Consider the following 230,686-nt stretch of genomic DNA (forward strand, 5'->3'; position numbering starts at 1 on the left):
AAGACCCCTTGAAGACGACGAGGTTGATAGGCCTGAGGTGGAAGTGCAGCAATGTATGGAGCTGACAGGTACTAATCGGTCGAGGGCTTATCCAAAACAACTCCAGAAAGTGGCGTCAGGCTGAACAAGCCGAAATGAGCACTTCAGGAGACTAACACGCAAATTCACGTTTCGTATCCAGTTTTCAGGTGATCAAAACATCTGAAAATGAATATTCCCTGATAGCTCAGTTGGTAGAGCACTCGACTGTTAATCGAGTTGTCACAGGTTCGAGTCCTGTTCGGGGAGCCATTATGGAGAGGTGTCCGAGTTGGCCGAAGGAGCACGATTGGAAATCGTGTAGGCGTCACAAGCGTCTCGAGGGTTCGAATCCCTCTCTCTCCGCCATAATTTTTCTTTAAAATTGTGTTTCATTGAGGCCCGTTGGTCAAGGGGTTAAGACACCTCCCTTTCACGGAGGTAACAGGGGTTCGAATCCCCTACGGGTCACCATTTAACTTGCACTTGATTTTGGGCTGAAGTTTCTGTTACAATTAAATTTATCTTTCCCATGGAGGCTTAGCTCAGCTGGGAGAGCATCTGCCTTACAAGCAGAGGGTCGGGGGTTCGATCCCCTCAGCCTCCACCATTTAGTTGAATATCTTTTTACTGACGCGGGGTGGAGCAGCCCGGTAGCTCGTCGGGCTCATAACCCGAAGGCCGCAGGTTCAAATCCTGCCCCCGCAATTATCCCTTAAAGGGATGAAGATTTATCAGTGTGGAGCCGTGGTGTAGAGGCCTAACATGCCTGCCTGTCACGCAGGAGACCGCGGGTTCGAATCCCGTCGGCTCCGCCATTTATTTTCACGAAGGAAACTGTCACTGTGACCATTGCTGATTACAGCACCGGGGTAGGTAGAAGGTTCCGAAACTTTTCAATACGGCTCGGTAGCTCAGTCGGTAGAGCAGAGGACTGAAAATCCTCGTGTCGGCGGTTCGATTCCGTCCCGAGCCACCATTTTTTGAAAATGTAACATGCCGTTGTAGCTCAATTGGTAGAGCAACTGACTTGTAATCAGTAGGTTGGGGGTTCAAGTCCTCTCGACGGCACCATGCATGGAGGCTTAGTGAAGTGGCTAAACACGGCAGACTGTAAATCTGCTCTCTACGAGTTCGGTGGTTCGAATCCATCAGCCTCCACCATTATATAGGGGCATAGTTTAAAGGTAGAACAAAGGTCTCCAAAACCTTTGGTGTGGGTTCAATTCCTGCTGCCCCTGCCAGATTTTAAGAATTGAATATTTTATTATGGCGGTCGTGGCGAAGGGGTTAACGCACCGGATTGTGGCTCCGGCATTCGTGGGTTCAAGTCCCATCGATCGCCCCATTTTTAACTAAAAAAACATTGTTGGGGATTAGCCAAGCGGTAAGGCAACGGACTTTGACTCCGTCATCCATAGGTTCGAATCCTATATCCCCAGCCATTTTAAGCGGACGTGGCTCAGCGGTAGAGCATCGCCTTGCCAAGGCGAGGGTCGCGGGTTCGATTCCCGTCGTCCGCTCCATTTTTTTTATAAGGCGCCATAGCCAAGTGGTAAGGCACAGCTCTGCAAAAGCTTTATCCCCAGTTCGAGTCTGGGTGGCGCCTCCATTTTCTTTTTGCGGGAGTGGCGGAATCGGCAGACGCACAGGACTTAAAATCCTGCGGTAGGTGACTATCGTACCAGTTCAAGTCTGGTCTTCCGCACTTTTGATTATGTGCCCTTAGCTCAGCTGGATAGAGCGTTTGACTACGAATCAAAAGGCCAGGAGTTCGAATCTCTTAGGGCACGCCATTATAGCTCGCTTAAAGAAATGCATTATTCATATGCCGATGTGGTGGAATTGGCAGACACGCCGCACTCAAAATGCGGTGCCGAGAGGCTTGCCGGTTCGAGTCCGGCCATCGGTATACTAAAAGGGTTTATAAGATTGCTTATCTAAGCGATTTTATAAGCCTTTTTTCCTTGCCGAGATGGTATTTTTTAATCGACTTATTCATGGTTTCTGCTGAGTTAATTTTCGAACTGAACTCAAGGTGTGAGTAAATACTTGCGGTTGTTGCATAATCGCTGTGGCCCAACCATTCTTGAACTTCTTTCATACTGACGCCATTGGAAAGAAGCAGAGTGGTACAACTGTGACGAAGATCATGATAGCGGATATGCCGCATACCGTATTTTTTTCAGGACAAGGGCGAAGTGCTGAGTTATATAGTTAGGCTTGATTCGATTCCCCATTACATCCAAGGTTAGTTGTTAAAGCTATTGTATTTAGGACAATAAAAATAAGGCGGGTTAGACAAATGACCAATCAATATGATTGATGATTGATGGGCCCGGCCAAGGTGAAACAAGATTATTCAATAAACTGTATATGGAATTGAACAATGAAGAAGCTCTAAATGAAATAATTGAGTATGTATCCAAAGACCAACGTACTAATTGCAGCCGTTCTGGCAACCAAGTATCCTCCAAAACTATAGCCAATCATCCCGATACTGTCCTTCTTGCCACACTTTGCAAATGTATTTTCTGCTTTGACTAATAAAAAGGATCAGGACTTGGAACGGTTTATTAATGGCATGGCCATGGAAGGATCCGCTAATCGGATCAAATGTCCGCTTTTTTTGAATCATGGAAAACTTGATCCCTTATTTTCAGCAACCGGTATTCAAAGAATTTATGATGCGTCTCTTTCTGTGAATAAAACTATTAAACTATGGGATAATGGAAACCACTGCGTAACTAATCATGCAACTGAAGTTATTACAACGGTAACGGACTGGTTTACAGAAGTGTTGTGTTGAAATCGAATAATAATTATTTATTCGTGATAAGTTAGTCATTGGATTTGTCATATAAGAAGAAAATGGAAAATATGAAAAGCCTGTATGACGAAATCTCCACAGGCTTTGCTATAATAGAATTCATAGAATTAATAAAAATACGAAAATTAAGAAATCAAGAAATGGAGGAAACGATAATGGCTGAATCCTGGAACAAATCCTACACACTCATGCATAAAAATGTACCTGTGGCTGAGATTGAGCTGGATGAAGCGACAGTCTCCATTTCAGCGATTGGACAAGTCTACAGTGAAAAGCACGTACCAGTGGGGATACCTGTTAAAAAGGGGGAAATAGACCGCGCGGCACTCAATGAATGGTGGAGAGGTCGTGCGATTCCGGCCAGCCGGGACGGGATTCAAGAAGCATTACTTGAACTGAACTTGTCTGAAACACAAAAACTGCTGGATAAAAGCTACGGACTCAGTTTGTCCGATCAATATTGGATTTCTCCGTCTGCATCAAATTTGGGATGGAGCACCATTAACTTTTTCGACAATCCCTTTTCGGAGGATGTAGGGAATGTATTGTTCGGGAAAAGCTCATTGGATGCCATGAGTCTGATGTCGCCGGACAACACATCCGATGGCTGGCTGAAAAAGAAATGGGCGATTATGGACGGCAAACGCTGTCTGGTGAAAGGCGGAAGCGGGGCTACCCAGCAGGAGCCCTACAATGAAGTGATTGCCAGCAAAATCATGGAGCGGCTGGGTATTCCTCGTGTTCCGTATACATTGATGGAGCAAGAAGATTACCCGTACAGTGTGTGTGAAAACTTCATTACCCCACAGACGGAACTTATTACGGCTTGGTATGTGATGCATACCCAGCAAAAGCCGAATCATGTATCGGTGTATCAGCATTACGTGAACTGCTGTGAGGCGCTGGGTATTCCTGGCATGACCGAGGCGCTTGACCAGATGATAGTAGTGGACTACTTGATTGCCAATGAAGACCGGCATCAAAACAATTTCGGCGTGATCCGCCATGCGGAGACCTTGGAGTGGATCGGGCCCGCGCAAATCTACGATAGTGGGTCGTCGCTCTGGTTTTCCAAGCCGCTCGGTTGGATTCGTGCAGATGGCAAGCTCACCTGTAAGCCGTTCAAGCCGGATCACAATGAACAGATCAAGCTGGTGACTTCTTTTGAATGGCTGGATTTGTCTCTGCTAGATGGGATTGAAGATGAGGTGCGGAATATTTTCCGCGGCTCGCTTTTTGTGGACGAAGCCCGCAGTCATGCAATTTGTCAGGCTTTGCGTGGACGCATTGAACGTTTGCAGGAAATCATTCATACTCGTGAGCCGCAGGTGTGGGTGGACGATCACAGCTCCGATGTGAAAGAGAACATTGCGTACAGTGGTCTGCAGGAAGAAGACGAGTGGGGAAGATAGATACACGGTTTGATGTTCAATCTTGGCTATAACGCCTCTACGAAGATGGAAATCGTAGAGGCGTTTTTCGCTGTGATAGACGTTATTCACCACACCTTCGCCGCGGCGGTTGCGATGCACCGGTTTTGAGCCAAGCTCCTTTCCTGTTCCATAATTTTTACGTAGCGGGTAATGTCGGTGAGCAAGACACGGTCATGAGTGTTCACTTGATACCCCAAGCGTGATGCAAGCGGTAAGGTATCAAAATGGGTGATCGTCGAAAAGTCGGTATGATTCGGTTCAGGCAACTGACAGCGGCGATGGATAAGGTATAGAGGGGCTTGGGAGTTTCCATCTCTATGGAATGTTTTGCAGCATCCTTATGCCTAACGGATAGAAACAGCAATGTTCGATGCTTGGGAAATTACGGGAAAATTTATGTTGACTCACAGAAACTATTGCAGTAGTATGTGAATTAGAAGCAAACTATTGTGATAGTTTGAAGGAAGGAGGATTTCAATGTCGATCAAGTTGTTTGATTCCGAATTGAAGGTCATGGATGTGTTATGGAAAGCAGGTGATCTGACTGCAAAACAGGTTTCCGATATCCTGAAGGATGAGATTGGCTGGAACATGAACACGACTTATACGATTATCAAGAAATGCATAAATAAGGGTGCTATTGAACGCAGAGAACCTCATTTTTTGTGCCATGCCCTGATCCGGAAAGAGCATGTTCAAGAGTTGGAAACCGATGAGCTTGTTGACAAAGTGTTCGACGGTTCGGTCGATAAGCTGTTTGCCTCTTTGCTCGGCAGAAAAAATTTGTCAACTCAACAGATTAAGAAGCTAAAACAAATCGTAGATAACCTTGATGAATGAGGTGAATTTCATTGGACGATTTGTTGCATATGAGTTTGTCTGCCGCGTTAATGATTGCAGTTGTCGTTATCATTCGAGCACTGAGTATCCATCGGTTGCCGAAGAAGACATTTCTGGTACTGTGGGGAATAGTGATCTATCAATTGTTGATTCCGTATTCCCCGTCCTCAAGGTTTAGCATCTATTCATGGATGGATCATTTTATTTCTGATGGAAAAACTGACACAAGTCAGTTTGTTCCCCCTCCAATGGTATTCCCTGAGATCACATTGGAACATGGAACCCTGATTTCGGAAGCTGAACCATTCATTACTTTGTCGCCTATGCTCATTGTTTGGCTGACGGGGGTCGCGCTTGGTGCATTGTTCTTCTCCATCGCTTATTTTAAATGTCGAAGGGAGTTTCAGTCCTCTTTACCGGTGGAAAACGAATTTGTATTGCGCTGGTTAAGTAAACATCGGCTGATGCGATCAATCCGGATTCGACAATCTGATAAGATCAAATCTCCCCTGACTTTTGGCATTTTTCGCCCAGTGATTTTAATGCCCAAGTCAACCGACTGGAATAACGATCAGCAGCTTCCCTATGTTTTGATGCATGAGTTCGTACATATTCGGCGCTTGGATGCCATAACCAAGCTGTTGTTGAACACGGTTCTCTGCATCCATTGGTTCAATCCGCTTGTGTGGGTGATGTACATGCTGGCTAATCGGGACATCGAGCTTTCTTGCGATGAGACGGTTGTGAGATCGTTTGGTCAGACGTCGAAAAGAGCATATGCGATGGCATTGATCCGTATGGAAGAGCGGAAAAGCAAGCTAAACCCTTTAGGGAATCATTTCTCAAAACATGCGATTGAAGAAAGGATTGTCGCCATTATGAAAATGAAGAAATTTTCAACAGCCGCTGCTTTGCTGGCCACTTCATTAATTATCTGCACAGCAACCGTGTTTGCAACTGCCGCAGAGAAACCAGCAAATCCGCAGATGGATCAAATTTCCGGTGTAAATGCAAATGCAATTGAGGGTAACGGTGCATATACTCCCGTTTATAATGAAGAGGAACAATGGGCAGAAATGAAAAAGGTACTGACTCCATATGAGAGATTCGGGCTGATTTACGATGATAAAACAGGCATAGCCACTTTTCACGGTAAAAAAGTCAGAGATTTCTTTGACAAACAGGCAGGGGTCGGTTTTTCGCGGGTAAACGGTGAGGTAGATTTATCGGCGACATATGCGAAGGGCAAACTAAGCGGATTACGGCAGGCTACTCCATCGGAATTTGATGCCAGGACCAAGGAAAAGAAAGATATTCAAAGCACCGTTATGGAGCTTGCCGAGGGAGGAGCGGTTGAAAATAATCAGATCCAGGGGGCAGATCAGGGACAGGCCGAGAGTATGGCAATTGCATCATCTTTAACTACTCAAGTCATCATAACCAGCGGCGGTGACAAAGAGGAGGGCAAGATTTCCCTGGATGGAGGCCTAACCTGGCTGACGCAGACTGAATACGAAGCTAAATATCCTGCATCAAAAGTGGAATGGTGGACTTATGATGATTACAAGGCTTGGCTGGAACGGGAAAAGAAAGAATTATCCACGATTATCGGAAGCAGAGGTTGGAATCCAACGGATGGCTGGTACACTTGGACGCAAGAGAAAGTGGATGAAGCCGTCGTCATGTATGAAGGAATTCTGGAGGATATTAAAAATGGTGTAAAGGTGTCAAAATCGATAGATGGAGATCCGACTATAATGTTGTATCAAGGTAGTACTAACCTGGAATAGATATCCGAACAGGCTGCCGGTAAAACGGCAGCCTGTCCTTTATCTCCGGAGCTCGAAAGTTCTATTTTTACCTTCGTCAGTGTTCAGAATCACCGTAAGAATGATTTTAATTATGGTATACTCTCTGGACAAGCCGGGCTAAGCTTGGACTTCCCCATAGTTGATGCCTGATTTCAAAATTAACTACGAAGGATGAACTTAATGATAGTTATTAAGCGAGACGGCTCAGAAGTAGCTTTCAATCAAAAGAAAATCATCGATGCGATTTGTGCGGCGATGAATAGTACCAAGAAAAAAAACGATTCTGAGCTGGCACAAAAAATAGCGGACAAGGTGACACTGAAAATTTCCAAGCTCGAAAAAGTGGATATCGAACATATTCAGGATGAAGTTCAATCGGCACTAATGAATAGCAGAAGGAAAGACGCCGCCGAGGCCTACATCGGATACCGCGAAATAAGAACTTTGAAACGGCGCGAACGCAGCAGCCTGGATAAGAAGGTACTCGGGCTCCTGGAGCTTACGAACGAAGAAGTATTGAAAGAGAATTCCAATAAGGACGGGGCGACCATTCCGACGCAGCGCGATTTGCTGGCAGGCATCATGGCCAAAGACTTCGCTCAAACTTACATGATCCCTAAACGGGTCGTTGAAGCCCACAACAGCGGCGATCTTCATTTTCATGACCAGGATTACAGCCCTTATTTTCCGATTTATAATTGCATGCTGATCGACCTGAAGGGAATGCTCGAGAACGGGTTCAAGCTAGGCAATGCCCAAATCGAAACTCCAAAATCTATTACAACCGCCACAGCCATCACTGCCCAGATTATCGCGCAAGTGGCGAGCCATATCTACGGTGGAAATACGATTAATGAAATTGATAGAATTTTAGCCCCGTATGTCTTTGAATCTTTCAAAAAGCACTATCGAAAAGGCCTGGAATGGCTGTACATGCTGGAAAATGACGAAATCGAAGCCCTGGATGTTTCCTGGGAGAATGAAGATTTACATAAGAAGTACCCACGTTGTCTTGAATATGCCAAAAGCCTGACCGAAAAGGAAACCTATGATGCTTTTCAATCCCTCGAATATGAAATCAATACACTGGTAAGCGCCAACGGACAAACGCCATTCAGCACGTTCGGCTTCGGGCGGGGTTTGTCTTGGGCGGAGCGGCAAATCCAGATCGCCATTTTGCAAAACCGAATCCGCGGACTCGGAAGAGACGGGAAAACCGCTATTTTTCCAAAACTGATCTTCGGCCTGGAAGAGGGCGTCAATTTGAAACCCGGGGATCCCAATTACGATATCAAACAGCTTGCCTTAAAATGCAGTACATTACGGATGTATCCCGACATTATTTCCGTGCCGAAGGTAAAGGAAATTACCGGCTCTTTCAAGTTTCCGATGGGCTGCCGTTCTTTTTTGGGCAGATATGAAGAGAATGGGGAGGAACTGCACGACGGCCGGTTTAACATGGGGGTAGTCACCGCCAATTTGCCGCGCGTCGCGGTCAAAGCGAACGGCTCGGAAACGACCTTCTACCGCCTTTTGGACGAGCTCCTGGAAGTGTGCAAGGAAGGATTGATGTATCGCATCGAGCGCTTGAAAGGCGTCAAAGCGAAGGTGGCTCCGATTTTGTACATGGAAGGGGCAGCTGGCAGCCGCCTTCAACAGGAGGATACGATAGATCACCTGCTTAAGAACGGCAGAGCCAGCATTTCTTTAGGCTATATCGGGATCCATGAAACGATGATGGCTCTGTATGGCACCTGCATATTTGACGATCAGGAATTGCGTAATAAAGGGCTGCAGATCGTACAGCACATGAGCAAAAAAGCCGAGCAATGGAAACAGGAGACCGGCTACGGCTTCAGCTTGTATTCCACACCGGCGGAATCTTTGTGCTACCGGTTCTGCAAATTGGATGAAGAGAAGTACGGCCGGGTTGACGGTGTGACGGACAAAGGTTACTATACGAACTCCTTCCATCTCGATGTGAATAAGAAAGTAACTCCCTTTGAAAAAATACAGTTCGAGAAAGATTACCCTCAGTATGCAAATGGCGGATTTATTACGTACTGCGAATTCGACTCGCTGGTCAACAATCCGGAGGCGCTGGAAGCGGTATGGGATTATGCTTATGAACGGGTGCCTTACTTTGGAACGAACACGCCGACGGACAAATGTCTGGAGTGCGGGTTCGAAGGAGAGTTTGAAGCTACGAATACCGGCTTTGAATGTCCGAATTGCGGCAATGCCAATCCGAAAACCTCTTCCGTCATCCGGCGTTGCTGCGGGTATTTGTCGGAGCCGAGCCAACGGCCGTTTAATGCGGGTAAGCAAAAAGAAGTACTCTCCCGCGTGAAGCATATGTGAGACCCATGTATATTGCGGATTATAAAAGATTTGACGTCATCAATGGAAGAGGACTTAGGCATTCTATATTTACTTCAGGTTGTACGCATCACTGCAAAGGCTGCTTTAATGCGGCTACCTGGAACTTTAATTACGGAAAGCCTTATACGGGGGAACTGGAAGAACAAATCATCGGCGATTTGAATATGCCGGAAGTCAACATAGCTGGCTTGTCAATTTTAGGCGGAGAACCGTTTCAGAATGTGGAAGGGCTGCTGGGGCTTGCAACCAGGGTGCGGCGCGAATGTCGCGGCAAGGATATCTGGATCTGGTCCGGCTATACGTTTGAGGAAATCGTGGCGGACGCAAGCAGACGGGAGCTGCTGACCTATTGCGACGTTCTTATCGACGGGAAGTTCATCCTGGAACGGCGGAATTTGAAGTTAAAGTGGAGGGGCTCCGACAATCAGCGCGTCATCGACGTGAGAGAAAGTTTGTGGACAAAGCAGGCTGTACTAATGCCCTGATAAATGGAAATGTAAATAGCCCTCGTCTTGAAGTTCAAGGCGGGGGCTGCTTGATTTGGGTTCCGAGGATAGAAATGGTTAGGAAAAAGGAATATAATAACTTAAATTTAAAAATTCCTTTAGCATCCTGTCCGCATAAGACGGAACCCCAAATTAAAGGAGACATCATTATGACAGAAAAAGATCATAAACATTGGATGGAGATAGCGATTTCCGAAGCAACAGAGAATGTCGTTCAAGCCGAAGGCGGGCCCTTCGGGGCGATTGTAGTAAAAGACGGGAAAGTGATCGGGAGGGGGAGGAATTCGGTTACCTCGTTGAACGATCCTACGGCTCATGCCGAAGTCCAGGCGATCCGTGAGGCGTGCCGCCATTTGAATGATTTCGAGTTAAAAGGCTGCACCATCTATACCAGCTGCGAGCCTTGTCCGATGTGTTTAGGAGCTATTTACTGGTCACGTCCGGACGCCGTTTATTATGCAAGCACGAAGGAAGACGCCGCCGACATCGGATTTGATGATCACTTCATCTACGAACAGATTGTCACGCCCATGGAAGATCGTTTCATACCGATGAAACAGATTCAAACCCCGGACAATTTGCTGCCGTTTAACACCTGGAGAACATCAAGCGATAAAATAGAATATTGACGGTTTGTTATAAATCTATAAAACGGCAAACGTCCCTGGGCCATACCGGAGGTCATCCGGCAGGCTTCAGGGACGTTTTGCATTTTAGGCATTGGGGCAATGATCGAAAACTCAAGGACGAATGGAAATTTCGCTGTCCGGATCGCAATTTTTAACGATCGCCTTAAGTCGGGGCGTTTCCCACCGATGGCATTGGTATCTTAGCACCTGATGAAAGTCGCCATCGCGGGCGTCCATGATATGCGCGGCGCGGCGGTTCAAATAAAGAGCCAGCGCTTTTTGAATCTCGGCGCATTCCCGGCTTTCAATTTGCACCATGACGTTAATTTTCAAGCCGAATAGAGGAATTTTTACCGATTCATAAGCAAGGATATAGGCGGTTACCGAATACACGGCCTGCTCAAAGCCGAAATGAAATCCGGCGGCAAGCAGGATGAAGCAGTTCAGCAGTAACATCATTCCTTCCGGCGAGAGCCCTTTCCGCGTCCGGGAGCGAAACCCTTCAACGGCCTTTTCCGCCGTATCCAATGCGCCTCCAAAGCGCAAGGCGAGCCCTAGGCCGAGCCCGAGTGAAAGACCGCCGGTCAAAGCGGCAAGCAGGGGATCGCCCATGAGCGCCGGATAAGGGTGAAGCACTATCGTTCCCAGAGAGAATACAAGCAAGCCGCACACGGTAAACAGCGCGAAGGAGGCATCGATGTTTTTACGCGCCAGCAGCAGCAGCGGCAGGTTCAGCAGAAATAAAAACAGTCCAAGTCTCATTTCCGTAGATAGGGCAAAGAGTGCGGATAAACCGGTTACTCCACCTACCACGATGCCATGCGGCATGAGAAAAAGTTCCAATCCTGCGGCGGCAAGCATGGCTCCGGCGATGATGCCGGCAAGTCTGAGTAAAGCGGGATAAATCCGCCAGGGATATCGGCGGTCGTTCATTGGAGATTCGGCGGTGAGTTTGTTTTTCAAGCTCACTCCCCCTTTCCAAGGGTAACGGCAGCCCGGCTATAACAAAACAATATTCTTAATTCAGTTTATCAATCAGGAACTGGTTGCTTTTTGAAGCGGTTTATTTTGGGCCAACCGCTACCGGTAGCGTTCTTTTGAAATTAATTACTTTATTCCAGTGTTTCAACACCCATTTGCATTCTTTGGCCATTAGCGCCCGAGAATGGATGGAATTAATACATATATTAGTTCCGCCCATCACGATGGACTTGCCCGATTTGATCTGGCGGCTGACGAAAATTACAGTCGATCTTAGGTACGATCCACTCAAACACTTCCATTCAGTAGGATGTGTCTAATTTGTTGTTGGTGTAGGCGTTCCCCCATTACTACGACGAGAGCGTCGGCGGTAAGCATCAAATCCGCGCCGGGATTGACGTGTTTTTTCTGATTTTTTTCAATAACAGCGATAATGGTAGCTCCTGAGCGTTGGCGAACCCGCAGTTCACCGATCGTTTTGCCGATTGCTTTATGATTCGGTTCAAGTCGGTACCACTCGATAATGAGATCGCCAAGCGCGACTTCGATATTCTCGAGAGCCGTCGGTTGATAGGTAACGCCGCCAATAATCGCTGATACGTATCTCGCTTCATCATCGTCCAAAGTAACCTTCGAGATACTGTCATCCGGGTTCTCTTCATCAAAATGGTAAAGCTCGCGCCGGCCATCATCATGGATCATGATAGTCAGTTTTTCCCCGCTCCGCGTTTGAACGAGAAATTTTTTACCTATGCCAGGTAATTCCGTTTCTTTGAGATTCATTAGCTTCAAGCCTCCAAAGTTCATAGTAACCAATCCTAATCAGGACTGAAAAAAAGCCGAGAAATCGCCAGCACAGGCTTAACAGGACTGCGGTATGCAGTCTAGATCAAGCCACAAACATGCTCGTAAATTTGATCGGCATGAGTAGAATACGCTTTATAAACAGGTAAAAGAACGGGCGGAAAGAAATCCGCGGAGTGGCAAGCAATAAGATGGCGGACATAGTGGCTGCCAAAATAGGAAGCGGATCTCTGTCAATAAATAGCTTGCCCTGATGCGAAGAATTGAGACGCAAAGTTACATTTTGCTTGCGGGTTGTTTCCTCGATTTTGTAAGCTTCTCTTTCCATGTTCTCGGGCGTTTCCGGGAGAGAGGAAAGAATAGGGAGGGACAAAACCATGAAAAAAGCCAAAAATACAGCAACCAATGAAGCGGTAATGGTTCGTACGCTAATTTTCACGAACATCCCTCCCTTTGGTTTATAGTTACTTACCTAAAAGGATAGCATACAATGCTTTTTATCTCAAAAGGTTTAGGGCCTCAAAAATAACGAATGAGGATGTACGCGCTGCATATCACAATAGATAGCAACATTAGAGGAAAACCAAACTTCAGGAATTTGAGAAATGGAATCGACTCGCCTTCCTTGGCGGCCATTCCGGCAGCGATCAGATTGGCGCTTGCACCGATCAGGGAGCCATTGCCGCCCAGGCAAGCGCCGAGCGCCAAACTCCACCATAGCGGCTCCAGGTTGGTAATCCCCATATTGCCCATGTCCTGAATCATCGGAATCATGGTTGCCACGAACGGGATATTATCAAGAAAAGCCGAGGCGATCGCGCTTAACCAAAGAATGAGCATTGAAGTAAACAGCGGATCGCCTCCGGTTAAATCGATAGCCCGCTCGGCCAACTGTTTAATCGTGCCGGTTTCGATCAATCCGCCTACCAGTACGAACAGTCCCACAAAGAAAAAGATCGTCGGCCATTCAACGGAACGGAAAGCTTTTTCCATGACATGCTCCCCGGTAAGAAGCAGTAGCAGAAAGGCGCCTGCCAACGCTATGGTCGCCGATTCCAGATGCAAGGTTTGATGCAGGAAGAAGCCTAGCAAGGTAAGGCCGAGTATCACCAGGCATTGAATCAGCAGTTTGCGGTTCGAGATGAGTCCTTCGAGGCTCATTCCCATCATACTTTCACGGTTTTCCTTCGAGGCCGTCAATCCTCTGCGGAAAATAAGCAGAAGAAGCGGCAGCGTTCCCGCGAGAATCAGGATCGTGACCGGCGCCAGATTTTGCAAAAACGCCATAAACGTCAATTCCTGGACTGCGCTTCCGATCATAATATTCGGCGGATCGCCGATCAGCGTTGCCGTTCCGCCGATGTTCGATGCGATAATTAGCGAGAACACATACGGGAACGGCTTTACTTTCAGGTGGCGAGTAATACTGAAGGCTACCGGTACCATTAATATGATGGTGGTGACGTTGTCCAGAAAGGCTGAGCCCACCGCCGTGATCAGGGCGAGCAGCCACAGAATCGTTAACGGATTACCCTTGGCCCTTTTTGCCGTCCAGATCCCGATATAGTTGAAGACACCCGTTTCCGCCGTCGTATTGACGATGATCATCATCCCGATCAGCAGACCGAGCGTATTGAAATCGATGTGATGGATGGCCGATTCCTGATCGATGATGCCGAGCATAATCATCAGAACGGCGCCCGCCATGGCGAGCAGTGTACGGTGAATTTTTTCCGAGATGATAAGTGCGTAGGTCAACAAAAAAATGCCGATAGCCAAAATGGCTTGTTGTTCCATAATACCCCTCCTTGCAGTTATGCCGAGTCGCCAAATAGAGAGAGTATTCAATGTGCCGCCTGATATATTGAATATCATCCTATAGAAAGCCATGAAGGGGCAGAGATATGCTGTATTGGCCTAAAAATAGGCAAAAAGAGCCCGCAACATGGCAGGCTCCTCCGATAACTGCAGTTTTCTATTGTTTTCTTTTGCTTTTACATTATATTATTAGTTTTTGAAATTGTAAAGGCTGGTGGCTGACTAAGAGTCTTACAGCCTGTCTATCCAAGGGCGGAACCTTACCTCGACTAAGGTCTAGGTTCAAAAACCGTCCCCGGTCCGTTTTGAAGAACAAGGTTTCGACCTAGAATAGAGTCATAAGGTTGAACAAATGAGAGGCGGTGATAAACAATGAAAACAAATCGGCCCAATGCTTTTGCGATTGTACTTATCGGCCTTGGCGTTCTGATTTTGCTGGGCAAACTGACCCCGTTCCTGGGTAGCCTTTTCGGACTGGTATTCGCAATTGCGATGATCGCTCTTGGCTACTACGGGATAAAGCGCGGGAATGCGTTCTTCGGGTGGATCGTTCTGTTCCTGGGGATTATATCCTTGATCTCTAAGCTGGCTTGGCTGATCGTTCCGGTGCTCGGAATCGGATTGATCGTATACGGAATTTCTTCCCTTAAAGGCAAGCGGGGTTACTGATCATATAAACGCAAAGCATTTGAATGAATAGCCGAAAGGTTAGGAGGGAAAGAGAGTCATGAGTGTATTTCGCCGAGTACGGGATATTACAGTAGCAAACTTGAATGAACGGCTGGAACAGTCGCAGGATCCGGTACGCTTGATCGACCAATTCCTGATCGAGACCCGCCAGGAGATTGCGGAAGCCGAGAAGCTTCATCATCAATATTCGGGTCACACCAAACAATTGAAACACCAGGTAGATCAGGCGTCAATCATGCGGAACAAACGTGAGGAACAGGCGCTGCTCGCTTTAAAAGCAGGAGAGGAGCACCTCGCCAAACTGGCGCTGCAAGAGAAAATGTTGTATGACGAAAAAATCGAACAGTATTCGGACTTGTACGCACAGAGCCTGGAGTCGCTTCAGGAGCTGGAAAATCAGCTTCATGAGTTGAAGACCGAGTATCAGGTGGTCTACAGCAAACGGCAGTACTACTACGCTAGAATGGAAACTCTTCGTTTGCAGCAGCGGATGAACCAGCGGATGAACGGTTACGGGGCGCAGGATGTACCTAAAATGTTCAACCGTTTGGAGGACCGGGTATCCGATATGGAATGGGAAGCGCGAAGCCTGCGCGAACTGCGGAAGACAGGCCAAGATTTCGTAAACCAGGCCGGATCCGTCATCCAATCGACTCTGGAACAGGAGCTCTCCCGTTTGAAGCAGAAGCTGAATAACAAAGGAGAGGAGTAATACAATGGGTAGATTATACCGCTCAAGACGGGATAGATGGTTTAGCGGTTTGCTCGGCGGACTGGGCGAATATTTTGGAATCAGCTCTACGGCGCTACGGATTTTGACGATCATCAGCGTACCGTTCACGGGCGGGACGACGATTTTAATATATTTGATCGCTTCGCTGGTCGTTTCCAAGGAACCTTATGAACCGTTCGATCCATACTTCAACGATGGTTGGCATGGGAACGGCGGGGCAGGCGGTTATGGAGGATACGGCGGCGGAAATCCGGGTAATCCGGGGCAACCGGGATTTGGATGTGGACCTCGTCCGCAGCAACCTCCGTATGGAGGAAATCCATACCAAGCAAACAATCAGTTTTCCGGCAACCCCGGTAACCCCGGCGCCGCCGGCAACTCCGCATTTGGCGGAGAGACTGCCTCTAATCTGGATTCCATGATGCAAGATATCGAGAAGAAAGCTATGAAAAAAGAACTGGAAGAGCTTCGTAAAAAGCTGTCCGACTATGAGAAGGGAGAAGTGTAAACAATGGGAGTATTTAAAAGAATTAAAGATATTACGAAGGCGTCGTTTAATGACATGCTTGATAAGGTAGAGGATCCAATCGTAATGCTCAATCAATACCTGCGCGATATGGAGGCTGAAATCCGTGATGCCGAGGTAACGGTGGCGAAGCAAATGGCCAACGAACGCAGAATGAAACAGCGTTTGGATGAGGCGTTACGCATTTCCTCGCAAAGAGAAGCGCAAGCCGAAATCGCTTTGAGAAACGGTCAAGAAGAAGTGGCACGCAAGCTGCTGGAAGAAAAAATCCACTATGACCAAAAGCAAACCGAATTCAGCGATCTGCACGCCCAATCCGAGGCGCAAGCCAACGAACTGAAGCAACAGCTTCATGAAATGAAAGATGAGTTCTACAAACTGCGCAACAAGCGCAACGAACTGGTGAGCCGTGCACAAATGGCTAAAGCCAGAAAACAAATGTCTCAGATCAGCAGCCTGCATACGATCGAAAGCGGCAACGCTTCGCTCGGATTCCACCGCATGGAAGAAAAAATCATGCAACTGGAAGCCGAAGCGGAAGTATCCGGCGTAGTATATCGGGGAGCTTCATCTTCTTCGTACATCAGCCCTGCGGATGCCGAAAAGCAACTGAAAGTGGACGCGCAGCTTGAAGCTTTGAAATCCAAGTTGAATCCTTCCGAAAAACGCGAAGAAAGCGTAGAATAACAGCTACACAGCCCGAGGTACAATGTGTTATGCTAAACCATGGTGAAGCCATGCGGTATGGAGTCCATACCGTTATGGCTTTTCCAACTTAAGAACCGGCAGGAGGTGCGGCATGGAAAAGCGGAAAAGGTTCTTGGCCATCGGATTAATCGGACTTGGCGTTTTGATGATTTTCGGCAAGTGGCTAAGTTTTATCACCATCGTCGCTCTCTTTATTTTAGGTTACGGAATCTATAAGATCCGCCAAGGGGAAGAGGTCAAAACGGGATATATTTTATTGGCCGTCGGAGGCGGACTGATTCTGTTGGATCATTTTATGCTCGTGGTGGCGATTCTTATGGTATCGCTAGGTTTTTATTACGCAAAAATCCGCAAAACGCAACCGCAAGGCAATTACGTGCAAAAACAGAGCATTACTTCGAGCATTCACTGGGACCGGGACCCTTGGACGTTACGCAATACGAGCATGTGGCATGTGCTTGGAGAAATCGATATCGACATGTCGCTGGCGATTACGGAAGGCGTAAACCATATCCTGATGTTTCAGGGGGTGGTGGGCGACATCGATCTTGCCGTTTCCGAGGATTATGGGGTGGAGATCGAGGCGTTTGTCTTGTTTGGACAAATCGAATTCAGCCAGGACCGGGAAACTGGGATGCTGAACAGGCTGTACTGGAAATCACCGAACTTTGACGAGCGCGAACAAAAAGTGAAAATTATCATTTCCTATCTTGTGGGAGATGTGGATATACGTTTAATTTGAGACAGGAGGACCGTTCCGCATGAAAAATAAAAAGCCAGGGAATCTCGTTTCCCGCAGTATGCGGGAGGGGATTCTCCTGTGTTTTATCTTATTGGCCGTCATAGTATATATTTTATATACATATGGTTACTTCGAACCCTCAACCAATTGGAAGACGGGGATTCAGGCCGGATTGACGCTGCTGACCCTGTTGCTCAGCATTGGGGCAGCCTTTGGTTTTTTTCAGGGCTATCGCCAGAAAAGAAGGCTTGACCTGCTGCGCGATTCGCTGCTTCAATGGGAGAAGGGAAATCAGACCGGAACGGTGCCGCAGCTTGGTGACGATGAGATCGGAGGACTCGGCGAACAGCTGGAGCGCATCGGCAAGCGCTGGGAAGAGCAGGTGAGTTCGCTGCAGCGGCTCTCAACGCATAACGCCCAGCTCGCCGAGCAGGCCCGGGTGTCAGCTATTGTGGAGGAGCGGCAGCGCTTGGCCCGCGAGCTTCACGATGCGGTGTCCCAGCAACTGTTCGCGATCTCTATGACGGCTACCGCCGTAGGCCGGACGCTGGATAAAGATTTTGACAAGGCGCAGCGGCAGGTGGAGCTGATTGAGGAGATGGCCTCGGTAGCCCAATCGGAAATGAGAGCGCTGCTGCTCCATTTGCGGCCTGTCTATTTGGAGGGCAAGGAATTGTCCCAAGGGTTGCACGAGCTTGTCAAAGAGCTCAAAACCAAAGTGCCGATGGACCTCACGCTGGAAATGGGCGAGAACTTGAATCTTGGGAAAGGCATCGAGAACCATCTGTTCCGCATCATCCAGGAGGCCATGTCCAACACGCTTCGGCACGCGAAGGCCGACAAGATGGAAATCCGGATCCACCGGAAAGCGGATACGGTGAAAGTCACGCTTCGCGACAACGGGATCGGTTTTCAACTCGACGACAAGAAGCAGGCTTCTTACGGTTTATCGACGATGCAGGAGCGGGTGCGTGAAATTGGCGGTTCCATTCAGTTCCTTACCGCCCCTGGCAAGGGGACGCGCATAGAAATTACAGTACCGCTATTGAATGAGGAGATCGGAGGAGACGATCATCATGGAGATGGAAATGGACAAGATGATTAAGGTGCTGCTGGTTGACGATCATGAAATGGTGCGAATCGGCCTGGCGGCCGTATTAGGTACCGAAGATGGCATCGAGGTCGTCGGCGAAGCCAGCAGTGGGGAAGAAGGAATCAGGCTGGCCCAGGAATATAAGCCCGACGTTGTTCTGATGGACCTGGTGATGGAAGGGATGGACGGCATCGAGACGACGCGTCAACTGCTTGCGCTCTATCCGGAATGCAAAGTAATCGTGTTGACCAGTTATTTGGATGACGAGAAAATGTATCCGGTCATAGAAGCCGGAGCGTTCAGTTACCTCCTGAAAACATCACGGGCTTCTGAAATCGCCGAAGCGATCAGGGCGGCAGTCAGAGGGCAATCGGTTCTGGAGTCCCAGGTTGCCTCCAAAATGATGAACCGCTTCCGCCAACCCAAGCCGGAAACACCGTTGCACGAAGATCTTACCGAGCGGGAAATGGATGTTCTTCGCCTGTTGGCGCAGGGCAAGTCGAATCAGGATATCGCCGATGACCTGATTATCGGAATCAAGACGGTAAAATTCCACGTCACGAACATTCTCGCCAAGCTTGGCGTGGAGGATCGTACGCAGGCTGCGATCTACGCTTATAAAAATGGTTTGGCGGAATAATTGCGTACAAGACCCGGTGCGGGACGACCGGGTCTTTCTTATCCTTTGGGCAGTTTGTACAAAGCGGAGCTTTCTTAATCATGGTTTTGGCCAATGACGGAGACAAGGAAGTTCTGCTTAGTATTTCCCCGGCAAGTAAAGATATGCGGGTATAAATGTTTGCCTATCAGGACATGCTGATCTCATAGATTAGTAGAGTTGCGGAGGATAACAAGATGAAAAACCCGGGAAGCAAAACCAAAGTAAGAAGCGGCGCGATGATGATGGCGGGGGGCCTTTTATTGCTTGCCTTGCTCTTGGGCAATATAGCTAAGGGGCAAGCCGTTGCCGTAACGACCGGCGATTCCGTAGAAGCCGCGGCCGTGCAGTGGGATAAGCTGTTTGCTGTGGGAACCGGGGCGATTCAAGAAGAAATACAAGGTACGGTGAAATGGCAAGGGTCGTGGTACACGCTCTTGGCTCTGGAAGAAGCGGCGAATGCACTCTCTTCCCGGCTTGGCCTCTCCGTCGTGCATGGGGAACTTATGCAAGATCATACGGTTTATTATGCTGAAGGCAACGCTCGCGGAATCCATACCAGACTTTCGGTCACTTGGATCGAAGAAGGGGAATATTATGTCGTGCTCCGGCTGGAAGGGCAAGGTCTGGAGGCTCTGGCGGAGATGAAAGCGAGCCAGTCGGCGTACGGCGAGTCCCTTGCGGATGAAGGAGTGGCCATACACTGGAACGCGGCCCTCCAGGGAACCGTGAAGTCGATGGACACGGGGTCTGCTGAATTATCGGACGGCAAGGGAAACGCGAATGAGTTGCTTCAGGATAGAATGCAACAGCTGGAAAATGTCGCTTCCCATGCATTGAACCTGGAAATTGTGGAAGATTATAAGGATACGGATACCATCAGCCGGACTTATGCCATCCCGGAGCTGCCGATCTCGGTATTCAGCGGCGATCGTAAAGTATCGTTGCAGATGGCGGTTCACAGCGGTTTCGAATCGGGGAATATGGAGGTTTCGTTAGGATCTCCGTTGTTAACCGTAGAATACTAAGATGAATTCAATCTAAATATTAGATAAATATTAGATGAATTTTCTTAAATACTAACATATTTTGATATGAATATGATGGCATCATTTCAGTGAATATGCTAAAATTACATCACATCCAGTGATGCCGTGTAAATTCATATCATTGGTGGGGTATTGAATAAATATACACTATATTACATAGAAAGAAATGAGGAGCCATGGCTGATAATCAAAATCTTGAATCACTGCAGACACCAGGAGCGGTATTTTTTATTTTTGGGGCAACCGGAGATTTGGCACGCCGTAAGCTCTTTCCGGCTATATATTCATTATATCGCGAAGGAAAGCTGGCCGAGGATTTTGCTGTAATCGGCGTGGCACGCCGTCCGCGCACGCAAGAAGAATTCCGGGATGACGTCCATCGCTCCATTCAGGAATTTTGCCGGTACAAAGTGGAGGATACCGCGAATTGGACGCGGTTTGCCGAGCACTTTTCCTATAAATCCCTGGACATCAACAATATTGACGGATATCATGAGCTTCGAGAACTGACCGAATCCGTAGAATCCCGCTTCGGCATTCCGGGTAACCGGCTGTTCTATCTGGCGCTGGCGCCGGAACTGTTCGGCAGCGTGTCCTTCAACCTTCAGAAGGGCGGCATGCTCAGCAGCGGCGGTTGGCACCGTCTGGTCATCGAAAAGCCGTTCGGTTACGATTTGCTCTCCGCACAAAAGCTGAATGAGGAACTTAATCAGGTATTTAAAGAAGAAGAAATTTATCGCATTGACCACTATCTCGGTAAAGAGATGGTTCAAAATATCGAAGTCATCCGTTTCGCCAACGCGTTCTTTGAACCGTTGTGGAACAACAAGCATATCGCGAATATTCAAATTACGCTTAGCGAGACCGTCGGTGTGGAAGAACGCGGCGGTTATTATGACCATTCCGGAGCCTTGCGCGACATGGGCCAGAACCATATGCTGCAAATGCTGACGATGATCGCTATGGAGCCGCCTAGCCGGTTGTTCCCGGAAGATATCCGGGACGAGAAGGTGAAGGTTCTCCGCTCCTTGCGTCCTTTTGCGACTCCGCTGGAAGTGAAGGAGAACGTCGTTCGCGGGCAATATACGGAGGGCGAAAGCAGAGGCAAGCAGCTTCCGGGTTACCGTCAAGAAGACAAAGTGGACCCGAATTCCAATACCGAAACTTATTTCGCGGCAAAAGTATTCGTCGATAATTTCCGCTGGGCCGGCGTACCGTTCTATATCCGTACAGGCAAACGCCTGCCGGTCAAAACGACGGAGGTCGTCGTAGAGTTCAAGCAAATGCCGACGAACGTATATCTTGGACAGAAGCATACGCTGGAGCCGAATCTGCTCGTAATCCGCGTTAATCCGATGGAAGGGATCTACATTAAGATCAATGCGAAGAAGCCGGGCTCCGATTCCAAGATCGAACCGCTAGCCATGGAATTCTGCCAAAGCTGCCAGGTGGGAATTAACTCTCCGGAGGCCTATGAACGCCTGATTCTGGATGCGGCTCATGGCGATTCCACGTACTTTACCCGCTGGGACGAAGTAGCGACCGCTTGGGCATTTATTGACCGGATCGCGGCTGCCTGGGCACAAAATCCGGGAGACATCAGCGCATATCCGGCAGGTTCGTGGGGACCTCAGGAAGCCCATGATCTGTTGGCCAAGGATGGCTTCCATTGGTGGCCGGTTAACGGACAAGAAGAGGATAACGTGATTTGGATCAGCAAGTAAGCGGGATCGGAATCATGGAGTACATTTCAAATAAGTCAAAGCCGCCGCCTTCGAGTTACTCAACTCGAAGGCGGTTTTTTTTATAGTAAAATGAACACCGGGGAATGAACAACTCTTATATATTGTTATAAAAGGAGCTATAGCGCCAAAATGAACATGTCGAACATGAACATTAAGGAGATAGCATCTTTGACCTCCAGGGGCATCACCCCCTCTCGGGGGGGTTAGCCGACCGCCCTTACAGCCAAACTTGCGCTAGAAATTATAACATATATATGAGAATGATAGATATCACAGGCACTGCGTAAGACACGGCAAAATATGTTACAATAAAAGACATGACTTTGTAGAAGCGAGAGGAAAGTGAGAATGAGCAAAGCATTGGAACAACTGCTGCAGCAGGAAGTGGATAAACGGAGAACATTTGCCATCATCTCCCACCCGGATGCCGGGAAAACGACATTAACGGAAAAACTGCTTCTGTTCGGGGGGGCCATCCGCTTGGCGGGTTCGGTGAAGGCCCGTAAAGCCAGTAAGCACGCTACGAGCGACTGGATGGAAATCGAGAAGCAGCGGGGGATTTCCGTAACTTCTTCCGTCATGCAGTTTGATTATAACGGCCACCGCATCAATATTCTGGATACGCCGGGCCACCAGGATTTCAGTGAGGATACGTATCGTACTTTGACCGCCGCGGATAGCGCCGTGATGCTGATCGATGTCGCCAAAGGCGTCGAAGCACAGACGATTAAGCTATTCCAGGTGTGTGCCAAGCGGGGAATCCCGATTTTTACGTTCATTAATAAATTGGACCGCGAAGGCCGCAGTCCGTTCGAATTGATGGAAGAAATCGAGCAGGTGCTCGGTATCCGCTCGGTGCCGATGAACTGGCCAATCGGCATGGGCCGGGAGTTGTGCGGAGTTTATGACCGGATGAAGAACCAGGTGGAGCTGTTCCAAGGGGACGATCACTCGAACATTCAGGTTAAGAAGGTGGATGGATACGAGGACGCGGTCATCCGCGAAATGGCGGGCGACTATCTGCATGACCAGTTGTGCCAGGATCTGGAGCTGCTGGATGTGGCGGGAGATCCTTTCGATCTGGATAAGGTGAAGCGCGGTGAATTGACTCCGGTTTTCTTCGGCAGTGCGGTCAACAATTTCGGCGTGCAGACGTTCCTGGAGAACTTTCTGCAACTGGCCCCGAAACCGGAGCCGCGCCGGAGCACTACGGGGGACGTTGAGCCGACGAACGAAAAATTCTCCGGCTACGTGTTCAAGATCCAGGCCAATATGAACCCGGCTCACCGTGACCGGATCGCTTTCCTGCGGATCGTGTCCGGCAAATTCGAGCGCGGGATGTCCGTCAAGCATGTCCGGGCCGGCAAAGAGATCAAGCTGTCCCAGCCTCAGCAATTTCTGGCCCAGGACCGGGATATTGTGAGCGAGGCATATCCGGGCGACATTATCGGGTTGTTCGATCCCGGTATTTTTCGGATCGGGGATTCGCTTAGCCAGGGAAGCGAGATTGTATTTGATGAGTTGCCGGTATTTTCGCCGGAAATATTCGCGAAGGTTACGGTTAAAAATGCGCTCAAACATAAGCAGTATCAAAAAGGGATTGACCAGTTGACGGAAGAAGGGACCATCCAGGTGTTCACGACCGTGGGCTTTGAAGATACCCTGCTTGGCGTTGTCGGGCAACTGCAGTTTGAGGTATTCGAATACCGGATGAAGGGCGAATACGGAGTGGATGTTGTACTTCAGCGGATGCCGTTCCAGTTTGCCCGTTGGATCGTTGCGGACAAAATCGACCCTTCCAAATTCCGGATTAATTCCACGCTCGTGAAAGACAAGAAGGGGAATTATGTGGCTTTGTTCGAGAACGAATATGCCATGCGTACGGCGATGGAGAAAAATCCGGATGCGAAATTTTTGGAAATGGCGCCTTGAGGCGGACTGTGCCTTACCATTTTCCGGAGATACAAAACAAGCCTCTCAGCGGTCTGAAGACAGTCTGCTGAAGGCTTGTTTTTTTGAAACAGGGCTTATTACTTATTTCAACGGTGTAAGATTGGTTTGTTCCAACTCGCCTTGCAGCACGGAGAGCAACTCATCCTGCTTGGCATTATCGATGTTTTTCCAAATAACCTCAAATACTACACCTAGACCCGGCAAGGCGGCTTCCTGAGCGTCGATCGAGCCCTCGATCATGTCGCGCATTCCGCTCTTACTCTTGCCGTGAACTTTGTGCAGGACGGCTTCGCGCAAACTCATGGTGATTGGCATCGGTAACCCTCCTTGAAATAGTGATTGCCCAAAGTTTAACCTTCCCGGCCGGGCGGGCAAAAATTCAAGTTTGAATGACATTGTGATATACTATAGCAATCCATAATGTTCGGGATGGTGAAAACATGGCTCACACAGAGAAAAAGCAATTTGCCGTAATCGGTATGGGGCGGTTTGGTTTAAGCGTGGCTAAAGCGCTCAGCGGCATGGGATTTGACGTACTCGCGATTGATTCCGACGAACTGCAGACACAAGCCGTATCCACTATCGTGACGCATGCGGTATCGGCCGATTCCACCGATGAGGAAGCGCTTCGGGCGCTGGGCATTCGCAATTTTGACGTTGTCGTCGTGGCCATCGGGGAAGATATACAGGCCAGCATCCTTACGACCCTCATTCTGAAAGATATGGGCGGGCCGTTAATCGTAGTCAAAGCTCAGAACGAGCTGCACGGGAAAGTGCTGCACAAAATCGGCGCGGATAAAGTGATTTATCCGGAGCGGGATATGGGTCTCCGCGTGGCGCATCATCTGACTTCTCCGAATATCCTCGATTACATTGAGTTGTCGGATGAATACAGCATCGTAGAATTGCGCGCTACGAAGGCGATGATCGGGCAAAACTTGAAGGAGTTGAACGTCCGGGCCAAGTTCGGCTGCAATGTTATGGCGATCAAGCGCGGAACGAAGATGAATATTTCGCCTTCCTCCAGCGATCGTCTCTCCGAAGGCGATGTGTTGGTCATTGTCGGTGAGAAGAACGACTTGACGAAAATGGAGCTGGCATACTCGGAAGGTTAAGCCGAGCCGGAACCAGGGCTGGATTAGTCAATTTCGGATAAAGGAATGAAGCATGGATGCAAATACAGTCTCCGCAAAATTCCCGGGTGAAGGAATGGGCCGGACTGCTTGAAAAGAAGCAGCGGGACAAGCAGGGCAAATACCTGATCGAAGGCATTCATTTGGTCAAGGAAGCGCTGGAGGCGCAGGCTGATATGGAATGCGTCTGCTATGAGGCGGAGGCGGGGATTCCCCATGAACTGGCCGAGGCCGCATCGGCCGGCCTGGATGTGGAATGGATCGGCGTATCCGCCGCGGTCATCGCCAAATGCAGCGATACGAAGACGCCGCAGCCGGTATTTGCCGTCGTCCGCAAAGACGGCGGGGCCTTACAGCCGCTGCTGGATACGGCAGGCGGGCTGGTGGTGGTGCTGGACGGCGTGCAGGATCCCGGCAACGTCGGCACCATTATCCGCACCGCCGACGCGGTCGGCGCGGACGGGGTCATCGTCGGCGCCGGATGCGCCGACATTTACGGGCCCAAGGTGCTGCGCGCCACCATGGGCTCGCTCTTTCACTTGCCGGTGGTACACGGCAAGCTGGACGAGTTGCTGCCGCAGGCCAAGGCTCGCGGCATCCGGCTGGCCGGCACCAGCCTGCAGGCGGCGGTGAACTGCTACGCGTACGACTTCACCGGGCCGGTATGGCTGCTGTTCGGCAACGAAGGAAGCGGCCTCAGTCCGGAAGTCCGCGGCCTCATGGACGACGGCCTCATCATCCCGATGCTCGGCCGCGCGGAATCGCTCAACGTAGCGATGGCCGCCTCGGTGCTGCTGTACGAAGCGCTGCGGCAGCGGCATTTTTCGCCGGGGACTGTGAGTTATAACGTAAATTGAGAATGATTATAAGATGGTTTGAGACTATTTATAACATCAGAGTGAGACAACCAAATGGCATCAAAGTCCTTCGTATTCAAGGGCTTGCTGCCATTTGTTTTATATTGATCTTGAAATTTTGAAGAAGAATGATAAAAGAATTGAGTTTAAAGGATGTGGGTATCATTAGCAAAAAATTTACATCGATTATTCTTTGGGCTAGTTTCCTCATTCTGTTGTCGGTAAGTACGACTTACTTCATTGCAAAGATATTTCCTAATGACGAAATAGATTCTGTCATAGAACAATCGGAAACTCATTCGTCCGGAATACTGACTACGGAAGCGGTGGGTGAAGCACAGGTAAGGGATTATTATGTCTCACCGCAAGGCAAAGACACAAATCCGGGGACTTTGAATGCGCCGCTCGCCAGCATCCAGAAAGCAATCGAATTAGTCAAGCCGGGCGGTTCCGTAATCCTTCTTGAAGGAGTATATCACCAAACTGTAAGCATCGAAAAATCAGGATTCGTCGGACCATGGCTACATATCTTTGCGCAATGCAAAGGGACAAACGGCAATAATGGAAGGTAAAGGCGTACAGCAAGTTGATAATGGCGTTATCAGTATTGACAATGCCAGCTATGTACGCGTGACAGGCCTAGAAATACGTCATTACAATACAAGTTCCGCTGATGTTACTCCCATCGGCATTCATGTGAGCGGTAGCGGCAGAAATATTGAAATTATAGGGAATCGCATTCACGATATGGGGACAAACGCGGGTCAGAAGGCAGGCGGCGGTAATGCACATGGCATTGCAGTTTACGGTAACTCGGCAGCTTCAATAAACAAGATTGATATTATCCAAAATGAGTTATACAACCTGAAGCTGGGAGCCAGCGAAGCAATGGCAATTAATGGAAATGTTGACGGTTTTCGTGTTATGCAGAACATTGTGCACGATAACAACAACATCGGCATCGACATCATTGGGTTTGAAGGTATCGCACCGAACCCTGTTCAGGATCAGGCACGAAACGGTGTTATTCAAGAAAATCAGGTTTACAATAATTCCTCTTATGGAAATCCCGCATATGGAAACGACTACTCAGCCGCTGGTATATATGTTGACGGTGGCAAAGATATGAAGATCATCGACAATAACATTCACGACAATGACTTTGGGATTGAACTGGCAAGTGAGCATGCCGGAGGTGTAACTTCAAATGTAGAGGTATCACTTAACCGCATTTATAACAATAGTGCGGCAGGCATTACACTTGGCGGCTATGACGAAGATCGTGGAAGGACGGAAAATAGCATCATTAAAGAAAATAAGTTAACTGAAAACAACTCCAAGCATCTTGGTTACGGTGAAATCAATTTGGCCTTCGACACAAGGAACAATGAATTGCGCAACAACTACATCGAAGCGAATGAGGATGGACTAATGATCACAAATGAGTTCACCCAAAATGAAGGTAATAAAGTTGACTTTAATCACTATAGCAGTAAAAATCAAGCACATTGGATATGGAAAGGTGAAGAATTTGATGACTTCAGAGCTTATCGGACACAGACAGGTAATGATTTGCATTCAGATTTGAACTGAGAGAACCCGGTCTTGCCCTGAACCAAGGACAAGAACTGGGTACCTTTTGCTGAAAAGGGGAAGAACTCAATTCGAGTGCTTAATTATCGAAGAACACACTCAAAAGGATAATAAAACATTATCTTGGGTTTTGACGAGAGTAACCCAGCAAGCCCCATTTAAAAGGAATGGCTTGTTCTGTCTGTATGACTCCATCAATTTGAAATTCGATTAAGCGTTGTGCCCCTGGAAATTCCAATATTTCTTATTCACTGATTTCCCAAACGATGCTGCGGTAGTAATCGAGTTCTGACAAATGTTAAGACCGAGTGTATACAGCGTTCCCCATATCGCGATCAATGGGGTCATAGGTATGGAATAATTCCCCCAATGTAAAGATCAGCAGATATAAAAGCCCGAAGACAACCGGATAGACCAATGCAGTTTGCATAGCGCGTTTGTGCAGTAATACACCCGATAAAATATTTCCAATTAAACCAGTTGCCCCAAAAACCAACAACATAAAGCTAATTTGTTTCCCGGACATGCCAGTGATTCCATCTAAGAACTCAGCAAAAAAACTGAAAGTAGCGTACATACCTGCATTCAATACAATCATGGTAATAATACTAATCCATGCGACGGTTTTACGTAGCACCCTTAATTGGGAACTGTACGCAAGTTTTTCTTTTACTGGCATCGACGGAATGAAGAATAGAATAGCAGCAAACGTTTATCGCATTGATGATGGCGAAGAAATAGAGGGAAGCCCGAAGAGAGAAAACATAAATAGAGGGTCTTAGGCTTCCCTCATCCGTGCCGTAAAGAGAAATGGGGTAAGGCCTCTTCGGCCTCTCCGCGAAATAAATATTCTAAATGTTATAATGGGAGGAAAGAGGATGTTCACCATTAAGGAAGCCTTTCCGCATGGTGATCTTGTGCTCGGAAATACTCTTGAATTGAGATTTTTTTGAAATTCCCGTTGGTTTTACATTTTTTTTAAAGGAGAACGGAAATGAGTTTGTATTTGGAAATCCCGCAACTTGACAAGCATTTTCCTTTCCGCAGTTTTATTAATAAAGGCGACGTCCTTGTTTATCCCCACTGGCATAAGGAGATTGAAATCATTTATGTGACCCAAGGAAGCTTGGAACTGGGAATTAACGATACTTCCATCCGCATGAAACAAGGGGAGGTCCAATTCATTAATGGCGGGGATGTCCATTATTTTTTGGCTTCTCCCGACAGCGAGCGGGTCGTCATTCAGTTTGATTTGAGCTTTTTTCAGGAGGTGTCCGTGTTAAGCGGCCAGGAACGCCCGCTTAGAGACGTATTTACGGAGATGGAGCAATCGAGCTGGAATTGGCCTGAAGAGACGGCCGCCAAAATGCTTTCGCTGATTAAAAGCGTATATGAGGAAGAGACTGACCGCGAAGAGGGATATGCCTATATCATCAAAGCCAAACTTTTTGAAATGCTGACGCTGATTCTAAGGGAAGTACCGAGAAGTACGACACCACGCCGATCCCGGATCTCGGAGAAGACTGTGAGCCAGTCCAAAGGGACGCTTTGGAAGCTGGAACGTATTTTCGAATATGTGGAGCATCATTATCAGGAAGCGGTTTCGTTAAAAAGCGTGGCCGAATATATGGGCTTTAGCCCCTATTATTTCGCCAAGTTGTTTAAGAAGAATACGGGAATGACCTTCGTTACATTTCTGAATGAATATCGATTGAATAAAGCCAAATGGATTCTGCTGAATGAAGACAATCCGATGACCGAGGTGGCGGAGGCTGCGGGCTTCAGCAGCGTGAAAACGTTCCATCACTTTTTTAAGAATGCCACGGGAACATCGCCCTTAAAATACCGGAGGACAATATCCGGGAATAAAACGGCAAGAACTTAGGAAGAAAGCATGCGGCTAGATTTGTATTATAGAGTTAAGAAACAAACAAGTGGAGGAATGAGAAAGAAATGACATTAAAAATTGGAATTATCGGCTGCGGCGGTATCGCGAACGGTAAACATATGCCTGCTTTGAAGAAATTAAACGAAGTAAGCATGGTTGCGTTTTGCGACATAGTTCCTGAACGCGCCGAGCAGGCAAAAGCGGATTTTGGAAGTGAAAGCTCCGCGGTATACAGGGATTACAAAGAATTGTTAAAGGATACAACTATAGACGTCATTCATGTGTGTACGCCGAATATTTCCCATGCGGAAATTTCGATAGCCGCCATGGAAGCAGGAAAGCACGTGATGTGCGAGAAACCGATGGCCAAAACGACAGAAGAAGCGCAAGCGATGATCGATGCCTCCAAACGGACCGGCAAAAAGCTGACGATCGGCTATCAAAACCGGTTCAGAAGCGATTCGGACTATTTGCACAAGGTGTGCGAACAAGAAGGACTGGGAGAAATTTATTATGCCAGAGCCAAGGCAATCCGGCGGCGCGCGGTTCCGACCTGGGGCGTTTTTCTGGATGAAGAAGCGCAGGGCGGAGGTCCGTTGATCGATATCGGAACCCATGCGCTGGATCTGACGCTGTGGATGATGAATAATTACAAACCTAAATATGCCGTGGGAAATGCTTATCACAAGCTGTCCGGCAAAAAGAACGCCGCGAATGCTTGGGGCCCATGGGACCCGCAGAAGTTTACGGTTGAGGACTCGGCCATCGGGTTTATTACGATGGAAAACGGTGCGACCATTGTGCTTGAAGCAAGCTGGGCTCTAAATACGCTTGATGTAGGTGAAGCAAAAACGGTCCTTTGCGGAACCGAAGGCGGCGCGGACATGGAAAACGGGCTGCGCATCAACGGGGAAAACTTCGGCAAGACGTATACGCAGCATATTGAATTGGGCGCCGATGGGGTCGATTTTTACGACGGAGCTCAGGATGATCCGGCCTTGGCCGAAGCTTCCCAGTGGATCGACTGCATTTTGAACGATAAGGAACCTGTCGTTAAGCCGGAGGAAGCGCTTGTGGTAACACGGATCTTGGAAGCTATCTATAAATCGTCCGAAACCGGACAACCTGTATATTTCGATTAATCGCTAAATAAACCAATCATTATTTTTGAATAAAGAGAGGAATGTACGATGAAACTGGGAGTTTTTGATCCGTTATTTTCTAATTTGACGTTAGATGAAATGCTGGATAAGTTAGCTTCTGCTGGTTTGGATGCCGTTGAGATCGGTTCCGGGGGCAACCCGGGAAATGCGCATTGTCCTACAGATGAATTACTTGAGAGTGAAGAGAAGCGAAAGGCCTATCTTGAGAAATTTGAACGTCGGGGTTTGATCATCAGCGCTTTCAGCTGCCATAACAACCCGATTTCTCCGGATCCCGTCGAGGCGCGGGCAGGAGATGAAATTTTGCGGAAATCTATTAAGCTGGCCTCCCTTATGGGAGTGCCTGTCGTGAATACATTCTCGGGTACTGCCGGAGATAGTGAGGACGCGAAAGCTCCGAACTGGCCTGTTATTCCATGGCCAACTGTATATAGCGACATTAAGAAATGGCAGTGGGAGAATAAGCTTATTCCATATTGGAAGGAAATCGGTAAGTTTGCGGAAGAGCATCATGTGAAAATAGGTATCGAATTGCATGGCGGATTTTTGTGCCATTCACCATATACGATCCTGAAGTTACGGGAAGAGACCTGCGAAGCGATTGGCGTAAATCTGGATCCAAGTCACCTGTGGTGGCAAGGTATCGATCCGGTAGGTGCAATCAAAATATTGGGCAAAGCCGGCGCGATTCATCATTTTCATGCCAAGGATACTTATTTGGATCAGGACAATATCAACATGTACGGTTTGCTGGATATGCAGCCCTACGAGGATGTACAAAACCGGGCATGGACTTTCCGTTCCGTTGGCTGCGGTCACAGCATGACCGAGTGGTCCGACATAATCAGCGCTCTGCGGATTTACGGATATGATTATGTAATCAGCATTGAACATGAGGATCCTTTGATGTCCATAGACGAAGGATTCAACCGTGCGGTAACCAATCTGCAATCGATTCTGATCCGTGAACAGCCGACCGGTATGTGGTGGGCCTAAATCAAAGAAAAGGGGATTGTCAATGGATGATCGGATATACAATGTGGCTATTATCGGCTACGGGGGCATGGGTAGTTATCATGGCCAGTTGATGGAGTCCGAGCCGCAGGTTGCCGTTATCGGCGTACACGATATCGTGGAGTATCGGATGGAACTGGCCAAAGCCGGCGGCCATAAAGCCTATCCAAGTTTGGACGCCGTTCTGGACGATGAGTCCGTGGATGTGGTTTTGATCGCCACGCCTAACGACGTTCACAAAGAGATTGCGATCAAAGCCCTCCAGGCCGGCAAACACGTGATTTGCGAAAAGCCGGTTACGATAACGAGTTCTGATTTTATGGATATCGTCGAAGTGGCGAATCAGAAGAACCGCGTGTTTACGGTGCACCAAAATCGCCGCTGGGATGAAGATTTCCGGATTGCCAAAGAGATAATCGAAAAAAAGACTTTGGGAGAACTGTTTCATTTGGAATCCCGGGTTCAGGGAGCCAACGGCATTCCCGGCGACTGGCGCCAACTGAAGGCTTACGGCGGAGGCATGTTGCTGGATTGGGGCGTGCATCTACTGGACCAGTTGCTTCTGATTACGGACAGCCCGATCGAAAGCGTCGCCGCAACCTTAAGTTATGTTTTGGGAACCGAAGTGGATGACGGTTTTACAAGCTATATTAAGTTCAAGGATGGTTTGACGGCGTTCATTGAAGTGGGAACGACCAATTACGTGAAGCTGCCGCGCTGGTATATCAAAGGTACGGAAGGTACAGCGGTGATCAAGGATTGGGATTTGAGCGGGGAGATCATCACCCGGAATCCGGAGGTCGCGCATATAGAGCCGAAGCCGATCCAAGCGGGCCAGGGGTTGACTAAGACGATGGCGCCGCCGTCCGAGGAGTCCACGCTTACGCTTCCGATTGAGAAACCGGCCCCTGCGGCGCAGACCTTCTATACTAACTTTGTTTCCGTTATCGAAGGAAAGACGGAGCCTGCGGTAAAGAACGAGGAAGTACACCGTGTACTAGTACTAATTGAGATGATTTTTGAGACGGCGGAAACCAAAAGCGTGATCCATAGAAGTATTTAAAGTGCGTCATATAGGGGAAGGGCAGGAGCTTTCTTCTTCAAAGGATCTTTTTAATTCGTTTATTTTTCTTGGACATCCTCTCATTTTTTACATTCCTAAATTCGAATAAACCCGAACAAGTTTCAGGCATTTGCCTTGACTCTTGTTCGGGTTTTTCTATTACTCATCTATTTCTTATGCGCTCTCCGATATTGGGCCGGAGTTATTCCGTACGTCTTTTTAAAAACAGAGTAAAAGGTATTCAACGAGGAAAACCCATAATTTTGGATGATCGGCTCGATCGGCGAATCGGAAACCAGCAGTTCCCGGCATATAAGATCCAGCCGTCTCTCCGAAATCGTATCGGTGATCGATCGGTTCGTCTCCGCTTTATATAAGCTGCGCAAATAGTTCACGGACAACCCCAACTCATCGGCCAGCATTTTGGAGGAGAGATTGGGATCATTGAGCCGTTCCCCGATCAGACGTTCCACCTGCTCGATCAACACCGCATTTCTGGACAGGCTGCGGGTAGCCGCGATGTCCTCCAGCGTTTTATCCAGTAGTTTTTCCATCCAGCGGGCCACATTTTCGAGCGTCTCCAACCTAATAATCTGATTTTCGAGCGAAGTCAGCCCCCATGAGCTGGGCAGAGGCTGATGAAACTGATCCTGCATCAGCCGGCGCATGTCGCTAAATAAAGTGATCAACGACATTTTACACTCAAAATAGGGCAGGTCCCTCAATGTTTCTACGGCAAAAGCCATGATCTGCAGTACAGTATCCCGGTTCCCTTTCTGGATCGCTTGCGCCATTTGACGCTCCTTCTCCAGCGGAAGATGGAACAGCACGCCGGGAGCGCCGGACAACTCGTTCTTTAGAATCAACGCCCCGTGTCCAAACCGGAATCGCTCCTGCGTCAATTCGTAGGTTTCCAAATATCCCTCGTGCATGTCGGTCAGGTTATAGAGCGTTCTGCCCCAGGCTATGCTCGTTCCAATCGACAAGTACTGTTGCAGAAGATCCTGCGATCCGCGCAGCTTCTCCGCGAAATCGGGGGAAGATGCTGCCGCGGACAGTACTACGGCGATATGGTCGTTCCCCATATCGACCGTTTGCAGTCGGTGATCCGAGGCTTGCAGCGACTCCCGAACAATATTCGCCATTGCGAAGCGGAGCAGACGGCGATCTTTCTCCGAATACGTCTCCGTAAACTCCGGAAAGCGGTCTATCCGAAAGATTGCAACGGACAAATTTTCTTCCGGAAGATCAATCTCCCACTCCTTGAAATGTCGGCGGACTTCAGCGGGAGAGCGGGCTTCATCCCCCAAAAATTCGCGCAGAAACCGCTCCCTGCCGAGGATTTTGTTATGCCGCCACTGCTCGGTCAATTCATCGATCTGTTCCTTTTGGGCCGTAAAGACGCTGGATAAATAATCAAGTTCGTCCCTCGACTTCCGATCCCCGAGCTGCTCGGCCCGATACTGCCGCATGACGCTGCCGACCAATTCCTGAATGGGGGAATACACCCGTTTGGAGATCAGGATGATGACCGTCAGCGAAGCGAGGAATAAGACCAAAAACAAGAAGAGACTGACGTTGCGGAGTACGGAAATCCGGCCCAGAATGACAGCCTTCGGAATACTCTCAATGAACGTCCAGTCCTGAATCCCCTTAATTGAAGCCGTCGAGTAAACCATAAGCTGCTCGTCTTGGCCATGGGGTTTAAACAGCTCCCAGCCGCTCTTTCTTTGCTCCCCCTGATGGCCAAGCTCCGAAATCTGCTCGCTGCTAAGGCGGGCCGTGCTGAACACCTTTTCATTCCGGTCATTCAATACCGTCACCTGCCGATTCGGATAATTCGAATTGTTTTGGAGCAGGTTCATTAATTTATCGGTATCCACATTCATGACGAAGGCGGAAATGGAGCTGCCCTTTTCATACAGCCTGACGATGGTGATGACATCTTTGGCGGCCTCCCCGTTTAGGGGAAGCGTCAAAGTTCTGGGTAAGGGAACGGCCCGCTCCGCCAGCTTCGAATCGCGCAACCGCTTCAGGATATCCTGATCATAAAAAGTAGCGGTGTCATTTACGCCTAGCCGGGAATCCACCACCGTGTCGGTGTAGTCGTTGATCAGGTAGACCGAATCGATCGCGGGGTTGGCGTTTTTGATCTCCCCTAATCGGCTCCATACCGTATAAGTCTCAAAATCCGTGTAATGATCCGAAAGCGCATACACCTTCAGCTCGCCGACGTTGCTTGAAGCATAGCTGTAATCCAGGGACCATTCCATCAGCCCGGCCGTATTTCGAGCGCTATTAAGCAGAAGCGATTCGGAATGGTCTCCGATTTCCTTCAGCAGCGTTTTTGAGGACTGCCAGTACAGCAGCAGAAAGGAGATGGCCAAGACAAGCACATTTGCGCCGACAAAATAAAAAATGATTTTCATATAGGTCGGATGCTTCTTGAATGAGGCTAGGAGCGGAAAGCTGAATCTCGACATACCGGTACCCCCGTTACTTATCTCTCTCTTTGTTAAGTGCAGATTTATTGTAGCATATTGCGGGCTTCCGTCAGCAGAATCGTTCATTTTTGGAAAAGTGATGTTTTTGGGAAAATGCAAAATCCGTGCTTGCGGGAAGAATCCGAGTTTGCCGGAATTGCCTTCCTAAAGGCAGGCTTGTTATGGTGACGACATCGGATCGCAGAAGCTGAAACACTGGAAACCGATATTTAAACTCACAACCGAATTTTGACACACAAGGGGGTATTAGAAACCATGCAGTACGATAGAAACAAAGGGAGAGGATCCAAGCTAAAACAAATCGCTCGAAATCCTTTCCTATACGCGATGGCCGTACCTGGCCTGCTGTTTTTCCTCATATTCAGTTATCTTCCCATCTACGGGATCATAATTGCATTCAAGGACTACGACTTCTCCAAGGGGATTACGGGAAGCGAGTGGGTAGGCTTCAAAAACTTTGATTATTTCTTCACCTCGGATGACTTTTGGACCGTCCTGCGCAACACGTTGGTATTGAACGCGCTGTTTATCTTCTTTACGACAGTCGCCGCCGTGCTTATCGCGCTAATGTTCAATGAAATTCGCAATAAATATTTTAAGAGAATCTCGCAATCTCTCATCTTCCTGCCTTATTTCATGTCCTGGATCGTGGTTGGGATGATTGTTCAGTCGATGTTCGGTGGGGAAGAGCCGATGATCAACGCTTGGCTGCAAAATATCGGTATGGAGCCGGTCAACTGGATGTTCGAGTCGAAGTTGTGGCCCACAATCCTTACTGTGATTCGGGTATGGCAGGGAGCGGGATATCTCTCGATTATCTTCCTGGCGGCGATTACCGGCATCTCGGAGGACTTATATGAGGCGGCCCGAATCGACGGAGCTTCCAAGCTGCAGATTATGTCCCGCATCACCCTGCCGTTGCTGGTGCCAACCATCATGATTATGACGTTGCTTGCCGTAGGCCGGATCTTCAACGGGGATTTTGCTATGATCTATGCCATTATCGGGGACAACTCCCTGCTGTATCCAACAACCGATGTTATCGATACCTTCGTGTTCCGCTCGATGAGACAATTACACGATTTTGGGATGTCCTCGGCGGTCGGGCTGTTCCAATCGGTGATGGGCCTGACTTTCGTGATCATCGCCAACTGGGTTACCCGCAAGTTATCTAAAGAATCCGCATTATTTTAGGAGGCTAAACGATGAGACAGAGTGTTTCGGACCGGATTTTTTCGGTGACCGCCTATACGATCATTCTATTGTTCACCATATTCTGTCTGTTCCCCTTCCTGCTGATGGTCATCGGTTCTTTTACCGATGAGGGCGAACTGATCGCGCATGGGTATACCTTATTCCCGCAGAAGTTTTCTTTGGCCGCGTACAAGGCGGTACTCCAGTCGGATGTATTGTTTAGCGGCTATCAAGTGACAGTTCTGGTCACCGCCGTCGGGGCGGTAAGCGCGCTTTGCATTTCGGCCATGCTGGCCTACTCTTTAGCGAATAAGCGGAATGTCCTGAAGACGCCTTTCCTGCTCTTCTGCTATCTGCCCATGCTGTTCTCGGGAGGCATTATTCCATTCTATATCGTAGTCAGCCAGTGGCTGCATTTGCAAAATACCGTCTGGGTGCTTATTCTTACAATGTTATGTCAGCCTTTTCTCGTATTTCTGCTGGTCAGCTTCTTCCGCACCGTTCCCGAAGAATTGGAGGAAGCCGCCCGGATCGACGGGGCGAACGAAGTGAGAATATTCTTTCAGATCATTCTGCCGATCTCAAAGCCGATCCTGGCTTCCGTCGGTCTGTTCTATGCCCTAAACTATTGGAATGACTGGTTTATGGGACTCATGTTTGTCGATAATGAAAAATTATTTCCGCTACAGTTGATTCTGCGGCGGATGGTATCCAATATGGAGGCTGCCAAAAACTTGATTCCTTCAGGCGCTGCTATCGCAGTCACGCCGCCGACTTACGGCGTTCGTATGGCGACGACCGTTCTGACGATCGGCCCCATCATCCTGTTGTACCCGATGCTGCAAAAATATTTTGTTAAAGGCCTCACGGTAGGGGCCGTGAAAGGGTAACCGAAGATTCCGGCTTTAACCGGAATCTTCCGGTTAAGCATAGATGAATGATTCATACTTAAAAGGGAGGATAACAAAATGAAATTCAAAAAAATATTTGGCACGGCCATGGCTACGGTATTGGCCTCAGCGCTGCTGCTGGCTGGTTGCGGAGGCAACGGCGGGAAAGCAGAGCCAGGCAGCACCAATCCGGGTGCCGACTCCGCTTCCAACGCAGTGAAGAAAATCGTGGAGTTGAAGGCCTATCTTCCGGGGGATAAACCGGTGGGTTTCGATGAGGTGCTACAGGCCGTCAATGACAAATTAAAAACGGACAACGTCGGTGCCTCGCTGAATATCAACTTTCTCCCGTGGTCGGATTACGGAAACACGGTAGCGGTTAAAATGTCCGCCGGCGAGGATTTCGACATGTACCTGGATGCGCCATGGTTGTCTATGAACCAGATGATCGCCAGTAATTCGCTCCAAGCGTTGGACGCTATGGTAGAGGAGCGGCCGGAGCTGAAGGCATCCATTCCCGACGAAATGTGGGAATACAACAAATTCGGCGGCAAAATTATGGGCATTCCGCTCGGTACCACGCAAGGATCGGTATACGGCTTACTGATCCGCAAGGATTTGCGCGAGAAATACGGATTGCCCGAGCTGAAGACGCTGGACGATCTGGAGAAGTTCTTCTATGCGGTCAAGGAAAACGAAAAGGACATCAAGCCATTTGTTATTAACGGGATCAAAGCGGACAAATTGCCGTTTATCCTGAGCGATTCCGCCAATATGTCGCAGGATGAAGTGCTCGAAATCGGCGTCAATATGTTCGCCTATTCCACCAAAGACAAGAAAGTCGTCGGACAATGGGAGAGCCCTATGATCGCGGATGCTTTTGAACGCGTTACCAAGTACTATAAAGACGGCATATTGTCCAAAAACATCGCCCAGGAGCAAAATGCCGAAACGTTGTTCAAACAGGGCAAATACGCCGCTACCTATTATGCGGCCGACGGTGTGGAAGGGCTGAAATATGCTGAGATGTTGAAGGATGGCAGCGACAAACTGGAGGTCTTCGTGCCGAACGGTGATCAAGCCAAGCCGTATACCGCCTTCCAACAATGGAATTTCCTTTGCGTTCCCGCTTCCTCGAAGCACGCCGACCTGGCTATGGATGTCATGAACTGGCTATCGATCAAAGAAAATCACGATTTGATGGAATACGGGGTCCAAGGGAAGGACTGGGAGCCTGTGGGCGATACGAGTTATAAGGCGCTTTCGGGGTACTCCTTCCCGGGGTATACGCTGACTTGGCGTCCGACGCTCAACCGCACACCGGATACGATGACGGCGGACGACAAGAAGTGGTTCGATTTCTCCGCCGACCCGGCTAACTTTGCGCTTAGTCCGACTGCAGGGTTTACTTTTGACGCAGATAAAGTTAAAACCGAATATGCTAAAATCACGCCGTTCCACGACTCCGTGTTCCTGCCGCTTTGCCAGGGCTTGCTGTCGGCGGACAAAGGCAAGGCGATGCTGGAAGACAAAATCATGGGCGTGGGCGGTCAAAAGGTCATCGATGAAATTCAGGCCCAAATCGATGCTGTAATATCCGGCAAATAGCACCCTATATTCAGAATGGAAAGAGGTATTTTATCTATGAATGTTATACGCTGCGCGCAAAATCCAGTGATCCGGGCGGAGGACGTTAAGCCGTCGCGCCCTGATTTCAAAGTACTGGGAGCGTTTAATGCCGGTGTCGCGAAATATGAAGGCGAAACGATCTTGCTCCTTCGCGTAGCGGAAGCGCCGGTTTTGGACCGGCCGGGCGAGGTGCTTGTTCCCCGGTTAAACGAAGCGGGTACCGAGGTGATCGTGGAACGGTACGAGGAAACCGACCCGCGTTACGATTTCACCGATTCGCGCTTTGTGGCGGTCGACGGACAGGTAATCATGCTCACGTCCCTCTCCCATCTTCGCGTAGCGCGGAGCAAGGACGGCGTTCATTTCGACATTGATCCGCAGCCTGCCCTGTTTCCGGAGAACGCCTTGGAAGCATGGGGGATTGAAGATCCGCGCATAACGCAAATCGGGGATACTTATTATATTACTTACAGCTCTGCCTCGATTCGTGGCGTTGGAGCGGGTCTGGCGGAGACGAAGGATTTTGTCACGTTTAAACGGCACGGACTTATGCTGGCTCCCGAGAATAAAGACGTCATGTTGTTCCCGGAGAAAATAGACGGCAAATATTATACTCTGCACCGTCCGGTTCCGAAATCGTTCGGCGCTCCCGAGATGTGGATCGCCGAATCGCCCGATCTCTTGCATTGGGGTAACCATCGCTTTCTGATGGGCCTCAGCGAGCAAGGCTGGGATTCGGGGAGAATGGGCGGAGGCGCAGTTCCAATCCGTACGGAGCGTGGCTGGCTGGTGCTGTACCACGGGGCGGATGCCAAACATCGCTATTGTATGGGGGCAGCGCTGCTCGATCTTGAAGATCCCGGAAAAGTCATCGCGCGATCGACACGCCCGTTTATGGAACCGGAAGCGGATTATGAGGTGAACGGATTTTTCGGGGGCGTCGTATTCTCTTGCGGCGCGCTCCTGATCGGAGATACCGTCCGCATGTATTACGGAGCCGCTGACGAGGTGATGGCGGTGGCGGATATTCCGCTGGACGACATCTTTAGCACGCTATCATAAGCTCATTGTGCGCCCCTCCATATTGCAAGCCCCCGGTTCAAGAGAACCGGGGGCTTGCTGCTTCCAATAGGCTCAAGCTGTCCTTTTCTGCTTTTCCCCTTCTGCATCCAGGTGGACGCCCATGGACGGACCCGCATGGCCCGATCGGGCCGATCGGATTGAACCGGCTAATCATCGAGAGGCCGGTTGATCCACACAGGAAACCAATTCTAACGGCCACCAGAGACCTTAATGAAGCAAAAATAACCGGTATAAAAATCTAACGGCCACCACAGCCCTTAATTTGTCCGAAAAGCCATGAGGAAGGCCAAATTCCGGGGATTAGCGTCTCCTGTGTCCGTTAGCTTGCCGGGATCTCCGATTCGGAGCAGATAAGGTCTCCTGTGTCCGTTAGAATTTTTCGGCGGAGTAAGAGCAGGCGCTCCCCTATCTAATTTTTTCATATTTTCAGCATTTCAGCAGGATTGAATAGGGGAATAGGGAGAGTATAAACCATATAAATTTCTATCATGATCCTCTGGTACAAGCAGAGGTTTTTTCAATTCCATGTTATGTAATTTGATTCATAAACAAACAACAATGGCCCTAAAGGAGCAGCGAACATGAAAATCGGTGAAGGGCTGCTTGTTGCGGAAAAGCAAGGCTCCCAGTACAGGTTTACGGAAGAGGATAGCGGAGATCTCGAAGAGATCAGGAACCGGTCCGGCTCGAGCAATTGAAATTCCAAGAGATCGATGAACATATAAGGAAGCGGATCCGTGAGCTGTAGGCTTAGTTCTGTTGGGGCTTCTGACTTATGGGGATCAATGGGATGTCTTGTTTTCGGAAATGGAAACCAAAGTTGAGGTGGATGTGAGGGTGCTGCGCACCGGCCTTACCAATCAAACGATAAAAACCAGCGAGGTGGGTCGGGAATGACGCAGATTTCGAAGTATGAGATGTTTGCGCTGTTAGCGTTGTATTAATTGGGAACGACGGTCATATTCGGCTTTGCTTCAGAAGCAGGGCGGGATGCATGGCTGGCTTCGGCGATTTCCGCGGTGCTTGGTGCTTGCCTTATGCTGGTTTATCTGTTCATTTTTAAGGCGACCGGAGGTCTGACTCTCGTAGAGTGGTTCCCGTCGGTATTTGGAAAATGGTGGGGCACGCTTTTTTCCTGGCTTTTCCGCTGCTGTTTATTTATAATGCCGCTCGCATCATCAGCGACATACGGTTTCTTTTTCCGATAACCATTCTTAAACGTACCCCCGATTGGATTATCGGGATTACTTTTTTATGCGTGGACCTCCAGCACGTTTCATTTTGCCAATCTGCTTCCCGTTGCCGGCGAGGGCTGGGGGCGGATCTTGAAAACCGTCTGGCCGCTCGGCCTTATGCAGACGTACGGGGAGAGCATCGAATTTGCGGTGATATGGGGCTATGTAAGCGAGAAAAAAGGCTTGGCGCTCTGGACCGCCGGCGGAACGCTCGTAGCCGGATTCAGCATTGCATTGATGGACTTGCTCGTGGTTTCCGGCATGGGAGAAGCGGTATTCCAACAAATGATGTATCCGGGGTTTGCCCTGTTGAAGCTGTCCAATATGAATTATCTGGATAACCTGGATGCGATCGGCATCATTTACTTGGTGGTGAACGCATTCATTAAAATGTCGCTGCATCTTTTTACGGCCGCGGTCTGTTTGCGCGATCTTGTCGGGGGGAAGGTACAAAGAACCGGAAAGGGAAAGATTAAGCCCGCCCCTCTTTCGGTTCTTTTCTGTATCCATCGGTTCAAATTTGAAATTCAGCCTAATAAAATCTATGATAGATTGTCGATATATAAATTGGTTGAGAGGAATGCGAAGGAGGAACCAGATGGGCGGATTTTGGAGTGAACAATCCATTGATGTTTATAAATCCATTATCGATTACAATACGGACGCGATCTTTATTCTTTCCGCCGAAGGTAAAGTAATGGATGTGAATCTAGGGGTCACGAAAACGTTCGGATACTTGAAAGAAGAAATCCTGGGAATGCCGTATGAAAAATTCATCCTTCCCGCTCAAATAGATGAAGTAAATCAGTATTTTGACAAAGTGCTGCAGGGAATTCCGTGTGAATTTAAAACCGAGGCCGTAGATAAACACGGGAGACTGGTGTATGTGCAAGTTAAAAACGTACCTTTGCTAACCGGCGAGGAAGTCGTCGGCGTTTTTGGCGTCGCCATTGATATTACGGAGCAACTTCGCCTGGAAAAAGCACTGATGGAGAGCGAAGAAAGGTATCGGAAGCTGCTGGAAGTACTGCCTGAAGGGATTCTGGTTTGTGAAGAAGGAGAGATCGTTTATGCCAACTCGTCCGCCGGCGAATATGCCGGAAATGGCGATCTGATCGGAAAATCCATCTCTTCCCTCATTCATCCGGATGACCGGGAGAGGCTGGAACAGCTTGCCGCCGGAACGAAAAAAGATCAAGGCCCGTCTTATGTGGAATTGAGAATGAACCGGAATGACGGGACTACTACATATGTCGATTTGGGTACGGTTTCTGTGACTCAGGGAGATACTCCGGTAATTCTAGCGATGATTAGGGATATCACGGCGCAGAGGCTGGTGGTGGACGCTTTGAAAGAGAGTGAGGAACGCTACCGCCTTTTGGCCGAAAATTCCCTGGATCTTATCCAGTTGGTTAATCTTGACGGGATCGTGACCTTTGCATCGCCGTCCCATAAAATGGTGCTGGGCTATGGGCCGCAGGAATACATCGGAAAATGGGTGTTTTACCGGCCCGATAAAGGCGATGACCCAGAATTTCAACTGATCTTTTTCGATATGGTAGTCTCCCAGAAACCATTCACATATGAAATCGTCCGGCGGCATAAAGAAGGGCATCAAGTGTGGGTAGAGCTAAAGGGATCGCCGATGTTCGATGAAGAGGGACATTTCAAAAATATGATGCTGGTCGGTCGCGAAATCACGGAGCGCAAAAAATATCAGGGACAGCTGGAGCATTTAAGTTTCAAAGATACGTTGACCGGCGTTCCCAACCGGAGACATTTCAGCGCAGCGATCGAACGGATTTTGAAGTCAGGTGAGCCGCCTGCCGGTAACCTCGCCGTTATGTTTTTGGACCTGGATAAATTCAAGCGAATTAATGATACATGGGGCCATGATACAGGGGATGAGCTTCTGAGGCAATTTGCGATTCGGATAAAACAGTGCATCAAAAACAATGATATTTTGGCCCGGATCGGCGGGGATGAATTCGTCGTAGTTTTGCCCGATTTGGAGAGCGTGGAGCAAGCCGTAACATGCGCCGAAGAAATCCTCCATGCTCTACGCCAGCCCTGGAACATTCTTGGTCATGAATTCGTTACCACATCCAGCATCGGTATTGCTTTTTACGAGCCGGGTGACCGGGAAAAAGAATTGATCCATAAGGCGGATACCGCGCTGTATCTGGCCAAATCACAAGGAAAGAACACGTATCGGGTTTATGCCTGAGCGGCGGTATGGGTAAGACGCCGGTTGGGGACGTGTCTTTTATACAGGTTAATGTGGCAGATGAAAAATCCGTAGAGAACCTCGTCGACGAGACGGTCAAAAAGTACGGCAAACTAGATGTCATTGTCAACAACGCGGGAATCGGTACGATGGCAGCTACGCATGAGCTTTCTTTTGAAGACTACAATAAAGTCATCTCCGTTAATCAAAACGGGGTATTTTACGGCGCAAAATACGCTATTCGCGAGATGCTCAAAACAGGCGGCGGTTCTATCGTCAACACGGCCTCCATTCTGGGGCATGTCGGGGAAGCCGGCGCTTTTGCCTACAATGCTTCCAAAGGGGCCGTTAATTTGATGACGAAGTCGCTAGCTATTGAATACGCCGGTAAAAATATTCGGGTCAATGCGATTTGTCCGGGGTATGTCGAATCCGGCATGGTGAATAAAGTGGCGCTGGGCGAATTTTATGATGGGCTTGTTGGCAGGCATCCTATTGGAAGACTCGGCCGGCCTGAAGAAATCGCGCATGCGATTGTCTTCTTATGCGAAAATGATTTTGTGACCGGCACTTCGCTGCTTGTCGATGGGGGATATGCGGCACAATAAGATTCATACCTCGAATCGCGGCAATACGTTTCCTGGTTCGAAATACAAAAGATTGAAGAGCTTTGGGCTCTTCAGTCTTTTTTTATATAAGATGGTCGCATCCATTCCGGAACCAATGGTGACTTGGGGAAACATGGTTGACAATAATTCAATACCTGCATACAATACAATTAACAAAACGTTAAATGTTAAAAGTTAAAATGTAGAAGGGGACCTTAGCTAATGTCAAATGAGCAAGCCATGCATCAATACGATGTGAAAAAGTACAGAACTCCCGACGGTTATACTGCCGACATCGCGGTGTTTACGATTTTATCCGCGAAAAGCGAGATGTTCAAACCGCCGGTGATGGATCTCAAGCTGATGCTGATCAGACGGAGCATGACGGACAGCGAGGGCCGCCCGAATATCGAAGCGGGAAAGTGGGCTTTGCCCGGCGGGTTCGTCGATCCGGCGGAAACCGCCTTTCAATCGGCCCTAAGGGAACTTAGGGAGGAGACCGGAGTAGACGATATTCACCTTCAGCACTTTGGCGTATATGATACCCCGGGCCGCGATCCGAGAGGATGGATCATATCCAATGCCCACTATGCAATCGTTCCGGAACATCAGCTTGCCAAACGCCAGGCGAATGACGACGCAAGCGAGGTGGAGCTTTTCTCCGTACAAGAGGTGCTGGAGCTTGATCTGGCCTTTGACCACGCGGAGATCATCTCCGATGCGATTTCGGAGATCCGCCATAAGCTGCTGCAAAGTACCGTGGCTAAGGAGTTTCTGCCGGCGGAGTTTACTTACTCCGAACTCCAGGCCGTACTGTTGACGGTGACGAAGGATTCCGCGATTGCCCTGGATGCCGCCTTTGCCAGAAAAATCAAATCCCTGCCCTTCATTCAGGAGATCACGGGGAAAAAGACAACGCGCACATCCAAGAAACCGACGCAGCTGTATCGTTTTATTGATGTAGAGGCAAATACTTCGCTGTATCATGCCAGAAAGTAATGGATTCTCAAATCGAGGAGGAAACCTGGATGACGATGATAACGGAAATGAAGCGGGCTTTAATCAATATTGATTATACGAATGACTTTGTCGCCGCGGACGGCGCTCTGACTTGCGGACTTCCCGGGCAAGCCATCGAGGACAAAATTACGGATATAACCAGAGAGTTTATACAAAATAAGGATTATGTGGTTTTTGCCATCGATCTTCATAAGCAGGGGGACACCCTGCATCCCGAAACCAAGCTGTTTCCGCCCCATAATATCGAAGGAACGGCCGGACGCGGGCTTTACGGGACGCTGGGCGATTTGTACAAAGCCAATCAAGATACCGAAAACGTTCGTTGGATGGATAAGACGAGATACAGCGCTTTTGCCGGTACGGATTTGGAACTTCAGCTACGGACCAGAGGAATTACGGAACTCCACCTGGTGGGCGTGTGCACCGATATCTGCGTGCTGCATACGGCGGTGGATGCTTATAATAAAGGCTTCAGCCTGGTGATTCACGAACAGGCGGTGGCGAGTTTTGATCAGGAAGGCCATGCTTGGGCATTGCGGCATTTCAAAGGCTCGCTCGGTGCGGTGATCCGATAGTTGTATTATTCAAAGATCTAATTCTGGAGGGGGAATGAGAGATGAGCTATACGGACGATAGTCTCGCCTTGCACACGGACAAGTACCAAATTAACATGGCCCAGGCGTATTGGAAAGATAACATTCATCAGCGTAAGGCCGTATTCGAGATCTACTTCCGCAAAATTCCGTTTCAAAACGGGTATGCCGTTTTTGCGGGGCTGGAGCGGGCGATCCGCTACCTGTCGGATTTTCGCTTCACCGAGAGCGATTTGGCTTATTTAAGAGAAGAGGGGTATGCCGAGGATTATTTGGCTTATCTTGCCACGCTCAAATTTACGGGCACGGTACGCTCGATGCAAGAAGGAGAACTCGTGTTTGCCAACGAGCCGATTATGCGCATTGAAGCGCCCTTGGCGGAAGCCCAATTGATCGAAACCGCCCTGCTGAATATCGTCAACTTTCAAACCCTGATCGCCACGAAAGCTTCGCGGATCAAGCAGGTGATCGGTGACGGGATCAGCATGGAATTCGGGACCCGCCGGGCGCAGGAGATGGATGCCGCGATCTGGGGAGCGAGAGCATCTTATCTTGCGGGGTTTGAAGCCACATCGAACGTAAGAGCCGGCAAGCTGTTCGGGATTCCTACGGTAGGAACTCACGCCCATGCGATGGTTCAGGCTTACCGGGATGAATATATGGCATTCCGCAAATATGCCGAATGCCACAAGGATTGCGTATTTTTGGTGGATACGTACGATACGCTCAAATCGGGTGTTCCTACGGCGATTCAGGTAGCCCGGGAGTTCGGCGATAAGATCAACTTTATGGGCATCCGGCTGGATAGCGGCGATTTGGCCTATCTCTCCAAGGAGGCGCGGAAAATGCTCGATGAGGCGGGTTTCCCAAATGCGAAAATTTACGCGACCAATGATCTGGACGAATTGACCATCATGAACCTGAAAGCCCAAGGAGCAAAAATCGATGTATGGGGCGTCGGCACCAAGCTGATTACCGCATATGACCAACCCGCTTTGGGGGCGGTATACAAACTAATTTCGATCGAGGATGAGCACGGTGAAATGATCGATACGATCAAAATCAGCTCGAACCCGGAGAAGATCACGACCCCTGGACGGAAGAGGGTATTTCGCATCATCAATAGAGCCAATCACAAGTCGGAAGGCGATTATATCGCTTTGGAAAACGAAGACCCGCAACACGAGGAGCGGCTTAAGATGTTCCATCCCGTGCATACGCATATTGCCAAATTCGTCACCAATTTCGAAGCAAGGGAGCTTCACCGGATCATTTTCGAGGACGGAAATCTGGTGTATCCTGTCCCGACGCTGCAAGAAATCAGAGAGTTCGCTGCGGAGAACCTGAACGTGTTGTGGGATGAGTACAAGCGGCTTCTGAACCCGGCGGAATATCCCGTTGACTTAAGCCAAGCCTGCTGGAACAACAAAATGAGATTGATTGAAGAGGTGCAGCAAAAAGTAAGCGAAAGAACGTGGGCTTAAGGGGGAGGGCGTCATGGCCAAAATCGGCATCTACGGATCTTCGTTTGATCCCATTACGAATGTTCATCTTTGGACGGCAAGCACGGTGGCACACCGCTGCAAATTGGATCAAGTCATCTTCTTGCCCTGCTCCGGCAAACGTCCCGACAAAACGATGCAAATCAGCGACGAGCATCGCTGGAATATGATCACGCTGGCTATCGCCGGAAATGATAAGTTTATCCCTGACGACTACGAAATGAATCAGCCGGGATGGGAAATCGCCACTTATTTGACGCTGAATCATTTCAAAACGAAATATCCCGCTGACGAAATCTATTTTATAATGGGAGCAGATTTGCTGTTGGATATCGGGGAAGGAAAGTGGAAGAAGTCACAAGAGCTGATCTCCGAAAATAAATTTATCGTCATGGCCAGAGACGGTATCAATATGCTGGCGGCCATCAGCAAATCTCCGATTCTTCGTAATGCCGATGACGGGCAAACCTTTCATCTGATCGATAAAGGGTTAGCTATGGAAATCAGTTCCAGCTATATCCGGGACGAATTCAAGCGGGGCGGCGAGCCTCGGTATCTGGTTCCGGACAGCTGTTACACATACATTAAGAATCACCAATTATACAAATAGAGAGGAGAGAAACAAAATGAGCACGCAAGATCAAATTATCGAGGCATTAAAAGTAAAACCGGTTGTAGACGCGAAAGAGGAAATTCGTTCCCGGATCGATTTCCTGAAAGCCTATTGCAAAAAGGCGGGGGCCAAAGGGTTTGTGCTCGGCATCAGCGGCGGGCAGGATTCTTCGCTTGCAGGACGTCTGTCGCAATTGGCGGCTGAAGAGCTTCGTGCCGAGGGAGTCGACGCTACGTTTTACGCGGTACGGTTGCCTCACGGCACCCAAAAGGATGAGGCCGATGCCCAGGAGGCATTGGCGTTTATTAAGCCGGATGAATCCTATGTGTTTAACATCCAGGATCCCGTTACCGCCGTTTCGGAACAATTTCAGGAAACGGTAGGTCAGCCGATGTCCGACTTCAACAAAGGGAATGTCAAAGCCCGGATGCGAATGATCGCCCAGTATGCGATTGCCGGGGAAAAAGGCTGCCTGGTCATCGGCACGGATCATGCGGCGGAGGCCATTACCGGCTTCTTTACGAAATTCGGCGACGGGGGGGCCGACATTTTGCCGTTGTCGGGACTTTCTAAGAGCCAAGGACGTCAGCTTCTTCAGGAATTGAACGCCTCGGAACGCTTGTATTTGAAGGTCCCGACAGCCGACCTGCTGGACAACAAGCCTCAGCAAGCTGACGAGACGGAACTGGGCATGACCTATGATGTGCTCGATCAATATTTGACGGGGAACGAAGTGGATCCGCAGGCTAAAGCCAATATCGAAAGACGCTACGCCGTCACCATGCACAAAAGGGAACTTCCGGTTACCCCTTTTGACGAGTGGTGGAAATAAATGAAATAAGGTAAGCTTAAAGGCTGCCCAAGGATGATTCCTTGGGCAGCCTTCTTTTTATTGAGCAAAGAGACAATGTAAAAATCCTCGGAGTCTTGTAAATATCCTCTGTTTCACGAAATACATCCTCTTTTTATGATGAAGTAGAAGCTTTGATTTCTCTGACTTGGGACTCGAAATCAAACTACATTATACGAACAAGGGGTTCGTAAGCGGAAGGAGTAACACCATGACGCCGAATTTAGAAACTCAGCGTTCCTTGACCCGGCCACACCGGAGATTTAAATCCAAAGTGGCCGGATTGGGAAATTCATCAACGTTTGTAGGCTACTTGTTTGTGGCCCCCATCCTGATTTTGATGGGCATCTGGTTTTATTACCCATTGATCCAATCCTTTATTTACAGTGTGCAGGACATTAGTTTCTTGAATCCGGACGCCGCTCAATTTGTCGGATTCAGCAACTACGCCGAGATTATTAAAGATTCCGACTTCTGGACGGCATTCGGCCATTCCATGATGTTGACCGTCGTGGCGGTTCCGCTGCAGGCGATTATTGCCTTAGTGATTGCCGTGAACCTGAACAAGGTGCTGCATTTGAAGGGCATGTTCCGTACGTTGTATTACATGCCGTATATTACTTCGACAATTGCGGTGACCACGGTATTTATGTATCTGTTTATGCAGCATGAAGGGATAGCTACCCGGATGCTGACCTGGTTTGGATTCCCCGATGTTTCGTGGTATGCCAATGTGACTTATGCCCTGCCTTTCCTGATGATTTTAACCATCTGGACTTATGTGGGCTTCTACATGGTGGTGTATTTGGGAGGACTGCAAACCATTCCGAATGATATTTACGAAGCGGGGCGCGTGGATGGCGCCAATGGCTGGCAGCAATTCTGGAGACTCACGGTGCCCATGCTGAAGCCGGTGACTTTTCTGGTCATTATGTCGGGCATTATCAATGTCATGCAGCTGTTTGACCAGCCCTATGCCTTGGCGAGAAACGGATCGCTTGGAAGTCCGGCCGGAGCAACCAGTACGATCGTAACTTATTTCTACAGTCAGGCGTTCAGCTACAACCGTTCCGGTTACGGGAGCGCGGCGGCATTTATTATTTTCGCCATCATTATTGTGCTGTCCATGCTGCAAAAACGGTTTGTTCGGGAGGAGATTTAAGTGATGGATAGCCGAAAAGCCCAGTTCTTACGTTATTTGCTGCTGTGCGGATTCTCGATCTTCTTCATCGTGCCTTTTGGTTATGCGATTTATACCTCTCTTCTGTCCAAAGCGGATATCGGTCATCTGGTTCTCCCGGGGCGATGGACCTTTGAAAATTACCAGGATATCTTTGCGAACTCCGATGTTCTGATCTGGTATAAAAACTCAATCATCGTTACCCTGGGCATTCTGATCGGGAATCTGATCATCAATACGATGGCCGCTTACTCTTTAGCCCGCCTGAACTATCGGGGCAGAGGTGTGGTGTTCTTCCTGGTTATCGGGATGATGATGGTTCCGTATCAGGTGATGATCATCCCGATTTTCTCCATGATTGTGGACATGAAATGGCTGAACAGCTACCAGGGACTGATTGTTCCGTTCTTGTTCCAAGGGTTTCTCGTTTTTCTGATGCGCCAGTTTTTTATGACGGTTCCAAGAGAGCTGGAAGAAGCCGCGGAGGTTGACGGTTTGAACAAAATCGGTATTTTCTCCCGCATCATGCTACCCCTGTCCAAAGGAGCGATCGGTACGCAGATCATATTCAGTTTTACGGGAACCTGGAACTCCTTCGTCTGGCCGGTAACGCTGGTGAATGACAGCCGCTGGTATGTCTTGACGGTTGGGCTGAACACGTTGAAGAACCGATATTTTGAATGGCCGAACCTGACCATGACCGGGGTGGTACTGTTGACGTTACCGATCATCGTAGTGTTCCTGATTTTCCAACGTCATATGGTGCAGGGGATTGCGACGACAGGGCTTAAAGGATAACAGAGGCTTACGGGAGAGGAGGAATTAGCTTGATTGAATACAAAGGGAAAGATCATGGGAGTGCCGGGTGGATCATAGCGGAAAATGCCTTTGACGCCAGATATTTGGCTAAGTTCGAGACGATCCTATGCCAAGGGAATGGTTATCTGGGACTCAGAGCTACTACGGAGGAGGCCTATACCGGGGAGCGGCGGAATATGTTTGTTGCGGGCACCTATAACCGCTTTGCGAATCAGGAAGTTACGGAGCTGCCGAATGCGGCCGATATGGTGCGGTTGGACATCTCCTTGAACGGAGTCCCTTTTCATTTGGAAAAAGGGACGATCCACGCCTACCGCCGGGAACTGGATCTACGACAGGGAGAACTTCGGCGTGAAATTCTCTGGGAAGACGAAGCAGGTGTACAGTACAAGTTATGTTTCCGGCGTTTCGTTTCGCTTAGGGACCGGCATCTGATAGGGATTCGGGCGGAGATTACGCCGCTGAATCAGGACGCTGAGATTACGATCCGGTCGGGTATCAACGGCCAGATGGCTAATTCGGGCGCACAGCATTTTCTGGAAGGGGAGCGGCGGATATTTGATCAGGAGTTGCTTCAGCTTACAGCCACTACGACCGAGTCCGGGATTGATTTCGTGCATACGTGTCTCCACCATCTGTCCAAGGATGGAACCCGTCTGAATGTGTCGCCTGCTCCAGCCATGGAGCGCAGAAAAGTATTATTGACCTATAAAATCAAGGCGGAGGCTGGCAAGCGCATTACACTGGATAAAATAGCGACCGTTCATACCAGTATCGATTTGGAGTGGAGCGATCATCCGGTCGCAAATCTCCCTGCATTACAGGAGACGGCCCGCGACCATGTTTGGCAGGCGGCGATCAAAGGCTTCGATCAACTCTTCGCCGAGAGTGAACAGGCCTGGAAGCGGCAATGGACAGATTCCCGGATCGAGATCCGGTCCAAAGACCCTTTTGATCAGCTCGCGGTCCATTTTGCGCAGTATCATCTGCTTCTGATGACGCCGGCCCATGACAGCCGGTTTTCCGTGGGAGCCAAAGGACTGACGGGCGAGGGATACAAAGGGCATGTATTTTGGGATACAGAAATATTCATTATGCCTTATTTTCTATACACGGACCCGCAGACGGCACGCAAATTGGCGGAGTACCGCTATCATACTTTGAACGGGGCCCGAAAAAAGGCGAAGGACAATGGCTACCGCGGTGCGATGTATCCCTGGGAATCCGCCGTTACCGGCGAGGAAGAGACGCCCGAATGGGGACCCGTCGACGTGGTTGCCGGTACGCCAACCTATATTTGGACGGGGAAAATTGAGCAGCATATTACGGCGGATGTGGCGTACGGGGTTTGGCATTACTATCAGGCAACCGGCGATCAGGAATACATGGATCGCTATGGATATGAGATCATTTTAGAGACCGCGGCTTTCTGGGCAAGCCGGTTGGAGTGGAGCGAGGAGGATCAGAAGTATTACATCTGTGATGTCATCGGTCCGGACGAATACAAAGAGCATGTGAACAACAATGCGTTCACCAACTACATGGCGTATTGGAACATAACGAAGGCGATGGAATGCGCACGCCAGCTGATGCATGCGCAAAGCGATGTGTACTCAGCACTGGATAGCAAGTTTGCGCTGGCAGAGCGGCTTATGGAATGGGAGGAGATCGTTAAGCTCATCTATTTACCGCAGCCGGATCCGGACACACTGCTCATCCCGCAGGACGACACGTATTTGCATAAGCAGGTCGTTGATCTGGAGAAATATCGGAACCAGGAGATAGTGGCTACCATTCTTGCCGATTACAGCATGACGCAGCTCAGCGATATTCAGGTATCCAAGCAGGCGGATATTCTCGTCTTGTTTTACTTGCTGGAGGACTGGTTCTCCAGAGAAACGAAGGCGGCCAACTGGCATTATTATGAGCCGAAAACGCTGCACGACTCTTCGCTGAGTTTATCCACGCATAGCATTTTAGCCTGCGATGTCAATGACGTGGAGCTGGCGTATCAAATGTTTGCCAAGGCTGCACGGGTTGATCTTGGCACGAACTTGCATAGCTGCGACGAAGGGATTCACGCCGCTTCGATCGGAGGCATCTGGAAAGCGGTCGTTATGGGCTTTGGTGGAGTTCGTTCCTGGGAGGGGACGCTGCGTTTGAATCCGAAGCTTCCGCCGGCCTGGGAGTCTTTATCCTACCCACTCTCGTGGCGGAGCGAACGTCTGCAGGTGAAGATAACCCGCGACAAGCTGTTGGTGGAGCGGCTGACCTCAGGGACAGGGCAGTTGAACCTGTCTATACACGGTCAGTCCTATTTGTTGAAAGACCGTATTGTGGTGGATCTTGAGGAGGTAATGCCGAGTGAATAAAGAGCATCAGGAGATCCAGGCCATCATTTTTGATCTGGACGGGGTCATTACGGATACCGCGAAATACCATTATGAAGCATGGAAACAGTTGGCGGATGAACTTAACATTCCTTTTGATTGGAAATTTAACGAACAGTTGAAAGGGATAGATCGCATGGCTTCTTTGGAAAAAATACTAAGTCAATTACCTGACGAGGGTAAATCCTTTACTCTCGAGCAGAAGCAAGATTGGGCTACCAGCAAAAACATGAATTATCAACTCTTGATCGAGAAGGTGGATGAATCCGAAATTTTGCCGGGCATCCTGGATTTGTTCCATGACCTTAAGCAGGCGGGAATTCCTGCCGGATTGGCCTCGGCCAGCCGCAACGCCAGAACCTTGGTGCGGCAGTTGAAGGTAGAGCCCTTCTTTGATGTGATCGTGGACCCAACGAGCGTGGCCCAGGGAAAGCCCGCTCCTGATATTTTCCTGAAAGCGGCGGAGGAACTTGGGGTAGCTTCCCGTTATTGTGTCGGGGTGGAGGATGCGGAAGCGGGAATTCAGGCGATCAAAAGCGCAGGAATGTTTGCCGTAGGCGTGGGAGACGCTGACACACTCTCAGATGCCGACTATATTGTTGCAGAGACGTCGCAACTTTCTTTCTACGATATAAGGCGTCATTTTGTGGGATAGCCGAAATTAGATGCTATGCAGTTGAACGATTCACTATACGAACGTTCAACTGCATAGTTTTTGGATTGAAATATGGGGTTTTATGGCTTATGATATTTCCGTCAAAATACGACAGAATTCTACAGAGAGGAGATCGAATTATGAGAAAATGGAAGCGATTTCAAGACCGCAGTATCCGGCAAAAATTATTTTTGACCTATTCGATACTGATGATTGTCCCTCTCGTAGTGATAAGCATTTACTTCTATACATATGCCATGTCTATTTTTGAATCCCGTATCGTGAAGTCGTTTCAGGAGACGAATCAGCAGATGGTGTCCACGGCGGATTCCTTTGTCAGTAGTATGATCAAATCGTCGGAACAGCCTTTTTATGATGAAAAGCTGATGCAGATTTTATCGAAGGATTATTCCACCGTACCTTACGAGACTTTCGAGAAGAGTATGGATTACCGCTATATCAGCGACAGTATGTTCAAAGATCTGATGACCTTTAATCCAAGTATCGACTCGATTCTGATCTATCCTGTGAACAGCCCTTTAATCTACCGCAGGGGTTATGATACGACCTTTAATTATAAATACAGCCCGGTGAATGAACTGTGGTACCGGAAAATCGTAAACAACGCGGAAAAGCCGGTCCTGATCGGAATGCATGAGGAGAAACAGATGTATGCCAAGCCTCGCCCCGTATTGTCTGTGGGTAGAGTACTTGTGGATGTGGATACCTATCAGAAATTAGGGGTGCTGCTGGTCAATTTTCGGGTGGAACAGCTTGAAAGTCTGTTTAGCGGGCTCACCGACAAGCAGGATGTCAATCAGTTCATCGTGGACGAAGAAGGGACGGTGGTATTCAGTGCCACTCCGGCGATGATCGGGGCGGATCTGAATCAGTTCATAGCAGAGATAGAGCCGGGTAACAAGAACTACTATGTTGTTCACCACGTGTCAGAAGTTTCAGGCTGGGAGTTTTACAGCATCATTCATCGCAACAAGCTGTTTGCCGAGATCAACCGGATTCGCAATTTTGCGGTGCTGTTGATCGTTCTGCTGGTTGTGCTCGGATTCGTAACGGCATTTCTCGTATCGGGCAGCATTTCCAATCCGATACGCAGACTTAACCGTCTGATGCGCAAAGTAGAAAGAGGGGATTTTAATGTGACGGCCCGGCAGGACAGCCTCGATGAAGTGGGGCATTTATCCACTTCATTTAACCGGATGACCGCCGAGATCAAGGAATTGATCGAGCAAATTAAGCTGGAGGAAAAAAAGAAGCGGGGCGCCGAGCTGAATGCGCTGCAAAATCAGATTAATCCTCATTTCATTTACAATACACTTTCGGTGATTAAGTGGATGGCCCAGGCCCAGATGGCGGACAACATTACGGAAGCGATTGACGATATGATTCATGTTCTGTCCTTTTCTACACGTAATACCCAGGAATTTGTCTCGATTGAGGAAGAAATGGCTTTTATTCATAACTACCTCGAACTGCTTCAGCTTCGCTATTATAATGTGTTTGACTTTGAGATGGAGGTTGCACCGGATGTTCTGCGATGCAGGACGCTGAAATTTATGGTGCAGCCTTTTGTCGAGAATGCGGTATTTCACGCATTTGCCGGGGATGACCGGCATCACTATCTGAACATCCATGTGGAAAGGGCGGACGGCGATATCCGGTTCACGATTTCCGACAACGGATGCGGTATCGCGCAAGAGCGGCTGGATGAGCTTTTGCAGCAGGAGATGTCCAATGAACAGACCATGAATTCGATCGGGATCGGGAATGTATCCCGTAGATTGAAGCTTCATTTTGGTCAGAAGTATGGAGTATCCATGGATAGCCACCAAGGGGAAGGAACTACGGTGCGAATTCTAATCCCTGCGTTGGAGCATCACCTTGGGCACGATCAGGTAAGGAAAGAGGGAGCCGTATGAAAATCATGATTGTGGATGACGAGTCATTTATCCGGATGAATTTCAAGACATTTCTCGACTGGAAACATCACGGATATGGTTTGGTAGGTGAAGCTTCCAACGGCCGGGAGGCTTTGGAGAAAATAGATGAGCTTGATCCGGACGTCGTCTTTCTGGATATCAGAATGCCGTTGATGGATGGACTTGAGGTTCTCAGACAACTGCAGCAAAGAGAGCATTCCTGCAAGGTGATTATTCTGAGCAGTCATAACGAATTTGAATATGCCCGGGAAGCGCTTCGGCTTGGCGCCTGTGACTATATTCACAAACCCAACTTGACCCGGACAGCCGTGTTTGAGGCGCTTGCCCGTGTCCAAAAGCTGTTGAACCACCCGTCAGGGCAGGAACGCCTTGTACCGTTGCAGCAAAATATGGAGAAGAACCGCAATGAATTGAAAAACCTCTTTTTACGTGATTTAGCGATTGGGGTGGTTCGTCATGAGTGGGAGATCGAGCAAAAGAAAAAGCTGTACGATCTGAAGCTGAAACAGCCGAATGTATGCTGCATTGTGATGTTTATCGACCAGTATGACCAGGTAAAGGAACGGTACAAAAAGGGCATGGAGCATTTGCTCGGCTTCTCGATCCTGAATATTTTGCAAGAAGTGCTGAACCGGTACAACGAACTGGAACTGTTTCAAATGGGGCCAAAAGAAATCGTTTTTTTAAAATCCAATTCGGATATAAGAAGCATGAATGACATATTGGAAGAACGCTGGGGATTAATCCGTAAAATTGAAAAAACGTTGAAACAATTTTTGAACATCCATGTTAGTTTCAGTATCAGCGGACTGCATGGTCACCTACTGGAAATCCCTAAAGCGTATCATGAAGCTCAGGAAGCCGCAGAAATGCTGTTCTTTGAGGATCGCGGCAATGTAGTGGCTTTTGAACCCGGCGGCATAAAGACAGGGAATGCCAAAGCTCTATTCGGATGGGCTGAGCAGAGCATCAAAAAAGCCATGGCCGAAAAGAACATGGTTGAAGCTATTTCTGTCGTTCATGAGATGTTTGCCGAAATCAAAGAACAGCGATGTGCCGGGCGCCGTGAAACCCTGGAAATGTGCGTGAATATGCACTATCTGATTCAGTCGTTCCTGAAAGAAACAAGCGGGGTGGAAGACCCGACAGGAATGCAGGAAATTATGGCTGCAGAGCGGTTGGAGCAGCTTCACCTTCTCCTGATCCGGGAACTGGAGACGATCCAAGACAGTCATACGGAGGAAGCCACCTCGACGAACTACAAAATCAAACGGGTTATCGACTATATCCATCAGCATTATGATCACGATCTGACCCTGGATGAACTTGCAGGTTACGTCGGCTTGAACAATAGCTACTTAAGCAGGATTTTTAAGGAGCAGACCGGCTCCATGTTGATTCCGTACATTAATCGCTACCGGGTGAAGAAATCCCTCGATTTCTTGAAGGACGGGAAACTGAAAACCTATGAGATCGCGGAAAAGGTCGGTTTTAACAGTATAGATAACTATTACATCAGCTTTAAGAAGCTCTACGGACTTCCGCCAAACGAGTACCGGAAAACTTATATGGGAAAGTAAAAAATCACGGAGATATGTAAATATCCTCTGTTTGCCCAGTCATGCGGCCTAGATAAGATGAAGGTAACACCGGTTCAAGGTGAATTTACTTTTAATTAAAGGGGTAGTGACAGATGAGAAAGAAGAGAAAGAACGTAGTCCTGTTATTATGCTCCCTATTGCTGATGCTTACCGCAGCAGGGTGTGGATCGAACTCCAATGCAGGCAATACAGACAACAGCGCTTCAGGCAAAGCTGGAGGGGCAAATCAGGAAAAGAAGGAAACCGTCGAGGTAACGATGGCCTATTGGGCCAATGCTTCCGAGCAAAAGAACTTCGAGTTCATGGTTGATGGCCTTGAAAAAGAATATCCAAACATTAAAGTCAAAATGCAAATGTATCCGACGAGCGATGAATTTTGGAAAGCGGTTCCATCGGCGATTGCCGCTGGCGTAGGTCCCGACATCATAGCCATGTCTGATGAAGGAAACTATGAATATATCAAAAAAGGCGTTCTGGCTCCGCTGGATGAGCTAATCGGCCAAGTAGGATTCGAAAAGGAGCGCATTACCGCATCGCTATACAAAGGCTGGAGTGATGATAATAAGCTGTACGGCATTCCTTATGACTCTTCTACTTCCATGTTGGCTATTAACAAAGCGATGTTCGATAAATCGGGAATCACAAAATATCCGGAAACGATGGACGAAGTAGTCGAACTGGCCAAAGCCATGACCACCAAGGACGTTAAAGGGATTATCGGCAGCATCGATCCGTTCCACATTACGCAATATGTACACGCTTTCGGCGGGGATTGGGGTTTTGGCAAAACAATCAATTCCAAAGAAAACGTGGCCGGAGTTCAATTCTTTGTCGATTTGTTCCTGACAAATCAGGTAGCCATCGCTCCGATTGAAGTAGGGGCCCCATGGGACGGCGAAGTATTCAGCCAGGAAAAAGGCGCTATGTCCACGGCGGGTCCATGGTATGTCGGTCACCTGAGAGAAGCCAATCCGGATATGGAAATGATCGCTTTGCCTATGCCTAAAGGCACGGTAGAAGCGCAAAGCGCCTACTCTCACGGCCTGTCCATTCTGGCGGGCAGCAAGCATAAAGAAGAAGCGATGTCAGTCATCAAATACGCACTGAGAGATGAGGCACAGGTCAACGCCATCGACGCGGTTGGATACTCACCGGCTGTATCCGCACTGCTTCCGAAATATCTGGAGCAAAATCCGGAACTGAAAGCGGTATTTGACAATATGGAAAAAGTCGGGATGCCGTTTGCTTATCCGGAGCAAACCAAAGCGTTCCATGCCGATCTGCTGAAAGGTGTGGAGGAAATTATTTTCAAAAAAGACGGATTGACGGTGGAGCAACTGCTGAACAACCTGCAAAGTGAATACGGCGAAAACTAGTTTCCGGGCTGGACTTTGGCATGGCCAGGGTCCGGCCGTTTTTTTCAACAACCACGAGGGAGGTAATATAAACGATGAAAAAATCACTTACCAAATTAACATCGATGATCATGTTAGTGTGTCTGCTAGTCACGTCGATCGGCCCGTTTCAATCCGCCCATGCTTCACCGGTGTTGCAGGTTACGGAGGGGCAGGTTCAAGGCGAGTACGCGCTGGATCTGTCGCAAGTCGGTAATGTGGACTGGCTGCATCTTAAAGGAGACAGCCAAAATAACATTACGGAAATTAAAAAGGCGGGCTCCAGTTCAGTCACCTTCAGCGTATATGGAGATACGGGAACCGAGGGGAAAATCGACAGAGGCGGGGACGCCAATTACTTGTCTTACTCTTGGAATGATGGCATGGCTGGATACGAGCAAGGCAACAAAGACACCGGGTTCGGCATCTTTTTTCCAAGCACAAGCCGGAACGCAGGAGATTATAACAATGTAGGCTGGAATTTTGCGGTAGCCCCGCAGTCACAGGAGACGACTGTCGTATTCGCAATCGGGTTGTGGCAAGCCGATGCGGACATTCACATTTACAGCGACGATGTTTTGTTCGAGACGCGAAAAATAGGTGCAGGCGGTACTTCGCAGATCTATAAATATCAGATTGTGATACCTGCGAACGTAAGTTTGAAAGTGGAAGGCCGATTGACAAAAGCAAGAATAAGAGACGGGAACATGACGTTTTCCGGTTTGGCTTTAAGCAGTGCGGACGTTGTCGATAAAATTGCACTGCATAACGAATATAGTAAAGTAAAGGATATGACCCAGGGTCTGTTCTCGGAGGCTTCGTGGCAATCTTTCGTAACTGCGAGGGAAGCGGCCAAGGCAATCCTTGACCGGCCTGATGCAACACAGCGGGAAGTCGATGACGCTCTCCAGACGTTGGTAGCCGCACAGGCTGCTCTCGAAAAAAGAGAAACCCATATTATGATTGATTTTATGGGCAGCGGATCGAAAGAATATACTTTCGGCGCTAAGGGGGACCAGCAAGACAGATATCAGACTTTTACGGTTAAAGAAAACTTTGAAATGGAATATGCTCAGGTTGTTGTAAATAGAGCTAACGAATCAGTCAGCGATATGCTGGTTAAGTTGTATGCGACGGACAGCCAGGGACTGCCGACAGGGGCGGCATTGGCCGAGACGTCCGTTGCTCAGGATAAGGTGGTAAGCGGCGCGATAACAACGGCTCCACTCCAATATCATCTTGTACAAAATACGCGGTACGCTCTTGTCTTATCTCAACAAGCGCTAGGTTCAGGTGAATACCGCTGGAAGGTTATGAACAAAAGCTTCGAATCGCAAAACGAGTTTTTTGGTAAATCGATTTCCGGAACCTTTAAATCTGAAGCGGATCTCGGCACGGGAATGCTGCGCATTGTTGAGAAGAGCAATGTGGATCGAAGCCATCTGCAGTCCCTCGTCGAGGAGGTGGAACAATATAACAGCAAGCTGTTCAATAGAGCGAGCTGGTCTCAAGTTGATGTAGCCTTGACTCAAGCCAATGATATTTTGAACGATATGGATGTAAAACAGGATGACCTTGATTTGGCCTATGATCAGTTACGCTTAGCCATAAGCAACTTGGTGCTGAACGTTGGGCTGAATGAAGTTGCTGAACAGATTGTCTCCATTAGAGATGCTGTTGTGACCGGCTATACGGCGCAATCGGTGGCTGCATTGAATACGGCAATTCAAGAAGCGATAGCACTCGGTGCAGGCGCTACGGAACAAGACCGGATCAAGGCTTATTCCAAAGTGTTGAACGCACTTGAATCATTGCGGGGGGAAGGCAAATATCAATTTGAAGCCAAGCCGCAAATGACGGCAGCATTCGGGTTTGAGGGAGACAAGAACGCTTCGCTGGCTTTTCTTGACGGCTCGTATCAAATCGGAGGTTACCGTAACGCCCAACATGGACCTGTGGCTCCGAAACAGATGGTTACTTTCGGTGTAACGGATACATCAAATATCAAATGGTATAATGCTGAAGGCTATCTGCCGATGTTCATCAACGAATATACCAAGAATGAGATGGAATATAAAATTGAATCCTTCGCTAATAAACATACGGTTGACGGAAAAGATTATGTGATCGACTATTCCAGAATGACCGTCACCAATCATTCCGGTGAGACAAGATTGCTGCCTGTCGTATCGAACAACTTGATTCCTATAAATGAGGCGGCCAATCAGACGTATACGATTGCTCCGGGTGAAACCGTGACTCGCGATTATGCGATCGAAGCGGATAAATATGAATATTTTGACGAGGGTAAAACGGTCTTTACTTCATTAACCAGAGAGCAAGTGGCTGGACAAGGTAATTTTGACGAGAACTATCAGGGTATGAAGTTGTATTGGGATAGCAGGATTTCAGAAATTGTAGATTTCGACCTGCCTAATCAAGAACTGGTTAATGCCTTTAAGGCGGGCTATATCTACACCTTAATTATCAAAGATAATACCTATCTGCATGTCGGGGAGAACGGGTATGCCAGATTATTTTCCCACGACACGATCGGCATCCTGGTTCAATTGATTGAAAGCGGAGATTTTGCTTATGCCGAGGATTATTTGAACAGTATTCCTTTGACCGGAGGAATCAATATCGAGACCGGTGAAGTGGATCCCGACCAATATTGGGATGCCAACTGGAAGCTTCCTTGGGCCTATGCCGTATATTTAAGCAAAACGGGGGATGCATCCATTTTCGACGAAATGATGACGGGGGACGACGGCTCGCAAGGAACCGTATTTGAGAAGAGAGTCAAGATCGGGGCAAGAAGCATTGAATCCGATCGCATGGGCGACGGCGGCATTATGAAAGAAACCTATGCCATCGATGATAAAGGCTATTGGACGATTGACAATTATTCCGCCCTGATGGGGTTGGTATCTTATGAATACCTTACCCGGGAGCTTTATCGAATCAAGGGGGATGCAAGCTATTTGGCAGAAGCAAATTGGGCCGAAGCCCAACATGCCGATTTGCTGACGAAATTCACGGACAAATTGCAAAAGACGATTGTCGATAACGGCCTCAATTATATTCCAGCCTCTGTGGTGGAAAGTAACGACAAGAACCGGATGAAGGATTCCAGAGATGCTAACTGGGCTTCCATGTACCTGTTCGGAAGATGGCTGTGGGACGGATATCTATACGGCGCAGAGCAGCCGGAGGACAATATCAATTTGACGATGATGGATGATACTTATACGTATGGTATCGACAGACGTATTAACGAGAATACGACCGATTCGCCGTATAACTTTGGTGGTTACCCGCATGGCTTCTATTCAAGCGCCTACAATGCCGGTTACGGAAGCTCCGCGCTTCGCGGTGAAGAGTACAGAGATATAGGGATTAAAGCGTACGAATTTATGATTGAAAATTCTATGAGTGGACCGTTCAGTTGGTGGGAAGGCGTTGCCTATCCTGCGGCATCCAGTCCATGGGCAACGACGAATGAGCAACTCAGTCTCCAAAATACGCCTGGCGGCGGCGGATCGGCCCAGCATATGTGGGGGCAGGCGGTCAACTCCAAGGTGTTGATAGACTCACTGATTGCTGAGAGAATTTATGATCAGAATCAGAAATACGAGATTATCATCGGCCGTGGAATTCCTAAAGAATGGATTGCAAATGCAGCAATGAACAATGATGTAGTGGCCAATGTGCAGAACTATCCTGCCTTCCAGGGAGGAAGAGTGGGATATAAGGTTGAAAGAAAGGCAAACCAGCTTGTATTTACATTAACTAGCAGCTTGCAGCAAGCGAAGGCAGGTACGGACAACGCCAGCTTCAGCATCCAGTTGCCTAGCATGGTGAATAATATTCTGGAAGTCTCCACAGGTGTCATTGATCATGAGAAAGGGGTCGTTACAGTTCCGCTGAGCACCGATTCGGTTACGATCACATTGGCTGATCTGCCTGGACCTACGGATGTCGAGCTGGATAAAGCGGCACTGGAGATCGGCTTCGCTGCCGGAGATTCGGATACATCCGTAACCAAAAACGTAACTTTACCGACGGTAGGAGGACACGGAAGTGTGATTGCTTGGTCTTCCAGTGAACCGGGCGTTATTTCTGAGACGGGTACAGTGAAGCGTCCTTCCGTAACTACTCAAGTGACTCTAACAGCTACACTGGAAAAGGGTGGAGTGAAAGCACAGAAGTCATTCGTTCTGACGGTTCCGGGGGCATCGGCCAACCAACCTGCTTGGCCGGCGGGCAGCCAATTGACGGCAAGCCAAATTGTACAGAACAGCCTTGTCCTGAACTGGACACCGGCAACAAGCCATACGGATCTGGTGCATTACAAGATTACTTGGGGCGCTCAATCCAAATTGGTGGCCGGAGATCAGCACTCCGTTGAAATCAAGGGTCTGACTGCGGACACAACCTACACCTTCCGCGTGGAAGCAGAAGACAAGGACGGTCTGTGGAGCGACAACGGACCAACGGTTAGCGTCAAGACAAAGGCCAACGAAAACCCGGGCAATGGCGGTGGCAACAACGGAAATAGTGGCAACAATGGAAATAGTGGCAACAATGGGAATAACGGAAACAACGGAAACAACGGAAACAACGGAAACAATGGAAATAATAACGGTAATAATGGCAATAACGGCAATAACGGCGGCGTTAACGGAAATTCAGGAACGGCAAACTTGCCGAAATTGACAGACATCGCCAACCATTGGGCGCGCGAGGCTATTGCAACTGCAGTAGAACGTGAAATTGTAAAAGGCTACGAAGATGGAACCTTCCGTCCGAATGGCATGGTGACGCGCAGTGAACTGATGGTCATGCTTGGCCGCGCGCTCAGCGTCCCGCAAGAAGAAACAGTTCTTTCATTTAAGGATGCAGCCAAGATTCCGGCATGGGCGAAGCCTTACGTCGCCAATGCGGTCAAGTCCGGATTCGTGAACGGGTACGAGGACGGTACTTTCCGTCCGGACGGAAAGATTACCCGGATTGAGTTTGTAGCGATGGTTGCACGTGCCTTGAATATGAAGGCGGACACAAACGTATCTTTGCCTTTTGGAGATGCCGATCAAATTCCTTCATGGGGCAAAGCCTATGCGGCAGCTCTGTATGAGGCGGGTCTGATTGAAGGCAAAGGCAATAATCGGTTTGCGCCAAACGATCAAGTGACTCGTGCGGAAGCGGTAACCCTGCTTCTCAGAATGGCTCAGTCTAGCGCTGACAAACCATAGTTGCCTGGCAATAAATTAAAAGACCGACTGTTCTGACAGAGGTTTTGCGGGAATAACGCGCAAAACCTCTGTTTTTTGCGTGTGTAGAGAATAACAAAATAATACTGATGATTTTTTTCTAATCCAAGATGTGCGCGGTGCGATATTGTCTTGGGGAGAGGCCTTTTTCTTTTTTGAACATTTTGGAGAACAGCAGGGGATCCTCATACCCGACCGATCTCGCAATATCGCCGATGGCCAGCAGGTTGTTTGACATTAGCGTGCATGCTTGTTGATCCGGAAACGGATCAGGTATTCCTGGATGCTGGAGCCCATTCGCGTCCGGAACACGGCGCACAGATAGCTCCGATCCAGACCGACGAAGTTGGCGATTTGGCTGATGCTGATTTTGTTGGAGTAATTCGTCCCAATGAAATCGATCACTTTCTGCACATAAATGTCTTGCCTTTGATGATAGTCTTTTTGAAGTTCCGAAGGATTGCCCGGATTGACTTCGGCCATGTGCGAAAACAGCGAGTAAAGCAAAGAGGTCATTTTCAGGTCTCTTCCATACGAAACTTTTCTGGACTCATGTATTTGCAGGATATGGCGTTCTATCTTATGTGGGTCACACCGGTTAAGAATGGGAGATTCGATGGACAACCCGGCTTGACTTAAGTAGCTTTCCGCTTGAATTCCCTGAAAGCCGACCCAACCGTACTTCCAGGGATGGTCGGCATCCGCCTGGTAATAGGTGACTACTCCGGGGAAAATAAGAAAAGCCTGTCCTTTTTCAAGATGATAAATGTGATTTCCCGTTTCAAAGGTACCTTGACCTTCCAGCACGTAATGGATCAGAAAATAATCTCTAACGGACGGTCCGTAGTCATGGAGAGATGCACACTGCTCCATTCCATATTGCGTGATATGCAGGTCGAGAAAGGAAGGGTTGCTGGCCAGGTATTCAATCATGGCGGGGTCTCCTTTGTTGAATTATCAAGTATATTAACATATCTTGAACGTAATTATGAAGCATTTAGGGTGTTCATCAATTATTATGCCATATTTGTAAAGTGATGTTCCATTTACTGCGGACAGCTTTACCCCTAAGATGAAAGTAAGCGATTTCTTATTTTTGCATGGAAAAGGGGATTAACATGGCTATTCGTTATTATGAATCCGAAGGGATCTTTCACCTTCAATCAGAGCATATGAGTTACATACTGCAAATTGTGAATGGGTATCCGGTACATGCCTATTGGGGAAGAAAATTGCGCATGGAAGAGCATCCGCAAAGTCTCATTAAATTGGACGGGAACATGCTGCTGGACCGGCTGCCGCAAGAATATCCGCAATATGGTTCAGGGGATTTCCGCAATCCTGCTTATCAGGTTCGCCTTGAGGACGGGAGCCGGATTACGGAGCTGGTGTACCAGGGACACCGCATTTTCTCCGGAAAGCTGCCGCTTGAAGGGCTACCGTCCGTCTATGCCGAGAGTGAAGGCGAGGCCGAAACGCTGGAATTGGAACTGAAGGATGAATATAGCGGGCTTAGGGTAACGCTGAGCTACAGCGTGTTTCAGCATTCCGACGCGCTGACGAGATCCGTCCGTTTTGAGAATACAGGTGCAGGTACCCTCCAGCTTCTGAAGGCGCTGAGTGCGAGCGTGGATTTGCCGCGCTCCGATCTTGAAATGATATACCTGGCCGGCGCCTGGTCCCGTGAAGCGCATATCCAGCGTCGTCCGCTGGGTCCCGGCGGAACGGTAATCGAGGGTCGTAGAGGCGGCATGAGCGGTCATCAGCTCAATCCGTTTATTGCCCTGGCTGCGCCGGGAGCGGATGAAGATCAAGGGGAAGTTTATAGCCTCAGCTTTGTATACAGCGGAAACTTTGCCGCAGTGGCCGAGGTCGATTCCTTTAATTCGACCCGGCTCTCGATCGGGCTCAATCCGTTCGATTTCACCTGGGTGCTGTCGCCGGGCCAGACGTTCCAGACTCCGGAAGCCGTTATGGTCTACACGGACGGCGGGCTGGGCGAAATGTCGAGAACGTATCACCGCTTGTACCGTACCCGGCTGTGCCGCGGCGTGCACCGCGACCGGGAACGGCCGATTCTGATCAACAACTGGGAAGGCACCTATTTCGATTTCAATACGGAAAAGCTGCTCGACATCGCCAAAGTGGGTGCGGACATGGGAATCGAATTGTTCGTGATGGATGACGGATGGTTCGGTAAGCGGGACAACGATAGAACCTCTCTCGGAGATTGGACGCCGGATCTTAGAAAGTTGCCCGGAGGGCTTACGGATTTGGCCGAGCAGATCAATGCGCTCGGGATGAAGTTCGGGTTATGGTTCGAACCGGAGATGATCTCTCCGGAAAGCGAACTGTACCGCCAGCATCCGGACTGGTGTCTGCATGTGGAAGGCCGGCGCAGAACGGAAGCGAGATGGCAGCTGGTGCTGGACTATTCGCGGGCCGAGGTGCGCGATTATATTTATGATACGCTCAGCAATATATTCAGTACGGTACCGATCTCCTACATCAAATGGGATATGAACCGCCATTTGACGGAAATCGGTTCGGCGGCGGCTGCGCCTGAACATCAATCCGAGATCGCCCACCGTCAGATCCTGGGTCTGTACGAGCTGCTGGAACGGCTGACTTCCCGCTTCCCGGACATTTTGTTCGAGAATTGCTGCAGCGGCGGCGGCCGGTTCGATCCCGGCATGATGTATTACATGCCGCAAACCTGGACCAGCGACGACACCGATGCGGTAGAGCGGCTGAAGATCCAGTACGGCACCAGCCTCGTATATCCGGTCAGTTCGATCGGCGCCCATGTTTCGGCGGTTCCGAATCATCAGGTGAACCGGATGACCCCGCTCAAGATGAGAGGCGATGTGGCGATGTCCGGGAACTTCGGCTACGAATTGGACCTGACCAAGTTTACCGATGAAGAGAAAGAAATCGTCAAGCAGCAGGTGAAGCAGTACAAGGAAATCCGCTCGCTGGTGCAGCAGGGCGACCTTTATCGGCTGCTTAGCCCGTTTGACGGCACGGAATCGGCTTGGATGTTTGTCTCGCCGGACCGCAAGGAAGCGCTCGCCTTCTTCTTCAGAGTGCTGGCCGAACCGCACCCGCCGGAGAAGCGGCTGCAGTTTAAAGGACTGAATCCGGACTTCGATTATGCTGTGGAGAACTTGGATGATGCGAACGGGAAGGACTGCTTGGCCGGACCGGACGACGAAACGAACGGCACCGAAAACGGAAGCAGCGTCCATGGCGCGAACGTGTTGCCGGGCGATCGTTTGATGCATCTGGGCGTGATTATCCCCGAACTGAAAGGCGACTACGCCAGCACTTCATTTAGATTGAAGGCAATCGAACGATAAGAACGCAATTTGCGGCAGGTAATTCAGGCAACTCGTGTAGTCTGCCTGATAGCATGTCGCTGATAGTAACTCGGCCCCATAGAACATAGACCGCAGCGATCTTTGCGGCAACTTAACTGTATTTCCTCCAGTTAAGTTGCCGGTAATCGCCCTTGGGAGAAGAATAGCTGTAAAAACTACTGCTAATTCTCCTCCAAATGAAGCCTAAGGCCGGAAAGCCTGAAATTAACTGGAGGTTTTCCTGTTATTTCGCGAAAACATAGGCATTATCCTCAAATTAACTGTAGATTTTCCAGTTGATCATGTAACCCAAACAAAAAGATCAATCAGGAGCGGTGAAATGCCTCTGATTGATCCTTTTTATTGCCGCATCAACTGTGCTCAACGAAGCCCGACCTTCTTTTTTTACCCTGTCCCGCATAACTTGTATAGATGTTCCGCCGTAGGCAGGTAGGGGGATACAAACATGCAGTTTAGAAGGGGATTTCGCAGCCGGAGAAGAAGATGGCACAGCCGAAGAAGGAGCCCGCGAAGCAGGAGGAAAGTTTTGCTTGTTGTCCTGCTCATTGCATTTATCGCTATTTTCCAGTTTTTTCAATATGTGGAACGCCATATGAGAGAGCCGATCATGCACTTGGCAAAAATCCGGGTTAAGCAAATTGCCACAGAGTCGATCAATGAAGCGATCACTTCCCAAGTAGCCAACGAGCAGCAGGTGGGAAATTTGATCGATTGGAAAACCGACGATGCGGGAAAAATAACGGGATTCATGCTCAATTATTCCGCCCATATGCGGATTACTTCTGATACGATTCAGACGGTCAGGTCAACGCTGGATGAGGTCTCCCAGCTGTCAGAGCATATTCCGCTCGGGCAGGCGCTTGGCAGTCCGATCCTGGCTTCCTTCGGGCCGGGCATTCCGATCAAGATCGAGCCCAAGGGCGATGTGAAGGTGGATCTGAACACCCGGCGCCAGGATGCGGGGATTAATAACATTCTTGTAGAAGTCTTTTTGCGCGTGCGGACGGAACTAGCCGTCGTTGTGCCTTTTGATATGGAACCGCAGGCCGTGGAAACGGAGATCCCGGTTTCTTATCTCCTTGTCGTCGGGGATGTCCCAATGTACTACTATGACAGCAAAGGTAATCCCGTTGGCGATCAGGCTGGAGCGCCGAATATTGCGCTGCCGTCGATTCCGGAGGATAGTGAGGAAAAGGTACAATCCGGGCAGGGGAAGACGGATTCCTCCGATTCCGGAGAGAAGGAAGAAAGTTCGAAAGGAACGGACAGCTCTAAGGCAGCGAAGAGTCAGGGGCAATCAGGTAATCACTAGATAAAAAGATGCCCCTGATCAGGTCCTGTTCAGGGGTATCTTTTCGTTACTTTTTCCGGCGATCCGCTCTTTCCCACTGCCGGAGGAGCGGGTAAGGATTGAACGCCCACTCCGTTGTTCCGGTATCCCGGTATATCCCGTAGTGAAGATGCGGCGGAAATCGCCCTTGCGTTCCGGGCGGACCATAACCGCTGCTTCCGACCCAACCGACCGTCTGACCGGGTTTCACGATGTCGCCGATTTCGATTTTTTTCTCGTAGCCTTGCAAATGCGCATAGTAATGGTATCGGTTATTCAAATCGCGGATTCCGATCCGCCAACCCCCGTAAGGATTCCATCCTTTGGTTTCCACAATGCCATAGCAAACGCTACGGACGGGCACTCCGTAGGAGGCGAAAATGTCGGTGCCTTCATGGGTACGCAGTCCGCCCCAGCCGCGGCGGTCGCCCCAGGTGTCACGGAAGGTATAGACGCTGCTTACCGGTAGCGGGAAGGCGCTTGTCATAAGATCGACGCGCCCGTAGGTTTTATAGATTTTCACAAACTGGCGGATCCGGGTCACCGCGGAATCGTTTTGGTAATACCGCCATAACGCGATACGGAAATCCTCCTCCTCATAGCCGAAGCTGCCAAGGTACGATGCGAGCGTGAACAAGGCGTCCCGGTCGTTTCCGGGATCCGCCGCCCCGTCGGCTGTGGCGTCCTTTCCGAGCCCGCCGAACAATCCGATGGTTGCCGGGACCGTATCGCCGGGATTGGGGTTTAGCGGGCCGGCCCAGACGGCTTCTCTGAAATTGAGGCTGACAAGGCGCTTTTTGGCGGCTTCGGCCTTTTTCCGCGGGGTTATCGTACGCTCATATTGATCTATGGCAGCGAGCCAGTACCATGGAATTTGCGTCAGCATCCCGGTCTCTTGATACAGGCTGTATCTCAATTGGTAAATGCTCTTGCCGGCGGATACAGCCGGTGTTCCCGGAGCCTTCGCGGCTTCCGCGCCTAAGCCGGGCACCGTCGACAGTGAGGTAAGCACGATTACGCAAATGAAGCAGCGAACGATTTTACCTCCGGGAATAACATAAGATCTCAAGGAAGATCTCCTCCTTTGGATGGGATAGCTGTCACTTAGCTTGATGCAAACCCTGTGTTTTTATTCCAATTTTAGTGCTGTTTTCATAATTGTGAATAAGTAAGGGAAATATGAAATTGACTCTTTAAAGTAGGTATTTCCAGAGTATTCATGGTATAATAATTGACGCTATAGCTTATTCCACAAGAAGGAAGGTTTCCAGACTTGTCTAAACCCGTAAGCGAACCTAAACCGGACTGGATTCGAATTAAGCTGACCACCGGAGATAATTATCAGGATATTAAAAATATGATGCGCTCCAAAACACTACATACGGTTTGTGAAGAAGCGCGTTGTCCGAACATATACGAATGCTGGGCCAACCGTACGGCTACCTTTATGATTTTGGGAGAGGTTTGCACCCGGGCATGCCGCTTTTGCGCGGTCAATACGGGTCTGCCGACGGAACTGGATCTAGAGGAGCCGAAGCGGGTAGCCGAGGCTGCAGAAAAAATGAACCTTCAGCACTGCGTAGTAACGAGTGTGGCACGGGATGATCTCAACGACGGAGGAGCCCAAATTTTTGCTGAAACGATCAAGGCCATTCGCGGGAGTTTGCCGCTATGCTCGGTTGAAGTGCTGATCCCCGATTTTCTCGGAAATGAGGAGTCGCTTCGAACTGTAATGGAGGCGAAACCGGACATATTGAACCACAATATTGAAACGGTGGAGCGTCTGTCGGACCGGGTTCGGGCGAAGGCAAAATACCGCCGCTCCTTGGAATTGCTGCAGCGGGCCAAAGGCATGAAGCCGGATATTCCCACTAAATCAAGCATTATGCTCGGCGTGGGCGAAGAGTGGAATGAAATTTTGCAGGCAATGGACGACCTTCGTGCGGTGGATTGCGATATTTTGACGATCGGCCAATACTTGCAACCTTCTCCGCAGCATTTGCGGGTCGAGAAATACTATACGCCTGAGCAATTTGCGGAACTCAAAAAAGAAGGCTTGAAACGCGGCTTCAGCCATGTGGAGTCCGGACCGCTTGTCCGCAGCTCTTACCATGCCCATGAGCAGGTTAAATCGGCGCAAAGCCATAAAAAAGGTACACCCGCTTCCGTGTAGCGGCGAAGGAGGAATCGCGATTGATCCAAATCAGCGGCAAAACTTATGAATTGATTCAAAATTACAAGGATGCCTGGGATCTGGAGGCATTTAAGCAGAGATACAGTGAAGTGCTGGACCGGTACGACTATATCATCGGAGACTGGGGCTATGAAAAGCTGAGGTTAAAAGGCTTTTTGCGCGATAATCATCCGAAGGCCAACCGGGACACGGCTTACTCCGGAATTACGGATTATATCAACGAATACTGCAATTTCGGCTGCAAATATTTCGTGCTTCAGAAAGTCAAAGAAAATGCCAAAGAACATGTTCCGGCAAAACAGCCCTCAGGCGAAGAAAAAACGGTTCCCGAATCTTGATCGGGGACCGTTTTTAGATTATAGAATTTATAAGTTTCCAGCAAAGCTGAACAATTCTATAATCGCAAGAAAAACTTCCGCTAACCGCGGTCTGTATACTTTGGAAAAACATCGATAGACGTTTCTCTTATTGCGTGGCTACGCTAACGGACATGGCGGCCGTTAAGTCGGACAAACTTGCGGTTTTGAAAGTTTAACGGACATCAGAGCCGTTAATAGGTGGAAATAGCCCCCTTTTGAAGCAAATAGTGTGGAATAGCGGCTCTCATGTCCGTTAGCGCACCAAAGCCAATTTTTGGGGGTGTTTAACGTCTCTCATGTCCGTTAGAATTTTTTGATGCGGAATGCGGAATGCGGAATGCGGAATGCGGAATGCGGAATGCGGAATGCGGAATGCGGAATGGGAGCACTAGGAAAATAAAAAGAACCCAGGGCCCTACGTTGGCCTCAGGTTCTAAGTTCTAAGAATTGCGCAAATAATTGCGGTAAGCTTATTTGGATAAGTGGATTGTTCCCTGCTGATAAGTCCACTTGATGCCGGGGAATTTTTTTTGGAATTCATGAATTTCCACATACGTTTCGCCGTCCGCCATCTTGACGGTTTTGGCTGCGATTGTGAAACCGGCTTTGTTGCCGTTACCGTCCGTGACGGTCAACTTCTGGGCTGAAGAGCTCCACGCTACGTCGCCTTTGACCAGTGCCGCGAGAATGCGGGAAGGGACGTATATTTTGTCGCCGCTTTGCATGGTATCGACATACCCGCTGAATGCTACGCCGTTGATGCTTAGGGAAGAAGGATTCCCGCTAAGTTCTATGGTTCTTGCCCCCGCTTTGTACATCCCTGTAATCAATTGGGCTACGGAATTGTTCTTCACTTCAAAGTCGGGCTTGAGGCCGACATGATTGAAATCTTCCTTGTTCGGTGTAAGATACTGCTGTACCGTAAGCTTCAAGGAGCTGCCGTTGGACAGCGTGAACACGTTCTGAATCCGGGCCTTACCGTAAGTTTGGGTGCCGACGACCGTGGCGATGCCGTTGTCATGCAGGGCGCCGGTCAGAATTTCAGAGGCACTTGCGGTCAGTTCATTCGTCAAAATGACGACCGGCATGCCGATATCTTGCCCGCCCGAAATGGTCACTTGCTCGAGATCCTCGCTCTGCCCGGCCGTATACATCAACGTACCGCTTTTCATAAAATACTTGGCGATATTCGCGGCGGTATCGACGTATCCTCCGAGATTATCGCGGAGATCCAGTACGAGCGATCGCATCCCCTGCTCGCGAAGCTTGTCCAGTTCGGTGGCAAAGTCTATATCCGCGGTCTCCGTGAAGGAGGATAGCGCAATGTATCCGATTCTGCCAGATGCAAGGTAACTACTCGTAACAGATGGAAGCGAAAAATGGGCTCGGGTGACCGTGATCGCGAGATTCTGTGTTCCCCCCCGGGTAACGTTCAGCAGCACCTTCGTATTCTCTTCGCCTTGAATCAACAGGATATCATCTCCGCTTTCAACCGCTTGACCGTCGACTTTGGCGATAATATCGCCCTTCTTCAAGCCGGCGGAACCGGCTGGAGAACCGGGAAGCACGTCGGTTATATACAGTTTGCTGCCGGTGAAACGGAGGGTTACTCCGATTCCTACGTACTCCTGATTGACGCTGTCTTCAAATCCTTCCAACTCCTGGGCAGTATAATAATCGCTGTAAGGATCGTCCAGGGTATAGACCATTCCGCGGATAGCATTTTCAAGGAATAGCTCCCTGTCGGCTCCTTCGATATTATATGTATCCAAATAATTCAGTACTTCCTGGAGAACTTCCATCTCCGAGGTTTGGCCTGCGGCTTCTGCCGATCCCGCGCTTTCCGCGGCTGCTCCGACGACTTGGGGAAGTCCGAGCAGCGGGAAGGCCAGCAAGGGAATGAGCGCTTTTTGGCATAGTTTGTTCCATTTCATTTGCAATTAGTCCTTTGCTAAATAATTTAGCCCAAAAAAGCATTACGGACCCGGTTCCAAAACGGAAATGGCCGATAGCGGACAAAGCTGATTTTCTGTGCGGCCACCTGGCAGCGGACAGAAATCAGATCGTCTATGGGCAGGTTGACATGATCTATAGTGAGCATCAGATTCTGATCTTTTCTGGAGTAGATATCACAATGATGATGCTTCGGCAGTACCAGGGACGAGCCCATCGTCCGGAAAACCCGATTGTTAATCGAAGCGATTTCCGAGATCTGCAGGGCCTCGATGGAGGGATGAATCATCGCTCCTCCCAGGCTTTTGTTATACGCCGTACTTCCGGATGGAGTGGATACGCAGATTCCGTCTCCGCGGAACATTTCGAATAAATGATCGTTGATATCCACCTGGGCCACCACGGTGCCGTCAACGCTCTTTAGGGTAAATTCATTAAGGCAAATGTACGATGAAGTTCCCGATTTTTTGCGTATTTCCAGATCCACAAGCGGATAACGGACGATTCGGGGCTTCAATTTCCCTTCCACTTCATGACTGCACATCATCCGGACCAACTCGGGAATTTCATCCGCTTTCCAGTCGGCATAGAAACCGAGATGTCCGGTATGGACGCCTACAAACGCAATCGAAGGGATCCGGTCAATGAAGGTGTGGAAGGCATGGAGCATCGTACCGTCTCCGCCGATGGATACGACGATATCCGGGGCTTCGGCATCCAGCTGTAGTCCATTTTCCGCTGCGAGTTTGTGGAAGGATTCGCTTAGGTCAACGGACAGTTGATCTCCGCGGTCCAGAACGTAATATCTCAAGATGACAGGCTCCTTTATATTTCCTTTTGTAACGATCATAATCAATTCTGAAACAGAACACAACGTTTCATTTTCCAGCGCGTTTTCCCGCTCCCGAAGCAATCCGGGCGATGATGGCGGACAGTAGTGAAGCAATCAGCAGTAAGGCAATCAGGGCCAGCACGACAGTAATCATATCAGGGACAGCGGACCATCCCGGCAAGCTTCCACCCGTCCAAGATGACAGCGGCGCTAAAGCAGGCAAGTTCCCCATCAGCGGCCGCCATAGCAGCAGAAGGAGAATGGCGGACAGAAAAGCATGTACCAGGCGGGCAACGAGAAACGGAAAATAACGGAGGTCTGCACCGTTTAGAATGCTGGCTACCTGGGCATGGACCGACAGTCCTCCCCAGGACAGAATAAATGCTGCGGCCGCGGCTTTGAATATCAGCGGGACCCCAACCGGGGCAGCTGCCGCCGACTTGGTGCCGAGCGTCACTTCAAAGAGTCCGCCGACAAGCGACTCCGCGAGCTCGGCGGGCAAGGAAAGGGCCGGCAGCAGCAGGTGCACGCCGGAGTATAGAACGCTCATGACACGGGAGACTGTCAGTACTTCCAGCACCACGGAGAAAAAAACGACCAGCCCGCCGACGACGGTCATGAGATGCAAAGAAGATCCGATGGCCTGACTGAGCAACTCCCCAAGGCTGCGTCCGTCCTGCATTCGCGCATCATGCATCGCCTTCAGCGCGGAGCGTAAACTAAAACGGGCAGAAGACGTTTTTGAAGAGGCTGAGGAAGACGCTTTGGAGGACTTTTCGGCCTTGGTTCCATAAAAACGCATCAGCACTCCGACCAGCAGCGCGCTTCCGTAGTGGGCCACGGCGAGAGCCCCGGCAAGTTTGGGGTTACTGAAAAAACCGACGGATACGGCGCCTATAAGAAAAATAGGGTCCGATGAAGTGGTAAACGCAACCAGGCGTTCGCCTTCTTCACGGCTTACCAGCTTTTGCTCCCTGAGCTTGGTGGCCAGCTTGGCGCTGACTGGATATCCGGAAGCGAAACCCATGGCGGCCACGAATCCGCCGCTTCCGGGAATGCGAAATAGCGGCTTCATGAGCGGGTCGAGGAGCTTGCCGAGAAAATGAACGATCCCGAAGCCGAGCATCACCTCGGAGATAACGAAGAAAGGAAACAGGGATGGGAACAGCACGTCCCACCAAATGGCGAGCCCCCGGATTGCGGCTTCCCATGAGGCACGGGAGAACGAAAGCATCAGAACCGCCAGGGTAAGTGCCGTAATCAGCAGGAGAAAGTTGCTCCATCGTTTTAGACTCATTCGTACCGCCTCCACAAGGATCATAGTGAAGTGTATGAATCCGGAGGGACAAACAGCACAAAAAAGAAAGAAAGCGATTACAAAAAAGGATGTATTTTTTGACTCTTTTTATGATAAAATGTGGCTATAAATCGTTAATGGATGGAGTGTTGAATATGAGCTTTGTCGCCGGTGTTCTCGTATGCGCTTTTGTATACGTCATTCGCGCCTCTCTAGTCCATTCCGGTGAAGAGGATTGGCGCAGCTATTAGGCATTCCTTTGCTCACAAGAGGTCATTTACATGTAGAAGCTCCGTTTCGGGGCTTTTATTTTTTTTTGGCTCAAGTTTGGTATAATAAGGTACAGTTATTTATTTGCTTCGAACTACCGATAAAGGATGGAGATACCATTGAATCCAAGTTTAAGCATTTACGATAATTTGGGTGGAGCAGGGACCATCCGGCGATTGGTGGAAGCTTTTTATCCGAAAGTTCAGGAGAATCCGCTTTTAGGGCCGCTTTTTCCTGAAGACATTACCCCGGTGTTGGAAAAACAATTTATGTTTTTAAGTCAATTTTTCGGAGGACCTTCTTTATATTCGGATGCCCACGGCCATCCTATGATGCGAGCGCGTCACCTTCCTTTCCCGGTTACCCCGGAACGGGCGGAGGCTTGGCTGGGATGCATGCGTGCAGCTTTGGAGGAGGTCGGAGTGGAGGAGCAACTGCGAGATGCGGTACTTCAACGATTGTCGGGTCCGGCTTTTCATTTCGTCAATACAACCCAGGAATAACGTGTGCTTATTTTAGAAGAATACGAAAGGAAGTAAGTTTAGTGGAATTAGAACCCCTATACCAGATCAAGGTGACATGCAGCAATTGTGAAGACACGTTTTCAACCTCCCGTGTGCGTCCAAGCTTTAAACGGGCCGTTCGGACGGATACGGACTTTTGCGGGTATTATCGCATGGAAAATCCTGATTATTATGTGGTACGGATTTGCCCATCCTGCGGCTACGCTTCGACAGAGAATTTTAATCCCAAGCTGAGCGATTTGCAGCGGACCCGGTTCCAGGAAGAGATCGGCAAAAAAATAATCCGGCGCGATTACGGCGGACACCGGGATTGGGAGACGGCTCTCGAGGCGTACAAACTGGCCTTGCTATGTGCTCAAACGATTGGTGAAAAGGAAAAGATCGTAGCAAGCCTGCTTCACCATATCGCCTGGTTGTACCGGTATCAGGAAAACCGGGAACAAGAGCAGCGGTTTCTAAAATATTCCCTGGACTCTTATGTTCGTGTATTTGAAAATGAGGACATGCAGGGCAGCGATGCCCGGCTTATGTATCTGATCGGCGAACTTCACCGCCGGATCGGGGAAAATAACGATGCGGTCAAATGGTTCTCCCGCGTTATTAACGATAAGAAGATTATGGACGCGGCTATGATTCGGGCTTGCAGAGAACAATGGGCTTTGTTGCGCGAGGAGATGCTGAACGAGGGCCTGGAACTGACTGAAGAGATGCGGGGTTAATTAACCCCGCTGTTTGAAATTTTACTTTCGTAATGTGGTGTCCGTCAGCAAATAGTCCGCGTCGCTGTCCAGAATCGTAACTTTGTTTCCGCAGCAGGGAAATACCAGCAGCTTTTTGATTCCTTCGTGGGCATTGGTGATATCCCGTGGCTTGATTGGGAGCAGGATATTATTCTTTCCGCAGAACGGGCATTCCTGTACATACACATCCCCCATGATGATATCGTAAGGCAGCGTCTTTTCAAAAGGAATCACGATGACCGATCATCTTTGCCCGGGTGTTGGTTTTCCGCTTCCTGCTTGGCCAGTTCGGCGATTTTTTGCAGTAATATATGTTGCGGCATATGCATGAGGCGCTCGATCGGCACGTTCAGCTCGGCGGCCAGCTTAATTGCGGTTTCCGGCGAGATTTGCAGCGGCTTCATAAATAAATCCCCTCCTAATGTTTTGCATGGCAATGAATTCGTGTTATTTGAACATCAACAATGGGGCGAACATGTACTTATAGTTATACACTTTTATTCCGCCCGGTATCAATACGGCGGACCAGAAAGGATGAAAATAGCATGGAACAATTAACTAATCCGATCACACCGACTTGGGAGCTCGAATCTATTTTTGCGGGAGGTTCTTCTTCCGAGGCGTTTCAAACCTTTCTTGGCCAACTGGGGGAGGATCTCTCCGGATTGAACGAGAAGCTGCGTAAGGCTTTGGCACCAGTCAATTTGGAGGAAACGAAGAGTTTTGATGAAATTATTCAGGGGCTGCAGAGTGTCTTGAGTCGTGTCAGTGAGGCCGGTGCTTTCGTGGAATGTTTGACGGCACAGGATCAGCACGACAAAAAAGCGGTACAGCTTACAGCTAAAGTGACGACACTGCGGGCTGCGCTTGATAACGTGCTGACCTTGTTCCAAAACGTGCTTCGAATGACGGAAGATTCCATATGGGAAGCATGGATGGCTCGGCCTGAAGTGTCCCCGATTTCGTTTGTATTGAGCGAAAAGCGCCATGCCGCCAAGGAATTGTTGTCTCCCGAACTGGAGAGCCTGGCATCCGACCTTGCCGTGGAAGGCTATCATGGCTGGGGGCAGCATTACGATACGATTGTTGCGAAGGTGGGCGTTCCGTTCACCGATGATAAGGGTGAAACTACGATTCTGTCCGTAGGCCAGGCCGCCAACAAACTGGATGACCCGAACCCGAAGGTCCGGGAGGCGACTTTTGCCAAATGGGAAGAGGCGTGGGGGAAGGTCGCCGATTACAGCAGTGACACCTTGAACCGGCTGGCCGGATTCCGGTTGAAGCTGTATGAGAAACGCGGATGGGATGACGTGTTGAAGGAACCTTTGGAAATTAACCGGATGTCTCGACAAACCTTGGACACGATGTGGCAAGTGATTGAAGAAAACAAGCCGTTTTTTGTTTCCTACCTGGAACGGAAAGCGAAGCTTCGCGGCGTTGAAAAGTTAAACTGGAGCGATGTGGATGCTCCGTTAGGTGAGGTAACGGGGAAAATCACGTATGACGAGGCCGCGAAAGAAATCGTTAACCAGTTCGGCAATTTCAGTCCGAAGCTTGCGGATTTTGCCGTGAAAGCCTTTAACCGCCGCTGGATTGAGGCGGAAGACCGTCCCGGCAAGCGACCGGGCGGATTCTGTACTTCGCTCACGGTTAGCAAAGAGACCCGGATCTTCATGACGTTCGGAGGAACCGTTTCAAACATGGCGACGCTCGCTCACGAGCTTGGGCATGCCTATCATCAATACTTAATGGATGAATTGCCGGAATTTAATCAGGGCTATGCCATGAACGTAGCCGAAACGGCGTCCACTTTTGCGGAAATGATCGTGGCCGACGCACTGGTACGGAATGCATCCAGCGAAGAGGAAAAAATCAACTTACTCGCGGACAAAATCCAAAGCGGCATCGCATTCTTCATGAATATTCATGCCCGATTCTTGTTTGAAACCCGTTTCTATGAGAAACGGAAGCAAGGAATGCTGGACGCTGCGGAACTGTGCAGTCTCATGGAAGAAGCGCAGCGGGAAGCGTTCCAGGGCGCCTTGGGCGGATACCATCCTCACTTCTGGGCTTCCAAATTGCATTTCTATATTACGGAAGTTCCCTTCTATAACTTCCCTTATACGTTCGGATACATGTTCAGTACCGGCATCTATGCGCTTGCCGTGCGCGAGGGCGCAGGGTTTGCCGACAAATATGATGCGCTGCTGATGGATACCGGCCGGATGACCGTGGAAGAACTGGCGGCTAAACATTTGAACGTGGATTTGACGAAACCGGATTTCTGGCGTGGAGCCATGTCCGTTGTGGTGGACGATGTGAAGCAGTTTCTGGATTTGACCCAATAATAATTCGTTGATGACTGCCCCTCTCAGGGATGTTCCTGAAAGAGGGGCAGTTTTTTTGGCGATTGGCGATTCCATATTTTGTAACTAAATGCAATCAACAAAATTCCGATAATGAATTTAAGACAAAAGAAGGAGGCAGATTATGATGAAAAAAATGGGAGTAATCGCTTTGTCCTGTATACTGGCCATGAGCTTGATGAGCGGTGCGGCATTGGCTAAAAATGATGACAAGGGGAATAAAGCGGACAAAAAAACGGAAGCTTCGGGACAAAGCAAAACCGGTGGTAATCCGGTAAGCGGGAAACCGGAGAAAGACAAACCTGAAACAGGGAATTCGAATAACAATAACTCCGAAAATGAAAAGCAAAACAAAACAAATGAAAAAGATGCCGTAACCGACGCTACATATACATATAATAACCGTGGACCTCAAGGTTATAAGGGGCTTTTACATGCGATTGAAAATGTGAAGGATAAACCTGCCGGCGCTGTTATTGCCGAGATTCTGTTAAGTAAATATGACGCGCATTTGACGGAGGAGACGAGAATCGAGCTTGAAGCCATCGTCGAGGCAGATGCCGCATTGTCCGAAGCCGCAGAACTGCTGGACCAGCAGGGGAGCGTAACCGATGCGGTCTATGTTCAGAAGGAAGCGATCAAAGCGAACGTGAAAAACCTGGAAGGTTACAAAAAGTTGGGCAGATACTATAAAAAGCTCGGTAAACATGGGGTGAAGCTGTTTGTAAACGGAGAAGAGTCCGACTTGATGGTATCTCCGGTTGTGCAAGAGGGCAGCACGCTGGTTCCGTTCAGAACAATTGCAGAAGCGCTTCAAGCGGAAGTAATCTGGAACAAAAATGACAAAACGATTATGATTACGAAGGAAGGCATTACCGTTAAGCTGGAGCTTGGCAGCAAAACTGCGTTTGTCAACGGCGAGAAAAGACAGCTGGAAGCTCCCGCAAAGATCGTAAACGGCATTACGCTTGTCCCGGCCCGGTTTGTGAGTGAAACTCTCGGCGCAGAGGTGAAATGGGAAGCGGAATCCAGCTCTGTGGTGGTTTATGAAAAATAACTTACAACATAATAAATGTCAGATGTCCGGCAAGGAATCTTTTGACGGCTTTTTAAGTGTCGGTGAAATGAATCCCTGAACACAAAGAAAGTCCTCAGGGCTTCCTGCTGCGAAAGCGGGAAGCCCTGAGGACTGATAATTTTACTCCATTAATTTCTCATTCCCGTCACGGTAGACGCCGCACCGGTAACGCCCGCATGCTCACCTAACGCGGCGGCATGCAGGAGGATCCCGTCGCCCCAGTAGACGGGCATGACGTTGCGGCGCAGTTGCTCGCCGATTCTGTCCAACAGGAAATCGCCCTGGGCGGTAATGGCTCCCGCGAGGAGAAACCGGCGGGAGTTAAGAATATGCGCCAGATTGGCGAGGCCGATTGCGATGACTTCCGCATACAGGCCGACAAGGTTAAGGGCCGCCACATCCCCGCCGCGGGCCGCTGCGAACAGCTGCTTCGGATCCTGAACCCAAGGATCCGGAGCTTCATGCTCGAGCATCAGGTTTTTAAGCCCGGACACGGAAGCGTAGTTCTCCCAGCAGCCGCGATTGCCGCAACTGCATGGAAGGCCGCCTATGGCGACGATATGGTGGCCGAAGCCTCCGGCATAACCGTCATCTCCCCCTTCGATCGTACCGTCCTTGACGATACATCCCCCAATTCCCGTACCGATAGCAACGCAAGCGAAATCGGAAATGCCCTGAGCTGCCCCATTCCATTGTTCACCCAGCGCGATGGCATGGACATCGTTCATCACGGTGACCGGAAGCCCGGCCTCTCGCTCCAGCAGCTGCTTTAGCGGAGTTCCTGTCCAGCCGGGCAGATGCTCCGTGGCATAGGAAATTGTACCGGAGCGATCGACCGAACCGGCGGTTCCGATGCCTATGCCAAGGAGTTGCAACCCCTCCTGTTCAGCTGTCCGGCGGTGCTCCCCGATGATGCCGGACAGCTTGGCGAGGAGGGCATCCCTGCCCCGGGAGGCCTCCGTCGGTACGGTGCGGAAGTGCCGGACGCTGCCGTCCGCGCTGACTAACGCGGATTTGATGCCGGTGCCGCCGAGATCGATGCCGATGGCGCCGCGTATCCGGTTCATCGGACATTACCGGCTGACTCGGCACCCCGGATGGCGCGGACGAAATGTCCCGTCACCGTGTGCGGACGGGTAATCACCGTTCCGACGACGACGGCGAAGGCACCCGCCCGCAACGCCTCGGCGGCCTGCTCCGGGTCCTGAATCCGTCCCTCGGCGATGACCGGAACCTGCACGGCGGCGGCCAGCTCCGTCAGCAACCGGAAGTCCGGTGCTTCGCTCTGCGGACTGTAAGGGGTATAGCCGGACAAGGTCGTGGAGATCAGATCAAATCCCAGCGCCTCCGCGGCGATTCCTTCCTCCAAGGTCGAGACGTCGGCCATCAGTAACCTGCCGGGCTGCTTCCGGACGCCGGACACCAACGCTTCCAGCGTCTCTCCATTAGGCCGCACCCGCCCGGTAGCATCCACGGCGACGATATCGGCGCCGACTGCAAACAGCGCCTCCGCATCGGAAAGGCTGGGCGTTATATAAACGTCCGAACCGACATAGTTCCGCTTCCAGATGCCGATGACCGGCAATCCGCAGCCTTCTTTAATAGCAGCCACATCCTGCGGTGAATTGGCCCGGATGGCCGCAGCTCCTCCGTCCTTGGCGGCATTCGCCATGGCCGTCATGATATGGCTTCCGTACAGTGATTCCCCGGGATAAGCCTGACAGGATACGATCAGCTGTCCTTTCAACTGTTCCAGTAGTTTCTCCATATTCCCTTTCTGGCTCCTTTAATAAATATAGTCTTCAAAAATATAAAGCGGATACAATTTATGTTTCATAGTATAAAATCATAAATCTAACATGTAAAGAAAATTATTTTCTAATTTAACGGATATTTAGAAAAAAATAAACATTACCATTTACAAGTCGATTAGATTCTGCTACTTTAGAACTCAAGAAACAGCAAACCACATACTAAGGAGGAATTGCCAAGATGGAGTCGTTTGACGTCATAGTGATGGGCGGAGGCATTTCCGGTACGATGGCCGCAGTAGCGGCTGCCAAATCAGGCGCGAAGACGCTGATCGTGGAGTCGCAAGGCTATCTGGGCGGCACCTTGACCGCCAATGGAGTCGGCCCGATGATGACTTTTCATGCCGGGGAGAAACAGGCTATTCAGGGATTTACGGACGAACTGATCGAAAGGTTGAAAGGGATCGGCAAATCGCCGGGGCATATTTTTGATACGGTCGGATTTACGTACTCTGTGACTCCGTTCGATGCCGAGGCTATGAAGGTAGAACTGGAATCCATGATCCTGGAGAACGGAGGACAGATTCTGTACCACACGATGCTGGCTGAGGTGCATACAGAGGACCAGCGGGTTACCGGGATTACGGTTTGCAACAAGTCCGGGTTAAGCAAGCTGTCCGCCAAAGTCTTCATCGACGGTACGGGGGACGGCGACCTGTCCGTTCGTGCGGGAGCGGCCTTCACGAAAGGACGCGAAAGCGATGGGGCGACCCAGCCGATGACCTTGAAGATGAAGATGATTAATGTCGATATTCCCAAAGTGAAGGCTTATATCCATGCCCATCCGGAGGATTTTCCGCTCTACCATGGAGACACCTCGATCATCGAGAAAGCTCCGCGGCTATCGACCGCAGGCTTCGTCAGCCTGTTCAAGAAAGCGAAGGAGAACGGCGAGATTTCCATTCCGCGGGAGGATATTCTCTTCTTCGAAACGAATACACCGGGCGAGGTGATCATGAACACGACGCGGATTCTCGGGCATGACGGTACGGATGCGTGGAGCCTTAGCCGGGCCGAGACGGAAGGGCGTAAGCAATGCAGGGAATTGGAGCGTTTCATGAAAAAATACGTTCCGGGTTTTGAAAACGCTATCGTGGAATCCACCGGCCCTGCGATCGGCGTGCGCGGCTCACGGCAAATTATCGGCCTATATACGCTAACGGCGAAAGATATTCTGTCGCAGACGAAGTTCGAGGATACGATCGCCCATTCGGGTTATCCGATCGACATCCATAGTCCCGACGGCGAAGGGACGAAGCATGAGAAGCTGGAATGGGGCGGCATGTACAGCATTCCGTACCGTTGCCTGATTACGCCTACGCTCAAAAATGTCATCGTCATCGGCCGCTGTCTGTCCGCCACTTTCGAGGCCCAGGCAGCCGTCAGAACAACGCCGACCACCGGCGCCATCGGGCATGCCGGCGGGGTTGCCGCCGCACAGGCGGCACTGCAGAACCTGGATGTTCAGCAGGTTGACGTGACCCGGGTGCAAAGCGAATTGAAGAAGCAAGGCGCGTACCTGGAGGTTTAAGTTGAACTAGAAATAACAAATAGGTAAGTGTGCGAATGGAGGAGCTACAAACATTCGCATGGCTGCCCCTATATGGAATTCAACTTATACGGTTTTTAATTTGAATGGTAAAGGGGATTGAACCATGAGTTCAATGATGTGGGTACAGGCAATTGGCATTTTAGTCGTATTTCTTATTTTTTCGGCGCTCATGATGACTCGGAAGCTTCCGACGATTCTGGCGCTGCCAAGTATGGCAATTCTGTTTGCGATAATTGCGGGCGTGCCATGGTCTTCCAGTACTCCCGATACGGCTACGCTGAGCGGGACGATTCTTGCCCAAGGGTCCATGCGGCTGTCCACGGCGATCGCTGGGCTGATCTTCGGCGCCTGGTTCGGTCAGATCCTGAATAAAGTCGGGATCACCAAGTCCATTATCCGCAAAGCCGCCGAGCTGGCCGGCGACAAACCGGTGCTGATCGCGCTGCTGTTCTTCGTTACGGCGTCGGTGATTTTTTCCGCGGCAAGCGGTCTCGGAATGGTTATTCTCGTAGGGACGATCATTATCCCGATTATGCTGACCGCCGGCATTAGTCAATTTCTGGCCTCCGTCGTTCTGCTGACTTCCGTAGGCGTCGGGGTGCTGTTCAACGTTTCCAACTGGGCGGTTTACGTCGATGTCATGGGTCTGCCGGTTTCCACCGTCGCCGACTATACACTGATCGCCGCGTTGCCGCTTATTGTAATCAGTATGATCATGATCGTGTTTTATGCCCGCCGCGATGGACGCGGACGCAAGGCATGGGCAATGCCGGCTACTTCTCCGACCCCGGAAGGTCGAAAAGTGCCGACAATCGCTCTGATCAGCCCATTGGTTCCTGTAATTATGGTTTTTGCCTTTAAAATGGACATCGTGCCTGCCGTCATCATCGGTGCGGTTGCCACGTTGCTGCTGTCTTGGCCGAAGCGTCCGGTACATGTACTTTCCAGCTCCCTGGTGGAGGGGATTCAGGATGTGGCCGGAGCCTTGGGGCTGATGATCGGGATCGGTATGCTGGTCAACGCGGTTATGGCGCCTCAGGTTACGGCGATTATTTCGCCGGTGATCGAATCCGTGCTGCCGAACAGCCCGCTGATGTACATCCTGTTCTTTACTATTTTGTCGCCGCTGGCGATTTACCGCGGTCCGCTTAACGTGTGGGGCCTGGGAAGCGGGATCGCCGCATTGTTCGTAGGGGCGGGCATGACGCCGATCGCGGCTATGCTGGCGCTTCGGGTAGTCAGCAATGTGCAGGCCGTTTCCGATCCGACCAACTCTCACAACGTTTGGGTGGCCGATTTCACGAAGAGTGACATTAACGAAATTTTGAAGCGGACTCTGCCTTGGATGGTTGCAGCCGTGTTGATCTCCATGGTGTGGGGCGCGCTCGCAGTTTTTTAAAATAAGGACGCAGTAGATATAGAGAGATAGGAGGGAGCTATGAAATGGGTCAAAAAGTAAGGGTTGGCATTGATGTCGGCGGTACGTTTACGGATGCGGTCGTGTTGGATAATGAAACGTTTGAGATCATCGAAAAAATGAAGATTCCTACCACCCATCATGATGAGGATGGCGTGGCAAAAGGAATTGTACAGATCCTGCAAAGTATCTTGGAGAGTAAGGGGATCGCTCCTGAGGATGTTGCTTTTATAGCCCACGGGACGACGCAGGCGACCAACGCTTTGCTAGAAGGGGATGTCGCCAGAGTCGGCATCCTCGGCATGGGGGCGGGGATGGACGGATTGAGCGCGCGCAGCGAGTCCAACCCGGGGCAGATCGAACTCGCGCCAGGCAAAAACCTGCAGACCTACCATACGTACATGGATTCCAAAAATTTGAAGGATGAAGCCGTGGAGCAGGGATTGCAGGATTTGCTTGCCCAAGGGGCGGAGGTGATCGTCGCTTCGGAGGCTTACAGCGTGGATGATCCGGCAAGTGAGTTGCGCGTCGTCGAAGCGGCAAACCGGCGCAGCGTGTTCGCGACCGGCGGGCACGAAATTTCCCAGCTGTACGGCCTGCGGACGCGGACCCGGACGGCGGTTATTAACGCCAGTCTGATTCCCAAGATGATGGAGACGGCTAACATGACCGAGAAGTCGGTCAAGAACGCGAACATCTCCTCGCAGTTGATGATCATGCGCTGCGACGGCGGAGTAATGAGCATCGACGAGGTGCGGAAGCGCCCGATTTTGACGATGCTGTCGGGGCTGGCTGCCGGCGTGGCGGGAGCGCTGATGTACGAGAAAATATCCGATGGCATCTTTTTTGAAGTCGGCGGAACGAGCGTGGATATCTCGGTCATCAAGAACGGCAAGGTCATGATCCAGAACGCGCAGGTCGGGGGACACCGTACCTACTTGCAGTCTCTGGATGTCCGGACCTTGGGTATAGCAGGCGGAAGTATGATTCGGGTGGCGGGCGGCAAGATCGTCGACGTCGGCCCGCGGAGTGCTCATATCGCCGGGAAGGCCTATGAATGCTTCGCCGATCCGGGAGAATTGAAGAATGCGCAGGTTCTGTTCATCAGCCCGCGTGAAGGAGACGCCCCCGAATACGCGATTGCCCGGGGGGGCAGCGGCGGGGAGTTTTCCTTTACGCTGGCGGGGGCAGCCAACTTGCTCGGCTACGTGCCGGAAGGGGACTATGCGTATGCCGGGAAGGAAAGCGCTGAATTGGCATGGAACGCTTTGGGCGCGCATCTGGGAATGTCCGGAGAGTCGGCGGCCCGCCAGGTGATGGACATCGCCATCGAGAAGACAATGAAGACGGTTAATGAGATGATTGCCGATTACGAGTTGGACCGTTCTTTCGTCACACTGGTCGGCGGAGGCGGCAGCGGAGCCGTCCTGATCCCTGCCATGGCCGAGAAAGAGCGGATGAAATGGCAGATCGCCAAGAATGCGCCGTATATCTCGACGATCGGGGTAGCCCTGGCTATGGTCAAGGAGCAGATCGAACGGACGGTCATCAACCCGACCGAGGCGGATATCAAGCGGATCCGCAGCGATGTGATGGATAAGATCGTCCAGTCCGGCGCGAGCGAAGAGACCGTAGAAATCATGATCGAGATCGATAATCAGAAGAACATTTTGCGAGCGATCGCTACCGGCTCGACAGAGCTCCGATCCAAGGATCTTGGACAGGCGGCGCTGACGGAAGAGGAAATGCGGCGCATCGCGGCGAGCTCTGTGGACGCGCCGTTCGAATCGATGGTCCTGGCTGCCCAAACAGGCCGCTGGAATTTGTTCGCCAGCGAAGAAATTCGCAAATCCTTCTTCGGCTTACTGAAGAAGAAGCGCACTTCCGTCAGCGTGGTTGACAGGGAGGGCGTGGTCCGGTTCAAGCAGGCCGGGGTTCATTACGGCCAGTTTGCCAAGAAGCAGCGGCAGGATGCCTTTGTGGCTTTCCTGGATGACCACACGATTTATTCGGATGCAAATGCGACAATTCCAAAGGTATTCATATTCTTCCGGGAAAAAATGCTTGATCTGACCGGAATGCAGACGAAGGAGCAACTGTTGTCCATCCTGGATATGGAGACGGAAATGCTGGGCGAGGAGGAAGTTTGGCTTGCGGTAGCGTATCAATAGCCTGGAGCGGAAGGAGGCTGATGGTTAACGATGACGGGGGCACGGAACAAGGAACAGGTCTTCGAGATCCGCGGTTTGGGTCTTAACGATGAGGTATTGGCTATGGCCGAGCTGGAACGGGACCCGGTTTTTCATAAAATCGCGCCCGATAAGTACGGATATTATATATCCCGGTCATTGGACATGGGGAGAGAAGCCGCAGTCCGGCTGAAGGGCCGGGATATCCGGGAGCTTCTTGATCAAGCGGGCGTGAAGTTTAACCTTGCGGCGTCGGCGGGTACGGGCGCTTTCAAGGTCGCGCTCCGTGCCCAGCTGGACTGGAGCGGAAAGGTGCCGAAGATTACCGTATACCGGGAATCCATGCGCCAGCTTCACATAGCGGCTGAGGCTGCGGAGGGAGCGCTTGGCCCCGTTACCTTCGACAGGATCGTGGACATCCATCTGGCGCATGAGTACTATCACTTGCTGGAGTATCGCGGCGGGCAATTTACGAATGAATTGCTGGATCCGGTGGAGTGTCTGAAAATTGGTCCCTTCCGCAGAACGGCAACGATTCTGCAGAGTAGCGAAATCGCGGCGCACGCCTTTTGCAAAGAACTTCTTGGCTTGCCTTATTTACCGAGCTTGCTGGATAATATTTACCTGATGCAGACAGGCCATATGAAAATGGAGCAGTTTGCGGAAAATGTGAAAAAGTGGAAAACAATTTTGAGCGAGAATGGACTCCATATGCTATAATAAGTAAATCGTTTATTGCGTAAGATCGTTTGTAGAAAACGCTTTTTCGCAAATGCAGGAGGACATATCATGGCTTCGCAAGTACCCGCGGTGATTGCAAAGATCATTTCGCTTAAGCAAAAGTTTACTTATGGTGAAAACCAGATCGCTCAATTCGTGATTCACAATTCTGAGTTCATCAGCCAACATACGATTACGGCGCTTGCCAATGAAATCGGCGTATCGGAAACAAGTATCAACCGGTTTTGCAAGAAGATCGGCTTCAAGGGCTTTAACGATTTCAAGATCGCCATTGCCCAGGATACGTTTTACCGGGAAATGCAGACACGGAAAAAAGAACGCCGCGAAATTACGCCCATCGACGGACTGGCCCTCGATTACAACGAACTGGTCGTCAACACGTCGGCTATGGTTTCCGAGGATGCGCTGCTGAACGTGGCGGAAATGCTGAAGAAGGCCAGGCGCATTCATATATTCGGCATCTTCGATTCCTTCTTACCGGCCATGGCCTTGAAGAACCGTCTGACGCTGATCGGTATCAACGCCGAGGCCAGCAACGACAGCCGGGCGATGAAAATCGCGGCGTCCCAAGCCACGGCGGAAGACATTGTCATCGCGTTTACCCGCTCCGGGGCGACGCCGGAAATCATCGATGCGGTTTCCACGGCGCAGATGAACCAGGCGAAGACGGTGGCCATCACCTGTTATGACTCTTCGCCGGTCACCGAGGCCGCGGAAACGAATATCATCGTACCGGACAAAATGTCCGTCAGCAACAGCGCGATGATGTCGAATCACATTACATTTCTGTTTGTGGTGGATGCCGTCACTAGCCTGCTTATATCCTCGGATAAATCTTATCTGAAGAAGAAGCTGGACAGCGAGGGCATTATCTCCAGCCGTCCTTCGGTGACGGAGTATTATTGATAGCCAATCAAAAAAGCGGTTTGCCTAAGGAGGCAAGCCGCTTTTTTTAGTGTATGTCCGTCATAGTCGTCATCTCTGAACTAGCCAGATCGATGGAAGAACGCATCTCGTTCTTGGCGGACAAGTATCAAAATCTGTCTTCACCCGACCGGGAATATCGGCGAGTTAATCAGGGGATTTTTGCGGTAAAGGATCATGTGCTGGAATAAAAGTTAATTAACTGTATGTCGAAAGAACAGGGAATATGTTGAATTTTGGCATAGGAAGGGAATGAAGTAATATTTTGTATAGTAATAAATAACCATTTTTGTTGTATATTGTTGATCGATATATAACAATGACATATAATGAGACGTAAGCCCTAGCTAATAGGGACTATATGGGAAGGGAGGGTGAATATGCTGAATACCGATCAGCTTTCACTCGCTAGACAAGTGGACATAGTATTTAAGGAATTGGAAACTGAGCTTGGCGGAATGACTTCGGGGACCGTATTCATCCAAATCCGCAACAATGTGATCGGCAAATTCGGGATCCGTCACAACCCGATTGCCGGCCGGAACGGCGTCATGTCCGAAGAGGAAAAGGGATTATCGGCAACGCAATTGCATTCTTTTCGGACGATGGCGATCGAAGCATTAAAATATAAACGTTACTGGACCCATGGGGAAATCAGCTACGATTTTGCACTGAGGCAGGACATCATTGTTGTCGACGCCATGTTGGAATCCAATTACAATATGGCAAATTTAATGATTCAGCGCTATCCGCGCAAAAATCACGTCAATACATACCAGGATTATAATGCAGACGTATCCTCCTGATTTTGAACTTATCATGTAAAAGACAGGCGACCTGCTAATGCAGACCGCCTGTCTCCCTACTTTTTAAATAGGGGGAAAACCGATTACAGGTTCGAACGACCCGACAATTGCTGCTCTGCCAATTGTACCAGACGTTTTGTGATATAACCCCCGAGGGAGCCGGTTTCGCGGGAAGTGTAGTTCCCGTAGTAACCGTCTTGCGGAATTTGCACGCCCAATTCTTGCGCTGCTTCAAATTTCAACTGTTGCAATGCAGCAGTTGCTTGAGGAACGATCAGGTTATTGGAGCGGCTACCGCGGCCTTGGTTTTGACCTGCCATGTTTGTCACCTCCTTTGGCCTTTGTGATGTTAGTATGGTTTTTGGAGGACAAAATATTCGGCTTATCGTCAAACTATAGCAGTGGTAATTATTGCATTTCTCTTATGATGAACAAACAAAAAGCCACCTCCCTGTTCGGAAGGCGGCTCAGGATATATACCGGCTATAATTGTTCAGTCGGATAGATCATATCCAGATTTACGTTCAGTTCCAGACTTTGGCCCGGCTGAAGATCAATCAGTCCGGTCTCTTCATCCGGAAGACCCGAATTGGGGGCGTCCGGCAACCACGTATAAGGTTCGATACAGAGAAATTGATTCGCTTCTCCTTTGGTATATAAAACCCAATGTTTGAAGAAGGCCGGATCGGCCGAATAATGCAGTCCATAGCCATCGCTGCGAATCAGCTCGGCCTGCACGGGATGATTGCCTATTTTCAGCATTGTATCAAAATTCGTGCCTTGCAAACTCAAGCCCTCGTTCAAAGCTTCAAGTTCACCGAGCGGAGCGGTTTCTCCGGTGGTGATAATTTCCTCATCGGATAAATAGATTCCGGAAACCGGGAGTTTCAGACTCCATTGATCGGGCTCACCATCCAGCAGGAACCAGGTATGAAGCCCCAAACCGAAAGGAGCGGGCCGGTCGCCCAGATGACTTATCTTAAAAGTTTGTTTCAAGGATGCCCCCTGTAAGCGGAGCGTCATTTCCATTTTTAGCGGAACCGGGAATTGGCGCATCCAGTTCGGGTCATCGCTCGTTGTAAATTCCGTCGTAATCGCACAGCCGTCTTCATCCTCGTCGATATCGCTGACGCACCATGCCTGTGTTCTGTGTAGTCCATGGATGTGATTGTCATTCGCCGTGTTGCGGTCGAACTGGTACTCTTGACCGGCATACGAAAAATGTCCTCTGCGGATCCGGCCCGGGGGAATTAACAGCGGAATTCCGAAATGATAAGGCTTCTGCAGGTAGAAATCAAGATCCCCTTCCTCCGGACGGCGCAGTACATCGCGTTGCCGGACGTGATCCCATATGCTAATGACATTATTGCCAAGGCGGGGTAGCAGTGTGACTTCAAGTTCGCGGCTATGTAAGATATACGTATCGTAACCGTTCCATTGCCCTTTGGTCACTTTTTTCATATCGTTGCTCCTTTTCCCACATAATAATCGTATCCCTAAGCTTGAGACTATAATAACACTTTTTCTCTGGGACGAAAAATGGATTTGACATGGCAGCTTTAAGAACTATATGATGAACTTATATAAATAGATGAATATTTGTAATGCGATGATAGGGAGAAGTAAGCAAAGCGCCATTTCCTGCAGAAAGCCGGTGGTTGATGCGAACCGGTGGAAATACCTTGCCGAATGGACCTTGGAGCGCCGAGCGGAACAGGTGATGGGTTTATCCCCTTACTATAGTATGCCGGCCGTCTGATTCCACGTTACGGAAGATCAAGGCCGGAGGGCCTCATGGCGATGAATTCGCTTAGTTTTTTTCCTCCGGCGAATAAGGGTGGCACCACGGTCTCACGTCCCTTGCGGACGTGAGGCCTTTTTGCGTGCAATCTTGACGCAAGCTTACTTTCTATAACATTTTTCTTCTCGGAGGCTGATTTAAATGAAGAGAGTTCTTTCCGGCATCCAGCCCAGCGGTAAAATTACGCTAGGTAATTATATTGGTGCCTTGAAAAATTTCGTTACATTACAGGATGATTATACCTGCAACTTTATGGTGGTAGATCTTCATGCGATTACGGTACCGCAGGATCCCGCCGATTTGCGCGAACAGTCTGAAGCGGTAGCGGCCTTATTCGTTGCGGCAGGCATCGATCCAAACAAAGCGAACGTCTATATGCAGTCCCATGTGCGTCAGCACGCCCAGCTTGGATGGCTGCTGACGACGCTGACATCAATGGGGGAACTGGAGCGGATGACCCAGTTTAAAGATAAGGCCGCCGGCAAGGAATCCGTCGGCGCAGGCTTGTTTGTGTATCCGGCATTGATGGCCGCCGATATTTTGATCTATAATGCCGACCTAGTACCGGTAGGGGAAGACCAGAAACAACATCTGGAATTGACCCGGGATTTGGCCGGCCGGTTTAACCATCGTTTCGGCGATTATTTTACGATCCCGGAACCGTATATTCCGAAGGTCGGAGCCCGGATCATGTCGCTGGACGATGCTTCGAAAAAAATGAGCAAGAGCAACCCGAATGCGGGCAGTGCGATTTACCTGCTTGATTCGCCGGACGAGATTCGCAAGAAGATCAGCCGTGCAACGACTGACTCCGGTAGGGAAGTGAAGTTTGAGCCGGCGACCAAGCCGGAAGTCAGCAATTTGATCACGATCTATAGCCAGTGTTCGGGAATGTCGGTTGCAGAAGTGGAACAGCGGTACGAAGGGCAAATGTACGGTCCGTTCAAGAAAGACCTGGCCGAAGTCGTTGTCGGCGCGCTGGAACCGATTCAGCAGCGCTATCGTGATATCCGGGAATCCGGAGAGATACGCAGTATACTGCGCCAGGGTGCGGAGAGAGCTTCGGAAATGGCCGAGAAAACGCTGCGGGATGTGCAGCAATTGATGGGTTTTTTGCCAGAATAAATGAGTTGTGTGGTCTCAAGTAAAACTCACCATAATCCGGGCAGATTTTCTGCCCGGATTTTATATTTTATTGCACTGTAAAATAAGCATGTCCTAATGCGATGTCACTGAATTGTCATAATAAACCGGCGATGATCAAACGATTGTCAAACACTTTCGCATTTTGATATGATAAAGTTTATAGCGAGGGCAGGAATTCATCGAAATTTTTATGGATTTATATATATGGAACCTCTATTTCAAATATAGGAGGCATAATCACAAGTGGATAAACAATTCAGTTACCATGCACCTGCGGATTCTGCGGCGCTGTCCGTAAGGCCTTCGCCACCGGGGGAAACGGCAACCTGGAAAGATTTCGTTGCGTTGACCAAACCGGGGATTCTGCGGTCTAATCTGATTGCTGCCTTTGCCGGATTTTGGGTTGCTTCCCATTGGCAATTGCAATATGGAAAACTTATTTTAACGTTGGTTGCAACCGTTCTGATTATGGCGTCTTCCTGCGTGTTCAACAATTATTTTGACCGGGATCTGGATACCAAAATGGCTCGTACGAAAAACCGTGCACTGCCGGTAGGCAAGATTTCGCCCAAAACCGTGCTTTGGTTTGCCGTGATTTTGGGTATAGCTGGCTCGATTTTGCTGTTTGCTTTTTCCGGACCGCTTGCGGGTGTATTTGGGCTTGTCGGTATGTTCGTTTACGTTGTAGTTTATACGCTCTGGCTGAAACGGACTTCCACCTGGAGTACATCCGTAGGTGCTATCTCGGGAGCTATGCCCCCGCTGATCGGTTATGTTGCCGCATCGGGTAAACTCGATCTGGGTGCTCTGCTTATCTTCGCTTTGCTATTTCTGTGGCAGCCTCCCCATTTCTGGGCACTTGGCATTCGGCGGGTAGAGGAGTACCGTGCAGCCGGATTCCCGCTATTGCCTGTAGTTAAGGGGATTGCGAGAACAAAGCTGCAAATGATTCCATATCTCGTGCTGCTGATTCCGATTCCTGTATTAATGTATGTTTACAATTATACGGGGATGTGGTTCCTCGTTATTGGCGAAGTTCTGTCGGTGGCCTGGCTCTTTATGGCGCTCAAGGGCATTCGCTCGAAGGATAATGACGGGTGGGCCAAAAAGGTGTTCCTGTTCTCCGTCAATTATTTGACGATCGCATTGATTGTAATGATTCTGGATACCGTGTGGTTGTAATGGAGGAGTAGACCATGACCCTTTTGAAAAAGTACAAGTGGACCTGGATTTTGCTGGCTATTTGCGTCGTCTTGGCGGGATATCTGCTCTGGGATTCCTTTGCTAAACCGAAGCTGCCGGTCATTCGTCCGGTGGAGAGTTTCAGCATGGAAAATGTGGACGGCAAAACCGTGACGTTGGAGGAGACGAACGGGAAAGTCAGGCTGTTTTATTTCTTTTTCTCTAATTGTCCGGATGTATGCCCGGTGACCACGTTCCGGCTCAGCCAGGTGCAGGATGTACTGAAGGAAAAAGGGCTGTTCGGCAAAGACGCCTCCATCATTTCGATCTCCTTTGACCCGGAGCGGGATACCCGGGAGCAAATCAAGGCTTTCGGGGATAAATTCAAGGCGGATTATTCGGGTTGGTACTTCCTTCGTGGCGATCAGCAAAAAACGATGGATCTGGCGATGAACTCGTTTAAGATTCTGATCAATCAGGATCAGGACGGAAACTTTGTTCATATGGATTTGATCGGCCTGGTCGACAGGGAAGGGAATCTGCGCGAGATATACCGGCCGGAAGACACTGCCGCCCAAATCGCACAGGGTGTGGCCGATCTGGCAAAGGAATAAGCAAATAAGGTTGATCAATAGGGGCTGGCCGGGGGATAAAGGATAAATTCCTCCAGGCCGGCCTTTTCCAATTGCGCGATAACATATTCGTCAGGCGTCCCTTCTACCCCAGCGTATCCCCGGCGCGTGTAGATTTGTTCGGCATCGGGGAAAGCGTCTCTAAGTATGCCGCGGATTTTTTTGCCGGAAGGGTCATTATCCATGAATAGGTAGAGCTCGTCCTCTTTTACCCGTTTCCGCAAGGCCTCCAGCTTCAGGGAATTCAGCGTTCCGAAGGTACAATGAATCTGGACCTCTTCGTTCAACAGCCTTCGAAGTTTGCTGCGGTCGTTTTTGCCTTCAACGATGATGCTGATGGACAACGTAATCACCTCGCTATTAGTGTATACTCGCTACGACCCTTCATGCAAAACAGTACTTGTCTCGGAAAAAGCAAAACGGCCTGCCTTTGGGCAGACCGTAAATGCTGGGATTTAGCAATAAAAGAAGGGAGAGCGGAGAATGATGACAAGCAAAATGTACAATACGAGGATCGCTCCCGTTGAAGTCCAGACGCCAGCAACTACCGGCCCTGGTCCTGGTCCGCAATGATCAACGTTACCCATAGGTTCACCCCACTTTCGATTCGATCGGTTATTACACCATATACTATGTGGGACGCCCGCCTCTGCCCTGTGCGACAGCCTAAAGAGGGTAAATAGTGCAGGGTGCTTAACTCACAGACCGTTCGTACCGATGGTAGCCGGAGGTGCAGGGGGGGCATGATGTTTCCCTAGCGGAGTAAACAGCAGAACGACCATTAACAGGAGAAAGGCGAGAAAGTACGGCGAATAATTATTTTCATGCAGCATTCCTGCGGCAATAGGTCCGATGAACGAGCCGATGGACATCGCAATGGATTGCAGGGAAAATACGGTACCGAGCCGCTTACCGCCGCTGAGGTCGATAAACATGGAAGCAATAGCAGGAAAAGTGACGCCTTTGGCCATCCCGAGCGCAAAGAGCGATACCGGCAGCGGGATGAATTCCAGAGCCGCTAAAGCAAAGAAGGAAATGGCGATGCCGAAAATGCCCAGCACCGCACGATGATAAGGTGAATACCGGCTTAAAAAGAGCATCGATAGCGTCGCTAGTGCCCCGATGCTGATGATCGAGAAGTATAACCCGGTATGCATGATTCCCGACGTGCCGCCAGCCTGGAGCGGCAATTCGAAGAAGAGGATCCCTTGGGAACAGGATACGGCTAGCGGAAGTAAGTAGTAACGTAACGGAATTATGTTGATTTTGACAGGGACGTGCGGTGTGCCGGCCGGGATCAAAGCTTTTTCCTTCTTGGGCTCGTGGATAGTGAAGACGGCGATCAGGCCTGTCACGATCAGGAGCCAGCCAAGCGACTGGAACGTAAGCGAAAAACCGGTCTGAGCCACTAAAAATGCGCCCGCAGCAGGCGAAACTACGGAAGCAAGCGTGTGCATGACTCCATGGCCGGCCATCAGTTTGCCTTGCTGAACCGGATTTTTAGTCAGGGAAGCGAGCATCGCCAGGCAAGCCGGCGACAAAAAGGCAAGCACGAAGCCGCTGATCGAGCGGAGCACGAGGAGCTGCCAAGGTTCGGTGACATGTGCTTGCAGCAGCAGAATGCAGCCTGCTCCGATCAGGCTGAAAATCATGTAGCCCTTGCTCCCGTGCCGGTCCACCCCCTGCCCTGCCATTAGATTTCCGGGCAGGTGGGTCAGCGCATAGATCCCCATCATCCAGCCGATAAAGGTAGGTGCAGCGCCGAGAGATAGCGCAAACGGCGTAAGGATGGGATATTGGGCGTGCAGATCGAAGAAAGCGAGAAACATAAAGAAATAAAGCCAGAATGCCATTTTCATTACCTTGTGCCTCCCCTGAAAGTACTTATTCTCTACTTGTACGTTTCAAGGGACGAACTTATTACCGGATCGGAGTCATTGAAAAGCCTCCAATTCCTGGTTTTAACGGAAAAACGGGGTTAAGCTGACACTGGACTGGGCCATCATGTATAATGTATAAGGCATAATGTGTTTGCATGATGGATGTGATAATTACGGATTTGGGAGCGTGGGTCATGTTGGATTTGGATTTGCAGGTGTGGACTGAGTTTTTGAAGCAAAACTGGCTGGTCATCGTGGTCGCGCTGGTTGTGCTGTTCCTGGTGCTGAATTTTGTTAAAACCGTCATTAAATGGGCGCTTGTCCTGGTGATCGCCGCTTGCGTGATCATTTACAGCGGCGTTTCGCTGAAGGATATCGGAGATGCCGTGTCGACCGTAAAGGAGCAGGGAATCGATAAGGTTGCCGAGATCAGCAAGACGGAAGCTTTGAATATGATGAAAAAAGAAGCGGCTGAAGCCAAAATGACGCGGAATCCGGACGGTACGTTTTCGATCACAACACCGAATCTGGAAGTTACCGGGTCGGAAGGTGCGGATAAAGTAAAAGTGATGTTTCATGGCGTCTCGCTCGGAGAATGGAAAATAAGCAATGCGCTGGAAGTGTTTATTCAGGAGGCCAAACGAAATTCTCAATAATGCCTGCTTGATAAGGAAGGTACAGGACATCCAGAATGGAGGCTGACGATGACGGAGAGTTGGTTGCAAAGCTTGGGTGATTTTAATCTGGTATCCGCCTTGTTGTTGATCATCCTGCTGTTCTCGATGCTGCAAGGCTTGCTGAGGGGCGCTTCCCGCAGCGCCGGCAGGCTGGTGTCCCTGCTGAGCGGAGGCGTGCTGGCGGTGTTCGGTATGCTGGCATCCATTCCGCTTACCTTATGGTTATCCCCGCTTGTGCAGGGATGGCTGAATGGAGTAATGCTACCTGAGCGGGACTTGTCCAAATGGGAACAGATTTATTATACGCTGCTGACGGCGGTCCGCGATTTTCCGCTGATGCGTTTTGCAGTGCTATTCATGCTCAGTTACTGGCTGATCCGCACGTTGCTTGGACTTGTTTCGGCGTTTGCGTTCGGCGGGAGTTCCTGGCTGGGGCGGCTTGTCTTTGGCGGAGAGCGGCCTGCTACTTTGCTGAGCCGGTTGACGGGGGCGGCTATCGGCGGTGTAATCGGTGCGGCCCGGTGCTTGCTGGTCATCGCCGTATTGTTTATCACGGTGACGCTATTTCCCGACAGCGGCTTCAGCCGGTATGTCGAAGCCTCTCCTGTGTATCAGCAAGGAGCGCGAACCGTAATTGAACCGCTGTCAGGCAACTTGATCAAGGAGAAGCTTCCGGTGTTTACCCGCGGGGTGGAAGAGGAGCTTAACGGAATTCTGCAGCGGAGGTACGAGGTAATCGATGCCGACATCCCGCAGGATATCGGACAAGCTGCGGCCAAGATCACCGACGACGCCAAGAATGATGAAGATAAGGCCCGCCTCCTATACGATTGGGTCGGATCGAGGGTGACCTATGATTACGACAAGGTCGAAGACTACGAGAAGAACGGGAATTGGCGCGAGCAGACGCCGCAAATGACGTTCGATACCAAACGGGGCGTATGTATCGATTATTCCCGTTTGTACGCTGTCATGGCCCGTTCGCAGGGGTTGCAGGTGAAAGTAGTCACCGGACTCGGCTATGACGGACGGGGAGGATACGGGCCGCATGCCTGGAACGAAGTGTATTTATCGGAGAAGGAGAAATGGGTACCGCTGGATTCTACCTGGGCCGGCAGCGGCGATTGGTTCAATCCGCCGGCATTCAGCGAGACGCATATTCCCGATAAGATTGTTTAGCGTTTCGTGGTATGGGAAAAACTCCGGCTATTTTCTTGAACCCTTTGAGAAATAGCCGGGGTTTTTTCCGGTTTATGCGGTATTTATCTCCCGAAATAAAATAACTGGGAAACGCTGTAACTTCGCCATGCCTATTTCCGTTATGTTAATATATAAGGGATGAATCAAATGGATTAAGGGGAATCGGAAATGAAGAGTGTGTATACGGACGATCCACGGGAACAAGAAGCCGCGATGCAGCGTCATTTTAATATTCGACTGAATATGTTTTTCTTCAGTGCTTTCGCTATTTTCACGGTCATTATCGTTCGGCTGGCGATTCTTCAATTCGTGGAAGGTCCAAGCCTGTCGCAGCAGGAGACGGCCATGAGGGTGAAGGAAGTGCCTTTATCGCCGATCCGGGGATCCATTATAGCCGCCGGAGGCGAGAAACTGGCCTACTCCACGCCCGTACAGTCCCTGTACATTACGTTGCAAAAGGATTACAGCACCACCACCGACCGAGGGAAAGAGAACCGTCCGGAAGCGTTGGCGCTGGCCGACAAGCTGAAGGAAGTATTCGATAAATACGGGGATCCGAATGCCACCAAGATGACGAAGGAAGAGATCATCAAGGCGATGGATCTGGATTACCGGCTGAACAACGGCTTTAGTGCCCGCAGAATCAAGATTGATTTAACGAAGGAGGAAGTGGCTTACTTCCTTGAACGGAAGAATCAGTTTCCCGGCATAGAAGTCGTCGAGGAGAGCATCCGGCATTATGATAAGGATACCGTGGCGGTGCAGACGGTCGGATATTTGAAAAAGTTCTCCAATGCGTCGACTACCGAGGCTTCTGATCTCCAGTATTATAAAAATATTCGGGAGCAAAAAGACACGGACCCTTCTCTGCAATACACAGAAACTGAACTTGTCGGATACGACGGCTTGGAGCTCTATTATCAAGAGGAACTTCGCGGTAAGAACGGTTTCAAAAGCGTGCCGATAGATCCGCGGAACATGGCGACAGGCATCCCTGAGGTGACTCCGCCGGTAAAAGGGTATGACCTACACACAACGATTAACAAAAATATTCAAATGGTCGCAGAGCAGGCAATTCTGGATCAAATTGATTGGGTCCATAAAAATCCGGTTTCGGGGAAAACCCATCCTAATGCCAAAACAGGTTATGCTGTAGCGATGGAAGTCGATACAGGTAATGTTGTGGCAATGGCCAGTATGCCTGATTATGATACAAACGTTTGGCAAAGTGGGGGGATTGATCCGGAAGAATGGAATAAAATTAATAAGAATTACCAGAATGGAACGATTACGCCATATAGCTCGGGCCAATCGGGACATGATTTTGGTTCGAACGTATTGCTTGGTTCCACAGTTAAACCTTTGTCCGTCTTGATCGGGCTTAACGAAAATTTGTTTACGACGAATACTTATTATACAGACCGAGGTATCGCATATTTTGGTAAAAATGATTCATCAAGCGTCCGAAACTCAGGGCGTAGAGCGTATGGACCGCTTGATCCGTCTGGTGCTATTTTCCATTCTTCTAATACCTTTATGGTGGAGATGATTGGGGAAAAACTATATAGCAAGTATGGTGCAGATGGCATTGATGTATGGGATAAGTATATGAAAGAGTTTGGTCTCGGAGTATCTACAGGCGTAGATTTGCCGAGGGAATTTCTTGGCTCCTTAGGCTACAAAGATAAGTCCGAAACACCACTTTCCCGGTTAGTATATGCTTCCTTTGGTCAGAATGGAGGCTACACAACGATGCAGTTAGCTCAGTACACAGCTACGCTGGCAACTCACGGTAAACGGATGCAACCGCATCTTGTCAGCAAAATCACGGACGAGAACAACAATATCGTTGAAGAATCTAAACCTACGGTGCTTAATGAAGTTAAGTTTAAGGAGGCATATTGGAAGGAAGTTATCAGTGGGATGAAAACTGACGTTAGTTCTGCGTTCGCGGGTTTCCCGTATGATTTTGCCCGAAAGACAGGAACCTCGGAGCAGTATGCCAAAGGTGAAAATAGAGACAACGGTGTATTTATAGCCTTTGCTCCTCGCGAGAACCCGAAACTTGCTGTGGCGGTCATCGTTCCCGAAGGTGGCTTTGGCGCATGGAGTGCTGCGCCGGTTGCCCGCAAAATCTTTGATGCTTACGATCAAGAGTATGGACTCGATGGGGTGCCGAAGAAAGCACAAAACCATATTGTGAATGAGTAGAAAATTTAAATCACCTGTTAGTACTGGATGCTAGATGACCGGTATTCACAGGTGTTTTCATTTGTTAATAGTAATTTTCAATTGAGGAAAACTTAGAAGATCCTCGTTTCCTTCCTAACAGTAACTAGAACTTTTCTAAGTGGGGGAATTGGATATGTAAATAGAATAAATAGATGCAGTTTTAATCTGATTAAATTATGGAGCAACATTCAACTAGTTAACACTTGACGGATCGTGACTGAATTGAGGTACCTTAATTTTCTGAGTATTCATGTTTAATACAGTGCCCCTACAGAAAGGGTTGCAGCGATTGGATCAGTTGATATAGGCGAATTTAACCTGGGCGCTGTATAAATCAAATCCTGCTTCTTTTAACCCACTGCAGCGAGATGCACGCGTCATTCAGTTGATAAAAGATATACTGATGAATTCTCTGGGCAGCATAGCGGGTGAATATGACAATAAGCCCTCATGTATTCTGTACATAAGCCGAGAACGCCATTTCAGAGTATATCATATATGAATTCTATGGGAGGTGAGTATGAAACAGCTAGAAGCCTAGGAGACATGTACAACATTCTGAAAGACATTCGTTGTTTGCTAAAGGAACCGAAGAGTTTTCACCAAAGCTGCAATTATATTGAAAATTCCAAATAATTTTAAGACACTTATAAAACGGTGTATGATTCACACAAATAAATCAATAGCAGATTGTTAAAGAATTCGCGAATTTAATATTTGAAAAATCGATTAAATCTTATTCAGAGAATAGTTGAGCAATTTGAAAAACTGCTATCTAGAACCAACTATGGTTCTCCGGTTTTAATTTAACATAAGTAAACTGTTAACTAGCTTGATTACCGAGGTGCTTTAGTTTTAATTCAATGTTTTCATCACGGTGTACATAGCGGTTCTAAGCTGCCGAGCGAAAGGTTCAAGATTATCAAGAACGTCATTGCGATGTAAATGTCCTCGCCTGAACTTTGAATAAAATTGATTGACAGCGGCATGGAGTAACGCATTCATCTCCTATAACTGATTTCAAAGGCTGGGAAACCAGTACTTTAGACTCATTAACTCGCTAATACTATCGATCTATTTTTGGAATAATATATTGAAAATATGGAATAAAGAGGTATAATAAAAGTGAAATAATAACAAATTTAGGAGGTTTTAAGAATGAAGAAATTATCACTTGCTATGTTGTCCCTTGTATTTCTGTTTTCCTTTGCCACAAGTGTTTTTGCAGCAACAACTGGTAGTGTGACATCAACTCGTAAAGATAATGCAGCTAAGTCAATAACAATAACGGGTTCAGGGAAATACATGAAATTCACAGTTACGTATTCAGGAAGTGTTGGAGATGGTTATGGCGGGGATGGTGTATTGATAAAGAAAACCAGCGCGAGCACCGGTGAGGAAATTGCCTCCTTTAATGTGGATCCGTCCAGTAAATCCCAGTCTACCGATGTATGGCTTGATAAAAACGCAACCTATATTCTGCAGGCTGACGTAAGCATTTTTGCTGCTTCAGATGCATCTGTTACAGCTTCTATTAAAGAAAGGTAATTTTAACTTAACTAATCTTTTTAAACAATACCCCCTTTTTTAATAAAAAGATCACTGAGGCAATATTGCTAAAGTGATCTTTTTTTATTCCACAGATTTTTTCGTATAGCTAAATTCTAGTTATTTTAAAGAACAGGGTAAGACTGTGTAAATTTTAGTTTGATTAATCAATAGGACAGAAAAAATACATAAAAGAGCGACGAATAGCACTCATTTTAGTAACAATGCTTAGTGAGGTAGCGTAGATTTTTAATCTTTTTGGATTTACAAAGCGGTCGCGTTTTAACTAAACCTTTTTCTTAGATTGAATAGTGAAGCAATGCGAATCGATGGTAAGAGCTTTAACGCCCGTTTGACTCAATTGAGGTTGTAAAGAATTTATTTATAGATATAGACTGTGAAACACTGTGTGTTATACCTATTTATACAAAGTACAAGAGGATCCATATTGCTGGAGGTAGCCCGTGAGAATGGAGCATAGTAAGTACAACGACAAAAGTATATTTGGCCAAGGGATTTGGACATTGAAATAAGAATAAAGGAATAGAATAGTTGTTGAAAATTTTCGACACACACAAAAATTCCTCTTGCTTTTTTGTATGTTTATGCCTTAAAATTTGCACTAACGAAACATTTTTATATTAGACTAAAACTTAATGCCAAGGGAAACAAGTGTTTACTTGTACAACATTCGAGGTCGAATACTGAAATTGTAGCCAAACACGTAAATTACAGCTCAATACTGAAATTTTGGATTCGATAGAGAACTGAATTTGTGGGAGGAGATAACCAGATGAAAAAGATAGAGGCAACTGAGATCAAGGTGAAGAAAAGCCCGTTACAAAGGGCGAAAATGACGTTAAGCGTATTGGCGCTAATCGTGATTGCCGCATGTGCCAAAGTGGAGGGAGAGCCAGATCAGCAGCGGCGCGCGGAGGATGGCGGGAAGATTCAAATCGTTACGACGATCGGGATGATTACGGATGTTGTTCAGGAAATCGGCGGCGGCGAAGTCGAAGTAAAAGGTTTGATGGGGCCGGGCGTGGACCCGCATTTGTATAAGGCTTCTCAAGGCGATATTCAGAAACTGGACGATGCGGACATGATTTTTTACGGCGGTCTGCATTTGGAAGGAAAGATGACGGAGATTTTCGAGAAGTTGGAGAAGCGGAAGCCGACCGTCGCCGTTTCCAGAGACATTGATCCATCCTTACTGCGGTCCGGTGAAGATGCCGGGGGTTCCCAGTATGATCCGCACATCTGGTTTAATGTGAAGCATTGGGTCTCCGCGGCCGAAACGATTCGGGATACGCTATCCGAATATGATCCGGCTCATGCCGCCGAGTACGGGAAGAACGCGGAAGCCTACATTGCGGAGCTCAATAAACTGGACGCGGAGGTTCGGGAACGTATCGCCGAAATTCCAGAAGAAGGACGCGTGCTCGTCACGGCGCATGATGCTTTCGGTTACTTCGGAGACGCTTATGGCATCAAGGTAATGGGGCTACAGGGGATCAGTACGGCATCGGAATACGGCTCGAAGGATGTCAGCAAGTTGCGCGATTTTCTGGTGGAAAATAAAATCAAAGCGGTATTCGTAGAATCCAGCATACCTACCAAGTCGATGGAAGCGGTCATTGCCGGAGCGAAAGAACTGAGCCATGACGTCAAAATTGGCGGCGAATTGTACTCCGACTCCATGGGCGAACCGGGATCGGATGCAGACACATATATCAACATGGTGCGTCACAATGTGAACACCATTACCGAAGCATTGAAATAAACTGTAAGGGTGTAGGCTAGCCCAGGAAAAGGAGGAACTGAGATGACTACTGCCAATCCTCTCGAAGTCAATCATTTAACAGTGGCATATCAGAAAAAACCGGTACTAAACTCGGTTTCGTTTCAAATCCCGTCAGGAAAGCTGATCGGTGTGCTGGGCCCCAACGGAGCGGGGAAATCCACGCTGCTTAAGGCGGTACTCGGTCTTATACCAAAGGTTGAAGGTGAAGTGAAAATATTCGGTCGTCCCTATCAGGAGCAACGGAAAGTCGTCGGATATGTGCCGCAGCGGGAATCGGTCGACTGGGATTTTCCGACGAACGCGCTGGACGTCGTGATGATGGGACGTTACGGCCATCTGGGTTGGTTCCGCCGCCCAGGGTCCAAAGAGCGGGAAATTGCGATGGAGTGTCTGGGCAAAGTCGGGATGGCGGATTACGCCGGACGGCAAATCAGCCAATTATCGGGCGGTCAGCAGCAGCGTGTATTTTTAGCCAGAGCACTGGCTCAAAACGCCCGATTGTACTTCATGGATGAACCGTTCGCCGGCGTCGATGCCACAACGGAAAAAGCGATCATCCAATTGCTGCACGAACTGAAAGAACAGGGAAAGACTGTTCTGGTTGTACATCACGACTTGTCCACAGTACAGGAGTATTTTGACCATGTTCTGCTTCTGAACGGCGAACTGATCGCAGCGGGACCGACAAGCGAGATATTTACGGCGGAACATCTTCAGCAAACTTATGGCGGGCGGATCGCCATGCTCCAGGATTTCGCCGCCGTACCAGCAGGGAAGGTGTAGGCTTATGCTATCAACATTTTTTAATTGGCTGAGCGATCCCAACATGCAGTGGATTCTGATGGGTTCATTGCTGCTCGGGCTGGGGAGCGGAGTGATCGGCTCGTTCACCTTTTTGCGCAAGCAGAGCCTGCTCGGTGATGCGTTGGCTCACGCAGCGCTGCCTGGCATATGTATCGCGTTTATGCTCAGCGGAGTCAAATCGATCGGCCTTTTCATGATTGGAGCGATTCTTTCCGGGATGCTCGCCACCTTCGGAATTCATGCCATAACCCGCTATTCCCGCATTAAGCAGGATGCTGCGCTCGGCATCATCTTATCGGTCTTTTTCGGCGTTGGCGTCGTCATGATGACCAAAATTCAGCATAGCGGAAACGGCAATCAAAGCGGACTGGATAAGTACATGTTCGGGCAGGCTGCTTCCATGATGCTCTCCGACGTTTATTTGGTCGGCATCGTGTCTTTGATCCTGGTCGCTGTATGTACGTTATTGTTCAAAGAGTTTAAACTGGTCAGCTTCGATCCGGGATTCGCCCGGGGTATGGGACTTAAAGTCGGGCTGCTGGAACAGCTGCTGCTCTTGATGACCGTGATTGCGGTCGTCGTCGGGATTCAGGCGGTCGGCGTAGTGCTCGTAGCCGCATTGCTGATTACGCCGGCGGTAGCGGCGCGTTACTGGACCGACGCTTTGAGCGTCATGATCGTACTGGCTGGCGTGTTCGGCGCCCTTTCGGGCGTTACCGGCACGCTGATCAGCGGAACGCTATCGAACTTGCCGACGGGACCGGTTACGGTATTGGCAGCAACTTCGTTATTTTTGGTCTCCGTCATTTTTGCTCCGAATAGAGGAATGCTCGCCAAGTTGCTACGGCGTTTGCGTCAGCGCAACGAAATGAAGCGAGGGTATGACGTAGCGGGTATGGCCGCTGTCGATATGGCGGTCATCTCAAAAAGAAGTCATGCGGCGGAAAGGAGTGCGGAGTAATGGCTGATTTTTGGATCATTCTAACCGGCACGCTGGTTGCCGCATCCTGCGGGGTGCTGGGCTGCTTTCTCGTACTCCGTAAAATGGCGATGGTTGGCGATGCGATTAGTCATTCCGTTTTGCCGGGGATCGCGATCGCCTTCCTGATCAGCGGAACGCGAGATTCCTTCTTAATGCTGGTGGGTGCCGCCGTATTGGGCTTGATAACGGTATTTCTGATTCAGACGCTACAGCAAGGAGGTCTGCAGTCCGACGCTTCCATCGGGATTGTATTTACGGCTTTGTTTGCCGTGGGCGTGATCCTGATCAGTCGGAATGCCGCTCATATCGACCTCGATCTGGATTGCGTACTGTTTGGTGAAATTGCCTATGTTCAATGGGATACCCTCATCGTGAACGGGTACGATCTTGGACCGGCGGCCGTCTGGATGCTGGGCGGCACGTTGTTAATCGTGCTGGTCGTGATCGGCCTGTTCTACAAGCAGTTCAAGCTGTGCGCCTTCGATCCCGCATTGGCTGCGGCCCTCGGAATTCCGGTAGCACTGTTCCACTACCTGCTCATGGGGCTGGTTTCGCTGTCCACGGTTGCTTCCTTCGAAAGCGTCGGAGCGATTCTGGTGGTCGGTATGCTCATCGTTCCGGCTTCAACCGCTTATCTGTTGACCGACCGGCTTAGCGTCATGCTGATCTACAGCGTCTTGGTCGGTGCCGCCAGTTCAGCCGGCGGGTATTATGCGGCAAAATGGCTGGATGCCTCCATCGCGGGATCCATGATCACTGTTGCCGGTATCCTGTTCATCCTGGCCTTCGTATTTTCACCGCTCCATGGCCTTGTGGCCCGATATCAAAAACGCCGGAGCTTGAAGGCGGCATCGGCCTAAGTAGCTATACTGGTAAAGGTATCTACAAAGGTATCGGAGCCACCTGCTTCGGGTTCAGCATTGGTTCGGATGTTATTGGGAGCCATAGATGACTTCATGTAGCTCCTGCCGCAAAGGCGGGGGCTTTTTTGCGTGGAGTTTCTAAGACTTACGGACATGTAAAAAATAGTTCCGCTTTCCAGCGGTAATGAAACAATTGCTTTATGGCTTCTGTTTATCGTCAATATAATTCCACTTAGTCTGGGATGTTGTATCCATACCTAATGATTCCATGTTGGCAATGGCCTCTTTAAGCTCCTCACTAAATTTACCCTCTTTGAGACACTGGCCTCGATGACGGTTCGATCATTATTTTTAAAAGCCAAATCCAAATAAGAGATATTTCCGTCCGAGTTGTTCAATTCCATCCTTAAATCTTCTTTCTCGTTGTTTACGATCTTATAACTAAATATTGTTTCCACTCCATTAAAGACTTGAGTGAAGGAGTCTTTTGTAATATAGATATCATAGCTAATGTCCTGTTGTGTGTCTGTTGCTTTCCAGTGTCCTAAAAGACCGTCGGTAGTATTTCCAAGCCCGCAGCCAGAAAAAATAACAAACATAGAAATAAAAATAATGAAAGTCAGGATGTGCGTATCCTTGTTTTGTGACATACTAGTTACTCCCCCAAAAAATTAATGAATTTTAATAGTTTAACACAATCGTCATCGGGATGCAGGGGGAGGCTCTGGCAGGCGTACTTTCGAAGTATGATTATTCACCGGGTTTATACACAGCAACGGATTCAAAAAACAAATTCCTCATCTCTTCCTCTATATCAGGAGAAAGTTCCTTGAACCCATCTTCTTGAAGATACTGCATTCATTAAATCTATCCCGAATTTGACCGATAAATCAATGTGCTTAGTTCAACTTAAATAGAGACAATAGTTTATATCCATTTTAAAAGGAGAGAGACAATGAAAAAGAAATGGTGCATACCGTCTATTATGCTGCTGATTCTCGCGCTAACCGGGTGTGGCAAACTGGCAACGGAAGCAACGGAAGTGCCGGTCATCACATTCGACGGCACGGAGATAACCTTGGGGAAATCGAAATTGTCGGAGCTGAACGGTGCAGGATTTACTCAAGTTGATTCGGAGTATGGATTCAAAGGAGACAGTTTGGAAGGGATGACGTTTAGCCCGGATTTGTACTATTTTACTAAAGGAGAAGAACAACAGTATGCCGGACTTGCTTTGCTGAATGAAGCCAGAGAGCAGAAGCCGATTGAAGAATGCAGCATCTATAGGGTGAGCTATGACATGAATCTTCCTAATACGTCCATCGTTTACCCGGATATATTGATTAATAACGTAAATTATCGCGGGTACAGCTTGGACCAGGTAAAGGAAACGATGGAAGGCAAAAAGATTAGAAGTGAGGATAAGAGATTTATTATGTATGACGACGGAGAATACAAATACACATTTGATTTTGGTGATGACGGAACAGTCGTTTCGATCAATCTCGAAAAAGACTTTCCAAAGTATTTTCCTCAACCCTAGCTTCACATAAGGAACTCCCCTGCATGCGGGCAGATTTATTTTCCCGCTTCGAGGCAAATGAAATCACTGTCTTTGTTGGGTCCTAGTGTTTATGATAAAATGGCGTTATGCTATCGAAGGAAAATGGATGAAGTGGAATTCGAAAAGCTTAAAACGGACTGAACAGAATGGAGGACTTCTGTTGAAGTATAAACTATTGGCGCTGGATATGGACGGAACGCTGCTGAACGATAATCATCAAATTTCTCCGGAGACGGAGAAGTGGATTCGTAAAGCCGCCGCAGCCGGAGTACACGTCTGTTTGTCGACCGGAAGAGGCTATAACGAGGCGGCGCCGTTTGGAGTGCAGTTGGGGCTCGAAACGCCGATGATCACGGTAAACGGAAGCGAAATATGGAAGTCGCCTCATGAGCTCTATCATCGGGAGCTGTTCGATAAAGAAATCATTGCCCGCATGTATGACATCTCGCAGGAGCACGGCGTTTGGTTCTGGGCTTATTCCGTGGAAGGAAGCTACAACGAGAACAATTGGGATCCCGGACTGCTGGAAGTCAACCAATGGCTTAAGTTCGGTTACCATACCGAAGATGACGAGATCCGCCATAGCATTATGATGCGGCTTCAGGATCTTGGCGGATTGGAGATTACGAATTCATCGCCTTACAACCTCGAGATTAACCCGGCGGGCATCAACAAGGCGAGCGGAATCCGGACTGTCTGCAAATTGTTGGGTATAGATATGTCCGAGACGGTAGCTATCGGCGATAGCCTGAACGATCTTGCCGCAATCCAGGCCGCAGGACTGGGCGTTGCGATGGGAAATGCACAAATTGCGGTCAAGGAAAATGCGGATGTGGTGACCGCCTCCAACAACGATGATGGCATTGCGCTGATCATCCGTGATTACATTTTGCCAGGGGAGTGAGGTAAGTGATCGCTGCGCTCGGTTGGATCTTAATCATCTTGCTGTTTGTGGTCGGTATGGCGGGGGCGGTTTACCCTGTTTTACCTGGAGTCGTCGCCGTATATTTTGCTTTTTTCGTCTACGGCTGGTTTTTCTCGTTTGAACCGTTCGGTTGGTTTTTCTGGATCATTCAAACGCTGATTGTCGTGGTTCTGCTTGTGGCGGACTACCTGGTAGGCGCTTGGGGCGTTAAAAAATTCGGCGGCAGCAAATTGTCCGTCTGGCTCAGTACGATCGGCATCATCATCGGACCGTTCGTCATTCCTGCCTTTGGCCTTGTACTTGGGCCTTTGCTCGGTGCCATGATCGGCGAATTGATCAAGGGAGAAACGATTTCCAAAGCCTTCAAAGTCGGGGTCGGCTCCGTCGTCGGCCTGTTCAGCAGCATCGTTGTAAAAATCTTGCTTCAACTGGCCATGATCGTTGTTTTCATCATATGGATCCTCATGTTCTAGAAAAGAAAGAAGGAATTTTTCTTGTCGAAGAAAGAATCGTTTATTAAAGGCACGCTGATCCTGGCGGGGGCGGCGCTTCTGGTTCGTTTGCTGGGCTTGTTCCAACGGGTTCCCCTGGAGCACGTATTCGGAGACACGGGAAATGCCTCATACGGCTTGGCAAACAATGTTTATTTAATGCTGCTGACCATAGCTTCGGCAGGCATTCCGAGCACGCTAAGCAAAATGGTATCGGAACGGTATGCCTTGAATAAACCGGAAGAAGCCCGGCGGGTCTACAAAGCGGCGCTGATGTTCGGCGCCGTGTCCGGGGTTTTGATTACGGTGTTTTTATATCTGATCGCTCCGTATTATGCCACGAATATCGCCAAGGTTCCGGAAGCCTCGGCGGCTATACGGGCGATTGCTCCTGCCTTGCTTTTGTTCCCCACCATTGCGATGATGAGAGGTTATTTTCAGGGCCGCGGCAATATGACGGCTTCCGGCATTTCGCAAATCATGGAGCAAATTTTACGGGTCATCACAGCGATTGGCCTTGCATTTGTTATGTACGGTATGGGGTATTCGGATAAATGGCTGGCTGCGGGCGCATCCTTCGGCAGCGTGTTCGGGAGCATCGGGGCATTCGGCGTCATGGTTTATTATGCTATGAAGCTGCGCAAAGAGGATGAGCGCAAATTGCCTCCTCTTGAATCCGGAACAACCGGAGCGGATATTCCGTACAAGCGTATATACCTGGATATTTTTAAATTGTCGATTCCGATCGTATTGACTTCCCTTACCGTATCGGCAGTCAACTTTATTGACGGTTCTATCGTCAAGACGCTGCTCATCAACCACATCGGTGAAGCGGCAGCCGAACAAGCCCTGGCATTCTTGACTTCCAGAGCCCAGATGGTGGCGGGTATTCCCCCGATTTTAGCGATAGCGCTCAGTACTTCTTTGATTCCTGTTATCTCGGCGGCGTTCGTCAAGAAGGATGAAGCTCATTTGCGGAGTCAGGTAACGCTGGCCATGCGGGTTTCCATTCTTTCGGGCCTGCCGCTGGTCCTTGTGCTTGGAACAACCGCCTATTCGGTAAACGGCCTTTTGTTCAAATCGCTGGACGGTTACGGCATCGTTGGATTTTTAACGTTTATGACGATCTTCCAAATTACGATGATGACCAGCAACTCCATTCTGTTGGGAGTGGGCAAGCCTTATTTATCCATGGTGAACGTGATGGTCGGGATTGTAGTCAAATTGGTCGCAAGTTACGCGTTGGCTCCGGTCTGGGGAATTTACGGAATCATTACCGCAACGGGCCTTTGTTTCCTGGTCATAACGCTTTTAAACTTGTGGACGATGAAAAAAATCGTACCGTTTTCCCTCATGGGCAACCGTTGGGTCGGGTTTCTCCTGACCGTCGTCGTCCTCGGCGGCGCGGGTTACGGTTTGAACCAGGCAGGCATTCAAATGGTTTCGATCATGCCGGCACGGGTGGCTTTTTTCTTGACCTGTTGCATCGTCGGTCTCGCCGTGGTGGCGCTATATCCGGTTATGCTCGTCCTGCTGCGCGTGGTGCGCAAGGATGAACTGCCCGGTTATCCGGCGCCGTTGCGCAAATTGCTGTCTCCGCTGATGCGGCTGCAGCGCTCCGGTCAAGCCGGTTCATCCAAGTAAGCCTGGGATGAGCACAGAGGCCGTTGTTTTTGCCTTGCGATTGATGTCGAATTGCCCGGGAAATGTGGTCGGCTACGGCAAAGGGACCCAACATTAGTGAGGCAGACAATAGTGGCATTATTAGGCTTTATGTCTGCCTGTGGTTCTCGTCGCCGGCCGCATCGTGGACGAGGGCGGTTTTGAGGATGCCGTCGCGATGTTCGCGACTGATGTCGCATAGATACGGCGGCTGGGGCGCGCTGATGCCGTCAAGCGCGCTGTGGTCCTTAAGCCAATCTTCCCTGGAGATTGGCTCATAGGGGGTGTCGCCCCAAGCGTCCAACAGCTTGGGGCTATAGAGACGCTTGCCCGGCGGCAGCGTCTCGCCTTCCAGAAGCTCTGACCCCTGCATCGGGGAGGTCAGAGCTTCTTTGCTATTGGCCGTGAACAATTCCGGCCAATAGTCACCGCGCGAGCCGCTGTGCGGCACGCTGGCGGCGAAGCGCTCCGCGCCGCTGCGCACGGCGCGGAGACCCATGAGCATCGCGTACAGGCTCTTGCCTAGCGCGATGCGGTCCGGGAGGCTGCCGAAGTCGGAGACGACGCGCCCCGCGAGGCGGTGCACGACGTATTTCACTCGGCCTCCCTCCTCCAAGAGCTGCCCCAATCCGCTCTCTTCTTCTGCGGATTGTTTCCCGGGCTCGCCGACTCCCGAGCCGGCGAGCCCATCCCCGCTGGAGAAGAACTGTTCGTCATTCTCATAGGCCTTCAGTTCCTCTCTCGCCGAGTGTCTGGGCGTAACCTGATCACCCGGCGAGGCGGATTTCTCGGCGGGTTCCTCCTCGGAACCCGCCGCCGCTATTTTATCTTGCTGCTCCGCTTCGCACTCCTCCGCTTCCGCTTCGAGCAACGGAAATACTACCTGATTCAAACCTGCCAGGCTTTGCAGATGGAAAGGGACTTTGTCGGTAATATGTCTCTGATAATAAGGATGGCGGATGACCCGTTTTTCGATATAGTTTTGTTCGTTAATAATCAATCCAACCGTCAGAAGAGCGCTGCCCCTATCGATCCAGAACCGCTCCCAAAAAGGGCGCATAAAGCCGGAGACGTGGAAATAGGAAAGCAGGTGGAAACGGCTGGAGCCGAGTTCACGGCTTTTTATGTACAGGAGCAGTTGGGGATATGCGTCTTGAAAAATCAGGGCATTGCTGCGCTCCAAAAAGCGGTAGTACGCCCGTTTTTCGGTTTCATCCATGAGATCGGCCATTCTGCCGCGCAGGTCCGTCATATTCCACCCGGCATTCCGGGACACCATATGGGCAAGGAACGCCCAATGCAATTCCGGATACGCCTGATAACAGGCCAGGTACGCCTCCGTACGGGTAATATTACTGCTTCCCGCACGGCTGGTCGCCAAAGCGATCTCCTCCGCTAGTGCCAGGTCACCTTCGCTCCACTCATCCTCCCGGGGGGCGGTTCTCCCTGCCGGTCCCCGCCGCAGCAAGTCTTCGATTTCCGCGGCTACCGTGCGTGCGGAGGCTTCCTTCCAGCCAAGGGAAGTCCGGTCCTCCCGCAGGCGGCTGGACTCGGCAATCCCCGCAGCTTTACCTTTGAAGGTTTTTCCGAGCAAGGTGGGGAGCCGGCGGATAAGTTCCTTGAGTCCCGGGGCGGGGGCCGGACCTTCCGGGTTGTGTGGGCTCTGCATCATAGGGGTCCTCGCTTTCTATTCCGATCATCAAATTTCATATTACAAGTATGGCCAAAAGTTTGACTTCCACTCCGGGTTTTGGTTGACTTAAAGAGGAACCATAATAAAAGCTTAAAAAAGTACAGACAGAAAGGAATGAAGCTCATGAAACAGGTGCAAAGCGCAGCCGAGTTTGGCATAAGCATCCAATCCAGCAACCTTGTCGTAGCGGTTTTTAAAGCGGACTGGTGCGGGGACTGCAAGTATATCGACCCCTTTATGCCGGAGGTTGAAGAGAAATACGGCGACCGTCTCACGTTGATTGAAGTGGACGTAGACAAGGTCGGTGACGTTAGCCAGGAACAAAACATTTTGGGAATACCGAGCTTCGTCGCCTATGCGGACGGTCGGGAGCTTGTTCGCTACGTGAATAAACTCCGTAAATCACGCGAGGAAATTGAAGATTTCTTGAATAAGGCGCTGGATGTGTACCATACCTTGCACGATACGGCCGAAAGAAAAGAATAGCTGTTATCCAATTTCAAACGACAAAAATCACATCGCCCCTGGCCCGTACAGGCGGCGATGTTTGTGTTTTTGAACATTCTGTAACGTTTCTCTATGATTTGCCCTGTCCTATCGGGTATAATGAAATATGATTTCAAAGAAACGAATGAATGCAGATACTTCCTTACTCTGATAGAACGGGTGAGCATGTTGAATACGAAACAACTCAAATGGCTTAGCTACCTTTCTTGCTTGGTCATGTTTTTAGCTACTTTGGGCGGGAGCGTCGTGACCAAAACCGAATCGGGACTGGGCTGCGGCAACGATTGGCCCTTGTGCCACGGAAAGTTTGTACCAGCCCATACGATCGCGTCGATGATCGAGTATTCGCACCGGGCGATTAGCGGAGGGGCGGGCTTGCTTTCTTTGGGCGCCTTTGTAGCGTTTTGGCTGTACCGGAAGCATCGCCGGGATTTGCAAATCTATTCTTTCCTGGCTCTTTTTTTTGTAATGGTGCAGGCCTTCATGGGAGCGATGGCGGTGATTTATCCCACGTCCTCCGCCGTCATGGCGCTGCATTTCGGTTTTTCCCTGATCGCTTTCGCCAGTTCGGTCATGCTTGTCCTGGGAATTCGTGAGGATGAAGCCAGGGAGGCGAGTGCGCCTGTGGCTCCGAAGTATTACGTCTCAAAAGGCTTTCGCAATTTGACGTGGTTCGCCACGGCGTATACGTATATTGTGGTTTATATCGGCGCTTATGTGAGTCATACCGATTCTGCGGGCGGTTGTTCCGGCTGGCCGCTTTGCAACAAGGAACTGATTCCCGAACTTTCGGGTGGCGTCGGCATCGCTTTTGCACACCGGGTAGCTGCGCTGTTGCTGCTGATCGTCGTGGCTACGGTCGGTCATTTTGCTTATCGGAAGCATCCCGGAAACCGGGAAATTCGTGCTTTGGGCATAGCCGCTACGGTACTGATCCTTACGCAGGTATTTACGGGTGCGAGTATTGTATTCACACTAAACAATTATGAAGTGTACCTTTTTACTTCTCTTGCCCACATTATTGTTTTAGCGGCTTTGTTCGGGGTACTCTGTTATATGAGCGTAAGAACCTGGCAAATGAACAAGAACGATAACGGGAATGCGGGAATCGATGGGCGGCTGGTTGCGGGAAAAGACCCTGCCCAAAATCGGAAAGTCCAATAATTAAACCTGCCGGGAATGACCGCGGAAAGTTTCGGGAAGTGTTATAAGAGTAGTTCCGATACAAAGGGATCGCCGGGATTTGATGATGGAAGCGAGGAAACGATGATGCTGCGAAGTTTGCTTGGAGAACCGCCGAGACAAAATGAAGGTTTGCTGGGCGATACAATCAATGCCATGATTCAAACGACCAAGTTGCTGCAAAAGGAGACGGAACTGTCCAAAGATCCGACCCATGACTTCCGTAAGCTCGAGATTTGGACGCTTGGCTTGATCACCTCGCTGGACGAGTTGGAGCAATGCTTGCATGCGGCTGCTTTTTTTCGCAAAAAAGTAGTTCATGATTCCATTGAGGATATGGATCCGGCAGAGCGCAGCGACTATGCCCGTTACGTATTTTTTTATAAAGACGGATTTATTCGCGTGTTTTCCACGCTGGACAAGCTTGGGACGGTGCTTAATGAGCTGTTCGATCTCAAGACGTCCAAAGTGAAGGCACATTTTTCTTACTTTACGGTGCTACGCCAGTTCCGATACATGAAAGTACATATGGAGCTTGGAGACCGGCTGGTTGCCATTAAGGAAAAGTACAAGGAAGCGCTGGCCGAGCTAAGAAGGCGCCGGAATACGGAAATCCACTATATGAACTCGGAAATGAAGGATGACCTTTGGCAGCGGCATCAGACCTTGCGGGGGAAAATTGAGTTGGAGGATCTGGACCAGCATTTGCATGACCTGGAGCAAGGGTATCTTATGGTCTGCGAAACGCTACATACGGCTTTTGCTTATAGTAATCAGCGCTGGAAAAAGGTTTCCTTGAAATAGAAAGCCTTTTCCGATCGGGCTACGTATTTTTTCCTTTGACAAAAGACCTTAAACCTCCTATACTCTAAAATAGTTTCGTAACCAATTTCATATTTTTCTTATCGAGAGAGGCGGAGGGACAGGCCCGATGAAGCCCAGCAACCGATTCGATTCCAGGTACCAGCGAAGATTCATGGAGATGCCGGAACGAATGACATGGTGCTAAATCCTTCAAAACCGCGTATGCGTGCGCATCGCAATGGTTTTGGCAGATGAGAAGGCATTGTCTTTACGTAAAGAGAGCCCTTTGAATCTGCAGGGGCTCTTTTCTGTTTTTTTATAACTCTCTTTGAAATTAATCTATACAGGAGGCTAATCAGTTTGATTGAACTCAAACAGCTTACCAAAATATACGGTAGCAAGAAAAAGGCGACCACGGCGCTATCCGAGCTTAATCTGACGGTTAACAAAGGAGAGATTTTCGGCGTCATTGGCCACTCCGGCGCGGGGAAGAGCACGCTCATCCGCTGCATCAATTTGCTGGAACGGCCGACCCGGGGTGAGGTATGGGTCGGCGGTGTCGACCTGACCAAGCTGAACAAGCGGGAACTGCAACAGCATCGCCGGAAGATCGGCATGATTTTTCAGCATTTCAATCTGTTGTCCTCGGCTACGGTATATGACAATGTGGCCTTTCCTCTGACTTTGACCGGAACGCCTAAAGCTCGGATTCAGAGTAAAGTGAATGAGCTCTTGGCTCTGGTCGGTCTGGAAGAACACCGCGACAAGCATCCGGCCCAATTGTCCGGCGGGCAGAAGCAGCGGGTAGGCATCGCGCGCGCCTTAGCCAGCGATCCTGACGTGTTGCTCTGCGATGAAGCGACTTCCGCATTGGATCCTCAAACTACGGATTCCATCTTGAAGCTGTTGCTTGACATTAACCGGAAGTTCAACCTGACCATTCTGCTCATCACGCATGAGATGCACGTCATTCAAAGCATTTGCGACCGGGTGGCCGTCATTCATGAGGGAGGTATCGTGGAAGAAGGGCCCGTTACCGAGGTGTTCCTGAAGCCGCAGCATTTCGTAACTCGGGAGTTTATCAACCGCGATGCAACGGGGGCGGCCGGAGAAGAAGGACTGAAGTTTGCAGCCCCGGTTCCGCATCCGGAATGGTCGAAACTAGTGAAGATCACGTTTCTCGGGGCGAAGACGTACGAATCGGTGTTGTCCCAGGTTGTTAGGGAAACCGAAGTCAATTTCGCAATCCTGCAGGGGACGATCTCGACGATCAAAGATGTGCCTTACGGCAAGCTTACGGTATCTTTTGAAGGGGATGACGAGAAGGTTGAACGTACGCTTACTTTGCTAAGGGAACGGGATCTTGATGTGGAGGTGATCGGGTAATGTGGGGTTTGGATTTTTCTAAAATCGATTGGCCTGAAATGGGTACGGCTTCCATCGACACGCTGCAAATGATGGGTTACGCCACCCTGTTCACGTTTCTGATCGGTCTCCCGTTGGGTGTGCTGTTGTACACTTTTTCCCGTTCCAGTTCACCCGTTCTGGGGTGGGTGTACCGGGTCCTTTCCCTCATCGTAAACATTATCCGATCCGTACCGTTCATCATCCTGATCGTTGCCCTCATCCCGCTTACCCGGGCGATAATGGGCGTCTCTTCCGGAGTGGAAGGAACGATCCCGCCGCTCGTGATCGGGGCCGCCCCGTTCTTCGCCCGTCTCGTTGAGACGGCGCTGCGCGAAGTGGACCGCGGGGTGATCGAAGCGTCGCATGCAATGGGCGCGACTACCTTTCAGGTAATCCGCAAAGTACTGCTGCCTGAATCGTTGCCCGGTCTCATTGCTGGCATGACGATAACCGCCGTTACGCTCGTTTCCTACACGGCGATGTCCGGTATGGTCGGCGGCGGCGGGCTAGGCGATTTGGCTATCCGCTACGGCTACTACCGTTATGAGAAGGAAGTCATGATCGTTTCCGTTATTTTTATGGTCATCCTGGTGCAAGTATTGCAAATGCTGGGTGACCGGCTGGTGATTTATTTTACGCGGAAATAAGGAACAACTATATATAGATACAGATTTACAACATCCTTATTCAAAAAAATTTGGGAGGGCATACTGTTATGAAAAAATGGACATTCTCGTTGTTGACGCTGGCTTTAGTTTTGGTGCTTGCCGCTTGCGGAAGCAACAATGCAAAAAATGACAACCCCGCCGCTGGCAATACGCCGGCTGCAGAAAACAATGCTGCGAACACGCCGGCGACATCGGAACCGGTTAAACTGGTCGTTGGTGCAACCGTGCCTCACGCGGATATTCTTAAGTTCATTGCGCCGGCATTGAAGGAAGAAGGCGTGGAACTGGAAGTCAGAGAATTTACGGACTACGTTCAACCTAACGTTCAAGTATTCGAAAAACAGCTGGATGCAAACTATTTCCAGCATCAGCCTTATCTTGACGAGCAAAACAAACAAAACAACTTTGATCTTGTGTCCGTTGTCGGCGTGCATGTCGAACCTATGGGCGCATACTCCAAAAACCTGAAAACGGCCGAGGAGATTGCGGACGGCGCCAAAGTGGCGATCCCGAACGATGCGACGAACGGCGGACGCGCTTTGCTGCTGCTTGAAAAGCAAGGGCTTATCAAGCTCAAGGAAGGTGCTGGAATTATGGCCACCAAAGCGGATATTACCGAAAATTCGAAAAACCTGAAATTCATTGAAGCCGACGCCGCCATGCTTCCGCGCCAATTGGAGGAAGTGGATTTGGCTCTGATCAATACCAACTACGCGCTTGAAGCCGATCTCAACCCGGTTGACGATGCGCTGTTCATTGAAGACGCAGATTCGCCTTACACCAACATTTTGGTATCGCGCCCGGACAACAAAGACTCCGAAGCCATCCAAAAGCTGGCTAAAGCGCTGACTTCCCCCGACGTGAAGAAGTTTATCGAAGATACCTATAAAGGTGCTTTGGTTCCAGTATTTTAAGAAGTTGTAAACAGAAACGATTCTTAATCCCGTTGCTTTGCGCAGCGGGATTTTTGTCTATACATGCCATTTGTAAAATGTTGGTTCTGGCCGGTTTATCCGCTGGATTGGATATTTTCCAATCAACGGGTTCAAGCACACAACCGTTTACTCCTTCCCCCGCTTCCCGTTTGTGGGAAAGTCTTAAATCTTTTATACTTGAAAAGAAGGTACATGTGAGGAGGAGAGGGACGTTGGTGGGAAAAATCGCCCTGATTACGGGAAGCGCCAAAGGCTTGGGCAAGAAGACCGCGCTGACGCTGGCGGAGCAAGGCTGCCATATCGCACTGAATTATGTACATAGTGAATCGGAAGCGCTTGCCCTTCAATCTCAAATTGAGCGGATAGGCGTTCGTTGTATCGCCGTGCAGGCTGATGTGTCCCGGCGGGAAGAGATCGAGGTTCTTGTGGATCAGGTTCAAGACAGCCTCGGAAGTATCGATATTCTTGTGAATAATGCCGGGCCGTTTATCCGTGAGCGGCGGCTGTTCACCGACTATAGTCAGGCCGATATTCTGGCTATGATCGACGGCAATCTGGTCGGCACGATGCTGTTGGATCATCAGGTCCTTCCGGGCATGCGGGACAAAGGCTGGGGACGAATCGTTCATTTTGGTTTCGGTCATGCTTCGGAATCCCGGGCCTGGCCGCATCGCGCGGTTTATGCCGCCGCCAAAACCGGGCTCGTCTCCTTTACGAAGACCCTTGCGGTTGAAGAAGCCCCGTACGGGATTACCGTGAATATGGTATGCCCCGGAGATATTCGGGGGAGGAATAAAGAGATTTCTATCGATGAAGCCCGGAAGCTGTCCGATAAGGAGACTCCTTTAGGCCGTCCGGGCAGCGGAGAGGATATCGCTCGCGTCATTTCGTTTCTCTGCAATAAGGATTCCGATTTCATTACTGGCAACATTATGGACATCTCAGGTGGCCTCGATCCGATTCGTCCATGGATTAAACCTTCATAGAATGAGCTTCTGCTGCTGTAAACAATAAAACACGGCCTTTCCGGGTAAGCCGGATGGCCGTGTTATTGGTGTTGCTATACTGCCGGAACCAGGTTCCGGCCCGCTGCTGTATATCTTAAAATACTTGTACGACCTCTTGCACGCCTTCCACTTCTTCAAACAGCGCGCGTTCGATCCCTGCTTTGAGGGTAATGGTGGAGCTTGGGCAACTGCCGCAGGCACCCATCAATTTCAATTTGACGATACCGTCTTCCACGTCGACCAGTTCGACGTCGCCGCCATCACGCTGCAGGAAGGGGCGAAGTTTGTCCAAAACTTCCAGCACCTCGTCATACAATTTATCTTGTACGTTTTCGCTCATTGTTTTCAACTCCTTTCCTTTCCTATATATTATATTACAAAAAGCTTTAAATTTAAATGCTTCGCTGACGGGGGACTCGCGTTTGAAACCGATTATTGAATTTTGTGCAAACAATGCCGGATTTGGTACTGATGTTGCATTAAACCGGCTAAAAGAACACTATGACTGCGAAGTCATCGAATACGGTTGTCTTACGGGCTGCGGGATGTGTTATACGTCTCCGTATGCCTTGGTCAATGGAGAGACCGTGGCGGCTGAAACCGCCGAGCAGCTTTATGAAGTCATCGTGGACATGATCAAAGAGATCGAAGCGATAGATTGATTCCGATGGTAGTCGCTCACCCGCTTTTGAACCTGTGCAGTCCCGTCGCAACTAGCCAAGATGGTGCTTGGACATCCAGAGTACACCGCTTTTTAACAGACGCGGCACGCGTCCCGTAACCTGGGCTTTGCCCATTAAGCCGAATCCTGCTTTTTTGCCGAGTGAACCGAGGGTACCTTTCAGTTTAATGGGCTGAAGCTTCGGCGCTTCGTCGCGCCATCCGGCCGAGACAATTTGAGCGAGCTGATGGCCTTGGCCTTCGGCGGCTTGAGCGCTTGGGGCAAATGGAAGACTGGCACAGTCGCCGCAAACAAAGACTTCAGGGTAGTCCGGTATTTGGTAGTGTTCTCCAAGCAGGACACGGCCCTGACGGTCTTTTGGCACGTTCAGATTTTGCACGAGTTCCACGGGCCGGATTCCTGCGGTCCATACGGTGACATCGGACAACAGATTCCCGGTTTCATGATGGATCACTCCCGGTTCCAGTGCATGAATCGAAATATGGGACAGCGTCTCCACTTCGTGTTCATGAAACCATTTCGTGACATAGGTCGATACTTTTGGGGGAAAAGCCGACAAAAGACGCGAACCGCGGTCGATCAGGGAAATGTTCAAATCAGGGCGGCTTTCGCGGAGCTCGGCGGCAATCTCTACCCCGCTGAGTCCGCCGCCGACGATATTGATTTTACTGTACGGCTTGGCGTTGTTCAGGTTCATATAGGTATTGCGCACCGCCGAGAAGGACTGTATGCTGCATGAAAATTCCTTCGCGCCGGAGATATTGTGATAATTATCGGTACAGCCTAGAGCAATGACAAGCTGGTCGTATTCAAGCGGGGGTTCGCCTAACTCCGAAAAGTGGATCCTCCGGTTCTCCAAATCCAGTGATACGGCCTCTCCGTACTTGATGTTCAGACCGCTGTATTGAGGAAAGGGAACCCGGAGCTCGTGATCGGATGCCGTTCCGGCCGCCAAAGCATAGTATTCGGTCTTTAAGCTTTGGAATGGCATTCGGTCCACCAACGTAATTTGAATATCCGCAGGAATATGCCCCTTAAAAAGTTCATGAATAATGGTGGTTCCGCCATAGCCTCCACCCAGAATAACGAATTGTTTCATCTCATCGTATTCCCTTCTGCCGGGGGTTGGTTACTATTCGTCACTGTCACCCGATTGCGTTATTCATAAATCTGGATTTCGTTGTAGAAGGTGTCTCTTTCCACCGGAATACGGCCGGCGCCTTTTACGAGCCAAATCAACTCTTTCCGGGTTAATCCGTCCGGGGTAAGCGCTCCAGCCGCGTGGCTGATCTGTTCCTTCAAAATCGTGCCGTGCACATCGGAGGCGCCGAAGGTTAGCGCGACCTGGGTCAACTGAACGCCGATATTGATAAAGTAGGCTTTAATGTGCTGGATATTGTCCAGCATTAACCGGCTGATGGCGATCGTTTTGAGATCTTCGTAGGCTGAATTTCTTCGCATGATCCCCGCGTTTTTATTGCGCGGCTGCATGGATAGCGGGATGAATACCATGAATCCGCCGGTTTCGTCCTGAAGCTCGCGGATCTGGATCATATGGCGGATCCGGTCCTCATGGGATTCGATCGAGCCGTAGAGCATCGTCGTATGCGTCTTCATCCCCAATTTATGGGCGGTACGGTGCACGTCGAGATATTGGTCCACGTTTGCCTTTTCCACTTTCATTTTTTCCCGGTATTGGTCGGACAAAATTTCAGCCCCGCCTCCGGTCAACGATTTAAGGCCGGCTTTTTGCAGTTCCGTCAGAACTTCCTTCGTGCTGAGGCCGCTGATCCGCGTGAAAAATTCGATCTCAGCCGCCGTATATGCTTTGAGCGTGATGTCGGGAAACCGCTCGTTGAGCGCTTTGAGCGAGTCGACATAGTATTGGAAAGGAACGTGCTGGTTATGACCGCCGACGATGTGGAATTCACGTACGCCAGGGGTGATATGTTTCTCCACATAAGCCACCATTTCTTCGCCGGATAAGGTGTAAGAACCTTCTTCTCCTTGATCCTTGCGGAAGTTGCAGAAAGCGCAATGCGATTCGCAAATGTTGGTGAAATAAAGACTCATATTTTCGATGAAATAAACTTTTTTTCCGTTCTTTCGCAAGTTTACTTCATTCGCCAACTGACCAATGGTCAACAAATCGTCGCTCTCATATAGATATACCCCGTCTTCGAGGGTTAAACGTTCACCTTGCCTTACTTTTTCCACAATTTCGCTCATTCTTTGGTCTGTGTTCGGGGATACTGTTGTAAACATGACAAAACCTCCGCTTCCTGGATGATCCATCGGATACATTATTATAGACAGATTAAACCACTTTCCTATTATAAACCCCCATTTGAAAAGGGACAACACATGGAACAAGTGGATTGCGAAGGCGCTACAATAAAAATCACACTCGCTTGAGGGGAATGGAGATGTGGAGTATACTTTGTATATAAGGAGGGGTAACGATGATTGAAATCTCTGATAGCGCCGCACAGCGGATTAAGGACATGATTGCCGGGGAGGAAACGCCGGATATGTTTCTCCGCCTTGGAGTGAATCCCGGTGGATGCAGCGGTTTTTCATATAGCATGGGACTGGACGATCAGGAAGGCGAAGGCGATGTTTACCTGGATCTCAAAGGAATCAAGGTTGTGGTCGGCAAAGAAAGCGTCCGTTACTTGAACGGCCTTGAAATCGACTTTCAGGAATCCGGCATGTCCGGCGGCTTCACGATCAACAACCCGAACGCGATCGCTTCCTGCGGCTGTGGCCAGTCGTTCCGCATGCGGGACGAAGAAGGGCGTCCGGAAGTTTGCGACTGAGAAACGTAGTAACGATGCAGGTTGTAATTAATTCTAGCGAAACCTTATCTGGGCTGATTAAGCTTCTAATATGTATAATGGGGCGTGAAGGACAAAATACTAGATGCGTCGATTAGTAACATTGTTCGTTTTTTTATGATAGTGAGAATTTGATAAAAGGGACTTACACAATTCTATTAATTTAAAGAAAGACTATTAAACGCTGTTTGCACCGTTTAATAGTCTTTTTTTTATTTGTAAAATAAATCATCCGATTTTCCTTCTTCATAATCAACCATATATCTAAAGGTGGGGAATATATGGAATACTTCGTCTTTTGAATTGAGAACGTGAAGTTGATATTCCATATTATCTTGGATAGTTTTAAATTGTTCTTCACTAATTTCAGAATCAACTACTTCGCTAAAAGACAAACTATAGTTTAAACGGCCATCGGAACTTATTTTACCAGGAATTATTTCAGAATTCTTATTATTTAAAATACTTTGAACGGGCTCAGGATACACAATAACAAATGAATATGTAATCCCACTATTTAATATCGTATATAATTCATCATTAAAAATATAGTCCATGGAAAATTCAATTTTCTTTTCTTTGTGAACAATTTCGAATTTTTTTACAATAAAATTAGGAGGTAAAAAGATTTTTTCAATATCCTTATCAGAATATTGGATTTCTTGAGAAGGGGTGATTACCTCATTTGTTACTAAAGGCTGAACGAGTCCTGTTGAGTTGTTGTTTGCAACTTCTTTATTATTAGATTCATTTGTATCCCTCTGTAAAGTACCTGAGCATCCAGAAATAAATATTAGCAGTAAAATAAATATAGCTGCTTTCATGGTTACCTCCGTTTTAAGTCCAAGTATCTATCTTTTTAACACTTAATTTACCACTATATTTATCATAAGTGTAATCAGCAGTCAATTTAGCTCTACTTATTAGCTGTCCATTGATACGGTATTCTTTATAACCTACAAACTTATTAAACATAGCACCGCTATTTCTCTATATGAGAGAAATCTTCACCAATGAAAAAGTCCATTATCGGAAGTGCCCAAGAACACCAGGGTCATTTTTTATACCTCGATGGTAGCGAGCATTATGATTTTACCGATCTTCCCCTCTATTCTCCTCTGGTATCGCTGACCGGGATGACGGGGACGCTAAAGGGAGGCAGGGGAGCCGAGATCGTGAATGCTTATGTTCTGGATTTCTTTGATACTTATTTAAAAGGAAGGTAAAAAGTCTGCGCTACTGAGCCAAGGCATCATCGATGCTATCCCGAAGTGAAAAGGGATTCGGATTTTAAACCGGCGGAATGATACCCGAGAAAAAAGGCTGTCTCGCGAAGGTCAACGGACCTTACGGGACAGCCCTTTCCAATTGTTTATTAACCCTGTTCCGGATTCGATACTTTGACGGTAACTTCCACATCGGGGGGAAGTCCCGTGTCCTTCTCTTCCGGCTCGTATAAATGAGATCGCATCTCAAACCACTTGAATAGATGGTTGACCACCACTTTGAGCACGGCATAACCGGGCACCGCTAATATAATCCCCAGCACGCCGAACAAATTACCGGCCGTCAGAATCACAAAAATGATCGTAATCGGGTGAATTCTCAAGGATTTGCCCATAATTTGAGGCGAAATGAATTTGCCTTCGATCAATTGCACCACGGTCCAGACGATGATCAGCTTAAGCAGCATGAATGGCGAGGTTACGATCGCAATAATGAGCGCCGGCGTAATAGCGATGGCCGGTCCCAGATAAGGAACGATGCTGGTAAACGAAGCGATGATTGCCAGGACCAGGGAATAATCCATGCCGATAATCAAAAATCCGATATACAGCAATATCCCGATACAGAAGCTGACGATAATCTGACCGCGGATATAAGAGCTGATTTGTCCGTTCATTTCCGACATTACCCGGTGAGTCTGGTTCCGGAATTTTACGGGGACGTATCTCAAAATGAAGGCAGGAAGCTTTTTGCCGTCCTTCAGCAGATAGAACAGAATGAACGGGACGGTTATGATCGCGAGAACGAAGTCCTTCAACGCCCCCAGGAATCCGCCGATCCCCGACCAGGCGTTATCCAGAATCGTAGTGGCTTGTTGGGAAATCGTTTCCCCCACTTTGGTCGGATTAAAGCCGGTTGATTCCTGAACCTGATGAAAGAAATTGCTGCCGATAAGCTTCTCGAATTGCAATTGCACCTCATAACTGTATTTGGGGAAATTGTCGATCAAATCGGTAATCTGATTCTGAACGATCGGCACTACGGAAATGATGACAACCGTAATGATTCCTGCGATTAATAGGTAGAGGGCAACGATGGTATAGACGCGGGGAATTCCTTTGCGCTCCAGCCAATCCACGAGAGGGTTCAGCAAATAATAAATCGCGCCGGTCAGCAAGATCGGAAGCAGCACGGTTTTTAGCAGCACGGTTAACGGTTTGAATACAAACGAGACCTTGTCCAGCACCAGGACGTTAAGCCCGATGAGCAGCAAAATCAGCAGAAACAGGACAAACCGGTTGCCGAGAAAAAATCTTTTGAAACGTTCACTCCATAGTTGCGCGCTTCCCATGAAAGCAAAATCCTCCTGTCGGGTGGTATTAAGTCATAATATAGTATTACGCAAAAAAGTGATTTGGTTTCATAGTTTTTTGAAAAACGCAATGAAAAATATAAAGGATTCATATCGCTTCGAATTTCGAAGGAATATGAATCCCGCATAAAAGACCGGCTTTTCAGAAGAACTGCTTCTCCACCATAAATGCTACCATGCATGCGGCAACCAGAGAAAACAGGATACATCCGGCACCCAGACCTTTGCGGGTCCCTTTCATAAACCGGAATCCCGTAAAAAACAGCAGGACCGTGATCGCAGCCAGCACGAGCGACATGGCGATCATGGCAAACCAATAAAGAACTTCGAATAATTTGTTCATCGCTTCCTCCATCGCACTAAAGGATTCTCTTCCGGCTGAACGCCTCGTTAGCCCCTACTATACGTTAATTTCTTCATTTTGCATAGAAACCGCTGCAGGGAAAACAGGCTTCCGCCTCGGACAAACATACAAGAACACTTGACTCCGTTTGAGTATGAATAACGTATAACCGAAAGGGGATGGTGTCATGGCGGGAAGACAACTGGCCAACAAATGGCTGAAAACGGAAGCGCTATTGAGAAACGCGTACGTGGCCGCCCACATACCGCATACCCGAATGTATAGTGCAGAGTCGCTTAAAAGCATGCTGAATCAGTTTGGAATGGTAGTCATTAAGCCGCTTAAAGGCGGTGGCGGTTACGGGGTTATTAAAGTAACGCGCTCCAGAGGGCAGTATTCTTTCACGTATATGTCCGCACAAAGAGTGTTTAACAGCTTCGATGCCATGTTTCATGCGTTAAATCGGGTGAAAGTTGGCCGGAAATATATGATACAGCAAGGAATCCATCTGGCCAAGATCGGTGGGCGTCCGATTGATTATCGCGTGAAGGTAGTGAAGCAAGGCGGGACTTGGGTTTACCGTGCGATGGTAGGAAGACTGGCCCGTCCCGGGTTGTTTGTCACGAATTTATGCAAGGGAGGAACCCAATTGAGTGCCAGACAGGGGTTAGGTCTTTCCCTCCGGCAAAAAGGAGCGGCGGGCAAAAAACGCCAGGAGATGCGTACCATCACGAATACATGCATCGGGATTCTTGAATCCGCTTTTCCGGGTATCGATCAATTGGGATTTGATTACGGGATTGATTCAAGAGGCAAGTTGTGGATATTTGAAGTGAACACGCGGCCGCAATAATTTAAGAGAAAAAGTTTATAGCAAACTTTTACAGGTTAATGAATTATGACTTTAAAATTTTACGAAAATAAAAAAAATTTGGTCGGAAATAGGGCAGAAAATATCCTGTGAATAACTTTTATCCACATTATCCTATCTTATTCTACAATGAACGAGATTTATTACTAACAAGTTATTCACAGGATTTCCACAGCCTTTTGTGGATAACAGGAACGCTTGTTCTGCAAGAGGTTTCTTGATATGATTAGGAAAAATATAGAAGGGATGTGTTATCAATGGCGATGTTAACAGACGAGATGCTGCTTGAATCCTATAATATGGCTACGATGCTGCAATTGGACCGGGAGTTCATCGCACTGCTGTTGGCAGAGATCCATAGACGCGATCTAATGACCAATCAACCGGTTTTGCACTGAGGAAAACCTGTGTAATAATTATGGACAAGCTGACGTCAAGGCGCTTTCCAAGCGTTGACATGATAAATATAGGCTTCATGGCAATGAGGACACTGCACAACATGTTCGCAACCGGAAGGAGCATGAACGGAGTATGCTGAGGTATACTGGTCTGCAGAGCCGTAAGGGCTGTAAGGTCCTGCGTAATCCTCTTTTGTTCCGGCGTTTTCCAGAAGATAACCACAATCGGGACAGGTCGCCGTTAACGGAGCTAATCCGTTGCACAATGGGCAAATATAAGACAAAGGGTATCTCTCCTTTACAGCAATTTTTCCTGCGTAAAGTTAAGATACCCCTTTTTGTTTCAACTCATGTAGTTAGAGTTTCAAACTGCTGCTGTGTCCCGGCGATAATTTGGCGTCCGGATCAATGTACACTTTAGCATTGTTGACGGCCGTAGGCGCTTCCCCGAAGCCGACGGCGATCAGATCAAGCTTGCCGGGATACGTAGTGATATCTCCTGCAGCGAAGATTCCCGGAATCGAGCTTTCCATGCGGGAATCGACCACGATGGCATTCGATTGTATTTCAAGGCCCCATTCCGAGATCGGTCCGAGCGAAGACACAAACCCGAAGTTGACGATAACGTCATCGACTTCGATCTCCTGCGTTTCCTGACTTTTGGTGTGAGTCAGCGTAACGCGTTCAATCTTGCCTTCTCCGTGCAAAGCTGTAATTTCCGTAGGAGTAATTACCTGCACGCTCGAAGCGATCAAATTCTCCACGCTGTGTTCATGAGCGCGGAACTTGTCGCGGCGGTGGATCAGCGTAACTTGCTCCGCGATGGGCTCAAGCATAAGCGCCCAGTCCACGGCGGAGTCTCCGCCTCCGCTGATCAGAACGCGGCGGCCTTGGAATTTACTCAGGTCGCTGACGAAATAATGAAGATTGCTCTTCTCGAATTGTGCGGCGTTATCCAGCTCCAGACGACGCGGCTCGAATGCGCCGACCCCCGCTGTGATGATCAGGGCACGGGCATGATGGACATCCTTGTCGGTGGTAACGACAAAATGACGATCCTCTTTCTTTTCGATTTGCAGCACTTTTTCTTCCAGGCGAATATCCGGATTAAACAGTTTGAGCTGTTCGTTCAAATTGTTGACCAGTTCTTGGCCGGTAATTTTAGGGAAACCGGCGATATCGTAAATATATTTCTCAGGGTAAAGGGCGGCAACTTGCCCTCCCAGCTGAGGCATACTTTCGATTAATTTGACGGATGCCTTTCGCATACCGCCGTAAAAAGCAGCAAACATGCCTGCAGGCCCGCCTCCGATAATGAGCAGGTCGGTAAATTCGCCGCTTCCATGTTGGGATGACACAAGCAAACACCTCCGGGTGATTTTCATCAATCTTTATATTGTCATTTCTACTTTATTATATCTGTCCCCTATCGACCTTGCAAAGCAGACCAAATATTGTCGAATTTATCGTCAGAATGGCCTGTAAAACCGGGGAAATCAGCGTAAAATAAGACTTGATCTTTTATACAAAAGCCGATATTATTCAAATGTATGTACCCTGATTTGTGACGAAAAGAGTACATTTGTGAAAATACTGTGTATTATTTTTGATAATTATTATGGAACAGTTTAAAATAATTGTGACAAATGTCGCATAATGGAAGAACGTTAATTTACCAGAGACTATTTTTTTATGTGTTTATTTTCACATTGAAGTTTTTGGTTTTTATATAAAATATAGAGCTTCAACCCCGGAAGGAGAACAAGCCTGATGAGTACCATACCTAAAATCGTCATTCTTGGAGCGGGATATGGCGGTATTTTGACTGCACAACGGCTGCAAAAAGAATTGAATTACAATGAAGCTGACGTTACCCTGGTGAACCGGCACGATTACCATTATTTCACCACGCATCTGCATATGCCGGCGGCCGGAACCGATTCCATAGAACATACGCGCGTTCCGATCTCCAAATTAATCGATGAATTTAAAATCGATCTTGTGAAATCGAATGTCCAGGAGATTCGTCTTTCGGACAAAAAAGTAGTCCTTCAAGACGGGACGCTGTCTTACGACTACCTCATCATCGCGCTGGGCGGCGAACCTGAATCGTTCGGCATTCCGGGATTGTCTGAGTATGCCATGACGATCCGAAGCATCAATTCGGTTCGCTTGATCCGTCAGCACATCGAATATCAATTTGCGTTGTACAAAGCGGATGAGAGTCGTACGGACCGTCTTAATTTTGTCGTAGGCGGCGCAGGCTTCAGCGGCATCGAGTTCGTAGCGGAGTTGGCGGACCGGATTCCCCAGCTTTGCAAGGATTATGATGTCGACCCTAGCTTGGTGAACGTATATAATGTAGAGGCTGCTCCGACCGCCCTTCCCGGCTTCGACCCGGAGTTGGTCGAGTATGCCATGAATGTCTTGACCAAGAAAGGCGTTCAATTCAAAATCGGCGTAGCGATCAAGGAATGCACCCCTGACGGGGTATTGCTGGCTACCGGTGAAGAGATCAAATCCGCAACCGTCGTATGGACCGGCGGGATTCGCGGGAATCGCCTGATTGAAGCGGCAGGGTTTGAAACGGCCAGAGGCCGGGTGAAAATCGATGATTACCTACGCGCGCCCGGTCATGATCACGTATTTATCATCGGGGACAACTCGCTGATGTTTAATCCGGAAGGCCGGCCTTATCCACCGACCGCGCAAATCGCCATGCAGCAAGGTGTGGTCTGCGCGCAAAACGTGGTGGCTTCCATCCGCGTGAAAGAACTCAAGAAATTCGTATACAGCAACAAAGGAACCGTGGCTTCCTTGGGCAAAGGCGAAGCGATAGCATCCGCCTTCGGCAAGAAGTATAAAGGCTGGGTGGCCGCTCAGATCAAGAAGCTTGTAGATATGCGCTACCTGTTTATCATCGGCGGGATTCCGCTCGTCCTGAAAAAAGGCAGATTCCTGTAAGATGCGGCACTGCAGCGTGCAAGTCCGGGGGTTGTTGACGAGAGAGGAACTGGACCGGTACAACGCTCTGATGGAGGTCGGTTCTTATTTGGAATCGCAGCAGCAGTACGATCTGACCTATAACGTACAAAAGGAAATCGATATCCTGATTCTTCCGGCCATTGAGCGTTTGAAGGAAAAGAGCCGGGATCGCGACCGCGCAACGGCGGAATTTCTGGAGTCGCTGCGTAAGCAGCAGGATGAAGAATAAACAACGGATTGCAAATCAAGATAAAGATCGTCCGGTATGCCGGATGGTCTTTTTTTGTTTGATCATCGAAAAGTTGAATTGAAAAACCGCCCGTTTCTCACGGGCGGTTATGCTTGTGGGATTATAATTTGAGCATGTCCTCAAACAATTGCTCGTTCAGCAGGTTTCCGACATAGAAGGAGCCGAATTCCCCGAAACGGGCGCTGACTTCATCAAAGCGCATCTCATAGACGAGCTTCTTGAATTGCAGGGCATCGTCGGAGAATAGAGTGACGCCCCATTCCCAGTCGTCCAGTCCGACGGAGCCGGTAATGATCTGCTTCACCTTGCCGGCATAGCCGCGGCCGATCATCCCATGACTGCGCATCATTCCCCGGCGTTCTTCCATCGACAGCATGTACCAGTTGTCGTCCAAATCGCGCTTTTTGTTCATCGGGTAGAAGCAAATGTATTTCGATTTCGGCAAGATCGGCTGCAAACGTGCCATCACTTCCGGGTTCGCTTTCGGGTCGCCGTCGCCGGAGGCCATGTAATTGCTTAGTTCTACGATGCTGACGTAGGAATAGGCTTTGGTCGTATACTGGGCGAATGTCGTTTTGTTGAAGGCATTCTCCAAAGCATTTAATTCTTCAAGGGTTTCGCGCAGATGCATAAACACAAAATCGGCTTTTTGGCCTACAATGGAGTAAACGGCGGTGCTACCTTTGCCGCTTTGCTCGTCGCCATGCCATTCCTGCAGAAAGTTATGTAACTCCTCCAAAGCGCCCGCGCGCTCTTCGTCGTCCGCCGCTTTCCAAGCCGTCCAGTTGATGGACCGGAAATCGTGCAGGGCATACCAGCCTTCCAGGGTCAGTGCAGCTTCGTTCATTTATGATCACTCCTAAATAGTCAGTGTGTATTCATTTTTTCAGTAAAATGGATGCGCTTCTCTTATTGTATCTAACGTTCCGCAAAGGAGCAAACGGAATTGCTCTGCTTTCCAGGAAAGTTCATTGATTCGCAACATTTTTTTTAGTAAACTATCTACTAGTTCTTATTCTTGTGATATTAATTATAGTGTGACTTACGAAGGGTGGGGGGACATGGGTGGGATGGCTCATCGTTTTGATACTGATGGTTCTGTTTTTTGTCATGATGTTCGGCATCGGATTTATTCTTAATATGCTTATGAAAACAACCTGGTTTCCCGCTTATATTTTTGTTATCGTGATTTTGCCGATCGTCGTGTACAGCTTGTGGGACCATGACAAGGGCTTCGGTGCCTATCTGGCCTCCTTCCGGGTGGTTGACTATCTGACTGCGCTTGCCGGGCTTGCCGGTGCCGTTCTAAGCGGCTGGACGATCCGGAAACTGCGGATCGGCGGATACAAAATGTTTTAGTTTCGCGTGCGAAAACCACTACATGCAAAGCCTCGGGCCATTCCGCTCGGGGTTTTTCCGTGTTGGAGGTCCTCCTTCTTTGTGTCCGGTCTCCAATTTTTGATATTCCGGGAAATAAGCCGAGAAACACAGGTAATGCCGTTGGAAGGGAAATTTTTAGCGTTTTTTGTAAGCTTTTAACGATTCGGGTCTCCCGGATTTGTGATAGAATAGAGAAAGTCAAAATGTGCGTATTTGGGAAGGAGCGATGAAGCCGTGCGCATGAACAACATGCTGCATTTTACTGAAAATCACCGTTATTGCGTATACCGTGACTTCTCTCTCAGTCCCGTGGACGATAAAGTGCTCGGATTGATTTATCAGCCCATGGTAGGGGCGCTGGCCGTGGCTCTATACCGCCTGCTTGCTGAGCAGGTTCCGCTGGAGCAGGTGGGCTATTCGGCCATTGAGCAGCAGCGGGGTCTGTTTCTGACGATGGGCCTGGAGCCGAGCGAGAAAGGGCGGACACTTCTGATTGAACAAGCCTCCAAGCTGGAAGCGGTCGGCCTGCTGCAAAGCAGTCGCTTGTACATACCGGACGGTGACGATTATTTGTATGAATACGAACTTCAGCCGCCATTGTCTCCGGCCGAATTTTTCCGTACCCAGCACCTGACGTTGCTGTTGCGTGATAAAATCGGTAAATTTGCGGTATTGTCGCTAAGGGAGCGTTTTTTTTGTGCCGAGCCTGGGGATTTGTATGGTTTAACTTATAATAAGGAGAATATCTCAGTGCCGTTTTACGAGATATTCGAACTAAATACGCATTCCATCGACTATGAGCTGGAGCAGGCCATCGCCGAGACTTCCATTGCGAGACAGCCGGGAATGAAGACGGTAGAGGAAGAGGACGCGCTCAATTACGCCGACATCATTATCCGTTTCCCGCGGGAATCCGTAAATCGCGTCTATGTGGAAAAACTGCGGTTTGACCCCGAAGGCATGGGAGTGGCCAATTACGTGGCCCGCAAGTATGATCTTAGCGTTCAGGATTTATGTCGGCTGCTGGATGAAGACGGTGTCTTTGATCCAAGCGGGACGCTGCTGCTCGATGAGTTACAGCACAAAGCGAACCTGCATTTCAGACAGGGGAAACGGCGTCAGGAGGAGCGGGAAATCGCTTATGCCAAGGTGGTCTCCATTCGTGCGGAAGAGACGAGCCAGGAAACCGGAAGCCATCAGGAAGAAGTTGCCGTCCAGATGGAATATTACGTCGAGGTTCCGCCTCAGTTCGTGAACAAATGCGATGTGCATCAATATAATATGATGCTTCGGAACGAGCCGTACACCCGGTTGTTAAAGACGTTTTTTCCGGGGGCGGTGCCCGATAATCTGCTCGATATATTTGAAAAAATCGATTTGAACTACAAGTTGCCCGGCGAGGTCATCAATGTGCTGATTCATTATTTAATGGCGCTGCTTACCTCCGGCGGCGAACAGCGGATCAATCGCAATTTCGTTGATGCGATTGCGTCGAATATGCTGATGAAGCAGGTTAACACCTACGAGAAAGCCGTTCAATATATACGTGATCAAACCAAGTTGAAAGAGAAAATACCGGCGCAGCCTTCGGCGGCCGGAGCTGGACGCGGAAGAACCTATAACGGCCGGGGAATCAAGCCGAAACCGGAGATTCCGATCGTGCAGAGCTCGGGCGGAGAGCAGAGCGTTTCGGAAGAAGAATTCGCCGAACTGCTCAAGATGGCGGAACGTATGAAGGCCAGTAAGAAAAAAGGATGAGAATGAAGCAAGAAGGTGAGAAAATGATGGAATCCCTCGGGGACCTGCTGTCGCAAATGAAGAGTCCGCAGCTCCGGCGGCGTTCGGAGGAATTGAATGCCAGAATGATGAGCGAACCGCTGGTGCGCGATTTGTGCATCCGTCATCCGGAGCTTACCGAAGAACATCTGCTTCGCGGCATGGCGAAGCTGTATCAATATGTGAACGATAGTCGGCACTGCGCGGCTTGTCCGGGGTTGGACCGCTGCCCCAATGACTTTCCGGGCCATTTCACGAAATTGACGGTGGAAAACAACGGTGCGGGACCGCAGTTGGTGGATCGTCAGGTGACTTGTCCCAAACAGTTGCGCTATGAGATGGATTTATCCATCAAGAAGCGGATTCACAGTTTTTATGTGGATGATCGTGCGCTTCAACAGGGCTATGACGAAGTGGAGATACTGTCCAAGGACGGGGCGCGCGTTCCGGCGGTAAGCCAGGTGTTTCGCTACATTAACCAAACCAAGGAGTCGGGTCTGAGTACCCGCGGGTTATACTTGGAAGGTCACTTCGGAACGGGGAAAACATTTCTGATGTGCTATCTGCTTCATGAACTGGCTAAGGAGGGATATTCCGGGGTGATCGTCTACATGCCGGAATTCGTGGAAGACTTGAAGTCCATGCTGCAGGAAAGCCAGAAGCTGAAGGAAACGACCGAAGTAATGAAGCAGGCTGACCTGCTTATATTCGACGATATCGGGGCGGAGAATTTGAATCCGTGGGTACGGGATCATGTGATGGGTTCCATTTTAAACTACCGGATGAACCGCAAGCCCACTTTCTATACCTCCAACTATTCCTTGAAGGCGCTGGAAAAACACCTGAGTTTCACCAGCAAAGACGGAGAGGAAATCCATAAAGGGCAGCGGTTGATGGACCGGATTGCGCCGTTTGTGGACGTCGTCACCGTAAGCGGGAACAATAAGCGCGGCAAGGTTTGAATATAGGTCATCATTTATCGTTAAAACAAAAAAGCCGGGCAGGGGATTTTCATCCCTTGCCCGACTTTTTTGCCGTAGGCTTGAGGCGCTTAACCGGCAATGAACTTGACGATAACCATTCCGAAGAAAATAACGGCCATAAACGTGAGCATCCCGAAGAAACCGTTCATGAGATCGAATAAGTCGTTGCGGGGTTCTTCGTTAATATGCTCCCGGGGATCGGTCACATGCGTGTTTGCATCCATGGCGGCAGGGCCTCCTCGCAAAATAAACTCGTTGTCAATAATAAACATCATAGACAATTCGTTTTTGGGTTACTACTAGTATAACCAATCGCCTTGAAATTTGTAAAGAAGGCGTATTCATTACGATTTTTCTTTTGCTAAAAAAATGTGGTATAATTGACAACACGCCGTTTTCGGTATGTGCATCCTTTATTTTTGATTCAAATATTATAAAATTTGCCTCTGGACAGATTCTGGGCCTGGGCACAAATATAAGGAGGAGATTGCAAATGGCAATTGTTAATGTATCCGATCAAACTTTCAATAACGAAGTTGAAGGACAAGGTACCGTCCTGGTGGATTTCTGGGCGCCTTGGTGCGGTCCTTGCAAAATGATCGCTCCAATCCTTGAGGATTTGGCCAACGAAGTTGGCGACTCGGTTAAAATCGCGAAAGTGAACGTGGACGAAAATCCGGAGTCCGCTTCCCGTTTCGGGGTAATGAGCATTCCTACCCTGATCTTCTTCAAAGACGGTCAACCCGTAGACAAAGTTGTAGGTCTGAACTCCAAAGAAAACCTGAAAAACCTGATCGCTAAACATCAATAAGATCAAGGTGCATTTCAGTGGGCTTGGTTTACGCCTCCGGCATGTCCGGGGGCGTTTTCTGCGTAAGAGCGGAAGCTATTCCATGTGGGGAGGAGGCATGTTGCATGAATACAGTGTCTAGAAACGCAACGGAAACTCAGGAAGAACGGGACAAGGCGATGGAAGCGATTCGCCACAAGCTGGCCCTGCTGCCGGATTTGCCTGGCTGTTACCTGATGAAGAACAAAGAAGGCACCATTATTTATGTAGGCAAGGCCAAAATATTAAAGAACCGGGTCAGGTCTTATTTTTCCGGGAGCCACGACGGCAAGACGCAGCGGCTCGTCACGGATATCCGGGATTTCGAATACATCGTGACCGGCAGCAACATGGAAGCGCTCATTCTGGAGTGCAATCTGATCAAAACCCATTATCCGCGATATAACGTATTACTCAAGGACGACAAAACTTTTCCTTATATTAAAATAACGAACGAGCCTCATCCCCGGCTGGAAGTAACCCGCCGGCTGCTGAAGGATAAGGCGAAATATTTCGGTCCTTATCCGAACGCTTATGCCGCGCAGCAGACAAAAAAGCTGCTCGACCGCATGTACCCGCTTCGGAAATGCAATGTGATGCCGAAGGAAGTATGTCTGTATTACCATATGGGCCAATGTCTGGCCCCGTGCGTGAAGGAAGTGCCGCAATCGGCATATGAGCAAATGACGCAGGAAATCAACTCCTTCCTCAGTGGAGGACATGAAGAAATCAAGAAGGAATTGCAGCGGAAAATGCAAGAAGCCGCGGAAGACTTGTATTTTGAGCGGGCTAAGGAACTGCGGGATCAGATTATCAATATCGATGCGCTCATGGAAAAGCAGAAGATCACGACGGCGGACGCCAAGGACCGCGATGTGTTCGGCTATGCCGTGGACAAGGGCTGGATGTGCGTCCAGATCCTCTATATGCGCCAGGGGAAAATGATCGAGCGCCATGCGTCGGTATTTCCTTTTTACGGTGATGCCTACAGCGATTTTCTGTCCTATGTAACCCAGTATTACAGCGATAATCCGGCATTGCCGAAAGAAATTTTGCTTCCGGGCATGAGTGAACCGGGTGCGGCCGACGAAGCAGGAGCCGAAGCGTCCGACTCCGCAGATAAACCGGAGGGAACTGGCACCGCGGCTGCGGCATCGAGTAAGCAGGCAGCCGTTGGATCCTCTCAGGATACGGTAAGCGGCAGCGAGACGCTCGACGCGGTAAGCGGCGCTTCGGCGCTGAACGAGTGGCTCGGCGTGAAGACGCTTGTACCTCAGCGCGGACTCAAAAAGCAGATGATTATGATGGCCGTGGACAACGCGCGCGTGGCCCTTGACGAGAAATTCCGCCTGATCGAGCGGGATGAGGAACGGACAAAGGGTGCCGCGGACAATCTGGGCCGCTCCATCGGCCTGGAACGGGTATCGCGCATCGAAGCGTTCGATAATTCCAACATCCAGGGGGCGAACCCCGTGTCCGCGATGGTTGTCTTCGTTGACGGGAAGCCAGCGAAGAGTGAATACCGGAAATACAAAGTCCGGACCGTTCAGGGTCCGGACGATTATGAAACGATGCGCGAAGTGATCCGCCGCAGATATGAACGGGTGCTGAAGGAAAACCTGCCGCAGCCCGATCTGATTATCGTGGATGGCGGTAAGGGGCAGATTTCCGCAGCCATCGACATCCTGGAAAATGAGCTGGGCTTGTTTATCCCCGTCGGCGGTCTGGTGAAGGACGCCAAACACCGCACGGCGCAGCTGATGGTGGGCGATCCGCCTGAGCCGGTGCATCTGCCAAGGGATAGCCAGGAGTTCTATCTGCTTCAACGCATTCAGGACGAAGTCCACCGTTTTGCGATCTCGTTCCACCGCGAGCAGCGGGCCAAATCGATGGTGGCCTCGCGCCTGGACGCGATCCCCGGAATCGGGGAAAAACGCCGCAAAGCGCTATTGAAGCATTTCGGATCGCTTAAAAAAATGAAAGAGGCCTCCGTCGAAGACTTCCGGCCTCTTTCGATCGGCGATAAGCTCGCCAATGAGATTATAAATGCCCTTCGGGATGAGGAGTCGTGAATAACGGCTCCTCTTTCTTTTGTGCAGGAACGGGTGGCCGTTCCTTGCCCGGAGGATTGAACAGGTAGATCACAAAGGCAACGATTGCCGGCAATGCGATGTAGAATATGCCTGCCGCGATATTTACCGTTCCGCCCGTAAACATGATGCTCAGCGACATCAAGATGCTGTCGAAGATGACATGCGAGAAGAGAACGGCGATAAATCCGTAACGCAGGAAAATGAAGCTGAACAGCAGCCCGATGATCAATAGTTCGATCGGACGGGAGATAACCGGATAGATTGGATACAACGTGTGGCCGAACGCCCAGATCAGCGTAGTAATGACGCTTGCGACGAGCGTGCTGCGGAACATTTTTTTCAACATCGGAATGCCGAACAGCCGGTATACGGCCTCTTCCCCGATGCCTGCCACCCAGGCGAGCAAAGGAAGCAGAACGGGATAGACCATATTATAAGGCGATTGGGACGCGTCCGTGGTGGACCACATATGAATCGTTCTTTCCAGTACGAAGAAGATGACCGACTGAACGCCCAACAAGATAAGCGCCCAGGCATAGCCATCGGCCATGGAAGTCAGGACATGTCGTCCATAGCCCTGTTCCTTGGCCCGGCCCCAAAGGTTAATCCCTTGTTGACGCCAGAGCCCGTCGCCGCCGACCAGCGAGAAATACACCGAAGCGGCAAGCACCAAAGTAACGCCCCCCTGGAACAAAAGCCCAAAGATCAGCAATGGGCCGCTTAATCCTTCTTTTTCGAAATAAGGAAGCATATTGATCGCCGAGCCCATGGAAATTACAAAATATATGGAAGAAAGTAATATTCCCCGCTTGAATGAAGTATGTACCTTGGTCAACGCGCTATAAACGATAGCCAATATTCCCAGTACAAAAGTCAATAAAGCGTAGCCGGCATAAGTCAGCCAATTGGCGATCGTTGTCTGGCCTTTAACGTAATCCGTATGACTTTGCGGAACGGTAAAGTAACTCTCGATCCCCGAGACTTTGCCTTCGTAGAAATCGATATCGATTTGCGCATTCGATTGTCCGGCTTCAAAGCCCGTGACCGTTAATGCCAAACCCGCCGGGGTTTCGTCGACGACCAACTGGGTGTCGGCGCTGTAACCGAGCGCCTTCAAATAAGGCTGGGCTAACGCCAGCTTTTCCTCCCAGGTAAGGCCTTCTACTCCAGAGCTTGCGGAAACGGCATCAGATGATCCGTTAATCCCAAGGTCTACTACGTTAGGAAACCCGGTTTCGGGGATTTCCTTAAAGCCGACAACTTTGCCCGTCGTCATATGGACATCGACCGTTAAGGCGTTTAGAAGCCCGCCGGGCTTTTTAAACCGAACCTGGAAGATGTCGTAAGGAAATTGCTTCTCATATTTTTTTAGATAGTCTTCCATCAGGTCTTCCTTAGTTAAATAGCCGTAAATATCGGCGCGCGTTTCATAAGTGACTAGCGCGTCTTCGAAAGGACCGGACAATCCGAGCGTGCTTTCCGCAAATTTGAGTGCCGATTCCTCGGCTTGCGCTTTGGTGATCAATTCGGCCGACTGCTCCATTTGCAGGGTTTCGGAGGCGGTGGCGGGCACGATTTGAAGCAGGATAAAGACGATTAGCCCGATGGCGGCGAATATCCATAACGTCCGGGTTTTCATCCTTCGCATCTGCGGTTTTGAGTAGGAATCCATGCAAAAACTCCTTTTAACGATTTTTTGTGAAACTGTATGTTTTCGGCACTTCTACATCAAAGTAAAGATAACACAGGGGAGTTCGCGGCGCCAGAGATGACGGTATTTTCATGAAAAGAAGCAATAACCGCGGTAAACTCAAGCATAGCTTAGAGAAGGCTTCGGCTTGCGGCTTGTTTCCTTCCTTTTAGGTTATTATCGAGCTATTTCATCCATTTAAACCTTTGTAGTGGAAGGGAATAAGGCTTATAATCCAATTTGACGAAAATGAAATGAAAACAAATGAAATTTATATAGTGGCCGAATTTCTACCGAAAACGGGGGAACCGATATTTAGGGGTGAATTTCGTCTGTTTCACGGGTTCCATACCTTGTGAAAAAGCGAATAGGGCAGACCGCGCAAGCCCGAATCCGTCAGCTAACCTCGTAGGCCTTTGCAGCAGGGACCAATCAAAAGGCATTGGATTTCCAGTGCTTTTTTCTTTTTTGCCCAAATCCGGTAATGAGGTGACCGCGTTGATTTCCAAATGGATCAAATTCTCTCCGCCCCAGGTCTTAGTAATGGGTTTTGCGATGATTATCCTGGTCGGTGCGCTGCTTTTGATGCTGCCGATTTCCAGCACGACGGGAGAGTCGCTTCCTTTTATCGACGCCTTCTTCACCGCCACATCGGCAACCTGCGTAACCGGACTTGTCGTAGTTGATACGGGCACGTACTTTTCGACGTTCGGCCAGGTTGTCATCATGCTGCTGATCCAGGTTGGGGGACTCGGATTCATGACGATGGCGACCTTGTTCGCTCTCGTATTCAAACGGAAAATCTCCCTGAAGGATCGGCTTCTGCTTCAAGAGGCAATGAATCAAAATACGATGGAGGGCATCGTCCGTTTAATCCGGAAAGTATTGATGTACTCCCTGATTATCGAAAGCGGCGCGGCGCTTCTATTCGCCATTCGCTGGTCCTTCGATATGCCGTTCGGCCGGGCGTTATACTTCGGCATTTTCCATGGAGTCTCCATGTTCAACAATGCGGGCTTTGATTTGTTCGGCGAATACCGCAGCCTTACCCAGTATGTCAACGACCCGATCGTTAACTTCGTAGCGATGTTCCTGATCGTGTCCGGGGGGATCGGCTTCATCGTCCTATCCGACTTGATCGAATTCCGCCGCCGCCGTAAGTTATCGCTGCATTCCAAGGTGGTTTTGTCCATGACCAGCGCTTTGATTTTGGTTGGAGCGCTCGTTATTTTCGTATTCGAGTTTACGAACTCCAAAACCTTGGAGCCGCTGAGCTGGAGCGGCAAAATCTGGAGCTCGTTTTTCCAGTCGGTGACGCCGAGAACGGCGGGTGCCAATACGCTGGATATCGGCGGGCTTAGACAGGCCACGCAATTCTTTATGATTATTCTAATGTTTATTGGGGCATCGCCGAGCTCAACCGGGGGCGGGATCAAGACGACGACCTTCACGATCCTTATCGGTGCGGTGATTTCCATGATCCGCGGCCGTTCGGATTTGGTGCTGTTCCGCTACAGGCTGGCCCAGGAGCGGATATTCAAAGCCGTAACGATCACCATGCTGGCTTTGTTTCTGGTCATCGCCGTTGCGATGGTGCTGTCGACGACGGAAGACGCCAGCTTTCTAAGCATTCTGTTCGAGACGACGTCCGCTTTCGGGACCGTAGGGCTTACGATGGGACTTACGGGAAAACTGACGCTCATCGGAAAAATCATTATAAGCTTCACCATGTTTGCCGGACGGCTAGGGCCGTTGACCTTGGCTTATGCGCTCGGACCTAAGAAGGGTAAAGAATTGTATAGACATCCCGAAGGCAAAATGATTATAGGATAAGGGGAAAAGCGAAATGAAAACACAGCAGTTTGTAGTGATCGGACTGGGGCGTTTCGGTTCCAGTCTGGCGCTTGAGCTGATGGACCTCGGATACGAGGTTCTGGGCGTGGACCGGAACGAGGAAGTGGTCGAAGAATGGAGCGATCGGCTAACGCATGCCGTAGTTGCGGATGCGACGGATGAGGAAGTGCTGAAATCGCTAGGCGTACGGAATTTCGATTGCGGCATTGTGGCGATCGGCGATGATATTCAAATGAGCATTCTTTCTACCATTCTTCTCAAAGATCTTGGAATCAAGACGGTCGTGGCCAAGGCGATTTCCGTCCTCCATGGACGTGCGCTGGAAAAATTGGGCGTCGACCGGGTGATTTTTCCCGAGAGGGATATGGGGGTACGTGTCGCTCATCAGCTTGTAACTCCAAACCTGCTGGATTACATCGAACTTTCCAAAGAATACAGCATCGTGGAACTAAGAGTGCCTGACTGCCTGAATGGGAAAAACGTGGGTGATCTGAACCCGAGAGCCCGGTTCGGTTGCAGCATTGTGGCTATCCATCGGGAGAGCGGAGTCATTATTGCGCCAACGGCAATGGATCATCTGACGCAAGGTGACATTATGGTTCTTATCGGAGCAAAGAAAAATATCGAGGAATTTGAAGCCATTATTAATGAATGATCTTTAATCTTTAATCTTTGATTTTTGTTCTTTGATTTTGATAAAGCCGTTGGAGTGTGACTTTGTATGGAATCGACTGCAACCGAAGCGATTCGGCATTTTCTTGTCTTAGTACTATTTGTGATCAGCGTGGGGATGGTTTCCGGAAAATTGGCTTCCTGGCTGAAGTTGCCTGATGTCGCGGTGTTTATCGCCGTCGGCATGCTGCTGGGGCCCGGCTTAAATCTGATACATGAATCCAGCGGATCGCTGATCAATCAAACCATACTGACCCTAGGTTCGGCGCTGATTCTGTTTGACGGCGGCCGGAATTTGAAGCTCAGCGATCTCCGGAAAGTATGGATCACCCTTTCGATGCTCAGCGTGCCCGGCGTGATTATTTCTGTGCTGGCGGTAGGCCTCGGCGTGCATTTCCTGTTCGGCGTGGACTGGATCTTTGCCTTCTTGGCAGCAGCGGTTATTGCTTCCACGGACCCGGCGTCGATTATTCCGGTATTCAAGCAGGTGAAGATCAAAGAGCGGGTCCGGGAAACGGTCGAAAGCGAATCGGCGTTCAATGATGCAACGGGATCGATTCTGACCTTCTCGTTACTGGCCGTTGTGGCAGGTGGCGGGAAGCTGGATTTTGGCGCGATGACCTTGGATTTCGTGAAAACCGCTCTGGGCGGGATTCTCATCGGGCTCATTATCTCGGGGCTGTTGACTTATTTTACAGGGCATGCCAGGCACGGCGTGTTTCGGGAATATACAACGATTGTCATGATCGTATGCGCATTGTCGAGTTATCTGATTGCCGATCTGCTTCATGTCAGCGGCTTCATGGCGACATTTGTCGCCGGAGTGATCTGGGGCAATGCGGAGGTATTCAATCTATCCATGAAAGACAAGCATATCGAAACCAGTTCTTTTGCGGAAAATATCACGATTATCATGCGGATGCTGATCTTTGTGCTGCTGGGCAGTCAAGTGAACTTCGGTACACTCGGCCATTACTTCTGGCAAAGCCTTGCGGCGGTGCTGGTGCTGATGTTTGTGGCGCGTCCGCTCACCGTCTTTCTGTGTGCCCTTCCGGACCGGAAAGTAAAATGGACCTGGCGGGAGCTGTTGTTCATGTGCTGGGTGCGCGAAACCGGCGTCATACCCGCTGCGCTGTCGGGAATGATCGTCGGGATGGGCATCCCGCATGCCGAAATCATTTCGGCGATTACGTTCATGGCGATCGTGCTGACGATCGTCATTCAAGCGAGCACGACCGCCTGGGTGGCACGGAAGCTTGGCTTGGAAATTAAAGAAGCTGCGGTAAAGTCTTAGGACTTGATCGCAGCTTCTTTTTGGGTTCACGGTTCATGAACCGCGGATTCGCTTCCTTGGATTAATAAGTACGTACGGGAGCCCGCCGGTAAAGCAACCAGCCGATCCCGATCAGAACGACGGTTATGCCGAGGAACAGATGTGATAGCGTCACGTTTGACAATCCTGATGCTGCCAATTCAAAGTTATCTGCAAAATCCAGATCGTCGGGGACGAGGTTTAAGACCAGAATATAAAAAGCGATCGTAATCAAGCCGGGAAGCGTGCCGAACCGGTAAAACACGGTACCGAGCAAAATGAACAAAAACATGTCGAGCAGGTAGAAGGTCCATTGGCAATACCACAAGAGCAAGAAAGGCGTGATGCTTGCTTCTATGGTAATCCCCGACAACTGCATCACCGAGTATCCTACGTACACAACGATGTTTTGTATCAAGCTCATGGCGGCGCATAAAAGTACAGTCGTGCCGATCAAGTTGAGATAAAACTTTTGCCGGGGAATCCCGAAGCTCATTAACAGAGGAAAGCTGCTCGTTGCCATCAAAATGCCGCAGACCAGAAGATAGATGGCAATGGCTCCGTAGTTGGCCGAAAATAAAAAGTTGTCGGAAGTGTTCAGAACTTCGGGAAAATAACGCTGTGCCACCACTAGCGCGATATCTACCAGCAGCAGGATAGACCAGAAGACCGTCAGCGGTTTGAAGTTGTCTAACCAATGGAAGCGCAGCATTTTACGAGAAGTTTCCATAGTATTTTTCCTCCGAATTCAAATTTCCTTTGCGGGTCAAATAGACGAACAGCTTTTGCAGCGGAACCGGACCGATTTTGATGCCTCGGCGTTCCAGATCGACTTGGTTTTCCAACTCCCCGTACCAGACAAGCACGGTTGTTCCAGCCAGCGATTCTTCGTGTAATACGCGGGGATCGGAGGCTAGGGCGAGCAACAGTGACGTATCGCCCTGAAGGTAATGCGCCTGTTCCACAAAGGCATCTTTATCCATATGGGAGGTTACGACCCCTTGTTCTAACAGCGTTATATACTGGAACAGATTGGCGGATTCATCGATCTGATGGGTCGACAGGATCATCGTGCGCTGGCGTTCGCCGCAATCGGATATCATGAGTTCGTAGAAGGTCTCTCGCATGTCGGCGTCCAGCCCTAGGGTAGGCTCGTCAAACAAAGTCAATGGAGCGCGGCTGGCCAGCCCTTTCACGATGCCTACCATCGATTGCATGCCTCTCGACAGATGCTTATATTTCTTGTTGCCGGGCAAGCGGAATTTTCGCAGCAGTTCGACGGCGAATTTTTCGTCCCAGTACGGAAGCAGCAGCGAACAATATTTGATCAGGTCTTTGACCTTGTAATCGGCCCAGGATCGTTCATCCGATTTGACCAGGCAGATGTTCGGCGTGACGGCAGGGTTATCGTGGACTTGTTGGCCGTCGTACAGCACTTGCCCTTGGCTCGGATAGATCAGGCCGGAGAGAATATGGAGCAGGGTCGTTTTGCCGGCACCGTTAGCTCCCAGAAGCCCGTGAACGGCTCCTTCTTCAAAAGCCGTGGTGGCGTTACGGATAGCTTCGCTCCTGCCGAATTTTTTAGCGATTTGGCTGCATTCCAGAATAGAATTCACAACAATATCTCCTCTCGTCATCTTAATTGGCGGTCTCTGCCTTTTGAATCATGTCTGCGATCTGGCGCGGGGATATTCCTAATTTGGCTGCCTCGCGCAGCATGACTACGATATACTGGTCAAAAAATTGCTGCTTCCGCTTCTCTACCAATGCTGTTTGGGCTCCCGATGCAACGAACATGCCAATCCCTCTTTTCTTGTACAAAATTCCCTGATCCACCAGCAAATTAACGCCTTTTGCCGCCGTAGCCGGGTTGATTTGATAAAAGGCCGCAAATTGGTTGGTAGAAGGCACTTGGGTTTCTTCAGGTAATCTTCCTTCAATAATGTCATCTTCGATCTTTTCGGCAATTTGTTGAAAAATCGGACGTCCATCGTCGCTCAATACACCCATTTCTCCACCACCACCTTGGTTGATTACTTATGTAACTAACCATATAACCAAAGGAGTAAATTGTCAACAGGCGAGCGGCGTATGATAAAATAAAAGCAGCCGGATCATCCGGCTGCGATAGTCATCTTATGAAATATTTTATAGGGAGAGGGCTTCCGCAAGACTCTCTTTAATACCCGTAAACCACTCTTTCGTTTCATGGCTAAGCTCCGATTTATCGCCATACACCAGGCAAGTTTCCCTCCGCGTCTGCTCGAGTTCCCGCATCGGCACGGAGACCAGGTCATTATCTTTCAGCAATTGCTTGCGCAAGTAGGATTTAGGCAGCAGCGCAGCAGCTTTGCAAGTAGGCAGCAGGCGCACGATCGCTTCAAAGGAATCGATTTCCATGCGGATGTCCGGGATAATCCCGTAACGTCCGAAGAGGTCGTCGATCAGTTTGCGGTACCAGGTTCCTTTGGAGAATATGATCATGGAGCGACCGTTCAAATCTTCCATTCCCGCATGGTGGTTTCCGGCCAGTTCATGGCCGCGGGGAACGACCAGTTCCAGGTGATCCTGAAACAGGGGGATGCATTTAAGTCCCGTTTCGCTGATCGAAGAGGCAATGACGCCGACATCGACTTTGCGGTCGCGGACGTAAGAGACGATTTCATGGGTTTTGCCCGTAACCAGCTTGACCTCGATGTCCGGGAATTTATTCATCAGCGCCGTAACGAGCGGCGGCAGCGTCGTCTGAATCGTGGTAAGACTTGCCCCGAGCGTAACTACGCTGCGTTCGGAAGCTTTGAACCTGGAGACCGACTGCAGGAAGTTCTGATGGCGCTGCCGCTGCTCGAGCGCGTAAATATAGGCTTCATGCCCGACGCGGGTCAGCTCCAAACGCTTCCCTTTCCGCAAAAATAGCGATACTCCCCATTCTTCCTCCAGCTTGGCGATTTTTCTCGACAGGGCAGGCTGGGACAAATTCAACAATTTGGACGCCTTGTTTAAACTCGATTGCTCCACAACCGTCGTGAATACGAGCAAATCTTCCATCATAGCAGAGTCCAACTTTCCTTATGTTATTTTGTTATAAGTATTAATAATTATATTGCAATTCCATTATAAGATAAAAAGGAGTAACATGAAAAGTGACACAAGATGTTCACATGTTACTTTTGTAACAAGGGGAAAAGGCTGCGCTTTTGTGTAATTTATCATATACGTCTAGCGGTCTAATATTAGTGAATCCTAAAAAGTATGAGGAAGTATGGAAACGGGAAAGGGGCATATGGGCTTATGAAAGGGTTTTATTCCAGAAAACTGCACTCGCTTCTGGGTGTCATTCCGCTTGGATTTTTTCTTCTGGAACACATGCTTACGAATTTTTCCGCAGTAGAAGGCGGAAGCCAAGGCTTTAAGGACAGCGTCGCCTTCCTTAACAGCCTGCCGCTGGTCATCGTGCTGGAGATTGTAGGGATTTGGCTGCCGCTCCTGTATCACGGCGTGTACGGGATGTATATCGCTTTTCAGGCAAAGCCCAACAATACCCGGTTTCGCAATGAGCGCAATCTGCGCTACCTGCTGCAGCGGATCTCGGGAGTCCTCGTCTTTGCGTTCGTGATCTGGCATCTTTATGAAACCCGGTTGCAGGTCGCTCTAGGCAATGTGACGCACGAAGAATTGGGCGGCGTGATGCATGAGATCGTAATGAATCCGTTTTTCTTTATCTTGTACCTGATCGGAGTCGTATCTGCCGCATTCCACTTTGCTAATGGACTTTGGTCGTTCATGGTAAGCTGGGGCATTACGGTCGGTCCGCGGGCGCAGCGGGTTTCTTCATATATCTGCATGACGTTGTTCGCGATTACGGCCGTGATGTTCACCTGGTCCTTGTTCGCTTTCCGCGACGTGGAATTCCAGGCGGACGGGACGGCTTTGCTGGAGACGCTTCGGGCATTTATCGGGTAATTGAATGTAAAAATATTCCGCGATGGCTCAAAACGATTGCATTTCATAGATCCGGATTACTGCTTCTGAAGCCGCTTCGGTATCGGGAAGGCATTTTTTGAACATCCTCTTTTAGGAGTTGAAGATAGAGATGGCTAAACAAAGCGTAATTATTGTCGGCGGCGGTCTGGCCGGCCTGATGGCTACGATCAAATCGGCGGAAGCCGGAGTTCAGGTACATCTGTTCTCGCTCGTTCCGGTCAAAAGATCCCACTCCGTTTGTGCGCAGGGGGGCATTAACGGAGCCGTAAATACAAAAGGCGAAGGCGACTCCCCTTGGGAGCATTTCGACGATACCGTGTACGGCGGAGACTTCCTGGCGAACCAGCCGCCGGTGAAAGCAATGTGCGAGGCGGCGCCGGGCATCATCCATCTCATGGACCGGATGGGCGTCATGTTCAACCGGACGCCGGAGGGACTGCTCGATTTCCGCCGGTTCGGCGGCACAAAGCGCCACCGCACGGCTTTTGCCGGTGCGACGACGGGACAACAGTTGCTCTATGCTCTGGACGAACAGGTACGCCGCTATGAAGCGGAAGGTCTGGTCACCAAGTATGAGAACTGGGAGTTCCTGTCTGCCGTTCTGGATGATGAAGGGGTATGCCGCGGCATTTGCGCGCAAAACTTGCGTTCGATGGAAATCGTTACTTTCGCATCGGATGCTGTAATACTAGCTTCGGGCGGCCCCGGTATTATTTTTGGCAAAACGACGAATTCGGTAATCAATACAGGGACGGCGGCAAGCGCGGTCTATCAGCAAGGCGTCAATTACGCGAACGGCGAATTTATCCAAATTCACCCGACGGCCATTCCGGGCGATGACAAGCTGAGGCTCATGTCCGAATCCGCACGCGGGGAAGGCGGCCGCATCTGGACGTATAAGGACGGCAAGCCATGGTACTTCCTTGAGGAGAAATATCCGGCATACGGCAACTTGGTACCGCGGGATATTGCTACCCGGGAAATCTTCCACGTTTGCGTCGATATGAAGCTGGGGATTAACGGGGAGAACATGGTTTACCTCGATTTGTCCCACAAGGATCCGAAAGAGCTGGATGTGAAGCTCGGTGGAATCATCGAAATCTATGAGAAATTCATGGGGGACGACCCTCGCAAAATTCCGATGAAAATCTTCCCGGCGGTCCATTATTCCATGGGCGGCATGTGGGTCGATTACAATCAGATGACGAACATTCCCGGCCTGTTTGCGGCTGGGGAATGCGAATATCAGTATCACGGCGCGAACCGGCTGGGAGCCAACTCGTTGGTTTCCGCGATCTATGGCGGGATGGTGGCCGGACCGAAAGCGGTGGAATATATCCGCGGCCTGAAAAAATCGGCGGAGGATCTTAATCCGCAGATCTATGAGAACTACCGTAAAGCACAGGAAGATAAGTACGAAGGATTACTCGCCATGAACGGGACCGAGAACCCGTATGTGCTGCATAAGGAGCTTGGCGAATGGATGACGGCAAACATGACCGTAGTTCGCCAAAACAGTAAGCTGGAAGCGACGATCGGCAAGATTAAGGAACTGAAGCAGCGTTACAAAAATATTAACATTAATGATACGTCCCGCTGGAACAACGCCGGCGCGGCTTTTACCCGCCAGCTGTGGAATATGATGGAGTTGTCCGAAGCGATGACGCTGGGCGCGCTGCTTCGCAACGAGAGCCGGGGAGCCCACTATAAACCGGATTTCCCGACTCGTAATGACGAGGAGTTCCTGAAGACAACCAAGGCGACGTGGACGCCTGACGGTCCGCAGATTTCTTATGAAGATGTGGACGTCTCTTTGATCCCGCCGCGGGTTCGCGATTATTCGAAGGACAAATAGGGGGAGAGACTATGGCAACAGCGAATACGAAATTAACGGCGAAGAAAGTGAAGTTTGTCATTACGCGCCAAGACGATCCCAAGTCGGCATCTTATACGGAGGAGTTTGAGCTGGATTACCGTCCCGGTATGAACGTCATCAGCGCCTTGATGGAAATCCAGCGGAACCCCGTCAATTTGAAAGGCGAGTCTACGGCTCCGGTATGCTGGGAGTCCAACTGCCTAGAGGAAGTGTGCGGAGCGTGCTCGATGGTCATTAACGGCAAGCCCCGCCAGGCTTGCGCGGCGTTGATCGACAACCTGGAGCAGCCGATTCGCGTGGAACCGATGCGGACGTTCCCGGTCGTGCGCGACCTGGTCATCGACCGCGCGCGGATGTTTGGCGCGTTGAAGCGCGTCAAAGCCTGGATTCCGATCGACGGCACGTACGATCTGGGTCCCGGCCCGCGGATGGCGGAGAAGAAGCGTCAATGGGCTTACGAGTTGTCCAAATGCATGACCTGCGGCGTCTGCCTGGAGGCATGCCCGAACGTCAACGAGAAGACCGATTTCATCGGCCCGGCGGCGATTTCCCAGGTGCGCTTGTTCAACGCGCATCCAACGGGCGAGATGAACGCCGAGGAGCGTCTCGAGGCGCTGATGGAAGAGGGCGGGATCGAGGGCTGCGGCAACTCGCAAAACTGTGTCCGCGCCTGTCCGAAGGGCATCCCGTTGACGACTTCGATCGCCGAAATGAACAAGGCGACCAGCAAGCATATGTTCAAGCGCTGGCTGGGCGTGTAACCATTGCGGATAGTAAAAACCGGGCCGATGCGCCCGGTTTTTTTGCGGCTTTCCTAGGAAGGGGATGACTCCGCCCTTCTCTTTGGCGAGGCGGAACCGGTGGTTATCCCACTCCATTGGATATTTCCAACCAAGCGGGATGTAATCCTGCATCCTTCATTTTTTGATTGGAAATATCCAATCAAAAGGGTTGGGTTCAGCTCAAGACCCTTCTTCTCGTTCTGTTGGATTGGAATTTTCCAATCAGACTATGCTCGTCGAGCTTTTTGATGACTTCTAATTGGAAATTTCCACTGGAAAAAATGTCATCAAAAAACTTCCGTAAAAAAGAAGTTTTTGAATCCATCGAAGAGGGTTTTAAAATTTGTATTGCCGAAGACAAAACCTGTATGCTAATATGACGTTAAGAATGAAAACGTTACCGAAAAGGATGCCGATATGGTTTTCGGAATCGTTACCGAAAACGAAACCGGAAAAACGGAAGCGTATTCATTTCGCAATATCATTTCGAATTCATTCGAGGGGGAAAGGACAAATGAAGGTCAGAAAGCTATGGAGTTTGGTGCTGGCTTTAACTTTGGTCGCCGGGCTTGCTGTAGGTTGCGGCAACAAAAACGATGAAGCAAAAGTGAATGATTCGGGAGCTAATGGAGGTTCCGCCCCGGCAAAAAAAGCGGGCGAAATTTTTTTCCTGAACTTCAAACCGGAGATCGCGGAAATTTACGAGAAAATTGCTAAGGATTATGAAGCGGAAACGGGGGTCAAAGTTAAAGTCGTTACTGCTGCCGCCGGAACTTACGAGGCAACTCTGAAATCTGAAATTGCCAAAGCCGACGCCCCGACGATTTTCCAAATTAATGGTCCCATAGGCTATCAGAACTGGAAAGATTACTCGCTCGATTTGAAAGACACCAAGCTTTACAGCTACTTGTCCGACCAAAGCCTGGCTGTAACTAATGAAGGCGGCGTTTACGGAATTCCTTACGTTGTGGAAGGCTACGGCATTATTTACAATGATGCCATTATGAAGAAGTATTTCGAATTGTCGGATAAAGCCGTTTCGGCGTCTTCGATGGCCGACGTCAAAAACTTCGACACTTTGAAAGCCGTCGTTGAAGATATGACCGCGAAGAAAGACCAGTTGGGAATCAAAGGCGTATTCTCCTCCACTTCACTGGCTGCAGGCGAGCAATGGAGATGGCATACTCATTTGGCCAACCTGCCTTTGTACTATGAGTTCAAAGACAACACAGCTTATGACAACACTGTTTTGGCCGGTCTTGCCACGAACGAAGTCGAATTTAAATACAATCCGAATTTCAAAAATACTTTTGACCTGTACATCAATAACTCGGTTACAAAAGGCGGTCTGCTCGGAAGCAAATCCGTAACCGACTCCATGGCCGAGTTTGCGCTGGGTCAATCCGCGATGGTTCAAAACGGAAACTGGGCCTGGTCGCAAATCAAGGAGGTTGACGGCAACGTCGTAAAAGCCGAAGACATCAAATTCCTGCCGGTTTACACCGGAGTATCCGGCGAAGAAAATCAAGGCCTGGCCATCGGTACGGAAAACTATCTCTCCATCAACAGCAAGGTATCTCCTGAGAAACAGGAAGCTTCGATCGCGTTCCTGGAATGGCTGTTCTCCAGCGACAAAGGTAAAGCTTACGTAACCAAGGATCTCGGATTCATCGCTCCATTCAATACGTTCAAGGAAGATGAAAAACCTGCCGATCCGCTCGCAAAAGAAGTAACGAACTGGATGGACAAAGACGGTATCGTATCGGTGCCATGGGCTTTCGCGGCATTCCCGAGCGAAGAATTCAAAAACGTGTTCGGCGATGCATTGCTGCAATACGCCCAAGGCAACAAAACCTGGGATGATGTTGTAAGTATCTTCAAGGATAGCTGGAAAACCGAAAAAGCCAAGTAATTAGCATCCACTCTTATGCCACGGTGGACCAAACCGGTGCGCCGTGGCCTAATTTATGACCGGTGAGTATAGAAAGCGATTTTCTGACTCGCCATTTTTTAATCTCAGGTGAGGAGCAGAACACCATGCAAAAATCGATAAAAAGATACTTCGCCCTTTTTGCATTGCCTACATTACTGGCCTTTACTGTCATGTTCATTATTCCGTTTGTTCTGGGCGTGTACTTGTCCTTTACGGAATTTACAACAGTTACGGATGCAAAATGGGTTGGCTTCAGCAATTATATTAATGCTTTTTCCAATCAAGAATTTTTGAATGCCTTATGGTTCACGGTTAAATTTACAATCGTGTCGGTAATTACGATCAATGTGTTTGCCTTTCTTCTGGCCATGCTGTTAACGCGGGGGAAGAAAGGAACCAATCTGTTCAGAACGATCTTTTTTATGCCGAACCTGATCGGCGGGATCGTACTGGGTTATATTTGGCAGCTCATTATTAACGGAGTACTGATTAAATTTGACGTAACTTTAACCTCCAGTGCCAATTACGGCTTTTGGGGTCTTATCGTGCTCATGAATTGGCAATTAATCGGGTATATGATGATCATTTATATCGCCGGCATTCAAAATGTTTCGAAGGACGTTATTGAAGCAGCCAAGATTGATGGAAGTACCCGTTTCGGTATATTGCGTAATGTGACTATTCCTCTTGTAATGCCTTCTATCACTATCTGTTTGTTCCTGACTTTGTCGAATTCGTTCAAGCTGTTCGACCAGAACCTGGCGCTCACGGCTGGGGCACCATCGAAGCAAACCTCCATGCTGGCGCTGGATATTTACAACACCTTTTATGGCAGCGTAGGCTGGGAAGGCGTCGGCCAAGCCAAAGCGGTTGTATTCTTTCTGTTGGTTGCCTTGATTGCATTGATCCAGCTTGTAGCCACAAGAAGCAAGGAGGTTGAGAACTGATGCAAAAGACGAGAGGCAGAGATGCTGCACTAAATACGGTGTTATTGGTTCTCGCCGTACTGTTCTTGGCACCGATCCTGATCGTACTGTTGAATTCTTTTAAAGGAAAGTTCTTTATAAGCGACACCCCGTTCAAACTTCCGGATGCCCAGACATTCATCGGTTTGAAGAACTATACGGGCGGCATCTCCAAAATCGGATTTTTTAATGCTTTCGGAAACTCCCTGTTCATCACGGTGTGCTCCGTTTCTGTCATCGTACTGCTTACTGCCATGACGGCCTGGTATATTACGCGAGTCAAAACCAAATTCACGAAATACTTATACTACATTTTCGTATTTTCGATGATCGTTCCGTTTCAAATGGTCATGTTTACGATGACGAAGGTGGCCAATATTCTGCATGTGGATAATCTGGTCGGAATCATTTTCATTTATCTGGGCTTTGGAGCCGGGTTATCGGTGTTCTTGTTTAGTGGATTCGTGAAGTCGATTCCGATTGAAATTGAAGAAGCCGACCTGATTGACGGCTGTAATCCTGTGCAATCCTTTTTCAGAGTGGTATTGCCGATTTTGAAACCGATTGCGATTACCGTGGCGATCCTCAACGTCATGTGGATCTGGAACGACTATTTGCTGCCTTTGCTGGTCATTGGGAGTGATCACAGAACGATTCCGATCGCCATTCAATATCTGAAGGGCGGTTACGGCTCGATTGATATGGGAGCCATGATGGCCATGCTGGTGTTGGCTATTTTGCCTATCGTCATCTTCTATCTGTTCTGTCAGAAATATATTATTGAAGGCGTCGTTGCCGGTGCCGTCAAAGGTTAGCATGTCAATAAATGCCCGGGTAGCGGTAGCGCAAAGAGGGCAGGGCAGGGTTTTTACCGGATGGACTGATCCACCCGGAAACCCTGCTTTTTTATACCCGCCCTTGTCATCCAAAGGTTTAATTGCTATATTTTCTATGAGTGTGTAGAGATTACGATGTAAGGGAAGATCGGACATGGCTTCAATTACAATTATCGATATTGCAAAAATGTGCGGGGTTGGCGTGACCACGGTTTCCCGGGCGATCAATAATCATCCCGATATCAGCGAAGAGACCAAAGCCATGATTATGCAGGTCATCAAAGATAACCATTATGTTCCGAACAACAGCGCCCGGAATCTGAAACGTTCCGCCTCTAAGACGATCGCCGTCCTGATCAAGGGGATCACGAATCCTTTCTTCAACCGGATGATTCAGGTGTTTGAAAAAGAGATTCAAAGAAAGAAATACTCCTTCATTCTGCAGCATGTGGATGAGAATCAGGATGAGATCGAAGTCGCCATCGAGTTGGAGAAAGAGAAACGGTTGAAGGGGATCGTTTTTCTCGGGGGGAATTTTTCGCATTCCAAGGAAAAGCTTGATCAGTTGACGGTACCGTTTGTCTTGAGCACGATCGGCATGACACCGGAGTATGATCCGAGCGAGTACTCTTCCGTTTCGGTGGACGACTATAAAGAAAGCTATAAAATGGTAGACTATCTATGCAATCAGGGCCATCGTAAAATTGCCATCATTACCGCATCCATGGACGATGTCAGTATCGGTAAGCTTAGATACGAAGGTTATAAACAGGCTTTGGAAGATCATGAATTGCCATTGAATGAGAAGCTGGTTTACAGCATGAAAGAAAACATAGAGAGCTACTCGATGGAAAACGGCTATGCGGTGACCAAAGAACTGCTGGATTCCGGAGAGGAGTTTACGGCGCTGTTTGCCGTCTCCGACAGTTTGGCCGTGGGAGCTTGCAAGGCGATCTTCGAGAGCGGAAAATCCGTTCCCGATGATTATTCCGTCGCCGGCTTTGACGGACTGGATATCACTTACTATTACAATCCTTCCATTACGACCATCCGCCAGCCGGTGGAGGAAATTGCGGAAGAGACGATCAGAATCCTGTTTGATTTGATCAACAAAAAGATAACCCATGCGCACAAAACATTCCCGGCGGAACTGATGATCCGCGAGTCGACGACCGCACGGAAATAAAATAGCCCGGCCTCGCAGAAATCTGCGGCCGGGTTTTGTTGTTTTTGGCAGGAAGGGCAATTCTGGATATTTTGCTTAAAACGCCTTAGAATGGAGAGAAGTATCAGGGAGAGAGGTTGGGGTAGAGTTGAATAAGAAAAGAGCGAGAGCAAACCGGTTCAAGGTGATGACGAAATTTGCGAGTACCGGGTTGGTAGCGATTTCAGTATTGCTTCCCGCAAGTCTGGCCGGAGCCGAGACAAGCAAGGCGACGGAGAGCGTTTCGGTAGAGTCGGGTACGGATAGCACATCAGGCAGCACATCATCGTATGACCTTTTGCCGATCGAGACCCGATTGAAGATTGCCGCCGGTGAAATTCCGATGCCGGGATCATCTGCACCGGATTCGTCATTAGCCAAATTCACGAAGGAGCAGGCCGTCGCTAAAGTGAAGGAGTTGCTTCCGGAATTGAAGGATGCGGTTGTTCAAAACGTCACGCTGGGGATTACTAACGTGTATCCGCCGCCAACTAATCAAATGGTCTGGAACATCGAGTGGACCTATCCGGCGGGAAGCTCGGGGTATAGTTTTAGTTCCCAGGTTGACGCACTTACCGGAGATCTCATCAACATCTATTTAAGCAGTGCGCAAGAAGCTTCTAACGAGAACTATTATCCTCCAAAGTTGACCCAAGATCAGGCGCTTGAAACGGCCAAGTCTTTTATTGTTAAGGCGGCTCCTACTATATCGCTGCAGGATCTGAAACAGGAGGTTATTTCTTCTTGGAACCCAACCGAGGCTTCTTTGTTCGGACCGATTCAATACAATTTCAATTTTGGCGTGCTTAAGAATGGTATTCCTTCACCCGAATATGTCAGCATCATGCTCAACGGCAACGGAAATCTTATTTCTTTCACCAAATCTTTTGAACGATTGAATTATCCGGCGAAGGCGGCAGCCATTTCCCAGACTGTTGCGGAGCAAACCTTCGGAAGCGGACTGGATGTTGAACTGAGGTATGTTGAGATACACAAAGAAGATAAAGCTAGCGAATATATATTAGCTTGGAGTCCTTCGGAGAATGGTACCTATCCGATCGATGCAACAACCGGGAAGCGAATTAGTTATCAAGGGGAAGACGTGACGGCAACCCCGCCCGTCTATTCGGAAGTACCAGCCACCAAAAAACAGTTCGCACCTCGGACATCCAAGTCGGAACTGACCGCCGACGAGGCGGGGAAATTGGTAGAACATACTTTTATGATTCCAAAGGGGCGAACTTTGTCCTCATATCCGTCATTGAATTCGGATTACGCCGATCCCGCGCGGAAAGTATGGAGATTGACCTGGGGAGACCAGCAGGGAAAACCGTATGTTCCAGGATTCCCGTTCCAATCGAGTGCGGAAGTCGATGCCCTGACGGGACAAATTCTTGAGTTTCGCATGGAGGAGTTCGCCGATCAAGGTCAGGAAGCGTCAGTCCCTCCAGCCGGGGCCGTGAAGCTGAGTCAAGGAGCAGCCAAGCAAAAAGCGATCGAACTCGTAAATGCTTTGGCTCCAAACGCAAGCCGGAATTACAAATTGGTGGAGCAGAAGGATGTCAATCCGGATAAGACGGGATACGGATTTAATTTCACCCGATTTGTTCAAGACATTCCGGTGAATAGCGGTGGAATTTCTCTATCTTTCGATTTATATGGCAATCTGGAATATTACAGCTTTGGCCGTACGCCGGGACTTGATAAAGTTACCGGACCATCGATCGCAAAAGTGGCAAAGGAAGACGCGCTGAAGACATACCGGGATCTGTACGTCATGAAACTGCAGTACATCAGTACCGGCGGGCATATCACGGATAACAAATATATTGAACAGAAAACCTGGCTGGCCTATTCTCCGGAAGCCAAGGATCGCGATAAACCGTATCAAGTTCTCGATGCCGTTTCAGGTCAATGGGTGACGGTATATGACAACATCAGGTATGGGAACGGAAATTCCACCGGGTCCATGCCTGCCGATTTGAAAGGCCATTGGGCCGAGCTGGATCTCATGACCTTGGTACAATATGGTGTAATTACGCCAGATGAGAGCGGCAACGTGAAGCCTAATCAAGATATTACGGTCGGCGAATGGCTTGGCATGATGGCTCAAGCCGTAACTCCTTATTACAAGGACTATGCCGGTTATTACGGAATGGCCGAACAGAAGGAGATAGCGGGAGTATCCGTGGATAGCCTCTATTATGATGCGGTAAGCTATGCTGCCGAACGGAATTGGATTGACCGGGACGACGTTTTGAAGGTCGATTCCAAACTGACGCGGGAGCAGTTGGCCGTCAGCCTGGCATCGATGGTCAAGTACAATAAAATGGCCGCGTTTCTGACCGGGGATGAAAGCTTAAATCAATTCGGCGACAAGTCGTCGATCGTCAGCAAAGGCGAGGTGGCCCTCGCCATGAAACTTGGCTTGCTCCAAGGCCAGAACGGCAAATTCAATCCGCAAGGTGCCGTGACGAAAGCGGATGCGGCAACGGTAATGATGCAGCTCGTTAAACTGCAAGGCAAAATGGATCAGGGGATCACTCAATAGTCATCTATTTCGGCATGGGGCTGTCCCGGAAGCAGTTTCTACTGCGCCGGGCAGCCTTATTTGCATGTTGTAGTCGGCATAATCAGGAGGTAAAGAAATGAAGCTATTACCTCCTCGGACGAACAAGCTGTAGAAGCCGCAGAATTTATGGCCGAGATGGCCAGAAGCCTGAGAGACGGACTCAAATATGACGATAAGAGCGTGCAACAGCATATTGTGAGACACCTACAGTTTCTGGAAAAGCACGGCCATCCTGCGTCGGGTTCCGACTTTGCGCTCCAGACCCGTTTTTTTCTGGAAGACGACTTTCACCGGAACATGCTGGAGGGGCAGCAGACCGGTCTGGCTTATTATTTAAACGCCGCCGCGGAGGCGCTAGCCAAGTCAGGAGAATAGGGGAAGATGAACATGTCAAATGAACGCGTCGTTTGGAATACCCTGCAAAAAGAATTGAAGGCGATCATCGCCAAACCGGAGCATCACGAATTGGTCATTGAACGCATACTCGTCCAGCATTCGGCGGTTCATTCGGCCTGTATCACAGGCCCCGATGTCTGGTCTTTCGAGGACGAGGTGCTTGATGAGTTGAGCGAAGAAAATTTCCGCAGGGTTCCGAAGCCGGGCGTGAACTCGATTGCCTGGCATATTTACCACTCTACCCGGATCGAGGATATTACGCTGAACACGCTGGTGGGAGACCGGCCGCAGGTTTTTGATGAACAGGATTGGTCCGCCAGAATTGGAATCAGGTATCGCGATACGGGTAACGGAATGAAGGACGAAGACGTAAGGGAGCTTAGCGCTGCCGTTCATATCGCGTCCCTTCGGGATTACCGGAATGCGGTGGGGCTTCGTACCCGGGAAATCGTCATGGCTTTGCGGCCCGGCGAATTGAAGCAGAAGATAGATCCTTCCCGGGTCGCCTTGATCAAAAGCAACAACGATGTCCGGGAAGAAGGCGAATGGCTGCTCGACTACTGGGGCGGATTGAACAAAGCGGGAATCATTCTGATGCCGGCCACCCGGCATTTAATCGTTCATCTCAACAAATCGCAGCGATTAAAAAAATAAGGTGTTCACTATCTTGCTGTTTCAATCGAAAAGCCGTACAACCCGCTATGCGATAAGCTATAGTAGGTGTACGGCTTTTGTCGTCATTGCGGCAGAGGCTGTTGAAACTTGATGATAAGTAGGAGGAACCGGCATGTGCGCCGTGGCAACCAAGACTTTTGAATATGGACAAAAGGAAATTGACGGCCTGTCGGCAGCGGACCCGGTGCTCGGGGACTACATACTCCGCCGGGGCAAAGTGGAGCGGGTGATCATCCCGGAACTGTTCCCCGCGCTCGTTCACGCGATCGTCGGCCAGCTCATTTCCGTGAAAGCCGTGAAAACCATATGGAACCGCATGCAGGCAGCTTTCGGCGATATAAGTCCGGAACGTTTGGCGGCATCCTCGGCCGATGACATCCAACGCTGCGGCATGACGATGAAAAAAGCGCTCTGTATCCATCAGATCGCCACGCAGGTCGCCTCGGGCGAATTCGATCTGGAGGGCCTTAGGCATTTGCCGGAGGCGGAAGTCACCGCCAGGATGACGGCGCTGCCCGGCATCGGCGTTTGGACGGCCGAAATGCTGCTCATGAACTGCCTGGAGCGGTCGGATATCCTTAGCTGGGGCGATATAGCGATTCGCCGCGGCATCATGAATTTATACGGGCTTCCGGACCTCTCGAAAGAGCAGTTCGAACAATACCGCCTCCGATATTCGCCTTACGGTTCGGTCGCTTCCATTTATTTGTGGGAGATCTCGTTCCGGCAAGCCGATGCGGACGGGGCGGGTACGCCAAACTAAGCCGCAGAAGGATCAGTCCAACGCCCGCTTCTTACTCTGCGAACAGATCCTGCATCGTCACGCATAAGCCCTTAAACCACCCCGACTCCACGTTGGGGTCTTTGGCGCATCGATTCGGTCCTTGTCGCAAATGACCACCACATCCGGCTGGACGACGCAATTCGTTCGCCTCCGCAAGCCTAATCGATAGACGAAAATCAATTGGATATTAGCTAATATTGAGCGCTAATTCGGCAGTTGTATGACGCTTCGCTCCTCCAACAGATCCCAGTTGGGAGTGGGGACGTCTGTCCGATTTCTCCATTCGCGAAACACTCGGCTTAATGCGACGATCTCAAGGGGAGAACCGTCGATCATCCGGCTGACCGGGAGTAGATGATAAATTTTAAGAAAAAGGCGGAGCAGCTTAGGGTGGCTCCGGATAAATTTCGCTTGGCCTGCGGGTACCAGGGGATAACCGAGCGCTTCCAGCACGTCGAAGCCTTCGTTCATGGCCGCGACCATTTGCCGCAGCAACTTGTCGTCCCCGGCGATGTTCTTCATTTGGCCGTTATGAATGAGGATGCCGTAGTTGATCGCCAAAATCGGGATAATATGATTTTTTAGCCAAGCGTCGATATCCTCGTGGTAAACAAGTTTGTATTTGGCCTTAGCAAAAGCTTGATCCAGCACCGCTCGAAAAGGAATGAGGCCATTAAGCGCACCGATTACCATCTGCACGCCAGCTCGGACACTGACGATACGGCCCGGTTCCCGCCGCCCGGCGCTAACCTGGAATCCGAAGGCAACATTTTTCCGTATAGAGCCGTTCTTTTGAAAATAGTCCTGCATATCCCGTGCGTCGGTATTATTGCCTACAATCACGATGTTGCCGCTTTGGTTTTCCGCCAAAATCGGCAGGACCGAAGGAAAGTCCGAATACTTCATGACCACAAAGATGAGATCGTAGATATCTTCCGGTTCCAGCGTCCGGATCACCCGAACAGGATCAACGGAGGTTTTGAGTTGGAAGTAATGGCGGATTACCAGGCCGCTGCTTTCCAGTTCCTCCGCGCGAGCCCCTCGCGCCAGCATGGCTACGTCATTGCCTCCGCGTATCAAGGCATGGGCCAGATAACTGCCTAATACCCCCGCGCCGTAAATTAAAACTTTCATGTTGCAATCCCCCGCTTTCCAATACTGAACATTTGTTGTATAAGTAACGTTTGTTGAATTATAATTACCTTAGCATCCTAGGGAACCACGGATCAATCGGTAAAATTGCCGATTTCGTTGATAATTCAACACATGCGCACGAAATGTTCAGAAGAAAGCGCGGGAAGGAAGAGTCATGGATAGACGAATCATGAGAACGCGGCAGGCAATCATGGAAGCTTTTATCGGGTTGCTGGGGGAACAAGGGTTTGAAAAAATAACGATTCATGAAATTGCGGACCGAGCAAACGTGAACCGGGGAACGGTATATTTGCATTTTACGGACAAATTCGACTTGCTGGAGCAGTGCATTGAAACTTATTTGCAATTCTTGTACGAAAGTTGTCAGCCGGATGGGGATCCGAACTGGGTGTCCGCGAAAACGCAACTACTGCGCACCTTTGAATTTTTAGAGCAACACACCTCCGTTTATTCCATTTTGCTGACGAGCAAGGGGGTACCGGCCTTCCGGAACCGGATGATGGCTATGGTGGAACGGGGAATCGGAGAGAATACCCGAAGCTGCGGCTTATATGCGGGAGTACACCCCGAGATTCTGGGGCAATTTCTGTCCAGTGCGATTGCCGGTCTGGTGGAGTGGTGGATTCTCCAATCGATGCCTTACTCCCCGGCGGAAATGGTGGAGCAATTGCATGTATTGTTGGAGCGGAATCTGCTGCCGGTGTAATATCGCGCAGGATAGTTATAAACAAAAAAACACCGGGGGTCGGTGTTTTTAGCTCCGGCTATATCAAATTGTCTATATCTTTAGATATTCGGCTAATTGATCGTAGGTTCCGGAAAATCCATCCTGAACGATCTCACGTGAAGAAAAGAAGGTTTTATACTCTTCCTCGGTCGGGGATACGGGAACAATAATCGTTGTAAGAGTTGTTTTTCCTTTGTCCTCAATGAACGTTAGGGTATTCAAGGTTTTCAGTGGCCAATTTGCGTCAAAGGGTGCACGTACAACGTTACCTTCCTCATCGGAAAAGAAACTGGTGTAAACGATTTTCTCCGATGTAACAATTTCACTGTATTCAAATTTAACCCACATGATGTCGCCGCCGTCAGCAGGTTTCTGGCTGTAGTGAAAGACACCGCCCGGCTGGAAATCTGCTTTCGCAACTTGAAAATCCCACCCTTTTGGCCCCCACCAGTTCCGCAAATGTTGTGATTCGGTGAATGCCTTAAACACAAGTTCTCGTGGAGCATTGAAAGTATAAGTGATCTCCATTTGAGTTGACATTGCGATTCCTCCAGTTAGCTTCATTGTTATGCATTACGCCAATTCCGCTGTTACTATTCCTGCAACTCACGTAAATAATCGTCCAAACGCTCCAATCTACCCTCCCAAATAGTTCGAAACGAATGAATCCAATCGTTCAGTTCCAAGAAGGGCTGAGGCCGCAACTTGTAGATGCGGCGATTCGCTCTTGGATACACCTCAACAAGCCCGGAATCACTAAGTACACGTAGATGTTTAGATACCTGCGGTTGACGGAGCCCAAGTCGTTCAGCTATTTCGCCTACAGTAAGGGGACCGCCACGCAAAAGCTCGACAATGTGTAGTCGGTTGGGCTCGGCAAGTGCACTCCATGTTGTTATGTTCTCGCCCATATAATCGTATCTCCCTTCTGATTAAATATACCAATATGAGAATATTCCCGTCAAGGAATATTAAAATATAAAGAAGGACTCGGTACGATTCGTTCTACTTTAGGTGCTTACCATCGTCCACTCTCGCTGTATTTGAATGATTTTTTAGCTTAGTGATATTAAGGACCGTGCAACCGTTTTTTCTTGTTTGGTATAATACAGGGTACAAAGTATGCAAGGAGATGTTCATGATCAAAATACTTGTGGTAGATGACGAGAGCAGCATTCGGGCGGCTGTAGCTTATGCGCTACGTAGGGAAGGGTATGAGGTCGAGATGGCTGCGGACGGCAAGGAAGCGCTGGACAAGGTGGAGACGTTCCGGCCCACGGTGATGGTGCTCGATGTCATGATGCCGCGTCTAAGCGGTTATGATGTATGCCGCAAGCTGGATGGTCGGCCACGGCCAGCGATTCTGTTACTGACGGTCAAAGACGATATTGTCGATAAAGTGTTAGGTTTGGAGCTAGGCGCTGACGATTACATGACCAAGCCTTTTGATATGCGGGAACTGCTGGCCAGAGTCAAGGCACTATCACGCCGGGGAGGTTATGGCGAGCAATTGCAACAGGAGCAGCATGAGGTGCTGAGACTGGGAGAATTGTCCGCAGAGCTGTCCAGCCGCGCGGTTTCTATTCAAGGCGAACGGCTGGAATTAACGCCGAAGGAATTTGATCTATTGATATTGTTGATGTGCAATCCGGAGCGGGTCTATTCACGGGAAGCGCTGCTGGAGAAAGTGTGGGATATGGGTTTTGCGGGTGGCACCCGAACGGTGGACATTCATGTGCAGCGTCTGCGCAAAAAGCTGGGTAACCACCACGGACTCATTCAAACTGTTTACGGCATCGGCTATAAAAGTACGGAGTCACCTTAAATGGGAGGCAGATTTCGGCTAGGCCTGAAGGGGAAAATGTCGTTGTTACTCGCCCTGTTGCTCGTGTTTATCGTAACCTGCCTGAGCGTACTCGTGCTGAGTGGCATCCGGGAGAACCAGCGGAGTATGCTGGAGCAATCTTTTACCCGACAGGCAGAAGCGGCCAATCTGCGCGTGCGGGAGGAATACTTGACCGAAAGTCGGATTCCGCCGGATCAATTTATGATGCAAACGGGTCAACGGCTGGCCGTGGATTTGGGCGCACAGAGCGGTATGGCCGTAACGCTGTATGCGGTGGATGGCTCATTTGCCGGCACCTCGCTGCCGTTCCAGCCTCGTGCCGATGTGCAGGATGCCCTGCAATTTACGGCTCAGGGACAGTCTGCATACATTACCGAAGGGGATCAGTTGTTGTTCCTTGCTCCCCTGTACAATGCCGAGCAGCGTCTGGGCACGGTCCAGTTTCATGCTTCGCTCGCCGAGCAAAATGCTTTTTATGCCCGAATTCGCCAGTTGTTTCTGCTTGCCGGTGCCACCGTGCTGATTGTTGGTTTCCTAATCGGTTACGTGTATGTCCTGCGGCAGGTCAATGTCATTGACCGGCTGAACAGGGCGGCATCGCAAATTGGTAAAGGCGATTATCTATCGGCTCCTTCGGTAGTCAGAAAGGATGAGCTGGGGAAGCTTGCACAAGGAATCTATGAGATGAGCGGCAGCATTTCCACGTCTGTCGGTGCTCTGCATGAAGAAAAGCAAAAGCTGCTTGAAACGGTGGGACGACTGCGGGAATTGGAGCAGCAGCAAAAGCAGTTTATCGGCAATATCAGCCATGAGCTAAAGACACCGTTAACCTCGATTATCGCTTACGCCGACCTGTTGACGATGTACAGCGATGATCCCACCCTGCTGGACGATGCGGGAAGACGCATCCATGCGGAGGCACAGAGATTGTACAGTCTTGTGGAGAAAGCGCTACAATTGTCAGCGATGGACGTATACGAGTTTGAGACACAGGCGGAGGCGGTTCCGCTATGTCCTTTACTGGAGGAAGCTGTGGCCCGGCTGCAAGGGAAGGCGGACAGTTGCGGGGTTACGATTCATACTTCGCTTGTTGAAGGTGAAGTGTGGGCCGATCCTGAGAACGTGATGCACATCATGCTCAATTTGCTGGACAATGCGATCAAATATAACCGCCCAGGCGGGCAAGTTCACCTGCTGAACTACATCGCAGAGTCGGCGGACGGAGCAAGCCGGATGATCATAGAAGTTGCCGATACAGGAATCGGTATCCCGAAGGAAGCCGTATCCCGAATTTTCGATCCGTTCTATACGGTCAGTAGAGACCGGTCAAGAGCTAGCGGCGGAACTGGACTTGGGTTAGCCTTAGTCCGCAATCTGATCGAGAAGCAAGGCGGAACTGTACAGCTTGTTGAGACGGGACCGGACGGGTCGCGTCTCAGGGTGGAGCTACTGCTACATGCCTTCCATACGGAAAGGACAACATATACACCAAATGATATAGCCCGGAATGAGTGAGATCATCCGGGCTTTTCGCCGCGATTCAGATAATGCTTCCGGATTGTTTACAAGTTCGTTACAAGCTGGATATGCTTATGCAATATTGTCTCTCTATACTAAAAGCCATGGGGAGCTTTGAACATTGAATACCGTGGCCCGGGTCAGAATAATTCATGTGAGCAGGAGGTCCCTAATGAACAAAGGGAAATACATCGCCGGTCTAATTGCCATGACCTTGCTGTCTGCCGGTATCTTATTCGGCTGTGACGCAGAACAGGAAGGTAGTAAACAGATGCCGGATACAACGGGCCAATCCGGTTCCGGGGCGACAGGAGGAAAACGTGAACTGACAGTAGTCATAGAGAAAAAACCGCCTGCTGAGCAGGGTATTGCCGTGCAGCGCATACACCAGATAAGTGGCGCCAATATAGAAAAATGGCTCTCGGACCACGAACTGGAGATCCAAGTCACCACGATGGAGAAACAGGCCACCGCGACGGAGGAAGCGCAATTTAGCTACCATAGGTTTCAAGTTGATCTGGAGACGGGTGAGCGGCTGAGCATCAAGGAACAGACAGGTGCGGATCAGGGAGAAGTCGTCAAAGCTTCTCTATCGCCGGATGGGAAATATAGCTTCATTCAGACCTGGAAGGACAAATATTTGGCCGTGAACGAGATCAAAAACATGGCTACAGGGGAGCGGCATAAGGTCGCGGTCGACAATTATATGGAAGTAGGCGGCTGGATCGATAATGACTCCTATGTTCTTGCCGCCGGCTCGATGAAGGACCGGGGCGAAATATGGAACATATCCGTGGACGGTACCCGGGAGAAGATCGAGCTTCAGGATCCTGATGTAGAGAGCTTCACCGAATTTGCTACGGGCAACGGGAAGATTTATTACACCGATGCCAAGGGCCGCATGAAGAGCTTCACCCCAACACAATCCCGGCCAACTCTGCTCGCAAAGGATGTCTCCACTTTGAGTCTGTCGCCTAACAGCCAGCAGATTGCCGTCTCCACCTCAAGAACCGGCGGGCAGGAAGAATCGCGCCTGCTCATCTATGATACGGGTGGTCATGTACAAGGTTTGTTGATCGGCAAGGGCGATTTACTGTCCCATCAGTCCTGGTCCCCCGATTCCTCCAAGCTGGCCTTCGCGGTTTATACCGAGGATCAGGGCGGCATGAATGGGATCTATATCTTTGATACAGTCTCCGGCAAGGTATCGCCGCTAGGGTTATCGTACTACCCGGTCTACCCGCTGAGCTGGAACCCTTCGGGCACGAGGTTGGGCATTACCGTGGATGATAAAGAGAAGCTAATCGTTACGCATATTGTGGATTTCAAAAAATAATAGGATTCAAAAAAAGGAGAGATTCGTTGTGAAAAAAATACTATTGGCCACCGTTGTATTGGGAATGACTTTAACGGGAGCCGCCGGCGTGTATGCCGGAAGCAAGCTGGAGAAGATCAACGCTTATCTGAATCACGGCATTACCTTCAACGTAAACGGTGCCGATCAGTCTTTAACAGACAGTAACGGCAAAAAGCTGGTACCGATCACTTATCAGAATACGACGTATTTGCCGGTGCGAGCCATTTCCAACCTGGCTGGTATTGATGTAGAGTTCGATGCCGCTAGCCAGCAAATTCGGCTGGAAACAGAACAAGATGGCGATAGCAATACAAAGGACTGGACGGCCATCCATTACAGTGAAGCACAGATCAAAGCCATTAAGGAGGCATACGCCAAGTTTGAATCCTTTGAGACAGCCTATGCTCCACAGCAAATGGCCAAGAACGACAATTACGTTAAAGCGTCAGCTGCGGGCGATGGAGTCAATCTGATCTTTAAACATATGACCGTGAATGTGTCGCCACGGGATTATTCCACGGGGTATGAATCCAAGGAGGTTAAGCTGTCCAACGGTGATAGCGCGAAGTGGTATACGCCTTCCGAAACGCCGTTGCTGGGTTTCCAACTGGACGACCGGACGGTGACGATCAGCTCCCCTGACGGTTCCCTAAGCAACAGTCAAATTGAACAGGTCGCTGTTAGTGTAGCTAAATTGAAGTAAGGAGGGCGATCGGATAATTATCTAATCAACCTAAGGCTATCCATGAGTCATTTTGACCTGGATAGCCTTTTTAATCGTGCATCCAGTTGGTTACTCAGGCGTTGTCTTGACAATGATGCCCCACATATTCAATGAATCGTCTAGCCGCCGGCGAGAGGTAGCGGTCTTATAGAAACAACGACTCATTCCATGGCACTGGGACTGCAAAAAGAAAATCAAATATGGAAGTTGGATATCTATCCTATAGTTTTCTTGCTTTAATGACAAAAGTTACGGGAAGCATCTTTGCTTTTTTGGCAAAATCACTGTTATCGTCGCGCGCTTGCAACAACTCTTCGTCGGATTGCTCAATCATTTGCTCAATGACAAACCCCGCTTTGGCGAGCGCATTCACATAGGTTGATAGTTTCCGGTCCGATAAGGTCAGCGTACTATCATCGAGGGATACCGAATACCAAGATTCGTCGAAATAACACTTCTTAAAAGCAAGCCTATCATTCTCGGCAACAACACATTTGTGGATAGGGTGAGACCAACTGAAAATAAATGTGCCGTCTTTTTTTAGATAAGAAGCGATCCGGCTAAAAGTACCCTCCAGGTCGGTGGTCCAGCCTATCGCATAAACCGAATAAACGAAGTCAAAATAATCCTCCGGTATACCACATTCCGCTTCCATGGGAGAACAGATCAATCTCGCTGAAAGGCCGCTTGACGCCAAAACTTGGGCTGTCTTTTCGAGTTGGTTTGCGGATATATCCATGCCCCATAGTTCACCTGCTTTGCGTTCCCCCAAATATTGCAGAGATTGACCGCTCCCACAGCCTATTTCCAGCATCTTCTTTCCCGAGACATCGCCAAAAAGCCCGCAATTTTCTTCGGAGACAAAGGCTCCGTACAAAGGAAGCGCGGTTGCTCCTAAAACTTCATTTCCTTTTGTATCCCAAAAGGTAACGTTTGTTTTATGTATAGAATCATTGTCCATGTCGACCGAGACGGCCCGACCAACCTCGCCAGCACCTATAACGTTTGTTCTATAAACCGAATTCTTGTCCATGCGTAGCATCCCCCAACATAAATAATATGAGCTAAACGGATATGAATCATTGAGTAATCTACCATTTTACGATGAATAAATCTACCTAAAATGTTCCATAAAGCGAACGTTTGATCTTGCGGACCTAGCCTCAAAGGCTGTGACTTTTTTCTTTGTTACCGAATGCTACGGGAGTTTATTATTTATATTATACTGACTGGTCAAAATAAAATCGGATAAGGAGCGGATTATGCCCAAACAAGGAATGGAGCCTGTACGAAGAGCGGAAACCATGAATGCCACCCTGGAATGCATTTACGAACACGGCATAGAGCGGATCACCCTGGATATGGTCGCGGCTAAAGCCGGATTTTCAAAGGGAATCGTCGCTTACTATTTTAAATCCAAGAAGAATCTGATTCTCGAAAGCCTCAAGGCATTCTTATCGGCCTATAGTCAAAAGATTAGTTCTTCCATTCAAGAGGGCATGCCTCCGCTGGAGATGGTAAGCACCGTCGTGGAGGTCGCCCTTCCTCCGGTGTCGGACACAAGCCAAGAAACGATCCAGGTCTCCACACTGGAAGGGGCGGAGCATATCCGGTTGCCCCAGGAAAGGATCGCGAAAATATTCATTCAATTTATCTCCATGGCCGCGATCGATGAGGATCTGAGAAAGGTAATGCTTGAAACGTATGCGCAGGATATTGAAGGAATCTCGTCGTTGATCCGCCATGCCCGAAAGGCAGATTCGATAAGTGAACTTGATGACAAGCACGCAGCGTATGCTTTGCTGGCGATGATTTACGGGTTGAGTTTCTTTCGGACTCATAATTTTATGCCCGTGGAGAGCACGGATAACAGGGATATTGCTTTTGATTTTATTCATCGACTGTTTGGGGCTTGAGTCAAATTCAAAGGGGAAATGAAGAAATGCCGAATGAAGTATTTCTTTCCGTGGAAGGGTTAAGCAAAAATTACGGTAACCTGCCGGCAGTAGATCAGGTAAGCTTTTCGGTGCGTAAGGGAGAGGTTTTCGGGTTGCTCGGGCCCAACGGGGCCGGGAAAACCACCACGATCAACATGTTGTGCGGCTTGCTGAAGGCGGATGTCGGACAGATGACGTTTGACGGAATTCCCATGTCCACCGGCTATTCTCGGATCAAAGGCATGATCGGGTTCTGTCCCCAGGACATTGTGATATGGGAACAGTTAACATGCCATGAACAACTGAAATTTCTCGGAATTTCCTATGGGCTATCCCCGAAAGCCGCCGGTCAAAGGGCCGAAGCTCTTTTGGAAACCCTGGGGCTTGCGGGTAAAAGGAGTAAACTTGCAGGGACTTTATCGGGAGGCATGCAAAGAAGGCTGAACATCGCACTGGCCGTGGTGCATGATCCGAAGCTGATCATCCTGGACGAACCGCAGGCCGGGCTTGATCCGCAGAGCCGGATTCTGGTGCGTGATTTTATAAGGCGACTGGGCAGTCAAAGAACCGTCATCCTTACCACCCATGACATGGACGAAGCCGACCGATTGTCGGACCGGGTAGCCATCATGGACCAAGGAAAAATACTCCGAATCGATACCCCCGATAAGCTTAAAGAAACATCAGGGGCGGGAGATATTTTACAGGTAAGGATAAGCGGAATCCGCGAAGATGAAATCGGTAAGCTGCTGGATTCTTTTCCGCCCGTTTTTAAGGACAAAAAGGTGGCCGACGGTCTTTTGCTGCTGGGCGCAAGCGATGTGATGGAGCACATCCCTTTGGTTAACCAAACGTTAAAGGCTTTTCACGTCCATATGGAAGATATGACGATCAGGAAGCGTACGCTGGAAGATGCGTTTATTGCTTTGACGGGAAGGGGGCTTCGCGAATGAAACTGGCGGCGTCCGTCATCAAAACCTTTAAAGAGAATATCAGGGATTGGAAAGTGCTTGCGATGGTGTTGCTGTTTGCCCCGTTCTTTTTGCTGATTATGTACCTCCTATATGGGCGCGGGGCGACGACTTATGATCTTGGAATCCTAAACCTGGATGAGGGGAACGCGTCGACCGCGCTGATCGAAATGATCGATCGGAAAAAGGGACCCGACGGCAGCAAATTATTCAATATAAGCCACATCGCAACTGTGGATGAATTAGAAGGAAGAGTAAAAGAGAAAGTCATCGATATTGGCATGGTCCTTCCCCCTGATTATTCAACTCTGCCATCCGTCGCCCATTTATATGGAAGCATGAATAACGTACGGTATCCCGTCGCGGCGGTCATGGTTGCCGATGAAGTCCAGAAACAAGGGATGGCGGCCGCGAAGATCACGCTACCGATTACGATATCCGAGACCTTTTTGGAACGACAACTCCCCATGAACGAGTTCGACGGATACGTCCCCGGACTACTCACCTTGGCTATCCTTATGATCCTTTTTACCGCAACCGCTTCTATCGTAAAAGAGAATGACAAAAAAACACTGATCCGGCTGAAGCTCAGCCGTCTCGGCGCCTTTCATTTCCTTGCGGCAATCTGCATCGTGCAAGCCTTCATCGCTGTGGGTGCGATGATGCTTTCCTATTGGACCGCGCTCGGATTAGGTTACAGTCCGTCAGGAAATTTCGGCACGGTTCTTCTGGTCGGCGTCCTTTCCAGCCTGTCCATGGTTTCGATCAGCCTCGTCGTGGCGAGCTTCCTGAGAACGGTTTTTGATGTTCTAACCGTCGGCTGCTTCCCTTTCTTTATCCTCATGTTCTTCTCGGGCAGCATGTTCCCGCTGCCGAAGCTGCCTCTGTTTTCAATCCAGGGACATTCGCTGGGCATTACGGATATTTTGCCGCTCACGCATACGGTCAATGCCTTCAATAAAGTGCTGAATTACGGGGCGGGATGGAATGAAATTAAGTTTGATTTGTTTATGATCCTTATACTTACTCTGGTGTATTTTTTGGCGGGGTTGGGGCTGTATCAGAGGCGGAGGCTTTCTTGGGGGTGAGTCTGCCACCGCTAAGGTATAAGAGGCGGCAGCAAATTTATTCGATCACTTCAATCTGCTTTGGCTCGGTCTCCATTTTGTAGACTTGATTGTTGTCGTCTTCGCCTTGTAGTGAAAATTCCGCTACGGCGGAGACCTCATAGACCCCCGGACTCTTAAAGCGATACGGGTGTTTCTCTAAAACGGCTGCGTTCTGATCAAGGGGGCGGACAACACCGATATCCGTTCGTAAAATAGGGTCTGAGTTTCCGGCGTTGTCTCGGATGACATAATAAAATACCGGCTTTCCGGTCAGAATTTCGAAAGTTTGAGTGGACGTATTTTTCAACTCTGCCTCTATGGTAAAAGACTCATTCACCTTCACTTGTTCCGGAAGCGAAAGCTTTACGGAGAAAAAATCGTGATCCGCATCTGTATCTACTACGGCGGATGGGCCTGGTTCCGTATTTGTAATATTATTTGCTGGAACCAAATCGGCAGATTGACAGCCCATTAAAGCTAGAAATAGTATGAATACCAAATTTTTCATAATAAACACCTCCAATTCAACAGACGACAGGGTAGAAGTTTTTGTTTCAACATATAAATATGCGGTTTGATCTGTGAGATTGAAAAAGCTTAAACGGCGGGCGATACCAGGATAGTAAGCAGGACCGAGCTTTAGCAGCAAATTTGTAGGACGTTAGTGAGAAAGAAATAGAGGAACACAAGAGGCAAACCCATTGCATCTATTTGGGCTTGCCTTTCTTGTATTTAGGAGTGGCGCATTGAATGATCAGGGTTATTTTCCATCTAGACGTTTGGAAATATTCGTCTGACCCAGAATGTAGTCTATACTTACGCTGTAAATCTCCGACAACCGAATCAACACAGAACTCGGCACATCCAAGTTCCCGCTTTCGTATCGGGAATAGGTTGCTTGAGAGATATTTAAATAGTCTGCAAGTTGTTGTTGCGTCAAATCCCTATCTTCACGCAAATCTCGTATTCTCTTATACATCGATCATCACCCAAGCTAAGTTTAAATTATGCGAAAACTGCATATTGAGTTTTATGCGTTTTTCGCATAAAATCTATTCCATAAGGAAAGTGTCGGAAGTTTTTAAAAATTCATAATGGTGGATTTTACATAATTCTGGAAGGGGGAGAGTGAATGAAAAGTATTCTAGAGGAACTGTACCGAGGTAACCTGAACCCTCAAGAGCGAATGGTACCAACTGCTCCTGAATATCGCCTGCTCAATAGAAAAATTTCAGATTTGATGGAAGAACTCAAACAAAGATTTTCGGAAGACGACTTCAAAGCTCTTGAGGAAATCTTGGATCTCAACGGGGAGTCTAATTCTATGCTTACAAGCACCGCATATGTTCAGGGGTTTAGGATGGGGGCGTTGGTTATGGTGGAGGTTTTTGGTGGGGAGGGGAAGGGGGAGAAGGAGTGAGATTGTTGGAAATCTGAAAGAGGAGACAGTTTATTCTTGCTGTTACTAAGTTTACTCTTGCTATTCATTTTAGTGAGAGTATTTTTATTTTCGATGAAAAGGTTAATTGTTCGCCATATTATTCCAATATGTAGTAAAATAAGACTACGGGACATTAAGACTAGTCTCCTCAAAGTCCTTATTCAGAGTATTCGAGAAAATTAAAGTTAGGTGATAAAACTGAAAGGGCGGTTATTAATGACTTTTGAAAAATATGTGTCTAATTTTATGAATTCCAACTATATAAACTTATCTCCAAAACCTAGAGGATATAACAAAGACTTAATGGTATTTCATGATTATTTAAAGTCTAGAGATGTTACATCTAATATAGATGAGTTTGTAAGAGGCGTAGATACAAATACTATTATTGATAGTATAGATTATTACATAAAAGCGAATAAAATAAAAAAAGTTTCTACTGTCCAGAGGTACGTATCAGCTGTAAAAGAATTTCTTCTTTATTTAGTGTCGAATGATTATGTTAGTAATGATGCTTTTTTAAAAGAGCTAGGATCTCCGGCTTATAAAGAGGGTTCATTTAGAAACAAGATCAACATCTATTTGGCAGAGAATAGCGAGTTGGATAAATCAATTTCCTATGATCCATTAACCCAAGATGAAGTAGAAGATCTGATTAAAGAGAGTAACTTTGTTCTTGAAATACCTGTTACAAAAGTAACGAGAAGTAAAGAGATGAATATGATAACATCAGCCTTGATTATAAAGCTAATTTTATTAATTGGGGTTCCATATCGTGAAATTATTAAAATTCCAGTCGAATCATATAATATCACTTTCGGTTCTTTTAGCATTAATGGGATAACTATTCGATTGCCAGAGGGAATTATTAAACAATTTAACTGCTATTTGGAACTTCGCGAGAAGATAGCTCGGGGAAGAGAAGAGTTATTTGTTACATATAGTGGAAAGCCACTTCCTAAGGGAACAGCTCAAGTTACATATTGGCTTAAACAATTGTCAGGAAGACAAGATTTAACAGGGTTAATTAAATTTGCTATCGTTCAAATGATGAACCTGAATATTAGCCATATTGCAATAGAAAAGTTTACCAAGGTTGGATATAAAATAATTATGTCATGTAAAGAGCAATTAATAAAAGAGCAAGGTGATTTATTAGGAATTGAGTTAGATTCCCTGTTGAGAAGATCGCCTGTTTTTAATAAATTGTAAGCAATTGAAGGTGGGCAGAATTTTACATTGAATTTATGTGTCACCGTAATATACTGCTCGGATTCGGGGATGTGGATTTCAAGCAATTAAATTTGCTTAGCTAAGTCTAGTGACTTCGTGCAAAGCACAATAAGTCTCAGAAGATTTTGATGAAAGATACTCAAAATGACTTTATCACGAACATATGTTAGAAATTTTTTGGTCAAAAGAATGTTATTATGAAAGTTACCAACAATATGAAGAGAGTTGAGGAGATTTTTGTGGAATTGACTTCTAAAGTATTTAATTACACATTTATTTCATTGTCTCTTATTACCTTTATTAGAGCAATTGTTTTACTGAGAAAATCAAAAATAGAAAGAGTATTATTAAGTGAAGATAAAAGAATACTAATCTACATTGTGAGATTTTTATTTTTGACGCTTGTTTTTTCTGTCTTTTCAATGTTTATGTTGATTTTGGTGTACGATCAAAAAGTTAGTGTTACTAATAATAATGATTTGCTTGCAATTGTTTTAAGTGCATTATTACTTGGTTTTTTTATAACAATGATTGTCTATTTATATACTCCAATGATTTCTTATTTATATGGTAAATCAAGGTATTACTTCATTAATCACGAAGATCACGGGAAATTGTACATACTTAGAATGATAAGTACAGATCAAGTTATGTTAAGTGATAAACGACAGTTGGATGTAGATGATACAATAGTAATTATTGAAAAAACAGAGGAACTCTTATCGACGCCGATACTATGTGAGGTTGAAAAGACAAATGTCTTTAAAGATATAAAAAAGATGAAAGCCAAGAAAAAGGCTAATAAGGAATTGGATGTCTAGTTTTAAGGGGGTCCCCCAAACCAACATTTTCACGTGAGATGGAATTTAGGTGAACCCTAGTTGTGGATTTTTTTCAAGCTCTGAATTCAATCCCAAATATATAAGATCATTAATAAGTGAGGATAGATTTATATGAAATCAAACAAGTATAATTTCCAAAAACTCACTCCTATAAAAAATGCTGATTTAGAAATTTATGAGGATGCTCTTAATTTTATATTTGATGAAGATGATATAAAAAATGTTGCATTAACTGGTCCCTATAGTGCGGGGAAAAGTAGCGTTTTAGAGACTTATAAGGTTAAACAACCAGATAAGAGATTTTTAAATATTTCGCTTGCCCATTTTGACTCGGAAAATTATGAATTGAATAAGATTGAAATTAATGGCAGTCAAAACAATGATGCAGTTCTAGAGGGGAAAATTTTAAATCAACTTATTCATCAGATAAACCCCAACAATATTCCACAAACTCATTTTAAGGTTAAAAAGAAATTATCAAAATTTAGAATGTTATTAACCTCACTTTTATCTTCAGTAGCTACAGTTTTAGTAATTTATATGTTTTTGTTTAGAGAGTGGAGTCAATTTATTTTGAGTACTTCCGATACTTGGTTAAAAAACTTTTTAAAATTTTCAACTAGTGAAGTAACAGTTGTAATTGTAGGAGTAATTTGTACTTTTATCTTAGTTTATATACTATATTTGATGATTCAAATGATCAGATATAATAGGTTTTTTTTCAAAAAATTAAAGATACAAGGCAATGAAATTGAAATATTCGAAGAAGCAAATGAATCGTATTTTGATAAATATCTCAATGAGGTCTTATATCTTTTTGAAAACGCTAATGCGGAAGTTATTGTATTTGAGGATATGGATAGATTTGAAAGTAATCGCATCTTTCAAAAGTTACGAGAGATAAACTGGCTTATCAATAAGAAATCAAAACAAATTATACGATTTTTTTATCTTCTTCGTGACGACACATTTTCCTCAAAAGATAGAACAAAGTTTTTCGATTTTATTATTCCAATTGTGCCAGTCGTTGATGGTTCTAACTCATATGACCAATTTATCAGCCATTTCAAAAATGGAGGAATGCTTGGGAAGTTTGATGGACAATTTTTGCAAGGACTTTCTCTATACATTGATGACATGCGTATTCTAAAAAATATATACAATGAATATGTGATTTATCATGATCGCATTCAATCTATTGAATTAAATTGTGACAAGTTGCTTGCCATTATTGCGTATAAAAATTTGTTTCCCAGAGATTTTAGTGATTTACAACTTGGTGCAGGGTTTGTACATAATATATTTTTAATTAAATTTAATTTCATTACTTTTGAACTGCAAAAACTAGAATGTGAGATACAAGAAAAGAAGAAGCGAATTAATGAGGCGGAAAGTGAAATGTGTAATGAAATTGATGAATTGGATGCATTATATTTCACATATTCATCTCCCTTAGAAGTGGATGGTAAAGGTGAACAACAGTTTAGTTCTAGAATAGCTTTTATTAAAGCGATGAAAGATAATCTGGGGAAAATATATTACCGACAACGAAGTGGATATTATGAATTTAATTTTCAAGAAGAATATGAGAAGTTATCGCAAAATATAGAGTACGTTCGTAGAAAATCAAATATTGAATATAAATCTGCTGAGTTAATTGATAAGACAAAGGACGAAATCAGAAGTTTAATTGATGCAATGTCCAAAATAAAAAGTAAAAAGTTACACGAAATAATCAATAAGGAGAACATAAATAATATTTTTAGTACAAGTTTCACAAATGAAATCGGTGAAATTTTTTTATTTAATGATGTAAAATCAAGCCCGTACTTCCCATTAATTAAGTTTCTTATTAGGAATGGTTATATCGATGAGACCTATTCCGATTATATGACCTATTTTTATGAGCATAGTTTAAGTAAAATAGATAAAATTTTCCTTCGTAGTGTAACTGATGAAGTAGCTAAAGAGTTTACTTACAAATTAAAAGACCATGGTTTAGTTGTTTCTCGTCTTAGAGAGGTTGATTTTGATCGTGATGAGATTCTAAATTTTGACTTATTGAGCTATTTGTTAAAATCTAATGATTCAAACCTTACTAGAATATTTAATCAACTAAAAAACAGAAGACGACTTGATTTTATATCACAGTTTTGGAGTGCAGGTCAAGAAAGGCAATTATTTGTAAACACGCTTAACAAAACTTGGTCTAATATCTTCAAAGAAATATTAAATAGTGACTATTTTAATGAAAATCAGAAACAAGAGTATGCTCATGATACTTTGCATTTCTCCCCTATTGAAACTATAAGTAAACTCAATGATGAAAACTGTATGTCCAAGTATATTTCGAATAACAGTGATTTTCTTAACGTTTCCGATCCAAACATAGATAAATTTATTTTAAGCCTGCAACTTCTAAAGGTGAGGTTTAAGCAAATAGATTTTTTTACAGCAGAATCTTCTTTATTCATGGCAGTATATAAAGCAGATTTATATGAAATAAATATATTTATGATTTCACTCATCCTAAATAAAGTGTATGAGCTTCCGAAAAGTGAAGACTACATACACAAAAACTATACCCTTATATTATCAAGACACCAGGAAAGCTTAGTAAACTATGTAAATTCCAATATCAATAATTATATGGAATTAATTATCGAGACATGCAATTTAACAATAACAGATGATAGTTTTGCAGCACTTGAAATTATTAATAACTCTGATATCAATTTTGATCTTCGAGTAATTTACATTAAGTATCTTCAAACAGAAATTGAAATGCTTAATAGTATAAAGGATGAGGAATTGTGGTCTGTTTTTATAGAACATGGAACTTTAAAGTACTCCGAGCACAATATCCTCCAGTACTATTATTACTCGGATAAAGGATTAGATGATAACTTAATAAGATTTATTAATATAAATCCATCCAATTTAAATATAAATTATGATGAATTAAGTGCTGATTTTGGGGAGGATATGGCTGGCTCTTTCTTCGATGATTTTATACAATGTGATAAGTTAGTAGACGAAAAGTATGAATCCCTAGTAAAAGTATCTAATATATATTACGATACATTCTCATTTGAAAGTATTCCGGAAAGCAAACTGAGAATTCTAGTAAGGCAGGGATTAATACAGATGAATGAAACTAATTTGCAATTTCTTAGGGATAATTACACGGAATCACAAGTTGAATTCTTTATACTTTCTAACATTGATGAGTATACTAACGAAGTAATTAATCAAGGAAATGTTCTATTATCTGAAGTTAATATGCTGATAGAGAGAGAGATTAATGATTCATATAAGCTTAAACTACTTGAGTTTATAACTGAACCTATATCATTTAGAGGTAAGAGATATTCCGAAGCAGTTAAATCACATATTTTGAAGTGCAATTTTAATATTGATGATCTCAGTGATTTGATAACCAATTATGATACAAATAGTTCAGTCTTGAAGACAATAATTATTTCTATTTGTACAGAATATATTGATCACATAGTAACAAATAGATATGTTGTTTCCTTTAATCTTTTAAATACACTCCTTCAATCAGACAAAGTTTCTCTTAAGAATAAGCACAGACTTTTTATATCGAATCTTAGTAATCTGAATAAGGGACAAACCCAGATAGGTTTGCAACTTTTAGAAATGTCAGAAATATTAAGCTTGTTTGAGGGGAAAAGACCTAAGCTAGAGATAACAGATGAGAATCAAAAGATACTAACGATATTCCATAACAAGGGTTGGATTTCAGGATTTAATGTTGAACGGAATGATCCAAATTATTATAGAGCCATTGGTCGAAAAAACTCTAATGGGTATTAAGATAATTAGCAAAAAAATTAGAGTTTGATAAATTAAATCAAATTGACTCATGTAGTACGAAAATAGCCGCTTTCACAAATTCGGGAAAGCGGCTATTTTCGAATTCAACTAAGCCCCTTCCTCAAAATTACTCCCTCCTCCCCTCAATCTCCAGCAACCTGGTCTTCATCTCAATCCCGCCCCGATACCCCGCAAGCCCTCCATTCTTCCCAATCACCCGGTGACAAGGGATGGTGATCAGCACCGGATTAGCCCCGATGGCCGTGCCAACGGCGCGGACCGAGGACGGCTTGCCGATACGGAGGGCGATATCGGAGTACGAGGCGGTTTGCCCGTATGGGATGTCGCAAAGCGCCTGCCAAACGGCCTGCTGGAACGGGGTTCCCGAGACTTCGAAGGGAAAGGAGAAGCTCGTGAGCTTGCCGAGCAGATAGGCTTCTATTTCGTCGGCATAGGGTTGAAGCCGGGCTTCATCCCGGATTAGGGGACGGCCGGGGAAGCGGCGCTTCGCCCAGTTCTCCAGTTCCTGAACATCCGCTCCTTGGGAGCCGACAAAGCAGAGTCCTTGTTCCCCGGCGGCAACAATCAGGCTCCAATTTTCGTTAATGAGATGACTCCAGTAAATCGGGTCGTTTTGTTCCATATTAAATATCTCCTTTCGGTACGGAAGCGTATAAGGTTCGATAGTTGGCGGGCGTAAGACCGGTGATTTTTTTGAACAAGGTAATAAAATAAGGCGTATTGGCGAGTCCGACTTGCTTGCCGATCTCCGCCACCGGTTGACTGGTTGTCAGCAAGCGGGATTTGGCTTGTTCGATCCTGACGTGTTGAATATATTCCACGGGCGTGACCCCGTTTACTTTCTTAAACGTTCTGTGAAGGTGATAGGGACTGCCATGCGCGAGGTCGGCGAGCAACTGCAGATTCAATTCCTCCATATAATGGTTGTCGATATATTCGGCCACCACCGAGATCCACTCTTCATCGGGAAGCCGCAGGCCGGTAGGCTTGCAGCGTTTGCAAGGACGGTATCCGGCGGATAAGGCTTGTTCGGCGTCCGGAAATACGGTGATATTTTCCCGGTTGGGAGGCTTGGATTTGCAGGAAGGACGGCAGAAAATGCCCGTCGTTTTTACGGCGTAGAAAAATTTTCCATCACTAGCGGCATCATTCAGGATAATAGACCGCCATTGATCTTCCGTCACTTTAATGTCGGCCACTTCACTCACCTCCACGATCATTATACCCCCTAACGTGAACGCATGTACGCATTTTGGGATGAAAAAGCAAGATAATGAAATTGCGGGATGTTGGAGCTATAATGGAATAAATCAAGTCTGGCAGGGTAATTTTAACTAGAATATCCATTTCGAAACCCGGAGGAACCCGAACATGAGACAAAATATTCAAGTCCCCTTTGGTTATGAACCGCCTGTCGCGAAGCGAAAAGGAACGTTAATCTATTACGATACTTTCGAGAATACGTCCGAAGCAGAGCTGGAACGCGCCGTTTCGATTTTGGAGGAGCGCTCCTTCAGCACGCTGGTGCTGTATCCCCTTCATGAGGAGACAGTAAGACGCATGTCCAAAGAGCCGGTGCGCTCTTTTTTCAAAAGGGAGGACGAGCTTCATGACTGGCGCCGGGCACGGCAACATTCCGATATCACGGTGGAAGGCTGGGAGGGGAAACGCAAAAAATACACGCCGATCGACTCGGCGCTCCGTTTTTTGGCGGAAAAATATCCTTCTCCTTACTTTCTGTACCTAACGCCCGAAACGGCCAATTTATTCGCTTCCTTCTCTTCTTTTGAAGAGTGGATCAAAAACATCCGGCTGATCTTGACGGAGCAACCTTCCGTTATTCATCCCCGGCTGCAAAAATATGCGAACCGCTGGGAAACGGCAGGAAGCCATGCCGGTCAGGAGGAGTCATGAGACAAAACAGAAAATGGTTAATATGCACGATGGCGTTGATATTCATTCTGACGTTCGCAGGCTGCGCGTCCCGGAACTCGGCCACTCCCGAATCCGATGGGAACGGTGTGAACCAGGGCCAGAACGCGGCTCCGTCCTCCCCCTCTGCAAACGATCCGCAGCAGGGAGAGAATGGTGAACCGTCACCACCACCGCAAGAGGAAGCCACGGATCCCATTGTCGATCAACTGGATCAGTTGACCACCGCGGAAAAGATCGGGCAACTGGTCCTCGTCGGGATGAGCGGAACTGTACCGGATGAGCATACCCGGAAGTTGATCGAGACGTATCATGTCGGAGGATTTATTTTTTATAAAGATAATATTGAAAATAGTAAACAGGCATTGAAATTGATTAATCGGCTGAAGGAGGACAACTCCGTCAATCCGCTTCCATTGTTTCTTAGCGTGGACGAAGAAGGCGGAAGGGTAACCCGCATGCCTAAGGAATATGCAAAAATACCGACGGCCGCCAGCATTGGAAGCACGGGCGATCCGAAAGCGGCGGAGACTTTTTATGGGATCATCGGCGACGAGCTGTCCGGCTTTGGACTTAATCTGGATTTCGCTCCGGTACTGGATGTGAACAGCAATCCCGATAATCCGGTGATCGGGGACCGTTCCTTCGGAAATACGCCGGAAGCGGTGAGCAAGATGGGCTTGGCAGCCATGGAGGGCTTGAGCGGCAAGGGAGTGATACCCGTCGTGAAGCATTTTCCCGGTCACGGGGATACCTCGGTGGATTCCCATCTCGGACTGCCGGTCGTGAACCATGATCTGCAGCGGCTGAAAGAGCTTGAACTGGTTCCGTTTCAGGCTGCGATTGAGAGCGGCACGGATATGGTCATGATCGCCCATTTGCTCCTGCCGAAGCTGGATCCCGATTACCCGTCGTCCTTCTCCAAAGCGGTCATCCATGATCTGCTCCGGGAAGAGCTGGGCTATGAAGGCGTCATCGTTTCCGACGATATGACGATGGGAGCCATCACGGAGAATTACAGTATCGAACAGGCTGCGGTCGAATTCATCACAGCAGGCGGAAATATCGTCCTGGTCGGCCATGATTACGAGAAAGAAGAGTCGGTTATTCGGGCGATCACGGAAGCGGTCAAACAGGGGACGATCAGCGAGGAGATGCTTGACGAGCGGGTTAGCGCCATTTTGAAGCTTAAAGCGAAGTATAAGCTGAGCGGAGAACCGGCGGACGGGCCGGACCGGAAGGCAGTTAATGCCGCCATCAAGGAGGCGCTAAAGCAGTACGGCCTGCAATAGCGGGACTGGCTGCGGGGCGGTTGGATAGCGATCCTGGTGACGCCGAAACTTTTAACGGACACCACAGCCGTTAATCTGGATAAATCAGCTTCGGTAAAATTCTAACGGACATACAGGCCGTTATTTTGCCCAAAACGGGCCTATTCCTCGGCAAAACCGCCGATTAAGGTCCCTGGTGACCGTTAGAGCAAAAAACAACGAAAAATAGGCCGAATAACGGCCGCCATGTCCGTTAGAACCCGGGAGCTGCTCATTGAACCAGTATGCACTTTTGTTTTTCCTTACAAGCACCAAACTGACGCAAGATCAGCAAGGTTCATACTGAAACTCGGCGAGATCAATTCGTCCATCTTCCCTAATGATGACGCCCTCCGCTTCCAAGTGCATTTTTTGCAGGAAAAAGAGTTCGTCATCCCGGACGGCAATTTCCCCCTGCGCATTAATGACCCTGTGCCACGGCAGGTTGTACTTGACGGTCATCGAATGCAAAATCCGGACGACTTGCCGGGCCGCGCGCGGGCTGCCGGCAGCTCGGGCGATTTGTCCGTAGGTCATGACTTTCCCCTCGGGAATGGATGATATTACTTCAATAACTTGAGCGGTAAACGGCTGCATGCGGGCACTCCTTTAGGTTATATATGATGAAAAGATGCAAGCAAGGAAGTAAAATGATTCCGAAGAAACGGTAGTGGTCGCCTTTGTGACAGGATTTCTTCCCTATAGGATGTTATTAATTCAAGAAATTTGGGGCAACAGCGATCGCAGGAACATTTTACGTACTTGCTTATGAATCGAGGTAACTATGAAACCTATTTTACACTCCGAACGGTTGATATTGAAAGTCCTGGATGGAAGTAATGCCGTAGAGGTGTTGGAATTTGTGCTGCGGAACAAGGAGTTTCTCGAACCGTGGGAGCCGGTGCGGAGCGAGGAATATTTTACTCTTTCCTATCAGGAGGATTTGCTGGTCAAGGAATTCTCGCAATTCAGAAAGAGAGAATTATATAAACTTTGGATGTTCCGGAAAGAGGAGCCCGAAAAGGTAATCGGCTCCATTACGCTCAGCAATATTGTGTACGGGGCATTTCAGTCCTGTCATTTGGGCTACCGGATCGACCAGTCGGCGCAGGGACGCGGCTTGATGACGGAAGCGGTGGCTGCGGTGGCGGATTACGCTTTCTCGGAATTGGGACTGCACCGGATCGAAGCCAACATTATGCCCCGGAACAAGGCTTCGCTTAAAGTAGCGGAAAAGGCGGGCTTCTATCACGAGGGTCTGGCGCTGCGATATTTGAAAATCAACGGAGTTTGGGAAGATCATTTTCATATGGTGCTTCGCAATGAGAGGATCGAGTGAAATGAACGTGAATATCAGGAACATCAGGGAAGAAGATGCGGAGGCCTTTCTTGAGCTATGCCTCCGTTTAGATAGAGAAACGGAATTTATGCTCCTGGAGCCGGGGGAGCGGCTCACCACTCCGGAAGAGCAACGGCAGAAATTCGCGGCGTTGCTGGCGGCAGACCATTCGATGATATTCGTGGCCGAAATAAACGGACAACTGGCCGGTTATTTGGGCGCTTACGGATCATCCTATCAACGTAACCGGCATTCGGTGTATCTAGTCCTTGGCATTCTGCAAGCCTTCTCGGGAAAAGGTGTGGGGACCGCACTTTTCACCGAACTCCACCGCTGGGCGGAAGCGCGGAACCTGCACCGGCTCGAACTCACGGTGATGGCGCACAATGACGCGGCAATCGCTTTATACAAGAAGGCGGGCTTTGAAGTCGAAGGCATCAAAAAAGATTCCATCCGCTTAGGCGACCGATTCGTCGATGAGCTTTATATGGCCAAGCTGCTCCCGTCGTAACAATCATCCGCATTCATACGTATATAGGCTGTAAGTATGGTAAAGACATAGAAAAGGTTGAACAGACGGGAGGAGAGCGAAGTGCAGCAACAGCAACAGCTTCGGCAATTAGGCTACCCCGCCAAACTATTTTTATATGCGGTTATGTTTATAGGTACGGTAATCGGGATGAAATATGTGGTTGAAATCCGGCTGCCGGATGGAGGAAGACCGCCGTATCTGTTCTTGGTCTGGAATACGTTTCTGGCCTGGATCCCGGCCGGCCTTGCCATCGGTCTGGATTTGATCAGTCTCATGAGTTCCCGGCTGCTCAAAGGTATACTATTTCTTTCGGTAGGTCTGGTCTGGTTTTTCTTTTATCCGAATGCAGCTTATTTAGTCACGGATTTATTGCATCCGTTCGCGCGTTACCCGATCTCCTCGCAGGGCAGATTCTGGTCGGATATGTTGTTCTGGGACCATCTATACACAGTACTTTTCGTAGCCTTGCTGGGTTTGGCGCTGGGTTCGGTCTCGCTCGCTTCGGTTCACCGGCTGGTCCGCAATGCGCTCGGAAGCGTCGCAGGATGGATTTTTGCGTTTGCCGTACTGGCGTTCAGCAGCTTCGGAGTTTATCTCGGCCGCTTTATCCGGTTCAATAGCTGGGATATTTTGCGTCATCCCTTTCAACTGTTAAAGGATATTGCCGTGTATTTCACGAATATGGATAACTTGAGTCATGCGATCCAATTTTGCAAATGGATGTTTCTGATCACCTGCTTCTGCTATGTTCTGCTCTATTTGTTCGGTGCGATGAGAGGCAATCCGGCTTCAATCCAAAAGGAGAAGGAACATGGAGAAACTAGTGCATTTCCTGCAAGAAAACCAGGCTCGATATGAAATCATATCCCATGAAAAGCCCATTGCATCCGCCCAGGACGGCGCCGACTTATTCGGAATCGAGCTGGGTCAGACAGCTCCCACACTGATCGTGAAAGGCGATGGCGGGTATGCGGCGCTGATCATCTCTGGGGATTACGGGCGAGTCGATTTTGCCGAGGTGGCGCAGAAAGCCGGTCTTGGAAAGCTCAAGCTGGCGAAGCCACAAGAGGTAATGGAGGCTACCGGATTTTCCATAGGGAGCGTCCCCTTGATCGGCCATGGATTGTCGGTCATTCTCGACTCCAAGCTGTTCAGGTATGAATGGATCTTTGGCGGCACCGGGGTACCGGAAGCCACTTTGAAAATCAGCCCGTCCGAAGTGGAAAGATTAAACAGGGTGATCACCCGCCTTTAATTAGATACTAAGCCCGTTGGTTTGGGTAATGATTATCAGGATTTCCAAGGTATTGAACAATCCGGGAGGTAGATCTTGATGCAATCATGGATCCTATGGGTGAACGTCGCCGCCCTGATCGGGTTGGCTTTTCTTTTTTATGCGCTGGACAAGCGGGTAACCAGCCGGGTCATTTTGCTCGCACCGATTCTGATTTATGTCGCCCTCTCCCTGGAGGACCTCCTCGGCTGGGTCGATTTCGGGTCGGTGTTCCAATCCGATGCGGTATTGCGGTGTATCATCTTGTTGTTTGTTCTTGGTTCTGTCGTGTTTTACATTTTGTATATTTTCCGCAGAATCGCCGATTCCGCCGTAAAGCGGGAAGTCAGTCTGAAGTCGGCCGTCGTCCGGATCAGCATCGCTACGCTGAGTTGCATCATTTTTTTTACGGTGGTGTATACCTCGATCTACAAGCTTTTTAAAGGCGGAAGTTTTGCCGGAGAAAACTTGGGCGAAGGGACGCTCTCCCAATTCATTACGTTTTTTTATTTCAGCGTGGCCACATTCACTACCGTGGGTTACGGGGATGTGAGGCCGGTCGATAATACGTCCCGATTGGTCGTCGTCATGGAGATATTTTTCAGCTTCATTACGGTCGCCTATGCGCTTTCCATGATTGGGGTATTCCGGCAAATCTTCATGAAAGAAGAGAATCCCAACGAATCCGACCGTACCTTAATCGAGGAATTGGAAGAGGACAACGGGGTAAACCGGTGATAAAATCCGAGAGGAGACGATCAGGTATGGATATGCGGAATAGCTTGAAAAAGAAATTTCCTACGCTCGAAAGCGAACGGTTGCGGCTGAGAAAAATCGGTGCCGGGGATGCCGAAGCGCTTTTCTGCTGCATTAATCATCCTTTGGTCCGCCGCTATACTTCCTTTCAACGGGGGACGCTGATGTTTCCGGCCCGGTTGTTCCGTTATTTTGAGGATACGTACCAAAGCCTCCGGGATCTGCATTTTGCAATTGAGGTAAAGGAGACCGGATGTTTGATTGGAGTTTGTTCCCTGCAATTCTGGGTGCGGGAAACAGGCAAAGCCAGGCTGGGTTACCTGCTTTCTCCGGAGTTCTGGAATAAGGGGTTCGCGACGGAGGCGGTCAAATCGTTGTTGAAATACGGCTTTGACACGCTGAACTTGAACCGGATCGAAGCGAGATGCAGCGTCGACAATCCGGCTTCGGAACAAGTTTTGCGCAAATGCGGGTTTTCGCTTAATGAGGATGAGGAATCGTCCGGTTCTCTCTTTATGAACAGCGGGTCCGGAGGACCATTAAGATTCTACGAATTAGTCTCTCCGGAATCTCCTGAAACACGTGAAAGCATTTGTTACACAAATGAAATATACCTGTGATCAATCCCTAATAGTAAGAGGGTAAACTTATTACATGACCCCCTTTTGAATATATTTGTCTTTGGAATCCGGCGAGTATCGTACGGGTTCCCTTTTTTTTGTCACGATGCTTTTTAAAGCGGAACGGCAATTCTTTGTTTGTTTTTGTAGTATACCCACTCGGTAAATCCGATTTCTTTCAGGCGTGCGGCGACATCATCCCATTCGTCGGCTACGCGGAGCGGCGTATGGGCATCGGAGCCGAAAGTAACATCCACTCCGAAATGGAGCGCGCGCTCCAGAATCGAGTCTGAAGGATACCAGCCTCCCGAGAGTTTCGTTTTGCCGGACGTATTAATTTCGATGGCCACCCCGTTATCCGCAATAACCTGCAAGGTATCGTCGATGGCTTCGGCGGCGGGAATATCGGAGAAGGCGGGGTAGTTTCCTTTCATGGCGTCGATATGGCCCAGGATTTGAAACATGCCGCTGCGAGCCGACTCCCGGATCAGGGCGTAATACGTTTCCTTATCCGCGACCCGCTGCTCGTCGGTCAGGCTTTTCCAGCGTTTTTTATTGAAAATGCTGACTTCATTAACGCTGTGTACGGAACCGATGATGTAATCGAACGGGTATTGGGAGAGGACCTGCCGGTAAGTTTCGGCGTGGGCCGGAAAATAGTCGGACTCAATGCCGAGCAGCACATCGATTTGGCCTTCATATTCCTGCTTCAGTTTCAGGACCTCTTCGACGTAATTGCCGAATTCTTTTTTGGCCATGGCGATATGCGGAAAAGGATGCTCTTCGGGGTTTCCGAAATAGGGTGTATGGTCGCTGATTCCGATGACCGACAGTCCGGCTGCGATCCCTGCCTCCACGTAGTCGCGGATATTCCCGTCGGCATGTCCGCAGCGAAAATGATGCGTGTGCAGATCAAACTTCATGCTGTCTCTCCTTTCAAGCGTACAAAACTTCGGATTATTCGGAACTGATAAAATGGGTTTCCGGCATGCCTTTCAGGTCACCAAGGAACTGTTGCATGGCGGAATTGACATATCTGCTGGATTTGTAAATGACGCCGACCGGATGCGTAACCTCCAGTTCGGGAATCGGGACGACCTTGATGGTTCCCTGTTTGAGTTCGCGGAGAATGGACTGCCTTGAAATGATGGCCGCTCCCAGATTAATTTCCACCATTCGTTTAACTTCCTCGCTGCTGGACAGCTCCATGACGATATGGGGCTCGATGTCGTGCGCCTTGAACACTTCATCGACGAAGCGCCGTCCGACCGTATCGGGAGATAGCATGATCAGCGGAACCTCGCGTAAGGAATCCAGCGTGGGGATGGTTTTGCCGGCCAGGGGATGCAGCGGGGACACGACAAGCTCGAACGTGTCGTAATACAGTATCGTAGAAAGGACCTGCGGATTATTCTCGATCAAGTAGCCTATGCCGATGTCCACTAACCCCTGCTCCACATTCTGATAAATCAGACTCGAGGGCATCGATTGGATCGTTGTTTTGATGAGCGGGAACTGATCTTGAAAATAGGACAGAATCCGCGGCAAAATCTGAATGGCGATGGAGGTCGTTGTACCTAGGACTATATGCCCCTGCGGCGTATGCTCCAAATCCGACAGTTTTTGCTTCAGTTCTTCGACAATATCCAGTATTTGCTCCGCCTTTTCAAGAAATACTTGTCCCCGGTCGGTTAATGTCACCGGCTGGTTCCGGTCGACCAGCACCGTCCGGAATTCATCTTCCAGGCTTTTGATCTGCGCGGACACGGCAGGCTGGGTCAGGTTAAGCAATTCCCCGGCTTTACGGAAGCTTTTTGTTTTGGATATGGTGATCAGCGTTTCTAATTGACTGATGTTCATTCCGAATCCTCCTTTCCTCCGTATTCCATAATATTTTATTAATTATAGAGGATTTTTCCTAACTAAATCAATCATACGGGCATGACAACACTGCGAATGAACCCGCAATTTAGTTACATTGTTCGATTTTTAATGACTTATATATAGGAATAAAGTATAATATATCTCAACTATAGTTGGGACTTTTGTATCGGATTATGTTACTTCTATGTGAAAAGGGGCGTAATAGTGAAAGCAGAAATGATCAATCCTTTTCTGGAATCCGCGTGTTCCGTAATTGAACAGGTGATACAAGTTTCTCCATCCACCGGGAATTTGGGCGTGAAGGAAGTTATGCGAGAGCAAGACCATATCTGGATTCAAATCGATATGACGGGCCATTACAGCGGCATGGTTATGTTCGGCTTGGAAGAGACGGTAGCCTTGCGAATCGTATCCGCCATGATGGGCGGATTTGTCTTGACGGAGATGGATGAAATGGGACAAAGCGCCATTTCAGAACTGGGCAACATGATCAGCGGTAACGCTAGCACCATTTTGTCAAATCAAGGATATGTCGTGGATATTACTCCGCCGCGCGTCTTAACCTCGAAACAAGAGGACTCCAATCAAATTCCGCGTAAAGCATTATGCATTCCGTTGCTTATGGACGGAATCGGGGAACTGGATATTCAAGTCATGATCTCCTAAAATGGACTATAAGGTAAAGTTCGAAGGGATGAGAGTCATGTCGTTGAACAATAAGGTCATAGTCGTAACCGGAGCCTCCAGCGGAATCGGGGCTTTGGCTGCGCAAATGCTGTCGGCCCAGGGAGCGACCGTAGTGCTTGCCGCCCGTTCGGGAGAGAAGTTGAAAGCGGTGAGCTCCGGAATGATGGGCCCAAGCCGGATATTGGAACTTAACGTCGGGGACGATGCTTCGGTGGAAGCGGGCTTCCGGCAGATCTACGCCGAGTTCGGCAGGGTGGATTGTCTTGTGAACAATGCAGGGTACGGCAAGTTCGCTTATTTTGACGATATGCCGCTGCAGGAGTTTGATGACATGATGAATGTGAATTACATGGGGATGGTCCGCTGTACGAAGGCGGTTCTGCCTCATATGAAGGATGCCAGGTTTGGGCGGATCGTCAATGTAGCTTCGATCGCAGGCAAGATCGGCACCTCGAAATCAACTTCCTATACGGCGACCAAGCACGCGGTGATCGGCTTCAGCAGCGCCTTGCGGCAAGAGGTTCGGGAATACGGAATTACGGTGTCCACGATCAATCCGGGACCGATCGATACGCCGTTCTTTACTTTGGCCGATCCGGAGGGGAATTACGTCAATAACGTCAAGTGGTTTATGATGAAGCCGGAACGGGTGGCCAAGGCAATGGTGTCCGCGGTTCAAAGCGGCACAACCGAAATCAATCTTCCCTGGATCGCAGGCGCGGGAGCCAAGCTCTATCAGATGTTTCCCCGTCTGGCGGACCGTCTAAGTTACCGCATGTTAAATAAGAAGTGAAGGGATCGGCTGGGAACGGCCGATTTTTTTGTGCTTATAATCGACGCTTTTAAGTTGGATTTGGTTGGGCCGGGATTTTCGCATATAATGGAAATAATGATTTTTTAAGATAAGGATGAACTTGGATGACTACAACGAATAGCTTTACCGGGCTTGGATTAGATGACACGCTTGCCGCAAAATTAGCCGATTACGGGATTATGGAGCCTTCGCCGGTGCAGGCCGAATGCATTCCTGCAGCCCTGGCAGGTCGGGATGTGCTCGCCCAGTCGCAGACGGGGACCGGCAAGACCTTGGCTTACCTGCTTCCGCTGCTGCAAAACATCGATGCCGATGGAAAAAACCTGCAGGGCCTTATTTTAGCGCCGACTCAGGAACTGGCGATGCAAATTGTCCGCGAGGCGGAAAAATACGGAGAAGCGCGAGGAATTCGCGTACAGGCCCTGATCGGCGGCGCCGCGATTAAACGCCAGCTTGAACGGCTGAAGCTGCATCCGCAGCTCATCGTCGGGACGCCCGGAAGGATCCGGGAAATCTTGGCTTTGCGCAAGCTGAAGCTTCACACGGTCCGTACGGTGGTCGTCGATGAAGTCGACCAGATGTTTCAACTGGGCGGCACGGCTGATTTAGAGCATATTTTGCGCGGAACTTTGCGCGAACGGCAGTTGCTGTTCCTTTCGGCGACGGTGAATCCGGAAATCCGGACACTTGCCGGACGGGAGATGAAGGAAGCGCTGGAGATCGGAATCGAACCGGAGCACCGGACTTCAAAAAGCGTGGAGCATCTGTATTTTATCAGCGAACGGGACAAAATTGATATCTTGCGCCGGATTATCAGGCACTATAATCCTGCCCGCTCCATCGTGTTCATTAACAACACGGCGGACATCGGCGAGGTTGAGGCAAAAATGAACTTCGTCGGCTTAAGTGCCGGAGCGCTGTATGGGGATGCGGACAAAATCGTGCGCAGCGTGACGCTCCGCAAGTTCCGCGAAGGCAAAATCCGGGTGCTCGTGGCCACGGATGTTGCGGCGCGCGGGCTGGATATCGAGGAGTTGTCCCTCGTCGTCAATCTCGATCCGCCGATCGATTCGGAGCATTACGTGCACCGGGTCGGCCGTACCGGGCGAATGGGACGGAAAGGACTGGCCGTCTCGATTATCTCGCCGAAGGAAGAATTCATCATGCGTAAATTCTCCCGGGAACTCGGGATTGGGATCGCGCTTCGCGATTTGTACGGCGGTGAGGTGATTGACCCGCAGGCTCCGTCAAGCGGACGGGGAAGCGGACAGGGACGTCAGTCGGGTCCGGGGCAAGGACGGGCGCAAGGGCGGGGCTATGAGCAAGAGCCCGAAAGATCGTCCGGGCGTAGCGCCGGTGGCACGAGAAGAGAGGGGACGGGCAATGCCAAGCCCGGTCCGGCATCTTCTGGCCGCGGAAGCGGAGCTGGTGCTGGAGCGGCCCAGGCACCGGCCGTCCGCGAGGCGGGCCGCCAAGCCCGGAACGGTTCCGGCGCAGGTTCGGCCGGAACGCGAAACGCTGCACCGGGAGGCGCCCGGAAGAACAATAGCAAGCAAGACCGCAAGAACAAGGGCGCTCCCAAGTGGCTGAAAGATAAGCAGTCCCGCGATTAAAAGGGAAAGCGTCTTTGGCCCTTGAAGCTATTTCAGCGGAGAGATCGCAAAACAGACATAGTGGGTAGATCAATATTCATTGAGGGGGAGCCGTTTTGAGTGAGACGCCCGTATTGCAAATTGAACAATTGACCGGGGGTTACAGCCTGGGGCGCCCGGTACTCCATGACATTAACTTCGAAGTGATGCCGGGAGAAATGGTCGGACTGATCGGGTTGAACGGAGCCGGGAAAAGTACGACAATGAAGCATATTCTCGGACTTATGACACCGCATCGCGGCGGGGTGGCCGTTCAGGGGAAAACCCGGGCCGAAGATCCCGAAGGATACCAGGGTTCCCTGGCCTTCGTTCCGGAGTCGCCGCTGCTTTACGAGGAATTGACGGTCCGGGAGCACTTGGAGTTTGCCGCCCGGGCCTATGGAGTAGATTCCGGGGATTACCAGGAAAGAGCGGAACGGCTGCTGAAGCTGTTTCATATGGAGGAAAAAGCGGACAGCTTGTCCATCCATTTGTCCAAAGGGATGAAGCAGAAGGTCATGATCATGTGCGCGTTTGTCGCCCGGCCCTCGTTGTATGTTATCGACGAGCCGTTTCTCGGTCTCGATCCGCTCGGCATTCGTTCCCTGCTGGATTTCATGATGGAGATGAAACGGAGCGGAGCTTCGATTCTGCTCAGCTCGCATATTTTATCGACGATCGAAAATTATTGCGACCGCTTCATCGTTCTTCATCGCGGGGCGGTAATCGCCCAGGGAACGTTAACGGAAATTGCCCAGCAGGCCGGCATGCCCGGGGCGGCGCTTGAAGATATTTTCTATAGCTTAGTTAAAGGCGGAGATTAAATTATGAAGCTCCAAGAGCTGCGCGGCCGGCGCAAATCATCCTTCTGGAGTAAAGTGCTCCCTTATCTGCCTTATGTCTTTCAAAGCGGAGTGGCGGTCCTGTTCCTGCTGCTGCTGATCGCCTTTTCCGCCTGGTATACGTCCTTTTTGCAAAACATGCCGCCGGATCTTCCGGTTCTATGGATCATGCTGATCCTGGTGGGGCCACTGACGGTATATTCCGGATTCCGGACTTATGTCCAGCCGGCGGATGTTATTTTCCTGCTGCCGCAGGAAACAAGAATGAATAATTATCTCAAGCCTGCATTCCGTAGCGGAGTCATCTATAAGCTGATCGGGCTTTATACACTACTGCTCATTGTGTGGCCTTTGTATATCCGCAGCGGGGCTGAGGTAAGGCATCCGCTGTGGTTGATCATGATTGTCTTACTTCTTCTTAAGCTGCTCAGTGCCTACGGCGCATGGCAGGAACTCAGAATTTCAACCTCGCGGGCCAGAGCCTATTACCGGCTGCTTCGCTGGTGCTTTATTCTGTTGATACTCGTGGCATGGTTATGGCAACCGGCATGGAAAAGCGCTTTGTTCATGCTGCTGGTCGGCATCAACTATACTCTCGCCCTGCGGTTTCCGATGAAGCATGCCGTGCCTTGGGAGAACCTGATCGCGGCGGAAAAATCCGGAGCAGCCAGAGTCATGTTGCTGCTGGGCTGGTTCGTGGATGTTCCCGCCGAAGGACAAAAGGTTATTCACCGGCGCTGGCTCTCCAAAGTCGGTAACGGCATTACCTGGAGTCGTGACGGAGCTTATCGGTTCCTGCTTACGAAGACTTTTCTGCGCAGCGAACTGCTGGGCATTATCGTCCGGTTGGCCGTGCTCGGCATGGTGGTCGTCGGATTAAACGGGAAAACCTGGATCGGCGCCATATTGTATCTGTTTTTTATTTTTGTGGCAGGCACGCAGCTTACCGCGCTGCGTCATATTCATGGCGATACACCAGCCGATGCCTACTATCCGATTCCGGCCGGTTCTCGTCAGCAGGAGGTCATTGCTTTAGCCTCCCGTGTGCTGCTGGCGATCACCTTGTTGATGTGGATCCCGATGGCCGTCGTTCCCGGTGCCGGAAGTGTGAGTATCCTCTTCGCCAGCCTCGTCGCGGGAATCGCCCTGGTATTCGGCATGAAGTCCTCCTGGAAACGGAAGTGGAAGCAGGAGGACGAGGAATGATCGACGGATTGAAGGATGTCGATTGACGAATGCCGAATGCTGAATGCTGAATACCAAGTATCGAATACCAAGTATCGAATACAAAATACTGAATACCGGATCGAAACTAGCTGTATTTTATGTAGCTAATTTTCCGGAAAACGGCGTATGAATCAAATTAACTGTAAAACCTACAGGTATTTTTGTCCTTTCAGGCCAGTAACCCCAAAAAGCCTGAAATTAACTGTAGGTTTTGCAGTTATTTGTTTTTTAAGGCTCTAATTCCTGAAATTAGCTGTAGGTTATCCAGTTAATTCTCAAATGTTGTTTAGGATGGGCGAGCAGATAGTAGCTTGGGAAGGATGAAAGTGGCAAAGCAGTGGCGAAAACGGGTGCAAGAAGTATAAGTGTGCTTAGAACGGTAGGCGCAACTAAAGGCAGCTAATTAGACAGTGGATAATCGTTGGAAAAGTCCCAATAGTGGCCGTGTGCAGAACAGGAGTAAATACGAGTAAGTGTTAAAGAGTAGCCTATTTCACCAGAGAGTAACTTTGAAATAATAGTATGCGGATAGCGAGTAGTAATGTGGCCAGCAGGGAGTAAAGGAAGCAATAGTGAGTAATGGTGGCAATAGTGGCATTGGTGAGTTAAGGAAGCAATAGTGATCAATAGAGTGTAAAGGAAGCAATGGTAACAGTGGCGATTACAGTGTATGAGGGGTTAAAAGGAGTTACCTAAGGAACATCTTAGTATAGCTTGTAACTTATTACCGATGGAGCGAAAACGGACAGGGGTAATGTGGAGCAACTAGAGCTGAAAAGTAAATGTAGAGCTGCGGACAGCCGAGCGCAATATCCTTAGTCAGATCAATGAGCATGATCTACAGGATAAGAATCAATCCTGTGCTTGTCAACGAAAAAAAGTCGCTGAGGAGAAACTCCTCCAGCGACCTTCTTTGTCGTTATTTTTAAAGCAGGCTTATAAGAAAATGGTGCGGCTGATAATTACCAGCAGAATAAAGAGCACCAGGATTACGCCTGTGCTGGTCCAGAGACCTCCGCCGTAGCCGCCGCCTCTTCCTTCGTCAACTCCACTCATGTGCAATTCCCCTTTCCCACAGAATAGATCGTTCTTACAAAATATTCTATGAGTCGGTTGTGCCAAGTGCTTGGGCGAATATAACGGCGCAACTCAGAATGGGTGTTCCTTTGAAGTAGGAGTTTAGCCTTGAAGATCCAGAACGCCTTTATAAACGATATCAAACAGGTCCTCCAGATTCTCCTCGGCAATGCAGGAGAAAGCAATCCGCAGATCGGTGTCGCCGAGCGCGATGGTGCCGACGCCGTATTCGCGGATCAAATGCTGCCGAAGCTCATCGGCATTGACCATTTTTAGCTTAAGGCACATGAAGTAGCCCGAATTGAAAGGATAATATTCCCACACATCGCCGTATTTCCCGCTATCGAGCAGGGATTTGACTTTGTTGGCCCGGCCCTTCATCACTTTGAATTTTTCAGCCTTCTGGGCTTCAAACTCGGGCGATTTCAAAGCTTGGAGCACAAAGGTTTGGGAAGGATGAGCGCCGCTGGAAACGGTCGCACGGATGATGCCCATCGTCTTCTGCTCCAGTGCAGTCAGAACGCCGGCATCCTCGGCAGCGAAAGTGATGAATCCGACCCGGAAGCCCCAAACGTATTCCTCTTTGGTGGCGCCGTCCACTTTTACCGGCAGAATGCGCGGATGGCGCCCGGCCAGTTTGCCGAACAGCGACTCGGACAAGGATTCCTCGAAGAACAATCCGAAGTACGCGTCATCGGTAACGACCACAACATTGATCCCTGCTTCCGCAGCTTCCACAACGGCGGCGACGATTTCATCGCCTTCCTTGACGCCCGGGGTATATCCCGTCGGATTGTTCGGGAAGTTCAGGATGACGATCGCTTTGCCTTTATCTTTTTGAGATAGCAGCGCTTCGCGCAGGCCTTGGCTGTTGAACTTCATATCCTCGGTAAACAGCGGATAATTTACGATAACCCCGTGTCGGCGGATCCCGAAAGTTAATTCGTAGTTTTCCCAGTTTTTATCCGGATAAATGATGGCGTCGCCTTCGTCCGCGAACAGGTCCGCCACGATGCTGAGACCGTGGGTAAGCGCGTTGGTGACAACGGGATTACCGAAATGCTTGTCTGCAACCGTCGGGTTTTCCCGCAGCATCTTTTCGCGCCATACGGTGCGAAGTTCAGGTTTGCCGGCCGGTGGCGCATACGGATATAAATCCTGAGGCTTATATGCGGACAAGGTTTCTTGAATCGCCGCCAGATGCATCGGGCCGCCGTTTTCGGTAGCGATGCCGATCGTGGCGTTGTACTTTTTCGCTCCGGCCGTCGCTTCGGCGGATTGGCTCAAAATGCCTTCCTTGGGGAAATAGATTTCCTTGCCCAGAGTGGACAGCATCTCGTACACATGGATATTGCCGGACTTCAAATTCTCGTTTAACTGCTCCGCGAGTGGGTTCATCACGTATTCATCCTTCCAATCGGTTTTGATATGGGACAGTTCCGTTTTGACTGCCTAACATTATATCATTTCGTCCCCATACCGTCACGGTCAAAACAGACGTTTCCGATTGAATTTTAACGATGCCGTGGACAATACTTCTTCATCAGCTCGACGGTATCCGGATCAAGGTCCTGATGCCGCTCCTCCAGTCCCTGAACCACGCCGGAAAATTTAGTCTCGTTCATATTTTGTCCAAATTTGAATTTGCCGCTGATGGTCTCGGGAATAATCTTGACGACGGACACGCTTTTAAGGTGTCCTGTGTACTGCGAATTGTCGGCCACTATAGGATCATAACCGCCTTCGGGCTGCAGCTTTTCCATAAATAACGTCAGGACAGCCGCCTTTTCCTCCAAATTCTGCACTTTTTCCGCCCGCCCTCGGACCATGACGCTTTTGAAAAAAGCCGAAGCCGGACAAGCTAGGTTCGGATCGGTAAAATACGAGGGAATAATCGCATACTCCTTGGCCACCGTAAAGCTTACCCTGGCGTCGTGCGCCAAATGCTTCATCTTTTCCCCCGCCAGACTTCCGTGAAAATAAAAACAGTGCCCGTCATATACAAAGTTGAGCGGAGTAACCCGGCTCCATCCGTCCTCTCCCACGGTGCCGAGAAAGCCGAAACTCATCTCCCGCAGAAACTCTTCGATTTCTTGGGTGTCTTCTACTCCAAATTCTTTTCTTCTCAAGGTGATCCCCCTCCGTAACTTTCCTGTGCTTCATCAGCCAGTCAATTTGTTTTTCAACAGTCTATTCCCGTAATTGACATAAAAAAAGAACCAATTTACATTAATTTTAATAGTCCAATTGACAGAAAGCGCAGGGAGGATCGTGATCATGAACTTTTCCATACCTTTAGATGCCCACAGCGAACAATACCGCTATAAATATTTGGCTCTGTATCACGCGATCCGGTCAGCCGTACATGATGGAACTTTACCGGCGGGAACGCGACTTCCCTCTTCGCGGGAAATGGCGCAGATTTACGGTTTGTCCCGAGGGAGCGTTGCCCATGCCTACGACCTGCTTCATGCCGAAGGCTATATCCATACTACGATAGGGAGCGGGACTTATGTAGCCGCGGTGATCCCCGAGCGAAAGGAATCCGGCAGCAAGGAGGGGATTGCGGTCTCTTTGTCCCCTTGGGGAAAAAGAGTGACGGAGCCCGCGCTGCCGCCGGAGGAGCCCGCCGAGGCGTCCGGCGCCAAGCCCGGTCCCGACGGGACGGTCATTTCGTTCATGGACGCAGGCCCTTCCGTGTCCGCGTTCCCGCAAGCGGAGTGGAAGAGCGCGCTCGCCTGGGCCGCGCGGGAGAAACAGGACGGCATCTCCGTCATGAGCCCTGCGGGCGATCCCGAGCTGCGCGGCGCCATCGCCGCTTATTTGCGGCGAAGCCGGGGCATTGCGGCAGATGCGGAGCAGATCTGCCTGTTCAACGGCTCGATGCAGGCGATCATGCTGCTCACCCAGCTGATGCTGGGTGAGGGCGAGCGGGCCGTGCTGGAGGACCCGTGCTTCCACGGGATCTCCAGGGCGGTGGCCGCCTGCGGAGGGGTTGCCGTCCCCGGAGCGGTGGACGGGGACGGCCTGATCCCGCGCGACTGGGACGCGCGGGTGCTGTTCGTGACCCCCGGCCGCCAATTTCCGACCGGGGCAGTGCTGTCGCCCGCGCGGCGGCAGGCGTTGCTGGCGTGGGCCGCGGCGCGGAATGCCGTCATCGTCGAGGACGATTACGACACCGAATTACGCTGGGGCGGCCGCCCGCTGGAGCCGCTCAAGGCGCTGGACCGCGATGAGCGCGTCGTCTACATCGGCTCGTTTTCCAAGACGATGTTCTCCGCCTTGCGGATCGGTTACGCGGTGCTGCCGCGAAGCCTGGCCGGTCCGGCCGTACGGGCCAAAGCCTTGTACGAGCCGGTTCCGCCGGCACGGCTGGAACAGCGGGCGCTGGCCCGCTTCATGCGCCGGGGCGATTATGAGCGGCATCTGCGCCGGATGCGCAGAATTTACAGCGCAAAGCACGAGCTGTTCCGCCAAGCTTTGGAGAGCGAGCTTCCCGGTTTATTTTCCCTGCGGCCAGCGGATGCAGGGCTGCTTGTGTTCGCGGAATGGCGGCGGTCTCCGGAGGAATATGAGGCATTTCGGGAAGCGGCCCGGCTCAGGGGCGTGGTGTTTCGGGATGGCGGCATCTATCGGTTAAGTCCGGGCTTGCCTGCCGCTTGCTTCAGTTTATCCCATCTGGAGAACGATCGGCTGCTGGAAGGAGTATACCGGATGGCGCGTGCGTGGAAGGATATTTAAGAAACGACAGTTTAGGAGTATAATCGTAATAATCCATGCAGTAGTGATGGACAAGCGAACCAAAAAATTACTAAGTTCTCAGGAGGTAAGGAGATGCTTCACATATCCCCGTCCTCGTTCATTTTGAAGCCGGCCTTTGCCAAAATTGTCTGCGAACCGGGATGGAAATGGCATAAGCGGGAAAAAGCGCTGCAAAATTACGATTTATTTTACGTGTGGAGCGGCGAAGGTACGGTTATTTTGAACGATCAGCCCATACAGGTCGGCCCCGGGAGCTGTTTTTTGTTCCGCAAAGGCGATCATACCAGCGCTACTCACAATCCGCAGCGTCCGCTCGTCTTGACTTATATTCACTTTGACGTCGATGAGCCTGTTTCCGAAGTGCCGGGCTCCTATCGCATGTTGGAGGATACGCTGGATTTCGAATACATGCTTTCGCGGTATGTCCGGCTATTTCTGGTCAAAGCATATGGAGCCGAGGAAGAAGCGCGCCTCATTTTGAAGCAGATGCTGATTTATTTACTCCGCGAAGAACGGGAACTTCCCCGGGAGAAAAAGGTGAGCAACCAGCTTAATGAAGTGATTCAGGAAGTGGCGAATTATTGCTCCCAGCACCCGGGTTTGCCTCATAAAGTCGAGGATTTGGCCGCCCGGGCCGGATTGTCGCCGCGTTATTTTTCAATTAAATTCAAAGAAATCATCGGTCTTTCCGTGCAGTCCTACATTATCAAAACCCGGATCGACCGGGCCCAGCACTTGCTTCTGCACGCGGGCATGAACGTGACCGAGGTGGCTGACGCGCTCGGGTACCGCGATATCTTCTTCTTCAGCCGCCAGTTCAAGCAGTATACCGGAAAGAGCCCTTCCGAAATCCGCTAGAAAAAAACTTCTTTTTGCTGATTCAATTGTATTCTTGACGGGTAAATAACTTTTATTGCCGAGGTCTGGGAGGAGGTGTACATCATGGGAAAAAGACGGCGGATGCGCAGCCGGGAGTGTTCGGTACCGGGGAGCAGTATTTTTCGAAATCGTTTTCGCCGGTCGAGACGGCCCGACCGGGAGGAGGAAACCTGGTTTTGATCTGTTAATCGATCTGGCTTGTTAAGTCATTTCCAACATCAATTCCATGCGTCTCAAAATCGCTGCTTGTGATCCGGATGTTAATATAGCATACTTAGTTTACCAAACGGTCGGACAGGGGCTCCCTGTTCCGGCCGTTTTTTCGGAAAGATCATCCCGGGATGGGCAAATTCATCGTTCCGACCTTAGTCTAGGAAAGTTCTGGTCCGCGGGCTATGTCCTTTTTTTCGCCGGGAGATTATGATGATAGCATTAGTGACGTGTACGCGAAAATACATAAGAGACGATACAGCTGAAGGAGGAAGAAGAATGAATAAAGGATTTAGGCCGGTAACATTGACTGCGGCGGCTGTTGTACTGGCCATGCTTGCAGGATGTACAGGGGTGGATGAAAAAGCGAAGGAAGTCGTCGGAACGACGGTGGGGGCTCTAGAGCAAACCGTTGACAGTCAGGTCAATAAGCTGAAGGAGAGCGGGGAAGCTCTGGAGTTGTCGACGTCGGCTCCGGTGGGGGCGGCTTCGGAGTTCACCCTGGAGAATGCGGTCGGAGATATTGAAGTGAAGCAAATCACAGGCAACGAGATTACCGTAGAGGTAAAAATTTGGACCCAGAAGAGAACGTCTCGCGAGAATGATCTTAAAAGTGTGTTTGAACAAGCGACCGTTTCCATTAAACCTGACGGAAACAAAGTTGAAATTTACACGCATGCCAAAGACGATCCCGACAAGAATCTCTGGGAATGGGGCCGAAAAAACCTTAATTATTCGGAGTTCAGCATCGATTACGTAATCGGACTGCCCGAAGGCATTTCTACTTTTGACATCGACAGTAATGTCGGCGACGTGAGTCTTACCGGATTGAAGGGAAGCTATCAGGTCAAGAACGATGTCGGCAGTATCGAGGTCAAGGATGCGGGCATTACCGGGGAGTCGAAGATCAGTACTGCAACGGGCAGCATAGATCTGGGGGTTTCGCTGATGGAGAGCGGAGGAAATTTATCCGTAAAAGCGGATATCGGCAGCATTGATGTGAATTTGGCCGATTCGCTAAATTTGGATATGGAAACGAAGGCCGATGTCGGAGACATCAGCGGATCCCCGAAAGGCAAAAGCCAGCGGGGAAGCGGCGGGCCGCTTCTGTCGCTGGAAACTTCCGTAGGGGCCATTAACGTAAATTAACGGGAACGGACCTTCCGGAAGGTGTTATTTGGAACGGGGGAAAAAGACCCCGAGCGGTTCGCCCATCTTGACCTTCTGGCCGACGGCGCATTCCGGGGAGGGCGCAAAGGTGCCGTTTTCGGTCAGGAGAACAACGGTGGAGCCGAATTCGAAATACGCGAGGTCATCGCCCCGATTCCAGCGGGTGGCTTTGGCATCGGTATAGCAAATGCTGCTTACGTTCATGGCGCCTACCTTTACCACGGCGATTTCGCCCCGCTCGTGCTTTAGATACGTAATCAGCCGCTCGTTGCGGCTAAGCACGTTTTTCATATGTCTCATTGCGAAATCATGCACGGGATATACCTTGCCTTTGATATGTTCGCTTTCAAGCAGCGTGCCGGCGGCCGGAGCATGGATGCGATGATAATCGGTCGGACTCAGGTAGAGCACGAAGGCGTATCCGTGCAAAAAGCTCTGTGCGCGCGGCGAATCGTTAAGCAACTCCTGGAGGGTGTAATCCTGTCCTTTGACGTTTAAGATCGTGCCGGAACGGATTTCTCCCATAAAAGTAATTAGCGCATCCACCGGACTGATCAGTCCATCGTCGCTCTGATGGACCGGACGCATGCCGCTCTTCAATTTGCGGGTAAAAAATTCGTTTAAAGTACGGTATTCTTTCAATTCTTTCTCCGCTTCATGCAGAGGTATTCCGTATGATTTTGCGAACCAAGGAATAATATAGCGGCTCGCTTGCGAATGCGAGAACCGGCCCATAAGCCTGGAAATCCATTTCCGGGAGGTCAGTTCCGTCATCCATTTCATCCAGTTTGCGGCCAAGTCGTATCCCCCTAACACCATGATCAACGGGACAAAGATCCCTTTTCCACTTCCGCTAATATTGACATAGAATAGTCTTGAAATCAATAACGAAAGTGCCTTCACTATTTTTTGCTTGATTATTTGCAAAGATTTAGAGTATATTAATTCCAATCGCATATGAGATACGGGGGCTTGAGTGAATCAGGCTGAGATAGCAGCATATCCCGCTGCAGACCGTTAATCTGAACTGGATAATGCCAGCGTAGAGAATCTAACGTCCGGAATGTATGAATGTTGTTTATTGCACATGCATTCTCCCGTGGACCTAGCAACCGTCTGAGCCTATTCAGCCGGTTTTTTGTTGCGTCCAAAAACAGTTGATCCAAGAGGAGGAGTTATTATGCAAGAGATTACCAATCAAAAGAATCAAAGTAGTCAGCCGGATCAGTCCGGCCAGTCGGATCGGGAAACGCAACGGAGTCAGCGAAAAGAACCTGATTCTCCGGCACTTCCGAAAAGAGGTCTGAAGCTGAGCGACATCCTGGTGACGGTGTTGGTGTCGCTCGTGCTAGGCGTGGTTTATCATTTCTGGAGTTCGGTATACAATCTGTTCTCCCCGTTATTCCCTCAAGCCGATGAACTGGTCTACGGGATGTGGTTTATAGCTCCGACGCTTGTGTTTCTTCTGATTCGTAAGCCTGGCGTCGCTTTACTGGCCGAAGTGGCGGCTGCCCATGTGGAAATTTTGTTCGGCAGCGAGTGGGGAGTTCAGCTAGTGCTTTACAGTGTCCTTCAGGGGTTGGGCGCAGAACTTGTATTTGCTTTGTTCCGGTACCGCAAATTTTCTCCTTCCGTGGCTGCTTTGGCGGGAGTTGCGGCTGCGGCGGGATCGATTATTCCGGATATCTATTACGGCTATGTGGCCGATTACGAGACTTGGCTGTTGATCGCCAAATATGCAATGCGAGCCGTCAGCTCCGCTTTGATCGCGGGTTATCTCGCTTATGCTTTGGCCAAGGCGGTGGAGGCCACCGGTGTTACCTCGCTGCTTCGCCCCGTAGCTGCAAAGGATTACGCGGCATTGGATGATTAATGCCATGAGCAGTTCACCGTTTAATACTACAATTTTTGGAAAAGTTGAGGGAGTAAACGACAAGCTCCGACCCGCAGCCGCGGTTCAAGATTTGCGGCTGAAATTTCCGGGAGCCGATGCCTTCGTATTCAAGGATCTTTCGTTTGAAGTGCAGCGGGGGGAGAAGCTGCTGCTCCTCGGGCCGAGCGGCTGCGGGAAGTCGACGCTGCTGCAGGTGCTTGCCGGCATCATTCCGGGTCTTGTTGAAGTCCCGTTGAGATGCTCGGGGCAGATTCTTCCCTCTTCCTGGGGGATGTTGTTTCAGGATCCCGACACTCAGTTTTGTATGCCTTATGTCGATGAGGAACTGGCCTTTGTCCTGGAGAACCGGGGAGTCCCCAGAGAGGAGATGCTTCCCCGGATGCAGGAAGCATTGAAGCAAGTAGGACTCATATTGGAGGCAATTCATCTTCCCATTGAATCGCTATCCCAAGGAATGAAGCAAAGGCTGGCTCTGGCCTCAATTTTGCTTATGGATCCTGAAGTTTTGCTGCTTGACGAGCCTTCCGCCCTGCTGGACCCTGAAGGGCGAAAGCAGATCTGGGAAGCCGTGCGGCAGATAGCCGAACACCGGACCTTGATTATTGTCGAACACCGCATCGAGGAACTGCTTCAATTGGGCTTGGTGGACAGAGTCGCCTTGTTCGGACCTCAGGGACAATTGCTGGGGCAAGGAGAGCCGGATGAGCTGTTTCCCCGGTGCCAACAGGAGCTTGAAGCGTATGGGATCTGGCAACCCGGTGTCTGGAACCGGTTCTGGGCGGCTTCTGCCGTAACGGAGCGGACAAAGCGCTTGGAGCGGTTGAAGCACCCGGAGCATCCGGATCGCCTGAACCATCTGGAGCAGCGGCCACTCATCGAACTCTCCGGTTTTCGAGGTTTCCGCCGGAGCCGCCCAGTCATTCAAGTGGATCGGGCCGAGGTATATCCCGGTGAATTTATCGCCGTTACAGGTCCAAACGGGGCGGGAAAGAGCTCCTTGCTGCTTGCTTTGATGGGCCTGCTTCCTACGGAAGGGGAGTATAGCCTATGCGGAACCAAGACCGGCGGGAGAAAGCACCGGAAACGCCGGGTACGGACTGCGTCCGAGGCCATCGGCTTCGTTTTCCAGAACCCGGAATTCCAGTTTGTCGAGAATGAGGTGGAGAGGGAGATCGCTTTTTCATTGCATGAAAAGGGTGTCTCACCGGATGAGATTACTCTGCGGGTAAAGCAGGCAATTGATCAATTTGGCCTTGCCGGATTGGGACAACGCCATCCGTACCAGTTGTCGCTTGGACAGAAGCGGAGGCTAAGCGTGGCGGGAGCCGCGATTACGGGTAAATCCGTCCTGCTGCTTGATGAGCCTACGTTTGGACAGGATGCGGTGAATACGTTCGCGATTCTGAATTTATGCGAGGAATTGAGAGCCGGGGGGACGGCCATCGTGATGGTGACTCATGAAGAGCAAATTGCGGAAATGATGGCGACCCGCAGATGGGAAGTCAAGGACGGGGTAATGATCGACCGTGGTTTGACGGAACGGGGAACCGACATTGCCCGGGGAGCGTCGCGCGAATATCTTGGCGATCCGGTGACGGTATGAAGGGATTGTTGATGCCTTTCTCCCGAACCTGGATGCACCGCGCCAACCCGGTGTTCAAGCTGGTTGCCGTAATTTTGCTTTTTCTCCTCGGTTTATTTACGCATGAGATTGATTTTATGTTTTACCAGGCGGCCGTGTTCACGTTGCTGTTGTTTTGGCTCAGTGGATACGCTTTTTGGAAAGTGCTGCTTATCGTATTGTCCTTTGCTCTGGTGTTTGTTTCTTCTGCTTCGACGATGATTTTGTTCGGAAAAGGGGATCACGTCTGGTGGCAGTGGGGGCTGATCCGCATTACGGAAGAAAGCTTTTACCGCGGTCTCCACATCGGATTTAAATCGGTGACCTTTGCGGCGGAAGGCCTGCTGTTCGTCCTGACGACCTCATCCGTGGAGCTGTTCTATGCCTTGATGCAAAAAGGGAAGCTTCCTCCCAAATTTGCCTATAGTTTTATGGCCTCCGTCCGGCTGCTCCCGATGGTGTGGGAGGAATTCCAAATCCGCCGAAATGCGCTCGCCATCAGGGGGGCTCGGAGGATGCGGGGGCCGCGGGGATGGATCGCCGGAATCAAACTGTACGCAGTTCCGCTACTGTCCCAAAGCATCCGGAGAGCGCATCGCGTGGCGGTGGCGATGGAAACGAAGGCTTTTGACGGGAATGGCCGCAGAACGTATTATTATCCCTCCGTCTTTTCGCGATTCGATCTCCTGATTGCATTGCTGCTGGGCGCGGCGGTCGTGATGGCTATCGCGTTAAGCGGCATGTTTCCGCTGTATCCGATCACCGATGTAAGATATTTGCGTTAAAATCAAAAACGGCTGCCCCTTAATCGGGATTGCAGCCGTTTTTCCGTTGTTTCCTCCGGTCCTTAAAATTTTCCGGGATGGAAAGAAGAGGATTGTTCCAGCAGATAGCGGGCAAACGCCATCGGCTGACGGTAGGTTTCTTTCCAGGTTTCGTTCATTTCGGCTTTGCGGAATCCGTAGCGCTGATCCCTGCCGTTGCATTCTATGAAGTAAGGGTGGCCGTTCGGAGTCAGGCCGATATCCAGTCCGAGATCGCCAAGCAGCGGCAGGCAGGAGGATAGCCGTCTGGCAATAGCCAGCGCCAGCGCCTCCACATGGGATAGGATGACGGGTACCAAATGCGGGGGCAAGGCTTCGGCTAACAACTCAGGCGCAGGATACGCTCCGCCGCCTTTGGCCACGTTGGAAATAAAGCTGCCCGGCGGTGCGGCTTTGGCGAACAGCCCGGTGACCCCCCACCTTCCGTCCAGCCCGCGTTGTACCGTAACGCGGAGATCGATCGGGCGATGATTGAATTCCGCCAGCGGAATCCGTTCCTGAAGAAGATAAGGCACGCGCTGCAGGAGTCGTCGCAGCCAAGGAGGCGGTTCCTCTTTTCTTAACCGCACGGCGCTTCCGGCTTCCTTCCTTTTTGAAGTGGGGAATTGGATCTCCCAATAATTTTCGCGTAGAACCAGCCTCATGATTCCTTGGCCTACCGAGCCGCGCACCGGCTTTAGAATAAGGTCCTGATGCCGCACCATCATCTCCTGCAGGGAGGCCCAGGATGCGGAGGCGGTTTCGGGTAAATATACCCGCAGCGTCGGGTCGCCCCATAACAGATCGTGGACGTAATCTTTCCCGTATCGGTTGTTTACGTTAAAAATCTTCTTTCCTTGCAAGCTGAGCGCCTGAATTTTTTTGCGGGCCGCAGGGTCGGTATACAATGCCCGGTTATGAATCACGGACGGAATCGGCAGGAGCGTCTTAACGTAGTCACGTCCGTCATAGATATAGACGATGCATTTGTTCTGCTTCAGATCCATATCCCCCAAGCGAAGGAAACAGGGAGTTAATCCGTATCTCCGCGCGGCTTCCTCGTAGTTGGCTAGCGACTCCTGACCGGTCTTTCGCCGGGGGATTCCCCTGTACATACTGGAATTAAGCAGAATACCGACATGGTTCTGTCCCATAGGTGTCTTTCCTCCTCGATACGGCTTCTTCATTACTTTATGTAGACCGGGGCGGAAGGCGTGGACGACTGTTCTGCGGCAGCCGCCTGTTTTGGGATTTCCCGAGCAGGCAAGCTGACCGGAAGCGGCATGCCGTTCATCACCCTTGCCGCCGGAACGCCGTATATTTAAGGAAACAAGAGGAGGAGGCAGGCATGGCACCGCCTTGTACTTTTGCGGTCCGAATCCAAAGGAGGAATAGGTATGGCAGCACCAAAGGTGGCGGTCGTTACCCCGGGATCTTTCGTCATTCCATCGGGGCGAAGCAGCTCGGTGGAACGGGTGGTGGAGAAAGTATGCCCTCTTGCCGCAAAGACGTTGGATATCCGCATTTACGGTGTTGCCGATGGCCGTCTTCCGGTAAAAGGGATGGTTTCCGGCATCCCCTGTTACCGCTTGCCCGGCGGGCGCCGCTATTTTCAATACATTGTGCGCCATCTCCGGTTGTGGAGACCTGACACGATTGAAGTTCATAACCGGCCTCTGCTTGCGTATCAAATAAAAAGCCGGCTACCTAAGACCCGTGTATATTTGAGCCTTCATTCGACCACGTTTCTCGTTTCCCGCATATCTCCTAATAAGATGTTCAGGATGCTGGAGTCGCCCGACGGACTGATCGTAAACAGCGTATATTTAAAAGAAGAGATACGGAGAAGATTTCCATTTTTAAAGACCGGGATTGAGGTTAATCCGCTCGGGGTCAGCCTGGATGATTTTAACCCGCGCTGGACGCCCGCCGGGGAATCCCTGCGTCTGGCCAGGCTAGCCGATCTGGGCTGGAGCGGCCGGAAAATCGTGTTGTTCGTCGGGCGTCTTCTCCCGTCCAAGGGAGTTCATCATCTGCTGAACGTATGGGGGGAGGTCTTAAGCCGGGAGCCTGAAGCTATGCTTCTGATTGTCGGCAGCGCCTTCTACGGAAGCGACCGGGATACTCGTTACTCGCAAACTTTGAAAAAAAGGGCGGAATCATTTGGGGACCGGATCGTATTTTTGCCGTTCGTACCCTACCCCAAAGTGGCGAATTGGTACAATCTGGCCGATGTGGCCGTTGTTCCTTCCGCCGAGGGGGAAGCGTTCGGGCTCGTTAATGTGGAAGCCATGGCTTCGGCGGTGCCCGTAATCGCTACGGCTGCCGGGGGAATCCCTGAAATTGTGGCCGACGGCCGCACGGGCTTTCTGTTACCGGCAGGAGATCCGGAGCAACAGTTAACCATCAGGTTGCTGTATCTTCTGCAGCATGAGGAAGTCCGCCGGAAAATGGGGCAGAACGGCAGGCAACTCGCCAGTTCCGATTTCCGGTGGGAGCATACTGCGGAACGCTGGGCTATGTTAATGAAATAACGCGGATACCTGCTTGTTAAACGTCTATTTTTGAAGGTTGCGATGCATTACCTGGTCTACGCTATCAATAACATTATAGTTTCAAGGATTCCCGCAAAGTGCTTGCATGAGCTTCGGAGACGAAGCTCCACTTTGTGGTTTTTTTATATCTACCCAAGGAAAAGGGGCTGTACGTTTGCCGTTGCAACCCCCCGGAATCATCATACACTGAGGTATATGCTCAGTATATTCAGGGAACTGGGAGGTGGCAGGCATGATCCGAAAGCGAAAAAACCACGTCCGCCCCTATAGAAAAAAAATCGCCCGAAAAAAGATAGTGAAGCGGCTCACCAATCATCCCGACCCCCTGGTTTCTATCATTATTCCGGCTATGAACGAGAAGACTACGCTTCCGGCCGTATTGCGAGAAGCAGGCCGGGTGCACCCGCGAAGTGAGACGATCGTCGTGGCGAACGGTTCGACGGACGGAACGCCGAAGATCGCGGCAAAACGCGGAGCCAAAGTGATTCATTCCGCGGATCCGCTTGGCCACGATGTGGGACGAAGCCTGGGTGCGCAAGCCGCAAAGGGCCGCGTGCTGCTGTTTATCGATGCGGATATGGTCATCCCGGCCAAGGAACTTCGGCCATTTGTCGAGGCCGTATTGACCGGAACCGATGTAGCGCTGAACGGATATTCCGGGCCGGTAGACAGGTGGGACACTCATCCGGTCGTCGTTGCCAAGCATGTGCTGAATGCGTGGCTGGCCCGGCCCGATTTGCAAGGGGCGTCCATGACGGCAGTGCCTCACGCGCTAAGCCGCCGGGCGTTGGATGAAGTCGGTCCGGCGGCGCTGGAAGTTCCTCCGCTCGCTCAGGCGATGGCCGTCGTCCGGGGGATGAAGGTCCGGACGGCCCATACCGTATCCGTCGGCAAGCTGAATCCGCTGCGGCAAAAGAAAGGCCGAACCGATCTTCTCGCCTCGCTCGTGGCCGGTGATCATTTGCAGGCTGTCCATTGGCTTATCCGGGAACGCGGGCCGCGGGGCGGTTATGAAGATCTAGGACGACTGCGCGACAAGGTAAGGTGATGATATGTATCGTACACGATTGAAGCAGACGCAAAGAGCAAGCCGCGGCCAGGGGCGAGAACAGGGCCTGAAGCAGCGAAGTCTTATAAAAAGTCCCTACTCCAAAAAGGCTGAGGAGAAGCGGGAGCAGGAGAAGGGCGGGGAAAGTCTTCGCCTCCCGTTTTCCGGTCACCGGAGTATTGCGGAAGCGGCTGCGGAAGCATCTGCCGATGGATATGCAAGGCTCGCTTTGCAAGGATCGGCCTCGGCCGTCGTCACGGCCAGCAATGAAGCAGCGACGCTGCCGAAAGTTCTTTTTGAGTTGGGGAAGCTGCCGCTCCGGGAGATCATCGTCGTATTGAACGGCTGTACGGACGGCAGTTTTGAAACGGTTCAAAGAGATCCCCGGGTCATCAGACTCAGCTTTCCGATGCGGCTTGGCCATGATGTCGGCCGGGCGATCGGAGCGGCGGTAGCTACCGGAGACATTATTCTGTTCATGGACGGGGACCTCCCGTTGCCGGCCGAAGAGCTTGCGCCGTTTCTCCTCGCGGTCGACCGGGGAGCCGACGTGGCGCTGAATGACATCTCGCCGTTCCTGCCCCCTTTTTCCCGCCAGGATGATGTTACTCGAAGCAAGAGCTATTTGAACCTGTCGCTGGGCAGACCCGATCTGAAGGCCAATTCCATGACGGCCGTGCCGCATGCGATATCCAGAAGAGCGCTCGCGGCAACCGGAACGTCTGCGCTTGTCGTTCCGCCGAAAGCCCAAGCTATCGCCATGGTTCACGGCTTGAACGTGTGTGCGCCGCATTCGGTAAACGTGCTGCGCGGCAACCGGATCCGCAGCGGAAATACCGGAGCCGGAAATCCTGTAGCGAGGCTAATTATCGGCGATCACATCGAAGCGCTGGGAGAAGCGATGAAGATAATGGGGGCGCGGCTAGGCACGACGAGACTTTCACGCAGCGAACTGGCGAAAGCGAGGAATGTCCCTTGAAGAGATTTGGCCTGACCAGCATTGTGATTCCTTCCTATAACGGTCTCCATCTGTTGAGTTCCTGCGTTGAGTCGATTCGCCTTCATACGGACGCCCCCTATGAAATCATTGTCGTGGATAACGGTTCGAGCGACGGAAGCGTCCCTTACTGCCTTCGCGAAGGCTTGACGTTCATTTCTTTGCCCGAGAACGCCGGGTTTCCCGCAGCATGCAATCGTGGTTTATCGATTGCAGCGGGCGATCACTTGCTGCTCCTGAATAATGATGTAAAGGTTTCGCCGCGCTGGCTGTCCAATTTGTTATCCGCGCTATGGAGTGTAAGCGAAGTCGGCATGGTGGGACCGGTCACCAATTATGCCAGCGGCCGCCAGCAAGTAGCAATTTCCGCAGAGAACGACGAGGATTTTTATGCCATCGCCGAACAGTTCAACAGATCGGATCCTGCAAAATGGGTGGAGGCTCAGCGGCTGATCGGCATGTGTCTTCTAATGAAACGGGAGGTATGGAGCAGGGTAGGCGGTTTGGATGAAATATTTTCCCCCGGTCATTACGAAGACGATGATTATAGCTATAGAGCACGCCAGCATGGATTCAAGTTGCTGATTTGCGGGGATACCCTGGTGCATCATTCAGGGAGTGCAAGCTTTAAAGCCGGGCATCCGGAGGGTTGGGACCGTTTGATCGAACGCAACAGAAGGTTATTTGTCGACAAGTGGGGAGTTGATCCCTGGGAATTTATTTAATCGAACATTTTGGGAGGGGAGTTCATGAAAGGTGTGATTTTGGCGGGAGGCACCGGAACACGTCTATACCCGCTGACCCGACTCATTAACAAACATCTGCTTCCTGTCGGGAATCATCCGATGGTCTGTTATGGCATAGAACGGCTGCGTCAAGCCGGAATCACCGACATTCTCATGGTGGTCGGGAAACAATCGGCAGGTTTGTACACGAATTTCCTGGGAAGCGGCGAGAATTATGGCGTCAAGCTTACCTACCGGGTACAGGAGTCCGCGGGAGGAATCGCCGAAGCTTTGGAGCTTGCGGGCGGATTTATAGGTCCCGGCGAGAAATTTGTCGTACTGCTGGGAGACAATTTATTTCTCGATGATTTGACCCCGTTTGTAAAAAAGTTCAAACAGCAGGAGCCAGGCAGCGCCAGGGTACTGCTTAAACCCGTAAAGGATCCTAGAAGATACGGGGTCCCCGTTTTTCATCACGATAATCCCGACTTGATCGAATACATTGAAGAAAAACCGCAAAATCCGAAATCCCATTTTTCGGTGACCGGGATTTATATGTATGACGACTCCGTATTCGGCATCATTCGGGGAATCAGCCGTTCGGCGCGGGGAGAACTGGAAATTACCGATGTCAATAACCGGTATGCCCGGGACCGCAAGCTGGAATACGATGTTTTGCAGTTATGGTGGGGAGACGCCGGCACGTTCGAATCGTTGCAGGAAGCCGCGATTCATATGAAGGGTGTGCTTCCTTAAGCCGAGAGGAGAGACGATGATGCCTGCCGGACGTCACAGGAAAGGAAAAAGAAGATTTTTCCGCCGGACGGGACGAAAGCGTAACTTGGCCGGTGCAAAACGGGTAACGCGCTTCTCCGGGCGGAGCACCGCCCGGAGCGGCAAATCCGGTGGTTCCGGGCTTGCCGCAAGAAACAGGGTCGAAAATCGGGACGTGGAAAAGAATAACCCAGGAGCAGTATTGGCGGAGCCGAGCATAGAGGCGGAAGAAAGGGACAGTTTCCCGGATCCAGGCTTGCCGCCCGAGGCAGCGGTCCCCGAAAACGCCCCCGTCCCGGCTCTGGCTGAAGCCGAAAAGGCGGAAGCTTTTGATGAGGGGTACCGGAAAGGGCTGTATGAAGGCGGGGAAGCGAAGCTGGGAAGGTTAATCCCGCGCTATATGATATTACCGGAGATTACACTGGATGAGGTTCTTTGTGTAGGGCTCGGCAATTTGTCCTCCTTTCTGGTTCCCTTGATGACTTCCGCTGCCGTCCATCAAGAGATTGCGAATGCGCTGTCGAGCCGGAAGCCTTACTCGCTCGTCCGGTTGGGCGACGGCGAATTGCTTGCTCTGGCCCATGATACGGTTCTTCCGGTGGAACAGGTCCAGCGCGAAGGTCCCTTTCTTCCTTACGCAGGCGTGAATCCGCCGGATCACGTCGGCAGGGATGCTTTGGCGGAGACGCTGCGTCATGCCAGTCTGATCGGTATACCGGAGTCACGCCATCCGTCCTTCCAAGGACTGCTGTTCCCGGTACTCCGGCATTACGATCTCGATTACCGGAAGCTGAGGCTGACATCATCAACGATTAATTACTCGTTGAATGAGGAAGGGCGGCTTCGGCAACTTATGACGGGTCGAAGGCTGCTGCTCATCGGTAATGAAACTCCCGGCTTGGCCGGTTGGCTAGGAGCGAGAGGGTTCTTCGTAGCTGGTGCCGTGGCTCCCGTGGACGGAATTTACGGCGTGGACTTCGCGATGAAGCAAGCGGCAAAGATCGATTTTGATCTTGCTCTTGTTTCGGCGGGAATTGCGGCCGTGATTCTTTGTACGCGGATCGCGGCAGAGCTGGGCAAAGTGGCGATCGATTTCGGCCATTTGGCAAACAAGCTTATAAGCGGAGAAATGGCGCTGGGCTGATACGGGGAGGTGCAGAAGTGCCGGAAAGGAATGCCGACTTTCACAGAGGGTATGAAGCGGGATACGCACGAGGTGTTTTGGCGGGAAAACAAAATTTCGGAACGCGGTTTGACGGAGTGAGCATCATAATCCCGACGTTTAACAAGCAGGAACTGCTGCTGGAGTGCCTGGACAGCATTGAGGCCTGCACGGACTACCCTTATGAAATTATCGTTGTCGACAACGGGTCGCAGGACGGAACGGCCGAATTGCTGCGCAAGCGGCGCGGACCGCTTCGTCTTGCTGTACATGAACGGAATTTAGGATTTGCCCGGGCGGTAAATACCGGGCTCATGATGGCAAAAGGCAGCCATATCGTTTTGTTGAACAACGATGTATTGGTGACGGAACGCTGGTTAAGCCAGTTGCTTCGATGTTTGCGGGATTGTCCGGAAGCCGCGGCTGTCGGCCCGGTCACCAATTATATCGGCGGGGAGCAGCAAATTGACGTACCGTATATCGACTTGCCGGGGATGCGTGATTTCGCCGCGGCCCATAACCGGAGCGATCCTGCCAAATGGCGGGATACCAATCGCCTCGTAGGTTTTTGCCTGCTGATTCCGCGTAGTACTTTCGAACAGATCGGGTATTTTGATGAAGGTTATGAAATCGGAAATTACGAGGACGACGATTGGATGATAAGGCTCCGCTTTCTAGGCAAAAAGTTGAAAATCGCGGGCGATACGTTCGTTCATCATTATGGGAGCATGACCATGAAAGCGCTGGGGGCTCATGGATTTGCCGATGTTAACGGCAGAAACGAAAACTTTTTTGCGGAAAAGTGGGGCGATCCGCACGCCTTTCTTCAACGGGTGGACTATCTGTCCCGAAACTCCGGAGACGGACTGCGAATGAGCCGGTTTTTGCCCTCAAACCGCTGGGTTAAAAGCAGTTCCGGCCGCGTATACCGGCTGAAGCAGGGAGTCAGGTACCCGTTGGCCAGGCACCTTGTGTATGAAGAATTGTGGCACCAGGCCGTACGATTATCGATTAACGATTTGCTCCAGCTTCCTCTCGGGGAGGAGATTGCGGAACCGGATTACCATTCCACCCGGCACGCTTCGCAGGATGACGGGGACAGGGTTTACCGTGATCAGGACGGCCGTCTGTATCAAATCGAAAGTGGGGAACGGAGAGAGATCTCGTCGGCGTATACTTGCCGGGCTTGGGGATACCCCCTTCCGGAACAGGATCACTTTCCGCCTGAACTGCGGGGCTTGCCGGAGGGATTTCCGATTCTGCCGCCCGTCCGGTTGGTTTCGGAAGATTTATAAACAGGGATTTCCTGCGAGGAACGACATGAATCGTATCGGCATATGCTGAACAAGGATGACACCGGTGGACGGCTGTAGCCCCTCCGGGGGCAATCCGAAATGAGTTGGAGGAATCAGGATGGAGCAGAAGATTACCGAAATCATTGTCCATATGTCGCATTCCCATCAGCAGATGGCACGGGTTATCGATGCCGAGCGGCAAGTTGCCGTCCGTATGGCTCAAATCGTGCATGCGATTCCTGATGCGGAACCAGCGTTTGAGGGCACCTCGGGTTTGCTCGAGAATTCGGGCCGCGTCAATAAGAGCGTAATCTCTTATTTGAATGCCATCGCCGATCTTCAGGAAGCCATGGCCGAAAATCTGGGCTATGTCATGAAGGAGATCAGAGGCCAGGATGAAGAGTAGGACAACGATAGCGGGGATGATGGGATGAGCAGAGAGCAGGCTTACTTGCAAATACTGGATGCCGCATCCAAAATCCAGTGGAACGTGGCCATGATTTTGGAGGCAAAAGCCGTTGAAGCGGAAAAGGTGCGAAACTGGATATTGAATCATGTGCATGCAGGAAGTTTTGAAAATCACGAAAAGCAGCTTTCCGATCCGCTGGACGTTCATGAGCAACTGGTGGAGGTGGTAGAGGGTCTGACGAAGCTGCAAAACGGACTTTGCAGCAATTTAAAGACGGTGCTTCCTCCGGAAGAGGACGATTCGGGCGGTGAGGGTGACGGTGACGGGGACGGCGACTTTGGAGGTCTATTCAACGGCAGTTTCGACCTCGGAGATTCCGAAAAATGATTACTAATCTTCAAGAAGAAGCCGCCAAAGTCAAATTGATCGAATCGATCGCAAAAAGCCAGATGGCGATGGCCCGTATTTTGGAGAGCTTGGCGGATATATCCGGTCATTCCGGGACGACGGCCAGGCACCTGGCTGAAAATATCAACATACTATCGAAATATCAAGACGCGATGGCCCGGACCGTATGCGGTATTCATGTCCATCGCGTACAATTTGGAACTCCTTCATCACCATGGATTATGGAGTCATGCTATCCGGCAACAGCTGCAGCCCGAGGAGTACAGGAGGATAATAAAAACAATGCCAATAACCAAAATCCGGCGAAGACGCCGGCTTAAGACCAGAAGAATCGGCAAAGCCCGCCCGGGTAAACGCAAGCTTTCTTTACGGCGGACCGGCAAGCTTGGCCTAAAGCGAGCCCGCAAAAGACAGGTACGGCGCAGACATCGTCTTCGTTACCGTATAACACCTCCGCCGGTTCAGGTTCAACCCCAGGTTCAACCTCAGGATATGCCTCAGGACCTGCCACAGGATCCGCCGCCTCCGGTGGAAGTCCCCGCGGTTGTTAACGAAGACCCGGCAGCTTATGAACAGGCCTACAATGATGCCTATCAGGAGGGCTTTAATTCCGGCTTTGCCAAAGGATTCGAGGACGGGCATAAATTGGCCTACAGAGAACGGGCGTAATCCACCGGATCATAAGGAGTCTTATCCTGGAACCTTTTCTTCCGCATCAAGCGGGACGAAAGGTTCCTTTTTTTGCGTTCCCTGACACACTCCGAGGCATTCGCCAATTTATCAGGCTTCCGGGTAGTCGTCCATGATGCACGTGTCCGCTGAGCATATATTTATAGGGACCCAGGAAATCCACAAAGATAGGATGAATGACTTGAACAACGAACAGGATGTGAGATCCGGAGAAGGTTACAGAGCCGGATACAATGAAGGGTATCGCTTCGGAGGATGCCAGGCCGTTCTCGCCCGCATTCCTGGCTGTTCCGTCTATAGACGGCATCTCCGCGTACTCTATGTTCCGCAGGGGTTTGAAGCCATCGACGGCGGCGTGGCCGACGCGCTTCGAGCTTTGACGGACGAATGCATCGTGGCTTCGCCGGATACGATGCTGCAGGAAGCAGCGAGCCACCGGCCCGATTTGGTGCTCGTCATGAACGCTCTGCACGTGTTTCCGGAAACTCATGCGGAGCAGATTGTACAAATCCGGCAAATGGGGATTCGGACAGCGGTTTGGTTCGTCGATGATCCCTATTTTACAGAGGATACCGTCCGTTTGTCCCAGTATTACGACACCGTATTCACCCATGAACTGGAATGCGTGTCCTTATACCGGGAGGCAGGTTGCCGCAGCGTTCACTATTTGCCGCTGGCTGCAGACGGCAACCTGTTCCGTCCGCTGCAGGTTTCAAGGGAGTATCAGTATGATGTCTGTTTTATCGGCAATGCGTTTTGGAACAGGGCGGAGCTATTCGACCGGCTTGCTCCGTTTTTGCAGGACAAAAAGGTGGTTATCGCCGGCGGGCATTGGGACCGTTTGAAAAGTCACGAACAGTTGGCTCCCTTCGTCCGCAACGGCTGGATTCCCGTCGAAGAAACCGTGTCTTTTTACAACGGAGCCAAGATCGTAGTCAATATCCATCGGCCTACCGATGCCGGTTATGACAACCGGAATTCCCACAATGTGCCGGGATCGTCGATCAATCCCCGAACTTATGAAATCAGCGGTTGCGGAACGCTTCAAATTACGGATATCCGTCAGGATCTAACTTCCTATTACCGTCCGGGATACGATATCGAGACGTTCAAGGATGCGGAGGAACTCCAAAGCAAGATCGCCTATTACCTCGCGCACGAAGAAGAGCGGCTCAGTATCGCATGGAGGTCCCTATGGACAACGAGACAACTGCATACTTTCACAGACCGCATCGGCCGCCTGCTTAGCTCCATTTGAAGCCGTGGAGCCGAATGTGCGGACCTTATCAGAAGGAGTGACGAGATGATCACAAATGGGATGAATGATTCGCCTCACTTTCCTGCGGGTGGGGAAGTGCTTACTTCCGGCCAGCGTGGCAGGGAGGACGGATTGAGGGACGGATTTAATGAGGGATATTTACGCGGGCGCGCAAATGTGATCGTTCAAGCGGCAAGACCCCAATTACCGTTTCGGCAAGTCAGAGTTTTGTATGTGGGTTCCGGGAAAGGATTCCCTTATTCGCCGATTGATGAGGCCGTTATTGCTACCCTTCGCCAGATGACCGCCGAAACCATCGTATGCGAACCGGGGGTTCCCCTGGTAGAACTTGCGACTTCGACCCGCCCGGATCTGGTGCTGGTGCTGGACGGAATGGAACAGCCGGTGGAACAAATGGATCAGCTGCGGGCCAGCGGAATCCGGACGGCGGTCTGGATGACGGACGATCCGTATTACACGGATATCACCTTTCCGATGGCGCCGCATTATGATTATGTATTTACTCTCGAACGGAATTGCGTCGACCAGTACCGGGCGACAGGGTGCGCGAATGTGTACTATTTGCCGTTCGCGGCATTCCCGGACCATTACCGCCCTACGCTGACCCGTTCCCCGCTTCGCGGAAACGTAGGCTTTATAGGCTCCGCCTATTGGAACCGGGTGCATTTTCTTCAGCCTATTATGGGCCAGTTAATGGATAAAGGATTAAATATGAACGGAATTTGGTGGGATCGCCTTCCCGAGTATCCGGCATACGCCGACCGGATCGAACTGGGGAAATGGATGGGACCGACCGAGACCGCGGAAGTTTACAGCGGCACGAAAATCATGATTAACCTGCACCGCTCCCCTTTCGAGGAAACAGTCAACAAAAATATGGCGGCGATTAATGCGGTATCTCCAAATCCCCGGACGTTTGAAATTTCTGCTTGCGCTACGCTTCAATTGATCGACGTACGTGAGGATCTGGCTTCCTTCTATACGCCGGGCGTAGAAATCGAGACGTTTGCCACCGCGGAAGAATTGCTGCAGAAAGTAGACTTCTACCTCACTCATGAAAAAGAACGGCAGGAAATTGCGCTCCGGGCTCTGGAAAGAACATACCGGGATCACACCTACAGCAACCGGATCGACGAAATGCTCCGCATTATTTTCGGCTAAGTTTGCCCAGTTTAGAAGCGGATTCCATCAGGAGATGACTGCTCCTCCAAAACGATTCTGAGGTGATCGAGGATGTCCGAAGGAAAAAAGCTGATGCTTTTTTCACATGTATGCAATACCAGGAGCATTACGGGAGCCGAAAAACTGCTGCTCTTCCTCGCGCGGAAGCTGTCGCTTCATTTCACCTGCACCATCGTTGCTCCCCAGGAAGGGAAATTGACGAAGCTGGCCCAGGAAAGCGGAATCCAAACCATTCTTCTGGAAACTCCCATGCTCTATATTATGTGCGCTCCCAACGAAAATTTGAGCCGGGAAGCCCAGCGGCTGAAAAGTGATCCTGCTACCGCCTGTGTGGTCCAACTGCTGGAGCGGGAACGTCCCGATTATGTATTCGTCAATACAAGCGTAAACGTCATTCCGGCAATGGCGGCAAAGTCACTTGGCATTCCCGTGATCTGGCACATTACGGAGATCATCCGGGATAATCCCCATACGGCCAGCGCGGTGGCGATCATCGATAGATACAGCGACTGGATCGTAGGGATATCCGAAACCGCAGTGGCTCCCTTTCGTGAAAATCCCGTGGAATATAAGGTGAGTTTGCTGTATCCGTCTTGGGGAGCCGATGATTTTCGTCCAGCTCTTTGGTCCGATTTAAGGAACTCCAAGCGTAAAGAGTGGGGAATCAAAGCTGACGCAAAAGTCATAGGTTATATTTCATCGTTTCTGATTGTCGAAAAGGGCGCAGATCACTTCATAGAATCGGTTGCGAAGCTGGGGAAACTGAATCCTGGTTTACGCTTTGTCGTGATTGGGGGAGAAGTCGACCGGGTCTACTATCAGTCCCTCAAGCGGAGGGTGATTGATTCCGGACGGAGCAGTCAATTCATATTCATCGATTATGAAGAGGATATTGAAGGCGCCTACTGCGCCATGGATATCGTCGTAATTCCGAGCTTGCTCAGCGAGGGGTTCGGCATGACGGCGATGGAAGCCATGATTTTCGGAAAACCGGTGGTCGCTTATGCTTCCGGGGGCCTCCGGGAAATCCTTCAATTCACCGGAAATGAGCAATACCTGGTGCCCACGGGGGACAAAGAAGGGCTTACCGCAAAGATATCCGAACTTCTGGTTTCACCGGAAACCTCGGATCATGTGGGCCTTGAAAATCAGCGACGCGTGGAAGCCATGTTCGGTTCCGAAGCTTATGAGACCAGGTTGCTCAGCATTTTAGGTCATATTTTCTCGCTCTCCGGCAATCCGGTTCCGATGGAGGAAATGCTGTATACGCCGCCGATTGACATCGTGCCTGTTCCCGATGATCAGCAATCGCCGCAGGGAGCGCCGATACTTGGAAGAAGGCGGAGACGCAGGAAATTAAGACGCCGTGCATCGCTTCGGAAAAGAAGCCGGGTTATCTCTGCGAGGAAGCGAACCGGCCGGAAAATCAAACGGAAATCGCGCCGTATCGCCCGGGGACGAAAACGGGTGCGACGTTCGGCTTCAAGGCGGCGATAAGGCGCCGTCCGAGATTCTTGCACAATTCTTGCACATCAGGGGGTGGAAATTAACGTGAAAGTAATGACGATCCTGGGAACGCGTCCGGAAATTATTCGCTTAAGCCTGATTATTCCCTTGCTGGACCGGTATGCAAGCAAACACATTCTGGTTCATACGGGTCAGAACTTCACTTCAAGCCTGAGCGGAATATTTTTCGAGCAGCTTGGGCTCCGCTCACCCGATTACATTTTACAGGACCGCCAGGCTTCGCTAGGAGGACAACTGGCGGCGATGTTTTCTCAAATGGAGACCATTCTGGAACGGGAGCGGCCCGACCGGGTGTTGGTCCTGGGGGATACCAACAGCGCGCTATGCGCCATTTTGGCCGAACGGATAGGCTACCCCGTCATTCATATGGAAGCGGGAAACCGCTGTTTTGATCTGGGTGTGCCGGAGGAGAAGAACCGCAAAGTCATCGATGCTATCTCCTCCATCAACATGCCTTACACGACACAGAGCAAAAATCATTTGATTGCCGAAGGCATCCCCAGCCGCAACATCGTGCTCACCGGCAATCCGATCTACGAGGTCATGCGCCACTACGAGAAAAAAATTGCAAGCAGCGACGTTTTAGAGAGGTTGAACCTGCAGACCGGAGACTATTTCCTGGTGACGACCCACCGGGCGGAAAATGTGGATCGGCCTGAACATCTGCGGGAAATCATGGCAGGATTAAATCGGGTGGCGGAAGACTATGGACGCCGCCTCATTTGCAGCATTCATCCGCGGACAGAGTCCAGAATTGCAACCGACCTGACGATGGATATGCATCCGCTGGTCGAGTTCCATGAACCGTTCGGATTTTTTGATTTTGTTCAATTGGAACAACAAGCATGCTGCGCTTTGACAGATAGCGGTACTGTGCAGGAAGAATGCTGCATAATGCATGTTCCGACGGTGACGCTGCGCAAAACGACCGAGCGTCCTGAAACTGTAGACTGCGGGAGCAACATTGTATCCGGGCTGGATGCTGACCGCATAGCCAAGTCGGTGTCATTGATGACCGAAATGAGCCGTGAATGGGATTGTCCGGAAGGATACCTCGCAGAACATGTTTCGGAGAAGGTTGTTAAATTTGTGCTTGGAGGGAAACGGCATGTTTGAGAATAAACGTATTTTGGTGACCGGGGGAACCGGTTCCTGGGGGCATGAACTGATTACCCAATTGCTTCCCCAACAGCCCCGGGAGGTAATCATTTATTCCAGGAATGAGTCCACCCAAGTAGCGATGAGCCGCCAGTTTGAGGATGAAAGGCTGAAGTTCTGCATTGGAGATATACGTGACAAGGAAGCTCTTACGATGGCTTGCCAGGATGTGGATTATGTATTCCACCTTGCCGCACTGAAACATGTGCCGGTTTGCGAGGATCAGCCCTATGAGGCTTTAAAGACCAATGTCATCGGGACCCAAAACGTGATCGAGGCGGCCATCGTGAACAATGTGAAGAAAGTCATCTATATTTCCACCGACAAAGCGGCCAATCCGTCCAATTTTTACGGCATGACCAAAGCGATCGGGGAAAAATTAATCGTCTATGCCAATCTGCTCCGCAGCAACACCCGCTTTGTTACGGTTCGAGGGGGGAATGTACTCGGAACGAACGGAAGCGTGGTTCACTTGTTCAAGGACCAAATCCGTCAAAAGGGGCAGGTCACGATCACGGATGTCAATATGACCCGCTTCTTCCTGACGCTTCGCGATGCCATTTCCCTTCTGTTCAAAGCCTCCATCGAAAGCGTCGGCGGAGAAATTTTCGTCATGACGATGCCGACCTGCCGCATCGTGGATCTGGCGGACGTTCTGATTGAAGATTCCGGCATCATGGACGTGAATGTCGTAGAGAGCGGAACACGTCCGGGCGAGAAAATCCATGAAATATTAATGAGCGATTTCGAAAGCTTGACGACGGTCGTTTATGACGAGCAGTATCTCGTGATTTTGCCCACGCTGAACATTCCCGAACTCCGGGATCATTACCGCAATTGTCCCCCGGTTTCGTTCAGCAGTTTCAGTTCGGCTCACAATCTGATGTCGAAAGAGGAGATCCGCCACATCTTAAAACGCGGGGGGTTCCTGGTATGAAACTGCTGATTATCGGGGGAAACGGCATGGCCGGACACCTGCTGGTGAAGTACTTTCACCGGCAGGACCGCCATAGCGTTTTTTACACGAGCCGGGATGTTCGCGACCCTCACGGACTCGTACTGGACGCTTCCGACAGTTTTCTTGTTGAAAAAGTCGTCGAATCCGTACGTCCGGATATTATTATCAATGCGGTCGGCGTATTGAATCAATTTGCCGAAGCAGATAAAATCAACGCCTACCACATCAACGGATTCCTGCCGCACCGTTTGCAGCGGTCGGCGGATAGTATCGGGGCCCGGTTGATTCATATCAGCACCGATTGCGTGTTTGAAGGCACGAAGGGTGGCTACAGCGAAGCGGATGAGCCGGATGGCACCAGCGTTTATGCAGTCACGAAAGCTCTGGGGGAAATTCATGCTCCCGGGCATTTAACGATTCGAACTTCGATTATCGGACCGGAGATCCGCGCCAATCGAATCGGATTGATGAATTGGTTCATGCATTCGGAGGGGAAAGTAACCGGTTATCGAAATGTCATGTGGAACGGCGTGACTACGCTCGAATTAGCCAAAGCCATTGATCGTGTGATGGATTCGCCATTGTCCGGGTTGATCCATCTTGCACATCACTCGCCGATCAGCAAACATGACCTGCTTCTCCTGATGCAAGAGATATGGGGGCTTCAGCATATTACGATTATTCCGGCCGAGACGCCCGTTCAGGACCGGACGCTGGTCTCCACCCGCAGCGACTGGTCTTATGAAGTGCCTCATTATCGTGAGATGCTGAAGGAGATGGAGAGATGGATGAGGGAACAAAATTACTGCAAGGGAAGGTAATCCTCATTACGGGAGCCTCCGGATTTACCGGAGAACACGCTTGCCGGTATTTTTCAGCCTTAGGTATGCAAGTGGCTGCAATGGTAAGGGATGAGCACAATAAGCCGGCAATGAACGGGGTGACGTATTATTCCTGCAATCTGCTGGTCGCAGATGAGGTCGACTCGGTCGTCCGGAAGATCACGCCGGATTATGTCCTGCATCTGGGCGGTAAAAACTCCGTACCCGAGTCCTGGAAAGAGCCGATCCTGTATATGGAATCCAATGTCCTTTCGGTGCTTTATCTATTGGATGCGCTCAGATCGTTTCCCGCTTGCCGCGTGCTGATCGTCGGGTCGCGTTTATCGGTAGGGCTTACCTTGGGTGATCGCCCGCAGCATCCCTACAGTTTAAGCAAAAGCCTGCAAAAGGCGGCCGCCTTGTCCTGGAAGGAATTGTTCGGCCAGGATGTGATTCTGGCCGAACCGTGCAATCTGATCGGCCCCGGCCCCTCCACCGGATTTTGCTCCTTGCTCGGCCGGCGTATTCTTCAGGAGGAACGGGGAGGGGGGCTACCCCCCTTTCAAGTTTCCTCCCGCCACGGCCGGCGGGATTTTCTTGACGTGCGGGACGCTGTCCGGGGTTACGGGTTCTTGCTGACCGGGGGAAGAAGCGGTGAAGTCTATCAGGTATGCTCCGGTACGGAGAGGAGTCTTGAGGAAGTGACGAATGCGATGCTGCGGCTTGCGGGGAGCGAAATGTCCGTTCATTGGGGCGAATCACGGTCCGAGGATGCCGTGGCGGAAATTCTGAAACCGCAATTTTTGGAGAGCGCAGGCTGGAGCCCGCGCATTCCGTTCGAAACTTCGCTTCAAGACGTGATTCATTACTTTCGGGCAGAGAAAGGAGGAATATGATGCGACCCTTAGTTTCAATTATAATTCCTTTTTATAATTGCACTTATATCGAACAGGCGGTACAGAGCGCTCTGAATCAAACCTACAGCGCCGTGGAGGTCATCGTTGTGGATGACGGCTCCACTTCGCATGTCGATCGGTTATCCCCATACCTCCCTTACATTCAATATTTGGGTAAAGAGAACGGCGGTACCGCCACCGCGCTGAACCATGGAATCCTCCATGCGGCTGGCGAATACATTGCCTGGCTTAGTTCCGATGATCTGTTATATCCCGAAAAAGTCAGCCATCAAGTGGCGTTTATGAGAGACCAGCATGCGCGTATTTCCCATACGAACTTCAACTACATCGATAGTGGGGGAAATGTGACCCAGTATCATGTCGCGCCGCTTTCGGTGCTGAATAATCCCATTGATTTTTACCGTTGTTTCCTGAACGCAAATCCAGTTAACGGTTGTACGGTCATGATCAAAAAAGAACTGTTTCAAACCATCGGCTTATTTGACGTGAACCTTCCTTATACGCATGATTTGGATTTCTGGCTCCGGACCATCCAAAGCGGAGCCCAGTTCCCGTTTCTGAACGATACCTTGACCGCGTACCGCTGGCATGACGCCATGGGGACGCTGCGTCACCAGGAGAAGATTCAAGGTGAGTATAAGCAGACCCAGAGCCGAGCAAGGGAACCGTTGTTGCAGATTTTGGCGAGATCCAATATGTGAGTCCTAGAAAATCATCGGCGAGAGCAGTCTATCTGCGCTCGCCTTTTTTCATATAATCAGAGTTTTCGTCCATACCGAAACTAGCACGCGGCATAGAATAAGATTAGAAAGGAGGTAGAAAAAACATGCCAAACTTTTTAGTAGACAGCCAGATATCCCAAGGATCGTCTTTCGCCAACAGCATCTCGGTGCCGGCTTCGACGACGCCAGCGTTGTTCGGAACGCTCGGATTGAATACGGCCGGGGCCGGAGACAATCTGCGGGTCCATTTCAGCGCAACGGTCACGTTGGCAGCAACGATCGCGATTCTTGTTCCGGTAACGATCACAATTGTCCGGGTTATCGGCGGCGTTTCGACGACGGTCTATACGGCTACCGAGTCCCTTCCCGTCGGCAATCTTCTTTTGACGACGGACGTGTTTACGGTAAGCGGAATCGACGTTCCCCCGGATGCTAACTTTATTATTTATCGAGCTTTCGTTAGTATTCCGGGCGGATTAGCAGTCATTCCTAACCGTGTCGGTCCGGAAAGCTTCCAAGCCGTTGCTTATTCCGACACGCCGGCTTTGGATTAAGGTTTGAGCATATCGCCAGGATGGATATCCTGGCGATATCTCTTGATGAAAGCGGTCAGCCATAACCACCTTTTTTCATATTTTCATTGATTTATCCATACCGTTTCTCTTAACCCGAATAGAATAGATAGCCTGTGTCAGGATTCCGGGCGGATTGGCCGTCATTCCGACACGTGTCGGCCCGGAAAGCTTCCAGGCCGCGGCTTATTCCGAAGAACCGGAACCTGCTTAAGGCCGTCCCGAACCGAAAGGATCGCCGGGAATCAAAGTCCCGGCGATCCTTTCGCCACCGTTATAAGGTTCTATTCTTCCAATTTAAACTGTCGCCTCTTTTCATATAAACGACTGTTCGTCCATGCATCATCCAGCACGTTGCATATTATAGCATTAAGAAAGGAGGTAGATTGTAAATGCCAACTCAATACCTTGACAGTAAAGTAGCCGTCAACTCGCTGGGCGGCACAGCGGTAACTACCACGCCGGCCGTGTTTGGTACGCTGGGGTTGAATACCGCTGCGGCAGGAACGGATCTGGAAATCCAGTTTTCCGCAATGGTGACCATTTCAGTGACGTCCTCGACCCCTACGGATGTAACCATTACGATTAACCGCATTTCGTCGTTGGGAACCGTGCCTATTTACACCGTTACCGAAGGATATCCGAATATTTCCGGAGAAGGCGGGACTTTCGCTTTCACTATTACCGGCGCGGATTACCATCCGCCGAATCCGGACGGATTCCTTATATACCAAGCCGTCGTTTCCGTTGACGTCACCACCGCTACTCCGACTCGCGTAGGTCCGGAAGCCCTGATCGCCGCCGCTTACTCCGATCCTGCAGTTTAATCCGTTATCGAACTAACCCCATAGCGATTCCTCCTCAAGCTGGCGCCGGTTATCCGGCGCCGGTTTTATTGTCGACAATCCAGGGATAAAGGGAGGCAGGTTTCGAAGCCTGACATCGCGATTCATGGTTTTAAGCAAGGGGAACTTCCTCTTGCTTTTTTGCCTGTTTACCGGGCATATATCGTGACCGGTGACTTGAACGGCTAATATACTTTAATATCGTTAAGATTTTCAACAGTGCTTTCCGCCGGGATTGACGGATCGCCCTGGGAAGGAGATAGCATGAGAATCTTGCTTGCGACCTATTGGCTGATTCCGCATGTCGGCGGGGTGTGGAAATTTATGGTGCAAATCAAGCAACAGCTTGAAGCGCTCGGGCATGAAGTCGATATGCTGGGAAACAGTCCGGACTACAGCAAGTTTCATATTTGGAACCGGGGGGTTGAACTTTCCAAGGAGGAACTTAGACCTTTGCTGGCCGTAAAGTTGGATGCGGAGCATGCTCCCTTGCTCCATGGCGACCATCTCATCGATTATTACGAGCGGGACCGCTATATGATGGAACTGGCGGCAGCCTATTTCGGGCTGGAAAGCTATGACGTGATTCATACGCAGGATATATTCTCCGCCAGAGCCTTGAGCAGGGTGAAGCCTGCGCATATTCCTTTAATTGCCCATCTCCACGGATCGGTGGCGACCGAGCTCAAGAATCATTTCCGGAGCCATCCGGAATTGAATATCGACGAGCATTCGCCAGCCTGGAAATATTTCGATTCCACTGAATATTACGGGGCGTCGGCCGGCGATTTGACGATTACCGCCAATCATATGCAGCGGAATATGCTAATTCATGAGTTTCAGGTACCCGCGTCCAAGATCGCCGTATTCCAGTACGGCTTGGATACCGGGGAGTTTTGGGGAAAGGCTGCCAAGGGGACCACGATTCAGCGCCCTTCGGACAAGAAAGTCATCATTTTTCCGGCTCGTCTTGTGGCGGTAAAAGGCATCGATGTACTGATCTCCGCGCTCGGCTTGTTAAAATTCAAGCGTCAGGATTGGGTCTGCTGGATCGTGGGGGATGGAGAAAAGCGCCGGGATCTGGAGAGTCAGGCCGCCGGATTATTGCTTGAGAATGAGGTTCTATTCTTGGGAGAGCGCGACGACGTGCCGGCTCTGTTGACCCTCGCCGATATTTTTGTGCACTCCTGCATCCAGGATAACCAGCCGTTTTCGGTGATGGAGGCCCAAATCGCCGGACTGGCGGTTTGCGTATCCTCGGCGGGCGGCTTGCCGGAAATGGTCGAGCACGGAGTGACGGGGCTCGTTTCCCCGGTAAACGACCCGGTTGCTCTGGCTCAGCAGTTGAACAATTTGCTGGAAGATGACTCCTTGCGTAAGCAACTTGGAAGTAATGCGCAAACATGGGGAAACGTTCACTGGTCGATGGGTACCATGATCCATCGTTTGCTTTCCATTTATCGATTGGCTGTTTATAACCCTTTTTAGGAGGATAACAACTGTGGAGGAGCAACCCAAGGTGCCGGTTCAAGTGCCCGGTGATTTGTATAACCGGATTTTTGCCATCCAGGCTACGCAACCCGAGTTGATGGTTGAATATTCCGTATGGAACCAAATATTCGCTAATTTACCCAGAGACTATCAATTGCCGGATTTGCAGGTATTGGAACGCACTCGTCCATGAAGCTTGGCAACCCGCGTGTAACCGAAAATGAAAAACAAAAATCAGGGATCTTCCTACAGAAGGTCCTTTAGTTTTGCCCGACAACATCATTCTCCGCGTTACTTTTCTTCCTGCAAGCCCGTACTTTTGGATGGGAAAAGCATATCATGACACAAAAGACTTACTCTGCGGGAGGATTGACATGTCTATTTTGCGTATAAAATCCATGGAAAACGGAAAAGTCGATTCACGCTACATTCAATCGCTCGATTTGGAATTGTCCAATCTCGGAAGAGATAGCTTTGAGTTTCTTTTGCTTGGTTATGCTCCGAAAGGGCTGATTTATAGGGGATTGCATCATTTGGGGCAAGGATCAACGGTTTCCATTCCCCGAATCAATACCGATTACGCTCCGTTCGATCTGCTTGTCGTAACCAATGCCTCTACTTATATGACTACAGGACTGACATTGAAGGCCTGGAATCAGGAACAGCATGTTGCCTTGTTCACGCAGGAGGACGCAATTCGAGATTATTGATCGGTGGAGGGTGAGGACGGTGAATGTGCTATTCGTATTTTATATTCCGAGCGGAGGAGTGCATAGCTTAAACCGTCAGCGCTGCCTGGCTTTGCGCCGTTACGGAGTTCAGGCCGAATGTCTGTACTACGACTGGGGTGCGGGGCTGCAAAATTTGGAGGATTTCCCCGTTTACGTTACGCGCGACGATGATGAAACCCGGCATATTTTGCACTCCCGGAAATACGATTTCGTGGTCGTGACGACGGATCATACCTGCTTTGAGCGTTTCCGGAGGCTCGGTTACGAAGGAAAAATGATTCTCGAAATTCAAGGATACGGGCCTGAGAAAGTGGCCCGCACTCAGTTAATGTATGCCGAACCGTATGTTAAGGCTTATGCGTCCGCCTTGCTGAACCCGAACACCCCGCATATTGCCTCTTTATTTCAGGAAATGTATCCTGAAATTCCGCATTTTCAATTTAACAATTGCTTTGATTTCGGCAAGTTTAAATATCTGAAACAGGAAGAAGTTATACCGGGGTCGCCGATCATGGCCTGGCTGGGAAGAATTGAGGACAACAAAAATTGGCGGGAGTACCTTTACATCGGGCATGCATTGAGCTATTTTTACCCGAATCTCCGGCTTTGGATGTTTGAGGACATCAATTTATCCAATGCGACCGAAAGAAAGCAGTTCATAAAGGTAGTTAAGGACCTGCATTTGGACTTCCGGCTAACCTTGCGTTCCAATGTGCCGAACGAGAACATGATGGCCCATTTCTCGATGATCGGGGATTCCGGCGGCTTCTTGTGTTCCACCTCTAAAATGGAGGGAGCGCCGCTCGCCATATTGGAAGCGATGAGTTGCAGATGTCCGGTGCTGGCAACCAATTGCGACGGGGTGTCGTCTTCGGTCGTCCACAATATCACGGGCAAGAATTATAACCTTGGAGATATCGAGCATGCGGTCCGTGAAGCCAAAGAATTGATTGAGCATACCGATTTGCGCAAGAACATTCAGGCTGCCGCGCTGCTGCACGTTCAGACGGAATTTAATGCCGATGTGTATTGCCGGAACTTTATAGGCATGCTGAATCAAATTTTATAGGAAAGGAGAGGCATGCGATGAAATATATCCATAAGGTGGGTACGGCGGCAGGGACATTTACTCCTTTTTTGGTGGGTAAGGAAGAGGTCATATTAACCTCGGTGAGTCTAATGAGCATTTCTCCAGGAGACCGTCTGGAACTCAGGCTGGATGTCGGTTGGGAGAAGCCGATTCAGTGGGAATCGGGGGAAATCGAACTCAGAATCCGCAAAGATGCTGCGGATGGGCCGGTCATTTATTGGAAGTTGGAAACTTGTATCGAAAAAGGCTACACGATGGAAAAAACCGCCGATACCGGAGTCTATCCCGTCCAGCATTATTATCTGACGGCGTGCTCATGTGACAGCAGGGCGATCATCTCCGGACCTTATTCTTTACAGGGATCGGTTTATCCGCTGGCTTAAATCATAACACCGGGGGATTTACAATCATGATGAATGAACCTTTTCTTTGCCATAAAAAGAAGCTGAATCCATCGGGTATGGATGGCCAGCTTCTTTTTATGTTATTGAATAGTCTATGGGAGAACGGAGAATTAGTTTGCTTGCCCATACCGGTAGGTTTCGGCAAGTCCCTGTTGGATGGAGTAAACCGGTTTCCAGTGCAAATGGTTGCGGGCTTTCAGGTTGGAGAGACAGCTGTGCATGATATCCCCCGGTCTGGGAGGCTGGTACACGACATCAACTTGCTTTGGGTGCAAGCTGGCGAGCAGCCCAATCAATTGATTGAGCGAGGTTTTGATGCCTGTGCTGACATGAATGGTGTCCCGGTTTCCATGATCGACGGCGGCTACAATAGCTTCCCCGACATCTTTTACATAGACGAAATCACGGGTTTGTTCCCCGTCCCCATTCACCGGAAGCGAAAGATTGTTGCTGACTTTATCCATGAAAATAGAAATTACGCCGCCTTCTCCCTTTACGGTTTGACCAGGGCCATAGACGTTGGCGAAACGCAGAATCGTGTAAGGGATATTGTAAAACTTGTCATACATGCGGATATAGTGCTCGGCGGTCATTTTGGATAATGCGTAAAAGGAAATCGGTTTGACGGGATCGAGTTCGGTCAGCACTTCTTTTTGCAAATCGCCGTAAACCCCGGAGGTGGAAGCAAAAATAAATTTCCGGACGTTGGACATGCGACAGGCTTCAAGCATATTCAAAGTGCCGCTGACATTAACTTGCATGTCAAAAAAGGGGTCGGCGACCGACTGTTGGACATCGGCCTGGGCCGCAAGGTGAATCAGCGTATCCGGTTTGGCATCCATAATGATATTCCGGGCATGTTCGCTTCGGACATCTTCTATATGGAGCGTAGCCTGCAGCGGCACATTTTCCATGCGTCCTGTACTTAAATTATCAATGACATGAACCTGCATATTTTGACGGACTAAACGGTTTACAAGATGAGAGCCGATAAACCCCGCACCGCCTGTAACGACGACTGTCTTCAATTCAGCTGCCTCCCCAAAAGAACGCATAATACTTATCGTATGAATGGGCTGTACCTTTGGTACTGGACGTTAGACGTTTTCGGTTAAGTTTACCTGTATTCCGAGGCGAGCAGCGGGCCATCCTAATTCCTGATCATCATAAAATTATAAAATGGATAGGGGATGACTACATGCGAGTAGCCAAATTCGTCAGTTTGTCATTATCCGCTGCAATGATTGCCGGAATGGTCGGGATGACAGGCTGCGGAGCCCGTACGGATAACAATAACGTACGGACGCAAAGCTTGCGGAATAACGATGGTCGCAATTATGACGTGAATTCGCTTCCTCAGGGGAACCGGATGTTTTCGCGCAGCGCCGGCAACGGACAAAGCGAGCGGATCACCTCCCTGAAATACAGCCCGGCTTTGAGCAACAAGGTGGCCGGATTGAGTGATGTTCAGGCGGCCCATGTGGTGGTTACCGACCGGGATGCTTATGTGGCGTTGACGCTTCATGGCGCGAATGCCCAGTCCAGGATGTCGGAAATGTCGACGGGGACGACTACGAACCGCGGTACCACGAATTATGGAGGACCTTATGGAGCCGATTACGGAACGCGCGGTGCGGGGGACAACGGCTTGGCCCGCGGATTGACGGGACGTTCCGGCACGGCGGGAAGCCTGTTCGACATGAACCGGGGGAACGGTCCCGCAAACGGGCGGAACACGGGGAACGGGCTGATGGGCAATGATATGGGGCTGCGCGGATTTAATGGCGACAACGGCCGTAGAGGGATAGGAACGGATATGGGAGCAGGATTATCCGGAACCGCAACGGCTCCGGGAAGCCCTAGAATGACGGGTACCGGAACCTTTAATGGACTGGGGAACGGGACGGGAGCGGGAAGCGTTACAGACAACGTTCCGCAACGCGTGAAAGACCAGGTTTCCGATGTGGTGAAAAAGACGGCTCCACATATCCGTAACGTATATGTATCCGGGAATTCCGATTTTGTGAGCCAGGTCGGCAATTATGCGACCCAGTCCCGCGGCGGGGCCACCCTGAACGGATTCATTGCCGATTTTCAAAATATGATCCAACGCATATTCCCGGCTCGTGCCGGCACGATGCCCGGCCCGAACGGGTACGCTCCAACGAGACCCAACGGGTTGAACAACGGAACCATGGATCGTTCCGGAATCAACACGGACGGTTATACCGGCGGCGTTTCCCGATAATCATCTGAAATTGGAACAAGCGTGGCCGACAAGGAAATTATCCTTGAAGGACCACGCTTGTTGTAGTTACATAAGTTCGCTGCTTGTTAATCTTGAAACAAACGTCCTTCCACCCAAACTTTTTGCAGTTCGAGATCCTCCCGGTCAATCAGAAGCAGATCGGCCTGCTTTCCGGTTTCGACGGTGCCCGTAAGGTGGTCGATGCGGATCAGCTTGGCCGGATTAAGGCTTGCCGCCTTCGAGGCTTGTTCTATGCTTAAGCCGATTTCCCGAACGAGATGACGGAAGCCGCGAATCATGGTCAACGTACTGCCGGCCAGAGTCCCTTCGCTTTCTTTCAAGGTGCAGACATTGTCTTTCACGATGACGGGAAGGTCGCCAAGTTTGTATTCCCCGTTTCCGAGACCTGCCGCCGACATGGCGTCCGTAATCAGAATCAGATTGTGATTGGTTTTGACGCTGGCAAGCAATTGAATACCCGCTTTGTGTACATGGATACCGTCCGCAATGATTTCGCCGCTGATTGCCGGGGAGCTGAGAATTGCGCCTGCCGTGCCCGGTTTCCGGTGATGGAGCGGAGTCATGGCATTAAACGTATGCACCGCATGGTGCAGACCGACTTCCACAGCCGCCATGATTTCTTCATAGGTTGCATCCGTATGGCCCGCTGCGGCCACGATGCCTTTCTCGCGCAGGAACTTGATCAATTCGTGCGCCCCTTCACGTTCCGGCGCAAAGGTTACCTGCTTGATGAGCCCGGGATACTGTTCCTCCCAGGCTTCCACCCAGCTGCGGTTCGGCGGCACGATATGGGCCGGATTTTGCGCACCTGGCCATTTCGGACTGATGAACGGCCCTTCTAGATGCACGCCCGCTAATTTGGCATAAGGCATATC

The 230,686-nt window shown here is 49.6% G+C and carries 221 protein-coding genes, 17 tRNA genes, 1 rRNA gene, 3 riboswitches and 1 other annotated feature (1 of these 243 cut by a window edge); of the genes, 183 read left to right on the forward strand and 56 right to left on the reverse strand.

Going from position 1 to position 230,686, the window contains the following annotated elements:
- The 18 genes from DFP94_RS12550 to DFP94_RS12635 all read left to right on the forward strand — a co-directional run.
- Positions 1-95 (forward strand): 23S ribosomal RNA (locus tag DFP94_RS12550); the annotation flags it as partial.
- Between the two features lie 120 nt (positions 96-215).
- Positions 216-291: transfer RNA gene (locus DFP94_RS12555), tRNA-Asn, on the forward strand.
- Between the two features lie 4 nt (positions 292-295).
- Positions 296-387 (forward strand) — tRNA-Ser (locus DFP94_RS12560).
- Positions 388-417: 30 nt separating this feature from the next.
- Positions 418-492: transfer RNA gene (locus tag DFP94_RS12565), tRNA-Glu, on the forward strand.
- A 60-nt stretch (positions 493-552) separates the two neighbouring features.
- A tRNA-Val gene (locus tag DFP94_RS12570) sits at positions 553-628 on the forward strand.
- 24 nt (positions 629-652) lie between these two features.
- Positions 653-726 (forward strand) — tRNA-Met (locus tag DFP94_RS12575).
- Positions 727-759: 33 nt separating this feature from the next.
- Positions 760-836, forward strand: a tRNA-Asp gene (locus DFP94_RS12580).
- 85 nt (positions 837-921) lie between these two features.
- A tRNA-Phe gene (locus tag DFP94_RS12585) sits at positions 922-997 on the forward strand.
- 19 nt (positions 998-1,016) lie between these two features.
- Positions 1,017-1,092, forward strand: a tRNA-Thr gene (locus DFP94_RS12590).
- A 5-nt stretch (positions 1,093-1,097) separates the two neighbouring features.
- Positions 1,098-1,182 (forward strand) — tRNA-Tyr (locus DFP94_RS12595).
- 6 nt (positions 1,183-1,188) lie between these two features.
- Positions 1,189-1,262 (forward strand) — tRNA-Trp (locus DFP94_RS12600).
- Positions 1,263-1,290: 28 nt separating this feature from the next.
- Positions 1,291-1,366 (forward strand) — tRNA-His (locus DFP94_RS12605).
- Between the two features lie 22 nt (positions 1,367-1,388).
- Positions 1,389-1,463, forward strand: a tRNA-Gln gene (locus tag DFP94_RS12610).
- Between the two features lie 6 nt (positions 1,464-1,469).
- A tRNA-Gly gene (locus tag DFP94_RS12615) sits at positions 1,470-1,544 on the forward strand.
- 12 nt (positions 1,545-1,556) lie between these two features.
- Positions 1,557-1,630, forward strand: a tRNA-Cys gene (locus DFP94_RS12620).
- A 10-nt stretch (positions 1,631-1,640) separates the two neighbouring features.
- A tRNA-Leu gene (locus tag DFP94_RS12625) sits at positions 1,641-1,726 on the forward strand.
- A gap of 11 nt (positions 1,727-1,737) precedes the next feature.
- Positions 1,738-1,814, forward strand: a tRNA-Arg gene (locus DFP94_RS12630).
- Positions 1,815-1,848: 34 nt separating this feature from the next.
- Positions 1,849-1,930: transfer RNA gene (locus DFP94_RS12635), tRNA-Leu, on the forward strand.
- A gap of 24 nt (positions 1,931-1,954) precedes the next feature.
- Here DFP94_RS12635 and DFP94_RS26530 read toward each other — a convergent pair.
- Positions 1,955-2,191, reverse strand: coding sequence for a tyrosine-type recombinase/integrase (locus DFP94_RS26530; protein ID WP_220270916.1), 237 nt, complete (start codon positions 2,189-2,191; stop codon positions 1,955-1,957).
- Positions 2,192-3,003: 812 nt separating this feature from the next.
- Between DFP94_RS26530 and DFP94_RS12645 the strand changes: the two genes are divergently transcribed.
- From DFP94_RS12645 to DFP94_RS12670, 6 genes are all read left to right on the forward strand, one after another.
- Positions 3,004-4,260, forward strand: a complete 1,257-nt coding sequence (locus DFP94_RS12645) for a HipA domain-containing protein (RefSeq protein ID WP_114496838.1) — start codon at positions 3,004-3,006, stop codon at positions 4,258-4,260.
- 498 nt (positions 4,261-4,758) lie between these two features.
- Positions 4,759-5,121: a BlaI/MecI/CopY family transcriptional regulator gene (locus tag DFP94_RS12650; RefSeq protein WP_114496839.1), complete on the forward strand. Its 363-nt coding sequence runs from the start codon at positions 4,759-4,761 to the stop codon at positions 5,119-5,121.
- A gap of 11 nt (positions 5,122-5,132) precedes the next feature.
- Positions 5,133-6,911: a M56 family metallopeptidase gene (locus DFP94_RS12655; protein ID WP_114496840.1), complete on the forward strand. Its 1,779-nt coding sequence runs from the start codon at positions 5,133-5,135 to the stop codon at positions 6,909-6,911.
- 201 nt (positions 6,912-7,112) lie between these two features.
- A complete protein-coding gene (gene nrdD / locus DFP94_RS12660; RefSeq protein WP_114496841.1) occupies positions 7,113-9,293 on the forward strand; it encodes an anaerobic ribonucleoside-triphosphate reductase in 2,181 nt (726 codons plus the stop codon).
- Positions 9,294-9,298: 5 nt separating this feature from the next.
- Positions 9,299-9,799 carry an anaerobic ribonucleoside-triphosphate reductase activating protein gene (nrdG, locus tag DFP94_RS12665; RefSeq protein ID WP_114496842.1) on the forward strand — a complete coding sequence of 167 codons (501 nt, stop codon included), beginning with the start codon at positions 9,299-9,301 and terminating at the stop codon, positions 9,797-9,799.
- A gap of 170 nt (positions 9,800-9,969) precedes the next feature.
- Complete coding sequence (locus DFP94_RS12670) at positions 9,970-10,449, forward strand: nucleoside deaminase (protein WP_114496843.1); 480 nt, start codon at positions 9,970-9,972, stop codon at positions 10,447-10,449.
- A gap of 111 nt (positions 10,450-10,560) precedes the next feature.
- Here DFP94_RS12670 and DFP94_RS12675 read toward each other — a convergent pair whose 3' ends face one another.
- From DFP94_RS12675 to DFP94_RS12690, 4 genes are all read right to left on the reverse strand, one after another.
- Entirely contained in the window at positions 10,561-11,412 is an 852-nt protein-coding gene (locus DFP94_RS12675; protein WP_114496844.1) for a YitT family protein, read from the reverse strand.
- A gap of 306 nt (positions 11,413-11,718) precedes the next feature.
- Positions 11,719-12,213: a cation:proton antiporter regulatory subunit gene (locus DFP94_RS12680; RefSeq protein ID WP_114496845.1), complete on the reverse strand. Its 495-nt coding sequence runs from the start codon at positions 12,211-12,213 to the stop codon at positions 11,719-11,721.
- A 106-nt stretch (positions 12,214-12,319) separates the two neighbouring features.
- Entirely contained in the window at positions 12,320-12,673 is a 354-nt protein-coding gene (locus tag DFP94_RS12685) for a hypothetical protein (RefSeq protein ID WP_114496846.1), read from the reverse strand.
- Between the two features lie 80 nt (positions 12,674-12,753).
- On the reverse strand, positions 12,754-14,031 hold the full coding sequence (locus DFP94_RS12690) for an ArsB/NhaD family transporter (protein WP_114496847.1): 1,278 nt from the start codon (positions 14,029-14,031) through the stop codon (positions 12,754-12,756).
- A 393-nt stretch (positions 14,032-14,424) separates the two neighbouring features.
- Here DFP94_RS12690 and DFP94_RS12695 point away from each other — a divergent pair, with 393 nt between their 5' ends.
- The 10 genes from DFP94_RS12695 to DFP94_RS12740 all read left to right on the forward strand — a co-directional run bounded on the left by DFP94_RS12695 (position 14,425) and on the right by DFP94_RS12740 (position 23,928).
- A complete protein-coding gene (locus DFP94_RS12695) occupies positions 14,425-14,721 on the forward strand; it encodes a hypothetical protein (RefSeq protein ID WP_114496848.1) in 297 nt (98 codons plus the stop codon).
- A 58-nt stretch (positions 14,722-14,779) separates the two neighbouring features.
- Positions 14,780-15,454: a PspA/IM30 family protein gene (locus DFP94_RS12700; protein ID WP_114496849.1), complete on the forward strand. Its 675-nt coding sequence runs from the start codon at positions 14,780-14,782 to the stop codon at positions 15,452-15,454.
- A gap of 4 nt (positions 15,455-15,458) precedes the next feature.
- The gene (locus tag DFP94_RS12705) at positions 15,459-15,983 is read left to right on the forward strand and encodes a PspC domain-containing protein (RefSeq protein ID WP_114496850.1); all 525 of its coding nucleotides are present in this window, start codon (positions 15,459-15,461) and stop codon (positions 15,981-15,983) included.
- A gap of 3 nt (positions 15,984-15,986) precedes the next feature.
- Positions 15,987-16,688, forward strand: coding sequence for a PspA/IM30 family protein (locus DFP94_RS12710; protein ID WP_114496851.1), 702 nt, complete (start codon positions 15,987-15,989; stop codon positions 16,686-16,688).
- Between the two features lie 112 nt (positions 16,689-16,800).
- A complete protein-coding gene (gene liaF, locus DFP94_RS12715; RefSeq protein ID WP_114496852.1) occupies positions 16,801-17,451 on the forward strand; it encodes a cell wall-active antibiotics response protein LiaF in 651 nt (216 codons plus the stop codon).
- A 19-nt stretch (positions 17,452-17,470) separates the two neighbouring features.
- Entirely contained in the window at positions 17,471-18,556 is a 1,086-nt protein-coding gene (locus DFP94_RS12720; RefSeq protein ID WP_114496853.1) for a sensor histidine kinase, read from the forward strand.
- Entirely contained in the window at positions 18,540-19,184 is a 645-nt protein-coding gene (locus DFP94_RS12725; RefSeq protein ID WP_114497115.1) for a response regulator, read from the forward strand. The genes DFP94_RS12720 and DFP94_RS12725 overlap by 17 nt, the downstream gene beginning before the upstream one ends.
- A 215-nt stretch (positions 19,185-19,399) precedes the next feature.
- Positions 19,400-20,230, forward strand: coding sequence for a YwmB family TATA-box binding protein (locus tag DFP94_RS12730; RefSeq protein ID WP_114496854.1), 831 nt, complete (start codon positions 19,400-19,402; stop codon positions 20,228-20,230).
- A gap of 197 nt (positions 20,231-20,427) precedes the next feature.
- The gene (zwf, locus tag DFP94_RS12735) at positions 20,428-21,975 is read left to right on the forward strand and encodes a glucose-6-phosphate dehydrogenase (protein ID WP_114496855.1); all 1,548 of its coding nucleotides are present in this window, start codon (positions 20,428-20,430) and stop codon (positions 21,973-21,975) included.
- A gap of 369 nt (positions 21,976-22,344) precedes the next feature.
- Entirely contained in the window at positions 22,345-23,928 is a 1,584-nt protein-coding gene (locus DFP94_RS12740; protein ID WP_114496856.1) for a peptide chain release factor 3, read from the forward strand.
- Between the two features lie 102 nt (positions 23,929-24,030).
- Here the strand turns inward: DFP94_RS12740 and sspI are convergent, their stop codons facing one another.
- Positions 24,031-24,264, reverse strand: a complete 234-nt coding sequence (gene sspI, locus DFP94_RS12745; protein ID WP_114496857.1) for a small acid-soluble spore protein SspI — start codon at positions 24,262-24,264, stop codon at positions 24,031-24,033.
- A gap of 125 nt (positions 24,265-24,389) precedes the next feature.
- Here sspI and DFP94_RS12750 point away from each other — a divergent pair, with 125 nt between their 5' ends.
- The 4 genes from DFP94_RS12750 (at position 24,390) to DFP94_RS12760 (ending at position 27,532) form a co-directional block, all read left to right on the forward strand.
- On the forward strand, positions 24,390-25,064 hold the full coding sequence (locus DFP94_RS12750) for a potassium channel family protein (RefSeq protein WP_114496858.1): 675 nt from the start codon (positions 24,390-24,392) through the stop codon (positions 25,062-25,064).
- Positions 25,065-25,120: 56 nt separating this feature from the next.
- Positions 25,121-25,939, forward strand: coding sequence for a TrmH family RNA methyltransferase (locus DFP94_RS12755; protein ID WP_114496859.1), 819 nt, complete (start codon positions 25,121-25,123; stop codon positions 25,937-25,939).
- Positions 25,940-26,067: 128 nt separating this feature from the next.
- Positions 26,068-26,511, forward strand: coding sequence for a DUF1565 domain-containing protein (locus DFP94_RS26055; RefSeq protein WP_245954784.1), 444 nt, complete (start codon positions 26,068-26,070; stop codon positions 26,509-26,511).
- The gene (locus DFP94_RS12760) at positions 26,501-27,532 is read left to right on the forward strand and encodes a right-handed parallel beta-helix repeat-containing protein (RefSeq protein WP_245954787.1); all 1,032 of its coding nucleotides are present in this window, start codon (positions 26,501-26,503) and stop codon (positions 27,530-27,532) included. Before DFP94_RS26055 ends, DFP94_RS12760 begins: the two co-directional genes overlap by 11 nt.
- Positions 27,533-27,830: 298 nt before the next feature.
- On the opposite strand, the gene DFP94_RS12765 is transcribed toward DFP94_RS12760, so the two are convergent.
- Positions 27,831-28,130: an MFS transporter gene (locus DFP94_RS12765; protein ID WP_114496860.1), complete on the reverse strand. Its 300-nt coding sequence runs from the start codon at positions 28,128-28,130 to the stop codon at positions 27,831-27,833.
- Positions 28,131-28,526: 396 nt separating this feature from the next.
- On the opposite strand from DFP94_RS12765, the gene DFP94_RS12770 reads away from it, so the two are divergent.
- The 4 genes from DFP94_RS12770 (at position 28,527) to DFP94_RS12785 (ending at position 32,660) form a co-directional block, all read left to right on the forward strand.
- Positions 28,527-29,417, forward strand: coding sequence for an AraC family transcriptional regulator (locus tag DFP94_RS12770; RefSeq protein WP_114496861.1), 891 nt, complete (start codon positions 28,527-28,529; stop codon positions 29,415-29,417).
- A 68-nt stretch (positions 29,418-29,485) separates the two neighbouring features.
- Positions 29,486-30,562: a Gfo/Idh/MocA family protein gene (locus DFP94_RS12775; protein WP_114496862.1), complete on the forward strand. Its 1,077-nt coding sequence runs from the start codon at positions 29,486-29,488 to the stop codon at positions 30,560-30,562.
- Between the two features lie 48 nt (positions 30,563-30,610).
- Positions 30,611-31,579, forward strand: a complete 969-nt coding sequence (locus tag DFP94_RS12780) for a sugar phosphate isomerase/epimerase family protein (RefSeq protein WP_114496863.1) — start codon at positions 30,611-30,613, stop codon at positions 31,577-31,579.
- A gap of 22 nt (positions 31,580-31,601) precedes the next feature.
- Positions 31,602-32,660, forward strand: coding sequence for a Gfo/Idh/MocA family protein (locus DFP94_RS12785; RefSeq protein WP_245954789.1), 1,059 nt, complete (start codon positions 31,602-31,604; stop codon positions 32,658-32,660).
- Between the two features lie 167 nt (positions 32,661-32,827).
- Here the strand turns inward: DFP94_RS12785 and DFP94_RS12790 are convergent, their stop codons facing one another.
- Positions 32,828-35,143 carry a helix-turn-helix transcriptional regulator gene (locus DFP94_RS12790; RefSeq protein WP_181873137.1) on the reverse strand — a complete coding sequence of 772 codons (2,316 nt, stop codon included), beginning with the start codon at positions 35,141-35,143 and terminating at the stop codon, positions 32,828-32,830.
- A 276-nt stretch (positions 35,144-35,419) separates the two neighbouring features.
- Here DFP94_RS12790 and DFP94_RS12795 point away from each other — a divergent pair, with 276 nt between their 5' ends.
- The 21 genes from DFP94_RS12795 to DFP94_RS12895 all read left to right on the forward strand — a co-directional run bounded on the left by DFP94_RS12795 (position 35,420) and on the right by DFP94_RS12895 (position 63,860).
- The gene (locus DFP94_RS12795) at positions 35,420-36,358 is read left to right on the forward strand and encodes an ABC transporter permease (protein ID WP_114496866.1); all 939 of its coding nucleotides are present in this window, start codon (positions 35,420-35,422) and stop codon (positions 36,356-36,358) included.
- An 11-nt stretch (positions 36,359-36,369) separates the two neighbouring features.
- On the forward strand, positions 36,370-37,248 hold the full coding sequence (locus DFP94_RS12800) for a carbohydrate ABC transporter permease (protein WP_114496867.1): 879 nt from the start codon (positions 36,370-36,372) through the stop codon (positions 37,246-37,248).
- Between the two features lie 78 nt (positions 37,249-37,326).
- A complete protein-coding gene (locus DFP94_RS12805) occupies positions 37,327-38,856 on the forward strand; it encodes a DUF3502 domain-containing protein (protein WP_114496868.1) in 1,530 nt (509 codons plus the stop codon).
- 36 nt (positions 38,857-38,892) lie between these two features.
- Entirely contained in the window at positions 38,893-39,939 is a 1,047-nt protein-coding gene (locus DFP94_RS12810) for a glycoside hydrolase family 130 protein (protein ID WP_114496869.1), read from the forward strand.
- A gap of 965 nt (positions 39,940-40,904) precedes the next feature.
- Positions 40,905-41,168: a GerAB/ArcD/ProY family transporter gene (locus DFP94_RS26535; protein WP_114496870.1), complete on the forward strand. Its 264-nt coding sequence runs from the start codon at positions 40,905-40,907 to the stop codon at positions 41,166-41,168.
- Positions 41,169-41,189: 21 nt separating this feature from the next.
- The gene (locus DFP94_RS12820; RefSeq protein ID WP_114496871.1) at positions 41,190-41,813 is read left to right on the forward strand and encodes a GerAB/ArcD/ProY family transporter; all 624 of its coding nucleotides are present in this window, start codon (positions 41,190-41,192) and stop codon (positions 41,811-41,813) included.
- On the forward strand, positions 41,794-43,422 hold the full coding sequence (locus DFP94_RS12825) for a sensor domain-containing protein (protein ID WP_181873138.1): 1,629 nt from the start codon (positions 41,794-41,796) through the stop codon (positions 43,420-43,422). The genes DFP94_RS12820 and DFP94_RS12825 overlap by 20 nt, the downstream gene beginning before the upstream one ends.
- An 8-nt stretch (positions 43,423-43,430) precedes the next feature.
- Entirely contained in the window at positions 43,431-44,030 is a 600-nt protein-coding gene (locus tag DFP94_RS12830) for an SDR family NAD(P)-dependent oxidoreductase (protein ID WP_114496873.1), read from the forward strand.
- Positions 44,031-44,252: 222 nt separating this feature from the next.
- Complete coding sequence (locus DFP94_RS12835; protein ID WP_114496874.1) at positions 44,253-45,029, forward strand: NUDIX hydrolase; 777 nt, start codon at positions 44,253-44,255, stop codon at positions 45,027-45,029.
- A 47-nt stretch (positions 45,030-45,076) separates the two neighbouring features.
- On the forward strand, positions 45,077-45,625 hold the full coding sequence (locus tag DFP94_RS12840; protein WP_114497116.1) for a cysteine hydrolase family protein: 549 nt from the start codon (positions 45,077-45,079) through the stop codon (positions 45,623-45,625).
- A 41-nt stretch (positions 45,626-45,666) separates the two neighbouring features.
- Positions 45,667-47,127 (forward strand): nicotinate phosphoribosyltransferase, encoded by a 1,461-nt coding sequence (locus tag DFP94_RS12845; protein WP_114496875.1) that lies wholly within the window; start codon positions 45,667-45,669, stop codon positions 47,125-47,127.
- 13 nt (positions 47,128-47,140) lie between these two features.
- A complete protein-coding gene (gene nadD, locus DFP94_RS12850; protein WP_114496876.1) occupies positions 47,141-47,755 on the forward strand; it encodes a nicotinate (nicotinamide) nucleotide adenylyltransferase in 615 nt (204 codons plus the stop codon).
- A gap of 16 nt (positions 47,756-47,771) precedes the next feature.
- Positions 47,772-48,590 (forward strand): ammonia-dependent NAD(+) synthetase, encoded by an 819-nt coding sequence (gene nadE / locus DFP94_RS12855; RefSeq protein WP_114496877.1) that lies wholly within the window; start codon positions 47,772-47,774, stop codon positions 48,588-48,590.
- A gap of 229 nt (positions 48,591-48,819) precedes the next feature.
- Positions 48,820-49,770: a carbohydrate ABC transporter permease gene (locus DFP94_RS12860; protein WP_114496878.1), complete on the forward strand. Its 951-nt coding sequence runs from the start codon at positions 48,820-48,822 to the stop codon at positions 49,768-49,770.
- A 3-nt stretch (positions 49,771-49,773) separates the two neighbouring features.
- On the forward strand, positions 49,774-50,586 hold the full coding sequence (locus DFP94_RS12865; protein WP_114496879.1) for a carbohydrate ABC transporter permease: 813 nt from the start codon (positions 49,774-49,776) through the stop codon (positions 50,584-50,586).
- Positions 50,587-50,615: 29 nt separating this feature from the next.
- Positions 50,616-52,979 carry a glycoside hydrolase family 65 protein gene (locus tag DFP94_RS12870; protein WP_114496880.1) on the forward strand — a complete coding sequence of 788 codons (2,364 nt, stop codon included), beginning with the start codon at positions 50,616-50,618 and terminating at the stop codon, positions 52,977-52,979.
- On the forward strand, positions 52,972-53,652 hold the full coding sequence (pgmB, locus tag DFP94_RS12875; protein WP_245954791.1) for a beta-phosphoglucomutase: 681 nt from the start codon (positions 52,972-52,974) through the stop codon (positions 53,650-53,652). Before DFP94_RS12870 ends, pgmB begins: the two co-directional genes overlap by 8 nt.
- A gap of 140 nt (positions 53,653-53,792) precedes the next feature.
- On the forward strand, positions 53,793-55,589 hold the full coding sequence (locus DFP94_RS12880; protein ID WP_181873139.1) for a sensor histidine kinase: 1,797 nt from the start codon (positions 53,793-53,795) through the stop codon (positions 55,587-55,589).
- Positions 55,586-57,190 carry a response regulator transcription factor gene (locus DFP94_RS12885; protein ID WP_114496882.1) on the forward strand — a complete coding sequence of 535 codons (1,605 nt, stop codon included), beginning with the start codon at positions 55,586-55,588 and terminating at the stop codon, positions 57,188-57,190. The genes DFP94_RS12880 and DFP94_RS12885 overlap by 4 nt, the downstream gene beginning before the upstream one ends.
- A gap of 113 nt (positions 57,191-57,303) precedes the next feature.
- Positions 57,304-58,587 (forward strand): ABC transporter substrate-binding protein, encoded by a 1,284-nt coding sequence (locus DFP94_RS12890; RefSeq protein ID WP_114496883.1) that lies wholly within the window; start codon positions 57,304-57,306, stop codon positions 58,585-58,587.
- Positions 58,588-58,661: 74 nt separating this feature from the next.
- Positions 58,662-63,860, forward strand: a complete 5,199-nt coding sequence (locus DFP94_RS12895; protein WP_114496884.1) for an S-layer homology domain-containing protein — start codon at positions 58,662-58,664, stop codon at positions 63,858-63,860.
- Positions 63,861-63,978: 118 nt separating this feature from the next.
- Here the strand turns inward: DFP94_RS12895 and DFP94_RS26060 are convergent, their stop codons facing one another.
- Both DFP94_RS26060 and DFP94_RS12900 read right to left on the reverse strand, forming a co-directional pair.
- Positions 63,979-64,116: an AraC family transcriptional regulator gene (locus DFP94_RS26060; RefSeq protein ID WP_245954792.1), complete on the reverse strand. Its 138-nt coding sequence runs from the start codon at positions 64,114-64,116 to the stop codon at positions 63,979-63,981.
- Positions 64,116-64,811 (reverse strand): AraC family ligand binding domain-containing protein, encoded by a 696-nt coding sequence (locus tag DFP94_RS12900; RefSeq protein WP_245954795.1) that lies wholly within the window; start codon positions 64,809-64,811, stop codon positions 64,116-64,118. Before DFP94_RS12900 ends, DFP94_RS26060 begins: the two co-directional genes overlap by 1 nt.
- Before the next feature lie 185 nt (positions 64,812-64,996).
- Here DFP94_RS12900 and DFP94_RS12905 point away from each other — a divergent pair, with 185 nt between their 5' ends.
- Positions 64,997-67,237, forward strand: a complete 2,241-nt coding sequence (locus DFP94_RS12905; RefSeq protein ID WP_114496885.1) for an alpha-galactosidase — start codon at positions 64,997-64,999, stop codon at positions 67,235-67,237.
- Between the two features lie 466 nt (positions 67,238-67,703).
- Positions 67,704-68,570 (forward strand): sporulation protein YunB, encoded by an 867-nt coding sequence (gene yunB, locus DFP94_RS12910; RefSeq protein ID WP_114496886.1) that lies wholly within the window; start codon positions 67,704-67,706, stop codon positions 68,568-68,570.
- Between the two features lie 46 nt (positions 68,571-68,616).
- On the opposite strand, the gene DFP94_RS12915 is transcribed toward yunB, so the two are convergent.
- Complete coding sequence (locus tag DFP94_RS12915; protein ID WP_245954797.1) at positions 68,617-69,657, reverse strand: M23 family metallopeptidase; 1,041 nt, start codon at positions 69,655-69,657, stop codon at positions 68,617-68,619.
- Between the two features lie 204 nt (positions 69,658-69,861).
- On the opposite strand from DFP94_RS12915, the gene lipA reads away from it, so the two are divergent.
- Positions 69,862-70,761, forward strand: a complete 900-nt coding sequence (gene lipA / locus DFP94_RS12920) for a lipoyl synthase (RefSeq protein ID WP_114496887.1) — start codon at positions 69,862-69,864, stop codon at positions 70,759-70,761.
- A 20-nt stretch (positions 70,762-70,781) separates the two neighbouring features.
- The gene (locus tag DFP94_RS12925; RefSeq protein WP_114496888.1) at positions 70,782-71,120 is read left to right on the forward strand and encodes a YutD family protein; all 339 of its coding nucleotides are present in this window, start codon (positions 70,782-70,784) and stop codon (positions 71,118-71,120) included.
- A 491-nt stretch (positions 71,121-71,611) separates the two neighbouring features.
- Here the strand turns inward: DFP94_RS12925 and DFP94_RS12930 are convergent, their stop codons facing one another.
- The 3 genes from DFP94_RS12930 to ylbJ form a co-directional block, all read right to left on the reverse strand.
- A complete protein-coding gene (locus DFP94_RS12930; RefSeq protein WP_114496889.1) occupies positions 71,612-73,075 on the reverse strand; it encodes a S41 family peptidase in 1,464 nt (487 codons plus the stop codon).
- Positions 73,076-73,101: 26 nt separating this feature from the next.
- Positions 73,102-73,905: an NAD kinase gene (locus DFP94_RS12935; protein ID WP_114496890.1), complete on the reverse strand. Its 804-nt coding sequence runs from the start codon at positions 73,903-73,905 to the stop codon at positions 73,102-73,104.
- A gap of 67 nt (positions 73,906-73,972) precedes the next feature.
- Positions 73,973-75,223 carry a sporulation integral membrane protein YlbJ gene (ylbJ, locus tag DFP94_RS12940; RefSeq protein ID WP_114496891.1) on the reverse strand — a complete coding sequence of 417 codons (1,251 nt, stop codon included), beginning with the start codon at positions 75,221-75,223 and terminating at the stop codon, positions 73,973-73,975.
- 389 nt (positions 75,224-75,612) lie between these two features.
- Here ylbJ and DFP94_RS12945 point away from each other — a divergent pair, with 389 nt between their 5' ends.
- Entirely contained in the window at positions 75,613-75,996 is a 384-nt protein-coding gene (locus tag DFP94_RS12945; protein WP_114496892.1) for a globin domain-containing protein, read from the forward strand.
- 41 nt (positions 75,997-76,037) lie between these two features.
- Positions 76,038-76,736: a DUF2225 domain-containing protein gene (locus tag DFP94_RS12950; RefSeq protein ID WP_181873140.1), complete on the forward strand. Its 699-nt coding sequence runs from the start codon at positions 76,038-76,040 to the stop codon at positions 76,734-76,736.
- Between the two features lie 21 nt (positions 76,737-76,757).
- Here DFP94_RS12950 and DFP94_RS12955 read toward each other — a convergent pair whose 3' ends face one another.
- Positions 76,758-76,991, reverse strand: a complete 234-nt coding sequence (locus tag DFP94_RS12955; RefSeq protein WP_114496894.1) for a hypothetical protein — start codon at positions 76,989-76,991, stop codon at positions 76,758-76,760.
- The gene (locus tag DFP94_RS12960; RefSeq protein WP_114496895.1) at positions 76,988-77,161 is read right to left on the reverse strand and encodes a YycC family protein; all 174 of its coding nucleotides are present in this window, start codon (positions 77,159-77,161) and stop codon (positions 76,988-76,990) included. Before DFP94_RS12960 ends, DFP94_RS12955 begins: the two co-directional genes overlap by 4 nt.
- Before the next feature lie 141 nt (positions 77,162-77,302).
- On the opposite strand from DFP94_RS12960, the gene DFP94_RS12965 reads away from it, so the two are divergent.
- Together DFP94_RS12965 and DFP94_RS12970 are read left to right on the forward strand one after the other, a co-directional pair.
- Positions 77,303-79,105, forward strand: a complete 1,803-nt coding sequence (locus DFP94_RS12965) for a M3 family oligoendopeptidase (RefSeq protein WP_114496896.1) — start codon at positions 77,303-77,305, stop codon at positions 79,103-79,105.
- 142 nt (positions 79,106-79,247) lie between these two features.
- Complete coding sequence (locus DFP94_RS12970) at positions 79,248-80,180, forward strand: copper amine oxidase N-terminal domain-containing protein (protein WP_245954798.1); 933 nt, start codon at positions 79,248-79,250, stop codon at positions 80,178-80,180.
- A gap of 149 nt (positions 80,181-80,329) precedes the next feature.
- Here the strand turns inward: DFP94_RS12970 and DFP94_RS12975 are convergent, their stop codons facing one another.
- Together DFP94_RS12975 and DFP94_RS12980 are read right to left on the reverse strand one after the other, a co-directional pair.
- Entirely contained in the window at positions 80,330-81,268 is a 939-nt protein-coding gene (locus tag DFP94_RS12975) for an ROK family protein (RefSeq protein WP_114496897.1), read from the reverse strand.
- Complete coding sequence (locus DFP94_RS12980; RefSeq protein ID WP_114496898.1) at positions 81,265-81,969, reverse strand: N-acetylmannosamine-6-phosphate 2-epimerase; 705 nt, start codon at positions 81,967-81,969, stop codon at positions 81,265-81,267. Before DFP94_RS12980 ends, DFP94_RS12975 begins: the two co-directional genes overlap by 4 nt.
- Positions 81,970-82,193: 224 nt before the next feature.
- Between DFP94_RS12980 and DFP94_RS12985 the strand changes: the two genes are divergently transcribed.
- The 6 genes from DFP94_RS12985 to DFP94_RS13010 all read left to right on the forward strand — a co-directional run bounded on the left by DFP94_RS12985 (position 82,194) and on the right by DFP94_RS13010 (position 89,641).
- Entirely contained in the window at positions 82,194-83,543 is a 1,350-nt protein-coding gene (locus tag DFP94_RS12985; protein WP_114496899.1) for an FAD-dependent oxidoreductase, read from the forward strand.
- A gap of 124 nt (positions 83,544-83,667) precedes the next feature.
- Positions 83,668-84,963 (forward strand): citrate transporter, encoded by a 1,296-nt coding sequence (locus tag DFP94_RS12990; RefSeq protein WP_114496900.1) that lies wholly within the window; start codon positions 83,668-83,670, stop codon positions 84,961-84,963.
- A gap of 44 nt (positions 84,964-85,007) precedes the next feature.
- A complete protein-coding gene (locus DFP94_RS12995) occupies positions 85,008-87,152 on the forward strand; it encodes a hydantoinase/oxoprolinase family protein (protein ID WP_114496901.1) in 2,145 nt (714 codons plus the stop codon).
- Between the two features lie 30 nt (positions 87,153-87,182).
- Positions 87,183-87,890 (forward strand): hypothetical protein, encoded by a 708-nt coding sequence (locus DFP94_RS13000; protein WP_114496902.1) that lies wholly within the window; start codon positions 87,183-87,185, stop codon positions 87,888-87,890.
- Between the two features lie 69 nt (positions 87,891-87,959).
- Complete coding sequence (locus DFP94_RS13005; protein ID WP_114496903.1) at positions 87,960-88,817, forward strand: MurR/RpiR family transcriptional regulator; 858 nt, start codon at positions 87,960-87,962, stop codon at positions 88,815-88,817.
- A 398-nt stretch (positions 88,818-89,215) separates the two neighbouring features.
- Positions 89,216-89,641: an O-methyltransferase gene (locus DFP94_RS13010; protein WP_114496904.1), complete on the forward strand. Its 426-nt coding sequence runs from the start codon at positions 89,216-89,218 to the stop codon at positions 89,639-89,641.
- 83 nt (positions 89,642-89,724) lie between these two features.
- On the opposite strand, the gene DFP94_RS13015 is transcribed toward DFP94_RS13010, so the two are convergent.
- Both DFP94_RS13015 and DFP94_RS13020 read right to left on the reverse strand, forming a co-directional pair.
- Positions 89,725-89,961, reverse strand: a complete 237-nt coding sequence (locus DFP94_RS13015) for an alpha/beta-type small acid-soluble spore protein (protein ID WP_114496905.1) — start codon at positions 89,959-89,961, stop codon at positions 89,725-89,727.
- A gap of 163 nt (positions 89,962-90,124) precedes the next feature.
- A complete protein-coding gene (locus DFP94_RS13020) occupies positions 90,125-91,102 on the reverse strand; it encodes an aldose 1-epimerase (protein WP_114496906.1) in 978 nt (325 codons plus the stop codon).
- Positions 91,103-91,241: 139 nt separating this feature from the next.
- Positions 91,242-91,505, forward strand: a binding site (T-box leader).
- Between the two features lie 78 nt (positions 91,506-91,583).
- On the opposite strand from DFP94_RS13020, the gene trpS reads away from it, so the two are divergent.
- From trpS to DFP94_RS13035, 3 genes are all read left to right on the forward strand, one after another.
- Entirely contained in the window at positions 91,584-92,567 is a 984-nt protein-coding gene (gene trpS / locus DFP94_RS13025; RefSeq protein ID WP_114496907.1) for a tryptophan--tRNA ligase, read from the forward strand.
- 264 nt (positions 92,568-92,831) lie between these two features.
- Complete coding sequence (gene cyoE / locus DFP94_RS13030) at positions 92,832-93,770, forward strand: heme o synthase (RefSeq protein ID WP_114496908.1); 939 nt, start codon at positions 92,832-92,834, stop codon at positions 93,768-93,770.
- A gap of 14 nt (positions 93,771-93,784) precedes the next feature.
- The gene (locus DFP94_RS13035) at positions 93,785-94,384 is read left to right on the forward strand and encodes an SCO family protein (RefSeq protein ID WP_114496909.1); all 600 of its coding nucleotides are present in this window, start codon (positions 93,785-93,787) and stop codon (positions 94,382-94,384) included.
- A 14-nt stretch (positions 94,385-94,398) separates the two neighbouring features.
- On the opposite strand, the gene DFP94_RS13040 is transcribed toward DFP94_RS13035, so the two are convergent.
- On the reverse strand, positions 94,399-94,746 hold the full coding sequence (locus DFP94_RS13040; protein ID WP_114496910.1) for a toprim domain-containing protein: 348 nt from the start codon (positions 94,744-94,746) through the stop codon (positions 94,399-94,401).
- Positions 94,747-95,100: 354 nt separating this feature from the next.
- The gene (locus DFP94_RS13045) at positions 95,101-96,261 is read right to left on the reverse strand and encodes an MFS transporter (RefSeq protein ID WP_114496911.1); all 1,161 of its coding nucleotides are present in this window, start codon (positions 96,259-96,261) and stop codon (positions 95,101-95,103) included.
- Between the two features lie 224 nt (positions 96,262-96,485).
- On the opposite strand from DFP94_RS13045, the gene DFP94_RS13050 reads away from it, so the two are divergent.
- The 8 genes from DFP94_RS13050 to DFP94_RS13085 all read left to right on the forward strand — a co-directional run bounded on the left by DFP94_RS13050 (position 96,486) and on the right by DFP94_RS13085 (position 106,389).
- On the forward strand, positions 96,486-96,938 hold the full coding sequence (locus DFP94_RS13050) for a hypothetical protein (protein ID WP_114497120.1): 453 nt from the start codon (positions 96,486-96,488) through the stop codon (positions 96,936-96,938).
- 48 nt (positions 96,939-96,986) lie between these two features.
- A complete protein-coding gene (locus tag DFP94_RS13055; RefSeq protein ID WP_114496912.1) occupies positions 96,987-98,138 on the forward strand; it encodes a transglutaminase domain-containing protein in 1,152 nt (383 codons plus the stop codon).
- A gap of 189 nt (positions 98,139-98,327) precedes the next feature.
- Complete coding sequence (locus DFP94_RS13060) at positions 98,328-100,370, forward strand: peptidoglycan D,D-transpeptidase FtsI family protein (RefSeq protein WP_114496913.1); 2,043 nt, start codon at positions 98,328-98,330, stop codon at positions 100,368-100,370.
- A 1,179-nt stretch (positions 100,371-101,549) separates the two neighbouring features.
- Positions 101,550-101,939 (forward strand): hypothetical protein, encoded by a 390-nt coding sequence (locus DFP94_RS13065; RefSeq protein ID WP_114496914.1) that lies wholly within the window; start codon positions 101,550-101,552, stop codon positions 101,937-101,939.
- Between the two features lie 793 nt (positions 101,940-102,732).
- Positions 102,733-103,722: a metal ABC transporter solute-binding protein, Zn/Mn family gene (locus DFP94_RS13070; protein ID WP_114496915.1), complete on the forward strand. Its 990-nt coding sequence runs from the start codon at positions 102,733-102,735 to the stop codon at positions 103,720-103,722.
- A gap of 42 nt (positions 103,723-103,764) precedes the next feature.
- Positions 103,765-104,526: a metal ABC transporter ATP-binding protein gene (locus DFP94_RS13075; protein WP_114496916.1), complete on the forward strand. Its 762-nt coding sequence runs from the start codon at positions 103,765-103,767 to the stop codon at positions 104,524-104,526.
- A gap of 4 nt (positions 104,527-104,530) precedes the next feature.
- Positions 104,531-105,508 (forward strand): metal ABC transporter permease, encoded by a 978-nt coding sequence (locus DFP94_RS13080; protein ID WP_114496917.1) that lies wholly within the window; start codon positions 104,531-104,533, stop codon positions 105,506-105,508.
- On the forward strand, positions 105,508-106,389 hold the full coding sequence (locus DFP94_RS13085) for a metal ABC transporter permease (protein WP_114496918.1): 882 nt from the start codon (positions 105,508-105,510) through the stop codon (positions 106,387-106,389). The genes DFP94_RS13080 and DFP94_RS13085 overlap by 1 nt, the downstream gene beginning before the upstream one ends.
- Before the next feature lie 260 nt (positions 106,390-106,649).
- Here the strand turns inward: DFP94_RS13085 and DFP94_RS13090 are convergent, their stop codons facing one another.
- Complete coding sequence (locus DFP94_RS13090) at positions 106,650-107,042, reverse strand: hypothetical protein (protein WP_114496919.1); 393 nt, start codon at positions 107,040-107,042, stop codon at positions 106,650-106,652.
- Positions 107,043-107,347: 305 nt separating this feature from the next.
- Between DFP94_RS13090 and DFP94_RS13095 the strand changes: the two genes are divergently transcribed.
- From DFP94_RS13095 to DFP94_RS13110, 4 genes are all read left to right on the forward strand, one after another.
- On the forward strand, positions 107,348-107,935 hold the full coding sequence (locus tag DFP94_RS13095) for a hypothetical protein (RefSeq protein ID WP_114496920.1): 588 nt from the start codon (positions 107,348-107,350) through the stop codon (positions 107,933-107,935).
- 127 nt (positions 107,936-108,062) lie between these two features.
- A complete protein-coding gene (locus DFP94_RS13100) occupies positions 108,063-108,860 on the forward strand; it encodes a Cof-type HAD-IIB family hydrolase (RefSeq protein ID WP_114496921.1) in 798 nt (265 codons plus the stop codon).
- Positions 108,861-108,868: 8 nt separating this feature from the next.
- Entirely contained in the window at positions 108,869-109,354 is a 486-nt protein-coding gene (locus tag DFP94_RS13105; RefSeq protein WP_114497121.1) for a DUF456 domain-containing protein, read from the forward strand.
- 21 nt (positions 109,355-109,375) lie between these two features.
- Positions 109,376-111,016, forward strand: coding sequence for a putative polysaccharide biosynthesis protein (locus DFP94_RS13110; protein ID WP_114496922.1), 1,641 nt, complete (start codon positions 109,376-109,378; stop codon positions 111,014-111,016).
- Positions 111,017-111,143: 127 nt separating this feature from the next.
- On the opposite strand, the gene DFP94_RS26065 is transcribed toward DFP94_RS13110, so the two are convergent.
- Positions 111,144-112,706 carry a DUF2515 family protein gene (locus DFP94_RS26065; RefSeq protein WP_245954800.1) on the reverse strand — a complete coding sequence of 521 codons (1,563 nt, stop codon included), beginning with the start codon at positions 112,704-112,706 and terminating at the stop codon, positions 111,144-111,146.
- 144 nt (positions 112,707-112,850) lie between these two features.
- Here DFP94_RS26065 and DFP94_RS13125 point away from each other — a divergent pair, with 144 nt between their 5' ends.
- The 7 genes from DFP94_RS13125 to DFP94_RS13155 all read left to right on the forward strand — a co-directional run bounded on the left by DFP94_RS13125 (position 112,851) and on the right by DFP94_RS13155 (position 119,216).
- On the forward strand, positions 112,851-113,213 hold the full coding sequence (locus DFP94_RS13125; RefSeq protein ID WP_114496923.1) for a thioredoxin family protein: 363 nt from the start codon (positions 112,851-112,853) through the stop codon (positions 113,211-113,213).
- Positions 113,214-113,402: 189 nt separating this feature from the next.
- Positions 113,403-114,398: a COX15/CtaA family protein gene (locus DFP94_RS13130; protein ID WP_114497122.1), complete on the forward strand. Its 996-nt coding sequence runs from the start codon at positions 113,403-113,405 to the stop codon at positions 114,396-114,398.
- A gap of 105 nt (positions 114,399-114,503) precedes the next feature.
- Entirely contained in the window at positions 114,504-115,220 is a 717-nt protein-coding gene (locus DFP94_RS13135; protein ID WP_114497123.1) for a Cthe_2314 family HEPN domain-containing protein, read from the forward strand.
- A 95-nt stretch (positions 115,221-115,315) separates the two neighbouring features.
- Positions 115,316-115,478, forward strand: a riboswitch (SAM riboswitch).
- Positions 115,479-115,580: 102 nt separating this feature from the next.
- Positions 115,581-116,606, forward strand: a complete 1,026-nt coding sequence (locus tag DFP94_RS13140) for a methionine ABC transporter ATP-binding protein (RefSeq protein ID WP_114496924.1) — start codon at positions 115,581-115,583, stop codon at positions 116,604-116,606.
- A complete protein-coding gene (locus tag DFP94_RS13145) occupies positions 116,606-117,274 on the forward strand; it encodes a methionine ABC transporter permease (RefSeq protein ID WP_114496925.1) in 669 nt (222 codons plus the stop codon). The genes DFP94_RS13140 and DFP94_RS13145 overlap by 1 nt, the downstream gene beginning before the upstream one ends.
- Before the next feature lie 68 nt (positions 117,275-117,342).
- Positions 117,343-118,209, forward strand: a complete 867-nt coding sequence (locus tag DFP94_RS13150) for a MetQ/NlpA family ABC transporter substrate-binding protein (RefSeq protein WP_114496926.1) — start codon at positions 117,343-117,345, stop codon at positions 118,207-118,209.
- Positions 118,210-118,442: 233 nt separating this feature from the next.
- On the forward strand, positions 118,443-119,216 hold the full coding sequence (locus DFP94_RS13155) for an SDR family oxidoreductase (RefSeq protein ID WP_114496927.1): 774 nt from the start codon (positions 118,443-118,445) through the stop codon (positions 119,214-119,216).
- Positions 119,217-119,331: 115 nt separating this feature from the next.
- Here DFP94_RS13155 and DFP94_RS13160 read toward each other — a convergent pair whose 3' ends face one another.
- Entirely contained in the window at positions 119,332-119,577 is a 246-nt protein-coding gene (locus DFP94_RS13160) for a NifU family protein (protein ID WP_114496928.1), read from the reverse strand.
- 82 nt (positions 119,578-119,659) lie between these two features.
- Between DFP94_RS13160 and DFP94_RS13165 the strand changes: the two genes are divergently transcribed.
- Positions 119,660-119,899 (forward strand): YuzB family protein, encoded by a 240-nt coding sequence (locus DFP94_RS13165; protein ID WP_114496929.1) that lies wholly within the window; start codon positions 119,660-119,662, stop codon positions 119,897-119,899.
- A 51-nt stretch (positions 119,900-119,950) separates the two neighbouring features.
- Here the strand turns inward: DFP94_RS13165 and DFP94_RS13170 are convergent, their stop codons facing one another.
- Together DFP94_RS13170 and mqnE are read right to left on the reverse strand one after the other, a co-directional pair.
- Positions 119,951-121,018 carry an NAD(P)/FAD-dependent oxidoreductase gene (locus DFP94_RS13170; RefSeq protein ID WP_114496930.1) on the reverse strand — a complete coding sequence of 356 codons (1,068 nt, stop codon included), beginning with the start codon at positions 121,016-121,018 and terminating at the stop codon, positions 119,951-119,953.
- Positions 121,019-121,077: 59 nt separating this feature from the next.
- Entirely contained in the window at positions 121,078-122,184 is a 1,107-nt protein-coding gene (gene mqnE / locus DFP94_RS13175) for an aminofutalosine synthase MqnE (RefSeq protein WP_114496931.1), read from the reverse strand.
- A 197-nt stretch (positions 122,185-122,381) separates the two neighbouring features.
- Here mqnE and DFP94_RS13180 point away from each other — a divergent pair, with 197 nt between their 5' ends.
- Entirely contained in the window at positions 122,382-122,738 is a 357-nt protein-coding gene (locus tag DFP94_RS13180; protein WP_114496932.1) for a HesB/IscA family protein, read from the forward strand.
- 230 nt (positions 122,739-122,968) lie between these two features.
- On the opposite strand, the gene DFP94_RS13185 is transcribed toward DFP94_RS13180, so the two are convergent.
- Entirely contained in the window at positions 122,969-123,580 is a 612-nt protein-coding gene (locus DFP94_RS13185) for a hypothetical protein (protein ID WP_114496933.1), read from the reverse strand.
- 189 nt (positions 123,581-123,769) lie between these two features.
- On the opposite strand from DFP94_RS13185, the gene DFP94_RS13190 reads away from it, so the two are divergent.
- Positions 123,770-123,982, forward strand: coding sequence for a hypothetical protein (locus DFP94_RS13190; protein ID WP_114496934.1), 213 nt, complete (start codon positions 123,770-123,772; stop codon positions 123,980-123,982).
- 149 nt (positions 123,983-124,131) lie between these two features.
- Here the strand turns inward: DFP94_RS13190 and DFP94_RS13195 are convergent, their stop codons facing one another.
- Positions 124,132-125,334, reverse strand: coding sequence for an AI-2E family transporter (locus DFP94_RS13195; RefSeq protein WP_114496935.1), 1,203 nt, complete (start codon positions 125,332-125,334; stop codon positions 124,132-124,134).
- Between the two features lie 163 nt (positions 125,335-125,497).
- Complete coding sequence (locus DFP94_RS13200) at positions 125,498-125,698, reverse strand: hypothetical protein (RefSeq protein WP_114497124.1); 201 nt, start codon at positions 125,696-125,698, stop codon at positions 125,498-125,500.
- Positions 125,699-125,885: 187 nt separating this feature from the next.
- Between DFP94_RS13200 and DFP94_RS13205 the strand changes: the two genes are divergently transcribed.
- Both DFP94_RS13205 and sda read left to right on the forward strand, forming a co-directional pair.
- Positions 125,886-126,551 (forward strand): YheC/YheD family protein, encoded by a 666-nt coding sequence (locus DFP94_RS13205; protein WP_114496936.1) that lies wholly within the window; start codon positions 125,886-125,888, stop codon positions 126,549-126,551.
- 275 nt (positions 126,552-126,826) lie between these two features.
- Positions 126,827-126,967 carry a sporulation histidine kinase inhibitor Sda gene (gene sda, locus DFP94_RS13210; RefSeq protein WP_114496937.1) on the forward strand — a complete coding sequence of 47 codons (141 nt, stop codon included), beginning with the start codon at positions 126,827-126,829 and terminating at the stop codon, positions 126,965-126,967.
- A gap of 356 nt (positions 126,968-127,323) precedes the next feature.
- Here sda and DFP94_RS13220 read toward each other — a convergent pair whose 3' ends face one another.
- The gene (locus DFP94_RS13220) at positions 127,324-128,325 is read right to left on the reverse strand and encodes an NAD(P)/FAD-dependent oxidoreductase (protein WP_114496939.1); all 1,002 of its coding nucleotides are present in this window, start codon (positions 128,323-128,325) and stop codon (positions 127,324-127,326) included.
- A 412-nt stretch (positions 128,326-128,737) separates the two neighbouring features.
- On the opposite strand from DFP94_RS13220, the gene DFP94_RS13225 reads away from it, so the two are divergent.
- Both DFP94_RS13225 and DFP94_RS13230 read left to right on the forward strand, forming a co-directional pair.
- A complete protein-coding gene (locus DFP94_RS13225) occupies positions 128,738-129,931 on the forward strand; it encodes an NAD(P)/FAD-dependent oxidoreductase (protein ID WP_114496940.1) in 1,194 nt (397 codons plus the stop codon).
- Position 129,932: 1 nt separating this feature from the next.
- A complete protein-coding gene (locus tag DFP94_RS13230; protein ID WP_114496941.1) occupies positions 129,933-130,181 on the forward strand; it encodes a hypothetical protein in 249 nt (82 codons plus the stop codon).
- Positions 130,182-130,302: 121 nt separating this feature from the next.
- Here the strand turns inward: DFP94_RS13230 and hemQ are convergent, their stop codons facing one another.
- Positions 130,303-131,049: a hydrogen peroxide-dependent heme synthase gene (gene hemQ / locus DFP94_RS13235; RefSeq protein WP_114496942.1), complete on the reverse strand. Its 747-nt coding sequence runs from the start codon at positions 131,047-131,049 to the stop codon at positions 130,303-130,305.
- 218 nt (positions 131,050-131,267) lie between these two features.
- Between hemQ and DFP94_RS13240 the strand changes: the two genes are divergently transcribed.
- From DFP94_RS13240 to dnaI, 3 genes are all read left to right on the forward strand, one after another.
- Entirely contained in the window at positions 131,268-131,561 is a 294-nt protein-coding gene (locus tag DFP94_RS13240) for a YuiB family protein (protein ID WP_114496943.1), read from the forward strand.
- 255 nt (positions 131,562-131,816) lie between these two features.
- Positions 131,817-133,340: a replication initiation and membrane attachment family protein gene (locus DFP94_RS13245; protein WP_114496944.1), complete on the forward strand. Its 1,524-nt coding sequence runs from the start codon at positions 131,817-131,819 to the stop codon at positions 133,338-133,340.
- 26 nt (positions 133,341-133,366) lie between these two features.
- Positions 133,367-134,320 carry a primosomal protein DnaI gene (dnaI, locus tag DFP94_RS13250; protein WP_114497125.1) on the forward strand — a complete coding sequence of 318 codons (954 nt, stop codon included), beginning with the start codon at positions 133,367-133,369 and terminating at the stop codon, positions 134,318-134,320.
- 89 nt (positions 134,321-134,409) lie between these two features.
- Here dnaI and DFP94_RS13255 read toward each other — a convergent pair whose 3' ends face one another.
- Complete coding sequence (locus tag DFP94_RS13255; RefSeq protein WP_114496945.1) at positions 134,410-134,565, reverse strand: YqzM family protein; 156 nt, start codon at positions 134,563-134,565, stop codon at positions 134,410-134,412.
- 269 nt (positions 134,566-134,834) lie between these two features.
- Between DFP94_RS13255 and trxA the strand changes: the two genes are divergently transcribed.
- Together trxA and uvrC are read left to right on the forward strand one after the other, a co-directional pair.
- Complete coding sequence (gene trxA / locus DFP94_RS13260; protein ID WP_114496946.1) at positions 134,835-135,152, forward strand: thioredoxin; 318 nt, start codon at positions 134,835-134,837, stop codon at positions 135,150-135,152.
- 104 nt (positions 135,153-135,256) lie between these two features.
- Complete coding sequence (gene uvrC / locus DFP94_RS13265; RefSeq protein WP_114496947.1) at positions 135,257-137,242, forward strand: excinuclease ABC subunit UvrC; 1,986 nt, start codon at positions 135,257-135,259, stop codon at positions 137,240-137,242.
- On the opposite strand, the gene DFP94_RS13270 is transcribed toward uvrC, so the two are convergent.
- Positions 137,211-138,935, reverse strand: a complete 1,725-nt coding sequence (locus DFP94_RS13270) for a CPBP family intramembrane glutamic endopeptidase (RefSeq protein WP_114496948.1) — start codon at positions 138,933-138,935, stop codon at positions 137,211-137,213. The genes uvrC and DFP94_RS13270 overlap by 32 nt on opposite strands.
- 288 nt (positions 138,936-139,223) lie before the next feature.
- A riboswitch (cyclic di-AMP (ydaO/yuaA leader) is annotated at positions 139,224-139,384 on the forward strand.
- Positions 139,385-139,496: 112 nt separating this feature from the next.
- Here DFP94_RS13270 and DFP94_RS13275 point away from each other — a divergent pair.
- From DFP94_RS13275 to DFP94_RS13285, 3 genes are all read left to right on the forward strand, one after another.
- A complete protein-coding gene (locus DFP94_RS13275) occupies positions 139,497-140,786 on the forward strand; it encodes a TrkH family potassium uptake protein (protein ID WP_114497126.1) in 1,290 nt (429 codons plus the stop codon).
- 13 nt (positions 140,787-140,799) lie between these two features.
- The gene (locus tag DFP94_RS13280) at positions 140,800-141,462 is read left to right on the forward strand and encodes a potassium channel family protein (protein WP_114496949.1); all 663 of its coding nucleotides are present in this window, start codon (positions 140,800-140,802) and stop codon (positions 141,460-141,462) included.
- Between the two features lie 66 nt (positions 141,463-141,528).
- Complete coding sequence (locus tag DFP94_RS13285; RefSeq protein WP_114496950.1) at positions 141,529-142,773, forward strand: cation:proton antiporter; 1,245 nt, start codon at positions 141,529-141,531, stop codon at positions 142,771-142,773.
- 61 nt (positions 142,774-142,834) lie between these two features.
- Here DFP94_RS13285 and DFP94_RS13290 read toward each other — a convergent pair whose 3' ends face one another.
- The 4 genes from DFP94_RS13290 to DFP94_RS13305 all read right to left on the reverse strand — a co-directional run bounded on the left by DFP94_RS13290 (position 142,835) and on the right by DFP94_RS13305 (position 145,842).
- A complete protein-coding gene (locus DFP94_RS13290; protein WP_114496951.1) occupies positions 142,835-143,521 on the reverse strand; it encodes a hypothetical protein in 687 nt (228 codons plus the stop codon).
- Positions 143,505-144,407 carry an ATP-binding cassette domain-containing protein gene (locus DFP94_RS13295; protein ID WP_181873141.1) on the reverse strand — a complete coding sequence of 301 codons (903 nt, stop codon included), beginning with the start codon at positions 144,405-144,407 and terminating at the stop codon, positions 143,505-143,507. Before DFP94_RS13295 ends, DFP94_RS13290 begins: the two co-directional genes overlap by 17 nt.
- Positions 144,408-144,429: 22 nt before the next feature.
- Entirely contained in the window at positions 144,430-144,801 is a 372-nt protein-coding gene (locus DFP94_RS13300) for a GntR family transcriptional regulator (RefSeq protein ID WP_114496953.1), read from the reverse strand.
- A 138-nt stretch (positions 144,802-144,939) separates the two neighbouring features.
- Positions 144,940-145,842, reverse strand: coding sequence for a LysR family transcriptional regulator (locus tag DFP94_RS13305; protein WP_114496954.1), 903 nt, complete (start codon positions 145,840-145,842; stop codon positions 144,940-144,942).
- A gap of 240 nt (positions 145,843-146,082) precedes the next feature.
- On the opposite strand from DFP94_RS13305, the gene DFP94_RS13310 reads away from it, so the two are divergent.
- The 11 genes from DFP94_RS13310 to DFP94_RS13360 all read left to right on the forward strand — a co-directional run bounded on the left by DFP94_RS13310 (position 146,083) and on the right by DFP94_RS13360 (position 158,777).
- Positions 146,083-146,754: a succinate dehydrogenase cytochrome b558 subunit gene (locus DFP94_RS13310; RefSeq protein WP_114496955.1), complete on the forward strand. Its 672-nt coding sequence runs from the start codon at positions 146,083-146,085 to the stop codon at positions 146,752-146,754.
- 130 nt (positions 146,755-146,884) lie between these two features.
- Positions 146,885-148,630: a succinate dehydrogenase flavoprotein subunit gene (gene sdhA / locus DFP94_RS13315; protein WP_114496956.1), complete on the forward strand. Its 1,746-nt coding sequence runs from the start codon at positions 146,885-146,887 to the stop codon at positions 148,628-148,630.
- 11 nt (positions 148,631-148,641) lie between these two features.
- Positions 148,642-149,412 carry a succinate dehydrogenase iron-sulfur subunit gene (gene sdhB, locus DFP94_RS13320; protein ID WP_114496957.1) on the forward strand — a complete coding sequence of 257 codons (771 nt, stop codon included), beginning with the start codon at positions 148,642-148,644 and terminating at the stop codon, positions 149,410-149,412.
- A gap of 535 nt (positions 149,413-149,947) precedes the next feature.
- Positions 149,948-151,345, forward strand: a complete 1,398-nt coding sequence (locus DFP94_RS13325) for an ABC transporter substrate-binding protein (protein ID WP_114496958.1) — start codon at positions 149,948-149,950, stop codon at positions 151,343-151,345.
- A gap of 125 nt (positions 151,346-151,470) precedes the next feature.
- Positions 151,471-152,313 carry a carbohydrate ABC transporter permease gene (locus DFP94_RS13330; protein WP_114496959.1) on the forward strand — a complete coding sequence of 281 codons (843 nt, stop codon included), beginning with the start codon at positions 151,471-151,473 and terminating at the stop codon, positions 152,311-152,313.
- A complete protein-coding gene (locus tag DFP94_RS13335) occupies positions 152,313-153,146 on the forward strand; it encodes a carbohydrate ABC transporter permease (RefSeq protein WP_114496960.1) in 834 nt (277 codons plus the stop codon). The genes DFP94_RS13330 and DFP94_RS13335 overlap by 1 nt, the downstream gene beginning before the upstream one ends.
- Before the next feature lie 175 nt (positions 153,147-153,321).
- Positions 153,322-154,353, forward strand: coding sequence for a LacI family DNA-binding transcriptional regulator (locus DFP94_RS13340; RefSeq protein ID WP_114496961.1), 1,032 nt, complete (start codon positions 153,322-153,324; stop codon positions 154,351-154,353).
- A gap of 127 nt (positions 154,354-154,480) precedes the next feature.
- Positions 154,481-156,922 carry a YcdB/YcdC domain-containing protein gene (locus DFP94_RS13345; protein WP_114496962.1) on the forward strand — a complete coding sequence of 814 codons (2,442 nt, stop codon included), beginning with the start codon at positions 154,481-154,483 and terminating at the stop codon, positions 156,920-156,922.
- A 105-nt stretch (positions 156,923-157,027) separates the two neighbouring features.
- Positions 157,028-157,318, forward strand: a complete 291-nt coding sequence (locus DFP94_RS13350; protein ID WP_281269490.1) for a TipAS antibiotic-recognition domain-containing protein — start codon at positions 157,028-157,030, stop codon at positions 157,316-157,318.
- Between the two features lie 6 nt (positions 157,319-157,324).
- Positions 157,325-157,993 (forward strand): DinB family protein, encoded by a 669-nt coding sequence (locus DFP94_RS13355; protein WP_114496964.1) that lies wholly within the window; start codon positions 157,325-157,327, stop codon positions 157,991-157,993.
- 133 nt (positions 157,994-158,126) lie between these two features.
- Positions 158,127-158,777, forward strand: a complete 651-nt coding sequence (locus DFP94_RS13360) for a DNA-3-methyladenine glycosylase family protein (RefSeq protein WP_114496965.1) — start codon at positions 158,127-158,129, stop codon at positions 158,775-158,777.
- Positions 158,778-159,002: 225 nt separating this feature from the next.
- Here DFP94_RS13360 and DFP94_RS13365 read toward each other — a convergent pair whose 3' ends face one another.
- The gene (locus tag DFP94_RS13365) at positions 159,003-159,932 is read right to left on the reverse strand and encodes a ketopantoate reductase family protein (protein WP_114496966.1); all 930 of its coding nucleotides are present in this window, start codon (positions 159,930-159,932) and stop codon (positions 159,003-159,005) included.
- Positions 159,933-160,107: 175 nt separating this feature from the next.
- Here DFP94_RS13365 and DFP94_RS13370 point away from each other — a divergent pair, with 175 nt between their 5' ends.
- Positions 160,108-160,659: a TetR/AcrR family transcriptional regulator gene (locus DFP94_RS13370; protein WP_114496967.1), complete on the forward strand. Its 552-nt coding sequence runs from the start codon at positions 160,108-160,110 to the stop codon at positions 160,657-160,659.
- Between the two features lie 72 nt (positions 160,660-160,731).
- Here the strand turns inward: DFP94_RS13370 and DFP94_RS13375 are convergent, their stop codons facing one another.
- Together DFP94_RS13375 and DFP94_RS13380 are read right to left on the reverse strand one after the other, a co-directional pair.
- The gene (locus DFP94_RS13375) at positions 160,732-161,220 is read right to left on the reverse strand and encodes an SRPBCC domain-containing protein (protein WP_114496968.1); all 489 of its coding nucleotides are present in this window, start codon (positions 161,218-161,220) and stop codon (positions 160,732-160,734) included.
- Positions 161,221-161,273: 53 nt separating this feature from the next.
- Positions 161,274-161,591 carry an ArsR/SmtB family transcription factor gene (locus DFP94_RS13380; protein ID WP_114496969.1) on the reverse strand — a complete coding sequence of 106 codons (318 nt, stop codon included), beginning with the start codon at positions 161,589-161,591 and terminating at the stop codon, positions 161,274-161,276.
- 227 nt (positions 161,592-161,818) lie between these two features.
- Between DFP94_RS13380 and DFP94_RS13385 the strand changes: the two genes are divergently transcribed.
- The 4 genes from DFP94_RS13385 to DFP94_RS13400 all read left to right on the forward strand — a co-directional run bounded on the left by DFP94_RS13385 (position 161,819) and on the right by DFP94_RS13400 (position 166,104).
- The gene (locus DFP94_RS13385; protein WP_114496970.1) at positions 161,819-162,505 is read left to right on the forward strand and encodes a response regulator transcription factor; all 687 of its coding nucleotides are present in this window, start codon (positions 161,819-161,821) and stop codon (positions 162,503-162,505) included.
- Positions 162,506-164,041: a sensor histidine kinase gene (locus tag DFP94_RS13390; protein ID WP_114496971.1), complete on the forward strand. Its 1,536-nt coding sequence runs from the start codon at positions 162,506-162,508 to the stop codon at positions 164,039-164,041.
- 175 nt (positions 164,042-164,216) lie between these two features.
- Positions 164,217-165,380 carry a TolB family protein gene (locus DFP94_RS13395; RefSeq protein WP_114496972.1) on the forward strand — a complete coding sequence of 388 codons (1,164 nt, stop codon included), beginning with the start codon at positions 164,217-164,219 and terminating at the stop codon, positions 165,378-165,380.
- Positions 165,381-165,408: 28 nt separating this feature from the next.
- Entirely contained in the window at positions 165,409-166,104 is a 696-nt protein-coding gene (locus tag DFP94_RS13400) for a stalk domain-containing protein (protein WP_114496973.1), read from the forward strand.
- A gap of 241 nt (positions 166,105-166,345) precedes the next feature.
- Here the strand turns inward: DFP94_RS13400 and DFP94_RS13405 are convergent, their stop codons facing one another.
- Positions 166,346-167,158, reverse strand: coding sequence for a class I SAM-dependent methyltransferase (locus DFP94_RS13405; protein ID WP_114496974.1), 813 nt, complete (start codon positions 167,156-167,158; stop codon positions 166,346-166,348).
- A gap of 229 nt (positions 167,159-167,387) precedes the next feature.
- Here DFP94_RS13405 and DFP94_RS13410 point away from each other — a divergent pair, with 229 nt between their 5' ends.
- Genes DFP94_RS13410 through DFP94_RS13420 form a run of 3 tightly spaced genes read left to right on the forward strand, consistent with a single transcriptional unit; the run spans position 167,388 to position 170,121 of the window.
- Positions 167,388-168,041, forward strand: a complete 654-nt coding sequence (locus DFP94_RS13410; RefSeq protein ID WP_114496975.1) for a TetR/AcrR family transcriptional regulator — start codon at positions 167,388-167,390, stop codon at positions 168,039-168,041.
- A gap of 26 nt (positions 168,042-168,067) precedes the next feature.
- On the forward strand, positions 168,068-169,015 hold the full coding sequence (locus tag DFP94_RS13415) for an ABC transporter ATP-binding protein (protein ID WP_114496976.1): 948 nt from the start codon (positions 168,068-168,070) through the stop codon (positions 169,013-169,015).
- The gene (locus DFP94_RS13420; protein WP_114496977.1) at positions 169,012-170,121 is read left to right on the forward strand and encodes an ABC transporter permease; all 1,110 of its coding nucleotides are present in this window, start codon (positions 169,012-169,014) and stop codon (positions 170,119-170,121) included. Before DFP94_RS13415 ends, DFP94_RS13420 begins: the two co-directional genes overlap by 4 nt.
- A 37-nt stretch (positions 170,122-170,158) precedes the next feature.
- Here DFP94_RS13420 and DFP94_RS13425 read toward each other — a convergent pair whose 3' ends face one another.
- Both DFP94_RS13425 and DFP94_RS13430 read right to left on the reverse strand, forming a co-directional pair.
- Positions 170,159-170,650, reverse strand: a complete 492-nt coding sequence (locus DFP94_RS13425) for a hypothetical protein (protein ID WP_114496978.1) — start codon at positions 170,648-170,650, stop codon at positions 170,159-170,161.
- Between the two features lie 252 nt (positions 170,651-170,902).
- Positions 170,903-171,121 (reverse strand): helix-turn-helix domain-containing protein, encoded by a 219-nt coding sequence (locus DFP94_RS13430; RefSeq protein ID WP_114496979.1) that lies wholly within the window; start codon positions 171,119-171,121, stop codon positions 170,903-170,905.
- A gap of 153 nt (positions 171,122-171,274) precedes the next feature.
- Between DFP94_RS13430 and DFP94_RS13435 the strand changes: the two genes are divergently transcribed.
- The 4 genes from DFP94_RS13435 (at position 171,275) to DFP94_RS13450 (ending at position 177,498) form a co-directional block, all read left to right on the forward strand.
- Entirely contained in the window at positions 171,275-171,562 is a 288-nt protein-coding gene (locus DFP94_RS13435; protein WP_114496980.1) for a DUF6809 family protein, read from the forward strand.
- A 237-nt stretch (positions 171,563-171,799) separates the two neighbouring features.
- A complete protein-coding gene (locus tag DFP94_RS13440) occupies positions 171,800-172,795 on the forward strand; it encodes a hypothetical protein (RefSeq protein WP_114496981.1) in 996 nt (331 codons plus the stop codon).
- 260 nt (positions 172,796-173,055) lie between these two features.
- Positions 173,056-173,637, forward strand: coding sequence for an ABC transporter permease (locus DFP94_RS13445; protein WP_147273856.1), 582 nt, complete (start codon positions 173,056-173,058; stop codon positions 173,635-173,637).
- A 132-nt stretch (positions 173,638-173,769) separates the two neighbouring features.
- Positions 173,770-177,498 (forward strand): YobI family P-loop NTPase, encoded by a 3,729-nt coding sequence (locus DFP94_RS13450; RefSeq protein ID WP_114496983.1) that lies wholly within the window; start codon positions 173,770-173,772, stop codon positions 177,496-177,498.
- 127 nt (positions 177,499-177,625) lie between these two features.
- On the opposite strand, the gene DFP94_RS13455 is transcribed toward DFP94_RS13450, so the two are convergent.
- On the reverse strand, positions 177,626-178,141 hold the full coding sequence (locus DFP94_RS13455; protein ID WP_114496984.1) for a methylated-DNA--[protein]-cysteine S-methyltransferase: 516 nt from the start codon (positions 178,139-178,141) through the stop codon (positions 177,626-177,628).
- 1 nt (position 178,142) lies between these two features.
- Positions 178,143-178,733 (reverse strand): bifunctional transcriptional activator/DNA repair enzyme AdaA, encoded by a 591-nt coding sequence (locus DFP94_RS13460; protein WP_245954802.1) that lies wholly within the window; start codon positions 178,731-178,733, stop codon positions 178,143-178,145.
- A gap of 157 nt (positions 178,734-178,890) precedes the next feature.
- On the opposite strand from DFP94_RS13460, the gene DFP94_RS13465 reads away from it, so the two are divergent.
- Together DFP94_RS13465 and nagZ are read left to right on the forward strand one after the other, a co-directional pair.
- Complete coding sequence (locus tag DFP94_RS13465) at positions 178,891-179,433, forward strand: hypothetical protein (protein ID WP_114496986.1); 543 nt, start codon at positions 178,891-178,893, stop codon at positions 179,431-179,433.
- The gene (gene nagZ, locus DFP94_RS13470; RefSeq protein ID WP_220270917.1) at positions 179,430-180,743 is read left to right on the forward strand and encodes a beta-N-acetylhexosaminidase; all 1,314 of its coding nucleotides are present in this window, start codon (positions 179,430-179,432) and stop codon (positions 180,741-180,743) included. The genes DFP94_RS13465 and nagZ overlap by 4 nt, the downstream gene beginning before the upstream one ends.
- Before the next feature lie 306 nt (positions 180,744-181,049).
- On the opposite strand, the gene DFP94_RS13475 is transcribed toward nagZ, so the two are convergent.
- The gene (locus DFP94_RS13475) at positions 181,050-181,358 is read right to left on the reverse strand and encodes an MGMT family protein (protein ID WP_114496987.1); all 309 of its coding nucleotides are present in this window, start codon (positions 181,356-181,358) and stop codon (positions 181,050-181,052) included.
- A gap of 187 nt (positions 181,359-181,545) precedes the next feature.
- Here DFP94_RS13475 and DFP94_RS13480 point away from each other — a divergent pair, with 187 nt between their 5' ends.
- The 6 genes from DFP94_RS13480 (at position 181,546) to DFP94_RS13505 (ending at position 185,281) form a co-directional block, all read left to right on the forward strand.
- Complete coding sequence (locus DFP94_RS13480; RefSeq protein WP_114496988.1) at positions 181,546-182,100, forward strand: GNAT family N-acetyltransferase; 555 nt, start codon at positions 181,546-181,548, stop codon at positions 182,098-182,100.
- 1 nt (position 182,101) lies between these two features.
- A complete protein-coding gene (locus DFP94_RS13485; RefSeq protein ID WP_181873143.1) occupies positions 182,102-182,611 on the forward strand; it encodes a GNAT family N-acetyltransferase in 510 nt (169 codons plus the stop codon).
- 81 nt (positions 182,612-182,692) lie between these two features.
- Complete coding sequence (locus tag DFP94_RS13490; RefSeq protein WP_245954805.1) at positions 182,693-183,490, forward strand: DUF1361 domain-containing protein; 798 nt, start codon at positions 182,693-182,695, stop codon at positions 183,488-183,490.
- Positions 183,444-183,887 carry an aminoacyl-tRNA deacylase gene (locus tag DFP94_RS13495; protein ID WP_114497130.1) on the forward strand — a complete coding sequence of 148 codons (444 nt, stop codon included), beginning with the start codon at positions 183,444-183,446 and terminating at the stop codon, positions 183,885-183,887. Before DFP94_RS13490 ends, DFP94_RS13495 begins: the two co-directional genes overlap by 47 nt.
- 78 nt (positions 183,888-183,965) lie before the next feature.
- Entirely contained in the window at positions 183,966-184,643 is a 678-nt protein-coding gene (locus DFP94_RS13500; RefSeq protein ID WP_114496989.1) for a potassium channel family protein, read from the forward strand.
- Between the two features lie 26 nt (positions 184,644-184,669).
- The gene (locus tag DFP94_RS13505; protein ID WP_114496990.1) at positions 184,670-185,281 is read left to right on the forward strand and encodes a GNAT family N-acetyltransferase; all 612 of its coding nucleotides are present in this window, start codon (positions 184,670-184,672) and stop codon (positions 185,279-185,281) included.
- 113 nt (positions 185,282-185,394) lie between these two features.
- Here DFP94_RS13505 and DFP94_RS13510 read toward each other — a convergent pair whose 3' ends face one another.
- Together DFP94_RS13510 and DFP94_RS13515 are read right to left on the reverse strand one after the other, a co-directional pair.
- Complete coding sequence (locus DFP94_RS13510; protein WP_114496991.1) at positions 185,395-186,204, reverse strand: histidinol-phosphatase; 810 nt, start codon at positions 186,202-186,204, stop codon at positions 185,395-185,397.
- A 34-nt stretch (positions 186,205-186,238) separates the two neighbouring features.
- Positions 186,239-187,141: a LysR family transcriptional regulator gene (locus DFP94_RS13515; protein ID WP_114496992.1), complete on the reverse strand. Its 903-nt coding sequence runs from the start codon at positions 187,139-187,141 to the stop codon at positions 186,239-186,241.
- A gap of 228 nt (positions 187,142-187,369) precedes the next feature.
- On the opposite strand from DFP94_RS13515, the gene DFP94_RS13520 reads away from it, so the two are divergent.
- The 5 genes from DFP94_RS13520 to DFP94_RS13540 all read left to right on the forward strand — a co-directional run bounded on the left by DFP94_RS13520 (position 187,370) and on the right by DFP94_RS13540 (position 192,345).
- Positions 187,370-187,831: a chemotaxis protein CheX gene (locus DFP94_RS13520; RefSeq protein WP_114496993.1), complete on the forward strand. Its 462-nt coding sequence runs from the start codon at positions 187,370-187,372 to the stop codon at positions 187,829-187,831.
- Between the two features lie 37 nt (positions 187,832-187,868).
- On the forward strand, positions 187,869-188,645 hold the full coding sequence (locus DFP94_RS13525; RefSeq protein ID WP_114497131.1) for an SDR family NAD(P)-dependent oxidoreductase: 777 nt from the start codon (positions 187,869-187,871) through the stop codon (positions 188,643-188,645).
- Positions 188,646-188,770: 125 nt separating this feature from the next.
- Positions 188,771-190,279 carry a DEAD/DEAH box helicase gene (locus tag DFP94_RS13530; RefSeq protein WP_114496994.1) on the forward strand — a complete coding sequence of 503 codons (1,509 nt, stop codon included), beginning with the start codon at positions 188,771-188,773 and terminating at the stop codon, positions 190,277-190,279.
- A gap of 95 nt (positions 190,280-190,374) precedes the next feature.
- On the forward strand, positions 190,375-191,121 hold the full coding sequence (locus DFP94_RS13535) for an ABC transporter ATP-binding protein (RefSeq protein ID WP_114496995.1): 747 nt from the start codon (positions 190,375-190,377) through the stop codon (positions 191,119-191,121).
- 3 nt (positions 191,122-191,124) lie between these two features.
- Entirely contained in the window at positions 191,125-192,345 is a 1,221-nt protein-coding gene (locus DFP94_RS13540; protein ID WP_114496996.1) for an ABC transporter permease, read from the forward strand.
- A gap of 957 nt (positions 192,346-193,302) precedes the next feature.
- Here the strand turns inward: DFP94_RS13540 and DFP94_RS13545 are convergent.
- The 3 genes from DFP94_RS13545 to DFP94_RS13555 all read right to left on the reverse strand — a co-directional run bounded on the left by DFP94_RS13545 (position 193,303) and on the right by DFP94_RS13555 (position 195,572).
- Positions 193,303-193,422, reverse strand: a complete 120-nt coding sequence (locus DFP94_RS13545; protein WP_114496997.1) for a sporulation protein YjcZ — start codon at positions 193,420-193,422, stop codon at positions 193,303-193,305.
- A gap of 123 nt (positions 193,423-193,545) precedes the next feature.
- The gene (locus DFP94_RS13550) at positions 193,546-194,841 is read right to left on the reverse strand and encodes an aminotransferase class I/II-fold pyridoxal phosphate-dependent enzyme (protein WP_114496998.1); all 1,296 of its coding nucleotides are present in this window, start codon (positions 194,839-194,841) and stop codon (positions 193,546-193,548) included.
- Between the two features lie 116 nt (positions 194,842-194,957).
- A complete protein-coding gene (locus DFP94_RS13555; protein WP_114496999.1) occupies positions 194,958-195,572 on the reverse strand; it encodes a pyridoxamine 5'-phosphate oxidase family protein in 615 nt (204 codons plus the stop codon).
- A gap of 148 nt (positions 195,573-195,720) precedes the next feature.
- Here DFP94_RS13555 and pdxR point away from each other — a divergent pair, with 148 nt between their 5' ends.
- The 3 genes from pdxR to DFP94_RS13570 all read left to right on the forward strand — a co-directional run bounded on the left by pdxR (position 195,721) and on the right by DFP94_RS13570 (position 199,443).
- Complete coding sequence (gene pdxR / locus DFP94_RS13560) at positions 195,721-197,184, forward strand: MocR-like pyridoxine biosynthesis transcription factor PdxR (protein WP_114497000.1); 1,464 nt, start codon at positions 195,721-195,723, stop codon at positions 197,182-197,184.
- Positions 197,185-197,277: 93 nt separating this feature from the next.
- A complete protein-coding gene (locus DFP94_RS13565) occupies positions 197,278-198,063 on the forward strand; it encodes a helix-turn-helix domain-containing protein (RefSeq protein ID WP_114497001.1) in 786 nt (261 codons plus the stop codon).
- A 510-nt stretch (positions 198,064-198,573) separates the two neighbouring features.
- On the forward strand, positions 198,574-199,443 hold the full coding sequence (locus DFP94_RS13570; RefSeq protein WP_114497002.1) for a DUF4097 family beta strand repeat-containing protein: 870 nt from the start codon (positions 198,574-198,576) through the stop codon (positions 199,441-199,443).
- Positions 199,444-199,467: 24 nt separating this feature from the next.
- On the opposite strand, the gene asd is transcribed toward DFP94_RS13570, so the two are convergent.
- Complete coding sequence (gene asd / locus DFP94_RS13575) at positions 199,468-200,262, reverse strand: archaetidylserine decarboxylase (protein ID WP_114497003.1); 795 nt, start codon at positions 200,260-200,262, stop codon at positions 199,468-199,470.
- Positions 200,263-200,418: 156 nt separating this feature from the next.
- A riboswitch (TPP riboswitch) is annotated at positions 200,419-200,530 on the forward strand.
- A 114-nt stretch (positions 200,531-200,644) separates the two neighbouring features.
- On the opposite strand from asd, the gene DFP94_RS13580 reads away from it, so the two are divergent.
- The 3 genes from DFP94_RS13580 to DFP94_RS13590 are packed head-to-tail and all read left to right on the forward strand — an operon-like array spanning position 200,645 to position 203,764.
- Complete coding sequence (locus DFP94_RS13580; RefSeq protein ID WP_114497004.1) at positions 200,645-201,337, forward strand: ECF transporter S component; 693 nt, start codon at positions 200,645-200,647, stop codon at positions 201,335-201,337.
- 4 nt (positions 201,338-201,341) lie between these two features.
- Complete coding sequence (locus DFP94_RS13585; RefSeq protein WP_114497132.1) at positions 201,342-202,961, forward strand: ABC transporter ATP-binding protein; 1,620 nt, start codon at positions 201,342-201,344, stop codon at positions 202,959-202,961.
- Positions 202,958-203,764 (forward strand): energy-coupling factor transporter transmembrane component T family protein, encoded by an 807-nt coding sequence (locus DFP94_RS13590; protein ID WP_114497005.1) that lies wholly within the window; start codon positions 202,958-202,960, stop codon positions 203,762-203,764. Before DFP94_RS13585 ends, DFP94_RS13590 begins: the two co-directional genes overlap by 4 nt.
- Positions 203,765-203,826: 62 nt before the next feature.
- Here DFP94_RS13590 and DFP94_RS13595 read toward each other — a convergent pair whose 3' ends face one another.
- Complete coding sequence (locus DFP94_RS13595) at positions 203,827-204,936, reverse strand: YheC/YheD family endospore coat-associated protein (protein WP_114497006.1); 1,110 nt, start codon at positions 204,934-204,936, stop codon at positions 203,827-203,829.
- Between the two features lie 243 nt (positions 204,937-205,179).
- Here DFP94_RS13595 and DFP94_RS13600 point away from each other — a divergent pair, with 243 nt between their 5' ends.
- The 26 genes from DFP94_RS13600 (at position 205,180) to DFP94_RS13725 (ending at position 227,521) form a co-directional block, all read left to right on the forward strand.
- Complete coding sequence (locus DFP94_RS13600) at positions 205,180-206,316, forward strand: glycosyltransferase family 4 protein (RefSeq protein WP_114497007.1); 1,137 nt, start codon at positions 205,180-205,182, stop codon at positions 206,314-206,316.
- Between the two features lie 253 nt (positions 206,317-206,569).
- A complete protein-coding gene (locus tag DFP94_RS13605; protein ID WP_114497008.1) occupies positions 206,570-207,385 on the forward strand; it encodes a glycosyltransferase family 2 protein in 816 nt (271 codons plus the stop codon).
- A 4-nt stretch (positions 207,386-207,389) separates the two neighbouring features.
- A complete protein-coding gene (locus DFP94_RS13610; RefSeq protein ID WP_114497009.1) occupies positions 207,390-208,364 on the forward strand; it encodes a glycosyltransferase in 975 nt (324 codons plus the stop codon).
- Entirely contained in the window at positions 208,361-209,107 is a 747-nt protein-coding gene (locus tag DFP94_RS13615) for a glycosyltransferase family 2 protein (protein WP_114497010.1), read from the forward strand. Before DFP94_RS13610 ends, DFP94_RS13615 begins: the two co-directional genes overlap by 4 nt.
- A gap of 24 nt (positions 209,108-209,131) precedes the next feature.
- Positions 209,132-209,863 carry a sugar phosphate nucleotidyltransferase gene (locus DFP94_RS13620; protein WP_114497011.1) on the forward strand — a complete coding sequence of 244 codons (732 nt, stop codon included), beginning with the start codon at positions 209,132-209,134 and terminating at the stop codon, positions 209,861-209,863.
- A gap of 16 nt (positions 209,864-209,879) precedes the next feature.
- Complete coding sequence (locus tag DFP94_RS13625; protein ID WP_245954811.1) at positions 209,880-211,025, forward strand: GT-D fold domain-containing protein; 1,146 nt, start codon at positions 209,880-209,882, stop codon at positions 211,023-211,025.
- A gap of 17 nt (positions 211,026-211,042) precedes the next feature.
- Complete coding sequence (locus DFP94_RS13630) at positions 211,043-212,338, forward strand: glycosyltransferase family 2 protein (protein ID WP_114497012.1); 1,296 nt, start codon at positions 211,043-211,045, stop codon at positions 212,336-212,338.
- A gap of 118 nt (positions 212,339-212,456) precedes the next feature.
- Positions 212,457-212,744: a nucleoside-diphosphate sugar epimerase gene (locus tag DFP94_RS13635; protein ID WP_114497013.1), complete on the forward strand. Its 288-nt coding sequence runs from the start codon at positions 212,457-212,459 to the stop codon at positions 212,742-212,744.
- Between the two features lie 24 nt (positions 212,745-212,768).
- The gene (locus tag DFP94_RS13640; RefSeq protein ID WP_114497014.1) at positions 212,769-213,134 is read left to right on the forward strand and encodes an alpha-helical endospore appendage domain-containing protein; all 366 of its coding nucleotides are present in this window, start codon (positions 212,769-212,771) and stop codon (positions 213,132-213,134) included.
- A complete protein-coding gene (locus DFP94_RS13645) occupies positions 213,131-213,475 on the forward strand; it encodes a hypothetical protein (RefSeq protein ID WP_114497015.1) in 345 nt (114 codons plus the stop codon). Before DFP94_RS13640 ends, DFP94_RS13645 begins: the two co-directional genes overlap by 4 nt.
- Positions 213,438-213,824, forward strand: a complete 387-nt coding sequence (locus tag DFP94_RS13650) for a FliH/SctL family protein (protein ID WP_114497016.1) — start codon at positions 213,438-213,440, stop codon at positions 213,822-213,824. Before DFP94_RS13645 ends, DFP94_RS13650 begins: the two co-directional genes overlap by 38 nt.
- Positions 213,825-214,017: 193 nt before the next feature.
- The gene (locus DFP94_RS13655) at positions 214,018-215,103 is read left to right on the forward strand and encodes a CgeB family protein (RefSeq protein ID WP_114497017.1); all 1,086 of its coding nucleotides are present in this window, start codon (positions 214,018-214,020) and stop codon (positions 215,101-215,103) included.
- A gap of 45 nt (positions 215,104-215,148) precedes the next feature.
- On the forward strand, positions 215,149-216,285 hold the full coding sequence (locus DFP94_RS13660; protein ID WP_114497018.1) for a CgeB family protein: 1,137 nt from the start codon (positions 215,149-215,151) through the stop codon (positions 216,283-216,285).
- A 72-nt stretch (positions 216,286-216,357) separates the two neighbouring features.
- The gene (locus tag DFP94_RS13665) at positions 216,358-217,803 is read left to right on the forward strand and encodes a glycosyltransferase family 4 protein (RefSeq protein WP_114497019.1); all 1,446 of its coding nucleotides are present in this window, start codon (positions 216,358-216,360) and stop codon (positions 217,801-217,803) included.
- A gap of 54 nt (positions 217,804-217,857) precedes the next feature.
- The gene (wecB, locus tag DFP94_RS13670; RefSeq protein ID WP_114497020.1) at positions 217,858-218,949 is read left to right on the forward strand and encodes a non-hydrolyzing UDP-N-acetylglucosamine 2-epimerase; all 1,092 of its coding nucleotides are present in this window, start codon (positions 217,858-217,860) and stop codon (positions 218,947-218,949) included.
- Positions 218,942-219,928, forward strand: a complete 987-nt coding sequence (locus DFP94_RS13675; RefSeq protein WP_114497021.1) for a polysaccharide biosynthesis protein — start codon at positions 218,942-218,944, stop codon at positions 219,926-219,928. Before wecB ends, DFP94_RS13675 begins: the two co-directional genes overlap by 8 nt.
- On the forward strand, positions 219,925-220,770 hold the full coding sequence (locus DFP94_RS13680) for a dTDP-4-dehydrorhamnose reductase family protein (protein WP_114497022.1): 846 nt from the start codon (positions 219,925-219,927) through the stop codon (positions 220,768-220,770). The genes DFP94_RS13675 and DFP94_RS13680 overlap by 4 nt, the downstream gene beginning before the upstream one ends.
- Positions 220,734-221,666 (forward strand): NAD-dependent epimerase/dehydratase family protein, encoded by a 933-nt coding sequence (locus DFP94_RS13685; RefSeq protein ID WP_114497023.1) that lies wholly within the window; start codon positions 220,734-220,736, stop codon positions 221,664-221,666. Before DFP94_RS13680 ends, DFP94_RS13685 begins: the two co-directional genes overlap by 37 nt.
- Positions 221,666-222,388: a glycosyltransferase gene (locus tag DFP94_RS13690; RefSeq protein ID WP_114497024.1), complete on the forward strand. Its 723-nt coding sequence runs from the start codon at positions 221,666-221,668 to the stop codon at positions 222,386-222,388. The genes DFP94_RS13685 and DFP94_RS13690 overlap by 1 nt, the downstream gene beginning before the upstream one ends.
- A 125-nt stretch (positions 222,389-222,513) precedes the next feature.
- Positions 222,514-222,963, forward strand: a complete 450-nt coding sequence (locus DFP94_RS13695; RefSeq protein ID WP_114497025.1) for a hypothetical protein — start codon at positions 222,514-222,516, stop codon at positions 222,961-222,963.
- Positions 222,964-223,373: 410 nt separating this feature from the next.
- Complete coding sequence (locus DFP94_RS13700; protein ID WP_114497026.1) at positions 223,374-223,808, forward strand: hypothetical protein; 435 nt, start codon at positions 223,374-223,376, stop codon at positions 223,806-223,808.
- Positions 223,809-224,090: 282 nt separating this feature from the next.
- A complete protein-coding gene (locus tag DFP94_RS13705) occupies positions 224,091-225,314 on the forward strand; it encodes a glycosyltransferase family 4 protein (RefSeq protein ID WP_114497027.1) in 1,224 nt (407 codons plus the stop codon).
- A 13-nt stretch (positions 225,315-225,327) separates the two neighbouring features.
- The gene (locus tag DFP94_RS13710) at positions 225,328-225,510 is read left to right on the forward strand and encodes a hypothetical protein (protein WP_114497028.1); all 183 of its coding nucleotides are present in this window, start codon (positions 225,328-225,330) and stop codon (positions 225,508-225,510) included.
- 181 nt (positions 225,511-225,691) lie between these two features.
- Positions 225,692-226,027 (forward strand): hypothetical protein, encoded by a 336-nt coding sequence (locus DFP94_RS13715; protein ID WP_114497029.1) that lies wholly within the window; start codon positions 225,692-225,694, stop codon positions 226,025-226,027.
- Between the two features lie 19 nt (positions 226,028-226,046).
- Entirely contained in the window at positions 226,047-227,117 is a 1,071-nt protein-coding gene (locus DFP94_RS13720) for a glycosyltransferase family 4 protein (RefSeq protein ID WP_114497030.1), read from the forward strand.
- Positions 227,118-227,134: 17 nt separating this feature from the next.
- Positions 227,135-227,521 (forward strand): hypothetical protein, encoded by a 387-nt coding sequence (locus tag DFP94_RS13725; protein ID WP_114497031.1) that lies wholly within the window; start codon positions 227,135-227,137, stop codon positions 227,519-227,521.
- Between the two features lie 131 nt (positions 227,522-227,652).
- Here DFP94_RS13725 and DFP94_RS13730 read toward each other — a convergent pair whose 3' ends face one another.
- Entirely contained in the window at positions 227,653-228,570 is a 918-nt protein-coding gene (locus DFP94_RS13730; protein ID WP_245954812.1) for an NAD-dependent epimerase/dehydratase family protein, read from the reverse strand.
- 170 nt (positions 228,571-228,740) lie between these two features.
- Between DFP94_RS13730 and DFP94_RS13735 the strand changes: the two genes are divergently transcribed.
- Positions 228,741-229,790: a YhcN/YlaJ family sporulation lipoprotein gene (locus DFP94_RS13735; RefSeq protein WP_114497033.1), complete on the forward strand. Its 1,050-nt coding sequence runs from the start codon at positions 228,741-228,743 to the stop codon at positions 229,788-229,790.
- Positions 229,791-229,876: 86 nt separating this feature from the next.
- On the opposite strand, the gene nagA is transcribed toward DFP94_RS13735, so the two are convergent.
- Positions 229,877-230,686, reverse strand: the 3' portion of a protein-coding gene (gene nagA, locus DFP94_RS13740) for an N-acetylglucosamine-6-phosphate deacetylase (protein WP_114497034.1). Its footprint extends 372 nt past the window's final position; the window shows 810 of its 1,182 coding nt (coding positions 373-1,182); the start codon falls outside the window, past its right edge; it ends in the stop codon at positions 229,877-229,879.

Origin of the sequence: Fontibacillus phaseoli (assembly GCF_003337355.1) — a bacterium.
Lineage (GTDB): Bacteria > Bacillota > Bacilli > Paenibacillales > Paenibacillaceae > Fontibacillus > Fontibacillus phaseoli.

What these genes read in the sequence shown, in the direction of transcription:
- nagZ (WP_220270917.1), top strand. Translation starts at nt 179,430, where the DNA reads ATGAGACAAAACAGAAAATGGTTAATATGCACGATGGCGTTGATATTC.
- DFP94_RS13660 (WP_114497018.1), top strand. Translation starts at nt 215,149, where the DNA reads ATGATCACAAATGGGATGAATGATTCGCCTCACTTTCCTGCGGGTGGG.
- nadD (WP_114496876.1), top strand. Translation starts at nt 47,141, where the DNA reads ATGGCCAAAATCGGCATCTACGGATCTTCGTTTGATCCCATTACGAAT.
- DFP94_RS13015 (WP_114496905.1), bottom strand. Translation starts at nt 89,961, where the DNA reads ATGGCAGGTCAAAACCAAGGCCGCGGTAGCCGCTCCAATAACCTGATC.
- DFP94_RS12765 (WP_114496860.1), bottom strand. Translation starts at nt 28,130, where the DNA reads ATGATTGTATTGAATGCAGGTATGTACGCTACTTTCAGTTTTTTTGCT.
- DFP94_RS26055 (WP_245954784.1), top strand. Translation starts at nt 26,068, where the DNA reads ATGATAAAAGAATTGAGTTTAAAGGATGTGGGTATCATTAGCAAAAAA.
- DFP94_RS26530 (WP_220270916.1), bottom strand. Translation starts at nt 2,191, where the DNA reads ATGCGGCATATCCGCTATCATGATCTTCGTCACAGTTGTACCACTCTG.
- DFP94_RS13085 (WP_114496918.1), top strand. Translation starts at nt 105,508, where the DNA reads ATGGCTGATTTTTGGATCATTCTAACCGGCACGCTGGTTGCCGCATCC.
- DFP94_RS13570 (WP_114497002.1), top strand. Translation starts at nt 198,574, where the DNA reads ATGAATAAAGGATTTAGGCCGGTAACATTGACTGCGGCGGCTGTTGTA.
- DFP94_RS13550 (WP_114496998.1), bottom strand. Translation starts at nt 194,841, where the DNA reads ATGAACCCACTCGCGGAGCAGTTAAACGAGAATTTGAAGTCCGGCAAT.
- DFP94_RS12650 (WP_114496839.1), top strand. Translation starts at nt 4,759, where the DNA reads ATGTCGATCAAGTTGTTTGATTCCGAATTGAAGGTCATGGATGTGTTA.
- hemQ (WP_114496942.1), bottom strand. Translation starts at nt 131,049, where the DNA reads ATGAACGAAGCTGCACTGACCCTGGAAGGCTGGTATGCCCTGCACGAT.
- DFP94_RS12785 (WP_245954789.1), top strand. Translation starts at nt 31,602, where the DNA reads ATGGATGATCGGATATACAATGTGGCTATTATCGGCTACGGGGGCATG.
- DFP94_RS13485 (WP_181873143.1), top strand. Translation starts at nt 182,102, where the DNA reads ATGAACGTGAATATCAGGAACATCAGGGAAGAAGATGCGGAGGCCTTT.
- DFP94_RS12775 (WP_114496862.1), top strand. Translation starts at nt 29,486, where the DNA reads ATGACATTAAAAATTGGAATTATCGGCTGCGGCGGTATCGCGAACGGT.
- DFP94_RS12930 (WP_114496889.1), bottom strand. Translation starts at nt 73,075, where the DNA reads ATGAAATGGAACAAACTATGCCAAAAAGCGCTCATTCCCTTGCTGGCC.
- DFP94_RS13150 (WP_114496926.1), top strand. Translation starts at nt 117,343, where the DNA reads ATGAAAAAATGGACATTCTCGTTGTTGACGCTGGCTTTAGTTTTGGTG.
- DFP94_RS12805 (WP_114496868.1), top strand. Translation starts at nt 37,327, where the DNA reads ATGAAATTCAAAAAAATATTTGGCACGGCCATGGCTACGGTATTGGCC.
- yunB (WP_114496886.1), top strand. Translation starts at nt 67,704, where the DNA reads ATGCAGTTTAGAAGGGGATTTCGCAGCCGGAGAAGAAGATGGCACAGC.
- nadE (WP_114496877.1), top strand. Translation starts at nt 47,772, where the DNA reads ATGAGCACGCAAGATCAAATTATCGAGGCATTAAAAGTAAAACCGGTT.
- DFP94_RS13705 (WP_114497027.1), top strand. Translation starts at nt 224,091, where the DNA reads ATGAGAATCTTGCTTGCGACCTATTGGCTGATTCCGCATGTCGGCGGG.
- DFP94_RS13255 (WP_114496945.1), bottom strand. Translation starts at nt 134,565, where the DNA reads ATGGATGCAAACACGCATGTGACCGATCCCCGGGAGCATATTAACGAA.
- DFP94_RS13665 (WP_114497019.1), top strand. Translation starts at nt 216,358, where the DNA reads ATGTCCGAAGGAAAAAAGCTGATGCTTTTTTCACATGTATGCAATACC.
- DFP94_RS12670 (WP_114496843.1), top strand. Translation starts at nt 9,970, where the DNA reads ATGACAGAAAAAGATCATAAACATTGGATGGAGATAGCGATTTCCGAA.
- DFP94_RS13125 (WP_114496923.1), top strand. Translation starts at nt 112,851, where the DNA reads ATGAAACAGGTGCAAAGCGCAGCCGAGTTTGGCATAAGCATCCAATCC.
- DFP94_RS12700 (WP_114496849.1), top strand. Translation starts at nt 14,780, where the DNA reads ATGAGTGTATTTCGCCGAGTACGGGATATTACAGTAGCAAACTTGAAT.
- DFP94_RS12980 (WP_114496898.1), bottom strand. Translation starts at nt 81,969, where the DNA reads ATGGAGAAACTACTGGAACAGTTGAAAGGACAGCTGATCGTATCCTGT.
- DFP94_RS13000 (WP_114496902.1), top strand. Translation starts at nt 87,183, where the DNA reads ATGACGGGGGCACGGAACAAGGAACAGGTCTTCGAGATCCGCGGTTTG.
- trpS (WP_114496907.1), top strand. Translation starts at nt 91,584, where the DNA reads ATGAAGAGAGTTCTTTCCGGCATCCAGCCCAGCGGTAAAATTACGCTA.
- DFP94_RS13505 (WP_114496990.1), top strand. Translation starts at nt 184,670, where the DNA reads ATGGATATGCGGAATAGCTTGAAAAAGAAATTTCCTACGCTCGAAAGC.
- pdxR (WP_114497000.1), top strand. Translation starts at nt 195,721, where the DNA reads ATGAACTTTTCCATACCTTTAGATGCCCACAGCGAACAATACCGCTAT.
- DFP94_RS13590 (WP_114497005.1), top strand. Translation starts at nt 202,958, where the DNA reads ATGAAGGGATTGTTGATGCCTTTCTCCCGAACCTGGATGCACCGCGCC.
- DFP94_RS13290 (WP_114496951.1), bottom strand. Translation starts at nt 143,521, where the DNA reads ATGGAAACTTCTCGTAAAATGCTGCGCTTCCATTGGTTAGACAACTTC.
- DFP94_RS13515 (WP_114496992.1), bottom strand. Translation starts at nt 187,141, where the DNA reads ATGAACATCAGTCAATTAGAAACGCTGATCACCATATCCAAAACAAAA.
- DFP94_RS12840 (WP_114497116.1), top strand. Translation starts at nt 45,077, where the DNA reads ATGAAGCGGGCTTTAATCAATATTGATTATACGAATGACTTTGTCGCC.
- DFP94_RS12845 (WP_114496875.1), top strand. Translation starts at nt 45,667, where the DNA reads ATGAGCTATACGGACGATAGTCTCGCCTTGCACACGGACAAGTACCAA.
- DFP94_RS13075 (WP_114496916.1), top strand. Translation starts at nt 103,765, where the DNA reads ATGACTACTGCCAATCCTCTCGAAGTCAATCATTTAACAGTGGCATAT.
- DFP94_RS13640 (WP_114497014.1), top strand. Translation starts at nt 212,769, where the DNA reads ATGAGCAGAGAGCAGGCTTACTTGCAAATACTGGATGCCGCATCCAAA.
- DFP94_RS13285 (WP_114496950.1), top strand. Translation starts at nt 141,529, where the DNA reads ATGGAATCGACTGCAACCGAAGCGATTCGGCATTTTCTTGTCTTAGTA.
- DFP94_RS13360 (WP_114496965.1), top strand. Translation starts at nt 158,127, where the DNA reads ATGTGCGCCGTGGCAACCAAGACTTTTGAATATGGACAAAAGGAAATT.
- DFP94_RS13610 (WP_114497009.1), top strand. Translation starts at nt 207,390, where the DNA reads ATGTATCGTACACGATTGAAGCAGACGCAAAGAGCAAGCCGCGGCCAG.
- DFP94_RS13335 (WP_114496960.1), top strand. Translation starts at nt 152,313, where the DNA reads ATGCAAAAGACGAGAGGCAGAGATGCTGCACTAAATACGGTGTTATTG.
- DFP94_RS13060 (WP_114496913.1), top strand. Translation starts at nt 98,328, where the DNA reads ATGAAGAGTGTGTATACGGACGATCCACGGGAACAAGAAGCCGCGATG.
- DFP94_RS13625 (WP_245954811.1), top strand. Translation starts at nt 209,880, where the DNA reads ATGATGCCTGCCGGACGTCACAGGAAAGGAAAAAGAAGATTTTTCCGC.
- DFP94_RS12985 (WP_114496899.1), top strand. Translation starts at nt 82,194, where the DNA reads ATGGAGTCGTTTGACGTCATAGTGATGGGCGGAGGCATTTCCGGTACG.
- DFP94_RS13055 (WP_114496912.1), top strand. Translation starts at nt 96,987, where the DNA reads ATGACGGAGAGTTGGTTGCAAAGCTTGGGTGATTTTAATCTGGTATCC.
- DFP94_RS12895 (WP_114496884.1), top strand. Translation starts at nt 58,662, where the DNA reads ATGAAAAAATCACTTACCAAATTAACATCGATGATCATGTTAGTGTGT.
- DFP94_RS12885 (WP_114496882.1), top strand. Translation starts at nt 55,586, where the DNA reads ATGAAAATCATGATTGTGGATGACGAGTCATTTATCCGGATGAATTTC.
- DFP94_RS13100 (WP_114496921.1), top strand. Translation starts at nt 108,063, where the DNA reads ATGAAGTGGAATTCGAAAAGCTTAAAACGGACTGAACAGAATGGAGGA.
- DFP94_RS12705 (WP_114496850.1), top strand. Translation starts at nt 15,459, where the DNA reads ATGGGTAGATTATACCGCTCAAGACGGGATAGATGGTTTAGCGGTTTG.
- DFP94_RS13010 (WP_114496904.1), top strand. Translation starts at nt 89,216, where the DNA reads ATGCTGAATACCGATCAGCTTTCACTCGCTAGACAAGTGGACATAGTA.
- DFP94_RS13395 (WP_114496972.1), top strand. Translation starts at nt 164,217, where the DNA reads ATGAACAAAGGGAAATACATCGCCGGTCTAATTGCCATGACCTTGCTG.
- DFP94_RS13405 (WP_114496974.1), bottom strand. Translation starts at nt 167,158, where the DNA reads ATGGACAAGAATTCGGTTTATAGAACAAACGTTATAGGTGCTGGCGAG.
- DFP94_RS13340 (WP_114496961.1), top strand. Translation starts at nt 153,322, where the DNA reads ATGGCTTCAATTACAATTATCGATATTGCAAAAATGTGCGGGGTTGGC.
- DFP94_RS12970 (WP_245954798.1), top strand. Translation starts at nt 79,248, where the DNA reads ATGATGAAAAAAATGGGAGTAATCGCTTTGTCCTGTATACTGGCCATG.
- DFP94_RS13510 (WP_114496991.1), bottom strand. Translation starts at nt 186,204, where the DNA reads ATGAAGTTTGATCTGCACACGCATCATTTTCGCTGCGGACATGCCGAC.
- DFP94_RS13230 (WP_114496941.1), top strand. Translation starts at nt 129,933, where the DNA reads ATGCGGCACTGCAGCGTGCAAGTCCGGGGGTTGTTGACGAGAGAGGAA.
- DFP94_RS13300 (WP_114496953.1), bottom strand. Translation starts at nt 144,801, where the DNA reads ATGGGTGTATTGAGCGACGATGGACGTCCGATTTTTCAACAAATTGCC.
- DFP94_RS13145 (WP_114496925.1), top strand. Translation starts at nt 116,606, where the DNA reads ATGTGGGGTTTGGATTTTTCTAAAATCGATTGGCCTGAAATGGGTACG.
- DFP94_RS13735 (WP_114497033.1), top strand. Translation starts at nt 228,741, where the DNA reads ATGCGAGTAGCCAAATTCGTCAGTTTGTCATTATCCGCTGCAATGATT.
- DFP94_RS13225 (WP_114496940.1), top strand. Translation starts at nt 128,738, where the DNA reads ATGAGTACCATACCTAAAATCGTCATTCTTGGAGCGGGATATGGCGGT.
- mqnE (WP_114496931.1), bottom strand. Translation starts at nt 122,184, where the DNA reads ATGTTTACAACAGTATCCCCGAACACAGACCAAAGAATGAGCGAAATT.
- DFP94_RS13385 (WP_114496970.1), top strand. Translation starts at nt 161,819, where the DNA reads ATGATCAAAATACTTGTGGTAGATGACGAGAGCAGCATTCGGGCGGCT.
- DFP94_RS13650 (WP_114497016.1), top strand. Translation starts at nt 213,438, where the DNA reads ATGCCAATAACCAAAATCCGGCGAAGACGCCGGCTTAAGACCAGAAGA.
- DFP94_RS12680 (WP_114496845.1), bottom strand. Translation starts at nt 12,213, where the DNA reads ATGAATCTCAAAGAAACGGAATTACCTGGCATAGGTAAAAAATTTCTC.
- DFP94_RS12790 (WP_181873137.1), bottom strand. Translation starts at nt 35,143, where the DNA reads ATGTCGAGATTCAGCTTTCCGCTCCTAGCCTCATTCAAGAAGCATCCG.
- DFP94_RS12755 (WP_114496859.1), top strand. Translation starts at nt 25,121, where the DNA reads ATGCAAATACAGTCTCCGCAAAATTCCCGGGTGAAGGAATGGGCCGGA.
- DFP94_RS13430 (WP_114496979.1), bottom strand. Translation starts at nt 171,121, where the DNA reads ATGTATAAGAGAATACGAGATTTGCGTGAAGATAGGGATTTGACGCAA.
- DFP94_RS12760 (WP_245954787.1), top strand. Translation starts at nt 26,501, where the DNA reads ATGGAAGGTAAAGGCGTACAGCAAGTTGATAATGGCGTTATCAGTATT.
- DFP94_RS12645 (WP_114496838.1), top strand. Translation starts at nt 3,004, where the DNA reads ATGGCTGAATCCTGGAACAAATCCTACACACTCATGCATAAAAATGTA.
- DFP94_RS13170 (WP_114496930.1), bottom strand. Translation starts at nt 121,018, where the DNA reads ATGAAACAATTCGTTATTCTGGGTGGAGGCTATGGCGGAACCACCATT.
- DFP94_RS13500 (WP_114496989.1), top strand. Translation starts at nt 183,966, where the DNA reads ATGCAATCATGGATCCTATGGGTGAACGTCGCCGCCCTGATCGGGTTG.
- DFP94_RS13530 (WP_114496994.1), top strand. Translation starts at nt 188,771, where the DNA reads ATGACTACAACGAATAGCTTTACCGGGCTTGGATTAGATGACACGCTT.
- DFP94_RS13480 (WP_114496988.1), top strand. Translation starts at nt 181,546, where the DNA reads ATGAAACCTATTTTACACTCCGAACGGTTGATATTGAAAGTCCTGGAT.
- DFP94_RS12690 (WP_114496847.1), bottom strand. Translation starts at nt 14,031, where the DNA reads ATGGAACAACAAGCCATTTTGGCTATCGGCATTTTTTTGTTGACCTAC.
- DFP94_RS13135 (WP_114497123.1), top strand. Translation starts at nt 114,504, where the DNA reads ATGCTGCGAAGTTTGCTTGGAGAACCGCCGAGACAAAATGAAGGTTTG.
- DFP94_RS13465 (WP_114496986.1), top strand. Translation starts at nt 178,891, where the DNA reads ATGAGACAAAATATTCAAGTCCCCTTTGGTTATGAACCGCCTGTCGCG.
- DFP94_RS13185 (WP_114496933.1), bottom strand. Translation starts at nt 123,580, where the DNA reads ATGAAAGCAGCTATATTTATTTTACTGCTAATATTTATTTCTGGATGC.
- DFP94_RS12825 (WP_181873138.1), top strand. Translation starts at nt 41,794, where the DNA reads ATGGGCGGATTTTGGAGTGAACAATCCATTGATGTTTATAAATCCATT.
- ylbJ (WP_114496891.1), bottom strand. Translation starts at nt 75,223, where the DNA reads ATGAGTCTAAAACGATGGAGCAACTTTCTCCTGCTGATTACGGCACTT.
- trxA (WP_114496946.1), top strand. Translation starts at nt 134,835, where the DNA reads ATGGCAATTGTTAATGTATCCGATCAAACTTTCAATAACGAAGTTGAA.
- DFP94_RS12990 (WP_114496900.1), top strand. Translation starts at nt 83,668, where the DNA reads ATGAGTTCAATGATGTGGGTACAGGCAATTGGCATTTTAGTCGTATTT.
- nrdD (WP_114496841.1), top strand. Translation starts at nt 7,113, where the DNA reads ATGATAGTTATTAAGCGAGACGGCTCAGAAGTAGCTTTCAATCAAAAG.
- DFP94_RS13370 (WP_114496967.1), top strand. Translation starts at nt 160,108, where the DNA reads ATGGATAGACGAATCATGAGAACGCGGCAGGCAATCATGGAAGCTTTT.
- DFP94_RS13305 (WP_114496954.1), bottom strand. Translation starts at nt 145,842, where the DNA reads ATGATGGAAGATTTGCTCGTATTCACGACGGTTGTGGAGCAATCGAGT.
- DFP94_RS12770 (WP_114496861.1), top strand. Translation starts at nt 28,527, where the DNA reads ATGAGTTTGTATTTGGAAATCCCGCAACTTGACAAGCATTTTCCTTTC.
- DFP94_RS13690 (WP_114497024.1), top strand. Translation starts at nt 221,666, where the DNA reads ATGCGACCCTTAGTTTCAATTATAATTCCTTTTTATAATTGCACTTAT.
- DFP94_RS13275 (WP_114497126.1), top strand. Translation starts at nt 139,497, where the DNA reads ATGGGTTTTGCGATGATTATCCTGGTCGGTGCGCTGCTTTTGATGCTG.
- DFP94_RS13600 (WP_114497007.1), top strand. Translation starts at nt 205,180, where the DNA reads ATGGCAGCACCAAAGGTGGCGGTCGTTACCCCGGGATCTTTCGTCATT.
- DFP94_RS13325 (WP_114496958.1), top strand. Translation starts at nt 149,948, where the DNA reads ATGAAGGTCAGAAAGCTATGGAGTTTGGTGCTGGCTTTAACTTTGGTC.
- DFP94_RS13475 (WP_114496987.1), bottom strand. Translation starts at nt 181,358, where the DNA reads ATGCAGCCGTTTACCGCTCAAGTTATTGAAGTAATATCATCCATTCCC.
- DFP94_RS12720 (WP_114496853.1), top strand. Translation starts at nt 17,471, where the DNA reads ATGAAAAATAAAAAGCCAGGGAATCTCGTTTCCCGCAGTATGCGGGAG.
- DFP94_RS13455 (WP_114496984.1), bottom strand. Translation starts at nt 178,141, where the DNA reads ATGGAACAAAACGACCCGATTTACTGGAGTCATCTCATTAACGAAAAT.
- DFP94_RS26060 (WP_245954792.1), bottom strand. Translation starts at nt 64,116, where the DNA reads ATGTCAAACAACCTGCTGGCCATCGGCGATATTGCGAGATCGGTCGGG.
- DFP94_RS12795 (WP_114496866.1), top strand. Translation starts at nt 35,420, where the DNA reads ATGCAGTACGATAGAAACAAAGGGAGAGGATCCAAGCTAAAACAAATC.
- sdhA (WP_114496956.1), top strand. Translation starts at nt 146,885, where the DNA reads ATGGCTAAACAAAGCGTAATTATTGTCGGCGGCGGTCTGGCCGGCCTG.
- DFP94_RS13390 (WP_114496971.1), top strand. Translation starts at nt 162,506, where the DNA reads ATGGGAGGCAGATTTCGGCTAGGCCTGAAGGGGAAAATGTCGTTGTTA.
- DFP94_RS13270 (WP_114496948.1), bottom strand. Translation starts at nt 138,935, where the DNA reads ATGGATTCCTACTCAAAACCGCAGATGCGAAGGATGAAAACCCGGACG.
- DFP94_RS13425 (WP_114496978.1), bottom strand. Translation starts at nt 170,650, where the DNA reads ATGAAAAATTTGGTATTCATACTATTTCTAGCTTTAATGGGCTGTCAA.
- DFP94_RS13035 (WP_114496909.1), top strand. Translation starts at nt 93,785, where the DNA reads ATGACCCTTTTGAAAAAGTACAAGTGGACCTGGATTTTGCTGGCTATT.
- DFP94_RS12905 (WP_114496885.1), top strand. Translation starts at nt 64,997, where the DNA reads ATGGCTATTCGTTATTATGAATCCGAAGGGATCTTTCACCTTCAATCA.
- DFP94_RS13685 (WP_114497023.1), top strand. Translation starts at nt 220,734, where the DNA reads ATGGATGAGGGAACAAAATTACTGCAAGGGAAGGTAATCCTCATTACG.
- DFP94_RS13715 (WP_114497029.1), top strand. Translation starts at nt 225,692, where the DNA reads ATGTCTATTTTGCGTATAAAATCCATGGAAAACGGAAAAGTCGATTCA.
- DFP94_RS12780 (WP_114496863.1), top strand. Translation starts at nt 30,611, where the DNA reads ATGAAACTGGGAGTTTTTGATCCGTTATTTTCTAATTTGACGTTAGAT.
- DFP94_RS13330 (WP_114496959.1), top strand. Translation starts at nt 151,471, where the DNA reads ATGCAAAAATCGATAAAAAGATACTTCGCCCTTTTTGCATTGCCTACA.
- DFP94_RS12865 (WP_114496879.1), top strand. Translation starts at nt 49,774, where the DNA reads ATGGATAGCCGAAAAGCCCAGTTCTTACGTTATTTGCTGCTGTGCGGA.
- DFP94_RS13540 (WP_114496996.1), top strand. Translation starts at nt 191,125, where the DNA reads ATGAAGCTCCAAGAGCTGCGCGGCCGGCGCAAATCATCCTTCTGGAGT.
- DFP94_RS13495 (WP_114497130.1), top strand. Translation starts at nt 183,444, where the DNA reads ATGGAGAAACTAGTGCATTTCCTGCAAGAAAACCAGGCTCGATATGAA.
- DFP94_RS13700 (WP_114497026.1), top strand. Translation starts at nt 223,374, where the DNA reads ATGCCAACTCAATACCTTGACAGTAAAGTAGCCGTCAACTCGCTGGGC.
- DFP94_RS13420 (WP_114496977.1), top strand. Translation starts at nt 169,012, where the DNA reads ATGAAACTGGCGGCGTCCGTCATCAAAACCTTTAAAGAGAATATCAGG.
- DFP94_RS13595 (WP_114497006.1), bottom strand. Translation starts at nt 204,936, where the DNA reads ATGGGACAGAACCATGTCGGTATTCTGCTTAATTCCAGTATGTACAGG.
- DFP94_RS13160 (WP_114496928.1), bottom strand. Translation starts at nt 119,577, where the DNA reads ATGAGCGAAAACGTACAAGATAAATTGTATGACGAGGTGCTGGAAGTT.
- sspI (WP_114496857.1), bottom strand. Translation starts at nt 24,264, where the DNA reads ATGCCAATCACCATGAGTTTGCGCGAAGCCGTCCTGCACAAAGTTCAC.
- DFP94_RS12975 (WP_114496897.1), bottom strand. Translation starts at nt 81,268, where the DNA reads ATGAACCGGATACGCGGCGCCATCGGCATCGATCTCGGCGGCACCGGC.
- DFP94_RS12810 (WP_114496869.1), top strand. Translation starts at nt 38,893, where the DNA reads ATGAATGTTATACGCTGCGCGCAAAATCCAGTGATCCGGGCGGAGGAC.
- DFP94_RS13620 (WP_114497011.1), top strand. Translation starts at nt 209,132, where the DNA reads ATGAAAGGTGTGATTTTGGCGGGAGGCACCGGAACACGTCTATACCCG.
- DFP94_RS13070 (WP_114496915.1), top strand. Translation starts at nt 102,733, where the DNA reads ATGAAAAAGATAGAGGCAACTGAGATCAAGGTGAAGAAAAGCCCGTTA.
- DFP94_RS13045 (WP_114496911.1), bottom strand. Translation starts at nt 96,261, where the DNA reads ATGAAAATGGCATTCTGGCTTTATTTCTTTATGTTTCTCGCTTTCTTC.
- DFP94_RS12995 (WP_114496901.1), top strand. Translation starts at nt 85,008, where the DNA reads ATGGGTCAAAAAGTAAGGGTTGGCATTGATGTCGGCGGTACGTTTACG.
- DFP94_RS12900 (WP_245954795.1), bottom strand. Translation starts at nt 64,811, where the DNA reads ATGATTGAATACCTGGCCAGCAACCCTTCCTTTCTCGACCTGCATATC.
- DFP94_RS13435 (WP_114496980.1), top strand. Translation starts at nt 171,275, where the DNA reads ATGAAAAGTATTCTAGAGGAACTGTACCGAGGTAACCTGAACCCTCAA.
- DFP94_RS12740 (WP_114496856.1), top strand. Translation starts at nt 22,345, where the DNA reads ATGAGCAAAGCATTGGAACAACTGCTGCAGCAGGAAGTGGATAAACGG.
- DFP94_RS13645 (WP_114497015.1), top strand. Translation starts at nt 213,131, where the DNA reads ATGATTACTAATCTTCAAGAAGAAGCCGCCAAAGTCAAATTGATCGAA.
- DFP94_RS13695 (WP_114497025.1), top strand. Translation starts at nt 222,514, where the DNA reads ATGCCAAACTTTTTAGTAGACAGCCAGATATCCCAAGGATCGTCTTTC.
- DFP94_RS13095 (WP_114496920.1), top strand. Translation starts at nt 107,348, where the DNA reads ATGAAAAAGAAATGGTGCATACCGTCTATTATGCTGCTGATTCTCGCG.
- DFP94_RS13415 (WP_114496976.1), top strand. Translation starts at nt 168,068, where the DNA reads ATGCCGAATGAAGTATTTCTTTCCGTGGAAGGGTTAAGCAAAAATTAC.
- uvrC (WP_114496947.1), top strand. Translation starts at nt 135,257, where the DNA reads ATGAATACAGTGTCTAGAAACGCAACGGAAACTCAGGAAGAACGGGAC.
- DFP94_RS13635 (WP_114497013.1), top strand. Translation starts at nt 212,457, where the DNA reads ATGGAGCAGAAGATTACCGAAATCATTGTCCATATGTCGCATTCCCAT.
- DFP94_RS13310 (WP_114496955.1), top strand. Translation starts at nt 146,083, where the DNA reads ATGAAAGGGTTTTATTCCAGAAAACTGCACTCGCTTCTGGGTGTCATT.
- DFP94_RS13440 (WP_114496981.1), top strand. Translation starts at nt 171,800, where the DNA reads ATGACTTTTGAAAAATATGTGTCTAATTTTATGAATTCCAACTATATA.
- DFP94_RS13585 (WP_114497132.1), top strand. Translation starts at nt 201,342, where the DNA reads ATGAGCAGTTCACCGTTTAATACTACAATTTTTGGAAAAGTTGAGGGA.
- DFP94_RS13380 (WP_114496969.1), bottom strand. Translation starts at nt 161,591, where the DNA reads ATGGGCGAGAACATAACAACATGGAGTGCACTTGCCGAGCCCAACCGA.
- DFP94_RS12800 (WP_114496867.1), top strand. Translation starts at nt 36,370, where the DNA reads ATGAGACAGAGTGTTTCGGACCGGATTTTTTCGGTGACCGCCTATACG.
- DFP94_RS13190 (WP_114496934.1), top strand. Translation starts at nt 123,770, where the DNA reads ATGAAAAAGTCCATTATCGGAAGTGCCCAAGAACACCAGGGTCATTTT.
- DFP94_RS13375 (WP_114496968.1), bottom strand. Translation starts at nt 161,220, where the DNA reads ATGTCAACTCAAATGGAGATCACTTATACTTTCAATGCTCCACGAGAA.
- DFP94_RS12750 (WP_114496858.1), top strand. Translation starts at nt 24,390, where the DNA reads ATGGCTCACACAGAGAAAAAGCAATTTGCCGTAATCGGTATGGGGCGG.
- DFP94_RS13005 (WP_114496903.1), top strand. Translation starts at nt 87,960, where the DNA reads ATGGCTTCGCAAGTACCCGCGGTGATTGCAAAGATCATTTCGCTTAAG.
- DFP94_RS12890 (WP_114496883.1), top strand. Translation starts at nt 57,304, where the DNA reads ATGAGAAAGAAGAGAAAGAACGTAGTCCTGTTATTATGCTCCCTATTG.
- DFP94_RS13725 (WP_114497031.1), top strand. Translation starts at nt 227,135, where the DNA reads ATGAAATATATCCATAAGGTGGGTACGGCGGCAGGGACATTTACTCCT.
- DFP94_RS13090 (WP_114496919.1), bottom strand. Translation starts at nt 107,042, where the DNA reads ATGTCACAAAACAAGGATACGCACATCCTGACTTTCATTATTTTTATT.
- DFP94_RS13410 (WP_114496975.1), top strand. Translation starts at nt 167,388, where the DNA reads ATGCCCAAACAAGGAATGGAGCCTGTACGAAGAGCGGAAACCATGAAT.
- DFP94_RS13080 (WP_114496917.1), top strand. Translation starts at nt 104,531, where the DNA reads ATGCTATCAACATTTTTTAATTGGCTGAGCGATCCCAACATGCAGTGG.
- dnaI (WP_114497125.1), top strand. Translation starts at nt 133,367, where the DNA reads ATGGAATCCCTCGGGGACCTGCTGTCGCAAATGAAGAGTCCGCAGCTC.
- DFP94_RS13020 (WP_114496906.1), bottom strand. Translation starts at nt 91,102, where the DNA reads ATGAAAAAAGTGACCAAAGGGCAATGGAACGGTTACGATACGTATATC.
- DFP94_RS13195 (WP_114496935.1), bottom strand. Translation starts at nt 125,334, where the DNA reads ATGGGAAGCGCGCAACTATGGAGTGAACGTTTCAAAAGATTTTTTCTC.
- DFP94_RS13525 (WP_114497131.1), top strand. Translation starts at nt 187,869, where the DNA reads ATGTCGTTGAACAATAAGGTCATAGTCGTAACCGGAGCCTCCAGCGGA.
- DFP94_RS13655 (WP_114497017.1), top strand. Translation starts at nt 214,018, where the DNA reads ATGAATGACTTGAACAACGAACAGGATGTGAGATCCGGAGAAGGTTAC.
- liaF (WP_114496852.1), top strand. Translation starts at nt 16,801, where the DNA reads ATGGAAAAGCGGAAAAGGTTCTTGGCCATCGGATTAATCGGACTTGGC.
- DFP94_RS13450 (WP_114496983.1), top strand. Translation starts at nt 173,770, where the DNA reads ATGAAATCAAACAAGTATAATTTCCAAAAACTCACTCCTATAAAAAAT.
- DFP94_RS13355 (WP_114496964.1), top strand. Translation starts at nt 157,325, where the DNA reads ATGAACATGTCAAATGAACGCGTCGTTTGGAATACCCTGCAAAAAGAA.
- DFP94_RS12695 (WP_114496848.1), top strand. Translation starts at nt 14,425, where the DNA reads ATGAAAACAAATCGGCCCAATGCTTTTGCGATTGTACTTATCGGCCTT.
- DFP94_RS12965 (WP_114496896.1), top strand. Translation starts at nt 77,303, where the DNA reads ATGGAACAATTAACTAATCCGATCACACCGACTTGGGAGCTCGAATCT.
- DFP94_RS12725 (WP_114497115.1), top strand. Translation starts at nt 18,540, where the DNA reads ATGGACAAGATGATTAAGGTGCTGCTGGTTGACGATCATGAAATGGTG.
- DFP94_RS12835 (WP_114496874.1), top strand. Translation starts at nt 44,253, where the DNA reads ATGTCAAATGAGCAAGCCATGCATCAATACGATGTGAAAAAGTACAGA.
- DFP94_RS13545 (WP_114496997.1), bottom strand. Translation starts at nt 193,422, where the DNA reads ATGAGTGGAGTTGACGAAGGAAGAGGCGGCGGCTACGGCGGAGGTCTC.
- DFP94_RS13675 (WP_114497021.1), top strand. Translation starts at nt 218,942, where the DNA reads ATGTTTGAGAATAAACGTATTTTGGTGACCGGGGGAACCGGTTCCTGG.
- nrdG (WP_114496842.1), top strand. Translation starts at nt 9,299, where the DNA reads ATGTATATTGCGGATTATAAAAGATTTGACGTCATCAATGGAAGAGGA.
- DFP94_RS13280 (WP_114496949.1), top strand. Translation starts at nt 140,800, where the DNA reads ATGAAAACACAGCAGTTTGTAGTGATCGGACTGGGGCGTTTCGGTTCC.
- sdhB (WP_114496957.1), top strand. Translation starts at nt 148,642, where the DNA reads ATGGCAACAGCGAATACGAAATTAACGGCGAAGAAAGTGAAGTTTGTC.
- DFP94_RS12830 (WP_114496873.1), top strand. Translation starts at nt 43,431, where the DNA reads ATGGGTAAGACGCCGGTTGGGGACGTGTCTTTTATACAGGTTAATGTG.
- DFP94_RS13605 (WP_114497008.1), top strand. Translation starts at nt 206,570, where the DNA reads ATGATCCGAAAGCGAAAAAACCACGTCCGCCCCTATAGAAAAAAAATC.
- DFP94_RS12960 (WP_114496895.1), bottom strand. Translation starts at nt 77,161, where the DNA reads ATGAAGCCGCTGCAAATCTCGCCGGAAACCGCAATTAAGCTGGCCGCC.
- DFP94_RS13580 (WP_114497004.1), top strand. Translation starts at nt 200,645, where the DNA reads ATGCAAGAGATTACCAATCAAAAGAATCAAAGTAGTCAGCCGGATCAG.
- DFP94_RS26065 (WP_245954800.1), bottom strand. Translation starts at nt 112,706, where the DNA reads ATGATGCAGAGCCCACACAACCCGGAAGGTCCGGCCCCCGCCCCGGGA.
- DFP94_RS12880 (WP_181873139.1), top strand. Translation starts at nt 53,793, where the DNA reads ATGAGAAAATGGAAGCGATTTCAAGACCGCAGTATCCGGCAAAAATTA.
- DFP94_RS13205 (WP_114496936.1), top strand. Translation starts at nt 125,886, where the DNA reads ATGGCGGGAAGACAACTGGCCAACAAATGGCTGAAAACGGAAGCGCTA.
- DFP94_RS13200 (WP_114497124.1), bottom strand. Translation starts at nt 125,698, where the DNA reads ATGAACAAATTATTCGAAGTTCTTTATTGGTTTGCCATGATCGCCATG.
- DFP94_RS13365 (WP_114496966.1), bottom strand. Translation starts at nt 159,932, where the DNA reads ATGAAAGTTTTAATTTACGGCGCGGGGGTATTAGGCAGTTATCTGGCC.
- DFP94_RS12730 (WP_114496854.1), top strand. Translation starts at nt 19,400, where the DNA reads ATGAAAAACCCGGGAAGCAAAACCAAAGTAAGAAGCGGCGCGATGATG.
- DFP94_RS13565 (WP_114497001.1), top strand. Translation starts at nt 197,278, where the DNA reads ATGCTTCACATATCCCCGTCCTCGTTCATTTTGAAGCCGGCCTTTGCC.
- sda (WP_114496937.1), top strand. Translation starts at nt 126,827, where the DNA reads ATGGCGATGTTAACAGACGAGATGCTGCTTGAATCCTATAATATGGCT.
- DFP94_RS12710 (WP_114496851.1), top strand. Translation starts at nt 15,987, where the DNA reads ATGGGAGTATTTAAAAGAATTAAAGATATTACGAAGGCGTCGTTTAAT.
- DFP94_RS13065 (WP_114496914.1), top strand. Translation starts at nt 101,550, where the DNA reads ATGAAGAAATTATCACTTGCTATGTTGTCCCTTGTATTTCTGTTTTCC.
- DFP94_RS12860 (WP_114496878.1), top strand. Translation starts at nt 48,820, where the DNA reads ATGACGCCGAATTTAGAAACTCAGCGTTCCTTGACCCGGCCACACCGG.
- DFP94_RS13680 (WP_114497022.1), top strand. Translation starts at nt 219,925, where the DNA reads ATGAAACTGCTGATTATCGGGGGAAACGGCATGGCCGGACACCTGCTG.
- DFP94_RS13180 (WP_114496932.1), top strand. Translation starts at nt 122,382, where the DNA reads ATGATTGAAATCTCTGATAGCGCCGCACAGCGGATTAAGGACATGATT.
- zwf (WP_114496855.1), top strand. Translation starts at nt 20,428, where the DNA reads ATGGCTGATAATCAAAATCTTGAATCACTGCAGACACCAGGAGCGGTA.